Annotated in this window: 212 protein-coding genes, 11 tRNA genes, 1 pseudogene and 2 riboswitches (2 of these 226 cut by a window edge); of the genes and pseudogenes, 141 read left to right on the forward strand and 83 right to left on the reverse strand. The window is 67.6% G+C overall.

Annotation, left to right across the window (positions count from 1 at the left end; translation table 11 throughout):
* The 6 genes from DQ353_RS01340 to msrB form a co-directional block, all read right to left on the reverse strand.
* Positions 1–1,163: the 5' portion of an HRDC domain-containing protein gene (locus DQ353_RS01340; RefSeq protein WP_113760998.1), read on the reverse strand. The gene continues 154 nt to the left of window position 1, outside the view; 1,163 of the gene's 1,317 nt are visible here — the first part of the coding sequence; the start codon lies at positions 1,161–1,163; its stop codon lies off the left edge, out of view.
* Between the two features lie 65 nt (positions 1,164–1,228).
* Positions 1,229–1,846: a DUF3000 domain-containing protein gene (locus tag DQ353_RS01345; protein WP_286166539.1), complete on the reverse strand. Its 618-nt coding sequence runs from the start codon at positions 1,844–1,846 to the stop codon at positions 1,229–1,231.
* 96 nt (positions 1,847–1,942) lie between these two features.
* Positions 1,943–2,998 (reverse strand): threonine aldolase family protein, encoded by a 1,056-nt coding sequence (locus DQ353_RS01350; protein WP_113761000.1) that lies wholly within the window; start codon positions 2,996–2,998, stop codon positions 1,943–1,945.
* A gap of 75 nt (positions 2,999–3,073) precedes the next feature.
* Positions 3,074–3,802, reverse strand: coding sequence for an SDR family NAD(P)-dependent oxidoreductase (locus DQ353_RS01355; RefSeq protein WP_113761001.1), 729 nt, complete (start codon positions 3,800–3,802; stop codon positions 3,074–3,076).
* Between the two features lie 40 nt (positions 3,803–3,842).
* The gene (locus DQ353_RS01360; protein ID WP_113761002.1) at positions 3,843–5,216 is read right to left on the reverse strand and encodes a DUF6421 family protein; all 1,374 of its coding nucleotides are present in this window, start codon (positions 5,214–5,216) and stop codon (positions 3,843–3,845) included.
* Between the two features lie 224 nt (positions 5,217–5,440).
* On the reverse strand, positions 5,441–5,872 hold the full coding sequence (gene msrB, locus DQ353_RS01365) for a peptide-methionine (R)-S-oxide reductase MsrB (protein ID WP_286166559.1): 432 nt from the start codon (positions 5,870–5,872) through the stop codon (positions 5,441–5,443).
* A 132-nt stretch (positions 5,873–6,004) separates the two neighbouring features.
* On the opposite strand from msrB, the gene DQ353_RS01370 reads away from it, so the two are divergent.
* On the forward strand, positions 6,005–7,258 hold the full coding sequence (locus DQ353_RS01370; RefSeq protein WP_286166540.1) for an alpha/beta hydrolase family protein: 1,254 nt from the start codon (positions 6,005–6,007) through the stop codon (positions 7,256–7,258).
* Positions 7,259–7,275: 17 nt separating this feature from the next.
* Here DQ353_RS01370 and ybaK read toward each other — a convergent pair whose 3' ends face one another.
* The 3 genes from ybaK to DQ353_RS01385 all read right to left on the reverse strand — a co-directional run bounded on the left by ybaK (position 7,276) and on the right by DQ353_RS01385 (position 9,226).
* Entirely contained in the window at positions 7,276–7,785 is a 510-nt protein-coding gene (gene ybaK, locus DQ353_RS01375) for a Cys-tRNA(Pro) deacylase (protein ID WP_113761004.1), read from the reverse strand.
* A gap of 78 nt (positions 7,786–7,863) precedes the next feature.
* Positions 7,864–8,304: a SufE family protein gene (locus DQ353_RS01380; RefSeq protein ID WP_113761231.1), complete on the reverse strand. Its 441-nt coding sequence runs from the start codon at positions 8,302–8,304 to the stop codon at positions 7,864–7,866.
* Between the two features lie 13 nt (positions 8,305–8,317).
* Positions 8,318–9,226, reverse strand: coding sequence for a sulfurtransferase (locus DQ353_RS01385; protein WP_113761005.1), 909 nt, complete (start codon positions 9,224–9,226; stop codon positions 8,318–8,320).
* A gap of 256 nt (positions 9,227–9,482) precedes the next feature.
* On the opposite strand from DQ353_RS01385, the gene zapE reads away from it, so the two are divergent.
* Positions 9,483–10,520, forward strand: coding sequence for a cell division protein ZapE (zapE, locus tag DQ353_RS01390; RefSeq protein WP_113761006.1), 1,038 nt, complete (start codon positions 9,483–9,485; stop codon positions 10,518–10,520).
* A 102-nt stretch (positions 10,521–10,622) separates the two neighbouring features.
* On the opposite strand, the gene DQ353_RS01395 is transcribed toward zapE, so the two are convergent.
* The 8 genes from DQ353_RS01395 to DQ353_RS01430 form a co-directional block, all read right to left on the reverse strand.
* On the reverse strand, positions 10,623–11,819 hold the full coding sequence (locus DQ353_RS01395) for a benzoate/H(+) symporter BenE family transporter (protein ID WP_286166541.1): 1,197 nt from the start codon (positions 11,817–11,819) through the stop codon (positions 10,623–10,625).
* Between the two features lie 104 nt (positions 11,820–11,923).
* On the reverse strand, positions 11,924–12,148 hold the full coding sequence (locus tag DQ353_RS01400; protein WP_113761008.1) for an antitoxin: 225 nt from the start codon (positions 12,146–12,148) through the stop codon (positions 11,924–11,926).
* Between the two features lie 373 nt (positions 12,149–12,521).
* Positions 12,522–12,597 (reverse strand) — tRNA-Gly (locus tag DQ353_RS01405).
* 33 nt (positions 12,598–12,630) lie between these two features.
* Positions 12,631–12,702: transfer RNA gene (locus DQ353_RS01410), tRNA-Val, on the reverse strand.
* Positions 12,703–12,861: 159 nt separating this feature from the next.
* Positions 12,862–12,934, reverse strand: a tRNA-Gly gene (locus DQ353_RS01415).
* 34 nt (positions 12,935–12,968) lie between these two features.
* Positions 12,969–13,040 (reverse strand) — tRNA-Val (locus tag DQ353_RS01420).
* A gap of 24 nt (positions 13,041–13,064) precedes the next feature.
* Positions 13,065–13,135, reverse strand: a tRNA-Cys gene (locus DQ353_RS01425).
* A 61-nt stretch (positions 13,136–13,196) separates the two neighbouring features.
* Positions 13,197–13,269, reverse strand: a tRNA-Gly gene (locus tag DQ353_RS01430).
* Between the two features lie 211 nt (positions 13,270–13,480).
* Here DQ353_RS01430 and DQ353_RS01435 point away from each other — a divergent pair.
* Positions 13,481–14,332: a cytochrome gene (locus DQ353_RS01435; protein ID WP_113761009.1), complete on the forward strand. Its 852-nt coding sequence runs from the start codon at positions 13,481–13,483 to the stop codon at positions 14,330–14,332.
* Between the two features lie 134 nt (positions 14,333–14,466).
* Here DQ353_RS01435 and DQ353_RS01440 read toward each other — a convergent pair whose 3' ends face one another.
* Complete coding sequence (locus tag DQ353_RS01440; RefSeq protein WP_113761010.1) at positions 14,467–14,889, reverse strand: hypothetical protein; 423 nt, start codon at positions 14,887–14,889, stop codon at positions 14,467–14,469.
* Between the two features lie 657 nt (positions 14,890–15,546).
* Here DQ353_RS01440 and def point away from each other — a divergent pair.
* The 9 genes from def to ribH all read left to right on the forward strand — a co-directional run bounded on the left by def (position 15,547) and on the right by ribH (position 23,820).
* A complete protein-coding gene (gene def / locus DQ353_RS01450; protein ID WP_113761012.1) occupies positions 15,547–16,122 on the forward strand; it encodes a peptide deformylase in 576 nt (191 codons plus the stop codon).
* Positions 16,119–17,057, forward strand: a complete 939-nt coding sequence (fmt, locus tag DQ353_RS01455) for a methionyl-tRNA formyltransferase (protein ID WP_113761013.1) — start codon at positions 16,119–16,121, stop codon at positions 17,055–17,057. The genes def and fmt overlap by 4 nt, the downstream gene beginning before the upstream one ends.
* A complete protein-coding gene (locus DQ353_RS01460) occupies positions 17,054–18,607 on the forward strand; it encodes an RsmB/NOP family class I SAM-dependent RNA methyltransferase (RefSeq protein ID WP_113761014.1) in 1,554 nt (517 codons plus the stop codon). Before fmt ends, DQ353_RS01460 begins: the two co-directional genes overlap by 4 nt.
* A gap of 63 nt (positions 18,608–18,670) precedes the next feature.
* The gene (gene rpe / locus DQ353_RS01465) at positions 18,671–19,342 is read left to right on the forward strand and encodes a ribulose-phosphate 3-epimerase (protein WP_113761015.1); all 672 of its coding nucleotides are present in this window, start codon (positions 18,671–18,673) and stop codon (positions 19,340–19,342) included.
* Positions 19,343–19,363: 21 nt separating this feature from the next.
* Positions 19,364–19,508, forward strand: a riboswitch (FMN riboswitch).
* A gap of 155 nt (positions 19,509–19,663) precedes the next feature.
* Complete coding sequence (gene pnuC / locus DQ353_RS01470) at positions 19,664–20,365, forward strand: nicotinamide riboside transporter PnuC (protein ID WP_113761016.1); 702 nt, start codon at positions 19,664–19,666, stop codon at positions 20,363–20,365.
* A complete protein-coding gene (gene ribD, locus DQ353_RS01475) occupies positions 20,365–21,417 on the forward strand; it encodes a bifunctional diaminohydroxyphosphoribosylaminopyrimidine deaminase/5-amino-6-(5-phosphoribosylamino)uracil reductase RibD (RefSeq protein ID WP_113761017.1) in 1,053 nt (350 codons plus the stop codon). Before pnuC ends, ribD begins: the two co-directional genes overlap by 1 nt.
* An 11-nt stretch (positions 21,418–21,428) precedes the next feature.
* Positions 21,429–22,061 (forward strand): riboflavin synthase, encoded by a 633-nt coding sequence (locus DQ353_RS01480; protein WP_113761018.1) that lies wholly within the window; start codon positions 21,429–21,431, stop codon positions 22,059–22,061.
* On the forward strand, positions 22,058–23,341 hold the full coding sequence (gene ribB, locus DQ353_RS01485; protein WP_113761019.1) for a 3,4-dihydroxy-2-butanone-4-phosphate synthase: 1,284 nt from the start codon (positions 22,058–22,060) through the stop codon (positions 23,339–23,341). The genes DQ353_RS01480 and ribB overlap by 4 nt, the downstream gene beginning before the upstream one ends.
* Positions 23,338–23,820: a 6,7-dimethyl-8-ribityllumazine synthase gene (gene ribH, locus DQ353_RS01490; protein WP_113761020.1), complete on the forward strand. Its 483-nt coding sequence runs from the start codon at positions 23,338–23,340 to the stop codon at positions 23,818–23,820. Before ribB ends, ribH begins: the two co-directional genes overlap by 4 nt.
* 158 nt (positions 23,821–23,978) lie before the next feature.
* Here ribH and DQ353_RS21935 read toward each other — a convergent pair whose 3' ends face one another.
* The 4 genes from DQ353_RS21935 to DQ353_RS01500 all read right to left on the reverse strand — a co-directional run bounded on the left by DQ353_RS21935 (position 23,979) and on the right by DQ353_RS01500 (position 25,918).
* Positions 23,979–24,149, reverse strand: coding sequence for a hypothetical protein (locus DQ353_RS21935; RefSeq protein ID WP_220093947.1), 171 nt, complete (start codon positions 24,147–24,149; stop codon positions 23,979–23,981).
* Positions 24,150–24,154: 5 nt separating this feature from the next.
* On the reverse strand, positions 24,155–24,517 hold the full coding sequence (locus DQ353_RS21940) for an FAD-dependent oxidoreductase (RefSeq protein ID WP_286166542.1): 363 nt from the start codon (positions 24,515–24,517) through the stop codon (positions 24,155–24,157).
* On the reverse strand, positions 24,418–25,068 hold the full coding sequence (locus DQ353_RS21945) for an FAD-dependent oxidoreductase (protein ID WP_220093949.1): 651 nt from the start codon (positions 25,066–25,068) through the stop codon (positions 24,418–24,420). The genes DQ353_RS21940 and DQ353_RS21945 overlap by 100 nt, the downstream gene beginning before the upstream one ends.
* Before the next feature lie 178 nt (positions 25,069–25,246).
* The gene (locus tag DQ353_RS01500) at positions 25,247–25,918 is read right to left on the reverse strand and encodes a VOC family protein (RefSeq protein ID WP_113761021.1); all 672 of its coding nucleotides are present in this window, start codon (positions 25,916–25,918) and stop codon (positions 25,247–25,249) included.
* 363 nt (positions 25,919–26,281) lie between these two features.
* Between DQ353_RS01500 and soxR (DQ353_RS01505) the strand changes: the two genes are divergently transcribed.
* Together soxR (DQ353_RS01505) and DQ353_RS01510 are read left to right on the forward strand one after the other, a co-directional pair.
* On the forward strand, positions 26,282–26,767 hold the full coding sequence (soxR, locus tag DQ353_RS01505; RefSeq protein ID WP_113761232.1) for a redox-sensitive transcriptional activator SoxR: 486 nt from the start codon (positions 26,282–26,284) through the stop codon (positions 26,765–26,767).
* A 131-nt stretch (positions 26,768–26,898) separates the two neighbouring features.
* Entirely contained in the window at positions 26,899–27,471 is a 573-nt protein-coding gene (locus tag DQ353_RS01510) for an ATP-binding protein (protein ID WP_146755170.1), read from the forward strand.
* A 240-nt stretch (positions 27,472–27,711) separates the two neighbouring features.
* Here DQ353_RS01510 and DQ353_RS01515 read toward each other — a convergent pair whose 3' ends face one another.
* Positions 27,712–28,428, reverse strand: a complete 717-nt coding sequence (locus DQ353_RS01515; RefSeq protein WP_286166543.1) for a TRM11 family SAM-dependent methyltransferase — start codon at positions 28,426–28,428, stop codon at positions 27,712–27,714.
* Positions 28,429–28,520: 92 nt separating this feature from the next.
* Between DQ353_RS01515 and DQ353_RS01520 the strand changes: the two genes are divergently transcribed.
* A complete protein-coding gene (locus DQ353_RS01520) occupies positions 28,521–28,772 on the forward strand; it encodes a hypothetical protein (RefSeq protein WP_113761023.1) in 252 nt (83 codons plus the stop codon).
* A 34-nt stretch (positions 28,773–28,806) separates the two neighbouring features.
* Here the strand turns inward: DQ353_RS01520 and DQ353_RS01525 are convergent, their stop codons facing one another.
* On the reverse strand, positions 28,807–29,226 hold the full coding sequence (locus DQ353_RS01525) for an HIT family protein (RefSeq protein ID WP_181578195.1): 420 nt from the start codon (positions 29,224–29,226) through the stop codon (positions 28,807–28,809).
* Positions 29,227–29,380: 154 nt separating this feature from the next.
* Here DQ353_RS01525 and DQ353_RS01530 point away from each other — a divergent pair, with 154 nt between their 5' ends.
* The 4 genes from DQ353_RS01530 (at position 29,381) to DQ353_RS01545 (ending at position 32,187) form a co-directional block, all read left to right on the forward strand.
* Complete coding sequence (locus DQ353_RS01530; RefSeq protein WP_071213339.1) at positions 29,381–29,644, forward strand: phosphoribosyl-ATP diphosphatase; 264 nt, start codon at positions 29,381–29,383, stop codon at positions 29,642–29,644.
* 109 nt (positions 29,645–29,753) lie between these two features.
* On the forward strand, positions 29,754–30,602 hold the full coding sequence (gene hisG / locus DQ353_RS01535; protein WP_113761025.1) for an ATP phosphoribosyltransferase: 849 nt from the start codon (positions 29,754–29,756) through the stop codon (positions 30,600–30,602).
* Between the two features lie 69 nt (positions 30,603–30,671).
* Positions 30,672–31,442: an imidazole glycerol phosphate synthase subunit HisF gene (gene hisF, locus DQ353_RS01540; RefSeq protein WP_113761026.1), complete on the forward strand. Its 771-nt coding sequence runs from the start codon at positions 30,672–30,674 to the stop codon at positions 31,440–31,442.
* Positions 31,417–32,187 (forward strand): GNAT family N-acetyltransferase, encoded by a 771-nt coding sequence (locus tag DQ353_RS01545; RefSeq protein ID WP_113761027.1) that lies wholly within the window; start codon positions 31,417–31,419, stop codon positions 32,185–32,187. Before hisF ends, DQ353_RS01545 begins: the two co-directional genes overlap by 26 nt.
* 104 nt (positions 32,188–32,291) lie before the next feature.
* Here the strand turns inward: DQ353_RS01545 and DQ353_RS01550 are convergent, their stop codons facing one another.
* On the reverse strand, positions 32,292–32,861 hold the full coding sequence (locus DQ353_RS01550; protein WP_113761234.1) for a TetR/AcrR family transcriptional regulator: 570 nt from the start codon (positions 32,859–32,861) through the stop codon (positions 32,292–32,294).
* 197 nt (positions 32,862–33,058) lie between these two features.
* On the opposite strand from DQ353_RS01550, the gene DQ353_RS01555 reads away from it, so the two are divergent.
* Positions 33,059–35,062 (forward strand): amidase, encoded by a 2,004-nt coding sequence (locus DQ353_RS01555; protein ID WP_113761028.1) that lies wholly within the window; start codon positions 33,059–33,061, stop codon positions 35,060–35,062.
* 23 nt (positions 35,063–35,085) lie between these two features.
* On the opposite strand, the gene DQ353_RS01560 is transcribed toward DQ353_RS01555, so the two are convergent.
* The gene (locus tag DQ353_RS01560; protein ID WP_113761029.1) at positions 35,086–35,718 is read right to left on the reverse strand and encodes a TIGR03085 family metal-binding protein; all 633 of its coding nucleotides are present in this window, start codon (positions 35,716–35,718) and stop codon (positions 35,086–35,088) included.
* Positions 35,719–35,861: 143 nt separating this feature from the next.
* Here DQ353_RS01560 and hisI point away from each other — a divergent pair, with 143 nt between their 5' ends.
* The 11 genes from hisI (at position 35,862) to pyk (ending at position 50,927) form a co-directional block, all read left to right on the forward strand.
* A complete protein-coding gene (gene hisI / locus DQ353_RS01565; protein WP_113761030.1) occupies positions 35,862–36,263 on the forward strand; it encodes a phosphoribosyl-AMP cyclohydrolase in 402 nt (133 codons plus the stop codon).
* Between the two features lie 47 nt (positions 36,264–36,310).
* Positions 36,311–37,870, forward strand: a complete 1,560-nt coding sequence (locus DQ353_RS01570; protein ID WP_113761031.1) for an anthranilate synthase component I — start codon at positions 36,311–36,313, stop codon at positions 37,868–37,870.
* On the forward strand, positions 37,867–38,472 hold the full coding sequence (locus tag DQ353_RS01575; protein WP_113761032.1) for a Trp biosynthesis-associated membrane protein: 606 nt from the start codon (positions 37,867–37,869) through the stop codon (positions 38,470–38,472). Before DQ353_RS01570 ends, DQ353_RS01575 begins: the two co-directional genes overlap by 4 nt.
* Positions 38,473–38,586: 114 nt before the next feature.
* Positions 38,587–38,838, forward strand: coding sequence for an HGxxPAAW family protein (locus tag DQ353_RS01580; RefSeq protein ID WP_113761033.1), 252 nt, complete (start codon positions 38,587–38,589; stop codon positions 38,836–38,838).
* Positions 38,839–38,840: 2 nt separating this feature from the next.
* Positions 38,841–39,671, forward strand: coding sequence for an indole-3-glycerol phosphate synthase TrpC (gene trpC, locus DQ353_RS01585; RefSeq protein WP_113761034.1), 831 nt, complete (start codon positions 38,841–38,843; stop codon positions 39,669–39,671).
* 63 nt (positions 39,672–39,734) lie between these two features.
* On the forward strand, positions 39,735–41,018 hold the full coding sequence (trpB, locus tag DQ353_RS01590; protein WP_286166560.1) for a tryptophan synthase subunit beta: 1,284 nt from the start codon (positions 39,735–39,737) through the stop codon (positions 41,016–41,018).
* Positions 41,015–41,809 carry a tryptophan synthase subunit alpha gene (gene trpA, locus DQ353_RS01595; protein ID WP_502696361.1) on the forward strand — a complete coding sequence of 265 codons (795 nt, stop codon included), beginning with the start codon at positions 41,015–41,017 and terminating at the stop codon, positions 41,807–41,809. Before trpB ends, trpA begins: the two co-directional genes overlap by 4 nt.
* Complete coding sequence (gene lgt, locus DQ353_RS01600) at positions 41,806–42,810, forward strand: prolipoprotein diacylglyceryl transferase (RefSeq protein WP_286166544.1); 1,005 nt, start codon at positions 41,806–41,808, stop codon at positions 42,808–42,810. Before trpA ends, lgt begins: the two co-directional genes overlap by 4 nt.
* 478 nt (positions 42,811–43,288) lie before the next feature.
* Positions 43,289–47,893, forward strand: coding sequence for a glutamate synthase large subunit (gltB, locus tag DQ353_RS01605; RefSeq protein ID WP_113761037.1), 4,605 nt, complete (start codon positions 43,289–43,291; stop codon positions 47,891–47,893).
* On the forward strand, positions 47,886–49,343 hold the full coding sequence (locus tag DQ353_RS01610; RefSeq protein ID WP_113761038.1) for a glutamate synthase subunit beta: 1,458 nt from the start codon (positions 47,886–47,888) through the stop codon (positions 49,341–49,343). The genes gltB and DQ353_RS01610 overlap by 8 nt, the downstream gene beginning before the upstream one ends.
* A 66-nt stretch (positions 49,344–49,409) precedes the next feature.
* Positions 49,410–50,927: a pyruvate kinase gene (pyk, locus tag DQ353_RS01615; protein ID WP_113761039.1), complete on the forward strand. Its 1,518-nt coding sequence runs from the start codon at positions 49,410–49,412 to the stop codon at positions 50,925–50,927.
* Between the two features lie 80 nt (positions 50,928–51,007).
* Here pyk and DQ353_RS01620 read toward each other — a convergent pair.
* Positions 51,008–51,741 (reverse strand): annotated as a pseudogene (locus DQ353_RS01620) (S1C family serine protease).
* Between the two features lie 433 nt (positions 51,742–52,174).
* Positions 52,175–52,255, reverse strand: a tRNA-Leu gene (locus DQ353_RS01625).
* Positions 52,256–52,413: 158 nt separating this feature from the next.
* Between DQ353_RS01625 and DQ353_RS01630 the strand changes: the two genes are divergently transcribed.
* The 3 genes from DQ353_RS01630 (at position 52,414) to DQ353_RS01640 (ending at position 54,622) form a co-directional block, all read left to right on the forward strand.
* Positions 52,414–53,034 (forward strand): ANTAR domain-containing response regulator, encoded by a 621-nt coding sequence (locus DQ353_RS01630; protein ID WP_113761040.1) that lies wholly within the window; start codon positions 52,414–52,416, stop codon positions 53,032–53,034.
* A 177-nt stretch (positions 53,035–53,211) separates the two neighbouring features.
* Positions 53,212–54,144, forward strand: coding sequence for an aldose 1-epimerase family protein (locus tag DQ353_RS01635; protein ID WP_113761041.1), 933 nt, complete (start codon positions 53,212–53,214; stop codon positions 54,142–54,144).
* 49 nt (positions 54,145–54,193) lie between these two features.
* Positions 54,194–54,622, forward strand: a complete 429-nt coding sequence (locus DQ353_RS01640) for a VOC family protein (protein WP_146755172.1) — start codon at positions 54,194–54,196, stop codon at positions 54,620–54,622.
* A gap of 12 nt (positions 54,623–54,634) precedes the next feature.
* Here the strand turns inward: DQ353_RS01640 and DQ353_RS01645 are convergent, their stop codons facing one another.
* Positions 54,635–55,258 carry an L-threonylcarbamoyladenylate synthase gene (locus tag DQ353_RS01645; protein WP_113761043.1) on the reverse strand — a complete coding sequence of 208 codons (624 nt, stop codon included), beginning with the start codon at positions 55,256–55,258 and terminating at the stop codon, positions 54,635–54,637.
* Positions 55,259–55,375: 117 nt separating this feature from the next.
* Here DQ353_RS01645 and DQ353_RS01650 point away from each other — a divergent pair, with 117 nt between their 5' ends.
* The 5 genes from DQ353_RS01650 (at position 55,376) to DQ353_RS01670 (ending at position 60,639) form a co-directional block, all read left to right on the forward strand.
* Positions 55,376–56,743 carry an MFS transporter gene (locus DQ353_RS01650; protein WP_113761044.1) on the forward strand — a complete coding sequence of 456 codons (1,368 nt, stop codon included), beginning with the start codon at positions 55,376–55,378 and terminating at the stop codon, positions 56,741–56,743.
* Positions 56,744–56,758: 15 nt separating this feature from the next.
* Positions 56,759–58,222 (forward strand): pyridoxal phosphate-dependent decarboxylase family protein, encoded by a 1,464-nt coding sequence (locus tag DQ353_RS01655; RefSeq protein WP_113761045.1) that lies wholly within the window; start codon positions 56,759–56,761, stop codon positions 58,220–58,222.
* A 251-nt stretch (positions 58,223–58,473) separates the two neighbouring features.
* Positions 58,474–59,682, forward strand: a complete 1,209-nt coding sequence (locus DQ353_RS01660; RefSeq protein ID WP_113761046.1) for an inorganic phosphate transporter — start codon at positions 58,474–58,476, stop codon at positions 59,680–59,682.
* On the forward strand, positions 59,679–59,918 hold the full coding sequence (locus DQ353_RS01665; protein ID WP_113761047.1) for a hypothetical protein: 240 nt from the start codon (positions 59,679–59,681) through the stop codon (positions 59,916–59,918). The genes DQ353_RS01660 and DQ353_RS01665 overlap by 4 nt, the downstream gene beginning before the upstream one ends.
* A 157-nt stretch (positions 59,919–60,075) precedes the next feature.
* Positions 60,076–60,639 (forward strand): dihydrofolate reductase family protein, encoded by a 564-nt coding sequence (locus DQ353_RS01670; protein WP_113761235.1) that lies wholly within the window; start codon positions 60,076–60,078, stop codon positions 60,637–60,639.
* 30 nt (positions 60,640–60,669) lie between these two features.
* Here the strand turns inward: DQ353_RS01670 and DQ353_RS01675 are convergent, their stop codons facing one another.
* Entirely contained in the window at positions 60,670–61,197 is a 528-nt protein-coding gene (locus DQ353_RS01675; protein WP_286166545.1) for a hotdog fold thioesterase, read from the reverse strand.
* An 85-nt stretch (positions 61,198–61,282) separates the two neighbouring features.
* On the opposite strand from DQ353_RS01675, the gene polA reads away from it, so the two are divergent.
* From polA to DQ353_RS01705, 6 genes are all read left to right on the forward strand, one after another.
* A complete protein-coding gene (polA, locus tag DQ353_RS01680) occupies positions 61,283–63,913 on the forward strand; it encodes a DNA polymerase I (RefSeq protein ID WP_286166561.1) in 2,631 nt (876 codons plus the stop codon).
* Positions 63,913–65,211 (forward strand): GNAT family N-acetyltransferase, encoded by a 1,299-nt coding sequence (locus tag DQ353_RS01685; RefSeq protein ID WP_113761048.1) that lies wholly within the window; start codon positions 63,913–63,915, stop codon positions 65,209–65,211. Before polA ends, DQ353_RS01685 begins: the two co-directional genes overlap by 1 nt.
* A gap of 59 nt (positions 65,212–65,270) precedes the next feature.
* Entirely contained in the window at positions 65,271–66,566 is a 1,296-nt protein-coding gene (locus DQ353_RS01690; protein ID WP_113761049.1) for a GNAT family N-acetyltransferase, read from the forward strand.
* Positions 66,567–66,570: 4 nt separating this feature from the next.
* On the forward strand, positions 66,571–67,515 hold the full coding sequence (locus tag DQ353_RS01695) for a polysaccharide deacetylase family protein (protein ID WP_113761050.1): 945 nt from the start codon (positions 66,571–66,573) through the stop codon (positions 67,513–67,515).
* Positions 67,516–67,677: 162 nt separating this feature from the next.
* A complete protein-coding gene (gene rpsA / locus DQ353_RS01700) occupies positions 67,678–69,144 on the forward strand; it encodes a 30S ribosomal protein S1 (protein WP_113761051.1) in 1,467 nt (488 codons plus the stop codon).
* A gap of 136 nt (positions 69,145–69,280) precedes the next feature.
* Complete coding sequence (locus tag DQ353_RS01705; RefSeq protein ID WP_146755173.1) at positions 69,281–70,621, forward strand: hypothetical protein; 1,341 nt, start codon at positions 69,281–69,283, stop codon at positions 70,619–70,621.
* Here the strand turns inward: DQ353_RS01705 and DQ353_RS01710 are convergent.
* The 7 genes from DQ353_RS01710 to DQ353_RS01735 all read right to left on the reverse strand — a co-directional run bounded on the left by DQ353_RS01710 (position 70,607) and on the right by DQ353_RS01735 (position 77,086).
* A complete protein-coding gene (locus DQ353_RS01710; RefSeq protein WP_113761053.1) occupies positions 70,607–70,873 on the reverse strand; it encodes a hypothetical protein in 267 nt (88 codons plus the stop codon). The two genes, DQ353_RS01705 and DQ353_RS01710, sit on opposite strands and share 15 nt — an antisense overlap.
* On the reverse strand, positions 70,866–72,137 hold the full coding sequence (locus tag DQ353_RS01715; protein ID WP_113761054.1) for a S8 family serine peptidase: 1,272 nt from the start codon (positions 72,135–72,137) through the stop codon (positions 70,866–70,868). Before DQ353_RS01715 ends, DQ353_RS01710 begins: the two co-directional genes overlap by 8 nt.
* Positions 72,138–72,225: 88 nt before the next feature.
* On the reverse strand, positions 72,226–72,510 hold the full coding sequence (locus DQ353_RS22100) for a YbaK/EbsC family protein (protein ID WP_286166546.1): 285 nt from the start codon (positions 72,508–72,510) through the stop codon (positions 72,226–72,228).
* Positions 72,420–72,680 (reverse strand): YbaK/EbsC family protein, encoded by a 261-nt coding sequence (locus DQ353_RS22105; protein WP_286166547.1) that lies wholly within the window; start codon positions 72,678–72,680, stop codon positions 72,420–72,422. The genes DQ353_RS22100 and DQ353_RS22105 overlap by 91 nt, the downstream gene beginning before the upstream one ends.
* Before the next feature lie 93 nt (positions 72,681–72,773).
* Entirely contained in the window at positions 72,774–75,248 is a 2,475-nt protein-coding gene (locus DQ353_RS01725) for a DUF6777 domain-containing protein (RefSeq protein ID WP_146755174.1), read from the reverse strand.
* Positions 75,249–75,469: 221 nt separating this feature from the next.
* Complete coding sequence (locus DQ353_RS01730; protein ID WP_113761056.1) at positions 75,470–76,039, reverse strand: isochorismatase family protein; 570 nt, start codon at positions 76,037–76,039, stop codon at positions 75,470–75,472.
* 81 nt (positions 76,040–76,120) lie between these two features.
* Positions 76,121–77,086: a patatin-like phospholipase family protein gene (locus tag DQ353_RS01735; protein ID WP_113761057.1), complete on the reverse strand. Its 966-nt coding sequence runs from the start codon at positions 77,084–77,086 to the stop codon at positions 76,121–76,123.
* 249 nt (positions 77,087–77,335) lie between these two features.
* On the opposite strand from DQ353_RS01735, the gene DQ353_RS01740 reads away from it, so the two are divergent.
* Positions 77,336–78,127, forward strand: a complete 792-nt coding sequence (locus DQ353_RS01740; protein WP_113761058.1) for a PIG-L deacetylase family protein — start codon at positions 77,336–77,338, stop codon at positions 78,125–78,127.
* Positions 78,128–78,140: 13 nt separating this feature from the next.
* Here DQ353_RS01740 and DQ353_RS01745 read toward each other — a convergent pair whose 3' ends face one another.
* On the reverse strand, positions 78,141–79,280 hold the full coding sequence (locus tag DQ353_RS01745) for a class I SAM-dependent methyltransferase (protein WP_286166548.1): 1,140 nt from the start codon (positions 79,278–79,280) through the stop codon (positions 78,141–78,143).
* Positions 79,277–79,951 carry a YigZ family protein gene (locus DQ353_RS01750; protein ID WP_113761060.1) on the reverse strand — a complete coding sequence of 225 codons (675 nt, stop codon included), beginning with the start codon at positions 79,949–79,951 and terminating at the stop codon, positions 79,277–79,279. Before DQ353_RS01750 ends, DQ353_RS01745 begins: the two co-directional genes overlap by 4 nt.
* Positions 79,952–80,035: 84 nt before the next feature.
* Here DQ353_RS01750 and DQ353_RS01755 point away from each other — a divergent pair, with 84 nt between their 5' ends.
* Both DQ353_RS01755 and DQ353_RS01760 read left to right on the forward strand, forming a co-directional pair.
* Complete coding sequence (locus DQ353_RS01755; RefSeq protein WP_146755175.1) at positions 80,036–83,101, forward strand: ATP-binding protein; 3,066 nt, start codon at positions 80,036–80,038, stop codon at positions 83,099–83,101.
* A gap of 75 nt (positions 83,102–83,176) precedes the next feature.
* Positions 83,177–84,589 carry an FAD-binding oxidoreductase gene (locus DQ353_RS01760; protein WP_113761062.1) on the forward strand — a complete coding sequence of 471 codons (1,413 nt, stop codon included), beginning with the start codon at positions 83,177–83,179 and terminating at the stop codon, positions 84,587–84,589.
* Positions 84,590–85,020: 431 nt separating this feature from the next.
* Here DQ353_RS01760 and DQ353_RS01765 read toward each other — a convergent pair whose 3' ends face one another.
* The gene (locus DQ353_RS01765; RefSeq protein ID WP_286166549.1) at positions 85,021–85,842 is read right to left on the reverse strand and encodes a nuclease-related domain-containing protein; all 822 of its coding nucleotides are present in this window, start codon (positions 85,840–85,842) and stop codon (positions 85,021–85,023) included.
* A 393-nt stretch (positions 85,843–86,235) separates the two neighbouring features.
* Here DQ353_RS01765 and coaE point away from each other — a divergent pair, with 393 nt between their 5' ends.
* From coaE to DQ353_RS01810, 9 genes are all read left to right on the forward strand, one after another.
* Positions 86,236–86,844: a dephospho-CoA kinase gene (coaE, locus tag DQ353_RS01770; protein ID WP_113761064.1), complete on the forward strand. Its 609-nt coding sequence runs from the start codon at positions 86,236–86,238 to the stop codon at positions 86,842–86,844.
* The gene (locus DQ353_RS01775) at positions 86,834–87,160 is read left to right on the forward strand and encodes a hypothetical protein (RefSeq protein WP_113761065.1); all 327 of its coding nucleotides are present in this window, start codon (positions 86,834–86,836) and stop codon (positions 87,158–87,160) included. Before coaE ends, DQ353_RS01775 begins: the two co-directional genes overlap by 11 nt.
* Positions 87,157–87,630, forward strand: a complete 474-nt coding sequence (locus DQ353_RS01780) for a hypothetical protein (RefSeq protein WP_113761066.1) — start codon at positions 87,157–87,159, stop codon at positions 87,628–87,630. Before DQ353_RS01775 ends, DQ353_RS01780 begins: the two co-directional genes overlap by 4 nt.
* Positions 87,631–87,677: 47 nt before the next feature.
* Positions 87,678–89,780, forward strand: a complete 2,103-nt coding sequence (gene uvrB / locus DQ353_RS01785) for an excinuclease ABC subunit UvrB (protein WP_113761067.1) — start codon at positions 87,678–87,680, stop codon at positions 89,778–89,780.
* A gap of 13 nt (positions 89,781–89,793) precedes the next feature.
* Positions 89,794–89,877, forward strand: coding sequence for a helix-turn-helix domain-containing protein (locus DQ353_RS01790; protein ID WP_220093955.1), 84 nt, complete (start codon positions 89,794–89,796; stop codon positions 89,875–89,877).
* Positions 89,878–90,086: 209 nt separating this feature from the next.
* Positions 90,087–91,100, forward strand: a complete 1,014-nt coding sequence (locus DQ353_RS01795) for a TerC family protein (protein WP_353616656.1) — start codon at positions 90,087–90,089, stop codon at positions 91,098–91,100.
* A gap of 103 nt (positions 91,101–91,203) precedes the next feature.
* Positions 91,204–92,508 carry an MFS transporter gene (locus DQ353_RS01800; RefSeq protein ID WP_113761069.1) on the forward strand — a complete coding sequence of 435 codons (1,305 nt, stop codon included), beginning with the start codon at positions 91,204–91,206 and terminating at the stop codon, positions 92,506–92,508.
* A complete protein-coding gene (locus tag DQ353_RS01805; RefSeq protein ID WP_113761070.1) occupies positions 92,505–92,867 on the forward strand; it encodes a DMT family transporter in 363 nt (120 codons plus the stop codon). Before DQ353_RS01800 ends, DQ353_RS01805 begins: the two co-directional genes overlap by 4 nt.
* Positions 92,864–93,184 (forward strand): DMT family transporter, encoded by a 321-nt coding sequence (locus DQ353_RS01810; protein WP_113761071.1) that lies wholly within the window; start codon positions 92,864–92,866, stop codon positions 93,182–93,184. Before DQ353_RS01805 ends, DQ353_RS01810 begins: the two co-directional genes overlap by 4 nt.
* On the opposite strand, the gene DQ353_RS01815 is transcribed toward DQ353_RS01810, so the two are convergent.
* The 4 genes from DQ353_RS01815 to DQ353_RS01830 all read right to left on the reverse strand — a co-directional run bounded on the left by DQ353_RS01815 (position 93,181) and on the right by DQ353_RS01830 (position 97,359).
* Positions 93,181–94,086, reverse strand: coding sequence for an NAD-dependent epimerase/dehydratase family protein (locus tag DQ353_RS01815; RefSeq protein WP_113761072.1), 906 nt, complete (start codon positions 94,084–94,086; stop codon positions 93,181–93,183). The two genes, DQ353_RS01810 and DQ353_RS01815, sit on opposite strands and share 4 nt — an antisense overlap.
* Before the next feature lie 102 nt (positions 94,087–94,188).
* A complete protein-coding gene (locus DQ353_RS01820) occupies positions 94,189–95,418 on the reverse strand; it encodes a cobalamin-independent methionine synthase II family protein (protein WP_113761073.1) in 1,230 nt (409 codons plus the stop codon).
* 14 nt (positions 95,419–95,432) lie between these two features.
* A riboswitch (SAM riboswitch) is annotated at positions 95,433–95,543 on the reverse strand.
* A 62-nt stretch (positions 95,544–95,605) separates the two neighbouring features.
* Complete coding sequence (locus DQ353_RS01825) at positions 95,606–96,883, reverse strand: alpha/beta fold hydrolase (RefSeq protein WP_113761074.1); 1,278 nt, start codon at positions 96,881–96,883, stop codon at positions 95,606–95,608.
* A complete protein-coding gene (locus tag DQ353_RS01830) occupies positions 96,880–97,359 on the reverse strand; it encodes a GNAT family N-acetyltransferase (protein ID WP_181578196.1) in 480 nt (159 codons plus the stop codon). The genes DQ353_RS01825 and DQ353_RS01830 overlap by 4 nt, the downstream gene beginning before the upstream one ends.
* Positions 97,360–97,473: 114 nt before the next feature.
* Between DQ353_RS01830 and DQ353_RS01835 the strand changes: the two genes are divergently transcribed.
* Positions 97,474–98,328 carry a metal-dependent hydrolase gene (locus DQ353_RS01835; RefSeq protein ID WP_113761075.1) on the forward strand — a complete coding sequence of 285 codons (855 nt, stop codon included), beginning with the start codon at positions 97,474–97,476 and terminating at the stop codon, positions 98,326–98,328.
* A gap of 83 nt (positions 98,329–98,411) precedes the next feature.
* On the opposite strand, the gene DQ353_RS01840 is transcribed toward DQ353_RS01835, so the two are convergent.
* On the reverse strand, positions 98,412–100,943 hold the full coding sequence (locus tag DQ353_RS01840) for a DEAD/DEAH box helicase (protein ID WP_113761076.1): 2,532 nt from the start codon (positions 100,941–100,943) through the stop codon (positions 98,412–98,414).
* A 52-nt stretch (positions 100,944–100,995) separates the two neighbouring features.
* Here DQ353_RS01840 and DQ353_RS01845 point away from each other — a divergent pair, with 52 nt between their 5' ends.
* The 3 genes from DQ353_RS01845 to DQ353_RS01855 all read left to right on the forward strand — a co-directional run bounded on the left by DQ353_RS01845 (position 100,996) and on the right by DQ353_RS01855 (position 103,708).
* A complete protein-coding gene (locus tag DQ353_RS01845) occupies positions 100,996–101,784 on the forward strand; it encodes a trans-aconitate 2-methyltransferase (RefSeq protein WP_113761077.1) in 789 nt (262 codons plus the stop codon).
* A 60-nt stretch (positions 101,785–101,844) separates the two neighbouring features.
* Complete coding sequence (locus tag DQ353_RS01850) at positions 101,845–102,153, forward strand: hypothetical protein (RefSeq protein ID WP_113761078.1); 309 nt, start codon at positions 101,845–101,847, stop codon at positions 102,151–102,153.
* Between the two features lie 118 nt (positions 102,154–102,271).
* Positions 102,272–103,708, forward strand: a complete 1,437-nt coding sequence (locus DQ353_RS01855) for an HNH endonuclease (RefSeq protein ID WP_113761079.1) — start codon at positions 102,272–102,274, stop codon at positions 103,706–103,708.
* On the opposite strand, the gene DQ353_RS01860 is transcribed toward DQ353_RS01855, so the two are convergent.
* Positions 103,709–104,371, reverse strand: a complete 663-nt coding sequence (locus tag DQ353_RS01860; RefSeq protein WP_113761080.1) for an MBL fold metallo-hydrolase — start codon at positions 104,369–104,371, stop codon at positions 103,709–103,711. It abuts the gene before it with no gap.
* An 87-nt stretch (positions 104,372–104,458) separates the two neighbouring features.
* Between DQ353_RS01860 and DQ353_RS01865 the strand changes: the two genes are divergently transcribed.
* The 13 genes from DQ353_RS01865 to secG all read left to right on the forward strand — a co-directional run bounded on the left by DQ353_RS01865 (position 104,459) and on the right by secG (position 118,528).
* The gene (locus DQ353_RS01865) at positions 104,459–104,842 is read left to right on the forward strand and encodes a GntR family transcriptional regulator (RefSeq protein ID WP_113761081.1); all 384 of its coding nucleotides are present in this window, start codon (positions 104,459–104,461) and stop codon (positions 104,840–104,842) included.
* A 62-nt stretch (positions 104,843–104,904) separates the two neighbouring features.
* Complete coding sequence (gene uvrA, locus DQ353_RS01870) at positions 104,905–107,787, forward strand: excinuclease ABC subunit UvrA (RefSeq protein WP_113761082.1); 2,883 nt, start codon at positions 104,905–104,907, stop codon at positions 107,785–107,787.
* 80 nt (positions 107,788–107,867) lie between these two features.
* The gene (locus DQ353_RS01875) at positions 107,868–108,587 is read left to right on the forward strand and encodes an HAD hydrolase-like protein (protein ID WP_113761083.1); all 720 of its coding nucleotides are present in this window, start codon (positions 107,868–107,870) and stop codon (positions 108,585–108,587) included.
* Entirely contained in the window at positions 108,588–109,259 is a 672-nt protein-coding gene (locus DQ353_RS01880) for a lysophospholipid acyltransferase family protein (protein ID WP_113761084.1), read from the forward strand.
* A gap of 14 nt (positions 109,260–109,273) precedes the next feature.
* Complete coding sequence (uvrC, locus tag DQ353_RS01885) at positions 109,274–111,235, forward strand: excinuclease ABC subunit UvrC (protein ID WP_113761085.1); 1,962 nt, start codon at positions 109,274–109,276, stop codon at positions 111,233–111,235.
* A gap of 35 nt (positions 111,236–111,270) precedes the next feature.
* Positions 111,271–112,164 carry an RNase adapter RapZ gene (rapZ, locus tag DQ353_RS01890; protein ID WP_113761086.1) on the forward strand — a complete coding sequence of 298 codons (894 nt, stop codon included), beginning with the start codon at positions 111,271–111,273 and terminating at the stop codon, positions 112,162–112,164.
* Between the two features lie 6 nt (positions 112,165–112,170).
* Positions 112,171–113,211, forward strand: a complete 1,041-nt coding sequence (locus tag DQ353_RS01895) for a gluconeogenesis factor YvcK family protein (protein ID WP_113761087.1) — start codon at positions 112,171–112,173, stop codon at positions 113,209–113,211.
* A 10-nt stretch (positions 113,212–113,221) separates the two neighbouring features.
* Positions 113,222–114,202, forward strand: coding sequence for a DNA-binding protein WhiA (gene whiA / locus DQ353_RS01900; protein ID WP_113761088.1), 981 nt, complete (start codon positions 113,222–113,224; stop codon positions 114,200–114,202).
* Positions 114,203–114,294: 92 nt separating this feature from the next.
* On the forward strand, positions 114,295–114,924 hold the full coding sequence (locus tag DQ353_RS01905) for a superoxide dismutase (protein WP_113761089.1): 630 nt from the start codon (positions 114,295–114,297) through the stop codon (positions 114,922–114,924).
* Between the two features lie 238 nt (positions 114,925–115,162).
* Complete coding sequence (gene gap / locus DQ353_RS01910; RefSeq protein WP_113761090.1) at positions 115,163–116,176, forward strand: type I glyceraldehyde-3-phosphate dehydrogenase; 1,014 nt, start codon at positions 115,163–115,165, stop codon at positions 116,174–116,176.
* A 27-nt stretch (positions 116,177–116,203) separates the two neighbouring features.
* On the forward strand, positions 116,204–117,436 hold the full coding sequence (locus DQ353_RS01915) for a phosphoglycerate kinase (protein ID WP_113761091.1): 1,233 nt from the start codon (positions 116,204–116,206) through the stop codon (positions 117,434–117,436).
* Positions 117,433–118,248, forward strand: coding sequence for a triose-phosphate isomerase (gene tpiA, locus DQ353_RS01920; RefSeq protein WP_113761092.1), 816 nt, complete (start codon positions 117,433–117,435; stop codon positions 118,246–118,248). The genes DQ353_RS01915 and tpiA overlap by 4 nt, the downstream gene beginning before the upstream one ends.
* 28 nt (positions 118,249–118,276) lie before the next feature.
* Positions 118,277–118,528 carry a preprotein translocase subunit SecG gene (secG, locus tag DQ353_RS01925; protein ID WP_113761093.1) on the forward strand — a complete coding sequence of 84 codons (252 nt, stop codon included), beginning with the start codon at positions 118,277–118,279 and terminating at the stop codon, positions 118,526–118,528.
* Positions 118,529–118,624: 96 nt separating this feature from the next.
* Here the strand turns inward: secG and pgl are convergent, their stop codons facing one another.
* The 6 genes from pgl to tkt all read right to left on the reverse strand — a co-directional run bounded on the left by pgl (position 118,625) and on the right by tkt (position 126,853).
* On the reverse strand, positions 118,625–119,389 hold the full coding sequence (gene pgl / locus DQ353_RS01930) for a 6-phosphogluconolactonase (protein ID WP_113761094.1): 765 nt from the start codon (positions 119,387–119,389) through the stop codon (positions 118,625–118,627).
* Positions 119,379–120,320 carry a glucose-6-phosphate dehydrogenase assembly protein OpcA gene (locus DQ353_RS01935; RefSeq protein ID WP_113761239.1) on the reverse strand — a complete coding sequence of 314 codons (942 nt, stop codon included), beginning with the start codon at positions 120,318–120,320 and terminating at the stop codon, positions 119,379–119,381. The genes pgl and DQ353_RS01935 overlap by 11 nt, the downstream gene beginning before the upstream one ends.
* Positions 120,317–121,876, reverse strand: coding sequence for a glucose-6-phosphate dehydrogenase (gene zwf, locus DQ353_RS01940; protein WP_113761095.1), 1,560 nt, complete (start codon positions 121,874–121,876; stop codon positions 120,317–120,319). The genes DQ353_RS01935 and zwf overlap by 4 nt, the downstream gene beginning before the upstream one ends.
* 94 nt (positions 121,877–121,970) lie before the next feature.
* Entirely contained in the window at positions 121,971–123,602 is a 1,632-nt protein-coding gene (locus DQ353_RS01945) for a phosphoglucose isomerase-related protein (RefSeq protein ID WP_113761096.1), read from the reverse strand.
* Entirely contained in the window at positions 123,602–124,714 is a 1,113-nt protein-coding gene (gene tal, locus DQ353_RS01950; protein WP_113761097.1) for a transaldolase, read from the reverse strand. Before tal ends, DQ353_RS01945 begins: the two co-directional genes overlap by 1 nt.
* 27 nt (positions 124,715–124,741) lie before the next feature.
* On the reverse strand, positions 124,742–126,853 hold the full coding sequence (tkt, locus tag DQ353_RS01955) for a transketolase (RefSeq protein ID WP_113761098.1): 2,112 nt from the start codon (positions 126,851–126,853) through the stop codon (positions 124,742–124,744).
* A 316-nt stretch (positions 126,854–127,169) separates the two neighbouring features.
* On the opposite strand from tkt, the gene DQ353_RS01960 reads away from it, so the two are divergent.
* Entirely contained in the window at positions 127,170–128,153 is a 984-nt protein-coding gene (locus tag DQ353_RS01960) for a heme o synthase (protein ID WP_113761099.1), read from the forward strand.
* A gap of 102 nt (positions 128,154–128,255) precedes the next feature.
* Here DQ353_RS01960 and DQ353_RS01965 read toward each other — a convergent pair whose 3' ends face one another.
* Positions 128,256–128,666: an N-acetyltransferase gene (locus DQ353_RS01965; RefSeq protein ID WP_113761100.1), complete on the reverse strand. Its 411-nt coding sequence runs from the start codon at positions 128,664–128,666 to the stop codon at positions 128,256–128,258.
* A 53-nt stretch (positions 128,667–128,719) separates the two neighbouring features.
* On the opposite strand from DQ353_RS01965, the gene DQ353_RS21515 reads away from it, so the two are divergent.
* Together DQ353_RS21515 and DQ353_RS21520 are read left to right on the forward strand one after the other, a co-directional pair.
* A complete protein-coding gene (locus DQ353_RS21515; protein ID WP_181578197.1) occupies positions 128,720–128,968 on the forward strand; it encodes a hypothetical protein in 249 nt (82 codons plus the stop codon).
* Positions 128,969–128,998: 30 nt separating this feature from the next.
* Complete coding sequence (locus DQ353_RS21520; RefSeq protein WP_181578198.1) at positions 128,999–129,187, forward strand: hypothetical protein; 189 nt, start codon at positions 128,999–129,001, stop codon at positions 129,185–129,187.
* Between the two features lie 323 nt (positions 129,188–129,510).
* Here the strand turns inward: DQ353_RS21520 and DQ353_RS01975 are convergent, their stop codons facing one another.
* From DQ353_RS01975 to DQ353_RS01985, 3 genes are read right to left on the reverse strand one after another with little or no spacing between them, the layout of a single operon-like run.
* Positions 129,511–130,443, reverse strand: a complete 933-nt coding sequence (locus DQ353_RS01975) for a COX15/CtaA family protein (protein ID WP_113761101.1) — start codon at positions 130,441–130,443, stop codon at positions 129,511–129,513.
* A 19-nt stretch (positions 130,444–130,462) separates the two neighbouring features.
* On the reverse strand, positions 130,463–131,233 hold the full coding sequence (locus tag DQ353_RS01980) for an ABC transporter permease (RefSeq protein ID WP_113761102.1): 771 nt from the start codon (positions 131,231–131,233) through the stop codon (positions 130,463–130,465).
* The gene (locus DQ353_RS01985) at positions 131,223–132,179 is read right to left on the reverse strand and encodes an ABC transporter ATP-binding protein (RefSeq protein WP_286166550.1); all 957 of its coding nucleotides are present in this window, start codon (positions 132,177–132,179) and stop codon (positions 131,223–131,225) included. Before DQ353_RS01985 ends, DQ353_RS01980 begins: the two co-directional genes overlap by 11 nt.
* 153 nt (positions 132,180–132,332) lie before the next feature.
* Here DQ353_RS01985 and DQ353_RS01990 point away from each other — a divergent pair, with 153 nt between their 5' ends.
* The 5 genes from DQ353_RS01990 to DQ353_RS02010 all read left to right on the forward strand — a co-directional run bounded on the left by DQ353_RS01990 (position 132,333) and on the right by DQ353_RS02010 (position 137,041).
* Positions 132,333–133,121 (forward strand): helix-turn-helix transcriptional regulator, encoded by a 789-nt coding sequence (locus DQ353_RS01990; RefSeq protein WP_286166551.1) that lies wholly within the window; start codon positions 132,333–132,335, stop codon positions 133,119–133,121.
* Positions 133,118–134,578 carry a Fe-S cluster assembly protein SufB gene (gene sufB / locus DQ353_RS01995; protein WP_113761104.1) on the forward strand — a complete coding sequence of 487 codons (1,461 nt, stop codon included), beginning with the start codon at positions 133,118–133,120 and terminating at the stop codon, positions 134,576–134,578. The genes DQ353_RS01990 and sufB overlap by 4 nt, the downstream gene beginning before the upstream one ends.
* Positions 134,579–134,580: 2 nt before the next feature.
* Complete coding sequence (gene sufD, locus DQ353_RS02000; protein WP_113761105.1) at positions 134,581–135,858, forward strand: Fe-S cluster assembly protein SufD; 1,278 nt, start codon at positions 134,581–134,583, stop codon at positions 135,856–135,858.
* A 77-nt stretch (positions 135,859–135,935) separates the two neighbouring features.
* Positions 135,936–136,694, forward strand: a complete 759-nt coding sequence (sufC, locus tag DQ353_RS02005; protein ID WP_071216769.1) for a Fe-S cluster assembly ATPase SufC — start codon at positions 135,936–135,938, stop codon at positions 136,692–136,694.
* A 2-nt stretch (positions 136,695–136,696) separates the two neighbouring features.
* Positions 136,697–137,041, forward strand: coding sequence for a metal-sulfur cluster assembly factor (locus tag DQ353_RS02010; protein WP_071216770.1), 345 nt, complete (start codon positions 136,697–136,699; stop codon positions 137,039–137,041).
* An 89-nt stretch (positions 137,042–137,130) separates the two neighbouring features.
* Here DQ353_RS02010 and ypfJ read toward each other — a convergent pair whose 3' ends face one another.
* The 6 genes from ypfJ to DQ353_RS02040 form a co-directional block, all read right to left on the reverse strand.
* Positions 137,131–138,045, reverse strand: coding sequence for a KPN_02809 family neutral zinc metallopeptidase (gene ypfJ / locus DQ353_RS02015; RefSeq protein WP_113761106.1), 915 nt, complete (start codon positions 138,043–138,045; stop codon positions 137,131–137,133).
* A 62-nt stretch (positions 138,046–138,107) separates the two neighbouring features.
* Positions 138,108–138,734, reverse strand: a complete 627-nt coding sequence (locus DQ353_RS02020) for an energy-coupling factor transporter transmembrane component T family protein (protein WP_113761107.1) — start codon at positions 138,732–138,734, stop codon at positions 138,108–138,110.
* Positions 138,731–139,444: an energy-coupling factor ABC transporter ATP-binding protein gene (locus DQ353_RS02025; RefSeq protein ID WP_113761108.1), complete on the reverse strand. Its 714-nt coding sequence runs from the start codon at positions 139,442–139,444 to the stop codon at positions 138,731–138,733. Before DQ353_RS02025 ends, DQ353_RS02020 begins: the two co-directional genes overlap by 4 nt.
* Positions 139,445–139,500: 56 nt before the next feature.
* Positions 139,501–140,115 carry a biotin transporter BioY gene (locus DQ353_RS02030; RefSeq protein ID WP_113761109.1) on the reverse strand — a complete coding sequence of 205 codons (615 nt, stop codon included), beginning with the start codon at positions 140,113–140,115 and terminating at the stop codon, positions 139,501–139,503.
* A gap of 153 nt (positions 140,116–140,268) precedes the next feature.
* Positions 140,269–141,723 carry a cardiolipin synthase gene (gene cls, locus DQ353_RS02035; RefSeq protein ID WP_113761110.1) on the reverse strand — a complete coding sequence of 485 codons (1,455 nt, stop codon included), beginning with the start codon at positions 141,721–141,723 and terminating at the stop codon, positions 140,269–140,271.
* A gap of 19 nt (positions 141,724–141,742) precedes the next feature.
* Positions 141,743–142,777 (reverse strand): AI-2E family transporter, encoded by a 1,035-nt coding sequence (locus tag DQ353_RS02040; RefSeq protein ID WP_113761111.1) that lies wholly within the window; start codon positions 142,775–142,777, stop codon positions 141,743–141,745.
* 96 nt (positions 142,778–142,873) lie between these two features.
* Between DQ353_RS02040 and soxR (DQ353_RS02045) the strand changes: the two genes are divergently transcribed.
* The 3 genes from soxR (DQ353_RS02045) to DQ353_RS02055 all read left to right on the forward strand — a co-directional run bounded on the left by soxR (DQ353_RS02045) (position 142,874) and on the right by DQ353_RS02055 (position 144,635).
* Positions 142,874–143,353 (forward strand): redox-sensitive transcriptional activator SoxR, encoded by a 480-nt coding sequence (soxR, locus tag DQ353_RS02045; protein WP_113761112.1) that lies wholly within the window; start codon positions 142,874–142,876, stop codon positions 143,351–143,353.
* 75 nt (positions 143,354–143,428) lie between these two features.
* A complete protein-coding gene (locus tag DQ353_RS02050) occupies positions 143,429–143,947 on the forward strand; it encodes a flavin reductase family protein (protein WP_113761113.1) in 519 nt (172 codons plus the stop codon).
* Between the two features lie 58 nt (positions 143,948–144,005).
* Positions 144,006–144,635, forward strand: coding sequence for a superoxide dismutase (locus tag DQ353_RS02055; RefSeq protein ID WP_113761089.1), 630 nt, complete (start codon positions 144,006–144,008; stop codon positions 144,633–144,635).
* Positions 144,636–144,749: 114 nt separating this feature from the next.
* Here the strand turns inward: DQ353_RS02055 and DQ353_RS02060 are convergent, their stop codons facing one another.
* Both DQ353_RS02060 and DQ353_RS02065 read right to left on the reverse strand, forming a co-directional pair.
* On the reverse strand, positions 144,750–146,198 hold the full coding sequence (locus DQ353_RS02060) for a DUF5129 domain-containing protein (RefSeq protein ID WP_113761114.1): 1,449 nt from the start codon (positions 146,196–146,198) through the stop codon (positions 144,750–144,752).
* Positions 146,199–146,286: 88 nt separating this feature from the next.
* Complete coding sequence (locus DQ353_RS02065) at positions 146,287–147,063, reverse strand: LysE family translocator (protein WP_113761115.1); 777 nt, start codon at positions 147,061–147,063, stop codon at positions 146,287–146,289.
* A gap of 183 nt (positions 147,064–147,246) precedes the next feature.
* Here DQ353_RS02065 and DQ353_RS02070 point away from each other — a divergent pair, with 183 nt between their 5' ends.
* On the forward strand, positions 147,247–147,693 hold the full coding sequence (locus DQ353_RS02070) for an Lrp/AsnC family transcriptional regulator (RefSeq protein WP_113761116.1): 447 nt from the start codon (positions 147,247–147,249) through the stop codon (positions 147,691–147,693).
* A 57-nt stretch (positions 147,694–147,750) separates the two neighbouring features.
* Positions 147,751–148,596: an aldo/keto reductase gene (locus DQ353_RS02075; RefSeq protein WP_113761117.1), complete on the forward strand. Its 846-nt coding sequence runs from the start codon at positions 147,751–147,753 to the stop codon at positions 148,594–148,596.
* On the opposite strand, the gene DQ353_RS02080 is transcribed toward DQ353_RS02075, so the two are convergent.
* Complete coding sequence (locus DQ353_RS02080; RefSeq protein ID WP_181578199.1) at positions 148,593–149,843, reverse strand: MFS transporter; 1,251 nt, start codon at positions 149,841–149,843, stop codon at positions 148,593–148,595. The two genes, DQ353_RS02075 and DQ353_RS02080, sit on opposite strands and share 4 nt — an antisense overlap.
* 192 nt (positions 149,844–150,035) lie before the next feature.
* Between DQ353_RS02080 and DQ353_RS02085 the strand changes: the two genes are divergently transcribed.
* Positions 150,036–150,108: transfer RNA gene (locus DQ353_RS02085), tRNA-Arg, on the forward strand.
* 256 nt (positions 150,109–150,364) lie between these two features.
* Here DQ353_RS02085 and DQ353_RS02090 read toward each other — a convergent pair.
* Positions 150,365–150,592 (reverse strand): hypothetical protein, encoded by a 228-nt coding sequence (locus DQ353_RS02090; RefSeq protein WP_146755176.1) that lies wholly within the window; start codon positions 150,590–150,592, stop codon positions 150,365–150,367.
* Between the two features lie 306 nt (positions 150,593–150,898).
* Between DQ353_RS02090 and DQ353_RS02095 the strand changes: the two genes are divergently transcribed.
* From DQ353_RS02095 to ettA, 3 genes are all read left to right on the forward strand, one after another.
* Positions 150,899–151,834 (forward strand): CPBP family intramembrane glutamic endopeptidase, encoded by a 936-nt coding sequence (locus DQ353_RS02095; protein ID WP_113761120.1) that lies wholly within the window; start codon positions 150,899–150,901, stop codon positions 151,832–151,834.
* 121 nt (positions 151,835–151,955) lie between these two features.
* Positions 151,956–152,450 carry a single-stranded DNA-binding protein gene (locus DQ353_RS02100; RefSeq protein WP_181578200.1) on the forward strand — a complete coding sequence of 165 codons (495 nt, stop codon included), beginning with the start codon at positions 151,956–151,958 and terminating at the stop codon, positions 152,448–152,450.
* A 150-nt stretch (positions 152,451–152,600) separates the two neighbouring features.
* Complete coding sequence (ettA, locus tag DQ353_RS02105; protein WP_113761122.1) at positions 152,601–154,283, forward strand: energy-dependent translational throttle protein EttA; 1,683 nt, start codon at positions 152,601–152,603, stop codon at positions 154,281–154,283.
* 129 nt (positions 154,284–154,412) lie between these two features.
* Here ettA and DQ353_RS02110 read toward each other — a convergent pair whose 3' ends face one another.
* Positions 154,413–155,300, reverse strand: a complete 888-nt coding sequence (locus tag DQ353_RS02110) for an acyl-CoA thioesterase (RefSeq protein WP_113761123.1) — start codon at positions 155,298–155,300, stop codon at positions 154,413–154,415.
* 167 nt (positions 155,301–155,467) lie between these two features.
* On the opposite strand from DQ353_RS02110, the gene DQ353_RS02115 reads away from it, so the two are divergent.
* Positions 155,468–156,127, forward strand: coding sequence for a DUF8185 domain-containing protein (locus DQ353_RS02115; protein ID WP_113761124.1), 660 nt, complete (start codon positions 155,468–155,470; stop codon positions 156,125–156,127).
* A gap of 36 nt (positions 156,128–156,163) precedes the next feature.
* Here DQ353_RS02115 and DQ353_RS02120 read toward each other — a convergent pair whose 3' ends face one another.
* From DQ353_RS02120 to pepN, 4 genes are all read right to left on the reverse strand, one after another.
* Entirely contained in the window at positions 156,164–156,742 is a 579-nt protein-coding gene (locus tag DQ353_RS02120) for a globin (protein ID WP_502696362.1), read from the reverse strand.
* A gap of 123 nt (positions 156,743–156,865) precedes the next feature.
* The gene (locus tag DQ353_RS02125; RefSeq protein ID WP_286166552.1) at positions 156,866–157,558 is read right to left on the reverse strand and encodes a DNA alkylation repair protein; all 693 of its coding nucleotides are present in this window, start codon (positions 157,556–157,558) and stop codon (positions 156,866–156,868) included.
* A 3-nt stretch (positions 157,559–157,561) separates the two neighbouring features.
* Positions 157,562–158,035 carry an OsmC family protein gene (locus DQ353_RS02130; protein ID WP_113761126.1) on the reverse strand — a complete coding sequence of 158 codons (474 nt, stop codon included), beginning with the start codon at positions 158,033–158,035 and terminating at the stop codon, positions 157,562–157,564.
* Between the two features lie 63 nt (positions 158,036–158,098).
* The gene (pepN, locus tag DQ353_RS02135; protein ID WP_113761127.1) at positions 158,099–160,657 is read right to left on the reverse strand and encodes an aminopeptidase N; all 2,559 of its coding nucleotides are present in this window, start codon (positions 160,655–160,657) and stop codon (positions 158,099–158,101) included.
* A 194-nt stretch (positions 160,658–160,851) separates the two neighbouring features.
* Here pepN and DQ353_RS02140 point away from each other — a divergent pair, with 194 nt between their 5' ends.
* The 4 genes from DQ353_RS02140 (at position 160,852) to DQ353_RS02155 (ending at position 164,353) form a co-directional block, all read left to right on the forward strand.
* Positions 160,852–161,694 (forward strand): aspartate dehydrogenase domain-containing protein, encoded by an 843-nt coding sequence (locus DQ353_RS02140; protein WP_181578201.1) that lies wholly within the window; start codon positions 160,852–160,854, stop codon positions 161,692–161,694.
* A 98-nt stretch (positions 161,695–161,792) separates the two neighbouring features.
* Positions 161,793–162,833 carry a DUF1648 domain-containing protein gene (locus DQ353_RS02145; protein WP_113761129.1) on the forward strand — a complete coding sequence of 347 codons (1,041 nt, stop codon included), beginning with the start codon at positions 161,793–161,795 and terminating at the stop codon, positions 162,831–162,833.
* Between the two features lie 69 nt (positions 162,834–162,902).
* Positions 162,903–163,376, forward strand: a complete 474-nt coding sequence (locus DQ353_RS02150; RefSeq protein WP_113761130.1) for a ribose-5-phosphate isomerase — start codon at positions 162,903–162,905, stop codon at positions 163,374–163,376.
* A gap of 17 nt (positions 163,377–163,393) precedes the next feature.
* A complete protein-coding gene (locus DQ353_RS02155) occupies positions 163,394–164,353 on the forward strand; it encodes an Fpg/Nei family DNA glycosylase (RefSeq protein ID WP_113761131.1) in 960 nt (319 codons plus the stop codon).
* Between the two features lie 7 nt (positions 164,354–164,360).
* Here DQ353_RS02155 and DQ353_RS02160 read toward each other — a convergent pair whose 3' ends face one another.
* Complete coding sequence (locus tag DQ353_RS02160) at positions 164,361–165,911, reverse strand: MFS transporter (protein ID WP_502696363.1); 1,551 nt, start codon at positions 165,909–165,911, stop codon at positions 164,361–164,363.
* Positions 165,912–166,051: 140 nt separating this feature from the next.
* On the opposite strand from DQ353_RS02160, the gene DQ353_RS02165 reads away from it, so the two are divergent.
* From DQ353_RS02165 to DQ353_RS02200, 8 genes are all read left to right on the forward strand, one after another.
* Entirely contained in the window at positions 166,052–166,519 is a 468-nt protein-coding gene (locus DQ353_RS02165; RefSeq protein ID WP_113761133.1) for a MarR family winged helix-turn-helix transcriptional regulator, read from the forward strand.
* A 97-nt stretch (positions 166,520–166,616) separates the two neighbouring features.
* Positions 166,617–166,687, forward strand: a tRNA-Gly gene (locus DQ353_RS02170).
* A 335-nt stretch (positions 166,688–167,022) separates the two neighbouring features.
* A tRNA-Pro gene (locus DQ353_RS02175) sits at positions 167,023–167,097 on the forward strand.
* Positions 167,098–167,180: 83 nt separating this feature from the next.
* On the forward strand, positions 167,181–168,563 hold the full coding sequence (gene tig / locus DQ353_RS02180; protein ID WP_113761134.1) for a trigger factor: 1,383 nt from the start codon (positions 167,181–167,183) through the stop codon (positions 168,561–168,563).
* Between the two features lie 275 nt (positions 168,564–168,838).
* Positions 168,839–169,432: an ATP-dependent Clp protease proteolytic subunit gene (locus DQ353_RS02185; RefSeq protein WP_113761135.1), complete on the forward strand. Its 594-nt coding sequence runs from the start codon at positions 168,839–168,841 to the stop codon at positions 169,430–169,432.
* Positions 169,433–169,476: 44 nt separating this feature from the next.
* Positions 169,477–170,139, forward strand: coding sequence for an ATP-dependent Clp protease proteolytic subunit (locus DQ353_RS02190; RefSeq protein WP_113761136.1), 663 nt, complete (start codon positions 169,477–169,479; stop codon positions 170,137–170,139).
* Between the two features lie 164 nt (positions 170,140–170,303).
* The gene (gene clpX, locus DQ353_RS02195; protein WP_113761137.1) at positions 170,304–171,596 is read left to right on the forward strand and encodes an ATP-dependent Clp protease ATP-binding subunit ClpX; all 1,293 of its coding nucleotides are present in this window, start codon (positions 170,304–170,306) and stop codon (positions 171,594–171,596) included.
* Positions 171,597–171,680: 84 nt separating this feature from the next.
* Complete coding sequence (locus tag DQ353_RS02200; RefSeq protein WP_113761138.1) at positions 171,681–172,328, forward strand: mycothiol-dependent nitroreductase Rv2466c family protein; 648 nt, start codon at positions 171,681–171,683, stop codon at positions 172,326–172,328.
* A 439-nt stretch (positions 172,329–172,767) separates the two neighbouring features.
* Here the strand turns inward: DQ353_RS02200 and valS are convergent, their stop codons facing one another.
* Both valS and DQ353_RS02210 read right to left on the reverse strand, forming a co-directional pair.
* Positions 172,768–175,395 carry a valine--tRNA ligase gene (gene valS / locus DQ353_RS02205; protein WP_113761242.1) on the reverse strand — a complete coding sequence of 876 codons (2,628 nt, stop codon included), beginning with the start codon at positions 175,393–175,395 and terminating at the stop codon, positions 172,768–172,770.
* Between the two features lie 144 nt (positions 175,396–175,539).
* On the reverse strand, positions 175,540–177,252 hold the full coding sequence (locus DQ353_RS02210; RefSeq protein WP_113761139.1) for a glycoside hydrolase family 13 protein: 1,713 nt from the start codon (positions 177,250–177,252) through the stop codon (positions 175,540–175,542).
* A gap of 174 nt (positions 177,253–177,426) precedes the next feature.
* Between DQ353_RS02210 and DQ353_RS02215 the strand changes: the two genes are divergently transcribed.
* From DQ353_RS02215 to DQ353_RS22690, 13 genes are all read left to right on the forward strand, one after another.
* Positions 177,427–177,792, forward strand: coding sequence for a DUF488 domain-containing protein (locus DQ353_RS02215; protein WP_113761140.1), 366 nt, complete (start codon positions 177,427–177,429; stop codon positions 177,790–177,792).
* A 90-nt stretch (positions 177,793–177,882) separates the two neighbouring features.
* Entirely contained in the window at positions 177,883–178,653 is a 771-nt protein-coding gene (locus DQ353_RS02220; protein ID WP_113761141.1) for an SDR family oxidoreductase, read from the forward strand.
* Positions 178,650–179,384, forward strand: coding sequence for a sirohydrochlorin chelatase (locus DQ353_RS02225; protein WP_181578202.1), 735 nt, complete (start codon positions 178,650–178,652; stop codon positions 179,382–179,384). Before DQ353_RS02220 ends, DQ353_RS02225 begins: the two co-directional genes overlap by 4 nt.
* Positions 179,385–179,461: 77 nt before the next feature.
* Entirely contained in the window at positions 179,462–181,186 is a 1,725-nt protein-coding gene (locus DQ353_RS02230; RefSeq protein WP_113761142.1) for a nitrite/sulfite reductase, read from the forward strand.
* Positions 181,187–181,230: 44 nt separating this feature from the next.
* Entirely contained in the window at positions 181,231–181,932 is a 702-nt protein-coding gene (locus tag DQ353_RS02235; protein ID WP_113761244.1) for a phosphoadenylyl-sulfate reductase, read from the forward strand.
* A gap of 61 nt (positions 181,933–181,993) precedes the next feature.
* Positions 181,994–182,953: a sulfate adenylyltransferase subunit CysD gene (gene cysD, locus DQ353_RS02240; RefSeq protein ID WP_113761143.1), complete on the forward strand. Its 960-nt coding sequence runs from the start codon at positions 181,994–181,996 to the stop codon at positions 182,951–182,953.
* Positions 182,953–184,350 (forward strand): sulfate adenylyltransferase subunit 1, encoded by a 1,398-nt coding sequence (locus DQ353_RS02245; RefSeq protein WP_113761144.1) that lies wholly within the window; start codon positions 182,953–182,955, stop codon positions 184,348–184,350. Before cysD ends, DQ353_RS02245 begins: the two co-directional genes overlap by 1 nt.
* Positions 184,351–184,417: 67 nt before the next feature.
* Positions 184,418–185,548 carry an ABC transporter substrate-binding protein gene (locus DQ353_RS02250; protein ID WP_286166554.1) on the forward strand — a complete coding sequence of 377 codons (1,131 nt, stop codon included), beginning with the start codon at positions 184,418–184,420 and terminating at the stop codon, positions 185,546–185,548.
* Positions 185,545–186,267 carry an ABC transporter ATP-binding protein gene (locus DQ353_RS02255; protein WP_113761145.1) on the forward strand — a complete coding sequence of 241 codons (723 nt, stop codon included), beginning with the start codon at positions 185,545–185,547 and terminating at the stop codon, positions 186,265–186,267. The genes DQ353_RS02250 and DQ353_RS02255 overlap by 4 nt, the downstream gene beginning before the upstream one ends.
* Positions 186,257–187,183 carry an ABC transporter permease gene (locus DQ353_RS02260; RefSeq protein ID WP_113761146.1) on the forward strand — a complete coding sequence of 309 codons (927 nt, stop codon included), beginning with the start codon at positions 186,257–186,259 and terminating at the stop codon, positions 187,181–187,183. The genes DQ353_RS02255 and DQ353_RS02260 overlap by 11 nt, the downstream gene beginning before the upstream one ends.
* A 76-nt stretch (positions 187,184–187,259) precedes the next feature.
* Entirely contained in the window at positions 187,260–188,513 is a 1,254-nt protein-coding gene (gene cobA / locus DQ353_RS02265) for a uroporphyrinogen-III C-methyltransferase (RefSeq protein WP_113761147.1), read from the forward strand.
* An 81-nt stretch (positions 188,514–188,594) separates the two neighbouring features.
* Complete coding sequence (locus tag DQ353_RS02270; RefSeq protein ID WP_113761148.1) at positions 188,595–190,106, forward strand: FAD-dependent oxidoreductase; 1,512 nt, start codon at positions 188,595–188,597, stop codon at positions 190,104–190,106.
* A gap of 114 nt (positions 190,107–190,220) precedes the next feature.
* Entirely contained in the window at positions 190,221–191,042 is an 822-nt protein-coding gene (locus DQ353_RS22690) for a DUF898 family protein (RefSeq protein WP_113761149.1), read from the forward strand.
* Between the two features lie 48 nt (positions 191,043–191,090).
* On the opposite strand, the gene DQ353_RS02280 is transcribed toward DQ353_RS22690, so the two are convergent.
* Positions 191,091–191,390, reverse strand: coding sequence for a hypothetical protein (locus DQ353_RS02280; protein WP_113761150.1), 300 nt, complete (start codon positions 191,388–191,390; stop codon positions 191,091–191,093).
* A 58-nt stretch (positions 191,391–191,448) separates the two neighbouring features.
* On the reverse strand, positions 191,449–193,170 hold the full coding sequence (locus DQ353_RS02285; RefSeq protein WP_113761151.1) for an HNH endonuclease signature motif containing protein: 1,722 nt from the start codon (positions 193,168–193,170) through the stop codon (positions 191,449–191,451).
* Between the two features lie 407 nt (positions 193,171–193,577).
* Here DQ353_RS02285 and ileS point away from each other — a divergent pair, with 407 nt between their 5' ends.
* From ileS to DQ353_RS02310, 6 genes are all read left to right on the forward strand, one after another.
* Positions 193,578–196,883, forward strand: coding sequence for an isoleucine--tRNA ligase (gene ileS / locus DQ353_RS02290; RefSeq protein WP_113761152.1), 3,306 nt, complete (start codon positions 193,578–193,580; stop codon positions 196,881–196,883).
* On the forward strand, positions 196,880–198,244 hold the full coding sequence (locus DQ353_RS02295; RefSeq protein ID WP_113761153.1) for a bifunctional folylpolyglutamate synthase/dihydrofolate synthase: 1,365 nt from the start codon (positions 196,880–196,882) through the stop codon (positions 198,242–198,244). The genes ileS and DQ353_RS02295 overlap by 4 nt, the downstream gene beginning before the upstream one ends.
* Positions 198,245–198,249: 5 nt before the next feature.
* Positions 198,250–198,711 carry a DUF4233 domain-containing protein gene (locus DQ353_RS02300; protein WP_113761154.1) on the forward strand — a complete coding sequence of 154 codons (462 nt, stop codon included), beginning with the start codon at positions 198,250–198,252 and terminating at the stop codon, positions 198,709–198,711.
* A 50-nt stretch (positions 198,712–198,761) separates the two neighbouring features.
* Complete coding sequence (gene ndk / locus DQ353_RS02305) at positions 198,762–199,178, forward strand: nucleoside-diphosphate kinase (protein WP_113761155.1); 417 nt, start codon at positions 198,762–198,764, stop codon at positions 199,176–199,178.
* 206 nt (positions 199,179–199,384) lie between these two features.
* Positions 199,385–199,609 (forward strand): hypothetical protein, encoded by a 225-nt coding sequence (locus DQ353_RS21265; RefSeq protein ID WP_146755178.1) that lies wholly within the window; start codon positions 199,385–199,387, stop codon positions 199,607–199,609.
* A gap of 1 nt (position 199,610) precedes the next feature.
* Positions 199,611–199,874, forward strand: coding sequence for a hypothetical protein (locus tag DQ353_RS02310; protein WP_113761156.1), 264 nt, complete (start codon positions 199,611–199,613; stop codon positions 199,872–199,874).
* 10 nt (positions 199,875–199,884) lie between these two features.
* Here DQ353_RS02310 and DQ353_RS02315 read toward each other — a convergent pair whose 3' ends face one another.
* A complete protein-coding gene (locus DQ353_RS02315) occupies positions 199,885–200,328 on the reverse strand; it encodes a ribosomal maturation YjgA family protein (RefSeq protein ID WP_181578203.1) in 444 nt (147 codons plus the stop codon).
* A gap of 4 nt (positions 200,329–200,332) precedes the next feature.
* On the reverse strand, positions 200,333–200,962 hold the full coding sequence (locus DQ353_RS02320) for a vitamin K epoxide reductase family protein (protein ID WP_113761158.1): 630 nt from the start codon (positions 200,960–200,962) through the stop codon (positions 200,333–200,335).
* A gap of 570 nt (positions 200,963–201,532) precedes the next feature.
* Between DQ353_RS02320 and DQ353_RS02325 the strand changes: the two genes are divergently transcribed.
* The 12 genes from DQ353_RS02325 to DQ353_RS02380 all read left to right on the forward strand — a co-directional run bounded on the left by DQ353_RS02325 (position 201,533) and on the right by DQ353_RS02380 (position 214,847).
* A complete protein-coding gene (locus tag DQ353_RS02325) occupies positions 201,533–204,892 on the forward strand; it encodes an Rne/Rng family ribonuclease (RefSeq protein ID WP_113761159.1) in 3,360 nt (1,119 codons plus the stop codon).
* A gap of 194 nt (positions 204,893–205,086) precedes the next feature.
* Positions 205,087–205,395 carry a 50S ribosomal protein L21 gene (gene rplU, locus DQ353_RS02330; protein WP_007272816.1) on the forward strand — a complete coding sequence of 103 codons (309 nt, stop codon included), beginning with the start codon at positions 205,087–205,089 and terminating at the stop codon, positions 205,393–205,395.
* A 48-nt stretch (positions 205,396–205,443) separates the two neighbouring features.
* On the forward strand, positions 205,444–205,698 hold the full coding sequence (gene rpmA, locus DQ353_RS02335; RefSeq protein WP_071216447.1) for a 50S ribosomal protein L27: 255 nt from the start codon (positions 205,444–205,446) through the stop codon (positions 205,696–205,698).
* Between the two features lie 150 nt (positions 205,699–205,848).
* Positions 205,849–207,420, forward strand: a complete 1,572-nt coding sequence (gene obgE, locus DQ353_RS02340; protein ID WP_113761160.1) for a GTPase ObgE — start codon at positions 205,849–205,851, stop codon at positions 207,418–207,420.
* Between the two features lie 10 nt (positions 207,421–207,430).
* Positions 207,431–208,570: a glutamate 5-kinase gene (proB, locus tag DQ353_RS02345; protein WP_113761161.1), complete on the forward strand. Its 1,140-nt coding sequence runs from the start codon at positions 207,431–207,433 to the stop codon at positions 208,568–208,570.
* An 80-nt stretch (positions 208,571–208,650) separates the two neighbouring features.
* Positions 208,651–209,970 carry a glutamate-5-semialdehyde dehydrogenase gene (locus tag DQ353_RS02350; protein ID WP_113761162.1) on the forward strand — a complete coding sequence of 440 codons (1,320 nt, stop codon included), beginning with the start codon at positions 208,651–208,653 and terminating at the stop codon, positions 209,968–209,970.
* A gap of 104 nt (positions 209,971–210,074) precedes the next feature.
* Positions 210,075–210,296, forward strand: a complete 222-nt coding sequence (locus DQ353_RS02355; protein ID WP_113761163.1) for a hypothetical protein — start codon at positions 210,075–210,077, stop codon at positions 210,294–210,296.
* Positions 210,289–210,930 carry a nicotinate-nucleotide adenylyltransferase gene (gene nadD, locus DQ353_RS02360; RefSeq protein ID WP_113761164.1) on the forward strand — a complete coding sequence of 214 codons (642 nt, stop codon included), beginning with the start codon at positions 210,289–210,291 and terminating at the stop codon, positions 210,928–210,930. The genes DQ353_RS02355 and nadD overlap by 8 nt, the downstream gene beginning before the upstream one ends.
* A 21-nt stretch (positions 210,931–210,951) precedes the next feature.
* A complete protein-coding gene (locus tag DQ353_RS02365) occupies positions 210,952–212,538 on the forward strand; it encodes a dihydrolipoyllysine-residue succinyltransferase component of 2-oxoglutarate dehydrogenase complex (protein ID WP_220093950.1) in 1,587 nt (528 codons plus the stop codon).
* A gap of 42 nt (positions 212,539–212,580) precedes the next feature.
* Positions 212,581–212,994: a ribosome silencing factor gene (gene rsfS, locus DQ353_RS02370; RefSeq protein WP_113761166.1), complete on the forward strand. Its 414-nt coding sequence runs from the start codon at positions 212,581–212,583 to the stop codon at positions 212,992–212,994.
* A 73-nt stretch (positions 212,995–213,067) separates the two neighbouring features.
* Positions 213,068–213,143, forward strand: a tRNA-Ala gene (locus tag DQ353_RS02375).
* Between the two features lie 687 nt (positions 213,144–213,830).
* Positions 213,831–214,847: an NADP-dependent oxidoreductase gene (locus DQ353_RS02380; protein WP_113761167.1), complete on the forward strand. Its 1,017-nt coding sequence runs from the start codon at positions 213,831–213,833 to the stop codon at positions 214,845–214,847.
* 32 nt (positions 214,848–214,879) lie between these two features.
* On the opposite strand, the gene DQ353_RS02385 is transcribed toward DQ353_RS02380, so the two are convergent.
* From DQ353_RS02385 to DQ353_RS02395, 3 genes are all read right to left on the reverse strand, one after another.
* Positions 214,880–216,367 carry an amino acid permease gene (locus DQ353_RS02385; RefSeq protein WP_113761168.1) on the reverse strand — a complete coding sequence of 496 codons (1,488 nt, stop codon included), beginning with the start codon at positions 216,365–216,367 and terminating at the stop codon, positions 214,880–214,882.
* A gap of 431 nt (positions 216,368–216,798) precedes the next feature.
* On the reverse strand, positions 216,799–218,169 hold the full coding sequence (locus DQ353_RS02390) for an FAD-binding oxidoreductase (RefSeq protein ID WP_181578204.1): 1,371 nt from the start codon (positions 218,167–218,169) through the stop codon (positions 216,799–216,801).
* Between the two features lie 366 nt (positions 218,170–218,535).
* Positions 218,536–219,303: an alpha/beta fold hydrolase gene (locus tag DQ353_RS02395; RefSeq protein ID WP_113761170.1), complete on the reverse strand. Its 768-nt coding sequence runs from the start codon at positions 219,301–219,303 to the stop codon at positions 218,536–218,538.
* Between the two features lie 201 nt (positions 219,304–219,504).
* Here DQ353_RS02395 and DQ353_RS02400 point away from each other — a divergent pair, with 201 nt between their 5' ends.
* Both DQ353_RS02400 and DQ353_RS02405 read left to right on the forward strand, forming a co-directional pair.
* Positions 219,505–220,110 carry a helix-turn-helix domain-containing protein gene (locus DQ353_RS02400; protein WP_113761171.1) on the forward strand — a complete coding sequence of 202 codons (606 nt, stop codon included), beginning with the start codon at positions 219,505–219,507 and terminating at the stop codon, positions 220,108–220,110.
* The gene (locus tag DQ353_RS02405) at positions 220,107–220,658 is read left to right on the forward strand and encodes a hypothetical protein (protein WP_113761172.1); all 552 of its coding nucleotides are present in this window, start codon (positions 220,107–220,109) and stop codon (positions 220,656–220,658) included. The genes DQ353_RS02400 and DQ353_RS02405 overlap by 4 nt, the downstream gene beginning before the upstream one ends.
* A 39-nt stretch (positions 220,659–220,697) precedes the next feature.
* Here the strand turns inward: DQ353_RS02405 and DQ353_RS02410 are convergent, their stop codons facing one another.
* Positions 220,698–222,674 (reverse strand): ABC1 kinase family protein, encoded by a 1,977-nt coding sequence (locus DQ353_RS02410; RefSeq protein ID WP_113761173.1) that lies wholly within the window; start codon positions 222,672–222,674, stop codon positions 220,698–220,700.
* Positions 222,675–222,917: 243 nt separating this feature from the next.
* Between DQ353_RS02410 and DQ353_RS21270 the strand changes: the two genes are divergently transcribed.
* Both DQ353_RS21270 and DQ353_RS02415 read left to right on the forward strand, forming a co-directional pair.
* The gene (locus tag DQ353_RS21270) at positions 222,918–223,097 is read left to right on the forward strand and encodes a hypothetical protein (protein ID WP_146755179.1); all 180 of its coding nucleotides are present in this window, start codon (positions 222,918–222,920) and stop codon (positions 223,095–223,097) included.
* A gap of 425 nt (positions 223,098–223,522) precedes the next feature.
* Positions 223,523–223,858 carry a zinc ribbon domain-containing protein YjdM gene (locus DQ353_RS02415; RefSeq protein WP_113761174.1) on the forward strand — a complete coding sequence of 112 codons (336 nt, stop codon included), beginning with the start codon at positions 223,523–223,525 and terminating at the stop codon, positions 223,856–223,858.
* A gap of 90 nt (positions 223,859–223,948) precedes the next feature.
* On the opposite strand, the gene DQ353_RS02420 is transcribed toward DQ353_RS02415, so the two are convergent.
* Complete coding sequence (locus DQ353_RS02420) at positions 223,949–224,578, reverse strand: TetR/AcrR family transcriptional regulator (RefSeq protein WP_181578205.1); 630 nt, start codon at positions 224,576–224,578, stop codon at positions 223,949–223,951.
* Positions 224,579–224,659: 81 nt separating this feature from the next.
* On the opposite strand from DQ353_RS02420, the gene DQ353_RS02425 reads away from it, so the two are divergent.
* Positions 224,660–225,784, forward strand: a complete 1,125-nt coding sequence (locus tag DQ353_RS02425; protein WP_113761175.1) for a flavin-containing monooxygenase — start codon at positions 224,660–224,662, stop codon at positions 225,782–225,784.
* Between the two features lie 103 nt (positions 225,785–225,887).
* Positions 225,888–226,558, forward strand: partial view of a YggS family pyridoxal phosphate-dependent enzyme gene (locus DQ353_RS02430; protein WP_113761176.1) — the 5' portion only. Its footprint extends 145 nt past the window's final position; 671 of the gene's 816 nt are visible here — the first part of the coding sequence; its start codon is at positions 225,888–225,890; its stop codon lies beyond the right edge, outside the window.

Raw genomic sequence — 226,558 nt, forward strand, 5'->3', positions numbered from 1 at the left:
AGCGTGTCCGGGGTCAGCAGGTTCTCCGTGGGGATGTTCAGTGACTCGGCCGTGCGCGACACCCATGCGCGGGCGGTCTGCAGCCGGGCGGCGGCCACCGGATCCTTGTCGGCCCAGACCTTTGGCGGCGGCGGGGCGTTGTTGGGGACCTGGTTCGGCGGCAGCTCGGAGGTGGTGGAGGCGTCCTGCAGGGCGCGCAGCCACTTCGGGGCGTCCTTGGCCGCCGAGCGGCCATGGAAGCCGGGGGTCTTCAGCAGTGCGGGGACACTCTTGGGCATGGCTTTGGCCGCGGCGACCAGTGCCGAGTCCGGGATCAGCCGGCCCGGTGCGGTGTCCCTGGTCTGGGCCAGGGACTCGCGGGTCTCCCAGAGGGCGCGGACCGCGGCCAGGGTCCGGCGGTCGCGGATCTGGTGCAGGCCCGAGGTTCGGCGCCACGGGTCAACGCGCGGCGGGGCCGGGGGCGCGGTGCGCACGGCCTCGAACTCCTGTTCCGCGAAATCGAGCTTGCCGTCGGCCTCGAGGATCTTGATCAGTTCGACGCGCAGCTCGTCGAGCACCTCGACGTCCAGCGCGGCGTAGCGCAGCCATGGCTCGGGCAGCGGGCGGGTGGACCAGTCGGCGGCCGAGTGTTCCTTGGCCAGGCGCAGCCCGAGCAGGGCTTCGACGGCGGGGCCCAGGCCCACGCGCGGCAGCCCGGCGATGCGGGCGGCCAGTTCGGTGTCGAAGAGGCGGGCCGGGTCCAGGCCGAGTTCGCGCAGGCACGGCAGGTCCTGGGAGGCGGCATGCAGGATCCAGGTCTCGTTCCCGATGGCCTCCTGGATCGGATTGAGGTTCTCGAAGGGAACCGGGTCGATGAGCCAGCTGCCGGAGCCCTCGCGGCGCAGCTGGACCAGGAAGGCGCGCTGGCCGTAGCGGAAGCCCGAGGCCCGTTCGGCATCCACTGCCACCGGGCCGGTGCCCGCGGCGATGGCGCGCGCTGCGCGCGCCAGTCCCGGTGCGGTGGTGATGACCTCGGGAACCCCGTCGCGCGGCATGTCCAGCACGACCGGTTCCCGGGGCTCGGGCTGCGGTGCTTCTTCGATTCCCTCGGGCTGCGGCGGAGCGGTTGATGCGTCGGCTGCGGCGCCCGGGGCTGGTTTGGTGGCGTGGTGGGTACGGGTCATGATGTAACCGATTCTAGTACCGATTGCCCGGGGGCCGGATTCCGGCCGGCCGGAAGGGCTCGGTTTTAGGAGAGCCGGCGGTGCGGCAGCGCGGTGACCCCGCTGGGCAGCGGCGGCAATCCGGCGAACGTGCAGACCATGTCGGCCCAGGCCTCCAGGTGGGTGGAGATGTCGTGGTCACCGGGGGTCCAGGAGGCGCGCAGCTCGATGTCGATGGTCTCGGGGCGGTCCGCCAGGGTCCCGTAGCTTTCGGAGAGCACGCGGGTGGTGGTGCCCCCGGCCTGGCGGTAGTCGGCGCCGGATTCGTTCAGCGAGTCCAGCAGCCAGGTCCAGGCCACGGAGCCGAGCATGGTGTCGTTGCCCATCTCCGATTCCATGCGGGCCCGGATGTAGGTCACGATGCGGAAGGTGCCGTCCCAGAGGGCGGAGCCCGCCGGGTCGTGCAGCAGCACGAAGCGCCCGGTGGCCAGTTCCTCGGCGTGCACCTGGGCGGCGGTTTCCGCCTTGGAGCGCGCCACCCGTTCGTGGACGTCGGCGGACAGCGCCAGGGCATAGGGCGCCAGGCGGGCCGGTGCCGGGATCTCCTGAAGGCGGATTTCGCGCCGGCAGCTGGCGCGGCGAACGGCAGCCAGGGCTTCGAGGAAGGCCGGCGGCACTGCTTGGACTGGTCCGTTTGATGTCACATGGCGAGTCTAAAGTGTGGCCGTGGCTTGGCTGCTTGCGGCACGCCGGGGAGCGGGTGCGTGTTGCGCACCCGCCCCGCGGGCCGGCGGAGCAACCTACCGGGCGGCAAGTTCCTCGATCAGCGCGGCCACGAAGGAATCCACGTCCGCCTCGGTGGTGTCGAAGGAGCACATCCAGCGCACCTGGCCCGCGGCGCGGTCCCAGTCATAGAAGCGGAAGCGCTCGCGCAGCGCATCGGCCACCGCGTTGGGCAGCGCGGCGAACACGCCGTTGGATTCGGTGGGGTAGACCAATTCCACGCCGTCGGTCGCCTGGACCGCACTCGACAGCCTTGCCGCCATGGCGTTGGCGTGCGCGGCCGAGGTCCGCCACAGATCGGTGCCGTAGAGGGCCAGCAGCTGGGCGGAGATGAAGCGCATCTTGGAGGCCAGCTGCATGTTCATCTTGCGCAGGTACTTCATCGAGTCGGCCGGTCCATCGGTCAGGGTCACGATGCCCTCGCCGAACATGATGCCGTTCTTGGTGCCGCCCAGCGACAGGATGTCGATCCCGGTGCCGGTGGTCATCTCGCCCAGGCCCACACCGAGCGCGGCGGCGGCGTTCGAAAGCCGGGCCCCGTCCATGTGCACGCGCATGCCAAGCGAGTGGGAGTGCTCGGTGATGGCGCGCAGTTCCTCGAGCGTGTACAGGGTGCCGAGCTCGGTGGACTGGGTCAGCGAGACGGCCAGCGGCTGGGCGCGGTGCTCGTCTCCCCAGCCCCAGGCTTCCAGGTCGATCAGCTCGGGGGTGAGCTTGCCGTCGGGGGTCGGCACCGAGAGCAGCTTCATGCCGCCCACGCGTTCCGGGGCGCCGTTCTCGTCCACGTTGATGTGGGCGCTGTTGGCGCAGATGACTGCGCCCCAGCGCGGCAGCAGCGACTGCAGGGCGGTGACGTTGGCGCCGGTGCCGTTGAACACCGGGAAGATCGTGGCGGTGTCGCCGAAGTGCGAGGCGATGACGCGTCCGAGTTCCGCGGTGTACTCATCCTCGCCGTAGGAGACCTGGTGCCCGCCGTTGGCCGCGGCCAGGGCCGCAAGGACCTCGGGGTGGACGCCGGAATAGTTGTCCGAGGCGAAGCCGCGTACCGAGGAATCATGGATCGAGGAAGTCACTGGAGAAAAGTCCTATCGAGGGGGATTGCGGGGGAAAAATGCACCGGGGCGCGGCGGCTGCCGCGCACCCGTTGTTCAGAGGCTTGGCAGGTGGATCCGGGCGCCGTTGATCGCGGAGGCATCCGCAGTGAACAGGTCCACGGCGGCCTGGCCCAGGGCGGTGACGTCGGTGAAGCCGGCGGTGTTGCGCTCGGGGTGGGCCTCGCGGGAGTCTGCGTCGGTGAACGCCTTGATGACCCAGGTGAGGGCCGCGGCGCGTTGCGGGACGGGGTCGGCCTTGCTGCCGGACTGGGCGGTGCGCAGCTCCGCGGCCACCGATCGCATCCAGGCCTCGGCTCCGGCCTTGGCGGTGGTGTAGTTTGCGTTGGAGCCGGTGGGGGAATCCACGGCGGTGGCCGAGACGATGGCGACGCGTCCGCAGCGCGAGGCCACCAGGTCGTCGCGGAACACCCGGGTGGTGTTGCGCAGCGTGGTGACGACCTGGGTGTGCAGGAACTCGGCGTCGTCGTCGGACTGCCCGGCCAGACCCTTGCCTCCGCGCCAGCCGCCGACCAGGTGCAGCAGCCCGTCGATGGGCCCGCGCTCGGTGTCGATCAGCGCGTGCAGCTCGGTCACCGCGGCGTGGTTGGCCAGGTCGACCTCGTAGCGCCCGTGCACGAAGGGCAGCCGCTGTTCCAGCCGCTGTGCATTGGATCCGGCGGCCAGCACCGTGGCGCCGGCCTCGCACAGGGCGTGTGCCGCCGCGACGCCGGAGGCGGAGCTCGCCCCGGCAATCAGTATTGTCAGATCCTTGAGGTCAGCCATGGAAAAGATTCTAGCCTCCGTTGGGTGTGCTGTCGGTGCGTTAGATGTTCGAGGTGCCGGTGATGCCCACGGTCGATTCGATGACCGGGCGCAGTTTCTTGGCCAGGGCCTCGTAGAACATCGACAGCGGGAACTCGTCGTCCATGACCTGGTCGGTCATCTCGCGCAGCGGAGAGGTCAGCGGCAGCGCGTCTGGGCCCTTGGCCCAGACCGAGGCCGGGTGCGGGGTCAGCGTGGCGGAGACCAGCTCGTAGGCCGCAAGCCAGTGGGCGATCTTCGGGCGGTCGATCGAGCGCCAGTACAACTCGTCGATGGCATGTCCCAGGTTCGAGACGACCTCGGGGACCTGGTCCCAGTCGATCGACAGCTTGGTGTCGGTCCAGTGCAGGACGTGGTGCTGGTGCATCCAGGCGAAGAGCAGTTGCCCGCCGACCCCGTCGTAGTTGCGGGTGCGGGTCCCGGTGATGGCGAAGCGGAAGATCCGGTCGAAGATCACCGCGTACTGGACCAGCTTGGCATGGTGGAGGGTGGCCGTATCGGCGGTCGCGTCCTGGGCGATCTTGACGCATTCGCGGAAGGCCGTCAGGTCGCAGCGCAGCTCCTCCAGGGAGTAGAGGAAGAACGGCATGCGCTGCTTGATCATGAACGGGTCGAAGGGCAAATCCCCGCGCATGTGGGTGCGGTCGTGGATCAGGTCCCACATCACGAAGGTTTCCTCGGTCAGGGACTGGTCCCCGAGCATCTCCGCGGCGTCGGCGGGCAGTTCGAGGTTGGTGATCTGCGCGGCGGACTTCAGCACCCGGCGGAAGCGCGCAGCCTCGCGGTCCTGGAAGATCGCACCCCAGGTGAAGGACGGGGTTTCGCGGATGGCCACGGATTCGGGGAAGAGCACCGCTGAGTTGGTGTCGTAGCCCGGGGTGAAGTCCAGGAAGCGCAGCGGGACGAAGAGCTTGTTGGAGTAGTCCCCGGCCTCCAGCGCGGCAATGAACTCGGGCCAGATGACTTCCACCAGCACGGCCTCGAGCAGCCGGTTGGTGGAGCCGTTCTGCGTGTACATCGGGAAGAGCACCAGGTGGCGCAGCCCGTCCTCGCGGGCCAGCTGCGGCTGGAAGGCCAGCAGGGCCTCGAGGAAGTCGGGGATGCCGAACCCGGCCTGTTCCCAGGCGGCCAGGTCGCGGTGCAACGCCTGGAAGTAGTCGGCGTCGTGCGGGAACTGCGGGGCCAGCGCTTCAAGGGATTCGGTGATGGTTCCCAGCAGCGCGGCGGCGCGGGGCTTGTCGGAGTCCTCGGGCACCGAGCCGTCCTGGACCTGGAGGCCCTGGAACTCGGTGGCTGCGGCTTTCAGGGCCAGCCACGATGCGGAGTTGACGAGTTCAGAGTTGGACAGCGGCTTGGGAAGAGTTGCCTGTGACATGGTGGGAGACCCCTTTCGTTACGGCCGGACGCGCCGTGGATGCTGTTGATATTTCCTGGATCCAGCGTATCGAGAGGTCATCATCACTGATTGAAAATTGGCCTGAGCATAAGCAGTGCTGTTGCATGCGACGGCACTGCGGGGACCAAGGCATACGTGCGGGGAATGCTCGGGTTTGGCACGGCCGGAATGCGTCCCGGCGCCGGGAGCAAGGCCCGCTGCGGCTAGGTCGTCTTCAAGCGCAGCGAGACCGAGTTCATGCAGAAGCGCTGGTCGGTGGGGGTGTTGAAGCCCTCGCCCTCGAATACGTGGCCCAGATGCGAATCGCAGGCCGCGCAGCGCACCTCGACGCGAACCATGCCCAGGGTGGAATCGCGGATGTAGCGGACGCGGTCCTCGGCCAGCGGCGCGAAGAACGAGGGCCACCCGCAGCCGGCATCGAACTTGGCGTTGGAGGTAAAGAGTTCCTGGCCGCAGGCCCGGCATTCATAGACACCCTCGGTGGTGGTGTCCCAGTATTCACCGGTGAAGGGGCGTTCGGTGCCGGCCTTGCGCAGGACCTGGAATTCGTCCGGGGTCAATTCGGTGCGCCATTGCTCATCGGTCTTGGCGACGCCGGGCGAGACGGGGGTGTTGGATTCTTTGGGGCTCTGGATATCACTCACATCACGCACAACACCAAAGGCGGCGCGCTCATTCCCGCACCTGTCCGGCGACATGGATCGGCTGCGGAAGTTCATCGGGCCCAAACCACAAGGTGGCAGCCGTAGTTTGCAATGATGGTAGGCATGAAGGAAAATCTTTCCCCCAAGCCCCCTCACGCACCCTCGGCAGGCAAGGGCCTGAGCTGGGCGCTGCTGGGCGTGGGCGTCGGCGCCGCGGCAGGATCGATCTTTGCCGGCAGCGTCTCGGCGCTGGCCGCCTATTTTGCCCGCCGCGTGGTGACCCCCGATGCGGAGCCGGACCAGAGCCTGGAGATCCTCGCACTGGTGCCCACCGCCGAGGGACAGGACGTGATCCTGTCGGCGGACAAGGATTCCACGGCACCGGGCCGCTACTCGCTGTTCTTCTCCGCCGACACAGGCCATGCGCGTCTGGGCGAACCCAAGGGATACCGGTTCGGGGACGGCACAGTGACCCGGTCCGTGGAAAAAATCTACTTCGGGGACCTGTCGGCCGCGGTGCGCGGACGGCTTTCCGGGATCGTCTACGACTCGCCCGCGGACCTCGGGGCCACCTACCAAGACGTCGAGATCCCGATCCTCGGCGGCATGGCCCCGGCCTGGTACGTCCCCGGGGACACCCAGGCGGAGACCTGGGCCATCTGCGTCCATGGCCGCGGGGCCAACCGCAAGGAGGGTTTGCGCGCGCTGCCGGTGTTCGAGCGGCTGGGGATCAGCGCGCTGCTGGTCTCCTACCGCAACGACGGGGTGGCCCCCGCCGCAGTGGACGGACGCTACGGGCTCGGGGCCACGGAATGGCCCGACATCGAGTCGGCCATCGACCACGCCGTGGCCAACGGTGCCCAGGAGGTCCTGCTCTTTGGCTGGTCCATGGGCGGGGCCATCGCCCTGCAGGTGGCCGACAGGTCCCGGCAGGCACGGAAGATCGGCGCCCTGGTGCTCGACGGACCGGTGATCAACTGGATCGATGTGCTCTCGCACCAGGCCAAGCGCAACCGCATCCCCGAGGCCGTGGGCGACTTCGGCCAATGGCTGCTGGGCAACAAGGCCGGACGCTGGATGACCGGGCTGGCGGCCCCGCTGGATTTGAAGATCCTGAACTGGGTCGAACGGCACGACCAGTTGCGGGTCCCCACCCTGATCCTGCACAGCGAGGACGACGACTTCGTGCCGATCGGCCCCTCCGAGCAGCTCGCCGCACTGAACCCGCAGATGGTGGGGCTGCGGCGATTCAGCCGGGCCGGGCACACCCGGGAATGGAACGTGGACCCACAGCGTTGGGAAGCGGAGGTGACCGCCTTCGTCCAGGGCGTGCTGGAGGCCCCGCGCCCCGGGGACACCATTGCGGGCCCGGACTAGGCCCCATGCCGGTGCCCTCAGTGGCCGGCGATGTGCGCGACCTCGGCCTCGGTCAACCGCTGCAGGTCCGCCGGGGCCAGCTCCAGGTCCAATCCGCGGTGTCCTCCGGAGACATAGATGGACTCCAGCGCCATGGCACTGGTATCGATGATCGTGCGCGACTTGTTGCGCTGCCCCAACGGCGAGATCCCGCCGCGCACGTATCCGGTACGCCGCTCGGCCACGGCCGGGTCGGCCATCTCCACCTTCTTCAGCCCCAGGGCCGAAGCCATGGCCTTGAGATCCAGCGAGCGGTTCACCGGAACGATCCCCACCGCCAGCGCCCCGGCCCCCGGTTCACCAGTGGCCACCAACAGCGTCTTGAACACCCGGGCCGGGGGTACCCCGATCGCCTCGGCGGCTTCCATCCCGTAGCTGGCGGAGGAGGGGTCATGGCTGTAGGCGTGCATCGTGTAGGGGACCGCCTCGCGGTCCAGCAGCGTGGTGGCGGGGGTGCCCGTCGAGTGGGCAAACTTTTTCTTGGCCATGGGTCTTTCCGGCATCCTTCTTAAACGTGTTTGGGCGCCGGCATGTGCCGGCGCCCAAACATCGAAATTGCCTGCGGCTTAGGAACCGGCAGCGGCAACCCGCTCGCTGACCTGTCGCTTGATACGGGCAAGCATGGCAGTCATGCCACGCAAACGCAATGGCGTCAGGGCCCTGGTCAAGCCCAGCAGGTTGGGCATGTCGTCGGGGACGGCCAGCACCGCCGCGGCGGGCAACCCGTCAAGTCCCTGGTGCAGCACCGAAGCGAACCCGCGGGTGGTGGGCGCCTGCGGGGGAGCGGAGAAGAACAGCGAGACCTTGTGCTCCCCGGCCGGTTCGACCTCGATGTTCAGGAACAACGGAGTCTGGCACTCCACAACCTGTTCCAGCAGGTCCGGGTGCTCGGACAGGCGCGCCGGAAGCTCGGGCAGTTCCTCGGAAAAGTCCAGGAGCATCTCCAGACGCTCCTGCTCGGTGACCGACTGGAAGTCCTCGACGATCTCGGCCAGGGCCTGGGGCATCTCACCCATGCGGCTAGGCCCCGAATCCTGCGGGAACTGCACCGGGCTCCGAGCCCTTCACGATGGGAACGCGCACGGCGTTGCCCCACTCGGTCCAGGAACCGTCGTAGTTGCGCACGTTCTCGAAGCCGAGCAGGAACTGCAACGCAAACCAGGTGTGGCTCGAGCGCTCGCCGATGCGGCAGTACGTGATGATGTCATCGCCCACGGCCAGCCCGGCCTCGTTCAGGTAGATCGCCTCGAGCTCCGCACGGGACTTGAAGGTCCCGTCCTCGGCCGCGGCACGGCCCCACGGCACCGAAGCCGCCGAGGGGATGTGGCCGCCGCGAAGCGTGCCTTCCTCCGGGTATGCGGGCATGTGGGTGCGCTCGCCGCTGTACTCCTCGGGGGAACGCACATCGATCATCGGCTTGCCGAAGTGGCCCAGTACCTCGGGCATGAAGGCACGGATGACCGAATCGTCGCGTTCGATGACCGGGTAGCTGGTCGTGGCAACAACCGGCTTCTCGCGGGTCAATTCACGGTCTTCGGCGATCCACTTGTCGCGGCCGCCATCGAGCAGGCGGACGTCCTCGTGGCCGAACAGGGTAAAGACCCACAGGGCGTATGAGGCCCACCAGTTGGACTTGTCGCCGTAGATGACCACGGTGGAATCGCGGCTGATGCCCTTGGCTGCCATCAGCTCGGCGAAGCGCTCGCCGTCGACGTAGTCGCGGGTGTCTTCGTCGTTCAGCTCGGTGTGCCAGTCGACCTTGACCGCTCCGGGAATATGGCCCGTGTCGTACAGCAGGATGTCCTCGTTGGACTCGAGGACCACCAGGCCCGCGGTGGACAGGTGGGCCGCCAGCCAATCGGTGGACACCAGCCGTTCCGGGTGGGCATAATCGGCAAATGAAGGATTGGAGTCGATGGGCAGGCTCATTGTTATAGACCTCGCAACAAGAAAAATGGGGGATGGTGCTGCATCCAGCCTAGCCACCGTGCGCGCCCCGGGCAGCGCGAAGGAGTCATCCAACGCCATATTTCGCTTCAAGCGTCCGCAATTGCGCTATAAGCGACCGACGCCACGGATCCCATTTAGGGGATGCCCGAGGTCTGGGCATAAAATGGCTGGGGCGTGTCTCTGCGCCAAAAACGCCCGTCACAGCCTTCCGAAGACTTAAGGACCGTCCAGCCGTATGGCCACGATTACGAATCTTTCCCAACGGACCCCCACGGTCTCCATTGACGATCTTCTCGCCGGCTTCCACCCGTCGTACCGCTTCGGCGAGGTTTCCTTCGAGACCTACCGTCCGGACCCGGCATGGCCCACCCAGGCCGAGGCGGTCACCAAGCTCAGGGGCTTCGCCTCGACCATTGGCAAGTCCCGGGGCGGCTTCCTCTCCAACCTCTTCGGCAAGAAGAAGATCGAGAAATCGGGCATGTACCTGGACGGCGGGTTCGGCGTGGGCAAGACCCACCTGCTGGCCTCGTTGTGGCATCTGGCCCCGGGCCGCAAGGCCTTCGGGACCTTCGTCGAATACACCAACCTCGTCGGCGCGCTCTCCTTCCGCCAGGCGGTTGACGTGCTGAGCACCTACTCGTTGGTGTGCATCGACGAATTCGAACTCGATGACCCGGGGGACACCGTGTTGATGTCCCGCCTGATGCGTGAGCTCTCGGATGCCGGCGTGAAACTGGCCGCGACTTCCAACACCCTCCCCGGTGCGCTGGGCGAGGGACGCTTTGCCGCCGTGGACTTCCAGCGCGAGATCAAGGTGCTCGCCGAACAGTTCGACGTGCACCGCGTGGACGGCGTGGACTTCCGCCACCGCGGCCTGCCAGACGCACCGACGCCGCTGGACGATGGCGCCATCGAGGAGTTCGCCACCCAGCGCTATGGTGACAAGACCTACGCCATCGATGAGTTCTCCGACCTGGTCGCACACATGTCCAAGGTCCACCCCAGCCGCTACCGCGCATTGATCGGCGACACCGACGTGCTGGTGCTGCACAACGTGGAGACCATCACCGAGCAATCGGTCGCCCTGCGCTTTGTGGTGCTGGCCGACCGGCTCTACGACAAGGACGTGCCGATCGTTGCCTCCGGCAAGCCCTTCTCCGAGCTGTTCACCCCCGAAATGATGGCCGGCGGCTACCAGAAGAAGTACTTCCGCGCCGTATCCCGCCTCACCGCACTGGCCCGCGAGGGCCAGACCGGCGACCCGGTGCTGTAACCACTGCGAAAGGCCGTGACCGTCCCGTCCCCGGCAAACCTCTTGGCTTGGCGGGGGAGCGGGAGCAGGTCACGGCCTTTTCCATGCCCGGGCACCGGGAGATCAGCGGCGTTTGCGCTCGATCAGCAGGCGCAAGACCAGCCCGGCAAGCAGTGCCCAGAAGGCTCCGCCGATCCCGGCGAAGCTCAGGCCCGAACCGGCAATCAGGAACGCAACCAGTGAACTCATCCGGCTCGTGGGATCCGACAGCGCCGAGGATGCGGAGGCGCCCAGCGTGCCCAGCAGTGCCAGGCCTGCGGCGGCTTCCAGCAGCCCCTCCGGGCTCGCGGTGGCCAGGGCAGTGATCGCGGCCGAGGCGAGGCCCAGGACGATGTAGAAGCCGCCGGAGGACACCGCGGCAATCCAACGCCTGGAGCGGTCCTCCCCGGCTTCGTCCCCGGCGGCCAGGGCCGCGGAGATCGCGGCGAGGTTGATGGCGTGTCCGCCAAAAAGGGCCGCAGCGGCGCTGCCGAAACCGGTGGAGAGCATCGAGGCCCGCCACGGCGTCTGGTAGTTGAAGCTGGCCAGCACTGCCACGCCTGGGACGTTCTGCGAGGCCATTGTGACCACGAAGAGCGGCAGGGTGATGGCCATGAAGGCCTCGAGGCTGAAGGCCGGTGCGGTGAACTGGAGGGTGGGCAGCAATTCGTCCATGACACCGGGACCACCGGCCTGTCCCATCGAGAACCCGGCAATGCCCAGCGCCGCCGCCATGGCCGCGGGAACTGCCCAGCGGGGGCTCAGCCGCAGGAACACGAGCCAGACCACGATGACCGGGGCGACATAAAGCGGGATGGTGGACAGCGCCACGAAGGGAGCCAAGCAGAGCTTGAGCAGAACACCGGCCAACATGGCCTGGGCCAGCGACACGGGGATCGCTGCCAGCAGCCGGCCCAGCCAGGGGATGGCGCCGGTTGCGGCAATCAGCACACCGGTCATGAGGAAGGCCCCGACGGCTTGGTCCCACCCGAAGTTCACGGTCGCAGCCCCGGCGAGCAAGGCTGCTCCGGGGGTTGACCAGGCGGTGGTGATGGGTCGTTTGGTGAACCAGGCCAACCCCACGGCACATATGGCCAGGGCTATGGTCAGGGCGAAGAGCCCCGACGCCGCCTGGGCATCGGTGGCGCCGACGGCCTTGAGCCCGGTGAGCACCACGGCGAAGGAAGAGGTGTAGCCGACCAAGGCCGTCACCAATCCCGCCATGATCGGTTGCGCGGGTGGGGCCCTTGTCGAAAGGCCGCGTGTTGCTGTGGGTCTCAAATCGTATTTTCCTTGCAAACGACAGGTGCCGGTTCCGCCTCACGGCGGTACCGGCACCCGTTTGTCGTGCCTAGGGCAAATGTCCTAGTGAACCAGGCGTGGGCCTAGACGGTAGGCGTATCGTCTCCGTCGGCCTTGTCGAGGAGGCCCTTTGCGCCGTCATGAACCTTGTCGACGTGCTCGGCGAACTTGCCGCCGGTCTTTTCGTCGATGAAGTTGCCGGCGTTATCGATGGCCTCACCGATCTTGCCCGAGTTTTCTTGAATCAACTCGGCCGCCTTCTCCTTCAGTCCTTCGGCCTTGCCCTTCAGCTCGTCAAAAATAGACAAAAGGCACCTCCTCTCGATAATGGGGACCCGGAAAGCCCCCGTCTGTGAATCATCCTATGCCGAGCCGATGGCGTTTCAAGGGCATTTGCGTGATCTTTTGAAAATATTCGCGCTGACCACGTCCGATTTGGCCATATGTGGCTCGGGAGCGTGGGTGAGCTGGCCGAGCAATTTCGGCGGGTCGGCCGGTGGCGCACCACTTCGCGACGACGACCGGCAGTCGGACTGCCTGTGGTGAGACCGTCCGACAGGCCACCGCCACCCTCGAGTTGCAGAGGCTACGGCCATGAAACAAGACCCGGGACGCCGACCGGCGGGCTCGTCGTTAAACGCGTAGGCCGTCTGGTTCGGGAGAACCAAACGGCCTACATATTGGAGTGGACAACGAGGTTCGAACTCGCGACCTCAACCTTGGCAAGGTTGCGCTCTACCAGCTGAGCTATGTCCACATGAACAATCAATACCAACAGTATAGATCGTCGTGGGCGATACTGGGATCGAACCAGTGACCTCTTCCGTGTCAGGGAAGCGCGCTACCGCTGCGCCAATCGCCCGTAAGGGGTGCTGCACCTGAACTATAGCGTGGATCCGCGTTTTGCAGTACAGCTGCACCATCCACACGTATCTTCATTCGGGTACTGCGGTGTCTTCCTTTCGGAAAACCCAAAGAAATAAGGACCCCTCTTCCATGGAATTGAGGTCCATTTCTTCAGAGTGGACAACGAGGTTCGAACTCGCGACCTCGACCTTGGCAAGGTCGCGCTCTACCAGCTGAGCTATGTCCACGTGAAAAACCAACGCACCTGGTGCGGGTTCTTCGTGGGCGATACTGGGATCGAACCAGTGACCTCTTCCGTGTCAGGGAAGCGCGCTACCGCTGCGCCAATCGCCCATACTGCTGCATCATCTTACTACGAGGTGGGGACGGGATTCGAACCCGCGTAAACGGCTTTGCAGGCCGGTGCCTCGCCTCTCGGCCACCCCACCATAACCAATCGGAATAAACCGCTCGGTTTGATCGGCAAGCCGATCCGGTGAATCAAATGCGAGTGGACAACGAGGTTCGAACTCGCGACCTCGACCTTGGCAAGGTCGCGCTCTACCAGCTGAGCTATGTCCACATGAAAGAAGCGCAATCCGCCTGGAATGTTTCCGTTCCGTTTGGCTGCGTTCCAACGAGTAAAAACTCTATACGACGTTTCCCCAAAGCTCCAAATCGGCGCATTCCAGGCCCGACTTTTAGTGAAGATCCTTGTGATCCCGGGGTTTCGGACTGGCCCGGAAAAGCCGCCAAGGGACAAAACGTCGCCGGAACGTGGAAAAATCTTCCTTATGACTTCTCCAGCGCTGGCCCAGCAAACGGATTTTGGGCGCATGTATGCCAGAAAAATCGGCGAACTTCCGGAGGTTCCCTCCATCACCACCGTCATCGGGCAGGAAAAAATGAGCCTGGATGGTTGGATAGGTCACATGGCCGCCACCGCCGTGGTGCAAGACCCCCGACTGGGGGAAGCCGTCGGGAATCCGGCCAAGCTCAAGGCCCTGGCACGCCAGGCCTCCAATGCCGCCGCCGACTACCGGGACGGTGCCGCGGCCCGCGGCGACCGCGTGCACCAGTACTGCGAACAAATAGCCCTGCGGGCCATGGGCAAGCCGCACCAGGCAGCCCAGGCCCGCGAGGCGCTGGCCGCGAACAACGAGGAGCCCTTCGCCGGCCGCTTCGACGAATGGTGGGACACCTACCAGGTGCAGCCACTGGCCGCGGAAGTCACCGTGTGGAACTCCAATGTCGGGTACGCCGGAACCCTGGACCTGGTCGCCACCATCGGCGGGCGGCTGTGCCTGATCGACTACAAGACGCGGGGCACCGGCCGGGACGGGCGGGTCAAGTCGCTGGATCCGAAGGTCATCATGCAGCTGGCGGCCGGAGCCAAGGCCGAGGAAATGGTCGTTGACCCCGCCGCCGGAACCTGGGAACCGTGGAAATACTCACAAGACCCCATGCTCCTGGGCGTGGCCATCGGCCAGACCGAGGTGCAGACGGTGATGGCCAATCCGGAGGTCCTGCCCGCGTACTGGTCGAAGTTCTGGTCCTTGCGACAGGTCTGGGAAGCCACCCAAAAAGTCAGCAAGGCCGGGATCGCGCTGCACGAGGTGGGCCCGCCCCCGCCGCTTGCGCAGTAGCCCTGTCGGTGAATAGCCCATGCCTGATGGTGTGGGTTTCCGCCCGCGCCTTCGCCGGTGGGATCGACAAGGCGGTGGGCGCCCGATCGGCGGAGACCACGGTGTTGTCTGACGAGGCCAATTCCGTGCCCCGATCACTGCCGTGAAATCGATCTTGCGGTGCAGGCGCTCCTTGAGTTTCCCGACCAGGGCGCGTTGACGGTGATGTGTTTGCCGTTGATCCGGGTGGGCTTGAGGTCCCGCGACTGGGGGATGTCGATGCCCGTTTTCGCATGGCGCTTTTTGAATCTAGGGGCCTGGGCGGGGTGCCCGGAACCCCGGCAGATCTTCCGCGCCTGGAAGTGGTTTTTCCACACCGACTGGGCCGCTTGGGCCGGGAGGTCGGCAAACCAGGTGTACTCCCCGTCCTTGCGGATATTCGTGATTTCCCGGGTGTACCGGTCAAGCCCGAAGCGGAAGCCGTTGGCCTCCCAGGAAGCGTGCACGAGGTTCCACAGGGCGCGGGCGGCATGGCCCTGGCATACCAGCACAGCGTCCTGCCAGGGTGTGGGATACACCCGGAAGCGGTAATTTCTTCTGCCGGATTCCATGCCTCCACGTTCCCCGGGAGGCGGCCGGCCGACACGGACCGTGGAAACCTCCTCACCGGGTACGGAACCGGGACCCGCGGAGCACCCCCGTGTTCCCCGTGACCCGTTCCGGCTGCGTCGCCGGTTCTTCGACCAGGCGATGCCGGGCACAGGCCACCGGGCCACGGAACAGGCCCGTGCGGGCCTCGATGCCAAACAGGTGGGATCCAACGGCCAACACGACCACGTGCACATGCTGGCAAACGTTCCGCCCGCCAGGGAACCGGCCGTCCCTGCCGGTTCCCCAGGGGGCCGGGCAGGAACCTGCGCCGCAACACCACCACGAGTCTCCAGCACTTCCTGCGGGGCAGGCATTTCCGGCCATGCCCCAATCCTTGTGGGGCATTCGGCGGCCCGGCGCAGACCCTGTCGGGCGGCAAATCCAAGGCCAGCAATCCCCGAAGGCGTAACGAGGGATTGGTAGTTGGTTCGCCAATCACCCATACACCTGAAGGGACTAACACCCACCCTTCGGTAGACTGTTCAGCGGGGGACCGCCGCGCACCTTTTGGATTCGGTCGCGCACGCCCCAACCATCCACAGCACATTGCCGGAACCCCGCCGGCCGAAGGGAGATGCGACCGCATGGCCGTCTTAGGCATTCGCATTGTTGGCGACCCGATCCTCAGGACCCGCGCAGACGAGGTCACCGAATTCGGGCCGGAGCTGCGCAAGCTCGTCGCGGACATGGACGAAACCATGGAAAACGTTGAAGGTGCCGGCCTCGCCGCACCCCAGGTCGGCGTCTCGCTGCGGGTATTCACGTACCAGATCGCAGGAGAACGCGGGCACCTGATCAACCCGGTGCTCGAACTCGGCGAGGACTACCAGGACGACGTGACCGAGGGCTGCCTGTCCATCCCGGGCCTGGGCTACCCGGTGCGTCGGCGCCAATGGACCCGGGCCACCGGGGTCGACGTGGACGGAAACCCCGTGGTCGTGGAGGGCGAGGGATTCCTGGCCCGCTGCCTGCAGCACGAGACCGACCACCTGGACGGGATCCTGTACATCGACCGGCTTGAGGGCGAGCTGAAAAAGGACGCCTTCCGCAAGCTTCGCGATTCCAGCTACAACCAGGTCGCGGCAAGCACCGTGACCAAGCGCAGCTCTGCCCTGGGCTCCAGCTTCGGCGCCGGTGCAAGTTTCGGGAACCAATCATGAGGGTCCTGTTCGCCGGCACCCCGCAGGTCGCCGTGGTCTCCCTTGACCAGCTGGTGAACGACGGCTTCGACGTCGTGGCCGTGCTTACCCGCGAGGACGCCCCGGTGGGGCGCAAGCGCGTGATGACCCCGTCCCCGGTCGCGGCCCGCGCCGCGGAGCTGGGCATCGAGATCATCCACGCCAACCGCATTGACGAGACAACCCAGCAGCGCATCGCCGCGCTGGAGACCGACATCGCCGCGATCGTGGCCTACGGCGGGCTGGTTCCCGAAAAGGCACTGGGCATTCCCCGCCTGGGCTGGATCAACCTGCACTTCTCGTTGCTCCCTGCCTGGCGCGGAGCCGCCCCGGTGCAGTACTCGATCATGGCCGGGGACGACATCACCGGCGCTGTGACCTTCCAGCTGGAAAAGGGCCTGGACACCGGCCCGGTCTTCGGCACGTTGACCGAGGCCATCGACCCGGCCGATACCGCCGGCGACCTGCTTGGCAGGCTCGCGGTCTCCGGATCGGTGCTGCTGTCCCAGACGCTCTCGGGCCTGGACACCGGTGCCGTGGTGGGCGTGCCGCAGCAGGGCGAATCCAGCTACGCGCACAAGCTCACCCTGGTTGACGGCAAGATCGACTGGAGCGCCCCGGCGCTGGTGATCCGCCGGCGTATCAACGGCGCCACCCCCGATCCCGGCGCCTGGACCGAGATGGACGGGCAGCGGTTCAAGATCGGCCCGGTCTCCCCGGCCACCGACATTGATTCCCTGTCACCCGGCCAGGTGCAGATCACCGGCGGCAAGCAGCCGCGCGTCGTGGTGGGCACCGGCTCGCACGGAGTGGAACTGGCCCTGGTGCAACCACCGGGCAAGAAAATGATGAATGCAGCAGATTGGGCGCGAGGGATTCTCGCGTCCGGAACCGTGGATGAGGTGAAATTCGCATGAGCGAATTCGGGCAGGGACGTTCCGACCGTCCGCGACGCAACGAAACCAACCGCGGCGGTGGCCAGGAACGCCGCGACGACGCCGGCCGCACCCGCAACCGCGGGGGAACCGGGCCACGCAAGTTCAGCGCCTCCGCGCCCTCGACCCGCAACCGCCGCGCCGACCAGGCCCGGCTGACCGCTTTCGAGGTGCTGCGCGCCGTGGCCGAAAACGACGCCTACGCCAACCTGGTGCTCCCGGCCCGGATCCGCGAGCACCACCTGGACCGCCGCGACGCCGGATTCGCCACCGAACTGACCTACGGCGCGCTGCGCGGACAGGGCCTGTACGACGCGATCCTGGCCCGCTGCGTCGACCGCCCGCTGGATGAGCTGGACCCCGCCGTGCTGGACGCGCTGCGCCTGGGGGCCCACCAGCTGCTGGCCATGCGGGTTCCCAACCACGCGGCCCTGGACGAGACGGTGTCGCTTGCCCGCATGGTCATCGGCGCCGGCGCCTCCGGCCTGATCAACGCGGTGCTGCGCAAGGTTTCGCTCAAGGACCTGGAAACCTGGAGCGAGGAGCTGGTCGCCGGGATCACCGACGAAAACGCCGCCGCCGCACTGGTCCACTCGCACCCCGAATGGATCGTGCGGGCGCTGCGCCAGGCGCTGGTCGCCCACGGGCGCGACGCCGCCGAGATCACCGAGCTGCTTGTCGCCGACAACCTGGCGCCCGTGGTGAACCTGGTGGCCCTGCCCGGCATCGGCTCGCTGGACGAGGCACTGGACGCCGGTGCGGAACCCGGAACCCTGGTGGCCGATTCGGCCTACTACCAGGGCGGGGACATTGCCCGGCTGGGCTCCGTGCGCGAAGGAAGCACCCGCGTGCAGGACGCAGGCTCCCAGTTGGTCGCCCGCGCCCTGGCGCAGGTTCCGCTGCCGGAGGGCGGGGAAGACACCTACTGGTTGGACTTGTGCGCCGGCCCCGGCGGCAAGGCCGCCCTGCTGGCCGCCCTGGCCGCCGGACACGGAGCGAAGCTCACCGCCAACGAACCGGCCCAGCACCGAGCCGAACTGGTCTCCAAGGCCCTGGTGGCCATCGACCCCGACACCTGGATGATCTCGGTCCGTGACGGACGGGAATACGGCGAGGCCGAGTACTCCGGCGGATACGACAGGGTCATGGTCGATGCGCCGTGCTCGGGCCTGGGCGCGCTGCGCCGCCGCCCTGAATCGCGTTGGCGCAAGACCCCGAAGGACGTTGCCGAACTCACCGTCCTGCAGGGCGAGCTGCTCGATGCGGCGCTTTCCGCCGTGCGCGTGGGCGGGGTGGTCGCGTACGTGACCTGTTCGCCGCACCCCGCCGAGACCGTGGCCGTTGTCGATGACCTGCTGTCCCGGAACAAGCACGCGAAGCTGCTGGACACCGGGGCTGCACTCGAATCCGCCGCGTTGCCGGGCTTGGCCTCCGCGGCCCGTCCCGTGGGCGAGGGCAGCACCATCCAGCTGTGGCCGCACATCCACCGCACCGATGCCATGTTCATGGCGTTGTTCACCCGCACCGCCTAGACACCCGGCGCACATCCGTGCGGCGCACATCCGCCGCGCCCCAGACAGGAGCCACAAAAGCACATGCGTACCTGCCAGATCAACCCGTCGATCCTCTCCGCGGACTTCACAAACCTGGAGCGCGAACTCACCCGGATCCACACGGCCGATGCGGTGCACGTCGATGTCATGGACAACCACTTCGTGCCCAACCTGACCATCGGCCTGCCGGTGGTGGCGCGGTTGAACGAGGTCAGCGAGTTGCCGCTGGATGTGCACCTGATGATCAGCGACGTGGACCGGTGGGGACCGGGCTACGCCGAGGCCGGTGCGGCCTCGGTGACCTTCCACGCGGAGGCCTCCGCCGCACCGGTGAAGCTGGCCCGGGACCTGCGGGCCGCCGGTTCGCGCGCCGCCATGGCGCTGCGCCCGGCCACTGCCATCGAGCCGTACCTGGACATGCTCCCGGAGCTGGACATGGTGCTGCTGATGACGGTGGAGCCGGGGTTCGGCGGCCAGGCGTTCCTGGACCTGGTCCTGCCCAAGATCCGTCGGGCGCGCAAGGCCATCGACGGCACCGGGCTGCCGATCGCCCTGCAGGTCGACGGCGGGGTCACCCGCGAAACGATCCTGCGTGCCGCGGAGGCCGGGGCCGATGTCTTCGTGGCCGGCTCCTCGGTGTACGGGACGGCGGATCCCGCCGAGGCAGTGGTCACATTACGAAACCTCGCAGCCGCCACACCGGTTTCCATGTAATACTAAGAGCTACAACTACACAACGTGCTCCGGGGTCGGTGTAAGTCCGAACCGGCGGTTATAGTCCGCGACCCAAGCCACAAGATCCCTGAGGGGATCCCACGGCCTGGTTGAACTGGTGAAATTCCGGTACCGACAGTTAAAGTCTGGATGGGAGAAGCACGTACACGCAAAACCTGCGCCCTCGTTGGTGCGCAAGGGCAGGACCAGGGAAACCCCAAGGTTTCCCGAGGAACCCACAGCCCTTGCCCAACGGCTCGGCCATGAAGGTGGAACCGTCGTATAGAACCCCCGGAGCCATCGCGGCTTGACAGGAGGACGATGGATTTTCTGCGGTGGCTCATTGAAGCTTTCAATTCTTACATCACGGTGGGCAGCAGCGCGCTGCTTGTCCGCGAAGTGGTGGGCAACGTCTTCGGGCTTGCCTCCGCCTTGGGCGGCATCCGCCGCAAGGTCTGGGCCTGGCCGGTGGGCATCATCGGCAACATCCTGCTGCTGACGGTATTCCTTGGCAGCATCTTCGGCCACGACCAGACGGCAAACCTGCTGGGCCAGGCCGGACGCCAAATCATGTTCATCGCCGTGTCCTTCTATGGCTGGCAGCGCTGGAAGTCGAGCCGGGAATCCGGCGGCAGCGCCGTCATCCCGCGCTGGGCCACCGGCACCGAACGCATATCCCTGGCCGTGGTCATGGTCGTCGGCACAGTCGCGCTGACCCCCGTTTTCGGGACCCTGGGATCCTACGAACCGGTGTGGGCGGATGCCTGGACCTTCGTCGGATCGCTCCTGGCCACCTATGGCATGGCCAAGGGACTGGTCGAGTTCTGGCTGATCTGGGTCATCGTCGACGTGGTCGGCGTCCCGCTGCTCTTCAGCGCCGGATACTACGCCAGTGCCTTCATGTACCTGTTCTACGGCTGCTTCACGCTGGTCGGGTTCTTCATCTGGTGGAAGGCCAAGAACGACTCCAAGCCCGGCATCGAGACCGAAATGCCCGATCCCAGGGTGAAGGTGAATCCCTGATGGAAACCCCACGCGCAACCGCAGCCATGCGGCTTTCCCTGGAATTGGCCCGCCGCGGCACCCGAGGCGCAAACCCGCTGGTCGGCGCCGTCATCGTCGATGCCGAAGGCACAATCCTGGCCACCGGCCACCACCGGGGCGCAGGCACCCCGCACGCCGAGGCCGACGCACTGAACCGCCTGGGCCCCATCGAACCGGCCGCGGCACGAGCCGCCACCATGGTCGTGACGCTCGAGCCCTGCAACCACACCGGCCGCACCGGGCCCTGCTCGCGGGCCATCATCGATGCCGGCATTGGCAACGTCATCTTCGCCGTCACCGACGGCGGCACGGACTCCGGCGGGGGAGCGGCGACGCTGCGCGCGGCCGGGGTGGAGGTCAGCCAGGGGCTGCTGGAAGCGGAAGCCACCGAGCTGAACCACCGCTGGTTCGCCGCCCGGGCCGCACAACGACCCTTCACCACCTTGCACCTGGCCCAGACACTGGACGGACGGATCGCCGCGGCGGACGGCACCAGCCAATGGATCACCTCCCCGCGCTCCCTGCTGCACGCCCACGAGGTCCGCGCCCGCGTCGGAGCCATCGTGGTGGGCACCGGAACCGTGTTTGCCGACAACCCACGGCTCAACGCCCGCAACGAACACGGCGAGCCCTTCGAGCACCAGCCCCGGCGCATCGTCATGGGCCTGCGAGACATCCCCGCCGACGCGGCCCTGAAGGCCGACGGGAACTGGGAACAGGTCCGCACCCGCGACCCGCACCAGGTCCTGGCGCTGGTTGCCTCCCGCGGAATCGACCACGTGCTGCTCGAAGGCGGGGCCTCGATCGCCACCGCATTCCTGGCCGCAGACCTGGTCGATGAGATCTTCCTCTACCAGGCACCCATCTTCCTGGGCGCGGGCCGCGGCTCCGTCGGGGAGCTGGGCATTGCGACCCTCTCGGCCGCCCGGGCCTTCCGCCTCGATCCCGTCGACGGCGAGGCCGTGCGCATCCTGGGCCCCGACACCCTCACCCACCTTGAACCCATGCCAACGGGCACCGGCACACTCTAAGGAACCAACACATGTTCACCGGAATCATCAGCGGCATGGGCCGCATCGAGGCCATGGAATCCTCCCCGGAAACCGACTCGGTCATCCTGCGCATCACCGCGCCGAACCACACCGAGAACCTGGAACTGGGCGGGTCCATCGCCGTCAACGGCGTCTGCCTGACCGCCACCTCCATCAGCGGGGACACCCTGTCCCTGGATGTCATGGGCGAGACCCTGCGCCACACCACCATCGGCGCCCTGGCGGCGGGCGAGGGCATCAACCTGGAACGCTGCGTGCAGGCCGGCGGGCGGCTGGACGGCCACGTCGTCCAGGGCCACGTCGACGGCGTCGGGCAGCTGCTCGAGCACGAGTCGCTCGGGGCCTGGGACCGCTTCCGCTTCTCCATCCCCTTCGAATTGGCCCGGTACGTGGCCAAAAAGGGTTCCATCGCGATCGACGGCATCTCGCTGACCGTCACCGAGGTCTCGGCCGCCAGCGAGAAGGAGCAGTGGTTCGAGGTCGGGATCATCCCCACCACCCTGCGCGAAACCACCCTGGGCCAACGCGTGCCCGGTTCCTCGGTCAACCTCGAGGTAGACGTCATGGCCAAGTACGCAGAGCGCTTGGCATCCTTCAACACCCCCGAAAGCAGCGCATCATGAGCATCGATCCCATTCGCCTGGATTCCATCGACGCGGCCATCAGTGCCATGGCCGCCGGCCAGGCCGTCGTGGTGGTCGACGACGCCGACCGCGAGAACGAGGGCGACATCATCTTCGCCGCCGAGTTCGCAACCCCCGAGCTGATGGGCTGGACCATCCGCCACTCCTCGGGCGTGGTGTGCACCCCGATGACCGGTGAACGCGCCGACGCCCTGGGCCTGCCTCCCATGGTGGAAAACAACCAGGACGCCAAGGGCACCGCCTACACCGTCTCCTGCGACGCCGCCCACGGCACCTCCACCGGCATCAGCGCAGCCGACCGGGCATTGACCTCCCGCATCCTGGCCGACCCGGCCTCCGGCCCCGAGCTGATCAACCGCCCCGGCCACATCTTCCCGCTGCGCGCGGTCGACGGCGGGGTGCTGGTGCGCCGCGGCCACACCGAGGCCAGCGTCGACTTGTGCAAGGCAGCCGGCCTGGAGCCGGTCGGGGTCATCGCCGAGCTGGTGCACGACGACGGATCCATGATGCGCCTGCCGGCCCTGCGCGAGTTCGCGGACTTGTGGAACATCCCGCTGGTCAGCATCGAGGACCTGGCCGCCTGGCGCGCCGCCTCCGACGCCGAGCCGGCCGTGGGCACCAGCGCCGCGGCCGTGCAGGGCGGGCCCGAGGTGCGGGTACCGACCCCGCACGGGGAATTCATGGTCCGTGCCTGGCGCGAACGAAGCAGCGGCATCGAGCACCTCTCGCTCAGCGCCACGGGGCCCGACGGAACCATGGCGCGCGAGCCGCTGGTGCGCGTGCACTCCGAATGCCTGACCGGGGACGTCTTCGGCTCCTACCGCTGCGATTGCGGCGAACAGCTCGAAGCGGGCCTGGCGGCCATCAACGAATACGGCGGGGTGCTGGTCTACCTGCGCGGGCACGAGGGCCGCGGCATCGGGCTGGCCAACAAGATCCGCGCCTATGCGCTGCAGGACGGCGGTGCCAACACCGTGGCCGCCAACGAGCAGCTGGGCCTGCCGGTCGACGCCCGGAACTACGACGCCGCCGCGGCGATCCTCCACGCGCTGTCCATCCAACGCATCCGGTTGATCACCAACAACCCGTTGAAGGAAGAATGGCTGGAGCAGGCGGGAATCGCCGTCACCGAGCGCGTCCCCACCCGGGTGGCGGCACGGCCCGAAAACCTTGAGTACCTGCGCACCAAGCAAAATTTGATGAACCATTCATTGCAATTGCCAACCACCGAAAACACCAACCCAGGAGTGAAATCATGAGCGGACACGGAGCACCCCTCGTCGGAGCCGACGAACTGGCGGCAGCGGGGGAGGCCGGCATGCGCGCGGTCATCGTCGCGGCCAGCTGGCACACCCAGATCATGGACGGACTGGTTGACGGGGCGCTGCGCGCCGCCGCCGACGCCGGGATCAAGACCCCCGAGGTCATCCGCGTGCCGGGCACCTTCGAACTCCCGGTGGCCGCTTCGCGCCTGGCCCACTCCTACGACACCGTCATCGCGCTGGGCGTCGTCATCCGTGGCGGCACCCCGCACTTCGACTTCGTCTGCCAGGGTGCCACCATGGGCCTGACCGACGTGTCCGTGCGCACCGGGGTCCCGGTCGGCTTCGGCGTGCTGACCTGCGACACCGAGGAGCAGGCCATCGCCCGTGCGGGCCTGGAGGGCTCCGTGGAGGACAAGGGCTACGAGGCCATGAGCGCCGGCCTGCAGACCGCCTTGGTGTTGACCCGGCGCTAAGGCAGACAGTTTGGCACCGCCGCCCGCTCCACCGGCACCCGCATAGCGGGAACAGCGCCGCCGGGGGCGCGGGCGTCGTCGTGTCCGGGGCACGGGGCATCCCGGAAGGCCCTTTCCCCGCCGAGCCAGCGGCGCAGGGGCGAGGTCCCGTAGTCCGACTACTCGTTCGCGATTTCTTCGCTTGGCGCATCGTGGCTGCCATAGGGCCTGGCTCCGGCGGCAATGGTGATGTTCAGGCGGGCCGCACGATGCGGGCCGAAGGCGACGTAGCACACGCCGTTGCCGTCGTAGCCGGGGAGTACCGGCCGAGCGGTTGATGCGCGCGGCAATCGCGTCAACCACCACGGCACCCTGCCCCTCGGCGAAGATCCCGGCCTTGGGGGGTGCCGACGCTGGTGACATCCCCGATGGCAAAGACCTCCGGGTAGGAGGTTGGGAGGGTCAGCGGATCCACGGGGATCCAGCCCCCGAGGGCCATTCCGGATTCGGCAACCACCTTCGGGACCACGTGCCTGGGCACCCCGGGGAACAGGTCGAAGGGCATGGCGGTGCCGTCGTCCAGCACCAGTTCCCCGCCCGCCGGGTCCAGCCGTTCGATCACCTTCCGGGGATGCCACGCGATGCCGCGCTCGGCAACGGCCTCGAGCAGCGCCTCGGAGGCCGCCGGCACCGGCGGCACGGGAGTGCGCAGCGGCATGACCAGGGCGATTTCGGAGCGTTCCCGCAATCCCCGGGAGACCAGCGGTCATGCACCAGGAATGCCGTTTTGCTGGGTGCCGGCGGGCACTTGAACGGTGTCGAGGTGACAGCGATGACCGCCTGGCCGCCGTCGAAGTCGTTCAGTGCCTCCCGCGCGGCCAGGGCGCCCGCGACACTGTAGTACTCATTGCCGCACTCCAGAAGCCCGGGTGTCGCGGACGGGTCGAGGTCCGCGCCCAGGGCCACCACCAGGTAATCCGCCTCGCAGGTACCTGAATCCGTCTCCACGGACTTGGCCGCCGGGTCGATGGACAGGATGGTGGCGCGCACATGCTTCACCCCGGGCTTGTCGAGCTGGCTGCAGGGATGGCTGGCCTCGGCCAGGGTGGGCCTGCCGAACATGACAGCGAGCTTGGAGAAGCCGAACATGAAGTGCCCGTTGCGGTCGATGAGCATGACCTCGATGCCGGCACCGAAACGTTCCGAGAGCCCCGCCGCCACCTCGAGCCCGCCGAAGCCGGTACCCAGCACCAAGACCTGCGTGGACATGGGACCAACTCCATCTGTCAGGTGACGAGCTATCTTCGACGGTATGGCCGCCCGGTGGCGTGGTCAAGGCACGGGTTTACCGAGTCGAAGGAACTCGCCCGACCCAAGGCATGGATCATTCGCTCAAGTCCATTCGGCTCGGCCTCGCTCCGCGGGACACGCCCCATGGGCGGAAGTGCTATTGGCTGACTACCGAGATTCCCGAGCCGAGCTCGACCCGGGCTTTCCCCGCCGGCGATTCGATCTGGACTCTGAGGGGCCCGCGGGCAGGCAGAGACACCTTGTTCGGAAACCAGAGCCGGTTCCGTTGCACAACGACCAGGAGCCCCTCATGGCTGCCCATGGAGGCGAAGGTGCTGGAGCAATCGTAAAAGATGGGGATGGCCAACCTCTCGGACAGCATGGCCACGGTGTCCAGCACGTCCTCGACGCCGATCCCGACTTCACTGATGGACAACATCTGCGGATTTTCGCCCTTGCCGGTCATCGTGGCGGCATCGGCGTCGCGTGCGATGAACTCCAGGATGATGCCTTCGGGTCCCAGGAAATACAGCGAACGGGAATTCCATCCATCCGAACCGAGGATGACCTCAGAGCCGCCCGCCTGGAGCAGCGGGACGCGACGGGCCAACCATTCGTGGGCCAAGTCAAACTCCGCCGGCAGGATTCCGAAGGCCAGGTGGTGGACACCGTCAAGAATATCCCCGGCACCCAGCATCAGGCGGCTTGGGCCAATGGCAACCTCCGCGCCAGTTGGAGTCGTTTTGACCGGTAACAGCAGGACGTCGCGGTAGAACCGCACCGCTTTGACGAGGTCATGGACGGTGATGGAGACGCTGGGGATTTTCATTCTTTGGATGCCTTCTCTGGGAGGTGGATGCCACGGGACGCATTCGGGTCAGATGATTCTCGAGCCACGGCTTCCGGCCAAGAGCATCCGGGGTGATTCGTGTGGCCGCGGGATGCTCGCGCTTCGCTTTGGGTTTCCTGTCTCGCGGAGCTGTTTCCCCAGGAGCCGCAACCTCCGGCGTTGTTCACGGGCGGAGATTGCCAGCTGCCCCGAATCTTGTTCCGGGTTCCCGGCAGAGGCGGCTTCGCGTGCGTTGTTGATCAATGTGGCCGTCATGGGTTTCCTCGTGTTCGTGGGCGTAGGCACCATGGAACCAGCTAAAGCTAGCTTGAGGTCAAGCCGGTGGTGTGCAAGCATGGGCGCATGACCCCCGCCACGCCCAGGAGCCTATTGCCCATCGGTGAAATTGCGAGCAGGGCGGGTCTGTCGGTACCCGCCGTGAGGTATTACGAGTCCCGAAACCTCGTCACCTCTGAACGAACCGCCGGCAACAAGCGAGTCTTTCGCCGCTACACCCTGCGACGGCTAGCCGTCATTGCCGCCGGGCAGCGAGTGGGCCTCACCCTGGCTGAGATTGCCGAAGCGCTGGCCGAGCTCCCCTCGGACAAGGCCCCGACCCAGGACGATTGGCATCAGCTCAGCACGCATTGGACGCTGCTGGTGGCACAAAGAATCCGCCAACTGGAAAAACTCCAGGGATCACTCGATGACTGCATCGGCTGCGGTTGCCTCTCCCTCAAGAAGTGCCACCTCTTCAATCCCCAAGACGAGGCGGCATCCGAAGGCCCGGGTTCGCGGTGGGTTCGCAGGAGTCTGGAAACCAACGACGCAGAGGAAATCCACGGCTGAACGCCGCCCGCTGCTGGAACGGCCATGACGATTCCAGGTGGATGGCGACTCGAAGGAGATTCGTCGTGCGGCCTGCCCGAACCCAGCCATTTATCGCGGCAGCGAAGCCAACTGTGTGTGAGAATCTTCCCATGTCCAATGAACCAGGAATCTGGCAGAACACCACACATGCCCGGGCAATGGAAGTCGACGTCGGCCGCCTTGGGGGAATCCGGCGCGACCCGACATTCAATTCACGCAACCGGGACTTGCACTTGGTCCCTGAGGTTCTGGCCTATCCGGCCGACGAAGCCACGGATCAAGGTGAGGGCTCCGCACTGATGACGTTGCATCCGGACGGTTCGATTTCCGTGGCTGACAACGGGCGAGGAACCGGCACCCGGAAGGATGCTCATGGCCGCACCGTCAGGAAGCCGGTCATGGCCACGAAGGATCTCAGGTTCTTTGATTCCGCTGACGCGCCGTTACTGCCCGACGGGCAGCCTCGCCGAGGCATGTCCGTGGTTGCAGCCTTGAGCAGATGGCTGGTCCACACCAATCGGCACACGCACGGTTCATGGACCCGGCGCTACGAACGGGGCCTCCCCGTGACGGACTTGATCCCGTTGGCGGACAACGGAACGACCGGAACAACGGTGCACTTCCTATCCGGTCCACCCTGCGCGCCCGCGCCGAGATATTGGTATCCGAGCTCGAAACCTTGAGCGAGGCCCTTGCTCCTGTTCTCTCCGTTGAGGTTCGAGATTGTCGATCTTGAATGCACGACCGTCAACGGCCGACCCGACGACACCGTGCGCCGAGGAGCATTTCTCGGACGGTGGCTCGCTCTCGGCGTCGAGCTGAATAGGTACCAGCCTTTGCCGATCCGCGACGCCGGCGTCCGGCCATGATTGCGTCAGGATTGCACGAGGGCCCGGAGCCGAGCTGGAGAGCGCCTGGTGTGACTACATCTGCCGTGCAACGGCAGGCCGCTGGAAAACCAGCAAGGCGTCGGCGACCAAGTCGTGGGGGTATCGATCCCAGAGAATCTCGGTGGTGCCCACGAGGGCGAGGTGCTGCCCAAGCGCGCGTTTGCAGTCGCGAATCAGGTGGGTGGTGAGGTCCATGTGGTGGATGTCGGCAAGGTTCCACACCACGAAGCCGCCGGGCACAACCAACCGGGCGCATTGGGCTGCAACGAGTCCGAGCTCGGCCAGGTAGCGGTCGTAGTCGCCGTCGTTTTCCACGTACGCGGTCAGCGGGTCGGGCTCGTGGTTTTCCGCCGTCATGTACGGGGGAGACGCGACGATGAGGTTGATGTCTGCGTCGGGCAGGGTCGACTCGGCGCCGCGGACGAGCCGCAGCAGTTCCCTGGCGTCGCCCTCGATGATGTGGGCGTTGGGCAGCCGTTCATGCAGGTAGTCCACGCGCTCGGGCAGCAGTTCGATGCCCAGTGCTTCCCGCCCCAGTGCGATTGCCCGTACGAGGGTGGTGCCAAAGCCTGCGAACGGATCGAAGACCAGATCGCCGGGTTTGCTGCACCGCTCAATGATGTGGTCCACGATTGCGGCGACCATGTGCACATCTTCGTCGGCACCCTGCGGGCGTTCGGCCACGAACGTGTCATGCGTTGCGACAAGTTGCGAATCCAGCGGCGAGGTTCTGGGAATGCTCTCGATCAATTCTTTTCCAAGTCCTTCATCATGCGAAGTGTACCCTTCGGGGAGCATTCATCGACATTGCACGGGGCCCTCGACGGGTTCATGCTGGAGTCATGGGATTCCCCATGGCGTCGCAGAACCTGCCAAAACCATTGGCCTACGCCCTTCTGGGCGCCATCTGGTGTGGTCTGCCGGGCGGAGTGGTCGGCTTGCTCGTCGGACTGAGCGTCTATCCACCCACGGCTTGGTTCGCCGTGCTTGAAATCGGCATCCCTGCGGCGCTGCTGGGCTTTGTCGCAGGAATGCTCGTGGGCGCGGCGATGCTTGTCGTGGACAGGGGACATGGCGCCAAGCCAAGCCACTGAACCGGATCGCCGCCGGAACGTCTCGCCGCGATTCCTACCGGCCGGGGCGCAGCAACCGGGCAGTGGCGGCCAGCTCGTCCGCAGTGGGCCTGGCTGCAGGTGGCTCGGCGAATCCGAACCCATCGTTCTCCACGCGCGGAATGACATGCAGATGCGCGTGAAGCACCGATTGCTCGGCAACTTCACCGTTGGACATCAACAGGTTGATGCCTTCGCATGGCAACGTGGAATCGCGCAGGGAATCGGCAACGCGGCGAGCGAGATCGAACATCGCCGCGGATGTTGCCGCATCCAAGCCGTGGATGTCGCGCACATGCTCCCGGGGAACCACCAGGGTGTGGCCGGCGTTGACGGGTGCCGCGTCAAGGAACGCAACGCAACGCGCATTCGATGCCACCACGTGCCCCTCGGCGTTGCCGGAGGCAATCTCGCAAAAAACACATTCCTCATCCATGAACGTGAGCATAGTCCGTGGTCAAGTACCGGATCGAGGCACCAGCGCGTGTCCCGGGTCGTGGCCGCGTCATGTTGGCCGGAAGCGGGGAGTCCTTCGTCACAATGGGGGCACGGTTGTGAATGCTTCCAACGGGCCAAGATATCCTGACCATGTGAAAACTTTTGACACCCTCTTCGCCGAACTCTCCGAGAAGGCCAAGACCCGCCCTGAAGGTTCGCGTACCATCGCCGAACTGGATTCCGGCGTACATGGCATCGGAAAGAAGGTCGTGGAGGAAGCCGCCGAAGTGTGGATGGCTGCCGAATACGAATCCGACGAGGCCGCCGCCGAAGAAATCTCCCAGCTGCTCTATCACCTGCAGGTGATGATGATCGCCAAGGGCCTGACTCTGCAGGACGTTTACAAGCATCTCTAGCCGCCGCATTCGGGAGACATTCCATTCCCGTGCCGCGGCGGCCAACAAACACCCATTTGTTGTCCTCATGCCGTAACACCTCCCCAGAGCCTGAAACGAGAAACGCACCATGCTGCGAGTAGCACTTCCCAACAAGGGAGCCCTGTCCGAAATCGCCTCGACCATGTTGTTGGAGGCCGGATACGTCCAGCGCCGCGACAACCGCGAACTGGTCATGGTCGACCCCGACAACGACGTGGAGTTCTTCTACCTCCGCCCCCGTGACATCGCCGTGTACGTCGGCGGCGGCATCCTCGATGTCGGAATCACCGGACGTGACCTGTACCTCGACGCCGAGGTCAACGACCACGTCGACGAGGTCCTGCCGCTGGGCATCGGCAACGCCGCCTTCCGCTTCGCCGGCCCCGCCGGTTCCTTCACGCACCAGAACGAGCTCAACGGCAAGCGCATTGCCACCAGCTACGACGCCCTGCTGCGCAGCTACCTTCTCGAGAACAACATCGACGCCTCGGTGGTCCGCCTCGACGGCGCCGTGGAGTCCTCGGTCCGCCTGGGCGTGGCCGACGCCATCGCAGACGTGGTGGAAACCGGAAACACGCTCAAGGCCGCAGGCATGGAGGTCTTCGGGGACCCCATCCTGAAGTCCGAAGCCGTGCTCATCGGCCGCACCGGCCGCACCCCGGCCGGCCTGGACGTGCTCAAGCGCCGGCTCACCGGTGTGCTGGTGGCCCGCCGCTACGTCATGCTCGACTACGACGTGCGCCGGGACCTGGTCGACGAGGCCACCCGGCTGACCCCGGGCCTGGAATCCCCGACGGTTTCCCCGCTGCAGGACTCGGACTGGGTCGCCGTGCGCGCCATGGTCAAGAAGAGCCACACCAACAACATCATGGATGAGCTGTACAACATCGGCGCCCGCGCCATTCTTGTCACCAACATCCACGCCTGCCGCATCTAGCAAGGCACCCAAGCGCAGTACCCCTCGAAGAACACCGCTCTTCACTACTTTTCCAGGAGTTGATCCTTCATGACTGTTGCGATCCGTGTGATCCCATGCCTCGACGTGGACAACGGCCGAGTCGTCAAGGGAGTGAACTTCGAGGGGCTGCGCGATGCCGGCGACCCGGTGGAACTGGCCAAGCGCTACAACGCCGCGGGTGCCGACGAGATCACCTTCCTCGACGTCACAGCCTCCTCGGGCAACCGCGAAACCACCTATGACGTGGTCGCCAAGACCGCCGAGGAAATCTTCATCCCGCTGACCGTCGGCGGCGGCGTGCGCGCCGTCGAGGACGTTGACCGGCTGCTGCGTGCCGGGGCCGACAAGGCCTCGATCAACACCGCGGCCGTCGACCGCCCCGAGGTCATCAACGAAATCACCCAGCGCTTTGGTTCCCAGGTGCTGGTGCTCTCCCTTGATGCCCGCCGCACCGACAACCCGGACGTCGCCTCGGGCTTCGAGGTGACCACCCACGGTGGGCGCACCGGAACCGGTCGTTGCGCCGTGGCCTGGGCCAAGGAAGCCGCGGAGCGCGGTGTGGGAGAAATCCTGCTGAACTCGATCGACGCCGACGGCACCAAGGACGGCTTCGACCTGGAAATGATCCGCGCGGTGCGTGCGGAAGTCACCGTTCCGCTGATCGCCTCCGGCGGTGCCGGCGGACCCGAGCACTTCCCGCCGGCCATTGCCGCTGGCGCGGATGCGGTGCTTGCCGCCTCCATCTTCCACTTCGGGCCTGATGACATGATCAAGCAGGTCAAGGACGCCATCCGTGAAGCCGGTTTCCCGGTTCGCTGACCCGGTGTTCCTGGACGAAACCATCTCCAGGGGCTGGCAGGCACTGACGGAAGAACTCGTTGACGGCTGGAACTGCCGGTTTTCCGGTGGCGTGACCAAGCGCGCCAACTCGGTGCTGCCGCTGGAAGAACCGCGCGACGTTGCCGCGGCGATCTCCGGGGTCGAGGACCGCTATGCCGGCAAGGGCCTGCCCGCGGTTTTCCAGATCAGCCCGGACTCCTTGCCGACGGATCTCGATGCACTGCTGGCCGAACGTGGCTACCTGCTGGATTCGCCCACCCTGGTCCAATACCTGGCACTCGGCGAGGTCGTCGTGGCGGAAGCCGCAGCGCAGGACCCGAGGATCCGGCTGTCGGAGGGGCCAAGCGAGTGGTGGCTTGCGACCTTCTGGAGCGTCGAAGGCTCGCACTCACCGGAGCAGCAAGCCATCAGCCGGCGGATCCTGGCCCGCACGCCATCGGTCTATGCATCCTTGGTCGTTGAAGGACACATCGAAGCCGTTGCCCGGCTTGCGCTGGTCGGGAACCTGGGTGGGATCTACTCGGTGGCCACCCGGGAGGAATCCCGATCCCGCGGGCATGGCCGTGCAGTGGTCAGGGCCCTGCTTGCCGAGGCCGCGCAACGGAACCTCGAGGGGCTGTGGCTGCAGGTCGTCGAATCGAACGAGCTGGCCCGCGGGCTTTATGAATCCATGGGCTTCGAAACCGTCTCCCGCTACCACTACCGCCTGGCGTCCCGGCCCTGACCGGCACACGGTCCTGGCACGGGATGCGGGGTCCTGAATTCAGGATTTCCGCTGATTGGGCCGCGGATTCCTCGCGGGGCCCGGACGAAAGGGCGGTCCCCGGGTCAGCCGTGCGCCGGCAGGATCGCTTCAAACCCGCGCTCGAGCGCGGCACGTGCCGCAACGGTGTCAAGCTGGTTGGACAGCCAACGGCTGGAAAGCCCCTCGACCAATGAGGTCAGCAGCAGTGCGGTGTCTTGGCATTGCCCGGTAGGGCCTCCTGTGTGCCCCTTGACCAGCTCGGCAACGTGGGACTGCCATGCTGCGGTGGAAGCGGCCAGGTGCGTGGCCAATGGTGGCTCGAAAACGGCGATGGCCCTGATCTCGTTCCACACGATTGATTTGGCGCGCACCGACTCGTCATCCTGGATCTCGGCCAGCAGCAACTCGCGCAGCACGGCATGGGAATCGTTCCCGCCGGGCGCCGGTTCCCCACGCATGGCCACCGAATCCGTGTTGACATACTCCAGCGTCGCAGCCAGCAGGCCGTCGCGATCGGTGAAGTGGTAGTACACCAGTCCGGTGGAGATGCCCGCCTGCTTGCAGACGTCCTGCACGCGCATGCCGCGGACTCCGTCACGGGCGATGCAGATGCTGCAGGCCTCGAGGATTCGTTGTTGCGTGTCGTTGGCCATGACCGGTGCCATGCCTTTCGTTTGCCGGAGAACTTGATGATTGCCGGGATTGGCAGCCTTGGGGGGCTTCCCTGTACCGTGGATCACACGCTATCTTTAACTGAACATCCAGTCAATTTTCGAATGCTCCTCCTCGCCGGGCCGCCGGTGCGCCGCCTTCCCGGTGCGGGAGCGCTTCCACTGAGGGGAATCCACCCATGGCCTTGCCGTTCAGCATCCACGAAACCTCGACCGACGACGTGCTGCATGCCCTCGAGACAGGCACCGTGACCGCCGTCGAGCTGGTTGCGGCCCACCTGGCCCGCATCGGGCGCTTCGACAGGTCCACGGTGCGGCTCAACGCCATGGCCGTGCTGAACCCCAACGTCTTTGCGGAGGCCGCCGCATCCGACCGCCGCCGCAAGTCCGGGGAAGCCGGTTCCCTGGAGGGTGTTCCCTTCACCGTCAAGGACAGCTACATGGTTGCCGGGCTCACCGTGGCCTCCGGTTCGCCGGCTTTCAAGGACCTGGTGGCACAGGACGACGCCTTCACCGTGGCTCGCATCCGAGAGGCCGGGGGCGTGCTGCTGGGCAAGACCAACATGCCTCCCATGGCCGACGGCGGCATGCAGCGCGGGCTCTACGGACGTGCCGAAAGCCCCTACAACACCAACTACCTCGCCGCGGCCTATGCATCGGGCTCGTCCAACGGCTCGGCGGTCGCCACCGCTGCCAGCATGGGGGTCTTTGGCATGGGGGAGGAGACGGTGTCCTCGGGCCGCAGCCCCGCCTCCAACAACGGGCTGTGCGCCTACACTCCCTCGCGCGGGGTCATCTCGATCCGCGGCAACTGGCCGCTGTTCCCGACGCGCGACGTCGTGGTCCCGCACACCCGTTCCATGGACGACATGTTCCGCCTGCTCGACGTGATCGTCGCCGACGATCCCAAGACCACGGGTGACTTCTGGCGCGACCAAAAGTCCGTCGAGCTCCCCGCCGCCTCGTCCGTGCGCCCCGAAAGCTACGCAACGCTTGCCGATGCCGAGGCGTTGAGGGGCAAGCGCTTCGGGGTGCCGCGGATGTACCTGGGGCAGGACCCGGAGTTCCCGATCCGCGTGCGCCCCAGCGTGCTGGCGCTCTGGGAGGCCGCCCGCAAGCGGCTCGAGGAGCTCGGGGCCAGGGTCGTCGAGGTCGAATTCCCCGTCATCGAGAAATACGAGGGCGACACCCCGGGCGGAGAACAGCTCGGCGCCCTCGGCGTGCTGCCCGAGGGATGGATGGACATCGAATTCAACGAGATCCTCGCCCACGGCTGGGACACGTTCCTGCGCGAAAACAACGATCCGGCACTGAACCGCCTGGCCGATGTCGACCACGCCAAGATCTTCCCCGCGCCCGCGGGGTCGTTGCCCGACCGCTACGACGAGGTCGAGGACTACGAGAACCGGTATCGCGACGTGGTGGCCATGGCCGCGGACGGGTTGCCCGAACTGGCGGACCTTCCGCGATTCGCGGCCGGGCTCAAGGCACTTGAATCCCTGCGCAAGGAACTCTTCGAGGACTGGCTGACCGAGCACAACCTCGACGGGGTGCTCTTCCCTGCCAACTCCGATGTCGGTGCCGCCACCGCAGACATCGACAAGGAGGCCGCCGACAAGGCTTGGGAAAACGGGATCTTCTTCTCCAACGGCAACTACGCGATGCGCCACTTCGGCATCCCGTCCATCACCGTGGCCATGGGAACGATGGACGACATCGGCATGCCGGTGGGACTGACGTTCGCCGGTCCCGCATATGCGGACAACATGATCCTCGGATGGGGCTGGGCCTTTGAACATGCGGGCACGATGCGCAGGGCGCCGGCGCTTGCCCCCGAACTGCCCGGGGACCGGAACTGGTCGGGTATCCAGGCGGTCGAAGGGAACGAATCGCCGGAAGTATCCATCACGGCACGGCTGGACACCGGAAACTACAACGAGGGTGCCCGACACGTGTTTCTTGAAGGTGGCATCCGGGCCCCGGAGTGCGCCGCGATCCGGCTGACTGTCAATGGCGAACCGGCATCGGTCCTGCGTGAAGGAACAACGTGGAGGGCCGCTGCGATCCTGCCTGCGGCAGTGGAGCCGGCTGCCATCGGGTCGAATCCGGTCGGGCGCATCCTGGCCGCAATCCATGTGGTGGCAGGTGGCGGGCTTGCGGCCGGGGCCTACACGGAGATCTAGGCCCCCGCAGCCCAGGGCCCCTGCTAGAGCGAGACCGACAGCAGGGCGATGGCTTCCCGGGCGCCCTCGAACGTCACCAGGGCCTCTTCGCGGCGTCCGGAGGCATGCAGCAACAGCTCGCCCGCGCGCCCGGTGATGGCCACCGAGGTGCTGGACTTGCGCGCCACGTGGCGCCGGCCATCGGGCAGCACCAGGATGATCCCGACATCTACACCGCGGTAGTAGTGTGCTGCCCGGCGCACCAGGTCGTTCCACAAAAGGTCCTCGTACTTCGCATCGAGCGCACGCGGAACCCAGCGGTCGCCCGCACGGCGGACGTCCTCGGTGTGGATGAAGAACTCGGAGAGGTTCGCGGCATGGTCCATGCGGGGCACTGACAGCGGGGAGATCCTCGGGGCGCCGGCCTTGAATTCGTTGACGATCGAGGCATAGGCGTTGCGGTCCAGGGCGCGGTCGGCGCGTCGGGAAAGTTCGACCTCCATGCGGTGTGCCAGGGGCTTCAGGACCAGGCCCGCGGCCAGCAGCGACTGTTCCCGCAGCACCAGGTGCGCGGCCAGGTGCCGGGTCTCCCATCCTGCGCACAGGGTGGGGGCCGTTGGCCCTGCCGCCAGCAGGACTTCGGCCAATACTTCACGCGAGGCTGGTACGAAATGCATCACTTCGAAACTAACACGTTCGGGGGCACTTGGAGCCCCTGTGTCGCTCCCGGGTCGCGGCTTCTGTGGCCAAATCGTCACCGGGAGTCGCGCCCACGTGGTTTGGCCCATGTTTTGGTGTCCGTGGCACTAGACTGGTGTGGATGTCGCAGAACCCAGCCTTCGCCGCTCCCGCCTCCGTTGACGGGAAATTGTCCGCCCAGATTTCCGCCGCCCTGAAGAAGGACGACGCCGGATTGGTGGCCGCCATCATCCAGCAGCATGGCACCGGGGAGGTGCTGATGCTCGGTTGGATGGACGAGGAGGCACTTCGCCGCACCCTGACCACCGGGCGGGTGACCTTCTGGTCCCGCTCGCGCAAGGAGTACTGGCGCAAGGGCGACACCTCCGGGAACTCCCAGCTGGTCCGCTCCGTGGCCCTTGACTGCGACGGCGACGCACTGCTCGTGGTCGTCGACCAGATCGGCGCCGCCTGCCACACCGGGACGCACACCTGCTTCGACGGGCGCAACCTCCCCGCCGTCGTGGGCCGCCGCGTTTCCTGACCCACCCCCGCTCCATTTTCCGTACACGCAAGGACCATTCTTCGCTCATGCAAGCTCTCGGCGCCCTGACCCCCACCCGCGAGCAATTCCGCGCGCTCGCCGCGGAACGCCGCGTCATCCCCGTAAGCATGAGGGTGCTGGCCGACGCGCTGACACCCATCTCCATCTACCGCCGGCTGGCGGACGGCCGCCCCGGAACCTTCCTGATGGAATCCGCGGCCGCCGGGGGAGTGTGGTCGCGCTACTCCTTCATCGGCGTGAACTCGCCGGCCACCCTGACCACCCTCGAGGGCAAGGCGCACTGGCTGGGCACCCCGCCGGCGGGCATGCCCACCGAGGGGAACCCGGTCGAGGTCCTGCGCGACACCGTCAGGGCACTGCGCACCGAACCGCTGGACGGGCTGCCGCCGCTGACCAGCGGCATGGTCGGCTTCATCGGCTGGGAAGCGGTGCGGCACTGGGAAAAGCTGCCCAACCCGCCGGCCGACGACCTGCACCTGCCGGAGCTGGCCATGAACCTGGTCGGCGACATGGCCGTGCACGACAACACCGACGGCACCCTGACGCTGATTGCCAACGCCATCAACTTCAACGGCACCACCGAGGGCGTCGACGGCGCCTACGACCATGCGGTGGCCCGCCTGAGGGGGATGCTGGACGCGCTGGGCGAGGCCGCCGAGAACCCCGTCTCGGTGCTCTCGGGCACCGACGTCCCGGCCGATGAGTTGATGAATGCCGTCACCCACTCCTGGGACGAGGACTCCTACCGCCGGGCGGTGCTGCGCGGCAAGGAAGCCATCGTGGACGGCGAGGTCTTCCAGGTGGTCGTCTCCCGCCGCTTCGAGCTGGAAACCCACGCGGACCCGCTGGACGTGTACCGGATCCTGCGGGCCACCAACCCCAGCCCGTACATGTACCTCTTCTCGCTGCAGGACGCCCACGGCAAGGGGTACTCGATCGTGGGATCCTCCCCGGAGGCGTTGGTCACCGTCAACGACGACCACGTGGTCACCCACCCGATCGCCGGCTCGCGCCCGCGCGGGGCCAACTACGAGGACGATGCGCTGCATGAGAAGAACCTGCTGGCCGACGAAAAGGAACGCGCCGAGCACCTGATGCTGGTGGACCTCTCGCGCAACGACCTGTCCAAGGTCTGCGTCCCGGGCTCGGTGGAGGTCACCCAGTTCATGGAGGTCGAGCGCTTCAGCCACATCATGCACCTGGTCTCCAATGTGGTCGGCCGGCTCACCCCCGGCACCGACGGCTACGACGTGCTCGCCGCGACCTTCCCCGCCGGCACGCTCTCCGGGGCCCCGAAGCCCCGCGCCCTCTCCCTGCTCGACGAGCTCGAGCCCTACCGCCGCGGCATCTACGGCGGGGTGGTCGGCTACCTGGACTTCACCGGGGACATGGACATGGCCATCGCCATCCGCTCCGCGCTGATCAAGGGCAACCGCGCCTATGTGCAGGCCGGCGGTGGCATCGTCGCGGACTCCGACCTGGACGCCGAGGCACTGGAAACCATCAACAAGTCGGCCGCACCCCTGCGCGCCGTCTGGGCCGCCGGGACCATGGCGCCGGCACAAGTGGACGGCACCAACGCATGAGCACCACAACGAAACCCCGCCGCAGTTCCAAGCGCTCCGTGATGCTGCTGGGGCTGCTCGGCGCGGTGCTGGCGCTGGCCACCAGCACCCGCACCTGGATCAATGTCCAGCCCGAGGTCGGCACCGTGAAGATCCCGCTGATCGAGGTCGCGGGTTCCGATGCCGCCACCGCGGTGGCGGCGCTGGCCGTGGTCGCCCTGGCCGGCTCGCTGGCCGCGATGATCGCCGGGAAGGTCGCCCGCTACATCATCGCCGCGATCCTGCTGCTGGCCGGAGGCGGCATCGCCGGCGCCGGCATCTCGGTGCTCTCCGATCCCGTGTTCGCCGCCGCCACCAAGGTCGGTGAAGCCACCGGGCTGAACACCTCCGGCGGCGACTACGACCTGACCCTCTGGCCCTGGCTCGCGGTGCTGGCCGGTGCCGTCCTCGTGGCCAGCGCGTTGCTGCTGGGCATCACCGGCCGGAACTGGGCCGGGTCGCGCAAGTACGCCCGCGACGCCGCGGCAACCGCGCCCGGGACCACGCCGGCCGGGCAGACGGGGCAGATCGATGAGATCTCCGGCTGGGACTCGCTCTCCCGGGGGGATGATCCCACCGGCTGACGCGCACACGCTGCGCAATATGGCATGCCATCGCCTTAAAGAATGGCAGAATGGAAACAAGAAATTTATCGGGGTCAATCCCGATTGGCACGAGGTGAGAAGGAGTCTCCCACCATGGCTAACGCCAACACCCAGATCGATCCAATGCACGCAGATGAAATCGGCCACGGCAACTCGAAGGCCGCCTGGGCCGCAGTCGGCATCATGATGGTCGGCTTCGTCGCCGGCGGCATCGCCTTCGCAGCGCACAACCATCTCGTGGTGTACATCTGCTCCGGCGTCGTCCTGCTCGGCCTGGTCGTCGGCTGGATCATGAAGAAGGCCGGCTACGGCGTCAACGGTTCCAAATCGGGTGACTCGCACTAGCCGTGAGCGTACTAACTGAAATCATCGCGGGCGTCCGGATCGATCTGGACGCCCGTCGGTCCATCCGGAGCCAGGCGCAAATCGAGACCGACGCCACGTTGGCGGCCCCGGCACTCGACGCCTACGCCGCCCTGGGCGGGAACACCGACCCCGGCGCACGCGACGCCGCGATGCGCGTGATCTCCGAGGTCAAGCGCAAGTCTCCCTCCAAGGGGGAACTGGCCGATATCGGCAGCCCCGCGGACCTGGCCCGGGCCTACGCCGCGGGTGGCGCCTCGGTGATCTCGGTGCTGACCGAGGAACGCCGCTTCGGCGGTTCGCTGGCCGACCTCGACGCGGTGCGCGCCGCGGTGGACATCCCGCTGCTGCGCAAGGACTTCACCGTCGACGCCTACCAGATCCACGAGGCCCGTGCCCACGGTGCGGACCTGGTGCTGCTGATCGTCGCGGCCCTGGACGACGCGCAGTTGCGCGAATTCCTCGACCTGACCCACGCCCTGGGCATGAACGCCCTGGTCGAAACGCACACCGAGGAAGAAATTGCCCGCGCCGTGGAGCTCGGGTCCAAGATCATCGGCGTGAACGTGCGCAACCTCAAGACCCTTGAGGTGGACCGCGGCAACTTCGCCCGCCTGGCCGAAAACATCCCCTCGGATGTCGTCATCGTGGCCGAATCCGGGGTCCGCGACGTCGCCGATGTCGAGCACTACGCAAGCCACGGTGCCGATGCGATCCTCGTGGGCGAGGCACTGGTCAAGGACAACGACCCGCGTGCAGCCATCGAGCGCTTCATCGGTGCCGGAACCGCCGCCAAGCCGGCCCGCGCCCGCTAAGCAACACCCCCAAACCCCCTCGAAGAATTCCTGAGCAAGAAAAGGATGCGCCAGATGAACCCGATGACCGGTGACCCAGACCAGGGTGAAAGCAAGCCCGCCTCCGCGCCTTCCCATTCCCTGCGCCACGCCGCGGGCCCGTACTTCGGCGACTACGGCGGACGCTGGATGCCCGAATCCCTGATTGCCGCCATGGACGAGCTCAACGAGACCTTCGAGGCGGCCAAGGCCGATCCGGAGTTCATCGCCCAGGTCAAGGACCTGAACAAGAACTACTCGGGCCGCCCCTCGCTGCTCACCGAGGCCAAGCGCTTCTCCGAGGCCGCCGGCGGGGTGCGCGTCTTCCTCAAGCGCGAGGACCTGAACCACACCGGCAGCCACAAGATCAACAACGTCCTGGGCCAGGCGCTGCTGGCCAAGCGCATGGGCAAGACCCGCATCATCGCCGAGACCGGTGCGGGCCAGCACGGCGTGGCCTCGGCCACCGCCGCGGCCCTCATGGGCCTGGAATGCGTGGTCTACATGGGCGCGGAGGACACGCGCCGGCAGGCCTTGAACGTCGCGCGCATGCAGTTGCTCGGCGCCACCGTCATCCCGGTGACCGCCGGCTCCCAGACGCTCAAGGACGCCATCAACGAGGCATTGCGCGACTGGGTCGCCAACGTGGGAACCACCCACTACCTGCTGGGCACCGCCGCCGGCGGACACCCGTTCCCGGCCATGGTCCGCTACTTCCACGAGGTCATCGGCGAGGAGGCCCGCGAGCAGATCATCGCCCAGGCCGGCCGGCTGCCCGATGCGGTTGCTGCGTGCATCGGCGGCGGCTCCAACGCCATCGGCATCTTCCACGGTTTCCTGGACGACGCCGAGGTCGAGCTCTACGGCTTCGAGGCCGGGGGAGACGGCATCGACACCCCGCGCCACGCCGCCACCATCACCCTGGGCAAGCCCGGGGTGCTGCACGGGGCCAAGAGCTACCTGATGCAGGACGACGACGGCCAGACCATCGAATCGCACTCGATCTCCGCCGGCCTTGACTACCCGGGTGTCGGCCCGGAGCACGCCTACCTCGCCGACATCGGACGGGTGCACTACGAGCCGATCACCGACACCGAGGCCATGGACGCCTTCTCGCTGCTGTGCCGCACCGAAGGCATCATCCCGGCCATCGAGTCCTCGCACGCGCTGGCCGGCGTGCTGAAGATCGCCGCACGCAAGATCGCCGCCGGCGCGGTGCCGGAAGAGACCATCATCATTGCCAACCTTTCGGGGCGCGGCGACAAGGATGTCGGAACCGCCGCCGAATGGTTCAACCTCATCGACAGCAAAGCGAAGGATGCCAAGTGAGCCCCGTATCAAAGAGCGGCGCAGCCATCGCGGCCGCCCGCGCCGAAGGCCGCCCGGCACTGATCTGCTACCTGCCCGCCGGTTTCCCCGACGTGCAGGGCACCATTGACGCTGCCGTTGCCATGGCCGAGAACGGTGCCGACATCATCGAAGTCGGCATCCCGTACTCGGACCCCGTGATGGACGGCTCGGTCATCCAGGACGCCACGGTCCAATCGCTGGCCCAGGGCTTCAAGGTCGCCCAGGTGTTCGACATCATCAAGGGCATCACCTCCCGCTGCTCGGCAACGGTCATGGTCATGACCTACTGGAACCCGGTGCTGCGCATGGGCGTGGACGAGTTCTCCCGCCGCCTTGCCGAGGCCGGCGGCGCCGGACTGATCACCCCGGACCTGGTCCCCGACGAGGCCGCCGAGTGGATGGAAGCCTCCGACAAGTACGGCCTTGACCGCGTCTTCCTGGTCGCTCCGTCCTCTACCGAGGCCCGCATGAAAGCCACCGTGGCCGCCAGCCGCGGCTTCGTCTACTGCGTCTCGGTCATGGGCGTCACCGGCGCCCGCGCCGAGGTCTCCGACGCCGCAGCCGCCGTGGTCGCCGCGGCCCACGCCGCAGGCGCCGAAAACGCCTGCGTGGGCCTTGGCGTCTCGCAGCGCAAGCACGTGGAAGAAATCGGTGCCTACTCCGACGGCGTCATCGTGGGCACCGCGCTGGTCGCGGCCCTCGGCGACGGGGGAGTGGACGCGGTTGCCAAGCTGACCGCGGAACTCAGCGGGCGGGCAGTGAGCGCATGATGCCGCTGGCCGCGGCCGGAACCAACATCCTGGCCTCGATCCCGAGCCCGCCGTCCGAGTTCTCGAAGTTCTCCATCGGCCCGCTGACCATCCACGCCTACGCGATCTGCATCATGATCGGCATCGTTGCCGCCATGTGGATCGCCTCGCGGCGCTGGCGGGCCAAGGGCGGGCCGGAGGACGTGGTCTGGGACATCTGCATCTGGGCGATCCCCTTCGGCATCGTCGGCGGACGCCTCTACCACGTGCTGGTCACGGACCCGGAGTACTACTTCGGCCTCCAGGGGCAGTCGGCCCACCTTTCGGAGATCCCGCAGATCTGGGCCGGCGGGCTTGGCATCATGGGTGCCATCTCGCTGGGCTCCCTCGGTGCCTGGATCGCCTGCCGCCGTGCCGGGGTGCGCCTCTCGGCGTTCCTGGACGCCGCGGTCCCGGGCGTGCTGCTGGCCCAGGCCTTCGGCCGCTGGGGCAACTGGTTCAACCAGGAACTCTTCGGGAAGCCAACCACGCTGCCGTGGGGCCTGGAAATCGACCCGAACAGCTACAACTTCCCCCCGGGGCTGCCGGCCGGAACCCTGTTCCAGCCGACCTTCCTCTACGAGTCGCTGTGGAACGTGGCCGGGGTCTTCCTGCTGCTCGCACTTGACCGCAAGTTCAAGCTACGCCGCGGGGCCATGTTCTGGGCCTACATCACCTGGTACGGCATTGGCCGGACCATCATGGAAACCATGCGCATCGACGCCGCCGACACCATCACCATCCTGGGCATCGGGTTGCGTGTGCACATGTGGCTGGCCATCGTCATGATCGTCATGGGCATCATCGGGCTGGTCTTCGTGCTCACCCGCCTGCGCCCGCTGCCGGATCCCGGGGTCTACCTCAAGGGCCGGGAACACAAGATCGAAGTCGCCGCCGGGACCCCGGAGGCGGAAGGGCCCACGAAGGAGGGCTCCAAGCCGCAGGACGAGCAGAAACCGCCCGCCGACGGACCTGCCTCCTAGGTTCGATCCCCCGGCCCGCACGGGATTACCGGGAAGGCCCCTTTCATTGACTCCGCACCACGTGGGGAAATATGAAGGGGGCCTTTTCGCGTTACGACGAAACTTTCAGGAAACCCAAAAGTGCCACGTCAGCAACGGGTTCGTAGTGACCGCGAAAACTGTTGGAAACAAAAGCACGTATAAATCCGAAACATGCCGGTGCTACTCTTTTTTCACTGTGGCAGCACGGCCGGGCTCGGAACACCCACCCCCATCCGCACCCGATGCTGCCGGCAACCACAATGACGTGGAAGCGCACGACCCGCGGCCCGCCCACCGGCTGGAACACACGGTTGCCGCGCCCGCATCACCGGTGCCACACCCACACCCCACACCAAGCCCCCAGCGGGGCACCGATTCGCGAACCCAAAAACCCACTCGGCCACCGTTGTCCGAAGAAACCAGACCCGCCGCCCACACACCGAGAAAGGGACAACTCATGAGCATGACCGGAGTCCAACTCAATGCCTCACCGCATCAGGGCGAGGAGATTTCCTCGCCCTACACCAGGTTTGCCGACATCCCGGCAGCACAGGGACTCTACGATCCGGCAAACGAAAAAGACGCGTGCGGCCTGGCGGTCATTGCCACGCTGACAAAAGAGGCCAGCCACCAGATCGTGGAGCAGGCCCTCGAGGCGCTGCGCCGCCTCGAACACCGCGGCGCCGTGGGCGCCGACGCCGGAACCGGCGACGGAGCCGGCATCCTCACCCAGATCCCCGACGCTTTCTTCCGCGCGGTCACCGGCTTCACCCTTCCCGCCCCCGGCCGCTACGCCGCCGGGACCGCCTTCCTCCCGCAGGAGACCGCGCAGCGCAACGCCGCCGTCACAGCCCTGGAGGAACTCGCCGCCGAGGAAGGCCTGACGGTTCTTGGCTGGCGCGACGTGCCGGTGAACACCGAGTCCATCGGCGCCACGGCCCTGGGCAGCATGCCCTACTTCTCCCAGCTCTTCCTGGGTGCCGCCACCGAACACGAAGCAGACCTTGACGCCCGGGTCTTCCGCATCCGCAAGCGCGCCCAAAACAAGTTCGGGGTGTACTTCCCCTCGCTCTCCTCCGCGACCATGGTCTACAAGGGCATGCTCTCCACCGAGCAGCTCACCGGCTTCTACCCGGATCTGTCCGACACCCGCTTCGCCTCGCGCTTCGGCATCGTGCACTCGCGCTTCTCCACCAACACCTTCCCCTCCTGGCCCCTGGCCCAGCCCTTCCGCACCATCGCCCACAACGGCGAGATCAACACAGTCAAGGGCAACCGCAACTGGATGCGCGCCCGCCAGTCCCAGCTTGCCTCAGCGCTGCTGGGCGAGGTCCCCGAGGAACTTTTCCCGATCTGCAGCCCCGGCGCCTCCGATTCCGCATCCTTCGACGAGGTGGCCGAACTGCTGGTGCTCTCCGGCCGCCCCGTGGCCCAGGCCATCATGATGATGATCCCCGAGGCCTGGGAAAACCACGCCACCATGGATGCGGACCGCCGCGCCTTCTACGAATACAACTCCATGCTCATGGAACCGTGGGACGGGCCGGCCGCGGTCTCCTTCACCGACGGCAAGCAGGTCGGCGCGGTGCTTGACCGCAACGGGCTGCGCCCGGCCCGCTACTGGATCACCACCGACGGGCTGGTCGTGCTGGCCTCCGAGGTCGGCGTCATCGACCTGGCCCCCGAGCAGATCTCCGCCAAGGGCCGCGTCGCCCCGGGCAAGATGTTCCTCATCGACACCGAGGCCGGACGCATCATCGACGATGCCGAAATCAAGTCGCAGGTCGCCGCCTCCGCCCCGTGGGCCCAGTGGGTCAGCGAGAACAAGATCAGCCTCGCCGACCTGCCGGACCTCGAGCACGTCAAGCACAACTCCGCCTCCGTGCAGATCCGCCAGCGCACCTTCGGCTACACCACCGAGGAATTGCGCATCCTGCTTGCCCCCATGGCTTCGGCCGGAGCCGAGCCGCTTGGCGCCATGGGCACCGACACCCCCGTCGCGGTGCTCTCGGAGCGCTCCCGCCTGCTCTTCGACTACTTCACCCAGTCCTTCGCCCAGGTCACCAACCCGCCGCTGGATTCCATCCGCGAGGAACTTGTCACCTCCCTGGGCACCAGCATCGGCCCGGACGGGAACCTGCTGGCCACCGGCAAGGTCGACGCCCGGCAGGTGTCCCTGGACTACCCGGTGATCACCAACGACGACCTGGCCAAGATCGCCAACATCCGCGACGAATCCGGCGCCAAGGTCGCCCTGAAGGTCCGCGGGCTCTACCGCCCCGAGGGCGGGGAATCCGAACTGCGCGCCCGCCTGCAGGAGATCTGCGAGAAGGTCTCCGCCGCCATCAACCGCGGCGTGAAGTTCGTTGTGCTCTCGGACCGCGACTCCAACGCCCAGTGGGCGCCGATCCCGTCGCTGCTGCTCACCTCCGCGGTGCACCACCACCTGCTCAAGAGTGCCAACCGCACCAAGACCTCCCTGGTCATCGAGGCCGGGGACGTGCGCGAGGTGCACCACGTGGCAGTGCTCGTGGGCTACGGCGCCTCGGCCATCAACCCCTATCTGGCCCTGGAATCCGTGGAGGAAATGGCCACCCAGGGCGAGCTCGGCGACGTGACCCCGGCCAGGGCACAGACCAACCTGATCAAGGCGCTGGGCAAGGGCCTGCTGAAGATCATGTCCAAGATGGGCATCTCCACCGTGGCCTCCTACTGCGGCGCCCAGACCTTCGAGGCCCTGGGCCTGTCCCAGCGTGTGGTCGACCAGTACTTCACCGGCACCTCCTCGCAACTCGGGGGAGTGGGCCTGGACATCATCGCCACCGAAACCGCGATGCGCCACGCCGCCGCATACCCGGCGGACCTGAACCCCGACGCGCATCGCGTACTGGAGACCGGCGGGGAATACCAGTGGCGCCGCGAGGGCCCGCCGCACCTGTTCAACCCGGAGACCATTTTCCGGCTGCAGCACGCCACCCGCGAACGCCGCTACGACATCTTCAAGAAGTACACCCAGGGCGTCGACGACCAGGCCAAGGGCCTGATGACGCTGCGCGGGCTGCTGGACTTCAAGACCGGCGAACGCACGCCCCTCGACATCGACCAGGTCGAGCCGGTCTCCGAAATTGTCAAGCGCTTCGCGACCGGGGCCATGAGCTACGGCTCGATCTCCGCCGAGGCGCACGAGACCCTGGCCCGCGCCATGAACCGGCTGGGCGGCAAGTCCAACACCGGCGAGGGCGGCGAGGACGTGGACCGGCTGCTGGATCCGGAGCGCCGTTCCGCGGTCAAGCAGATCGCCTCGGGACGCTTCGGGGTCACCAGCATGTACCTCACGCACGCCGATGACCTGCAGATCAAGATGGCCCAGGGCGCCAAGCCCGGGGAGGGCGGCCAGCTGATGGCCAACAAGGTCTACCCATGGGTGGCCCGCACCCGCCACTCCACCCCGGGCGTGGGCCTGATTTCCCCGCCGCCGCACCACGACATCTATTCGATCGAGGACCTGGCCCAGCTGATCCACGACGCCAAGTGCTCCAACCCGAGTGCCCGCGTCCACGTGAAGCTGGTCTCGGAGGTCGGCATCGGCACCGTCGCGGCCGGGGTCACCAAGGCCAAGGCCGACGTGGTGCTGGTATCCGGCCACGACGGCGGCACCGGCGCCTCCCCGCTGAACTCGCTCAAGCATGCGGGCGTGCCCTGGGAGCTCGGCCTGGCCGAGACCCAGCAGACGCTGATGCTCAACGGGTTGCGCGAACGCGTCACCGTGCAGGTCGACGGGCAGCTGAAGACCGGCCGCGACGTGGTGATCGCCGCGCTGCTGGGCGCCGAGGAGTACGGATTTGCCACCGCCCCGCTGGTGGTCGCCGGCTGCATCATGATGCGCGTCTGCCACCTGGACACCTGCCCGGTCGGCGTGGCCACGCAGAACCCCGAGCTGCGCGCGCGCTTCACCGGCCAGGTCGACCACGTGGTGAACTTCTTCGAGTTCCTCGCCCAGGAGGTCCGCGAGATCCTGGCGGAACTCGGCTTCGCGACCCTCGAGGAGGCCATCGGCCAGGCGGAGCTGCTGGACACCCGCGCCGCGGTGGGCCATTGGAAGACCGCCGGGCTGCACCTGGAAAAGATCTTCAACACCGACGGCTCCAAGCCCGGGGCGGCGCGTTCGCGCACCGGGTCCCAGGACCACGGACTGGACAAGCACTTCGACAACCAGCTCGTTGCCGCCGCGGCACCTGCCCTGGAACGCCGCGAAAAGGTCGTCCTTGACCTCGCCATCAAGAACACCGACCGGTCGGTGGGCACCATGCTCGGCCACCACGTCACCCGCACCTTCGGCACGGACGAGCTGGCGGAAGGGACCATCGCTGTCACCCTGCGCGGGCACGCCGGCCAGTCGCTGGGTGCGTTCCTGCCCGCCGGCATTGCGCTGGATCTGGTCGGGGACGCCAACGACTACGTCGGCAAGGGCCTGTCCGGCGGACGGATTTCCGTGCGCGCCGATGCACGCTCCGGCTTCAATCCGGCCGAGCAGGTGATCGCCGGAAACGTCATCGGCTACGGCGCCACCAGCGGCGAACTGTTCATCGCCGGGCTGGTGGGCGAACGCTTCGCCGTGCGCAACTCCGGCGCCACCGCGGTGGTCGAGGGCATCGGCGACCACGGTTGCGAATACATGACCGGGGGAACCGCCCTGGTCCTGGGGCCCACCGGGCGGAATTTCGCCGCCGGCATGTCCGGGGGAACGGCCTACGTGCTGGACCTGGACACGGCGGCGCTGAATCCGCTGGCCGTGGCCAACGAGGACCTGTTGCTCTCCGGACCCGACGAGGCGGACTGCGCACTCATCAGGGAACTGCTCGGCAAGCACGTGGCCCACACCGGCTCCGCACTGGCCTCCAGCCTGCTGGCCGACTGGCCGGTGGCCGCGGCCCGCATCACCAAGGTGCTCCCGCGGGACTACGCCGCGGTGTCCCAGGCACGGAACACTGCCGCCCATGAAGGATTCGACCCCGATTCAGCAACCGTCTGGAACAGGATTTTGGAGGTGACCCGTGGCTAATCCACGTGGATTCCTGGAGGTGCGCGAACGCGTCACCGTGCCCAAGCGCCCCGTCTCGGTGCGCATCATGGACTACCGCGAGGTAACTGCCAGGCAAGACGCCGGCGTGCTGAAAAAGCAGGCCGGACGCTGCATGGACTGCGGGGTTCCCTTCTGCCACAACGGCTGCCCGCTGGGCAACCTCATCCCGGAGTGGAACGCGCTGGTCCACGAGGGCCGGATGGCCGAGGCCGCCGAGCGCCTGCACGCGACCAACAACTTCCCGGAGTTCACCGGGCGGCTGTGCCCGGCCCCCTGCGAGTCCTCCTGCGTGCTGGGCATCAGCCAGCCGGCCGTAACAATCAAGCAGGTCGAGGTCGAAATCGCCGACACCCTGATTGCCTCCGGCGGGCTCGAGCCGGTGCTGGCCGTGCGCCACACCGACAAGCGCATCGCCGTGATCGGCTCGGGCCCCGCGGGCTTGGCCGCGGCCCAGCAGCTGACCCGCGCCGGGCACACCGTGGCGGTGTACGAGCGCGATGAGAAGATCGGCGGACTGCTGCGCTACGGCATCCCGGACTTCAAGATGGGCAGGGACGTCTTGGAGACGCGGCTGGCCCAGATGGAAGCCGAGGGAACCGTGTTCCGCACCGGAGTCTCGGTGGGCACCGATATCGAATTCGACGCCCTGAACAGGCTCTATGACGCGGTGATCGTGGCCACGGGCGCCACCGTGCCGCGCGATTTGCCGGTCCCAGGGCGCGAGCTCGAAGGGGTCCACTTCGCCATGGACTACCTGGTGGATTCGAACCAGGTGGTTGCCGGCGAACGTGAAAACCTGCGGATCGATGCCGCCGGCAAACACGTGGTGATCCTCGGCGGCGGCGACACCGGGGCCGATTGCCTGGGCACCGCAACCCGCCAGGGAGCGGCCTCCGTGACGACCCTGGCCATCGGTTCGCAGCCCCCGGCCGAGCGTCCGGCGCACCAGCCCTGGCCCATGGCCCCGACCATCTTCGAGGTCCAGTCGGCGCACGAGGAAGGCGGCGAGCGGACGTATTTGGCCGCCACGGTCAACTTCACAGGTGAGCACGGGAGCGTGATGGGTGTTACTGTGGCAGAGACCGAATTTATTGACGGTCAGCGCCTTCCGAAGCCGGGCACCGAGCGGGTTATTCCCGCGGATCTGGTCTTCCTGGCCCTGGGGTTCACCGGACCCGAGCAGGCCGGCTTCCTGGAACAGGCCAACACCGAGTTTGATGACCGGGGCAGCGTCGCCCGCGATGGTTACTACATGACCAACACCCCGGGGGTGTTCGCGGCAGGCGATGCCGGACGCGGACAATCCCTGATCGTGTGGGCCATAGCCGAGGGACGATCCTGTGCCGCGGCCGTGGACAAATACCTGATGGGCGAAACCCGCCTTCCGGCCCCCGTCTCTCCGACGGATCGGGCCATCAGCATGTTGTGAAACGGATGCACCTCCTATGCGGTGTTTTCCCGACCTGAGAAATGGAAAGGCAGATAGGCTAACCGTATGAGACGCGCAAAAATCGTGGCCACCTGGGGCCCGGCGATCGGTACCTACGACAAGACTTTGGCAGTGCTCAAGGCGGGTGTCGACGTCGCCCGGCTGAACATGAGCCACGGCGACCACTCGATACACGCCGAGAACCTCGGCAACGTGCGTGCCGCGGCCGAGGAGCTCGGCCGACCGGTGGGCATCTTTGCCGACCTGCAGGGACCGAAGATCCGCCTGGGCCGCTTCGTGGACGACGCCAAGCACATGCTCAAGGTCGGTGACACGTTCACCATCGTGATTGCCGACGTGCTGGGCGATGGCACGTTCTGCTCCACGACGTTCAAGGGCCTGCCCACCGACGTCAACGTGGGCGACATCCTCTTGATCAACGACGGCAAGGTCGCGCTGCGCGCAACGGCCGTGGATGACGAGAAGGTTGTCACCGAGGTCGTCGTGGGCGGGGAGGTGTCCAACAACAAGGGCATCAACCTTCCCGGTGTGGCCGTGAACGTTCCCGCGCTGAGCGAAAAGGACGAGGACGACCTGCGGTGGGCCATTCGGGCCGGCGTCGACATGGTCGCGCTGTCCTTCGTGCGCAACGCCGCCGACATCGGGCGCGTCCACGAGATCATGGACGAGGAAGGCCGTCGCCTTCCGGTCATCGCCAAGATCGAAAAGCCGCAGGCAGTTGACGCGCTGGAAGAAATCATCGACGCCTTCGACGCCATCATGGTGGCCCGTGGCGACCTCGGCGTGGAGCTTCCGCTCGAGGAGGTCCCGCTGGTGCAGAAGCGCGCCATCGAGCTGGCCCGCCGCTGGGCCAAGCCCGTCATCGTGGCGACCCAGGTGCTCGAGTCGATGATCGAGTCCCCGACGCCGACCCGCGCCGAGGCCTCCGACTGCGCCAACGCCGTCCTCGACGGCGCCGACGCGGTCATGCTCTCGGGCGAGACCTCGGTGGGCGAATACCCCATCGAGACCGTCGAGACCATGGCACGGATCATCTCCTCCACGGAAAAGCACGGACTGGACCGCATCCCGCGCCTGGGCTCCAAGCCCAAGACCCGTGGCGGCGCAATCACCCGTGCCGCAGTGGAAATCGCGGACCAGCTGGATGCCAAGTACATCGTGGCCTTCACCCAGTCCGGCGACTCCGCCCGGCGCCTGTCCCGGCTGCGCCCGAAGCGCCCGGTCCTGGCCTTCACCCCGCTGCCACAGACCTACAACATCATGACCCTGATGTGGGGCATCCAGCCGCGCCTGGTCGAATACGCCGACCACACCGACAAGATGACCGCACAGGTCGACCGCGCCCTCCTGCAGGAAGGCCTGGCCGAGATCAACGACATTGTCTGCATCGCAGCCGGGTCACCTCCCGGACAGGCCGGGTCCACCAACTCGCTGCGCATCCACAAGGTCGGCGACCTTGCGGATGCCGGCCAGCTCACCGACGGCAAGCCGATGCCTGCCCGCGAGAAGGTCGGCCCGTGGGACTCGGACAAGGGTGAGGGCGAAAACAGCCACACCATCTAGCAGGTTCCAGGTACGGCAAGGGCCGGAGCCCCACCACGATTCCCTTGGGGGATCACGGTGGGGCTCCGGCCCTTTCGTTTTCAGTCCGTCAGCTCAACCGGCACGGCGATGACATCCACCATCGCCCCGTTTCGGAACACCGTCACGGGCAGCGGCACGCCGATGGCTTCGGTGAACAACGGCCTTTGCACGCTCTCGGCGCCGGAGACCGGGCGCCGCCCGACAGCCAGCACCAGGTCTCCGGGCTTCAACCCGGACTTCCCCGCCGGGGACCCGGCAATGACACCGGCAACGCGCAGTCCCTGCCGCTGGCCCAGGCCCGCGCCCGCCACCGCCGTGTTGATGCCCACGACCCGGCCACGGGCATCGGCCAGCGCCCCGCCCGAATTGCCCGGGTTCAGCGCGGCATCGGTTTGGATGACGTCCTCGATCACCCGCCGGGCCCGGCCAAGTGCGGTGGGGATGGATCGTCCCAGCCCGCTGACCACCCCGGCAATGACCGATCCGGCCAGGCCCAGCGGGTTGCCCACGGCGATCACCAGTTGGCCCACCCGCAGCCGCTCGGCGTCGCCGAGTCGCGCCGGTGCCTGCATGTGGGAACAGCCGCGGACCACGGCCAGGTCGCCCGCCCGGCGCCGGCCCCGGCAACCACGTGGGCATTGGTCAACATGTACCCGTCTTCGGTGATGACCACGGCGGAACCCGCGCCAAGGCGCACCGGTCCACTGCGGCCGGTACGCATCTTCTCAATGGCTGCAACATGCGGCCCAACCTCTTCGGCAACACCGATGACGGTCCGGGAACAGGCGTCCATCACGGCTTCAGGCCCAAGCCCGGATTCGGAAATACCGAAAGGCTTTTTCACCGCACGCCCCCCGGGGTGCTCGCGGTCGGATATCTGCGGCGCTTCCTGCCCACGCAGGGGCCGCGCCACATGCCTATGCGACGAAAGCAGCCCCCACCGTAATCCCGCCACGGATACGCCATGGGAGAACGCAGCTGCGGGAATATCGACGTTTCCACGGATCGCGCGGTGCCGATTCCGCTCGTCGTATCCGGGCACCTGATCCAGGGGTGCTGTCGGAGCATTCAACCAATGCGGCCCGGGAAATCCGGTGGGGCACCCACCGGAAAGAAGAAACACATAAATGGATGTCAAAGTGGTGGTCGGCAGTGACGCCAGGAACGCTTTTCCGGAAATGAAAAAGGCCCCGATCCCTTATGAAATAAGGGATCGGGGCCGGTTGTGCCCGAGGTGGGACTCGAACCCACACACCTTTCGATACTGCATTTTGAGTGCAGCGCGTCTACCATTCCGCCACTCGGGCGGGCACATTTTGAAGCAGCGAGAATAAGCGTAACTGATGATTGCTCTGCGCGGAAATCCTCGCGTCCTTGCGGTTATCCACTGTACATGCAGATAGGCTTAACCGTAAAACCGAGAGTCGATGACAGCCCCGGTCACCCCGGGATTGAAGGAGCACCCATGAACGATCTGCCCGAAGTAACACGAATTGATCCCGAGCCCAACACCGGCGCACCCCGCCGGGTGATTGTTGCCGAGGACGAAACCCTGATCCGCCTCGACATCGTTGAGATCCTGCGCGGAGAGGGCTACGACGTGGTTGGCGAGGCAGACAACGGTGAAAAGGCCATCGAGCTGGCCCGCGAGCACAAGCCCGACCTGGTGCTGATGGACGTCAAGATGCCGGTCATGGACGGGATCACCGCGGCCGAGACCATCGTCAAGGAGCGCATCGCCCCCGTGGTCCTGCTGACCGCCTTCAGCCAGAAGGAGCTGGTGGAACGCGCCCGCGAGGCCGGAGCCATGGCGTACGTCGTCAAGCCGTTCACCCCTGCGGACCTGGTGCCGGCCATCGAGATCGCCATCTCCCGCTACGAGGAAATCCGCGCGCTGGAGAAGGAAGTGGGCGACCTCACCGAGCAGTTTGCCACGCGCAAGCTCGTCGAGCGCGCCAAGAGCCTGCTGACCACCAAGATGGGCCTGACCGAACCCGAGGCGTTCCGCTGGATCCAGAAGACGTCCATGGACCGCCGCTTGTCCATGCGCGAAGTCGCCGAGACCGTCATCGACCAGGTCAAGTAACCAAGCTCGAGGATCGTCCCCGACGGGGTCGTCGAGTCCCGTCCACGGGATTCTCGTTGTCCCGTTTGCCTTTCTCCTGCCGGCATGGGCGCGTTGGCTGGATAGGATTCCAGGGACAGGCAATACAGGGCGGGCAAGCGCGAGGAAAGGTCCACCGTGCCACATGCGGATTCACCGATGGGTGAGCAATTCGAACTCTCCGGCACCATTGGCGGCCGCAGGCAACACGCGGTGGTGACCCAGGTCGGTGCCGCGTTGCGCAGGCTGGTGATCGACGGGATGGAACTTGTCCAGGACTACCCGCAGCATCTCGCCGCCCCCGCGTGTGCCGGTGTCGTCCTGGTGCCGTGGCCAAACCGTGTTGCCGGAGGGACCTGGAGCCATGATGGCGTCGAAGAACACTTGGTGGTCACCGAGCCGGAGCGCAACAACGCCAACCATGGACTGCTGCGGCACAGCAGCTATCGGCTGGCAAGCCGAACTAACAGCAGCGTGACATTGGCGGCGGACATTTCGCCAGCGCCCGGGTATCCCTTCGAGCTGGCCACGTCCGTGCACTATGAACTGGTGGCGGACGGGCTGCAGGTCACCCACAGGCTGGAAAACCTCGGCACGCTCATGGCCCCGGTGGCCGTTGGCGCCCACCCGTACCTGCGAGTCGGGGACACCCCGGTGGGCGAACTGACACTGTTCATCAACGCCGCGCAGCACCTTGAAGTCGACGCGGCAATGATTCCCGTCGGGCGCCCGTTGCCGGTGGACGGCACGGACCTGGACTACCGTCCCGGCAGGAGATTGGGTGACGTCGCCCTCGACAATGCGTGGACAGATCCCACGCGCGGGGGCGACGGGGGTTCACGGCACCACCTGGAGGCGCCGGATGGAAACTGCGTGGAATTGCACATGGACGGGAACTACGGGTTCATCCAGGCCTACACCACGCAAACCTTCCAAGGCCCTGAAGGGCCGGTGCACGCGGTGGCCCTGGAGCCGATGACAGCGGCGGCGAACGCCTTCAACAACGGACTGGGGCTGCGTTGGCTGGCGCCGGGCGAGGCCTGGGAACCATCGTGGGGGATCAGGCACGTGGCCGCGGACGGTTCCCGATGAACAATGGAAGCACTGCAACGTGCAATTCGTGGAAGGAAACAGCATCCCGATGAAAACCCAAGGCGTGGTCCTGAGCCTGGCCGTATCCGATGCCGCGCGCTCCCTGGACTTCTATCGCGACGTGGTGGGCATCGAAAACGCCACGCTTGCCATGGGCATGGTCTGCCTGGAACTGCCGGGAATGACGATCTTCCTGGCCGAGACCGAGGCCTTCACCAGGTATTCGCGCGAGGCCAAGCGCACACCGCTGCTCCCGGTGCCCGCCACCGACGCCTTCCTCAGCTGCGCCATCGCCACCGAGGGCGAGATCGACGAGATACTCGCCGCGGTGGCCGGCTCCGACGGCAAGGGCTTCACCGCCCACCGCATACCGCACGTCAGCGGACGGGTGCAATACGTCGGCACCTTCGCGGACCCGGACGGCCATCTCTGGCAACTGGTCTGCAACCCCACCGACGCAGAAGGCCACACGCCGTAGGCCGAGCCCTCGTTACTCTTCGAAGCGCGAGGGATCGCCCAGCCCCACACGGGCGATCACTGCCTCGCCGCTGGAGTAGTCGATGACGGTGGTCGGCTCGGTCCCGCATTCGCCGGAATCGATGACGCCTTCGATCACGTTGTCCAGCGCCTCCTTGATTTCCCAGCCCTGGGTCATCGGATCCTCTTCGCCCGGAAGCAACAGCGTGCTGGAAAGGATGGGCTCCCCGAGCTCGTCAAGCAGGGCACGGACCACTGCATTGTCGGGGATGCGCACGCCAATGGTCTTCTTCTTGGCCTGCATCAGCCGACGCGGGACTTCCTTGGTCGCCGGGAGGATGAAGGTGTAGCTGCCCGGGGTCACCGCCTTGATGTTGCGGAATACCTTGTTGTTGACCTCCACATACTGGCCCAACTGGGCAAAGTCCTTGCACACCAGTGTGAAGTGGTGCTTGTCGTCGACCTGGCGGATGGACCGGATGCGGTCCAGCGCCTCGCGGTTGCCGATCTGCGCGCCCAGGGCGTAACAGGAGTCGGTGGGGTAGGCGATCAGCCCGCCATTGCGTATCAGCTCCACGGCCTGGGCGATCGCGCGAGGCTGTGGGTTTTCGGGGTGAACATCAAAGAATCTAGCCATTGAACGAGCTTACGGCTCCGCGCCGGTTCGCGCACTCCCTTTCCCCGATTCACACAGGTTCTCCCGGGCCCGGTGTGCTCTGGTCACGGGCAGGTTTCGGTGCGTAGACTCCAGGCCATGGCGACATCGGGGGAAGTCCCGCTTCCACGCAGGGTCATTGGCACCTATGCGCTCGGTTCCATGGGCACCGGCGGGTTTTCCACGCTCCCCGGCCTGGTGCTGATCTACTACATGACCGACACCTTGGGCATCGCGGCGCTGGGCGCGGGCCTGCTGCTGGGCGTGGCCAAGATCTGGGACGTGATCATCGACCCGGTCATCGGGGTCCGCAGCGACCGCGACCTGGCCGCCACCGGTTCGCGGCACCGGTTCATGGTCGCCGGGGGAGCCTTGCTTCCGCTGTTCTTCATCCTCACCTTTGCCGTGCCGGCGGGCCTGGGCCAGCTTGCCGCGGGGCTGTGGGTGTTGGCGGCATTCACCGCCACGGCCACGGCCTTCAGCCTCTTCCAGGTCCCGTACATGGCGCTCCCGGCCGAACTGACCGCCAGCTACGACCAACGCACCCGCCTGCTGTCCCTGCGCGTGCTCGTCCTGTCCCTGGCGATCCTGCTCTTCGGCGCCGGGGGACCGGCGCTGCGCACCCTGGGCGGGGAGAACCAATGGCTCGGCTACTTCCTGATGTCCGTCGTGGCCGGAATCGTCATCGGATCCAGCCTCCTGGCCAGCGCCCGGGTCGCACCCAGGGGCGGAATCCGGACCACGGTGCAACGTACCCCGATCCGCCACGGCTACCTGCGCGGCCTGGCGGTGCTGCGGCGCAGCCAGCCGTTCCGCGCGCTGCTGCTGGCCTTCGCGCTGCAGGGCCTGGCCACCGGAGGAATGCTTGCCGGGGCGCAATACGTCGCCACCTGGGTCCTGCACGACGAGGAGGCGGTGACACTCCTGTTCATCGCCCTGATCGGCCCGGCACTGCTGTTTGCCCCGATCTGGCGGACGGTCGCCCGGCGGATCGGCAAGGAACGCAGCTTCCTGCTCTCCAGCGTCCTGTTCGGCCTTGCCGCCATGGCCCTGGCCGGGATGCTCCTCCGGCCCGGAACCTGGGTGTACCTGCCGGTGGCGCTCGCCGGGGCCGGCTATGCCGGGATGCAGTCGCTGCCCATGTCGATGCTGCCCGATGTCATCACCCACGATGCCCAGGAGCACGGGGAGGGCAATGCCGGGATCTTCGGCGGGGTGTGGACGGCGGGGGAAACCACCGGGATGGCCCTGGGCGCCGTGATCCTCACCGTCGTCCTGGCGGCCAGCGGATACGCCGAGTCCGTCGCTGGCCAAGCCACCACCCAGCAACCCGCGGCCATCATCGGCATCATCCTGGCCTTCAGCGTGCTCCCTGCCCTGGTCATTGCCCTGAGCCTGTGGGCGTTCCGCCGCTACCCGCTGCGCGAATCATACTTCAACCAGCCACACGGCAGCACTGCAGCGTAAAGGGGGAAACCGGAGATGCCGCAAGACGCACAAGCGATCCTGGACCAACTCAAGTCCTGGCGGGCCCATGATGCACCCACCCACGGGGGACACGTCATGTCCTACGTCTATGACTCGGGGCTGGTTGAACTCGACGCGCTCGCCGCACAAGCCATGGCCCTGGTGCAACCGGTCAACGGGCTTGACCCCACCATGTTCACCTCCGTGGCCCACATGGAACGCGACCTCATCACCTTCGCACGCGACCTGCTCGGCGGGGATCGCACCGTGGTGGGGACCGCCACCAGCGGCGGGACCGAAAGCTGCCTGCTGGCCGTGAAGACCGCCCGGGCCAACCACCGCGGCACCGCACAACCCAGGATCCTCGCCCCGGCCAGCGTCCACGCGGCCTTCCACAAGGCCGCCGAGTACCTGGGCCTGTCCCTTGACCTGGTCCCGGTGGGCCAAGACGGCCAGGTCGACCCCGAAGCGGTGATCGCCCGGATGGGCCCCGACACCGCCCTGGTTGTCCTCTCGGCCCCGTCCTATCCGCACGGGGCCCTCGACCCGATCAAACACGTGGCCGCAGCAGCCCTGGCCCGCGGCATCGACTGCCACGTCGACGCCTGCTTCGGTGGGTGGATCCTGCCGTTCTGGGACGGGCTGCCGCCCTGGGACCTGTCGGTTCCCGGGGTCACCAGCCTGGCCGCCGATCTCCACAAATATGGATACGCGCCCAAGGGCATCTCGGTGTTGCTGACCAAGGGTGCCGCGCGCCAGCACGGCCAATATTTCGCCACCGCCGACTGGCCGGGCTATCCGGTGGTGAATCCCACGATGCTGGGCTCGAAGTCCGCCGCACCGCTGGCCGCGGCCTGGGCCATCACCAGGCACCTGGGCGTTGGCGGGTATGCGGCGCTCGCCGAATCCTGCAAGCGCTCCACCGCGGCATTGGCCACCTGCATCAAAAACATCGACGGACTGGAAGTGGTGGGTTCCCCGTCCGGCCCGCTGCTGGCCGTTGCCCGGGACCCGGGTGCGGGCGTTGGTTCGGGCGTCGACCCGCACCTGTGGGCCGACAGGCTGGCCGCCTCCGGCTGGCACCTGCAGTTGCAGCCGGGCTACCGGCAGCCCGACGGCAGCTGGCTGGCTCGCACCACGCACCTGACCATCACCCCGGTCACCGAATCGGCGCTGCCCCCATTGTGTGCGGCACTGGTCAGCTGCGCCGACGAGGTCCGCGGCGTCGCGGGCGTGGACCCGCAACAGGTTCTCGCCGCGTTGGGTCCGGTCGGGGCCGCGGGTGCGGAACCCGACGGGGCCCGGCGCGTGCTCTCCGCCATGGGCATCTCCCCGGGGGAGGGCTCCCTGCCCAAGGACATGGCACCGCTGCTGGCCCTGGTCGAGGCCCTGCCGCGAGAGGCCTCCGGGAAGCTGCTCATCGAGCTACTGGCCGGCCTCGTGGCACCGCTTGACCGGGATCAGGGCCCGAAACCCTGAGCCCGCAGTGACGCCGATTCGAGGCGTGAAGTCGCTCACGTTGGTTCCGCGCCCCGCCCGTGCATGCCTACACACGGGCGGGGTCGGGCGCTTTGGCGGTGAGGCCGGGGAATTGACTAGTTCGGGGCAGGCCATATGATGAATTTGCGACTTAGGTGAACAGATCCCCAACATTGGGCAAACAATGCGGGAAAAACGGAGTCACCCAGCGCGAATCGGCCCTCGCCCGTAATCCCAAGATTGGTTTATACATGGATCTGACGCTCATCGTCGTCCTGGTCATTGCACTTGCCTTGTTCTTTGATTTCACCAATGGCTTCCACGACACCGCCAACGCGATGGCTACGCCCATCGCGACCGGTGCCATCAAGCCGAAGGCCGCAGTCGCGCTAGCCGCGGTTCTCAACCTTGTTGGTGCATTCCTTTCAACTGAAGTCGCCAAGACCATTTCCGGAGGCATCATCAAGGAGGGCGGGCACACCGGCGTGCAAATCATGCCGGCGATGATCTTCGCGGGCCTGATGGGCGCCGTCGTCTGGAACATGCTCACCTGGCTGCTCGGCCTGCCTTCCAGCTCCTCGCATGCCCTCTTCGGCGGACTGATCGGCGCCGCCATCGTGGGCGCCGGGTTCGGCGCCATTGACTACAGCGTGCTGATGTCCAAGGTCCTGCTGCCGGCCCTGGTCGCACCGGTCATTGCGGGTACCTCCGCGTATCTGTGCACCAAGCTGGCCTACTCGGTCACCAAGCGCCAGTCCGGCCTCGCCTCCCCGAAGCGCGGCGGATTCCGCTACGGACAGATCTTCTCCTCCTCGCTCGTGGCGCTGGCCCACGGCACCAACGACGCACAGAAGACCATGGGTGTCATCACGCTGACCCTGGTCGCCTCCGGCTTGCAGGACGCCGGCACCGGCCCGCACTTCTGGGTCATCGCCTCCTGTGCCCTGGCCATCGCGCTGGGCACCTACATGGGCGGCTGGCGCATCATCCGCACCATGGGCTCGGGCCTGACCGACGTCAAGCCCGCCCAGGGCTTCGCCGCCGAAACCTCCACCGCCGCGGCCATCCTGGTCTCCTCGCACCTGGGCTTCGCACTGTCCACCACACAAGTCGCCTCCGGGTCCGTGATCGGTTCCGGGCTGGGCCGCAAGGGCGCAGAAGTCCGCTGGGGAACGGCCGGGCGCATTGCCCTTGGCTGGCTCTTCACGCTCCCGGCCGCCGCGATCATCGGGGCCGCGGCCGCGGCACTCGCCCACCTGGGCAACGGCGGCCTGGTCATCGTCAGCATCCTGGGAATCGGTGCCCTGCTCGTCATCTGGGTCCTGTCCCGCCGCGAAATCGTGGGGCACAACAACGCGATCAGCGATGTTGATGTCTCCGGTGCCGCAGTGAACATCCCCACCAAGAAACAGCGTCGCAAGATGGAGCGCGCCAAGGCCAAGCAGGAGAGCACGAAATGACCATTCAGTGGGATGAATTCCTGATCGTCGCAGTCACCACCTGGGTCTCCGCCCTGTTCATCGTCGGGGCATACTCCTTTGGCGTGCGCATGCTCGCAGTCGGTGAGGATGCCAAGCGTTCCGCCATGCCGGCCAAGCTCGCTGCCTACGGCTGCTTTGCCATGTGCGGCATCGTGGTCCTCTTCGGGATCATCCTGATCGTGCCCTCGCTCAGCGAAAAGATCCTCGGCGCCTAAGCCACCCGCCGGCCGAACCAACGCTGCGCTTTGCCCGCCCGGATCCTTGGATCCGGGCGGGCAAAGCCGTTTAAGACCGGGGCCGCGGCCTTCGGGCCGCGAAACCCCCGTGCCGAATACCGGCGGCGGGGCCGAAGCCATGGATAGGATGGGCTCCATGACGCAATTCAGGTATTTCGTGGCGGCCTCGGCCGACGGCTACATTGCCGATGACAACGATCGACTCGACTGGCTCATGGACTTTGACGGGTTCGAGGGGCAAGCGGAGAGCTACGCGGAATTCATGGGGCAGATCGGGGCCGTCGCCATGGGCGCCGACACCTACTCCTGGCTCCTCAACGAGGCGCTCGAGGAATGGCCCTACGAGGGGTTGCCGGTGTGGATCTTCACGCACCGGGAACTCGCCGCGTTCCCCGGGGCCGATTTGACATTCGTCCGGGGGGACGTGAATGAATGGGCCGGGGACGTGGCGCGCAGCGCCAACGGCAAGGACGTCCGGGTCCTCGGAGGCGGTTCGCTGGCCGGCCAGTTCGTGGACGAGGGGCTGCTCGACGAGCTGCTGCTCTACACCATGCCGGTGCTGCTGGGCGGCGGCCGTCCGCTGTTTGCCATCCGCGGACACACCAAGCTGGCCCCTACCTTCAGCCGTGAATATCCCGGGGGAGTGCGCGAGACCCGGTACGAGGTCATCAAGGCGCCGGGCCAGACCCGCGACTACTGATCGACCCCCGGGCCCGGCCGCGGGCCCGCCTCAGCTTTCGGGGTTGTCCAGCAGCATGTTGGTGATCCGCGAGGTGCACAGGCGCCGGCCTGCCTCGTCGCTGATGACGATCTCGTGGGTGGTGAGGGTCCGGCCCAGGTGGATCGGGGTGCACACCCCGGTGACCAGGCCGGTGACCCCGGCGCGGTGGTGGGTTGCGGAAATGTCCACGCCCACAGGCTTTTTCAGGCCCTTCCCGTGCACCGCCGCGGCAAAGGACCCCAGGGTCTCGGCCAGTGCCACCGACGCCCCTCCATGCAGGATCCCGGCCACCTGCTGGTTGCCCTCCACCGGCATCGTGGCCGCCACGCGGTCGGCCGTGATCTCCGAGAAAACGATGCCCAGCTTCTCCACCAGCGGACCCACCCCGTGGCTGGCCAGCATCGGCCACATGGCCTCGGGGACGCCGTGCGCGGCCAGCTGCCGGGCATGCGGATTGCCCGCCGATGCGCCGTTGGAGGCAAAGGTGCCAGATGTCTCGGCGGCCCGTGCGTTGTCTTCAGTGAAATTATTGCCCATGCCAACTAGGCTGGCACCTGTGAGCGAATCAACCAAACTTGTGGCAACAGATCCCCAGCGCCTGCTCGTCATCGACGGGCACTCCATGGCCTTCCGCGCCTTCTACGCATTGCCGGCGGAAAACTTTGCAACCGACACCGGGCAGCACACGAACGCGGTCCACGGCTTCGTGTCGATGCTGCTGACGATGATCCGGCAGCAGAAGCCCACCCACGTGGCGGTGGCCTTCGACCTGGACACCCCCACGTTCCGCTCACTGGAATACACCGAGTACAAGGCCGGGCGCAACAAGACCCCGGAAGAGTTCCACGGGCAGATCGACCTGATCCAAAAGGTCATGGAAGCCATGAACATCCCCACCATCACCATGGACGGTTTCGAGGCCGACGACATCATCGCCACCCTCGCCGCCAAGGGCGAAGCCGCGGGCCTGGACGTGCTTGTGGTCTCCGGGGACCGCGACGCCTTCCAGCTGATCACCGAGAAGACCCTGGTGCTCTACCCCAAGAAGGGGATCTCCGACATCCCGCCGATGGACGGGGACGCTGTCGAGGCCAAGTACTTCGTGCGCCCCGAGCAGTACTCGGACCTGGCCGCACTGGTCGGCGAGACCGCCGACAACCTCCCGGGCGTGCCCGGGGTGGGACCCAAGACCGCCGCGAAGTGGATCAACCTCTACGGCGGGCTGCCCGGCATCCTGGAGAACATCGATGCCATCAAGGGCAAGGTCGGCGACTCGCTGCGCGAGAACGTGGACAACGTGACCCGCAACCGCCGCCTGAACCACCTGTTGCGCAACCTCGAGCTGCCGGTGGGGATCGAGGCCATGGAACTGGAGCGCCCGAACCGCGAGGCAGTCGAGGAACTCTTCGACGCACTGCAGTTCAACACCCTGCGCAAGCGCCTTTTCGACCTCTTCGGCGACGAGCCGCAGGACGCCGCCGCCGAAGCGGTGATCCCGGTCCACGAGGTGCTCGCCGACGCCGCGGCGCTCCAGGGCTGGTTCGGCGCCCACGGCGCGCAGCTGCTGGGCCTGCATGCCGCCACCGTGCCTGCTTCCGGCGGCACCGACGTGGTTGGCGTGGCCTTCGCCTCCAACGACGCCACCGCCTTCGTCTCGTTGGCGGACATCGACGCGGACACCAAGCAGGCGCTGGCCAAGGTGCTTTCCTCGACGAGCTACGCCAAGGCCGTCCACGACTTCAAGGGCACCTACAAGCTGCTGCTGGAGCACGGGCTGGAGCTGGCCGGGGTCGTCGATGACACCATGATCACCGCGTACCTGATCCAGCCGGATCGCCGCAGCCACGAGTTGCCCGACATCGCGCAGCAGCACCTGCGCATCGGGCTGGAAGAAGCCAAGGCCCCGGCCGACGGTCAGCTGGCCTTCGACCTCGAGGGCCCGGACCACGCCACCCCGGCGGTGCGTGCCGCCCACGTGGTGCGCCAGCTGTCCCAGCACCTGGCCGGGATGCTCGTGGAGCGCGGGGGAGAGACCCTGCTCAAGGAACTGGAAATGCCGCTCTCGCTGGTGCTGGCGCACATGGAGATGGCCGGCATCGCCATCGACACCGCGAAGCTCGACGAGCTCTACGACGGTTTCACCGCCAGCATCAACCAGGCCACCGACCGGGCCTACGAGGCCATCGGCCACGAGGTCAACCTCTCCAGCCCCAAGCAGCTGCAGGTGGTCCTCTTCGAGGAACTCGACCTGCCGCGGACCAAGAAGATCAAGACCGGTTTCACCACCGACGCCGAGTCGCTGCAGGACCTGCTGGAGAACACCGGGCACCCGTTCCTGAAGGCGCTGATGGCGCACCGGGACGCGAACAAGCTGCGCCAGACTGTCGAGGGCCTGCGCAAGGCAGTGGCCCCCGAGGGCCGCATCCACACCACCTACGCGCAGACCGTCGCGGCGACCGGACGGTTGTCCTCGCTGAACCCGAACCTGCAGAACATCCCGGTGCGCTCCGAGGCCGGCCGGCGCATCCGCGAGGTCTTCGTCGTCGGCGAGGGCTACGAGACGCTGCTGACCGCTGACTACTCGCAGATCGAGATGCGCGTCATGGCGCACCTCTCCGAGGACGAGGGCCTGATCCAGGCCTACAAGGACGGCGAGGACCTGCACCGATTTGTCGGCTCGCACGTGTTCAATGTCGAGCCCGAGGACGTCACCAACGAGATGCGCTCCAAGGTCAAGGCCATGAGCTACGGCCTGGCCTACGGGCTGAGCTCCTTCGGGCTGTCCAAGCAGCTGCGGATCTCCGTCGACGAGGCCCGCACGCTGATGAAGGACTACTTCTCCCGCTTCGGCGCGGTCCGCGACTACCTGCGCAAGCTGGTCGACGATGCCCGCCGGGACGGCTACACCGAGACCATCTTCGGCCGCCGCCGCTACCTGCCGGAGCTGGCCAGCGACAACCGCCAGCTGCGCGACATCGCCGAACGTGCCGCGCTGAACGCCCCGATCCAGGGCTCGGCCGCCGACATCATCAAACGCGCGATGCTCGGGGTCGAGGAAGGCCTGGCCACCGCCGGCCTGAAGTCGCGCATGCTGCTGCAGGTCCATGACGAATTGGTCCTCGAGGTCGCCGCGGGCGAACTGGCCGCCGTCGAGGCGCTGGTGCGCGAGAAGATGGGCGCGGCCGCGGACCTGTTGGTACCGCTTGACGTGCATGTGGGCATCGGAGCATCCTGGCAGGACGCCGGACACTGATGTTTGGCGGGCACCTGCGCATCGGAAACGTCGCGGTGGAACGCAGCGCCGACACCGGCACCGCGTCCCCGGGGTATGCCGCCTGGGTGAACGGGGTGTGGGAGGGCTTCTACCACTACAAGCCCGCCACCGCCGAACAGCTCGAACAGATGCTGCAATCCCACCGGGTGGACGAGCGGGTGCTCACCGCGGTCTGGGACGATTCGCGCCCCCGGGACCTGGTGGACCCGCTGGTGCCGGTGGCCACCTATGGTTCGTTCGCCAAGACGTTGAACCTCGGGGCCGCCGTGGTGCCGGCCCACCTGGTCACCGCGGTCACGGTGCGGCCCACGCACCGGCGCCGCGGCATCCTGCGCGAGCTGATGTCCGCGGACCTGTCCCGCGCCAAGGACGCCGGGTACCCGGTGGCCGCGCTGACTGCCTCCGAGGCGACCATCTACGGGCGCTTCGGCTTCGGCCGGGTGACCGAGACCCAGACACTTCACCTGGATGTGCGCGGGGACGTGCGCTTCCACGCCCCGGCGACCGGGTCCATGGTGCAGCTTGCACCGGGAAAGCTGGCACCGATTGCCAATGGGGTCTTCGAGCGTTTCCATGCCACCCGCCGCGGTTCGGTGGGACGGCAGGACGCCTACCTGCGCCACGCCACCGGGGCCTGGGGCGAGGAAGGCCCGGAACCGGAACCCAAGCTTCGCGCCGCGGTGTACCTGGACGGGTCCGGGGACATCCAGGGGTACGTGACCTATGTCTTCGGCGGCTGGGACCCCAAGCCGATCACGCTCAAGGTCCGCGACCTGGTCGCGGCCACCGAGGTGGCCAGGCGGGAGATCTTCCGCTTCCTGGCCAGCTTCGACCTCATCGAGTCGGTTTCCTGCCCCTTTGCCGCGGCAAACGACCCGCTGCCCTGGGCCTTGGAAGACCCGGCCCGCGTGCGTTTCAGCGAGCGCGAGCACGGGCTGTGGGTGCGGGTGCTGGATGTGCCCGCGGCCTTCGAGGCCCGGGAATACCGCGGCACCGGCTCCTTCACGCTTGCGGTCACCGACCCGCTGGGTCTGGCCGACGGGCGCTACGACCTTGAAATCCGGGACGGCCGGGCCATCGTGTCGAGACTTGCCGGGTCCTGCCCGGCGGACGCCACCTGCGACGTCGTTGCCCTGGCCCCGCTGCTGCTTGGCTCCTGCGACACCGCCGGGCTCATCGCCGCCGGACTGCTGGAACCGTCCTCGCACACCAGCGTGGCGGCGCTGGCCGCGCTGCTGGATCTGCCCGGCGTGCCCCATGCCATCAACGGGTTCTAGGCCCCGTTCCGGCACCCCCGCCACCCACCCGACCCCCATTCAGAGAGCACCCCACGACCATGAGTGAAGACACCACGATTCGCATTGAACGGTTTGAACCCGAACTCATCGACGGTGTCCCTTCGGCGGCCACCGTGGAATTCCTCACGTCCATCAGCCGCGGCTTCCACGAGGCCGCGCTGGAGCCCGAGGAGCTCAAGATCCTCGCCGGGCTCGAGCTCAACGACAACACCACCTTCACAGCCGTCTACGACGAGGCCGCGGTGCAGCCCTCGCTGCATGCCGCGGCCCCGGTGGCCACCTACGCCTCGTTCCCCGGGACGCTGAACATCGGGGGAGGGAACCTGATGCCGGTGCACCAGATCACCTCGGTCACCGTCAGCCCCACCCACCGCCGCCGCGGCCTGCTGCGCCGGCTGGTCACCGAGGACCTTGCAGGCGCCCGCGAGGCCGGGACCGTGTTCGCCGCGTTGACCGCCTCGGAGGCGACCATCTACGGGCGCTTCGGGTTCGGCCGGGCCACCCAGCGGGCACGCTTCACGCTCAAGACCCACCGCGGGGCGGAGCTGCGCGTGGAAAACGAGGGCACCGTTGTTGCCATTGCCCCCAAGGAACTGAAGAACTACGCCCCGGGCATCTTTGCCGCCGCCCACGCCCACACGCTCGGCTCGATCAGTGCCACGCAATTCGACGTGGGCCAGGCCGCCGGGCTGTGGGAGGACTACGACTCGCTCAAGCCGGTGAAGAACCTGCGCGCCGCCCTGCACCTGGACGCCCAGGGCAAGCCCGACGGCTTCATGAGCTACATCTTTGCCGGGTGGAAGACCGCCCCGCCCACCATGGAAATCGGCCAGATGTGCACCGCCACCGGCGCCGCCCGCCGCGAACTCATCGCCTACCTCGGCGCCCACGACCTGGTGGAAAAGATCACCGGCCGCGGACCTGTCGACGACGTGGTGCCCACCGCCCTGGAAAACGCGCGCGCCTACAGGGTCGCCTCCATGGGCGACCACCTCTGGCTGCGCATCCTTGATCTGGAGACCGCGCTGTCCGCGCGCACCTACGGGCGCGACGGGCACATCCGGCTGCGCGTGCACGATTCCCTGGGGTTCGCCGACGGAATCTGGGACCTGATGGTCCAGGACTCCGCTGCGGGGGTGCGCCGGGCACCGGAGGGGGCAGTGCCCGAAGCGACCCTGGATGTCCGAGACCTTGCTTCGCTGTACCTGGGCGGGTTCAGCGCCACGCACCTGGCCGCGGCCGGGGTGCTGAAGGTCCACACGCCCGAGGCGCTGGGCACGCTCGACGCCCTCTTCTCCACCGACACCATTCCCTACTGCCAAGCGGATTTCTAGGTCCATGCACACACCGCTTTCCGGCTCCCCGACCGGGCGCCGCACGCTGCTCGCTGCCCTGCTCGGGACCGGCGCCACGTTGCTGGCCTCCTGCGCCGTCGACCCGCTGTCCCCGACGCGTCCCGCACCAACGGCCATTTCGTCGCCGTCCGCCCCGGCACCCGCACCGCCTCCACCGGTCGAGGCAACCGCACCGGCCCGCGCGGTGCCCGGCCGCAGCGCGGTGGTCTCCGCCTATGCGTCGAAGCCCTCCGGCGCGTTCGGGCTCGAGGTCAAGGGCGTCGAGCTCGGCCTGCCGGCCACGGCGCGGGGAGCCGCGCTGACCTTCGACGCCTGCGGGGGACCCAACGGCGAGGGCTACGACTCCGCGCTGATTGCGGCACTGCGCCAACACCGGGCGCCGGCCACGCTGTTCATCAACCAGCGGTGGGCCGGGGCCAACCCGGGGCTGGTCCGTGAACTGGCCGCCGACCCGCTCTTCGAGATCGCCAACCACGGCACCACGCACGCGCCGCTGGCCAGCCGGGGGCAGAGGGCATACGGCATACCGGGCACCGCAAGCATCGGGGCCGCCTACGACGAGATCATGGACAACCAGCGCTACCTGGCCGACACCTTCGGGATCCGCGCGAAGTTCTTCCGCTCCGGGACCGCGCACACGGACGAACTCGGTGCCGCGCTGTGCCGCGAACTGGGTCTGGTCCCGATGAATTTCACCGTCAATCTCGACGCCGGCGCGACGTTCCGAGCCGCAAGCGTCGCGGCGCAAACCAGGCAATTGCGGGCGGGGGATGTGGGGATCGCCCACTTCAACCGCCCGGCCTCGGGAACCGCCCGCGGCGTGGCCGACGCGCTGCCCGGGCTGCTCGAATCCCTCGAGGCCCGGAAGCTGGCCCTGCTCACGCTGTCCGCGGCCTTCGAAGCCCGAACCGGCACCCCGGCGGCTTGACAACCTGCCGGTTTGCCGTTTTGACCCGGCAGGGTGCAGGGGAATAGACTAGGCGAGCGTGTTGCGGCTATTGCCGTGCCCGCACCCAAGCTAAATTCGGAAAATGCCGGGGCTTCCGGCTGCCCGACTCATACAGACTATCCACATCGGAGTCCCTACTACATGACCATCACCTCCAACGAGAAGACCAGTGCCCCGGTCGTTGCAATCAACGACATTGGCTCTGCTGAAGACTTCCTCGCTGCCGTCGACGCCACCATCAAGTACTTCAACGATGGCGACCTCGTCGAAGGCATCGTCGTCAAGGTTGACCGCGACGAAGTTCTGCTCGACATCGGTTACAAGACCGAAGGTGTCATCCCTTCCCGCGAACTTTCCATCAAGCACGATGTTGACCCGGGCGACGTCGTCGCCGTCGGCGACAACGTCGAGGCCCTCGTCCTCACCAAGGAGGACAAGGAAGGTCGTTTGATCCTGTCCAAGAAGCGTGCTCAGTACGAGCGTGCCTGGGGCGACATCGAAAAGATCAAGGAAGAAGACGGCGTCGTTACCGGCACCGTCATCGAGGTGGTCAAGGGCGGCCTTATCCTCGACATCGGCCTGCGCGGCTTCCTGCCGGCATCGCTTGTCGAAATGCGCCGTGTGCGCGATCTGGCTCCGTACATCGGCCAGGAAATCGAAGCCAAGATCATCGAGCTGGACAAGAACCGCAACAACGTTGTGCTGTCCCGCCGTGCATGGCTCGAGCAGACCCAGTCCGAGGTTCGCTCCACGTTCCTCAACAAGCTGGAAAAGGGCCAGGTTCGTCCGGGCGTCGTTTCCTCCATCGTCAACTTCGGTGCATTCGTGGACCTTGGCGGCGTAGACGGCCTCGTCCACGTTTCCGAGCTGTCCTGGAAGCACATCGACCACCCGTCCGAGGTTGTCGAGGTTGGCCAGGAAGTCACCGTCGAGGTTCTCGAAGTGGATCTGGACCGCGAGCGTGTTTCGCTCTCGCTCAAGGCCACCCAGGAAGATCCGTGGCAGACCTTCGCCCGCACCCACGCCCTCGGGCAGGTTGTACCGGGTAAGGTCACCAAGCTTGTTCCGTTCGGTGCATTCGTGCGTGTCGAAGACGGAATCGAAGGCCTCGTGCACATCTCCGAGCTGGCCGTGCGCCACGTGGAGCTGGCAGAGCAGGTTGTCTCCGTTGGAGACGAGCTGTTCGTCAAGGTCATCGACATCGACCTCGAGCGTCGCCGCATCTCGCTGTCCCTCAAGCAGGCCAACGAGGGCGTCGATCCGGAAGGCACCGAATTCGATCCGGCACTCTACGGCATGGCCGCAGAGTACGACGAAGAGGGCAACTACAAGTACCCGGAGGGCTTCGACCCGGAGACCAACGAGTGGCTCGAAGGCTTCGAGACCCAGCGTGCGGCTTGGGAGCAGCAGTACGCTGACGCCCAGACCCGCTGGGAAGCACACAAGAAGCAGGTTGCCCAGCACGTGCTCGACGATGCAGCAGCAGAATCGGCTCCGGCCGAGTCCGCTTCTTCGTCCTACTCCTCGGAAGCCCCGGCTCCCGAGGCAGGCACCCTGGCATCCGACGAGGCCCTCGCAGCACTGCGCGAGAAGCTCACCGGCGCCTAAGCCAACCTGTGCCAACGGATCATTGATCCACGCTAGGTAGCTTGACCGAAGGCCCCTTCCACCATTGGTGGAAGGGGCCTTCGGCGTTCACGGCTAGGGTGGGAATGTCTCTAAACCTCTCTTGACAAGGAATATCTTGGCTTCGTTGCGTCCCGTGCCCGGCCAGCTTCCGCTGGTCGCACTCTCCACCTCCACGGGAGGGACCCTGCCGAGGAGGCCGGGCACCAACCCCGTGTTCTGGGCCGCGTGGCTGGTCCTGGCCGCGTCGTTGCTGTTCCACCTGGCCAGCGGACCGGACGCGAAACCGGCGAGCTTTGCCGAGTACATGCGTGCCGTCGAGTCCCCGGTCCCCGAATGGGTCCACTGGGCACGCGACGGGTTGCTCGCCTGCCTCAAGGTGCTGGTCTTTGCCGGATTCATCCTGGTCCGCAGGCTTCCGGTCATCGGCCTGCTGGTGGTCTCCGGCATCGCGGCGGGCACCCACGCGCTCGGGCAGCCGGCCTGGACCTGGACGGTCGCTGCCGTGCTGCTGCTCGGTATCGCGGGCACCGACGCGTGGGCCCGGGTGCGCCAAGTGCGCTTCCTGGGTCCGCGGGATGCCCCGAAGACCTGGGTGTCACCGGCCGAGCTTCCCGATGGCTGGCCTCGCCTGCGCCCCGGCAAGGGCCGGTTCACGGCCTTGGGGCTCGGGTGCCTTGGCTTCCTGGCCGGGACGCTGCTGCTGGCCGGCCCGCATGCCCGGCTTTTGGAGGCGCCGATCCTCAAGGAGAACGACGACCCGTTGGACAGCTGGCCGCTGGCCCTTGCGGTCCTGGGCGCGGTGGTGGCCCTGCAGGCCCTGCTCGCGTTGCTGGGGCAGTTCCTCGTGACCCCGCGCAACGGCTGGCTCGTCGTCGACGTGGGGGATGCCGACCCGCACGAGGTGTTCGAGGCGGTCGAAACCCAGCTTCCCCCGATGCCGCTGGCCGAAGCCCGGCGCACACGGGGGTGCACTTGTGCCGACGGCCTGGAGCCCGAAGCGGACGCCGAGCCGCGTGCCTTGATCTGGGTCGACGAGGAATGCCCGGCCCACGGCTCCGGGCACCTGAATTCGCTGGCTGCCGGGGACTTCCTGCTGCTGGCGGACAAGCCATGGACCTACGACGAGGAATCGGAGGCGTTGGCTCCCCACGCCGGGCACGGGGCAACAGGCCAGCTGCTGTTCCATGTGGGATCCATGCGGGGTGCATCGCTGAACCAGGACACCAGGGCACGGCATTCGGGATTGCTGGTGGAAGAACGGTTGGGGCGTCGCGCGGGGAAGGACGGCGAACAAGCCGGCCCGAGACTGGCCGATGCCATTGCATGGCTGGACGAGGAAGAACTCATCGACATCATCGACCTGCGCGCCATCGGCCTGTACGGGTGCGTGCTGCGCAGCCGCGGGAACATGCCGGGCTATTTCCCGGAACCTGCCCCGCAGCTACTGAAGCCCTGAGCCCGGGGGATCGATCCCGAAACGGCGTTCTGGCACGACAGACGCCACGCCGCGCACCCCGGCCAGCCGGGCCCGTCCCGAGTCCTCGGCGTGCCCCACGACCTGGCCGAGCGTGCCCAGCACCCGGTCGATGGCCAGGCCGGCTTCCTCCAGGTCATGGGCAACCTCCTGGACCCGCTCCAGGTAGGCATCCTGGACGGTCACGACGAAGGTGGTGCTCCGTGGCAGCGGCGCCTGGCCGGAATCATCCATGGCCGTAGTAGCTTTCCGGCGAGTCGTCCTCCGGTGCAGCTTCCTGCGGTGCCGGGGCCGGCGTTTCGGGCGCGGCCGGGGAAGGGGACTGCACCAGGCCGGCTGCGACATCGACGGAGGGCCGCTCCAGCCGTTGGGCTTCCTGGGCCAGCTCTGCCCACAGCTCGCGGCCCCGGAAACCGGTGGCCTCGGACAGCAGTGCGGCAACGCCCGCGGCATGCGGGGTCGCCATCGAGGTGCCGCTGATGGTGTTGTAGCGCTTGGGCATCGGCCAGGAGGAATAGATGCCCACCCCGGGACCGGCAATGTCGACCTGGCCACCGCGCCCCGGCAGCGTGCGCGCGGAGAAATCGGCGACAGCCAGCTGCGCATCAAGCGCACCGACGGCCATGATGTACGGGCTGTTGGCCGGCGCCCCGACGAAGCCCGGGTCCCCGGCCGAGCGCCGCGCGTTGTTCCCGGCCGCCGCGATGATCAGCGTGCCGCGTTCCAGCGCGCGCCGGCCCGCCGCCACATACGGCGGATGCACCTGCCGCACGTCGGCGCCCAGGGACATGGAGACGATGTGGCAGTCGTGTTGCAGCGCCCAGTCGATCCCGGCCAGGATGCCGGAGTCCGAGCCGGACCCGTCGTTGCCCAGGACCTTGCCCGCGTAGATGGAGGCCCCGGGCGCCACCCCGTAGCCGCGGGCCCCGTCCAGGGTGCGCGGACCGCAGGAGGTGCCGATGCAGTGGGTCCCGTGCCCGTGCCCGTCGTGGGAATCCTCGCCGTCGATGAAGGACTCGGTGGTGACGTCGCGCCCGGCGAAATCCGGGTGCCCTGCATCAAAGCCGGTGTCCAGCACCGCCACCCTGATCCCGTTCCCGGTGTACCCGGACTCGGCGGCGAGCACCGCCGCCAGCCCCCAGGTCAACGTCGGGGTGTCGGCGAAGGCCGGGGCGGCGGAGGCCCCGGGGTCGGTGGCCGTCGGCAGGATCCGGTACCGCATTTCCGGCACGATGTGCATGGGCAGGCCCTGGGCGGTGCAGCGGGCCCGCAATTCGCCCAGCTGCCCGGATTCCGCGTCCACCACCGCCACGCCGAGCCGCGGGAAGTACCCGTCGAGGTCGAAGCCCTGGGCCTCGAGCATGCCGGGCACCTCGTCCTGCAGGGCCCTGGCGCCGAAGCGGGCGGAGGCGGCAGGGCCGGGTTGGTCAAAGACCACCACGAAGCGTCCGGGAACCGGAACGGCGGCGGGTGGGAGCGGCTTTTCTGGGTCGACCATTGGTGGCTCCTTCGTCAGGTGGGTGCACCGCGATCCGGAAGCCGTGGCCCCGGGAGCAGCATCTGCTGGCTGTCGAGTACCGAGAACTCTACCTTCGTCCCGGGGCGCCCGGTAGGGCCGGGGAACGCAGCTCCCGGTAGCTCAACGCCACCAGGGAATCGGCGATGCCCGCGGCCACCCACGGCGGATCGTGCTCACGCAGCGGCACATCGACCAGCGTGCGGATGGGGGCTGGATGCCCGGCCGGTGCCACGCCGCCAATCACCTGCCCGGTCGTCCGCTTCACGAAATCCGGCGAGGCGCGCTTGGGCTTCCATCCGCCAGGTGCCGCACCGACAAGCCTCGTGTCCACGCGGCCGGCGCCGCTGGACATGACAGCAGCGGCTCTCCCTCGCAGTCGAAGACCAGCGAATTGGCGATGGCGGGTTCCTCGCAGCCCAGGTAGTCGGCGGCGGTGTGGGTTCCCTGGTCAAGGACCTTGAGGCCGGCGGTGATCCCCGCGCGGTCGAGGTCGGAGACGACCCTTGCGTGTTTTGCGTTCATGGGTGGCTGGAATCTCCTTCGCTGGCCATCGGTCGGTTCCGGCCACCCTGGCGAATCGGTTTCCGGGCCGCGAACCATGGCGCGGATCGGCGCTCAGTTGCTGTTGCAGGCAAGCTGCCTGATCTCTGGGGGAACCTGGTTTGCCGTACAAGCCCCCTGGCGATCCACCCGCGTCCAGATGCCGTTCACCCGATGGAGCAGAACGGTGTATTGTGCCCTGTTTGCCTGGTCGTTGACGCCGGCGGCGATCCATGACCCGGAACAGCGAATATCCTGGGGGCTCACAGTCAGTGCCTTCGAGGCGGGCTGATGGGCATTGACCACACCAAGCACGGTCCTGGGCGTGCAGGAACCCGCAGGGGACGCGGAAGGAGACGGCGGGGGTGTCGGGGATGCTGTTGGGGAAGGTCCCGCCGGGGGAACCGGCGCTGCGTGTGTCGGTGCCGCGGTGAAGGTGAAATGGCAGTCGGGTTGCGCCTGGCCTGCACCCGGCCCCTGGACCGCGCCTCGTCCCGCGTGGCCTTCGCCGCTGAGGGATCCGTCGGCAACGGTGCTGCCCTCCAGCTTTATCCCCAACACCTTCCCGCTGCTGTCGGCGGTCGTCACCTGCTCGATGGTGAATCCGCTGCTGCCCTGGCGGACCACCTGCCCGGTGAACCGGGTGCCGCTGGTTGTCACGAGGGTGGAGGTATCGGTTCCGACGGTGAGCACCGCCCCGTTCAAGGTGCTGGCATGGCAAGACACCTCAGGTGCCACGGCCATCGAGTAGTTGCCGTTGGCCAGTGCGCTGCCGACCCCCGGTGCGGGGGAAGCCGTTCCGGATGCGGGGGGCGAATCGGTGCCCGAGGGGGAAGGCGCCGGTGTGGTTTGGAGGGCGGCCTGGACCGTACCGAAGGCCAGCGCCTGGACGGAGTGTGGCAAGGTCGCGGCAGCGGACCACTTCTTGGCGTCCGTGCTGGTAAAGAACGTTGCCGAGTCCATGGCGGTGCCGCCGCTGCCCGAGCCCGGGGAAGGGATGGTTGCCGCCATCCAGGTTCCGTTCCCATAGCCGGCCGCAGTGAAGGAGTTGGTCCCGATCCCGGTTGCGGGGTCCACCGCCCAGGTGGTGCCGTCGCGGCTCAAGGCGACGGAGGCCTGGTTGGTGCCGGGGGACCCCGGCACCCACTTGTTCTCGGCGACCAGCCATGTTCCCGCCCCATAGGCAACAGCTGCTCCCGTGGCCTTGCCCGGAAGCGGCACAGGCTTCTTCCAGGTGCGGCCGTCGGTGCTTGTGCTGGTCCAGTCCAGCGGGGCGGGCAGCGCCGCGGCGAAGGTGGCGGCGGGAGGTGCTGGGTCGGCCACGACCCCGAGCCACTGGCCGTTGCCATGGCCCAGGGCCGCAAGGTGTTGCAACCCGGGTCCGCCCTCGCCCAGGGTCGTGGCGGCAACGCCCCAATGCGTGGCGTCGGTGCTTTGCCAGGCCAAGGTTCCGTTTCCCGTCGAGACGCTGTATCCGGTTGCCACCCAGGTCCCCGAGCCGTAGGAGAGTCCCGAGACGTGGTCGGCGAGGGAAGCCACCTGGCTCCACGATCGAAGATCGGTGCTTTCGAACAGCTGGGTGGGCGGGGTGGTCCGGCCCGTTTCCCAAGGCCGGGAGGCAGCCGCCAACCAGATTCCGTTCCCGTATGCCAGCTGATACACCGATTCGCCGTGGATTGCGGAGGCCTTGGTCCAGGCGCGTCCGTCGCTGCTGGTGGTGATCGTGCTCGTCCATGGAGTGGGCTGGGCCGTGTCAACCGACGCAGCGGCCCACAGGACGGTGTCGGAACCGGGCCCCGCCTGATAGGTCGTGCCATTGGCGACATCCACGAGCGTCAGCCGGGCGCTGGCCGTCCCCGGCTTGATGACCGTCACCGCAGCGGGGGAATAGCCCGGCCACGCGGGGCCCGTGGTGGTGGCGGTTCCAAGATCCAGGAGAACCGGGGGCGTCAGCGGGTTGCCGCAATTGCATTGGACCCGCGGCGTTCCCGTCGCATCGACAAGCACCGCGGTTCCTGCCTGCAACACGGTTGGATGCGGGAGCGCCTTGCCATCTTGGTAGCCGTGGTTGCCTACCAGCGTGTCGCTGTTCAGCAGTACCGGGGTGAGCGTGGCAACGAAAGCACCGATGCCGGCGGGTTCGATGCCTTCGACGCCCGCCCACGCCGCCGCCTTGTCCTGGTGTGCCTTGAGGTAGTTGACAAGTTTTGGCGGGTCGCACACGTGGAGTTGGCTGCTGCCGCCGTAGAGCCCGGGGATGGTGCCGGTGGCAACGAGCAGGTGGGTGTCCCTGTCGGTGGGCAGCGTCTTGCGCAGGGCCGCGCTCTTGGCCAGAACGGTTGGTGTCGCCGCGCCCGGGGTGCCGCTTGCCACGGTTTCGGTGAAGGGGTTGGGCCCGGGGGTGGTCGAAGGCACCAAGGTCACCGTTTGCGCGACCGCCGGGGCGTTGCCGGGGTTCCGGGTGGCGATGAAGAAGACGGTTGCCGCCACGAGCGCGCAGGCCACCGCGGATGCCGCAAAGACCAACCAGCCCCGGGGATGCCTACGCACGGAAGCCGGCATGACCGCTCCCGGGCAGTCTCAGATTTTCCGACCTTCTGCCGGCCATGGCTGGCCCCGCTTCCCGGGCAGCCGTTCCCGCGGTCGACAAAACGGCTCGACCGCCTCGTCGGCAACTGCCCATACCCCACGTTTATACTCCCGCCGCGGGTGCGCGGCAATAGGAACCGGGGGAACGCCGGTCCGTGTTTCGACGCTCGGAAAGCAGGGGGTCAGTCGTCCACCTTGACGGGCCGGAAAGCGACCTCGTCGGTGCGCATCAGCGAGAAGTCCTGGTTGGGGTAGTCGAGCGTGGCGAAGTACGCGTTGGTGTGCGCGATGATCTGGTCTCCGGTCAGCGACTGGCCTTCGAAGGTCTCCGCTCCGGTGGTGTGGGCATCGCGCACCACCGTGACGTCGTAGCCCATGGCGGCCGCCCGGCCGGCAGCGGTGCGCAGGCAGTAATCGGACTGGGCGCCGCAGATCACCAGGCGTCCCACGTCCTCGGCGATCAGCGAGGCATGCAGCCCGGTGCCGGTGAATGCGTCCCGGTAGGACTTGAAGATGCGGTGCTCGTCGTCCTGCGGTTCCAGTCCGGCGGCCAGGCGCCACGGGGTTGAATGGCGTTCGAATTCGCGTTCGTCCTGCACCCAGTAGACCGGCGTGCCGGTGTCCCTGGCCCGGGAGACCAAATCCTGGATGCGCGAGACGACCTTCTTGGGATGCACGCAGTAATCCATCACGCCTTGCTGCATGTTGATGATGACAAGTGCCGTTTTTGATCCTTCGCGATGTTCGTCCATGCCAGCAGTATTGCACCGCTTCGGGGCGCGGGCCGGGATATGGCGCGCGGAGCACGGACCGGCGAGCCGCCGGGGCGGGCGTCAGCGCCAGAATTCGGTGAGCTGCCCGGCAAGCGCCCTTCCCTGCTCGTAGCCGGCCCGGGCGGCGGGTGGACGGACCGACAGATCCATCATGTTGTTGCCGAAGGCCTCGAGGGAGTCGTCATCCGGCAGGATGGTTTCGACCCTGCTGCCGCCGGCGCGCAGCTCGTCGACCTGCACGGCCAATTCCATGCCCCATTCCAAGGGGTGCCGGGTCCGCCCGCCCAGCGGGGAGAGCACCAGCACCCGCCCGCAGCCGGCCGCCAGGTCGGCATTCTCGCTGGATCGCCGGTAGCCGCCGTCGATGAACCGGTCCTCGCCGATGCCGTAGGCGGTGGCGGCGGCACAGCTGGCGGCCACGGCGTCCACCAGGTCGACCCCGCTGTGCCTGTCGAACACGACCGGTTCCCCGGTGCGGGCATCGACCGCCGTCATCAGGATCGTTCGCTTTGGCCAGTGCCGGACGGGCAGCCGGGCGGCGACCGTGTCGCGCCAGCGCGCCTGCCCGGAAGCCTCCTCCAGTTCGAGAGCGGCAGCGCCCATCCTGCGGCGCATGTCTGCCGGATCCGCAGCTGCCGCAATGATTCCGCTCGTCCTGCGCAGGTACCCGGAGGAGGACCCCGCGGGGGCGCGTCCGCTGCCGGTTCCACGGGGAGCGGTCCGTTGCGGGCTCGCCGCGGACAGGATGTCGGCCAGCAATTGGGTTGGGCTTGCGCCGGAGACCTGGGCCGCGGCCGTGGCACCGGCCGAGGTGCCGATGAGCACGTCGGCATCGGTCACATCCAGGCCGGCCACGAAGAGGCCGGCAACGACGCCGACCAGCCAGGCATTGCCCGCCGATCCGCCGCCGCCGAGGACCAGCGCCCGCTCGCCGACAGCACCCTTCGGCCGGGTGGCGTCGAGCTGCGGACGGTCGGGGGCCGAGGGCAGGGTGAAGTACGAAGTGGAAAAAAATGTGGTGTCCATGGGAGTCGCCTTTCGCGATGTGCCTGTGGGGCGCTCCCGGTGGCGACTAGTGGGGTCGCGCGATCGTGGACTGCGGGGGAGCACCCGTTGTGGATACTGCGTTCATGGGGGACTCACCTCCTGCCGATGGATCACGATCACCGCAAAAATACCACGCCCAAAAGCCCGTGCACAACGGCCCGAACCCGTCGGTCCCTTTGGCTGCCGCATGCATAGGCAGAAGCCACGGCCGAGACTAAAATGTGCGCCATGAACGAGGCTCATTCCATCGCGGTCATCGTCGCCCACCCGGACGACGACGCCTATGGCTGCGCCGGTTCCATCGCCCTGCATGAGCACGACCCCGGGTTCAGGTTTGTCCTGGTGCTGGCCACGGACGGGGCCGCCGGGCAGATCGCCCGCGGGGTGCCTGCGACCCCCGAGACCCTGGGCGCCTGGCGGAGGGTGGAAAGCGCCAATGCGTGGCGCGCCCACGGCACCGTCCCGGCCCGCCACGAATGGCTGGACTATGCCGACGGGCACGTGGCCGAGGCCGACTTCGAGGAACTGGTGGCCCGGCTGCAGTCAATCCTGGAGGCCGAGCGGCCGCAGGTCGTGGCGACCTTCGGTCCGGACGGGATCACCGGGCACCGCGACCACATCGCCATCGGGCGTGCCGCCGACGAGGCGTTCCACCGGGCCCGGTGCGTGCCGGGACCCGGGTTGCGCCGCCTGGTCCACGGGGCGATCCGCGCCTCGGTCTTCGAGCGCTGGAACACCGTCCGGCGCCGTGCCGGCGCCGAGGAATGGGATCCGGGGCGCGAGTACCACCTGCGCCCGGTCCCGGACGAAGCCATCGACATCGAGGTGGACACCTCCGCGGTGTGCTCGCGGATCGTCGCCGGGCTGCTGGAGCACCGCAGCCAGCGCGAGGTGCTGATCGAACCGGGTGCCAGCGTGCGCCGCTGGGAGCGGATGGTGTCCCGCGAGCCCGCGGTCATGGCGTGGCCGCCGCGTGTCGCCGGCCAACCCCTGCTCGCCGACCTGTTCGAGGGGCTCTGAGGCGAACCGGGGCCTACTCCTTCGTCGACACCGTCACGGTGAACTTCGGGTTCCGCGCGACCTGCCGGGTGGGGCCCACGAGCTTTTCGAGCTGGCTGCGGTAGCCCAGGTGCGAATTCCAGACGCACCACAGTTCCCCGCCCGGTGCCAGCACGCGGCCGGCATCGGCAATCAACTTCAGCGCGATCCCCGCATGCACGGTGTTGCCCATGTGGAAGGGCGGGTTCAGCACCACCAGCTGCTCGGAGGCCGCAGGCAGGGTCCCCAGTGCGTCGTCCTGCACCACGGTGACGCGGTCCCCGACCCCGTTGGCCGCGGCGGTGGCTTCCGTGGAAGCGACGGCGGAGGCCGACTGGTCGCAGGCATGGACCGAAAGCCGCGGGTGCTTCACCGCGAGGTACGTTCCGACGGTGCCGTTGCCGCAGCCCAGGTCCACCGCGCGGTCGGTGGCTGGCGGAATCTCGAGGTGTTCGAGCAGGAAGCGGGTGCCCGGGTCGAGCTTGGCACCGCCGAAGGTCTGCGCGTAGGCGCGCAGTTCAAGCGGTGCGTCCAGTCCCACGGCAATGGACTGGCGCAGCGGGAAACGTGCTTCCGGGCGCTGCCCGGCGGCAAGCAGTCCGGTGGCGGTGAGCACCCGGGACTTCTGCCGTCCCAGGGAGGCGGACACCACAGCGAAATACCTGCCGAGCACCTCGTTCATCGAGCGGTTCATGTGCTTGATGCGCCCGGCAGCCATGACGGTGACATCGGGGCGGGCGTGTTCGGCAAGTGCGGCGAGCATCTCCTCGAGCGCGTCCAGCGACCGCGGCAGCGCGAGAAGCACCAACGACGCGTCCTCCAGCAGCGTCGCCCCCAGGGGCAGCTGCCGGTATTCACCGGAAAGCCCCGGCAGCAGGGCGGCGGCATTCGCATCGATGGCACGGGCCCCGGTGAGTTCGTCCTGGTGGACGCGGATACCTCGCACCCCGGCATCCAGGGCCCCGAGGACCAGCGCGCCGTAGTGGTCCCCCAGGATCACCACCCGGCCGGGCTCCGCGGGCCACCGGGCCTCGGACGCCAGATCCAGCAGCAGCCGGTCCGCGGCATCCACCGCGTGCAGGTTCGCTGCCTCCACGTCGGGGGCGCGGCGCAAAAGTTCAAAATCAAGGCTCAACGGACATCCACCCATTCGGTTCCAAGGTCTTCGGCGCGCGAGGCGCCGGCGGTCAGCGTGGCCAACCGGTCGTCGAACGCGGCCAGCAGGCTCGCTTCGTCGTTCAGCGCGACCCGCAGCGTGGCGGCGCGCGGCCCGTAGTCGGTGCCCAGCACCTGCACCCCGGCGGAGCGCAGGTCGTTTTCCAGCCGTCCGGCGGCGGTATGGTCGGCATCGAGGCCCAGGATCCGCATGCGTTCGCGGCGCAGCAGCGGGGCTGCATCCAGGGCGCTGGACACCGATTCTGAGTAGGCGCGCACCAACCCGCCGGCACCGAGCAGGATGCCGCCGAAGTAGCGGACCACCACCGCGGAAATGTCCGACAGGTCGGTTTTCCCGGCGTCGGTTTCCCGCTTGGCCAGTGCGTCGAGCATCGGGATGCCGGCGGTGCCCGAGGGTTCCCCGTCGTCGTTGCTGCGCATTGCGGTGCGGTCCGGGCCCAGGATGAAGGCGCTGCAGTGGTGCCGGGCATCGAAGTGCTTCTTGCGCAGCTCGGCAACCAGTGCCCGGGCATCGACCTCGGATTCGACCCGGCGCAGGTAGGTGATGAAGCGTGAACGCTTGATCTCCAGCTCGTGGACGAAGTCCCCGTCCACCGTCGTATAGGCCGTCGCCACAGAATCGTTGTCCATTACCGATCCAGTCTAGTGTTTTGCGCCGGTGCATGCCCGCCGGGCATTGTCGGTGCCGGGGCCCGGTGGGAGAATCATGTACGTGTGCCAGTGGCCGAAACGGGGCGCAATGCGGTGCTGCAACTGAACTTGCTTGGGGAACAACGACTGACCCGCCGGGGCACCGACCTGGCGGGCGGAGGGTCGCGCGCCGTTGAGCTGCTGGCCTACCTCGTGGTGCATCCGGGGATCCGGGTGCCGCGCCCGGTGCTGGCCGGGACGTTCTGGCCCGAGACCCCGCAACCACAGGCCATGACCAACCTGCGCCGCGAACTGCACAACCTGCGCCGGCTGCTGGACGGCGTCGATGCGCTGGGGATGTCCGACGGCGCCATCGGCGCGCTGGAATGTACGGGGCTGCGCGTGGACGTGCAGGTCTTCTCCGCCGAACGGGCCGCGGCGCTGCAGGCCGCGGGCCGGGACCCGGCCCGCTTCGTGGCCCACGCCCAGGCGGCGCTGCGGGAGTACCGGGGGGACTTGATGCCGGGGAACTACTCCGACTGGGTGCCCGAGGCGCGGGAGAAGCTCCTGCGCGAATGCACCGCCCTGTGCGACGAAGCAGCAGCGGCCCTCATCGTGCTGGGGAAGGGGCAGCGGGCCCTGGAGGTGGCAGGCCGGCGCGTCACCATCTCACCGCTGGAGGAACTCGGCTACCGGGGCCTGATCCGCGCACACCTGGCCCTCGGGGACCGGCCCGCCGCGCTGCACGCCTACCACCGCTGTGCCGACGTGCTCGAGCGTGAACTCGGCGTGGCACCGGCGGCCGGGACCAGCCAACTCCTGGACCTTCCCGCGCAGCCCTCCGCGGCACCGGGCTCCGCCGCCCGGATCATGGCGCCCGGCAGCCTGACAGTGGGGCGGGAAATGGAGCAGGCGGTGCTGCAAGGCTGCTGGGAGAAGGCCCGGGCCGGACGGCGGGCCCTGCTGGTGCTCTCCGGCCCGCCGGGGGTCGGCAAGACGCACCTGGCCAAGGCGCTGGGCCAGCTGGCGCGCACGGGAGGCGCCGCGGTGGCCTTCGCACGCTGCGTCGATGCCTCCGGGCTCGTGCCGTTGGCCCCGGTCGCCGGATGGCTGCGCAGCCGCGACATCGCCCCGCTGCTTGCCGCGCTTCCGGAATCCATCCGGCACGAGGCGGCCCGGCTGCTGCCCGAGCTGCCCGACCCCACCCCGTCCGCGGGGACCGACACGCAATCGGGCCCGGGCCGGGCCATGGTCGATGCCTGGCAGCGCTACAGGTTCTTCGAATCGCTGGCCGGCGCCGTCGCGGCCCCCGGCCGGCCCACCCTGCTGCTGCTCGATGACCTGCAGTGGTGCGACCCCGACACCGCGGCCTGGATCGCCTTCCTGCTCGATTCCCCCGGGTCCCGGCGGTTGCTGCTGGTGGCCACCCTGCGGGAGGGCGCCGAAACCCAATCACCGGCCATCGCCGCGCTGCTGGAAGGTGCACGCAGCGCGGGACTGCTGCACCGGCTGCGCGTCGCACCCCTGGGCGAGGCGGCGGGCGCCGAGCTGGCGGGCCGGATCCGCGGCCGCCCGCTGGGCACCGACGAGGCCCGGCTGCTGGCCGCCGCCACCTCCGGCTTCCCGCTGTACATCCTCGAGGCGGCGCGTGCGGCGCCGGGTGACGGATTCAGCCCGCTGCTGGGCCGGAGGCTGTCCCGCCTGGGACCGGCGGCCCGGTCGGTGGCCGAGCTTGCCGCGGCCTTCGGGCGGGGCATCAGCCTCGAGCTGCTGGCCGAGGCCGGGGACCTGGACGCCGTCTCGCTGGCCGGTGCCCTGGACGAGCTCTGGCGCGAGGGCATCCTGCTGCCCACCGGTTCCGGCTACGATTTCGGCCACCACCTGCTGCGCAGCGCCGTGCGGGAGAACACCACCCCGGCGGGCCGCTGGCTGCTGCACCGCAGGCTGGCGAAGTCCCTGGAGCTGCTGAACGCGGGAAAGCTCGATGCCGTGGCCGCCACGCTCGCCGAGCACTACGAGCTGGGATCCAACCCGGAACGGGCCCTGCCCTTCCACCTGCGGGCCGGCGCCGACGCCGTGCGGGTGTTCGCGAACTCCGCCGCCCTGAAAAGCTACGACCAGGCGCTGGGGATCATCGGCCGGCTGCCCGCCGGAGCGGAGCGCGACGAGGCCGAGCTGTCGGTGCGCCGGGACATGTCCCCGCCGCAGACCGCGTTGCTGGGCTACTCCTCGGCGGCGTTGCTGGGGAACCTCGAACGCGTCGGGGCGCTGGCCGAACGGTTGGGGCGGCCCGAGGTGCACTCGGCAAGCCTCGTCGGGCTCTTTGCCGGACGCTACGTCCAGGGACGCATCGAGGATTCCTACGCGATCGCCCGCCGGGCCCTGGAGCTGGCCGGGGACGACCCGGCCCTGCTGGGGCAGGCGCACTTCGCCGTGGCCGGCGCGGCACAGGGCTCGGGACGGATCGCCGAGGCCATCGGGCACTTTGCGCTGTGCACCGAAGACTCGCCGCCGGGCTATTCCTACATCCTGGGCACCAGGCTGCACATCCATGCCCGCGCCTGGGCGGCACACGCGCATTGGCTGGCCGGGGACGATGCCGCCGCCGGGCAGCTGTCTGCGCGGGCGCTCGCCGGGGCGCAGGCCGGCGGGCACATCTACACCCGTGCCGTGGCCCTGGCCTACGCGGCGGTGCTCGAGCAATTCCGCGGGGACCGGGCCGCGGTGGCCCAGAGGGTGGCGGAGCTGATCGCCCTGTGCCACCGCTACGACATCGCCTACTACGGGCAGTGGGGCGAAATCCTGGCCGGCTGGCTGGCCGGCGGGGAGCCGGGCGCCGCGAGGATCCGTGCCGGGATCGGGTCGCTGCGCGCCGCCGACGCGCTGGCCCGGATGCCCTACTGGCTGTGGCTGCTGGCCGACACCCTCGCCGCCGACGGGCGGCGGGCCGACGCGTGCGCGGTGCTCGACGCGGCCCGTGCCACCTCGGCCCTGCATCAAGACAGCTGGTGGCTGCCCGAGGTGCTGCGGATGCGTGCGCTGCTGGATGCGGGGGACCGGTCCGCCGCCCTGTTCGGTGAAGCGCGCGCGGTGGCCGGCGCGCAGGGCAGTGCCGCACTGCTGGCACGGCTGGGGCCCGACGGCAGATAAGGCGAACGCCTGGCGAACAGGGCCGGCCCTAGCGTGGTTCGCACCACCAACCCCCTTTACCATCAGGAACGAACCATGGAACCGCAGACCCTTTCCACCGAAGCCGCCGAGGAACTTTTTGCCCCGCTGCGCACCTTGCTGCGCGGAACGCTGACCCTGCCGCAGGACGCCGCCTACGATGCGGCACGCGCCGTCTACAACGGCATGGTCGACCGCCGCCCCGCCGCGATCGCCCGGGTCGCCGACACCGCGGACATCGTCGCGGCCGTGGACTTCGCCCGCGAAAACTCCCTCGGGCTCGCGGTGCGCGGCGGCGGGCACCAGGCCTCCGGGCTGTCGGTGGCCGACGACGCACTGGTCATCGACCTGGGCGCCATGCGCTCCACGACGGTGGACCCGGCGGCACACACCGTGCGGGTCGACGGCGGGGCGCTGTGGGCGGATGTCGACCACGCCACCGTGGCCTTCGGCATGGCCGTCCCCAGCGGCTTCATCGCCTCCACGGGCGTCGGCGGGCTGGCCCTGGGCGGCGGCATCGGCTACCTGACCCGGCGCTTCGGGCTGACCGTGGACAACCTGCTGGCCGCCGACGTGGTGCTGGCCGACGGCACTCTGGTCACGGCCGACGAGCACCGGCACCCGGATTTGTTCTGGGCGCTGCGCGGGGGCGGCGGCAACTTCGGCGTCGTCACCTCCTTCACCTTCCGCATGCACGAGATCGGGGAGCACGGCACCATCATCGGCGGCCCGGTGCTCTACGACCTGGCCGACGCCCCGGCGGTGATGCGCTGGTACCGCGAGCTGCTGCCGGCCCTGCCCGAGGAGCTCTCCGGCTGGATCGGGCTGCTGACCATCCCGCCGGCGCCTCCCTTCCCCGAGGAACTCTGGGGACGGAAGGCCTGCGGCATCATCTGGTGCTACACCGGGGCGCACGAGGCGGCCGAGAAGGTGCTGGCACCGGTGCGCGAGTACGGCAACCCGCTGCTGGTCGGCCTGGCACCCATGCCGTTTTCCGCGCTGCAGTCCGCCTTCGACCCGCTGTTCCCGGCCGGGATGCAGTGGTACTGGCGCGCCGACTTCGTCACCCAGATCTCCGACGCCGCCATTGAGGTCCACGCCAAGTACGGGGCGGCCCTGCCCACCGGGTTCTCCACCATGCACCTGTACCCGATCGACGGGGCCGCGGCGCGCGTGCCGGCCGATGCCACGGCGTTCGCCTACCGCTCCGGCGGCTGGGCCGGGGTCATCGTGGGGGTCGACCCGGACCCGGCCAACGCTGAACTCATCACCGAGTGGACCAAGGCCTACCACGCCGACCTGCACCCCACCACCGCCGGCGGGGCGTACGTGAACTTCATGATGGAGGAGGGAACCGACCGGATCCGCGCCTCCTACCTGGGCAACTACGACCGCTTGGCCCGCATCAAGGCGGCCTGCGACCCGGGCAACCTGTTCCACCACAACCAGAACATCGAGCCCGCCGGCTGAGCGGGCCGGCCCTTGCCCGGTTTCCCGTGGGCCGATGCTGACGCGGAAGGCCGGGAAATCCAACGAGGGACTGCGCTCGCCGCCGGGCGTGAAGGCGCCGACCAGGGAGCAACTGGCCCCGGTCGGCGCCTTCGCATGTCCTGCAGGCTCCGCTCGGCTGCCCGCCGACGCCCACCCGGCGTTGTCGCCCACGCAGGATGCGCTGCAGGGATTCTGTTCGGGGTCCCCGGGCTGTAGCACCGTTCGCGCAGCAGGCGTCCCGGGACGCGCAGTGACGCGGTGAGTTGCCGGGGCCGAATCCCGCACCCGAAGGCCAGGGATTCCGTTGTTCCAGGGGCTTCGCAAGCAAGCCGCGGTAAGCCCAGGACGAAGGTAGTTGGTCACAAGCTCTTAGCCTGCTTTCGACCAGCTTCGAACATCAACACCTGACATCACGCGGACTTGAACCGCGAGGCTATCGCCCCACGCATCCGCGCCACATCGACGTCCCCTGTTGACTGTTCCACAAGCACTCCGGCCAACCGCTTCGGCCAGAGCACGTGAACGCCACGAGTCGAGAACGCGCCGCCAACCAGGGGCCAGTCGGCTTCGACGAAGCACAGTGCCCCCGTGACCGGAACATCCCCGGCGAAGTCGCGCACGACGTCAATCTGCTTGAGCACCCCATCGACCAGTTTCGTGCAATCGCGCCGGGCCACGAAAAGCTTCTCGACGCGTGGGCGAAGGATACCGCCCTCGATCTTCAGCTCAGGCCGTCCCTTGTATCGCTTGGCGTCGATCACCCAGATTCCTGCGCGAGTGATGGCGATGTGGTCGATGTTGGCGTTCGAACCCGGGATGCGCCGGTCGTGGAGGACCGCGAGGCCATCGACGGCCAAGCCATCCAGCCTGGCGCCGAGTCGTTCCTCGCCGATGGCGCCTCGATCCCAAGACTTGGTGTGCTGCCGCTCTTCGGATAGGGCGACGGCGAGGCCGCCGAAGCGCCCCCACTTTTCGCGAAGCCTGTCCTCGTCTTTCGCCTTGCGGCGCTCATATTCACGCCGGGCGGATGACCCGGCCACCCCGGACTCGGTGGATAACGAAGCATCCCGAGGCGGTGCCATGCCTGGGGACATGGTTTCCGTGGCCTTGGCAGCACACTCCACGCAGCGGACGGTCTTTGTCTCGCTCTCATAGATCGCTTCTGTCCCGACCGGAATAGAGGTGCCGCACACACGACACACTCCGGCGTACCGAAGCCTCATCTGCTTCATCGGGATACGCGGCGGAACGCTCGATCAAACCCGGCCTGCTGGTGGGCCATGGCGGTAGGGCCGCCGATGCGCTTTGTCATGGCTCAATCCTCACCCATGACGGGAAGTTTTTCAGGGGTGCCGCGCGTGCGGCTGTCAAAGACCTTGCAACCCTCCCGGCGGAAGGAACCGCCAGCCGAACGTTCCCCCCACGGGCGGTACTGGCACATATGGGACCTTGTGGCCGGGGACCCCGCCTTGCAGCATGTCAAGCCGCCCCGGAAACCCATTCGTGCCCCCGCCATGACACGGATGGTGATGGTTTGCCCCGAACAGCCGCTTTGCATGAGCGTGCGGGGCGGCGGTGCGATGACACGCGTCCCCGGCTTTGGCCCGCACCGGTAGGCTAGGTTCATGCTCAATGTTGGCCTGACAGGCGGAATCGCCGCCGGAAAATCCGCTGTTGCCCGGATCCTGGTTGACCTCGGCGCGGTGCTCATCGACGCCGACGCCATCGCCCGGGCCGTCGTGGCACCCGGAACCCCGGGGCTGGAAGCGGTCGTTGCCGCGTTCGGCCCCGGGATCCTCGGACCCGACGGTTCCCTGGACCGCCCCGCGCTCGGGGCGCTGGTCTTCGCCGACACCGCGGCCCGCGAAAAACTGAACTCCATCGTCCACCCGCTGGTCCGCGCCGAGGCCGCCCGCCTGCGCGATGCCGCACCCGCGGGCGCGGTCATCGTCCAGGACATCCCGCTGCTGGTGGAAACCAACCAGGCCAAGGACTTCGACAAGGTCCTGGTGGTGGCCGCACCGCTGGCCGAACGCCTGCGGCGCATGGTCGAAGACCGGTCGATGGCCGAGGCCGACGCCATGGCGCGGATCGCCGCGCAGGCCACCGACGAACAGCGCGCCGCGGTCGCCGATGCCGTGATCAACAATTCGGGCACGCTCGAGGAGCTGCACCAACGTGTCAACGAGATCTGGGAGGCCCACATTGCCCCATTCACCAGCCATGCCCACTGAGGATGCCGCGGCGAAGCCGGAATTCGCCGCACTTTTGGAGGCCGCGGAGGCCAAGGCCCGCACCGAGATGCGCATCATCCGCATCCTGTGGGTGCTCGCCGCCGCGACCCTGGCCGTGGCCGTGGTGCTCTGGGTCGGGTTCGGCGGACGCGAGCAGTACATCGCCCGTTCCTCCGGCTACGACGCGCAGGTGCTGCTGCCGGCCTGGCTCGCGCTGGCCGGGCTGCTCTCAGCCGCCGCGGCCACGGTGCTGGGCGTGATCCGGCTGATGCGCGGCGCGCTGCGCAACATCCTGCAGAAGCAGGCCCGCAAGTGAACACCTCCCTGGTCGCCGAATCATTTCTCCGGCACGAGCCGGCCGACGGCACCACGGCCCATCTGGTGAGCATCCAGCGCGACCCCGAGCGTGCGGCAGCGGTGGCCGGGACCCGCGGCGCGGTCCAGCTGCGCTACCACTCGCTGCAGCTGGTCCCCGTGGACCTGGTCGACGACCTGCCCGGGATCTGGAATGCGCTGCTGGACGCCGTCGAGGGTTTCCTCGCCGACGGCAAGGCCGAGGTTCCCTACCCGACCCTCGAAGCGCAGATCCGACTGGAGCGCACCGGAAACCTCACCAGGTTCACCGCCGGGAAGGTCCGCCACATCGTGGATGCCGGCGAGCTGGTCGACGGCATCCTGGGCGGGGCCCAGGCGTACTTCGGCTTCGCGCCGGACGCAGGCCAAGCGGCGATCGGGCGCATCGAGGAGCTGCGCACCCGGGCCGCTGAGGCGGGGCTTTGCGCCTAAGGCGAGAGGGCATCCAAAGCATCGGTGCCAGGGCGTAGCCTAGGAACATGAGTCTTGCGCAGCAAATCAACCGCGTCGTTGCCCCCTTCGAGGTCATTAGCGAGTTCACGCCCGCCGGCGACCAGCCCGCGGCCATCAAGGAACTCACCGAGCGGATCAACGCCGGCGAGAAGGACGTGGTGCTGCTCGGCGCCACCGGCACCGGCAAGTCCGCCACCACCGCCTGGCTCATCGAACAGGTCCAGCGCCCCACGCTGGTGATGGTGCAGAACAAGACGCTGGCCGCGCAGCTGGCCAACGAGTTCCGTGAGCTGCTGCCCAACAACGCCGTGGAGTACTTCGTCTCCTACTACGACTACTACCAGCCCGAGGCCTACGTCCCGCAGACCGACACCTTCATCGAGAAGGACTCCTCGATCAACGAGGAGGTCGAGCGGCTGCGCCACTCGGCCACCAACGCACTGTTGACCCGCCGCGACGTCATCGTGGTGGCCACCGTCTCCTGCATCTACGGGCTGGGCACCCCCGAGGAATACGTCGCGGGCATGGTCACCTTGAAAAAGGGCATGGAGCTGAACCGCGATACGCTGCTGCGCAAGTTCGTCTCGATGCAGTACGCCCGCAACGACATGGACTTCCACCGCGGCACCTTCCGCGTGCGCGGCGACACCGTGGAGATCATCCCGATGTACGAGGAACAGGCGCTGCGCATCGAGTTCTTCGGCGACGAGGTCGAATCGATCCACACGCTGCACCCGGTCACCGGCGAGGTGATTCGCGAGGAAAACGAGATGTACGTCTTCCCCGCCAGCCACTACGTGGCGGGCGCCGACCGGATGAGCCGGGCCGTCAAGGACATCGAGGACGAGCTGCAGCAGCGCCTGTCCACCCTGGAGTCCCAGAACAAGTTGGTGGAGGCCCAGCGGCTGCGCATGCGCACCACCTACGACCTGGAAATGATGGAGCAGATGGGGTTCTGCAACGGCATCGAGAACTATTCCCGGCACATCGACGACCGCGCCGCCGGCACCGCCCCGCACTGCCTCATCGACTACTTCCCCGACGACTTCCTGCTGGTCATCGACGAATCCCACGTCACCGTCCCGCAGATCGGTGCCATGTACGAGGGTGACATGTCGCGCAAGCGCACGCTGGTGGAGCACGGCTTCCGCCTGCCCTCCGCGATGGACAACCGCCCGCTGAAGTGGGACGAGTTCCTCGAGCGCATCGGCCAGACCGTGTACCTTTCGGCGACCCCGGGCAAGTACGAGCTGGGCAAGGCCGACGGCGTGGTGCAGCAGATCATCCGCCCCACCGGCCTGATCGACCCGGAGATCATCGTCAAGCCCACCAAGGGGCAGATCGACGACCTGCTCGACGAAATCCGCGCCCGCGTGGAGCGCAACGAGCGCATCCTGGTCACCACGCTGACCAAGCGGATGGCCGAGGACCTCACCGACTACTTCACCGAGCACGGGGTGCGGGTCCAGTACCTGCACTCGGACGTCGACACGCTGCGTCGCGTGGAGCTGCTGCGCGAGTTGCGCATGGGCCTGTTCGACGTGCTGGTGGGCATCAACCTGCTGCGCGAGGGCCTGGACCTGCCCGAGGTCTCGCTGGTGGCGATCCTGGATGCCGACAAGCAGGGTTTCCTGCGCTCGGCGACCTCGCTGATCCAGACCATCGGCCGTGCCGCGCGAAACGTCGACGGCCAGGTCCACATGTATGCGGACAAGATCACCGACGCCATGGCCAAGGCCATCGACGAGACCAACCGCCGCCGCGAGGTGCAGCAGAAGTACAACAAGGACCACGGCGTGGACCCGCAGCCGCTGCGCAAGAAGATCGCCGACATCACCGATTCGCTGGCCCGCGAGGACGCAGACACCCAGGAGCTGCTGAACAACCAGCGCCTGGCCAAGAACGCCAAGCGCTCCGGTGCCGGAACCAAGAAGGCCCACGAGACGGTGCGGGCCGACGGCCTGGCCGCAGCCCCGGCCGAGAACCTGGTGGACATGATCAGCCAGATGACCGAGCAGATGCACGCGGCCGCCGCCGAGCTGCACTTCGAGGTTGCTGCCCGGTTGCGCGACGAGGTATCTGAGCTGAAGAAGGAACTGCGGCAGATGAAGAACGCAGGCCACGCGTAACCGGGCGAGGGCCGTGCGCTTCAGCACGCTTTCGGCGATCTGCCGGGAACGTGGCTGCCAACCGGGGGACCTGCTGGCCTTCGACGGGGACTGGTGAAACCGCAGGTCATTCACGAGCCTGAAACATGGATGCGCTAGACTGTTCCAAGCGTAGGGGAGTATCCCACTTGTGCTGTGGTCGTCAACACGCGAGGCATCGATGCCTCGCCGGGCACAGCGGTCGTCCCGATCTGAGCGGACGGCGGAGAGACTTGCGGTAATTCCACGTACCCCGTTTTGAAAGGCCCCACATTGGGAAACCACGGCTTGTCGCTGCAGTTTGAGATTATCTCGCTCTCGGCATTGTGCATCATTCTTCTTCTTGACCTGCTTTACGTGGTCAAGAAACCACACGAACCCTCGATGAAGGAATCCGGCCTCTGGGTCGGTTTCTACGTCACCCTCGCCCTGATCTTCGGCGGCGTCGTCTGGTGGCAGGCGGGCCCGGACCTCGGCCAGCAATTCATTGCCGGCTGGGTCACCGAATACTCGCTGAGCATCGACAACCTGTTCGTGTTCATCATCATCATGGCCCGCTTCTCGGTGCCGCGGAAATACCAGCAGGAAGTGTTGATGTTCGGCATCATCATTGCGCTGATCCTGCGCGGCATCTTCATCATCCTCGGTGCCGCAGTCATCGAGAACTACTCCTGGGTCTTCTACATCTTCGGCGCCTTCCTGCTGTGGACCGCCTGGAAGCAGGCCACGGACAAGGGCGAGGACGAGTCCGACGGCGCCAACAGCGGCATCGTCTACAAGCTGACCAAGAACCTGCCGATCTCCAAGGAGTTCGACGGCAACAAGTTGCGCACCACCATCGACGGCAAGCGCATGTTCACCCCGATGGTCATGGTCTTCGTGACCATCGGCATGACCGACCTGCTCTTCGCGGTCGACTCGATCCCGGCGATCTTCGGCCTGACGCAGTCCCCGTTCATCGTCTTCACCGCGAACCTGTTCGCGCTGATGGGCCTGCGCCAGCTCTACTTCCTGCTCGGTGGCCTGATGGACCGCCTGGTCTACCTCAAGCACGCGCTGTCGATCATCCTGGCCTTCATCGGGATCAAGCTGGTCTTCCACGCCATGCACGTGAACGAACTGCCGTTCATCAACGGCGGCCAGCCGATCACCTGGGTCCCGGACTTCTCCATCACCGTCTCGCTGGTGGTCATCCTGGGCACGGTCGTCATCGCGACCGTCGCCTCGCTGCTCTCCCCGGCAGGCCGCCGCGCCGCCGCCGAGCACAAGGCCGAACAGGCAGCCAAGAAGGACAGCGAGTAACCCCGCGCCTCCCACGCTGCACCCGCTCGGGGTCGGTCTTCCGTAGTTTCGGAAGACGGGCCCCGGGGCTCGTTAAGGGCCGCGGCGTTGCTAGGCTGGGCGGGTGAACACAACCCCGACCTCCATCCATCCCGCACCCCGCCGGGTGCGCGCCCAACGCCGCACCGTGGCCACGCTCTCGGTGTCCCAGCTGCTGTCCGGTGTGGGCAACGGCGCCGGGCTGGCCATCGGATCGCTCATGGCCGTGGAGCTGACCGGCTCCAACGCCTTCGCCGGGGCGGCAACCACCGCGATCTCCGTGGCCGGCGCACTCAGTGCGCTGCCGTTGGCAGCCCTGGCCGTGAAGCGCGGACGCCGCAGTGCGCTGTCCCTGGGCTACTTCCTGGCCGCGCTGGGTGCCATCGGCATGATGCTGGCACCGGTGGCGAACTCCTTCACGGTGCTGCTTCTCGGGGCCGCGCTGCTGGGCGTGGGCTCGGCAGCGAACCTGCAGGCCCGCTTCGCCGCCACCGACCTGGCCGCCGACGCCACCCGCGGGCGCGACCTGGGACTGGTGGTCTGGGCCATCACCATCGGTGCCGTCGCCGGCCCGAACCTCATCGGACCGGGATCGGCACTGGGCGGGCAATTCGGACTGCCGCCGATGAGCGGGCCGTTCCTCTTCTCCCTGGCCGGCATGCTGCTGGCAATCCTGGTGCTGAACATCGGGCTGCGCCCGGACCCCATCGACCTGGCCCGGGCCTGGGAAAGGGAAGACGGCGTGCCCCCGCACCCCGTCGCGACGGGCAGGCGCCGCGGTTCGCTGGCCACCGGGCTTCTTGCGGTGCGTGCTTCCCCGGGCGCGACCCTGGGCATTGCCACCATTGTGGTCGCCCACCTGGTGATGGTCGGGGTCATGTCGATGACCCCGGTGCACCTCAAGGACCTGGCCGCCATCCCGGGGCACGAAATGCACGGGGGCAGCGCCGACATCCTGATCGTCATCGGCTTCGTCATCTCACTGCATATCGCCGGCATGTACGCGCTCTCCCCGTTCATCGGGGCGTGGGCGGATCGGATCGGCCAGCCGCGGATGATGCTGGCGGGCATGACGGTGCTGGTGGCGGCCGTGCTGGTCGCCGGCATCGGTGCCGAATCCCGCTCCGCGGTCACGGTCGCGCTGGTGCTGCTGGGCCTGGGCTGGTCGATGTCGACGGTCTCCGGCTCCGCGTTCCTGGCCGAGCGGGTGGACCGTCCGCGCCGGGTGCTGGTCCAGGGAGTCTCCGACACCCTCATGGGTGCGGCCGGGGCGCTGGGGGCCGCCGGATCCGGGGTGCTGCTGGCCACGCTGGGGTTCGCCGGCCTCGGCTACCTGTGCCTGGGCTTCATCCTGGTCGTCGCGTTCTTCTGCGTGCGCGAGCTCAAATGAACAAGTGGTTCCTGCTCTCGATGGCCATCGCCACCGAGTTCACCGCGACCCTCGCACTGAAGGCCGCACTGGAGGCGCCTTGGTGGTACGCCGCCGTGGTGCTGGGCTACGCCGGCGCGTTCACCTGCCTGGCGCTGGCCATGCGCGCGGGTCTGGGGCTCGGGGTCGCCTACGGCATCTGGGGCGCCCTCGGCGTGGCACTGACCGCCGTCCTGGCGATGCTGCTTTTTGCCGAAGCGCCCACACCATTGATGGTGCTTGGCCTGGGGATCATCATCGCCGGGGTCGTCCTGGTGGAATTCGGGTCCCAGCACGCCCTGCGCCAGCAAGCCCACGGGAAACCAGAACGCCTCTCATGATGTGGCTTTTCCTTGGAACCGCGATCATCGCCGAGGTCGGCGCGACCATGTCGCTGCGTGCAACGCTCACCGGCTCCCGGGCCTGGTACCTCCCGGTGGTCGCCGGCTACCTGTTGGCCTTCACCATGCTCTCCCTGGCGCTGCGCGCCGGAATGGGCATCGGTGCGGCGTACGGGATCTGGGCGGCCGCGGGGGTGGCGATCACCGCGGTGCTGAGCCGCTGGATCTTCAAGGAACCGTTGACGCTGCTGATGACCGCCGGGATCGTGCTGATCGTCGGCGGGGTGCTGCTGGTGGAGCTCGGTTCCCCGGCCTAGACCAACCCCAACTCCAGCAGGCTGTTGGCGGTGTCCAGCAGCGAGTCGGCCGCCGGCCGCGGCTCCCAGCCCAGGGATGTGGTGCCCTTCTTGTTCGACACCTCCTTCGCCGTGCCGAGCCTGGAGGCGAGTTCGCGCAACGGCACAGCGGGCCCGGCGACGGCCAGGAAGCGTTCCCCAGCGGCCGCCGGGTGCTCCATGGCCGCAAGGTGCAGCGCCGCGACGTCGCGCACGTCGACCAGCGGGATGGGGATCCGCGGCAGGCCCGGCAGGGAAGCGGACAGCACCCGCCGCACCAGCTGGATCGAGGTGGAAAGCCGCGGGCCGGGCACCAGGCCGATGATGCCCGCCGGGTTCACCACCGCAAGCGCGGGTCCGCCCTCGCGCGCCGTGAAGTCCCAGGCCGCCCGCTCGGCCGGGGTCTTCGATTTGGCGTAGGCGCTGATCCCCGCCTCCGGATCGCTCCAGTCCTCCTCGGTGTACTCGCTGCCCCTCGGGGTGTTCCCGTAGCCGACAGCTGCGAAGGAAGAGGTCATCACCACGCGTGCCACCTGTGCGTCGCGTGCTGCCCGCAGGGCACGCAGCGCCCCCTCGCGTGCCGGGTGCACCAGGTCCTCGGCGTTGCGCTGCATGCGTGCGGGAAACGGGGAAGCGGTGTGCAGGATGTAGGTGCACCCGGCTGCGGCCTCGGCCCAACCCGCATCGCCGAGCAAGTCCGCCTGCACCGTGGTCAGGTTGGCAGCGTCGATCCGAGCCCGGGCCAGCGCCGCACGCAGTTCGTTGCCGCGTTCGACGGATCGCACCGTGGCCCGCACCGGGTGTCCGCGCGCCAGCAACGCCATCACGCAATGCGTGCCCAGGAACCCCGATCCTCCGGTGACCAGGACCAGTTCACGTGCCATGGGTGTGCCGCCTTCCTTCCGGATGGGTGCGCCCGCGCCCACCACTTCCCATGATGCACCGGTTGCCGGCCGCGGGAGGCGGCTTGTGTCAATTGGCAGGGGTCAGGCGATGGCCCCTGCGACCTTCCACAGGCGCTTGGTGGCCAGTGCCGCCCCGGCGCCCAGGGCCTCGAGCTTGGCCATGGCGATCTGCGGGTGCACGCGGCCGCCCAGTCCGCAGTCGGTGGACGCGATCACGTTCTCGCGGCCGACGAGGTTGGCGAAGCGCTCGATGCGGTCGGCGACCAGCTCCGGGTGCTCGACCACGTTGGTGGCGTGGGAGACGACGCCGGGGACCAGGATCTTGCCCTCGGGCAGCGCGCGGTCCTCCCAGATGCGCCATTCGTGTTCGTGGCGCACGTTGCCGGCCTCGAAGGAAATCATGTTGGCGTTGATGCGCAGCACCGGGTCCAGGATGTCGGCGAACGGGATGTCGGTGGTGTGCGGGCCGTGCCAGGATCCCCAGCACACGTGCAGCCGGATCCGCTCGGCAGGCAGCCCGCGCAGCGCGTGGTTGGTGGCCTCCACGCGCAGCTCCAGGAACTGCAGGTAGTCTTCCAGGCTCGGCTCCGGGTTGACCTGGTCCCAGGACTCGGCCAGCGACGGGTCGTCGATCTGCAGGATGAGCCCGGCATCGAGGATCGCCCGGTATTCCTCGCGCATGGCATCGGCCGCCGCGAAGAGGTATTCCTCGTCGCTGGTGTAGAAGTCGTTGGCCAGCCGCGCACAGGAAGCGGGGGAAAGCGCGGCGAGGAAGCCTTCCTCGGTGCCGGTGGCGGCCATCGCGGTCTTCAGGTTCCTGATGTCCGATGCGACCAGGTCGTGCCCGGTGTAGGTCAATGGGGCAACGACCTTCGGCTGCGTGGTGGCCTTGCGGTGGGCCAGGATCCCGGAGGTCGGATCCGCGTAGGCCGCGGCGAAGGCCTGGCGGTCGCGGCGGTCCGGGAACGAGGTGAGCACGACGTTGCCGGGGGACGAGCGGTTGACGGTGGTCTCGGCCCAGCGGTCGACGGTGGTGTCTTCCAGCCCGCCCAGGCGGGCGAAGGAGTAGTTCCACCAGGCGCCGAAGTCGACGGCGGAGGACATGGTGTGCCCGAATTCGCCGTCGTTGGGGATGTCGATGCCCAGCTCGCGCTGCCTGGCCACGATGGCCGTGACAGAGGTTTCGAGCAGTTCGAGGAATTCCTCGGTGATCCCGTCGCGCTCCCTGACCTCGTTGGCCGCCAGCAGCGCGTCGGTGCGCGGCAACGAACCGGCGTGGGTGGTGCGGATGTGGCTGGTATTGAAGGACATGGGTGATTGCCTGCTTTCCATCGGTCCTGGCAGTAGCACCGTTGCCGTCTCGACGGGAGTCCCGTCGGCGGGGCGGGTTGCTGCGGCGTCAGCGATCCAGGTCTCTCGGCCGCTCCGGATGGTTACCCTTCAACGCCTATCACGGAAGTGTTTTCCGGGGAGATTGCGAACGGGAGTGTGACGCGGCCTAGTCCTCGGTCATCTCCAGCAGCTTCGCGAAGATCATCGCGCCCTCGTCGCCGATCCCGTCGTGGTGGAACTCATCGGTTTCCCACACCCGCACGTTGCCGACCGCCGCGGCGGTTTGAAGCGACAGGTCCCGATCCACGTACACGTCGTGGACGTACACGGCAGCGGCGACCGGCACGGTGTTGGCGGCCAGCACCGCGGGGTCGTAGAGCGGACCCCAATCCTCGTGCTCGGCCAGGATACGGGCGGTTTCCTCCAGCGGGCGCAGTACCGCATCGTCCTCGAAGTACCAGCGGAACACCATTTCCCCGGTCAGCAGCGGGAGTTCGGCATCGGGGGCGAACGCCGGGAACTCGGCCAGCACGCGCTGCGCGGACCAGTTGGTGGCCGCACCCTGCGCGTAGATCGACTCGTGCAGCAGCGCGTACAGCGGGTTGGTGGTGCGGTCGGCCTGCTCGGCGACCGCGGCCAGGAAGGTGTCCGAGAGCCGCCTGCCGCCCGGGGTGTCGATGAAGGCGGCCTCGAAGACGTGGTGCAGCGAGTGCACCCGGGCGTTGCCGCCCAGGAACTGGCCAAGCATCTGCACCAGCGGCACGGTGAGCGCCCGCCCGCCCGGCAGGTCCTCCTCGGTGTGGGCCAGATGCGCGACGACCTCGCGCAGGACCTTGCGGTCCTGCGGGTACCAATTGAAGTATTCCGCGTTGCGCTCGGCCATGCGCCGGTAGGTGGCCCGGTACACGGTGTCCGCGTCAGCGCTGAGCGAGGCCAGCCCGCCGGTGACGATGCAGCGTTGAAGCGCCGCCGGGGCCAGGGACAGGTAGGTCAGCGTGCAGAAGCCGCCGTAGCTTTGCCCGAAGGTGCTCCACTTCTCGATCCCGAGGTCCCTGCGGATGGCTTCGGCGTCGCGCACGATCGAGTCGGCGCGGAAGTGCGTGAGGTAGGCGGCCTGCGCCGCCGCGTCCCCGCGCAGCGGCAGGGACTGGCGGTTTGCCGGGGTGCTGCCCCCGGTGCCGCGCTGGTCAAGCAGCAGGATGCGGAAGGTCTTGGCCGCCTCCGCCAGCCAGCCGGAAAGCGAGGCCGGGCGCGGGGACTTCCCGCCCGGGCCGCCCTGCAGGAAGAGCAGCCAGGGCAGCGAGGCGGGGTCGTGGTGCGCGGTGGAGGATATCTCGCGGGCGAAGACCGTGATCTTTTCGCCCGCCGGGCGGTCATGGTCCAGCGGAACCTGGAAGTAGTGCTCGGTGGTGTTCATCCCGCGGAAGGAGTGGGTGTTGCTCATGCCCCTGCCCCCAGTTCCGCCAGGGCCGCGCCTTCGAGGCGCCGCACGGTCCAGCCGTCCATGGAACCGGCGCCGAGCGAATCGTAGAAACCGATGGCCGGGGCGTTCCAGTCCAGCACGCTCCATTCCACGCGCCGGTAGCCGCGAGCCACGGCGATGCGTGCCAGTTCCGCCAGCAGCGCCTTGCCGTGCCCGGCGCCGCGAGCCGACTCGCGCACGTAGAGGTCCTCGAGATGTATCCCGTGGGTTCCCTCCCAGGTGGAATACGTCAGGAACCACAGGGCGAAGCCCAGCACTGTGCCGTCTTCCTCCACCACGTGCGCGTACACCTGCGGGTCGGGTCCGAAGAGGTGCGCTGCGAGATCCGATTCGGTGTTTTTCACGGCGTCGGGCTCGCGCTCGAAGAGCGCCAATTCGTGGATGAGTTCAAGGATGGCGGGGGCGTCGGCGGGCGCGGCGGGGCGAATCAAGGGCATGTGACCAAGCCTACCGGCGGGCCATGCGTGCCGTGAATCCAACGCGTGGGTGGCAGCACTTAAGGTTGGGGCGATCGAGAAGCAAGAACCAAAGCAAGGACGGCACCAAGCAAAATGATGGGCGGCCACCACGCGGCCACCGGCGCAGCAGCCTGGATCGCGTTGACCACGAATTTCAAGCTCCCCACGGGGAGCCTCTCCGAGCACCTTACCTGGATGCCCGATGCGATCCCGCTGGGCTTCGGCCTGCTGGAGCAAACCCCGATCGCCGGCGTCGCGGGCGCCATGGTCTGCGCGGGGGCGGCGCTGCTGCCGGATGCAGACCACCGCAGGGCCACCATCGCGCACTCACTGCCGCCGGTGTCCAACGCGATCTGCGCCGGCATCGGCGAGGTCTCGGGCGGACACCGCAACGGCACGCACTCGCTGCTGGGCATCGCGGCGTTCACCGTCCTGGCCTGGGTGCTGGGGCTGTGGACCATGGAGAATTCCCGCTTCGGGATCATCTACCCGGGTGCCGGGCTGCTGGCGGTGCTGCTGGTGTCCTTTGCGCTGAAGGCACTGAAGTTCATTCCCGACACCATGGCGCGCCTGCCGTGGCTGATCTCGGTTCCGGCCGGCATCTTCGTGGCGGTGTTCTCGCCCGACGAGCAGAACTGGTTGGTGCTGGCGGTGGCCGTGGGCTGCGCGGTGCACATTGCCGGGGACCTGCTCACGGTCGGCGGCTGCAACCTGATCTGGCCGATCAAAATCAAGTCCCCGCGCTTCATCCGCCGCGTCCCGCTGCTCAAGGACGTGTGGAAGCCCGGCGGCCGGATCGCCATCCCCGTGCTGGGGCGGGCAGGCTCGGTGCGCGAGTGGCTGCTGTGCATCCCGGTGTCCATCTACGCATTGGCCGGGCTCGTGCTGCCGATCGTGCTGCTGGCCCGCAACCAGGTCCAGCCGCTGACCAAGCTCATGGGGTTCTAGGCAACTCCGGGGTTTCCAGAAAAAACGCAGGCGCCCGCCGGGAAGGAAGTCCTTTCCGGCGGGCGCTTGTCGTTGGTGCCGTGCTAGTCCTTGCGGCCCACGCTGGTCACCGTGATGACCGGGTACCCGGCCTCGTCGGAGTCCGCCAGGTTGACGGTGGCGTCGATGCCCCAGTCGTGGTGGTTGGCCGGGTCGGCGAAGACCTGCCGAACCGTCCAGGTGTCCTTCGAGGTGGTGATCAGCAACAGGTTGGGTCCGCGACCGCCGGGGCCGTCGTCGATGTCCTCGTGCTCCTCGAAGTACGCGTCCATGGCATCGGCCCACGCATCGGTGCCGAAGCCCGAGTGCCCGTCCAGTTCGCCCAGGGCGCCGTCCTGCTCGTCGGCAAAGAGCTTCACGCGGCGGAACATCTCGTTGCGGACCATCACGCGGAAGGCCCGCTCGTTGGAGGTCAGGCGCTCGGGGGCCGGCGGGATGATTTCGGCGTCGGGCTCGTGCAACACCCCGTTGGCCAGCTCCTCCCATTCGTCCAGCAGCGAGGAGTCGATCTGGCGGATCAGTTCCCCGAGCCACTCGATGAGGTCCTCGAGGTCCTCGCGCAGCGCGTCCTGCGGCACGGTCTGGCGCAGCGCCTTGAAGGCGTCGGTGAGGTAGCGCAGCAGCACGCCCTCGGAGCGGGCCAGCGAGTAGAACTGCACATACTCGCTGAAGCTCATGGCGCGTTCGTACATGTCGCGGACCACCGACTTGGGTGCCACTTCGAAGTCGCCGAGCCACGGGGCGCCGGCGCGGTACTGTTCGAAGGCATTGGTCAGGATCTCGGCCAGCGGCTGCGGGTAGGTGACCTCCTCGAGCGCGGCCATGCGGTCGTTGTACTCCATGCCCTCGGCCTTCATCGCGGCAATCGCCTCGCCGCGGGCCTTCTTCTCCTGGGCCGAGAGCACCTGGCGCGGCTTTTCCAGCGTGGCCTCGATGACGGAGACGACATCCAGCGCGTAGTTCGGGGACTCGGCGTCAAAGAGTTCGAGGGCCGCCAGCGCGAAGGGGGACAGCGGCTGGTTCAGCGCGAAGTTCTCCTGCAGGTGCACCGTCAGGGCCAGCATGTTCCCGTGCTTGTCGGGGCGCTCCAGGCGTTCGACGACGCCGGTGGCCAGCAGCTCGCGCAGGATGCCCAGCGCCTTGCGCTGCAGGGCACGCTGGCGCACCGGAGGCTCGTGGTTCTCGGTGAGCAGCCGGCGGGCGGCGGCGAAGGAGTCGCCCTCGCGCGCCAGCAGGTTCAGCAGGATCGAGTGCGTGACGGCGAAGGAGGAGTTCAGCGTCTCGGGGGTGGAATCGATGATCCGCTCGTAGGTCTTTTCTCCCCAGGTCACAAATCCCTGCGGGGGCTTCTTCTTGACGACCTGGCGGATCTTCTTGGAGTCGTCGCCGAACTTCGCGACGGCCTTCTCCATGGCCTTCTTGTTCTCGATGGAGTGCTCGGGCGCTTGGACCACGACGGTCCCGGCGGTGTCGAAGCCTGCGCGGCCCGCGCGTCCGGCGATCTGGTGGAATTCGCGGGAGTTCAGGATGCGGGTGCGCACTCCGTCGTACTTGGACAGCGCGGTGATCAACACCGTGCGGATGGGCACGTTGATGCCCACGCCCAGGGTGTCGGTGCCGCAGATGACCTTGAGCAGGCCGGCCTGGGCCAGCTGCTCCACCAGCCGGCGGTACTTGGGCAGCATGCCGGCGTGGTGCACGCCGATGCCGTGGCGCACCAGCCGGTTCAGCGTCTTGCCGAAGCCGGGGGCGAACCTGAATCCGGCGATCAGCTCGGAGATCCGGTCCTTTTCCTCGCGGGTGCACACGTTGATGCTCATCAGCCCGCTGGCCCGGTCGATGGCTTCGAGCTGGCTGAAGTGCACCACGTAGATCGGCACCTGCTTGGTGGAGAGCAGCTCCTCGATGGCTTCCTGCACCGGATCCTGCGAGTAGTAGTAGTGCAGGGGGATGGGTCGTTCGGCGTGCGCCACGGTGGAGGTGTCGCGTCCGGTGCGCAGCGTGAGCTCGTCCTCGAAGCGGCTGACATCGCCCAGGGTGGCGCTCATGATCAGGAATTGCGCCTGCGGGAGCTCGAGCAGCGGCACCTGCCAGGCCCAACCGCGCTGCGGGTCGGCGTAGAAATGGAACTCGTCCATGACCACCGGCCCCAGATCCGCGTTCTTGCCTTCGCGCAGAGCGATGTTGGCCAGGATCTCCGCGGTGCAGCAGATGATCGGGGCATCCTGGTTCACCGAGGAGTCGCCGGTGACCATGCCGACGTTCTCGGCGCCGAAGATCTTGCACAGGTCAAAGAACTTTTCCGAAACGAGCGCCTTGATGGGCGCGGTGTAGTAGCTGCGTTCCCCGCGGGCGAGCGCATAGAAGTGCGCAGCGACGGCCACCAGCGATTTGCCCGAGCCTGTGGGGGTGGCAAGGATGACGTTGTTGCCGGCCACGAATTCCATGACGGCCTCGTCCTGTGCCGGGTACAGCCCGATGCCGCGGTCCTCCACCCACTTGATGAACGCTTCGTAAACGGATTCGGCGGTGGCCCCACGCGGGGGAGTGTTCGGCAGCAACTCGGTAAGTTTCATGATGTGTCCAAGACTATCGGTTTACGAGGGGCTTTCCGCTTACGCTGTGGTTATGAAATGGGACCCGAACAAGTACGTGCAGTTTGCCGACCATCGCTACCGTCCGTTTTACGATCTGACGGCCCGTATCACCGCCGCGACGCCGCAGCTCGTGGTGGATCTGGGGTGCGGTCCGGGACCCCTGACCCATTCGCTGGCCGAGCGCTGGCCCGACGCCCGGGTGACCGGATTGGACTCCTCGGAAGAAATGATCGAGCAGGCGCGGGCCAAGCAGCATGCGGCCAACCTGTCCTTCGCCGTGGCGGATGCAAGCACCTGGACGCCGGCCCCCGAGACCGACGTGTTGGTCTCCAACGCGATGCTGCAATGGATCCCCGAACACCGGCAGCTCATCGCCCAGTGGCTGGGTGCGTTGGCCCCCGGGGCCTGGTTTGCGGCCCAGGTGCCGGGCAACTTCGGTTCCCCGTCTCACACCCTGATGCGGCAGCTGGCCAATTCGGAGCGCTGGGCCCCGCAGCTGGCCGGGGTCCTGCGGCATGACGACGCGGTGGGGGAACCCTCCGATTACCTGAATATCCTGCTGGAGGCCGGATTCGAATCCGATGTCTGGGAAACCACCTACGGGCAGATCCTCGGCGGGACGGACCCTGTCTTGGAATGGGTGCGCGGGACGGCCCTGCGCCCGGTGCTTGCCAGGCTTTCGAAAAGGGATGCGGCCGAGTTCGAGGCAGAGTATGCCCGTTTGGTTGCCCAGGCGTACCCATCTTTTCGGAACCCCCGTGGGGGATCCTTGACCTTGTTCCCGTTCCGCCGCATCTTCATGGTGGGCCGCAAGCGGTAGCCTTCCCCCAAAGATGAACCAAGTTCGCAGGTGAGACCCCGTTCTCATAGTCTGGGGAACATGAAGAAGATTTTGCCGGTCCTTGCCGCTGCCATCCTGATGCTCGCCGCCTGCTCCGGGCCGTCAGCTGAAGACTTTCGCTTGAACGACCAGCAGGGGAACACCGCCTGCATCCACTTCGGCAGCGGATACACGGACACTGGAAACCTTGGTGCGACCAACATGAAGAAGGCAGCCGAGCACGGCTCCAAGGCTTCCACCGAACAGATCCGTACCGCTGTCGATACCGATGCCACCGGAGCCCCCGCAATCGCGGACAAGGACGCGTTCAAGGAGGCCTGCGAATCCCAGGGCATCAAGTTCCACTAGCCCCGCGAACAAGATGACTCGAAAGTATTTTCTTACCGTACTTTGACTAGTCGGTTTGTGATTTTTTGCGCTCGCCGGAGCCTTCACAAACCAGCGATCCAGGCGTAGAATAGTAAGTATGTTCGAAGATTCCCAGGAATACAATTCGAACCCGAGGTCCCTCACCGTGGAGGAAGCCGGGGAAATCCTCCTTGGCCATCGCCACATCCCCTCGGATCTGCGCAGGCCCCCGAGGCAGCGCTCCGCAGCGGAAGGACCCGGCGACGGCTACGTCGATTTCATTAACGGCATGGCCGAGGCGGTGACCCACCTACCGCAGACCGTGGGGGAGCAAGTGCGAGCCGCCCGGATCTCGGCCATGGAGCGCGCAAAAGCCGCCCTCTGTGCGGCCCAGGCCAAGGAATCCTACGCCCTGGAGCAGGACATCACTGCCAGGCACCGGGAAGAAGGCCTCTACCAACAGAACCCGGCACGTGGCACTGGTGCTGAAGTCGCCCTCGCGCGCAAGGAAGCCCAAAATCTGGGATCTCGCTTCGTGAACTATTCGCGGGCCATGATCGAGCAAATGCCCTACACCTACAACGCGCTGGAGCGCGGTGAGCTCACCGAAGCACGCGCCATGCTCATGGTGAGCAAGACCAAGGACCTGCACATCGACGCTCGCCGGAAAATTGACCGGAACATGGCAGGGGAGCGGGGTGCCCTCGAAGGCGTGGGCACCAAGCAACTGGCCTCACGCATCGACAAGGAGGTCCTGGCCTATGACGGCCGGGTCGAAACGAACAAGCAGGCCGATGCCGTGGTCAAGCGCCGCGTGACACTGACCCCGACACCCGACGGGATGATGCGTCTGAGCGCACTGCTCACCGTGGCGCAGGGCGTTGCGGTGAAGCAGGCGCTGCGGGCCGCGGCTGCCAAGCGCCGTTCCAGCGAGGATCGACGCACCGACGACCAGACCATGGCCGACGCGCTCGTATCGGGAATCACCGGGCACGAGAACGGGCTGCGGCCCTCGCTGCTGGTGCACCTGAACATGACCGATCGCACGCTGCTGGCGGGAGACAGCGAACCTGCGCACCTCTTTGGCTACGGAACCATCTCCGCAGCCCATGCCCGGTGGCTCATTGCCGGTGACCGGACTTCTTCGGAAGAAGAAAGCGGGGTCGATGTATGGATGCGCCGCGTGTATACGGCGCCAACGACAGGTGAACTCTTGGCCATGGACTCCGAAGCCCGCAGCGTGCCGCCCAAACTCAGGGACCTCATCGAGATGCGCGACCAATTCTGCCGGACGCCATATTGTGATGCCCCGATTCGCCACATCGACCACGTCTACCAGGTGCGCAGGGGCGGGAAAACCACCGAGATCAACCTGGATGGACGATGTGTCTGTTGCAACCAGGTAAAAGAGACCGAGGGCTGGGAAGAACACCTCATCCGGGGACAGCGGCATACCATCCTGATCACCACCCCCGGCGGACAGATGTATAGAGCTATGGCGCCGCCCTTGCCGGGGACCCCGGAATCACCGCCGGGGCCGCCGAAGGAACCCTGACTACCAGCCTCTGAGGCGCCACTCGCCCAGGCTTGGCCGCTCCGCACCCAGCGTCGTTGATGCCCCGTGCCCCGTGAGCACCAAGGCATCATCCGGATAGGCTCCAAAGAGCCGCGACTCCACGTCGTCAAGCAACGAGGCGAATCGCTGAGGATCGCTCTCCGTGTTTCCCACTCCACCGGGGAACAAGGAATCCCCGCTGAAGATCACCGTGGTGCCACCGCTGTCCCGCAACACATAGGCAATCGAACCCGGGGTGTGCCCACGCAGGTGCACGCACTCCAGGACCACCTGGCCAACCGATACCGTGTCGCCATGCTTCAGCGGAACATCAATGGCGACGTTGGCGCCGGCTGCAATGCCGTCCACGTCCTCGGCACCCGCATAGGTTTTCACTCCGGTCTTGCCGGCATATTCTGCCAACGCCCGGATGTGGTCCCAGTGCTGGTGGGTTGTGGCAATTCCCGCAAGCTGCGTGGGGACGTCGGCATCCGAATCGGCAGAGGCAACCAATCCCTCGATGGACGCCACATCGTCGGCCGCATCGATCAGCAACTGGGAGCCGTCGCTCTTGGAAGTCACGAGGTAGATGTTGTTGGACATCTCGGAAACGCTCACGGAACGGATGGTCGCATCGGTGAGGTCAAGGAAGGTTTCACTCATTGCAACATCCTATGTGGAACGCCGAATCCGGCGCGATAGGCTGAAACGCAAGCACCGCCCCCCGGGTACCAACAAAGGACGGCACACATGGACAGCAATCCGCTGGCATTCATCGCTCTCGACAGCACCGACAAAACCGCTCCCTACCAGCAAGTCAGGCAGCAGATACTCGCCGCCATCTCCAAGGGACGCCTCAAGGCCGGAACCAAACTGCCCTCGGTCCGTGCGCTCGCCGAACAACTCGGCCTCGCGGTCAACACGGCGGCGAAGGTCTACAAGGAACTGGAAGCCACCGGAGCAGTCGTGACCCGTGGCCGCCACGGCACCATCGTCCAGGCAGCGGAAGACGAAGGTGCGGTCGCCGTTGCAGACGCAGCCTCCGAGCTTGCGGCCGTTGCGACACGCTGGGGGATCTCCGAGAAAGCTGCCGTCGGCTACGTCCGGGCGGCGTTCACTTCGCAAGTTGGATAGACCTGCGTCTTGTTGCTCACAAGTTCGCTCCATTCGAACCAGTTTTCGATTAGCATGATCTGGTGGCTACTTCCCGCTCCTCTGAAACCCTCCGTCCGCACGACCTGACCCGCCTGGTGGTGAAGGGTGCGCGCGAACACAATCTACGCAACGTCGACCTGGATTTGCCCCGTGACGCCATGATCGTGTTCACCGGCCTTTCCGGCTCCGGAAAGTCGTCCCTGGCTTTCGACACCATCTTTGCCGAAGGACAGCGACGCTACGTCGAATCCCTCTCGGCCTATGCCCGCCAGTTCCTGGGGCAGGTCGACAAGCCGGACGTCGACTTCATCGAGGGGCTCTCGCCCGCGGTGTCGATCGACCAGAAGTCGACCTCGAAGAACCCCCGGTCCACCGTGGGAACCATCACGGAGATCTACGACTACATGCGACTGCTCTGGGCACGCGTGGGTCGACCCTACTGCCCGGTCTGCGGCGAGGCTGTCACCAAGCAAACCCCGCAGCAGATCGTGGACCAGCTGCTAGAGCTCGAACCCAAGACCCGCTTCCAGGTCCTTGCACCTGTCGTGCGTGGCCGCAAGGGCGAATTCGTGGACCTCTTCAAGGAGCTCGGCTCCAAGGGCTATTCCCGCGCCCGGGTCGACGGGGAAACGATCCAGCTTTCCGACCCACCCAAGCTCGGCAAACAGTTCAAGCACACCATCGAAGTCGTCGTCGACCGCCTGGCCATCAACGACACCGTGAGCCAGCGGCTGACCGACTCCATCGAAACCGCGCTGAACCTCGCCGAGGGCCGGGTCCTGATCGACTTCGTCGACCTCGACCCGGAAGACGAGGGCCGTGTGCGTGCCTTCTCCGAGAACCTTGCCTGCCCCAACGAGCACCCGCTGGCCATCGATGAAATCGAACCACGGTCGTTCTCCTTCAACAACCCCTTCGGCGCCTGTCCCGCATGCAGCGGTATCGGCACACGCCTGGAGGTCGACGAGGACCTGATCATTCCCGACGTGGAAATGCCCTTGGGCCAAGGTGCCATCGCGCCGTGGTCGCTGGGCACCGCCACCACCGAATACTGGAACCGCCTGCTCGGGGGACTGGGCGCGGAGCTGGACTTCACGCTGGAAACCCCCTGGAACAAGCTGCCCGCCGTCGCCCGCCAGGCCATCCTGCACGGCAAGGACCACAAGGTCGTGGTGCAGTACAAGAACCGCTTCGGCCGGGAACGCAAGTACTCCACCGGCTTCGAGGGCGTGGTCCAGTACATCCACCGCAAGCACCTGGAAACCGAATCGGACAACGCGCGCGTCCGGTATGAGGAGTACATGCGGCAGATCCCGTGCCCGGAATGCAACGGTGCACGCCTGAACTCCGCCTCGCTGTCGGTGCTGATCAACGACAAATCCATTGCCGAGGTCTCGGCCATGCCGATGCGCGAATGCTCCGAGTTCCTCGAAAACCTCGTCCTCACCGGACGCGAGGCCCAGATCGCGAACCAGGTCCTGAAGGAAATCCAGGCCCGCCTGCGGTTCCTGCTGGACGTCGGACTGGAATACCTGAACCTGGAACGAGCCGCCGGCACGCTTTCCGGCGGCGAGGCGCAGCGCATCCGGCTGGCCACGCAGATCGGATCCGGACTGGTCGGTGTGCTGTACGTGCTCGACGAGCCCTCCATCGGGTTGCACCAGCGAGACAACCGCCGGCTCATCGAAACCCTGACCCAGCTGCGGTCCCTGGGCAACACCCTGATCGTGGTGGAACACGACGAGGACACCATCGGCGAGGCCGACTGGATCGTCGACATCGGACCAGGCGCCGGGGAACACGGCGGCGAGGTCGTGCACTCGGGGTCCCTGGAGGACCTGAAGGCCAACACCCGCTCCATCACCGGCGACTACCTCTCCGGGCGCCGGAAGATCGAGGTTCCGGCCAAGCGCCGCAAGATCGACAAAAAGCGCGAGGTCACCGTCGTGGGCGCCCGCGAAAACAACCTCGTGGACGTCACTGCCCGCTTCCCGCTCGGCGTGCTGACGGCCATCACCGGCGTCTCGGGCTCCGGAAAGTCCACGCTGGTCAACGACGTGCTCTACAAGGTGCTCGCCAACCGGCTCAACGGCGCCAAGCAGGTCCCCGGACGACACACCCGCGTCGAGGGCCTCGAGCATCTTGACAAGGTCATCCACGTCGACCAGTCGCCCATCGGCCGCACCCCGCGCTCCAACCCGGCGACCTACACCGGGGTCTTCGACCACATCCGCAAGCTCTTCGCCGAGACCAACGAGGCCAAGGTGCGCGGCTACCTGCCGGGCCGCTTCTCCTTCAACGTCAAGGGCGGACGCTGCGAATCCTGCTCGGGCGACGGCACGCTGAAGATCGAGATGAACTTCCTTCCGGACGTCTATGTCCCGTGTGAGGTTTGCCATGGTGCGCGCTACAACCGCGAGACCCTGGAGGTCCACTACAAGGGCAAATCCATCGCCGACGTGCTGAACATGCCCATCGAAGAGGGCGCGGAATTCTTTGCCGCGTTCACCCCGATCGCCCGCCACCTGCGCACCCTGGTGGAGGTGGGATTGGGCTACGTCCGCCTCGGACAGGCCTCCACCACGCTTTCGGGCGGCGAGGCGCAGCGCGTGAAGCTCGCCGCGGAACTGCAGAAGCGCTCCAACGGCCGCTCCATCTATGTGCTCGACGAGCCCACGACCGGCCTGCACTTCGAGGACATCCGCAAGCTCCTGCTGGTCTTGCAGGGACTGGTGGACAAGGGCAACACGGTGATCACCATCGAGCACAACCTCGACGTGATCAAGTCCGCTGACTGGGTCATCGACCTGGGTCCCGAGGGCGGCTCCGGCGGCGGCGAAATCATCGCCGTCGGCACGCCCGAACAGGTCGCCAAGGTCGAGGCCAGCTATACCGGAAAGTTCCTCGCGCCGCTGCTGGGCTAGGTGCGGACGCCGTGCGTGTATGCCGTTTTGGGCATGCGCGTACGGCACAAGTGCCCAGTTCATGCGAGAATACGACAGTGATGATTGCTCCCTCCGCCGTGCTGCTTGACCTCGATGGAACCCTCGTGGATCCGGCCGGGGCTATCACCTCGGGCATCCGCTTCGCGTTGACGCAAGCGCAGATCCCCGATCCGGGTGAAGAAAAACTCCTGTCCCTCATCGGGCCCCCGCTGACCATCGGGCTGGCCACCATCGACGGGGTCGACCCCTCAAACATCGGTTCGCTGATCTCCACCTACCGTGCGCAATATGCCGAAACCGGCATGGCCGCATCACGTCCGTACCCCGGTGTCCCCGAACTCCTGGCCGAGCTGCGTGCCTCCGGTGCCACGGTGCTGGTCGCCACCGCCAAGCCCACCCACATCGCCCGGGCACTGCTCGGGGTCCAGGGCCTCACGCCCCTGCTCGACGGGATCTTCGGCAACGACGACGAGGGCGACGGCACCTCCTCCTCCAAGACCCACATCCTGGCCGCGGCGATCGCCGCGCACGACCTGGACTCCGCGCGGTGCGTGATGGTGGGGGACCGCCGCTACGACATCGAGGCGGCCCACGAGAACGACATGGCCTCCATCGGCGCCGGCTGGGGCTTCGCCGAGGCCGGCGAACTCGAAGCCGCCGGTGCCGGCGCCCATGCCGCGGACCTGGCCGAGCTTGCCGGGCTGCTGCTGGGCAACGCCGCCGGGGAAACGCTGCGCGAATCCCTGCTGGCCGCCAATCCGACGGGAGCCGGCGCCTAGATGAGCCTGTACACCATGACCCGCTCCTCGATCCGCGGGCTGCTTTCCGGGCTGTGCCGCCCCACCGTCACCGGACTGGAGAACGTGCCCCGCACCGGGCCGGTCATCATCGCCTCCAACCACCTCTCCTTCCTGGACTCGATCATCATCCAGGCGCTGACCCCGCGGGATGTCGCGTTCTTCGCCAAGGCCGAGTACTTCACCACCCCGGGCCTCAGGGGCAAGGCCATGAAGACCTTCTTCGAATCCGTGGGCTCGATCCCGGTCCAGCGCGGGGAACAGGCCGCCTCGGTCGCGGCCCTGGAATCGCTGGTCGACATCCTGGAGACCGGCGGCGGCATCGGCATCTACCCGGAGGGCACGCGCTCCCGCGACGGCAAGCTCTACCGCGGGCGCACCGGTGTGGGTTGGCTCGCGCTGTCCACCGGAGCGCCGGTGGTCCCGGTCGGGCTGATCGGCACCGAGAACCTGCAGCCGGCCGGCAAGAACACCATCAAGCCGCACCACTTCACGCTCGCCTTCGGCAAGCCGCTGCAATTCGAGCACCTGGGCCGCAAGCACCCGCTGCCGCAGCGCCGGGCGGCCACCGATGCGATCGTCGATGCCATCGCGGAGCTGACCGGGCAGGAACGCGTGGACGCCTACAACCAGACCCCCATCAGCGACCAGTAACCGGAGCACCAGAAGTGGCAGACCCCCAGAGCTACCGCCCCGCCACCGGGGACATTCCGACGCGTCCCGGGGTCTACCGCTTCCGCGACGAGGTCGGTCGGGTCATCTACGTCGGCAAGGCCAAGGTGCTGCGCCAACGGCTGAACTCCTACTTCGCCAACCCCGCGGGCCTGACCCCCAAGACGCACGCCATGGTGCACACCGCCGTCTCCGTCGAGTGGACGGTCGTGGGCTCGGAGCTCGAGGCCCTGCAGCTGGAATACACCTGGATCAAGGAGTACAACCCGCGCTTCAACATCGTCTTCCGCGACGACAAGACCTACCCGTACCTGGCGGTGACCATGGGGGAGAAGTACCCGCGCGCGTTGGTGATGCGCGGGGACAAGCGCAAGGACACCAAGTACTTCGGTCCGTTCTACCCGGCCAAGGCCATCCGCGAGACCCTCGACACGCTGCTGCGCGTCTTCCCGGTGCGCAGCTGCTCGGCCGGGGTGTTCAACCGGGCCCAGTCCTCCGGGCGGCCCTGCCTGCTGGGCTACATCGACAAGTGCGCCGCCCCCTGCGTGGGCCGCATCAGCCCCGAGGACCACAAGCAGCTCGCCGCTGACCTGTGCCAGTTCATGGGCGGGGAGGGCACCCGCTTCATCAAGGAACTCGAGGCCAAGATGGCCGACGCCGTCGCCAAGCTCGAATACGAGCAGGCCGCCAGGTACCGCGACGACATCGCCGCACTGCGCCGGGTCTTCGAGCGCAACGCCGTGGTGCTGGCAGAAAACACCGAGGCCGACATCTTCGCGGTGCACGAGGACGAGCTCGAGGCCGCGGTGCAGGTCTTCCACGTGCGCAACGGGCGCATCCGCGGCCAGCGCGGCTGGGTGGTGGAAAAGGTCGAGGATTCCACGCCCGGGCAATTCATCGAGCACATGCTTACCCAGGTCTACGGCGAATCCGCCGGGGACGACAGGATCCCGCGCGAGGTGCTGGTCCCGGTGCTCCCGGAGAACGCCGACGACGTCGCCGCCTGGCTGCACGAGCGCCGCGGCTCGGCCGTCTCGCTGCGCGTGGCCCAGCGCGGGGACAAGGCGACGCTGGCCGAAACCGTGCGGGAGAACGCCGAGCAGTCCCTGCGCCTGCACAAGTCCCGCCGGGCCGGGGACCTGACCACCCGCTCGGCCTCGCTGCAGGAACTCCAGGACGCCCTGGGGCTGCCGGCCCCGCTGCTGCGCATCGAATGCTACGACGCCTCGCACACCCAGGGCACCAACGTGGTCGCCTCGATGGTGGTCTTCGAGGACGGACTGCCCAAGAAGTCCGACTACCGCAAGTTCTCGATCACCGGGGAGGCCGCGCGCGACGACACCGCCTCGATGTACGACGTGATCTCCCGCCGCTTCAAGAACTACCTGGCGGACATGGAAGACACCGTGCCGATGATCAGCGGGGAAATCGACATCGCCGACGCCTCCGAGCGCATGCCCGCCCGCCGCTTCGCCTACCCGCCCTCGCTGGTCATCGTCGACGGCGGGCCCCCGCAGGTCGCCGCCGCCTCCCGGGCCCTGGCCGATTTGGGCATCGACGACGTGTACGTGGTCGGGCTGGCCAAGCGCCTGGAGGAGCTGTGGCTGCCGGACGACCAGTTCCCGGTGATCCTGCCGCGGGCCTCCCACGCCCTGTACCTGGTCCAGCGGGTCCGCGACGAGGCGCACCGCTTCGCCATCACCTTCCACCGCAAGAAGCGCTCGGCCTCGATGACCACCTCGCTGCTGGACACCATCCCCGGACTGGGCCCGGCCAAGCGCGAGGCGCTGCGCAAGCACTTCGGCTCGATGAAGAAGATGCGCGCCGCGACGGTGGAGCAGCTGCTGGAGGTCCCGGGCATCGGGCCGGCGCTGGCCGCCACGGTGTTCGACGCGCTGGCCGCATCCGGCGCGGATGCGCCGGCAGTGAACATGACCACGGGTGAAGTGCTGGACTGACCGATTCGGGACCCGCGGGCGACTAGGCTAGGTACATGACCACCGAGCTTGCCCCAGTGAAACCACCCGAGTCCGAACTTCTAGTGATTACCGGCATGTCGGGCGCCGGGCGCACCACCGCCGCCCACGCGCTGGAGGACCACGGCTGGTACGTGGTGGAGAACCTGCCCCCGACGCTGCTGGGCATGCTCACCGAGATCGTCGCACACGCCGGAGGGTCCATCCCGAAGCTCGCCGTGGTCATGGACGTGCGCTCCAAGTCGCTTTTCCCGCAGCTGCGCGAAAACCTGAACGCGCTGACCAGCGCCGGTATCGCCTACCGCGTGCTCTTCCTGGACGCCGCCGACGACCTGTTGGTCCGCCGCTTCGAGCAGGGACGGCGCCCGCACCCGCTGCAGGAAGACGACCGCATCGTCGACGGCATCAACCGTGAGCGCGAGGTGCTCCGCGAGCTGAAGGAAGCGGCGGAAATCGTCGTGGACACCACCGAGATGTCGGTGCACGACCTGGCCCGCTCGATCACCGAGCTGTTCTCCGAGTCCGGCCCGATCGTGCTGCGGCTGAACGTCATGAGCTTCGGCTTCAAGTACGGGGTCCCCACCGACGCCAACTACGTCGCCGATGTCCGCTTCATCCCCAACCCGCACTGGGTCCCCGAACTGCGCCCGCACACCGGCAAGGACAAGGCCGTCTCCGACTACGTGCTTTCGGCCACGGGCGCCGCGGAATTCATCGAACGCTACATCGGTGCCCTGGAGCCGGTCTTCGAGGGCTACCGCCGCGAAAACAAGCACTACGCCACCCTTGCGGTGGGCTGCACCGGCGGCAAGCACCGCTCGGTGGCCACGGCCGAGGAAATCGGGCGCCGGCTGGCCCAGCTGCCCAATGTGCGCGTCAACGTCACGCACCGGGACCTGGGGCGCGAGTAGCCCGCCATGGCGTTTTTCACCGGCCCGATCCCCATCCAGCCTCCATCCCGCTCCAACGGGGAGAACAAGGTCGTGCGCGTGGTCGCGCTCGGCGGCGGCCACGGCCTGTCGGCCTCGCTGTCCGCGCTGCGCCGGCTAACCACCGACCTGACTGCCATCGTCACGGTGGCCGACGACGGTGGCTCCTCCGGGCGCCTGCGCGAGGAGCTCGACGTGCTGCCCCCCGGCGACCTGCGCATGGCGCTGGCCGCCCTGTGCGACGACACCGACTGGGGGCGGACCTGGCGCGATGTCATGCAGCACCGCTTCACCTCGAAACCCGGATCGAGCGCAGCGCTGGACCAGCACGCCGTGGGCAACCTGTTGATCGTGGCCCTGTGGGAACTGCTCAAGGACCCCGTGGCGGGGCTGCGCTGGGCCGGGGCCCTGCTGGGCGCCCGCGGCCAGGTGCTGCCCATGAGCACCACCCCGCTGACCATCACCGGGGACGTGTTGCAGGAAGGTGCCGGGAGCGGGCTGGTGCAGCGCCGGCTCTCCGGCCAGGCGAAGCTCGCCGAGGCCGGCGAGAGCGCCCTGGTCTCCAACGTACGCCTGGAACCGGCCGACGCCGCGGCCTGCACCGAGGCGCTTGACGCCATCGAGCTGGCAGATTGGGTCGTGCTCGGCCCGGGCTCCTGGTACACCTCGGTGCTGCCGCACCTCCTGCTGCCGGAAATGCGCGAGGGCCTGCAGCAGACCGCGGCGCGCCGGCTGCTGACCATGAACCTTTCCACCGACACCGCCGAGACCGGCGGGATGGACGCGGCAGCGCACCTGGAGGTCATCGCCAAGTACGCCCCGGACCTGCGCCTGGACGCCGTATTGGCCGACCCGACGACGATTTCGGACCACGAGGCGTTCACCCACGCCGCCGCCCGGCTAGGCGCCCGCACCTTTTTCGGTAAAGTAGGGGTTGGTGCCGGACGCGCAGTCCACGACCCCTTGAGACTTGCCGCCGCATACCACGACGTGTTCACCACGTTCAGCACAGACGAGCCCAGCAGTTAGGAAACAATCCATGGCACTGACGGCTTCCGTCAAGGACGAGCTGTCCCGGCTTGAGATTCGGAGATCCTCCGAGCGCAAGGCAGAAGTATCCACCATGCTGCGATTCTGCGGCGGCCTGCACATCATCTCCGGACGCATCGTTATCGAGGCCGAGGTCGACCTCGCCTCCACCGCCCGGCGGCTTCGTGCCGCCATCGCCGAGGTCTACGGCCACGCCTCCGAGATCATCGTGGTTTCCGGGGGAGGGCTGCGCCGCGGCAATCGCTACGTGGTCCGCGTGGTCCGCGACGGCGAGGCCCTGGCCCGCCAGACCGGCCTGCTCGACGGGCGCGGCCGGCCGGTGCGCGGGCTGCCCTCGGTCATCGTCAACGGCTCCACCGCCGATGCCGAGGCCGTGTGGCGCGGTGCCTTCCTCTCCCACGGTTCGCTCACCGAGCCCGGGCGTTCCTCGGCACTGGAAATCACCTGCCCCGGCCCCGAGTCCGCACTGGCACTGGTCGGCGCCGCACGGCGCCTGGGACTGGTCGCCAAGGCCCGCGAGGTCCGCGGTGTTGACCGCGTGGTCATCCGCGACGGCGAGGCCATCGCCCAGCTGCTCACCCGCATGGGTGCCCACGACGCCTTGATGGTCTGGGAAGAGCGCCGCATGCGCAAGGAAGTGCGTGCCACCGCGAACCGGCTGGCCAACTTCGACGACGCGAACCTGCGCCGCTCGGCCCAGGCCGCCGTCGCCGCCGGCGCCAGGGTGGAACGCGCCCTGGAGATCCTGGGCGACGAGGTCCCCGAGCACCTCAAGTACGCCGGCGCGCTGCGCGTGGCGCACAAGCAGGCATCCCTGGACGAGCTCGGACGCATGGCCGAGCCGCCCATGACCAAGGACGCGATCGCCGGGCGGATCCGCCGATTGCTGGCAATGGCCGACAAAAGGGCCTCCGAACTGGGAATACCCGGCACCGAGGCCAGCGTTCCACTGGATATGCTCGAACACTGAGCCCAAGGATTTTCCGCTGTTGCGCGGAGATGCAGTAACGAAGAAGAACGCATCCACTTCTCGATGGGTGCCGATGAGAATGAGGAGTCATTTTGGCTATTTATACCTTGCCCGAGCTGCAGTACGATTACGCGGCCCTGGAGCCGAACATCTCGGCGCGGATCATGGAGCTGCACCACTCCAAGCACCATGCGGCCTATGTGGCCGGGGCGAACACCGCCCTGGAGCAGTTGGCCGAGGCGCGGGCGAAGGGCGAGTTCGGGAACATCCCGAAGCTGTCCAAGGACCTGGCGTTCCACCTGGGCGGGCACACGAACCACTCGATCTTCTGGAACAACCTTTCGCCGGAGGGCGGGGACAAGCCCGAGGGGGAGCTGGCTGCGGCGATCGACGACGCGTTCGGTTCGTTTGACGCGTTCCGTGCGCACTTCACGGCCGCGGCGATGAGCCTGCAGGGTTCGGGTTGGGCGTTGCTGGGCTTTGAGGGCCTGGGTTCGCAGCTGGTCATCGAGCAGCTTTACGACCAGCAGGGCAATGTGCCGGTGGCGACGACCCCGTTGTTGATGTTGGACATGTGGGAGCATGCGTTCTATCTGGATTACGTGAATGTGAAGGCCGACTACGTGAAGGCGTTCTGGAACATCGTGAACTGGGCCGATGTCTCGGCGCGTTTCGAGGCGGCCCGCAAGGGTGCCGCGACGCTGGTCGTCCCGGGCAAGTAACAAAACCCCCTTGGAGGCGTAAGCCTCCTCACATCGAACGCCCAAGTGGCGTACGATGGAAACAACGTGTTTTGCGTGTCTTGCGGCATCAGCCGCAAGACACGCAAAACCCGGTCAGCACCCAGCTGACGACACAACGGAGTGTCCAATTTTTCCAAGCCACTCCGTTCCTGTGTCCCAACCCCGGGGCCCTCTCTTCGCGGCAGTGGCAACACCACTCTGTCAAGGAGAAATACACGTGACTACCCGTGTTGGCATTAACGGTTTCGGACGCATCGGTCGCAACTTCCTGCGAGCCGCCCTGGCGAACCGCGCAGACATCGAAGTTGTTGCAGTAAACGACCTCGGATCCATCAACGACCTGGCCATGCTGGTCAAGTACGACTCGATCATGGGCCGCCTGGAAGAAGACGTGAGCGTCGACGGCGCCTACATCGTCGTCGGAAACAAGCGCATCAAGGTCCTCTCGCAGAAGGATCCCGCCCACCTGGGCTGGGGCGAGCTGGGCGTCGACGTCGTGATCGAGTCCACCGGCCTGTTCACCAAGGCAGCGGACGCCGAGAAGCACCTGCAGGCAGGCGCCAAGAAGGTCATCATTTCCGCCCCCGCTTCCAAGGAAGACATCACCATCGTCATGGGTGTCAACCACGAGAAGTACGAGGCCGACAAGCACCACATCATCTCCAACGCCTCCTGCACCACCAACTGCCTGGGCCCGATCGCCAAGGTGCTCAACGACCAGTTCGGCATCGTCGACGGATTGATGACCACCATCCACGCGTACACCGCGGACCAGCACCTGCAGGATTCCCCGCACAAGAAGGATCCGCGCCGCGCCCGCGCCGCCGCGCTGAACATGATCCCGACCTCCACCGGTGCGGCCAAGGCCATCGGCCTGGTCCTCCCGGAGCTCAAGGGCAAGCTCAACGGCTACGCCATGCGCGTGCCGGTCCCGACCGGGTCGGCCACCGACCTGACGGTGAACCTGGCCCGCGAGGCATCCGTCGAGGAAATCAACGCCGCATTCAAGAAGGCTGCCGAAGAGGGCCCGCTCAAGGGCTTCCTGAAGTACTCCGAGGACCCGCTGGTCTCCACCGACATCGTCCACGATGCGCACTCCGCGGTCTTCGACGCCGGCCTCACCACCGTCATCGGCACCACCGCGAAGGTCGTCGCCTGGTACGACAACGAGTGGGCCTACTCCAGCCGCCTGGTTGACCTGACCGAATACGTCGGCGCCCGGCTCGGTTAGTCCCCGAGACTCGGATAACCTAGTCACATGACTTCCCACACTCTCGACGAACTGATCGCCGATGGTGTCCTTGGGCGGCGCGTTCTGGTCCGCAGCGACCTGAACGTGCCGCTCGATGGCTTCACCGTCACCGACGATGGGCGTGTACGCGCCTCCATTCCCGTGGTGCAGAAGCTGGCCGAGGCCGGCGCCCGCGTCATTGTCATGGCACACCTGGGACGCCCCAAGGGCGAACCCGACCCCACCTATTCCATCGCCCCGGCGTCCACGCGCCTGGCCGAGCTCTCCGGGCTCGACGTGCACACCGCAACCGACGTCACGGGCCCCTCCGCGCGGAAACTTGCCGGCGAACTGGCCGACGGTGCCGTGCTGGTGCTGGAAAACGTGCGCTTCGACGCGCGCGAAACCTCCAAGGACCAGGGCGAACGCGCGAAATTCGCCGCCGAGCTGGCCGCGCTGGCCGGTGAAAACGGCGCCTACGTGAACGACGCCTTCGGTGCGGTGCACCGCAAGCACGCCTCGGTGTACGACATCGCCGCGCTGCTTCCGGCCTACCAGGGCGACCTGGTGGCCACCGAGGTGCGGGTCCTGAAGACCCTGACCGAGGCGCCCAAGCGCCCCTACGTGGTCGTGCTGGGCGGTTCCAAGGTCTCGGACAAGCTTGCGGTCATCGACAACCTGCTGGGCCGCGCCGACCACCTGCTGATCGGCGGCGGCATGGCCTTCACCTTCCTCAAGGCCCTGGGCCACGAGGTCGGCGGCTCGCTGCTCGAGGAAGACCAGCTGGAAACCTGCCGCGGCTACCTCTCGCGCGCCAAGGAGCTGGGCTGCGACATCGTGCTGCCCACCGACGTGGTCGTCGCCTCGAAGTTCGGGGCCGACGCCGAGCACGAGGTGCGCGCCGCAGACGACATCACCGGCGGGCGCTTCGGCGACACCGGCCTGGGCCTGGACATCGGCCCGGTTTCCGGGGAAACCTTCGCCAGCTACATCACCGGCGCCAACACCGTCTTCTGGAACGGGCCCATGGGCGTCTTCGAGATCCCGGCATTCGCCGGCGGCACCCGTGCGGTGGCCGGCGCGCTGGCCGAATCCGAGGCGTTCAGCGTCGTCGGCGGCGGGGATTCCGCTGCCGCGGTGCGCACGCTGGGTTTCCACGACGACGATTTCGGACATATTTCCACCGGCGGCGGTGCCTCCCTCGAGTACCTCGAGGGCAAGGAACTGCCAGGCCTGACTGCCTTGGAGGCGCGTAAGTGACCACATCGACCAATGGTAAATTCGACCGGAAGCCGCTGATTGCCGGCAACTGGAAGATGAACATGGACCACGTCCAGGGCATCACGCTGCTGCAGAAGCTGGCCTGGACTCTGGCCGACGCCGAGCACGACTTCGAACGGGTCGAGGTGGCGGTCTTCCCGCCGTTCACCGACCTGCGCGGCGTGCAGACGCTGACCATGGGCGACAACCTTCCGGTGCGCTACGGCGCCCAGGACCTCTCCGCCCACGACTCCGGGGCCTACACCGGGGAAATCTCCGGACAGTTCCTCTCCCGCCTCGGCTGCGGCTACGTGCTGGTGGGACACAGCGAACGCCGTGCCCTGCACCACGAGTCCAACGAGCTGCTGGCCTCCAAGGTCGCCGCAGCGTACCGCCACTCGGTCACCCCGGTGCTCTGCGTGGGCGAGGGCCTGGAGATCCGCCAGGCCGGAACCCATGTCCAGTACACGCTCGAGCAGTTGCGTGGTTCGCTGGCCGGGGTCACCAAGGAGCAGGCGGCAACCCTCGTGGTTGCCTACGAGCCGGTCTGGGCCATCGGCACCGGCGAGGTCGCGGGACCGGACGACGCACAGGAACTGTGCGCTGCCATCCGCACCGAGCTCGCGGTGCTCTTCGGCGCCGATGTCGCCGCCTCGGTCCGGGTGTTGTACGGCGGCTCGGTCAAGGCGTCGAATGCCGCAGCGATCCTCGCGCAGCGCGACGTCGACGGCGTGTTGGTCGGCGGGGCATCGTTGGACGCCGCGGAATTTGCTAACATTGTTAGGTTCGAGCACCACCTGGTGACCGACTAATCGCCATCGAGCGGATTGAAGGGCAATAGTGGACGTCATCAAGTTGGTATTGCAGATTTTGCTGGGCATCACGAGCCTGCTGCTCACCCTGCTCATCCTGTTGCACAAGGGCCGCGGCGGCGGCATGTCCGACATGTTCGGCGGTGGCATGACCACCTCGCTGGGTTCCTCCGGCGTCGCCGAGCGCAACCTCAACCGCGTGACCATCGTGCTCGGACTCATCTGGGCAACGGTCATCATCGGCCTGGGCCTGGTCATGCGCTTCAGCGTCGAGTCCTAGCCTTCGGCCTCACCGCACCAGGCCGGCAAGAAGCGCGGCCCGCCTCTCCTTCAACGGATGGGGCGGGCCGCGCTCTTGCGTGTGCGGGAAAAACGGTTAGACCAGGGCGGCGGCGGCGGCGTCCATGAGCCACCAGGTGCCCTGCGTGCCGGACACCCCGGAGGCCGGAACGCGTTCGCGCGCCACCGGCTCCTGGCCCAGGGCAACGCCGGCCGCCGGGGCCTTGTCGGCCCCGGCGACCACGAGCCACACCGCGCGGGCGGTGTTGATGGCCTCGAAGGTCAGGGACACGCGCAGCGGCGGCAGCTTGGGCGAATCCCGGACCCCGATGACGTTTGCGCCCGTTGCCGTGGCACCCGCGTGGTCGGGGAAGAGCGAGGCCACATGCGAGTCCGGGCCCATGCCCAGCATCAGCACGTCGAAGACCGGCAGGGAACCTGCGCTGCCCTCGTCGGAGGCCTCCCGCTCCAGCAGGTGCGCGTAGGCCGCAGCGGCCTCCTCGGGGGTCCCGAAGTCGTCGACTGCGCCCATGACGTGCACCCGGCCCCGGTCCAGCCCGTGGGCATCGAGCACGCCCAGCAGCACCTCGGCCTGCACCGCGTTGCGGTCCGGGGAACCGGATTCGACGAAGCGCTCGTCGCCCCAGTAGAAGTTCACCCGCGACCAGTCGACCGAGCCCAAGGCCGGGGAGTCGGCGACGGCCTGCAGCGAGGCGATGCCCAGGGTTCCGCCGGTGAGCACGATGGATGCCTCGCCACGTGCCGCCTGCGCGTCAAGGATCGCGGTGATCAGCCGGGCGGCGACCGCCGCGGCGGTGGCGGGCAGATCGGGGTGGATGACAACGTGTCGCTTAACGCTCACTGGCACGGATGCTCCTCAGGTTGGTGCGTTTCAGGCCCTCGCGCACGACTTCGCCGAAGACCTCGTCCGGGTCCAGCCGGCGCATCTCCTCGGACAGGCAGTCGGACACGGGGCGCTGCGGCAATGAAATCAGCTGGGCCTTCTGGCCCGGCTGGTACAACTCGGCCACGTCCCCGGGGGGACGGGAAAGCTCCACGTCCCCGGCCTCGCGGGCAAAGCGCACCGAGCGCACGCCGGTGCCCTCGGGGGAGGAGGACAGCGTCACCGGGATCTTCAGGCACAGCCGCAGCCAGGCGGCCAGCAGCACGGTGGAGGGGGAATCGACGGCCCCGGTGACTGTCACCGCGGTGATCTCTGCGGGGTCAAGCTGGTCCAGCACCGCGGCCAGCTGGGCGCGCCAGAGCGTCAGCCGGGTCCAGGCCAGGTCGGTGTCCCCTGCCTGGTAGGAATCGGCCAGCGCGAAAAGCGCCTTGCGCGGGTTCGCCTCGGCGCCCGAATCGGTGATGCGGCGGTGCGCGATCTTCCCCAGCGGGGTGTGTGCGGCGTCCTTCGGGACCCCGTGTGGCCACCAGGCCACGATCGGGGCGTCGGGCAGCAGCAGCCCGGAGACCAGGGATTCGTCCACGTGCGCGTCCGGGCCGAAGGTGTGCAGCACGATGACCTCCGCGGCGCCGGCGTCACCGCCCAGGCGGATCTGCGCGTCCAGCCGGGTCGCCCCGGTGGCCGCGCCCTTGACCACCACCACAATGCGGCAGGGGTGTTCGCGGCTGGCCAGGGAGGCGGCGGCGATCGCGTCCTCCTCGTACCCGGCCCGGGTGATCACCATCAGCGTCAGTACGCGGGAGAGCGCGGCGGATCCGCCGGCCCGGCGCATGGTGACCAGTTCCTTGGAGATCTTCGAGGTGGTGGTGTCTTTCAGCTCGGCAATCATGGGCGGCGCCATGTCCTTCCGTCGCGGGCCATCAATTCGTCGGCCGAGGCCGGGCCCCAGGAACCGGGGGCGTAGGGTTCGGGCTGGGCCGGCAGCGAGGCCCAGTGGTGCTCGAACGGGTCGAGGATGCGCCAGGACTGCTCAACCTCCTCGTGGCGGGGGAACAACGGAGGCTCGCCGAGGAGCACGTCGAGGATCAATCGCTCGTAGGCCTCGGGGGAGGACTCGGTGAAGGCGTGCCCGTAGCCGAAGTCCATGGTCACGTCGCGCACCTCCATCTGCGTGCCCGGGACCTTGGAGCCGAAGCGGATGGTCACTCCCTCGTCGGGCTGGACCCGGATGACGATGGCGTTCTGCCCGAACTCGTCGTCCTTGTGGTCGCGGAAGAGCAGGTTGGGCGCGCGCTTGAAGACCACGGCGATCTCGGTGACCCTGCGTCCCAGGCGCTTGCCGGCGCGCAGGTAGAACGGGGCCCCGGCCCAGCGCCGGGTGTTGATCTCCAGCTTGATCGCCGCGTAGGTCTCGGTCTTGGAGGCCGGGTTGAAGCCCTCCTCGTCCAGGAATCCGGTGACCTTCTCCCCGCCCTGCCAGCCGGAGGTGTACTGGCCGCGGGCGCTGGCCGAGTCCAGGTCCTCGGGCAGCCGCACGGCGGTGAGCACCTTTTCCTTCTCGCTGCGCAGGTGGTCCGCGTCGAAGGAGATGGGTTCCTCCATGGCGGTCAGCGCCAGCAGCTGCAGCAGGTGGTTCTGGATGACGTCGCGGGCGGCGCCCACGCCGTCGTAGTAGCCGGCGCGGCCGCCGATGCCGATGTCCTCTGCCATGGTGATCTGCACGTGGTCCACGTACTTGGAGTTCCACAGCGGTTCGAAGAGCTGGTTGGCGAAGCGCAGGGCCAGCAGGTTCTGCACCGTCTCCTTGCCCAGGTAGTGGTCGATGCGGAACACCGCGTCGGGCGGGAAGACCGACTCGACGATCTCGTTCAGCTCGCGGGCCGAAGCCAGGTCGTGGCCGAAGGGCTTTTCGATGACCACGCGCGACCAGCCGGCATCGGGGGAGTCGTCGTTGGCCAGCCCGTGCTTGGAGAGCTGCTGGCAGACGGTCTCGAAGGAGTTCGGCGGGATGGAGAGGTAGAACGCGTGGTTCTTGGAGGTTCCGCGCCGGGCCGCCAAGTCGTCGAGCGTCTCGCGCAGCTTGATGAACGCGGCATCGTCGTCGAACCCGCCGGAAATGAACCGGAAGCCACTGGCCAGCTGCTCCCAGACGGTCTCGTTGAAGGCGGTGCGGGCGTGGTCCTTGACCCAGGCCTTGGCCTCGACGGCGAACGCCTTGGCGCTCCAGTCCCGGCGCCCGAAGCCGACCACGGCGAAGTTCGGCGGCAGCAGGCCGCGGTTGGCCAGGTCGTAGACCGCGGGCATGAGCTTCTTGCGGGCCAGGTCCCCGGTGATGCCGAAGAACACCAGCGCCGAGGGCCCGGCAATCTTCTCCAGGCGCCGGTCCCGGCGGTCACGCAGCGGATTGGGGTGGTTCAGCGCGGGGCGCGGGGTGGAATCGAGCATCAAAGACGGGCCTTCAACTGTTGGTGGGAAACCGATGAAACGGTGCACCGGGCGCGCGTGGCGCCCGGTGCACCGGGGGGATGCGGGTGGTGGATCAGGCTTGGGCCAGATCCCGCACCAGCTTATCCAATTGGGCCAGTCCCGCTTCCTTGTCCCGCAGGTGCAGGCGCAACACCGGGCGTCCCGCATCCGCCAGCACCGCCGCGTCGCCGGAAGCCTGTGCGGCAATCAGCTCCCCGAAGGTGAAGGGGCGTTCGGGGATCGACAGGTCCATCGCGGAGTCCGCGGTGACCTGCAGGTAGGCGCCCACGCGCGGGCCGCCCTTGTGGAACTGCCCGGTGGAGTGCAGGAAGCGCGGGCCCCAGCCGAAGGTCACCGGTCGTCCGGTGGCCGTGGCCAGTGCCGGGCGGATGGCCTCCAGCGCGGTGTCCGCGCGGCGGTCCAGGTAGGCCTGCACCGACAGGTACCCGTTGGCGGGCAGCGCCGCCAGCAGGGCCGCCAATGCGCCGGCGACCGAGTCGACATCGGCGAGCAGCCCGGCGGAGCCGCGGACCTCGATCGCGCCCTCGGTGAGCTGCGCGGGGACCGGGTCCGGGGTGGAATCCAGCAGCGAGCGGGCGGCGACCTTGGCGGCCTCCACGTCGGGCTGGTCGAACGGGTCGATCTCCAGCAGGCGCCCGGCGACCACCGTGGCGTACTCCCAGAGCAGCATCTGCGCGCCCAGGGCACCGGAGACGGCGACCGAGGCCGCGCTGGCATCGATGTCCTCGTCGGTGAGCAGCCCGGTGTCGGCCACCAGGCGGATCTGCAGGAAGTCCGCCGCGTCGGAAGTGGTCTCCGGTGCGCCGTCCTCCACGACCACCGGCAACACGCCGGTCGCCGACTTGCCGGTGGACTCGGCGATGAGCTGCTCGGCCCAGTCGGCGAACCCGACCAGGCCCGAGCCCTCGTCGGCGAAGATCAGCTTGTCGCGCAGCGGCACGGTGCCGGCAAGCGCGGCACCCAGGGCCAGGGCGATGTTGTCCTCGTCGTCCTCGGCCAGGAACTCCGCGGCGTCGGACGCCTCGTCCAGGAACGCCTCGATGTCCACCCCGGCCAGGCCGGAGGGGACCAGCCCGAAGGCGGTCAGGGCCGAGTAGCGCCCGCCCACGGTCGGATCGGCGTTGAACACCGCGCGGTAGCCGGCCTTGCGGCTGGCCGCATCCATCGGGGACCCGGGGTCGGTGACCACGATGATCCGGGCGGCGGCGTCAAGCCCGGCGTCGTTGAACGCCTGTTCGAAGACGCGGCGCTGCGAGTCGGTCTCCACGGTGGAACCGGACTTGGATGACACCACCAGGGCGGTGGTGGCCAGGCGGTCGGTGAGGATGCCGGCAACCATCTCCGGGTCGGTGGAGTCGCACACGACCAGCTCGACGTCGTTGGTCGCGCAAATGACCTCGGGGGCCAGCGAGGATCCGCCCATGCCCGCAAGCACGATGCGGTTCACGCCCTCGGCACGCAGCTCGTCGCGCAGCGCCAGGATGCCGGGCACCAGGGCGCGCGAGTTTTCCGCGGCGTCGACCCAGCCCAGGCGGATCCCCGCCTCGGCGCGGGCCGACTCCACCCACACCGTGGTGTCCTTGGCGGCGATGCGGCTGGCAACCTCGTCGGCCACCAGCGCCGGCACATGCGCCTCGATGGCCGCTTGCGCGGCACCGGTGGCGATGAAACCCAGGGAGCTCATTAGTTCCCTGCCTTCTTCAGCGAGGAGGCCAGGTCGGTGAGCAGCTCGTTCCAGGCGGCCTCGAACTTGTCCAGGCCCTCGACCTCGAGCTTGTCCACGACCTCGTTGTAGCCCACGCCCAGGGCGGCAAGCTCGTCGAGCACGGCGTTTGCCTGCTCGTAGGTCCCGGACACGGCGTCGCCGGTGATTTCGGCGTGGTCAGCGGTGGCTTCCAGGGTCTTTTCCGGCATGGTGTTCACGGTGTTCGGTGCGCACAGCTCGGTGACGTAGAGGGTGTCCGGCAGTGCCGGGTCCTTCACTCCGGTGGAGGCCCACAGCGGGCGCTGGGCGTGGGCGCCGGCGGCGGCCAGCAGGTTCCAGCGCTCGGAGGTGAACGACTCCTCGTAGACCTGGTACGCCAGGCGGGCGTTGGCGACGCCGGCCTTGCCGCGCAGGGCCAGGGCGGCGTCGGTGCCGATGGCGTTCAGCCGCGCATCGACCTCGGTGTCCACGCGGGAGACGAAGAAGGAAGCGACCGAGTGCAGCTTGGAAATGTCGTGCCCGTTGGACTTGGCGGCCTCCAGCCCGGTGAGGAAGGCATTGATGACCGCGCGGTAGCGCTCCAGGGAGAAGATCAGCGTGACGTTCACGGAGATGCCGGCGGCCAGCGTCTGCGCGATGGCCTCCAGGCCTTCGACGGTGGCGGGGATCTTGATCAGTACGTTCTCGCGGTCCACCATCTCGGACAGGACCTTGGCCTCGGCGATGGTCTCTGCGGTCTTGCGGGCCAGGCGCGGGTCGACCTCGATGGAGACGCGGCCGTCGGCGCCGTTGGAGGCGGCGTAGATGGGTGCGAACAGGTCGCAGGCCGCTGCGACGTCGTCGCTGGTGATCTTGAAGACCGCTTCCTCGGCGTCCATGCCTGCAGCTGCCAGCTCCTTGACCTGTGCGGCGTAGGACTCGCCGTCCTGCAGGGCGGCGTGGAAGATCGAGGGGTTGGTGGTGACCCCGACAACGTTCTTTTCCTTGATCAGAGTTTCCAGTGAACCGGAGGTCAGGCGTTCGCGGGAGAGGTCATCGAGCCAGATCGATACGCCGGCGTCGGAGAGTGCCTGGGTGTTTGCGTTGCTCACGATGGGAATCCTTTGGGTGTGGTGGTGTTACTTGGCGGCGGAGATGGAATCGAGCGCGGCGGCGGTGATGGCCTCCGCGGTGATCCCGAACTCCGAGAAGAGTCGCTTGTAGTCGGCCGATGCGCCGTAGTGGTCAAGGGAAATGATGCGTCCGGCATCCCCGACCAATTCGCGCCAGCCCTGGGCCACTCCGGCCTCGACGGAGACTCGGGCCTTCACGGCTGCGGGCAGCACGGATTCGCGGTAGGCGGCATCCTGCTTGTTGAACCATTCCAGGCACGGGATGGAGACCACGCGGGTTCCGATGCCCTGGGCCTGCAGGGCCTCGCGGGCCTCGATGGCCAGCGACACCTCGGAGCCGGTGGCCAGCAGCAGCACCTCGGGTGCGACGACCTCGCCGTTGGCGGTGGCGTCGGCCAGCACGTAGGCGCCCTTTTCGGTGCCGGATGCGGCGCCGAAGCCCAGTGCGCTGCGGTCGTAGACCGGCAGGTTCTGGCGGGAAAGGATGATGCCGGCCGGGTTGGAGCTGGTTTCCAGGATCTTCTTCCAGGCGAAGGAGACCTCGTTGGCGTCCGCCGGGCGGACCACGTCCAGGTTCGGGATGGCGCGCAGCGAAGCGAGCTGCTCGACCGGCTGGTGCGTCGGGCCGTCCTCGCCCAGGCCGATGGAGTCGTGGGTCCAGACGTAGATCGACGGGACGCCCATCAACGCCGAGAGGCGGATGGCCGGGCGCTGGTAGTCGGAGAAGATCAGGAAGGTGCCGGAGTAGGCGCGCGTCGGGGAGGCCAGCGTGATGCCGTTGACGATGGAGGCCGCGGCGTGCTCGCGGATGCCGAAGTGCAGCACCCGTCCGTACGGGTTGCCCTTCCAGGAGTCGGTGGAACGCGATTCCGGGATGAAGGAGGAGGCGCCCTCGATGGTGGTGTTGTTCGAGCCGGCCAGGTCGGCCGAGCCGCCCCAGAGCTCGGGCAGCACGGATGCGACGGCATTGATGACCTTGCCGGAGGCCGAGCGGGTGGCAACGTCCTTGCCGGGCTCGAAGACCGGGAGGTTCTCGTCCCAGCCGGCGGGCAGTTCGCCGGATTCCAGGCGTGCCAGCAGTGCGGCGTTTTCCGGGTTGGCGGCGGACCAGGCGTCGAAGCCTTCCTGCCAGGTGGCGCGGTGGACCGTGCCGCGGGCCTGGACCTCGCGGGCGTGGCCAAGCACGGCTTCGTCGATGGCGAAGGATTCGGCCGGGTCGAAGCCCAGGGCCTTCTTCAGCCCGGCGACCTCTTCGGTGCCAAGCTTGGAGCCGTGGATTCCGCCGGTGTCGGCCTTGGTCGGGGCAGGCCAGCCGATGATGGTGCGCAAGGAAATGATCGACGGGCGGGAGGTCTCGGCCTTGGCGGCGCGCAATGCGGCGTCCAGCTCGGCGAGGTCCTCGACGTAGTTCCCGGTCTTGGTCCAGTCCACACGCTGGGTGTGCCAGCCGTAGGCTTCGTAGCGGCCGAGCACGTTCTCGGTGAACGCGACGTCGGTGTCGTCCTCGATGGAGATGTGGTTCTCGTCGTAGACCACGACGAGGTTGCCCAGTTCCTGGTGGCCGGCCAGCGAAGAGGCCTCGGAGGTGACGCCCTCCTGCAGGTCGCCGTCGGAGGCGATGACCCACACGGTGTGGTCGAACGGCGAGGTGCCGGCGGCGGCGTCGGCGTCAAGCATGCCGCGCATGCGGCGCTGGGCGTAGGCGAAGCCCACGGCCGAGGCCAGGCCCTGGCCCAGTGGACCGGTGGTGATTTCGACGCCGGCGGTGTGGCCGTATTCCGGGTGCCCGGGGGTCTTGGCGCCCCAGGTGCGCAGCGACTCGAGGTCTTCCATTTCCAGGCCGTAGCCGGAGAGGAAGAGCTGGGTGTACAGGGTCAGCGAGGTGTGGCCGGGGGAGAGCACGAAGCGGTCGCGCCCGATCCAGGACGGGTCGGACGGGTCGTGGCGCAGGTGCTGCTGGAAGATCAGGTAGGCGGCCGGGGCCAGCGAGATCGCCGTTCCGGGGTGCCCGTTCCCCACCTTCTCGACCGCGTCCGCGGCCAGCACGCGGGCGGTGTCGACGGCTCGCTGGTCAAGATCGGTCCAAGCGAATTCGCTGTTTTCTGCTAGTGGCGCCACGTTGTGGGTCCTCCCTGTACGGTGTGCATTTCAAAGTCTGTTGGTTGCGCCGGCGTCCTGCCCTCTAAGCACAACGCCGCCGTCCCATCCAATGGTTCACTGGGCGGTTTCGGCGGCGGCGCAACGCTTCCAGCTTAGCGCCATCGGGCCCGAATGTGCTGGTTTGAGACCGCTTGTTGAGGCATGGCGAAAACAATGGGCGGCTCCGGTGTGCCAACGCGGGGCCCGCCCGCATTGCACCCCGACCCATTTCTACGCGTTGTAAAAGGGTATGCTAGATGGTGATTGTCCTTATTACCCCCGTAGAACTGAGTAAATGTCTGTGAAGACCGTGTCCGTTGACTCCGCAACGAGGGCCCGCGCAGCTCGCCAGCCGAACGAATCGGCCGGCGAATTCGTCTCGCGAAAAGCCAAGGCCTATCTGGCCCTGACCAAGCCACGTGTGGTTGAACTCCTGCTCGTGACCACGTTGCCGACCATGATGTTCGCCGAACGCGGTTTCCCCTCGATTTCGCTGGTGCTGGCCACGCTGCTCGGCGGCGCCATGGCGGCCGGCGCGTCCGGCTCCTTCAACTGCTACATCGACCGCGACATGGACAAGATCATGCAGCGCACCAAGGGGCGTCCGCTGGTCACCGGCGAGGTCACCCCGCGCGAGGCCCTGATCTTCTCCTACGTCCTGGCCATCGCCTCGCTGGCGGTGCTCTGGTTCGGCACCAACCCGCTGACCACGGCCCTGGGCCTGGCCGCGATCCTCTTCTACGTGGTGCTCTACACGCTGATCCTCAAGCGCCGCACCGCACAGAACATCGTCTGGGGCGGGATCGCCGGCTGCATGCCGGTGCTCATTGCCTGGGCCGCGGTGACCAACAAGGTCGAATGGCCCGCGATCATCCTGTTCCTGATCATCTTCCTGTGGACCCCGCCGCACTACTGGCCGCTGTCGATGAAGTACGCGGACGACTACAACGCCGCCCACGTGCCGATGCTCGGTGCCATCTCCACGGCCCGCCGCGTCTCGGTGCAGGTTGTGCTCTACGCCTGGGCCACGCTGGCATGCTCGCTGCTGCTGGTCCCGATGGGCTATGCCGGCATCGTCTACACCGTCATTGCCGGTGTCTCGGGCCTGTGGTTCGTCTACGAGTGCCACGTCCTCTACCGCGAGGCGCAGCGCGACCACGAGCCTGCGGACATGAACAAGAAGGCCATGAAGGTCTTCCACATCTCCATCACCTACCTGACGCTGGTGTTCGTGGCGCTGGCCATCGACCCGTTCGTGGGCGGCCCGCTCTTCGGCTGACCCCGCCACGCCATCGTCCCAAGCGGCCCCTCGGATCATCCGGGGGGTCGCTTTGTCGTCGGTGACCGGTCGCCCCCGGGACCGCACGGAGGTTGGCAACCCTCAATGCACCATGCGGATCTCGTCGCCCGCGCCCTCGTACCCGCCGGGTTTCCGGGTCCCGTCGGGAACGAATCCGTTGCTGGCATAGAAGGCCACGGCGCGCGCGTTCGGCTCGAGCACCCACGGGCTTGCCGGGTCCTTCCCGGGGACCGCATCGAGCAACCCCTGGCCCGCTCCGGCTCCGGCCAGGCCGACGAGACTGCCGTCCCGCTCGGCCACCGCAAAGCTGTCACCGGGACGCGGTGCCGTGCAGATCGAACTCCACATCCGGATCCGGCCGGTGTGTGCCTCCTTGCCCCAGGCGGACTCGGGGAACACCCAGGCATAGGTTTCGGCCCAGGTCGCCAGGTGGAGTTCGGCCAGCACTGCGGCGTCCCCGGGGCGCGGGGAGCGGATGCGGATGGGCGTCATCGAAGCAACTTTGCCGGCCCGGGACCGCGGCACCGCCGGTAGCCCCTGGAACCATGCGGACATGGGAAAACGGGCTGCTTTCGGTCCGGGAACCGGGTCTTGTCCGGGCGTGCCTCGGGGCCCCGGTGCTGCTGGCGGATTTGACGCGGGACCAGCTCGACACCAAGGTGCTGCACGTGCGGACAGGAGGCCGCGAGGTCATTGCCAAGGATGCCGGGGGAGCGAACCACCACATCGGGCGCGAGATCACCGCGCACCGTGGACACACGGGCCGCCTGGTCGCCGCAGGGCTGGCCGGGTGATTGCTGCATGGGTGCCGGGAGGCGGGCGTCATGGTCCTGGAATACCAGCCCGGGGCGTTGGTCGAGGGCGCCGCGGGCGAGTGCTCCGCGGACATCCACGGGCAGGCCGGCGCCGGCTTGCCGAGCATGGTGCGCATCCCGTCACGGTGGTGCCCACGCACGGGGACCGGCAGCCGCGGAACCGGCAGCCGCGGAACCGGCAGCCGCGGAACCGGCTGAGCGAGAACGGGACGCTGCCCGTCATCGACTTCGGCCGTTCCGGTTTCCGCCCCGCGGGCACGGACCCGTGCCGGCTGGCCGTGCAGCAGCGGAACACTCGTCCGGAACTGGAGGCCGCGTTCCTGGCAGGCTACGGGGCCGATCCCCGGGGTGCGGGCTGCCGGGCCGGCGAGTTGCTGCGCGAGGCCAGCGGCACCGCGGCGTGGGCGCACGCGGTGGGCGATGCGCCATTCGAGGCCCAGGGCCACCGGATGCTGAAAGAGGCCCTGGCACGCTTCCGGCGCGCCAGGGCCTCTTTCGGGACTGCAGGTGTTCGGGCAGAGTCAGAACGGGAACTTCGCGGTGGTGCGGTCCCAGACGTTGACGGCCGCGGCGGCCAGCAAGGAAGCGCCGAGCATGTGCAGCAGCACCAGGACGATCGGCAGGCCGGTGAAGTGCTGGACGTAGCCGATGACGCCCTGCAGCACCACCACGGCGGCCATCAGCCACAGCGGGGTGCGCAGCTTCGCGTCGGAGCCGTGGCGCAGCGCCAGCACCAGGGCGGCAACGGTGGCGATCACCAGCAGGTAGACCGGGACCACGTGGATGCGGGTGACGATGTACGGGTCGAACATGTGGCGCGGGGCATCCGCGTCCCCGGCGTGCGGGCCGGTGCCGGTGACGATCGTGCCCAGCACCAGGGCCAGGGCCGAGGCGGTGAAGATGGTCCAGCCCAGGAAGCGCTGGGTGGCGCCGGCCGGTTCGCCCAGCGAGGTTTCCCCGCGGCGCAGCGCCCCGGTGCGGTTCACCAGCAGTGCCGCGGCCATGACCAGCGCCGCGGAGACCAGGAAGTGCAGCGAGACGACCCACGGGTTCAACCGGGTCCAGACCGTGATGCCGCCGATGAGCGCCTGGGCGGGAATGACCGCCAGCAGCGCGATGGAGAGGCGGTAGATGGTCTTGTGCTCCGAGCGCATGCGCCAGAGCGACACGATCATCGCCACCGCGATGGCCGCAAGGATGAATGTCAGTGTGCGGTTGCCGAACTCGATCAGCCCGTGGATCCCCTGTTCCGGGACCGGGGTCATGGATCCCGGCACGCAGTTGGGCCATTGCGAGCAGCCCAGCCCCGACTTGGTCAGGCGGACGGCGCCGCCGGTGACGATGATGCCGATCTGGGACGCCAGGGAGGCGATGGCCAGGCGGTGCACGGTGTTGTTCACGGTGGTGGGCAACTTGTCCGTCCAGCTGTTGGCGGCGGGGGAGGTGGTGCTCATGGTGTTGTGCTCCAGGATTCTAGTTCCACTTGAACCAGCGGGTTGCGGCAAAACCGGCAATGATTGTCCATGCCAGCAGGATAAGGATTCCGGAGACCGAGCCGGTTCCGGTGATCAGGGCCGCCCTCAGTGAATCGCCCAGGGCGGCGGAGGGCAGCAGGTCGACGATCGGCTGCAGGTAGGCAGGTGCACGGGTGCTGGGGAACAGGATGCCCCCGACCGCGGCCAGCAGGACCCAGGCCAAGTTGGTGATGGCCAGCGTGGCCTCGGGGCGCACGGTGCCGGCGACCAGCAGGCCGAGGGCCGTGAATGCCGCCGCGCCGAGAACCAGCAATGCAATGGCCCAGCCGATGCCCGCTGGCGCCGGCCGCCACCCCAGCAGCAGGGCGGTGCCGCCGATGACCACGACCTGGAGGAAGAGGACGACCAGCACGGCCATGACCTTGCCATAGATCAATCCGGCGCGGCCCAGCGGGGTGGTCGAGAGGAAGCGCAGCACCCCGTAGCGGCGGTCGAAGCCGGTGGCGATGCCCTGCCCGGTGAACGCGGTGGACACCACGCACAGGGCCAGCACGCCGGGGGCGGCGGCGTCGATGGGGTTCGCGGCGACATCCTTGAGCAGGTCGGTGAAGACCAGACCGAGGAGGGCCATGAGCGGCAGCACCACGGCAACGACGAGCTGTTCGCCGTTGCTGATCATGCCCAGGGTCTCGTAGCGGCCCTGCAGCAGGATGCGACGCAGCGTTCCCTGCGCGTTGGCGGCCGTGGCGGCCTGCGTACTAGTTGGCATTGTTTCCCTTGTCGGCAATTTCCAGGAACACGTCTTCAAGCGTGCGCGGTTGCATGGTCAGCGCGTGGGGCAGGACGCCCTCGCGGGTCCACCACGTGGTCAGTTCGGCCAAGTCCCCGGGGGAGCGTACCCCGTCAAGGCGGTAGTGCCCGGGGGAGGCCTCGGCGAGCGTGAGGTGCTCCGGCAGCGCGGGCAGCATCATGGCCGCCTCGGCGGTGAAGGTCACGGCCTGGGCCGGGGTTTCGTGCGCGGCGTGGGCCGTGAGCTCCGAGACCGTTCCCTGGGCCACGTTGCGCCCCTCGTCGATGATGTAGACGTAGTCGGAAAGCTTCTGCGCGTCCTCCATGAGGTGGGTGGTCAGCACGATGCACATACCGGCCTCGCGCAGCTCGCCGATCAGCTCGAAGACGACCTGGCGCGACTGTGGATCCAGTCCGGCGCTGGGCTCGTCGAGGAAGACCACTTCCGGGTTCCCCGCCAGGGCGGAGGCCAGTGCCACGCGTTGCTTCTGGCCGCCGGAGAGTCGGCGGATGGAGGTCGTGGCGAACTCGTTGATGCCCAGGCGCTCGATGAGGGCATCGAGGTCGGCCGGCCGCCGGTAGAACGAGGCGACGTGGCGCAGCAGCGGGATCGGGCGCAGCGAGGGCGGCAGCCCGCCGTCCTGCAGCATGACCCCCACGCGCGAGCGCAGTGCGGGGCTGGCGCCGTAGGGATCCTCGCCGAGCAGTCGGACGGTGCCGCCGTTGGGGCGCAGCAGGCCCTGGGCGCAGGCCAGGGTCGTTGACTTCCCCGCGCCGTTGGATCCCAGGATGGTTGTCACGCTGCCCGCGTTGGCCTTGAGGCTGATGCCGTGGAGCACCCGCATCATGCGGCCATCCAGGGCGGGGACGGGACCGAAATCTTTGAGCAAGTCCTCGATCACGAGACTTGTAGACACATTGGACACCCGGTTATTCTATGTCAGGTAGAAGACGCTGGGTCCGCGATGTGGCCCCGGTCTCTTCGTTTGCAGTCGGCATTCCGCCGGCAGGGATCCACCTGCGGCGAAGTAAGCAGTGCCTTACTAGACGGACGCACCGGATTAGAGCATGCTTGTGTTGTGTATTCATCGAAAAACGCCGTGCCGGCCGGCGACGCCCCGGCACGTATCGTTCCCGCGACAGGGGAAGCCGAAGAACGCACCCGCGACCGAGTCCTGTATTCCGTATTGGAAGACGGCCCGGTCAGCGCCGCCGAATTGGGCGAGCGCTTGGGCTTTACCCCTGCAGCCGTTCGTCGCCACCTTGATGCGCTCTCCAAGCAAGGGCTCGTCGAGGTCAAGCTCGTGGCCAACCAGCGCACCGGCGCAGGTCGGCCATCCCGCCGCTATGTGCTCTCGCACCGCGGCCAAACCAAAATGGGCAACGACTACCTTGACATCGCCACCGATGCGCTGACCGAACTCGGTCGTGCCGCCGGCCCCGAAGCGGTCAAGGCGTTTGCCGCCCGCCGCTTCGGTGAGATGGAACGGCGTTACCGCCCCGTCATGGCCGGCATCGAAGGACTTGAGGAGCGCGCCGAGGCGTTGAGCGAAGCGCTCAGCGCGGACGGCTTCGTTGCCTCCACCCGCAAGGTCGGCGCAGACTCGCCGACCGCGACCATGCTCAGCGTCCAGCTGTGCCAGGGGCACTGCCCCATCCAAGAATTGGCCAGGGAATTCCCCGTCTTTTGCGAGATGGAAACCCAGACCTTTTCCCGTCTGCTGGGTGTCGATGTGCGAAGGCTCTCGACACTTGCCAGCGGCGGGCATGTGTGTACGACCCACGTCCCCGTGGGTCGGAACCAAACTCCTCAGCGAGCTGAGAAGAGAACTCGAATCAAGATCACGAAGCAGGAGAGGCCGCGATGACGGATCAGATTGCACAGGACTCCACTGACGCCGGAGTGATTACCGAGATCCTGGAGAAGAACCCCGAACTCCAAGGAATCGGTAATTACGAGTACGGCTGGAGCGACAAGAACGATGCCGGTGCCAATGCGCGCCGCGGCATCAACGAAGACGTTGTCCGCAACATCTCGGAGCTCAAGAGCGAGCCCCAGTGGATGCTGGACATGCGCCTGAAGGGCCTGAAGTACTTCGATCGCAAGCCCATGCCTACCTGGGGCGCAGACCTCTCGGGCATCGACTTCGACAACATCAAGTACTTCGTGCGTTCCACCGAGAAGCAGGCCACCAGCTGGGAGGACCTGCCCGACGACATCAAGAACACGTACGACAAGCTCGGCATCCCCGAGGCCGAAAAGCAGCGCCTGGTCTCCGGTGTCGCAGCACAGTACGAGTCCGAGGTCGTCTACCACCAGCTGCGTGAGGACCTTGAGAAGCAGGGTGTCATCTTCCTCGACACGGACACCGCGTTGAGGGAACACGAAGACATCTTCAAGGAGTACTTCGGCACCATCATCCCGGTGGGCGACAACAAGTTCGCCTCGCTGAACACCGCGACCTGGTCCGGCGGTTCCTTCGTCTACGTCCCCAAGGGCGTCCACGTGGACATCCCGCTGCAGGCCTACTTCCGCATCAACACGGAAAACATGGGCCAGTTCGAGCGCACGCTCATCATTGCCGATGAGGATTCCTACGTGCACTACATCGAGGGTTGCACCGCCCCGATCTACACCTCGGATTCGCTGCACTCGGCAGTTGTGGAAATCATCGTGAAGAAGGGCGCCCGCGTCCGTTACACCACGATCCAGAACTGGTCGAACAACGTGTACAACCTGGTGACCAAGCGCGCCGTCTGTGAAGAGGGCGCCACCATGGAGTGGGTCGATGGCAACATCGGTTCCAAGGTCACCATGAAGTACCCGGCCGTCTACCTGGTTGGCGAGCACGCCAAGGGCGAGACCCTGTCGATCGCCTTCGCCGGTGCCGGACAGCACCAGGACACCGGGTCGAAGATGGTCCACATCGCCCCGAACACCTCCTCGAAGATCGTCTCGAAGTCGGTGGCCCGCAACGGCGGCCGCGCTTCGTACCGCGGCCTGGTCCAGGTCCGCGAGGGCGCCAAGGGTGCACGCAACTCGGTCGAGTGCGACGCGCTGCTGGTTGACCAGATCTCGCGATCCGACACGTACCCGTACATCGACGTCCGCGAGGACGACGTGACCATGGGCCACGAAGCAACCGTTTCGCGCGTGTCCGAGGAGCAGCTCTTCTACCTGATGAGCCGCGGCATGACCGAAGAAGAAGCCATGGGCATGATCGTGCGCGGCTTCGTCGAGCCGATCGCCCGCGAGCTTCCGATGGAATACGCCATGGAACTGAACCGCCTCATTGAACTGCAGATGGAAGGATCCGTCGGTTAATCATGACTGATACCGCAACTCACTTAACGGGCGAAAAGGCCCGCATCGGTGCCCCGAGCATCGCCGGGTTCACCGAAGAGGGCGAAAACCTTTCGCCGTTGAACGCAGCAGCATCCCCGATCGGCGGCGACGCCTCCAAGGCGCACAGCCACGGCGGCGGAGCAGGAATCCCGGATTCCTCGCGTGCCGGTCGCAAGACCAGCTACAAGCTCGAGGACTTCCCGGTGCTGACCGGTCGTGAAGAGGACTTCCGCTTCACCCCGCTCAAGCGCATGGGCGGCCTGCACAAGAACGAGCTGACCGGGGTTGCCCCCGCGTTGACCGTCGAAGGCGCCAACGTCTCCACGCTGGAAACCGTTGCCATGACCGACGCACGCGTCGGTTCGGCCGGTGTCCCGGAGGACCGCATCTCGGCCAACGCCTGGAAGCACGCAGCCGAGGCCAAGGTCGTCACGATCCCGGCGAACTCCACCGGCGAACAGGTCACCTTGACCTACACCGGCACCTCGCTCGAGGCCGCGGCCAGCCACATGGTGGTCATCGCCGAAGCCAACTCCGAGTCCGTGGTGGTCATTGACCACGTCGGGTCCGCGGTGCTGGCCCAGAACATCGAATTCGATGTTCGCCAAGGCGCCAAGCTGACCGTGATCTCGCTGCAGGCCTGGGCCGAGGACGCCATCCACGCATCCTCCCACCTGGCCAAGGTCGGCAAGGACGCGCACCTGAAGCACGTCGCAGTCACCTACGGCGGCAACCTGGTGCGCATGACCCCGTCGGCGCACTTTGAGGGCGAAGGCGGAGAGGTGGAGCTCTTCGGACTCTACTTCGCGGATGCCGGACAGCACCTGGAACACCGCCTGTTCGTGGACCACGCGACCGAGAACTGCAAGTCCAACGTGTTGTACAAGGGTGCCCTGCAGGGCAAGGACGCGCACACCGTGTGGGTCGGCGACGTGCTGATCCGCAAGGAAGCCAAGGGGACCAACTCCTACGAGGCAAACCGCAACCTGGTGCTCACCGAAGGCGCACGCGCCGACTCGGTGCCGAACCTGGAAATCGAGACCGGCCTGATTGACGGTGCCGGACACGCCTCGACCACCGGACGCTTCGACGACGAGCACCTCTTCTACCTGATGAGCCGCGGCATCGACGAGAAGACCGCACGCCGCCTGGTGGTGCGTGGCTTCCTGAACGAAATCGTGCAGCAGATCCGGGTTCCCGAGATCGAGGAACGCCTGGCCGAGACGATCGAGCGCGAGCTCGCCGCCACGGACAACTAGTCCAGGCTTTTCCCCCAACAACACCAAAAACTTCGTCGATTCACATCGACTTCACGGAAAGAGAACGGACTCAAGGCATGTCTACTCTGGAAATCAAGGACCTGCACGTCTCCATCGAGACCGAGCAGGGCAACAAGGAAATCCTCAAGGGCGTTTCCCTGGTCATCAAGACCGGCGAAACGCACGCCATCATGGGCCCCAACGGCTCGGGCAAGTCGACGCTGGCCTCGACCATCGCCGGGCACCCGCGCTACACCGTCACCTCCGGCTCGATCACCCTCGATGGTGCCGACGTCCTGGAGATGAGCGTTGACGAGCGTGCACGCGCCGGCATGTTCCTGGCCATGCAGTACCCGGTGGAGGTTCCGGGCGTTTCGATGACCAACTTCCTGCGCACCGCCAAGACCGCCATCGACGGGGTTGCCCCGAAGTTGCGGACCTGGACCAAGGACGTCAAGACGGCCATGGAAGCACTGAAGATCGATGCCGAGTTCGCCTCGCGCAACGTCAACGAGGGCTTCTCGGGCGGCGAGAAGAAGCGCGTGGAGATCCTCCAGCTCGAGCTCTTCAAGCCGAAGTTCGCCATCCTGGACGAAACCGACTCCGGCTTGGACGTCGACGCCCTGAAGGTCGTCTCCGAGGGCGTCAACCGCGCCCAGGAGCAGAACGAGATGGGCACGCTGCTCATCACGCACTACACCCGCATCCTGCGCTACATCAAGCCCGACTTCGTGCACGTCTTCGTTGACGGCAAGATCGCCGAGCAGGGTGGCGCAGAGCTGGCGGACCGCCTCGAGGAAGAGGGCTACGACCGCTTCCTGAACGTTCCGGCCTAGCCATGAGCGTATCCAACGAGACGACCAGCGGGTCCGCCGAGACCGCACTGGAGGACGTCGAAGAGGCGCTCAAGGACGTGATCGACCCCGAGCTCGGTGTCAACATCGTCGATTTGGGCCTGCTCTACGGGCTGAAGTACGCCGATGACGGCGCACTGCTCATCGACATGACCCTGACCACCGCTGCCTGCCCGTTGACCGATGTCATCGAGGAACAGGTCGGACAGGCACTGGAATCGGTCGTTGATTCCTACCGCCTGAACTGGGTCTGGATGCCGCCATGGGGTCCCGAGCGGATCACCGACGACGGACGCGACCAGATGCGGGCCCTGGGCTTCAACATCTAGTCCGCACGGACGAACACCAAGCGAGGTGCGTTTCCCCTTTTTTCGGGAAACGCACCTCGCTTGCTTTTGGGCCCGGCCCCGCGGGGTGCCTACGCGCCGGGCTTGTCCAGGTTGCCCGCCGAAAGGGTGTCGCACCGGTTGATGTCCCCGGTGGCGTAGCCCTGCAGGAACCAGGCCTGGCGCTGGGCCGAGGAACCGTGGGTCCAGACCTGGGGGTTCACGCGCCCGGAGGCGGCTTTCTGGATGCGGTCGTCACCCACCGCCGAGGCGGCCGAGAGTGCGGACTGCAGGTCGGCCTTGCGGATCGGCTGCATGAAGGTGTTGCCCTCGGCGTCCTTCGTGGTGGCAGCGTGTGCCGCCCACATCCCGGCGAAGCAGTCGGCCTGCACCTCCACGCGCACCGATCCGGAGGTGGCCCCGGTGCCGCCCTGCTGGGAGGCGGCCAGGGTGCCGATGGTGTTCTGGATATGGTGCCCGTACTCGTGGGCCACCACGTACTCCTCGGCCAGCGGCCCGCCGTCGGCACCGTAGTTGGTGCTCAGTTCGGCGAAGAACCCGGTGTCGAAGTAGGCGACGCGGTCCCCGGGGCAGTAGAACGGTCCCACGGCGCTGCTTGCCGTGCCGCAGGCTGTTTGCACCTGCCCGTCAAAGAGCTGCACCCCTGGCCGTTCCACCGCCACGTTGTATTGCGGGAGGTAGTCGAGCCAGAAGCTGTCCAGCGACTGGGTGGTGGCCAGGATCCGGCAGTCGGTGCGGGCGTTGGCATCGGCCCCGGTCTTGCAGCCCTCGATGGCCGCGGGACCGTTCTGCGTGGTTCCCTGTTCGGTGTCCGGGCCGGCGCCGATGCCAAGCTGCGCGAGCATGTCCGGGTTGATGCCGAGGATTGCTGCGATCAGCACCACGATGATCCCGCCGCCTCCGGCGGCGATCTTCCCTCCGCGGCCGCGGCCGCGCGAGTCCCTGATGCGTCCGGAGTCAAGTTTCGCGTCGTCGTTGAAGCTCATGGTTCATACAATACGTGCGCCGGCGGTTTTTTGGCGACGTGTCGCACGCCGCCGCGGCCGTGTTAATTGCGCTCCATGATCCCGCGGGCCGCGAGCGCGTCGGCGGTGCGCTGGGCATAGGCCACGGTGTTGATGACCACCGGTGCGGCCAGGGTCGCGGGGTTGCGCCCGATGCCGCGGGCCTTGGCGGCGTCCGAGAGGTCCTGCACCGAGGTGGCGATCGCCGGGATGCTGCGCAGCATCAGGGCCACGGCCAGGGCGATGGTGGCGGGGTTCCCGCCGAGCAGCCGCACCGGGGAGGCCGCGCGCTCCAACCCGTCGAGCAGGGCCGCCTGGGTGGTGGTCAGCAGCACCAGGCGCCCGCACTGGATCACCGCGAGCATGCCGGACACCAGGGTCAGGGCGAAGAGCGGGGAATTGATGATCGACTGGTGGATGCCCAGGATCGCGAAGATCCACCACAATTGACGCAGCGGGGCGGCCCAGGCGCGCAGCACCCGGGGTCCGGCCAGGGCGAAGAGGCCCACGCCCAGCGCCAGGGTGCCCAGGCCCACGGCGGGGATGCGCCAGAGCAGAACCGCGGTCCCCATCGCGAGCACCACCAGGTACTTGGCGGCCAGCGGTGCGCGGTGCACGATGCTGCGTCCGGGCAGGTAGTGGCCCAGCAGCAGCTGGTGCGAGGCGCTCACGAAGCCAGGCTTCCGTGCCGGACCAGCCAGCGGTAGGCGGCCACGGCCTCCTGGGCCGGGCCGTCGAAGGCGATCTTCCCTCCGGCGACCACCAGCGCGCGGTCGGCGGCCGCCGCGAAGTCCAGGTCGTGGGTCGCGTAGATGACCTGCTGGTCCAGGGAGCCCAGCGTCGCCTGGAGCAGTTCGTTGTTGGCCAGATCGAGCAGGGTGGTCGGTTCGTCGGCCACCAGGATGTCCTGTCCGGCGGCCAGCACGCTGCACAGGGCCACCAGTTGCCGCTCGCCCCCGGAGAGGTCGTAGATGCTGCGCTGGGCCAGGTGCTCCAGGCCCAGCGCAGCCAGTGCATGAAGGGCGGCGGCGGCCCTGGCGCTGCGGTCCTTATGGCTGGCCTTGAGCGAAAGCTCGACGTCCTCGGAGACGATGGGCATCACCAGCTGCGAGAGCGGGTCGGTGAACAGGAAGCCCACGCGCTGGCGCACGGACTTGGCCTGGCGCACGGTGTCGAAGCCGTGGACGGCGACGGAACCGGTCGAGGGGGACACCAACCCGTTGAGCATGCGCAGCAGCGTGGATTTTCCCGACCCGTTGGCGCCGATGACGGCGATGCGCCGCTCGGCGAGTTCCAGGGTGCACGGTTCAAGGACGGTGCGCCCCTGTTGTGAGGGGTCGTCGGCGGGCAGGATCAGCCCGGCATTGTTGAATCGGATCACGCTTAACGGTATTCCCTGCTGGCGGTGTGGATCGAATCCGGCTGTGGCCGGTGGAGCTAGGCCTGGAAGCGGCGCCGGGCGAAGCCCGGGAAGGCCTTGAAGACGCTGACGGCGATGGCCGCGGCCAGCAGGTTCTTCACCACGTCCCCCGGCCAGTAGGCCATGTCCAGGATGAAGGCCTGGCCCAGCGGGATCTGTGCGTTCAGGCTCATGCCCAGGATGCCCAGCGGGTGCACGACCAGGATCGATCCGGCCAGCCCGGACAGGAACAGCCAGGCGAAGCGGCGCTTGCGGGCGACCTTGCGCAGCACGAGCGTGGCCAGCGCACCGGTCACCAGGGCAGCGACCGGGAAGGAGAGCAGGTAGCCGGCGCTCGGGGCCGCCAGCGAGCCCAGGCCGCCGGAGAACTTGGCGAAGATCGGCACCCCGGCCAGGCCCACCACCAGATAGAGGCCCACGGCCGATCCGCCGCGCTTCGAACCCAGGATCATGGCGGTGAGCGCCACGCCCATGGTCTGCAGGGTGATCGGGACGCCCAGGGCGCCCACCGGCACGGCCGGAACCAGGGTGAGCACCGCGATGAGCGCGGCGAAGACGGAAACCAGGGCGAGGTCGCGGGCGCCGATCGGGGCGGGGGTCTGCGCCTCGAGGCGCGGGCTGGCGGTGCTCATGTCGGGGGTGTTCCTGTCGGTTCGCGAGGGTGGCGGTGAAGTGGGCTGGTGACGCGGAGGCGCCACTCAAGACAATACTTGAACACCGTTCAAAAGTCTTCTTCGCCGTTCACAACGGACCTGGTCGCCGGCCGAGGGGCCCGTCACAAGAGGTCACTGCAGCATCGAGGTCAGCCGCGCCAGGTTGTCCAGCGCGCGCTCGCGCAACGGCCGGGCAAGCCAGGGCCCGAGCTGAAGTTCCCGCGAGTTTTCGCGGTACCGGTCCTCCACCCGAAGCAGGTCCACCAGCAGCTCGGGGCCGTGCAGCAGCACCGATATCTCCATGTTCAACGAGAACGATCGCATGTCCATGTTCGAGGACCCGATGACAGCGACCTCGTCGTCGATGGAGAAGTGCTTGGCGTGCAGCACCTTGGGTGCGCGGTAGAGGTAGATCCGCACCCCCGCCCGCAGCAGCGCCTCGTAGTAGGAGCGCTGCGCGTGGTAGACCATCGCCTGGTCTCCGACCTCCGAGACGAACAACTCCACCGGAACCCCGCGCGCGGCGGTGGTGAGGATCGCCAGCAGGATCGACTCGTCCGGCACGAAATAGGGGCTGGTGATGGAGACCCGCCTGGTGGCCTGGTGGATCATCATGGTGAAGAGCTTGAGGCTGTTGTCGTTCTCGAAGCTCGGCCCGCTGGGCAGCACCTGCGCGTCGATGAGCTCGGTGGCACCCTCCAACTCGATGGCGGTGGTGTCCAGCTCCAGCAGCTGCCCGGTCTCGGAGTACCAGTCGGTGATGAACACCGCCTCGAGCTCGCGTACCGCCGGGCCCTCGATGCGCATCATCAGCTCGTGCCAGGACAGGCCGCGCCGGATGTTCTTGGCCTTGTGGTAACGCGGCTCGATCAGGTTCATCGAACCGGTGAAGCCAATGGAGGAATCGATGGCCAACAGCTTGCGGTGGTTGCGCAGGTCCGGGCGCTGCCACTGTCCGCGCCAGGGACGCAGCGGCAACATGTGGTGGACCTGTGCGCCGATGGATTCCAGGAACGCGGCTGTTTCCCTCCGCCGCGGGTACATCAGCGAGGCCAAGTGGTCCAGCAGCACCCGGACCTCGACCCCGCGCCCGCGTGCCCGGGCCAGGGCCTCGAAGAAGGGCTCCGTTGCCTCGTCATGCACCCCGATGTAGAACTGCACGTGCACCCGGTGCCGGGCCGCATCGATGGCCAGCGCCATCTGCGCGATCGTTCCGGCATAGTCGTCGTTGAGCGTGATCTCGTTCCCGCCCACCATCGGCAGCGCGCCGAGGGCCTTGTTCAGCTTCGTGGCCGGGGCCAGCCATGCGGGCCAGTCCGGTTCGTGGCTGGTCAGCCAGGGGCCGCGCGTGCGCTCGAGGATCAGCTCGTTGACTTCGCGTTGCTTGGCCCGGCGGTGTGCCGGCAGGCGGCCGAAGCCGATGAGCAGGAATGCGGCAGCACCCACAAAGGGGACGAACACGATCGCCATGACCCAGGCGATGGCCTCGGCGGGCTTGCGGTTGCGCGAGACCAGGATCGTCGCCAACAGGCCCAGCGCAACGTGCCCGGTTCCCAGGGCCAATGCCCAGATGTCAAGCTCGCTCATGCGCGCACTTCCCGGCGGATCATCGTTCGGCCTGGGCCGGGACGACGACCTTCTTGAGGATCAACAGGATCGCGGCGGAGGTCGGGCAGGCGACAAGCGCGCCCAGCAGCCCCGCCAAGGTCCCGCCGGCCATCGCGCCGATCAGCACCATGGAAGCGGGGATGCGGATGGCCTTGCCCACCACGCGCGGGGTCAGCACGTAGGCCTCGACCTGCATGTAGGCGAGCATCACGACCAGCACCACGAGTGCGGTGCCCGGGGAGTGGAAAAGCGTGACCACCGTGACGATCGCGGTGCTGATGACCGAGCCCACCAGCGGGATCATCGTGATCGGCAGGGCCAGCACGCCGAGCACCGCGGCAAAGGGCACCTTCAACACTGTCAGCAGCACGAAGGTGAACGTCGCGTTGATGGCTGCCAGGATCGCCATCCCGCTCAGGTAGCTTCCGACGGACGCCGCAATCTCCTCACCCAGCTCCCGCACCCGTTCGCGCCGGGATGCCGGTACCAGGTCGTAAAGGCCGTTCTTGAGCGCCTCGAGGCCGATGACGAAGTACATCGTCAGCATGGTCACGAAGAGCACCCCGAAGACGCCGTTGGCGACCCCGAAGCCGGCCTTCAGGGCGCCGTTGCCCACCGCAAGCCACACCGCCGGGTCGGCCACGGTGCGCTGCAGCCAGTCGACACCGGGAGCCAGCGCCCCGCCGAGGGTTCCGTTGAGCTCGATGAACCATACCTGGGATTCGACGCCTTCCAGGCTCGAGGGCAACGCGACCAGCAGCTTCCGGCCCTCGGTGACCAACAGGGGGATCACCAGGGCCAGCACCAGGGCGGCAAGGACCAACAAGACGGCGACCACGCACAGCAGCGCCTTGACGCGGCTCAGGCCCATTTTCTCAAGCTTCCTGACCACCGGGTCCAGGCCCAAGGCCACAAACAACGCCACAAAAACCAGCGTCAGGACGTATGTCAGGGAAATCAGTGCAGCACCCACCCCGAGCGCGGCAAGAACTCCCAAGGTTACGACAAACCCCGACCGGAAGGTGGGTTTCATGGAGCACGCGCCCTTTCATTGACTGCCGCCTGTAAATGATCATGCCATCCCGGGCTCCGTGACATGCCAAGGACGCGAAGAAGGCAGAATGGAAACATGGACACGGGTGATAACACGGCGCAGGACCTCAGCGTGGGCCAGGTGGCGGCCCGCTCCGGCGTCGCGGTCTCGGCCCTGCACTACTACGAGCGGGAGGGGCTGATCTCCTCCTGGCGCACCACCGGGAACCAGCGCAGGTTCGACCGCGGCGTGCTGCGGCGCGTGGCCGTGATCCGCGCAGCCCAGCGCGCGGGCATCCCGCTGCGCTCCATCGCCGAACTCTTTGCCGGGCTGCCGGCCGATGCGACCCCGCGCAAGGAGGACTGGCAGGCGGTCTCCGCGGCCTGGCGCGAGGACCTGCAGGAGCGGATCCACCAGCTGCAGTCGTTGCGCGACGGGCTGGGCGGTTGCATCGGCTGCGGCTGCCTGTCGCTGGCGGAATGCGGATTCGTGAACCCGAACGACAAGCTGGCCGACGATCGCGGCGGGGCCCTGTTGTTCCGGGAGGACATGAAATTTGACCTCAACCAAGGTTGAGGTTCTACCGTGGGGAGTAGAGGGCAGCCCGCGGCACCGCCGCGGGGCCCAAGATGAGAGGAACCCCCACCCGCCGTGCAGACCCAATTTCCGGCCGCCACAGTCGCGGAGCAGTTTCGCCTCGCCTTCGGCAACCATCCCGCCGGCGTTGCCGTCGTGACTGCGACCGGATCCCGCGGACCGGTCGGCATCACCGCGTCTTCGCTGATCTCCGTTTCGGCAGATCCCGCCTACCTGGCCTTCAACATCGCCCGCCGCTCCGGTGCCGCCGAGGCCATCCTGGACTCAGGCACCATCGTGGTGCACCTTCTCACCGACCGCAACGCCGATGTCGCTGCCTTGTTCGCCGGGTCCGGGGAGGACCGTTTCGCGAAGTTGGCGGGGTGGGAATACCTTTCCACCGGCGAGCCGCTGATCCACGGCCTCGGTGTGGCCATGCGCTGTGAGATCGAATCGCGGGTTCCCGCCGGCCCCGCAACCGTGGTCGTGGCCTCGGTCCTCGAGGTCATGGGCGGTCACTCCATGGCGACGCCGCTGGTCTACCACCGGCGCGGCTACCACAGCATCGGTGAGCACTCACGCCTCACCGCTTGACCGGCCCCCGGAAAACCGGGCACCGGATCCCCCTGAAACACGAGAATGAGGAGTCATTTTGGCTATTTATACCTTGCCCGAGCTGCAGTACGATTACGCGGCCCTGGAGCCGAACATCTCGGCGCGGATCATGGAGCTGCACCACTCCAAGCACCATGCGGCCTATGTGGCCGGGGCGAACACCGCCCTGGAGCAGTTGGCCGAGGCGCGGGCGAAGGGCGAGTTCGGGAACATCCCGAAGCTGTCCAAGGACCTGGCGTTCCACCTGGGCGGGCACACGAACCACTCGATCTTCTGGAACAACCTTTCGCCGGAGGGCGGGGACAAGCCCGAGGGGGAGCTGGCTGCGGCGATCGACGACGCGTTCGGTTCGTTTGACGCGTTCCGTGCGCACTTCACGGCCGCGGCGATGAGCCTGCAGGGTTCGGGTTGGGCGTTGCTGGGCTTTGAGGGCCTGGGTTCGCAGCTGGTCATCGAGCAGCTTTACGACCAGCAGGGCAATGTGCCGGTGGCGACGACCCCGTTGTTGATGTTGGACATGTGGGAGCATGCGTTCTATCTGGATTACGTGAATGTGAAGGCCGACTACGTGAAGGCGTTCTGGAACATCGTGAACTGGGCCGATGTCTCGGCGCGTTTCGAGGCGGCCCGCAAGGGTGCCGCGACGCTGGTCGTCCCGGGCAAGTAACAAAACCCGAAAAACACGATGGGGCGGGTATCGGATCGGTCATTGAACCGAATCGATACCCGCCCTTTTCCCTTGCCTCAGCCGGACCGCGCGGCGCATCGGAGACGTGGCGGATCAGAAACGCGACGAGGAACCGGAACCGGAGAAACTGCCGCCGCTGGAACCGTATCCGGTGCTGCCGCCCGAGGACGAGCTGGCGCTGCGGCTTTCCTGCACGCGGGAAATCCCGGAGTGGTAGCCGGCGCTGAACCCCACGACCGACCAGAACCTGTTGGCCGGGTACACGGTGCCCAGGATGCTGTGGTTCGAGGAATAGCTGGAGCCGCGGGCCTCGGGGGTGCGCATGGCCGCACGCATCAGCTTCTCTTCTTCCTGGTCCTTCGCAAACTTCGCGATCACCGCCTCGGAGTACTCCTTGAGCATTCCGGTGAGCTGCTCGCGGACTTCGGCGATCTTGTCCAGTGCTTCCTCGGGGCTGATTTGCCTGGATTGCAGGGCGGAACCCCACTTTTCGATTTCGGCGGTCGTCATGGCCTTGAAGCGGCTCAAGCTCGTGGCGGACGGCGCCTCGGGTGCGGCATGCTTGCCGATGACCAGCGAATCGATCTCGGCCAGGTCCTCACGCAACGGGGCGAGCTGGCGTTCCCACGCAGCGGCCCAGCCCGAGCCCATGTTCAAGAGCATGTTCGTATCGGCGATCACGTCGTCCAGGCGATCCAGGTCGGTGGCCTTGGCCGCGTACTTCTCCATGAACAACGCGGTTTCCTTGCGTGTGTGCGACTTCGGGTCCATGTCGTTGGCCTGGTTGCCTTGCGCGGCGAGTTCGTTGTAGGCGACCATGAATCCGCGGTATTTTTCCAGCACCAGGCTGCCGTAGCGCGAGCCGTCGTTGATCGTCTTGGCGTTCAACTCGGTCGCTTCGAGGTCCAAGCTGACGTTCGAGTAGCTGGCGTTGCCGATTTCAAGGGCCTTCAGGGAGCGGTTCCGGTAGGTTCTGCGCACGTACAGGGCACTGCCGACGCTGATGCCGCCGACCGCCAGGATGCCGGCGCTCCAGGCATAGAGCTTGGGGGATTTGTACCAGGGGCGGTTCATCAATTGCGCGGCACGCTCGACGCCGGCGATGGTCCCGTCGGTCCACTGGGCCTCCCGGTAGAGGTCCCTGGTGGCGCTTTGGATGTCATCGCGCTGGACGGGGGAGACCTTCCGGTCTTCACCGAAATACGTGCCCACCTGCCTGCCGGTGGGATCCAGCGCAAAGACGAACAACGAATCTGCCCACTTTTGCCCATCCGCGCTCAACCATTCAGGGTGCTTCTGGCGTGCGAAGCGCAGCACTTCCTCATTGAGGTTGTCGTGGTACTCGCCGTCCCGCGTGTAGATGGCGACCTTGGTCGGCTCATTGAACGAGATCTTCTTGATGGCCGGGACCAGCGTGTTCAGATCCAGTGTTCCGGCGGTGTCTTCGATGACGATATCCGTTGCCTGTGCGGCAAGTGCCGCCGGGGCACCGCCGACCAGCAGCAAGGCACCCAGGGCCAGGATGGACAGTAACTTTCGCATGCGTATTGCCGTTCGTCGGTTGCAGTCTTCCCTTGAACCCTAACCGGGTTTCACCAATCGATCGATCCTGCGTGCGCCGCCGGGTGTGTCAGCTGACGAAGAGGGCCATCAGCATCTGGATGGAAGAGAGCAGCATCGGTGCTTGTTCGGCAACCAGCAGCAGCCCCAGGACGATCATGACCAACCCGCTGAACAGGGTGATGAAGCGGGCAGCGGTCGGACGCTGGCGCAGCAATGCCCGGGCACCCAGGGCCACGCCCGTGTAGACGAAGATCGAGAGCACCATGTGGCTCAGCCCCAGCAAGGCGGTCTGCGCCGGAACCGAGAAGGCGGCCTCCGCATGGATGAACTGGGGGATCAGGGCCAGGTAGAGCAGCAACGCCTTGGGGTTGGATCCGCTGGTTCCCAGGCCGCGGAAGAATGCCGGCCCGAAGAAGCGCTCACGGGCCGACCGGGATGCTGTGGTTTCGACGGCCGTGCGAACCAGGGTGTCCGACCCGCCGTTTGAACCGGCCCGGGCCGATTCGGCCACGGCGGCGCCCTCTGTCTTCCGGGGCATGCCGGCCTCTGCCTTGAATCCGGCCCCGCGCCACGACCTTGCCGTGCTGACGCCTAGCCAGAGCAGGTAGGTGGCACCGGCCAGCGTGATCCAGGACAGCAGTCGCGGATTGCTGGCAACCAGTGCCGCCATCCCGGCGACTATCAAGATGGTGTGGAAGAGGTAACCGCTGCATAGCCCCGCCACGGCAGAAGAGACCTTGTGGCGGCCGAGGCCAGCGGAAATCGCGTAGGCCCAGTCGGCGCCGGGTGTCATGGCCAGGGCAAATGACACTCCGAGGAAGCCAAGAATGGTTTGCATGTCCATGATCGATCTCTTTCCCGCTGTGGATGTACCGGCAAGTTTAGGAAGAAAACGGGGAAATGTGCTTGCGTGTTCTCACGCTTCCTTGCATATTAGGGCGAGAATGTGATTGATATACTTGTTGAAGCGCAAGAATATTGCGTGCCACTTTTGACTTGCCGAAATAACAGGAATGGGGGCTGCCACATGGACGGAATAGACCGAGCGATCCTGCGCCGATTGCAGGATGACGGGCGCATGACCGCCACCGCACTGGCGGAGGATGTCGGACTCACCGTTGCCCCCTGCCACCGGAGGCTGCGCGAACTGGAAAACAGCGGCGTCATTCGTGGCTACCGGGTCGACGTGGACCCGGTGAAGGTCGGCCTCGGATTCGAGGCCCTGGTGTTTGTGACACTCAGGGACCGCTCGACCATGAAGGACTTCGAGCAGGAAGTCGGCAGGATCGGGCAGATCATCGATGCCCAGCGGCTCTTTGGCGAACCGGACTTCTTGCTGCGGGTGATGGCAGCGGACCTTCCCGCCTACCAGCGCTTTTACGACGACGTGCTCGTGGTTCTGCCCGGTGTCGAAAAGCTGACCAGCACCATCGTCATGAAGAACCTCAAGTCCGGCGGCCGGCTGCCGATCTAGGCACCGGCGCCCCGCCGGCCCCTATCGGTAATCCCTCCTGTGCCATAGCATGGCCAAATGTCAGACAACTACGCATCGGTCCCGTTACGTGAACTCAACAATGGCGCCTTCATGCCATCCATTGGCCTTGGAACGTGGCCGCTGGATGACATCCAGGCCGGAGCAGCAGTGGCCCACGCATTGGAGGCCGGATACCGGCTCATCGACACCGCGGAGAACTATGGCAATGAGGAAGGAATCGGGGAAGGCCTCGGCTCGACGTCGGTTCCGCGCGAGGAACTGTTCATCACCTCAAAGTTCAATGTGCAATGGCATTCGGTACAGGGAGTCATGGACGCCTGGGAGAACAGCTGCAAGCGCCTGGGGCTGGAATACCTCGACATGTTCCTGATCCACTGGCCGAACCCGAACGAAGGCAACTACGTGCAGGCCTGGGAGGGCCTGGTGAAACTGCTCAAGCGCGGGCGCGTGCGGGCCATCGGCACCTCGAACTTCACGGTTCCGCAGTTGCAGGAACTGATCGACGCCACCGGCGTGGTCCCGGACGTCAACCAGATCCAGCACTCCCCGTTTTGGCTCGACGACGACCGGCTGGCATTCCATGCCGGGCACGGGATAGTCACCGAAGCATGGGCGCCGCTGGGCCGCGGGGAAAACGACCTGTTGGAAGCCGCGCCGGTGCTGGCCGTTGCCGCTGCCCACAGGGTCACCCCGGCCCAGGCGGTGCTTCGCTGGCAGATCGAACGCGGAGCCGTTCCCATTCCCAAGACGACAAACCCGGACCGGATGGCCGAGAACCTCAACGTCTTTTCGTTCAATCTCTCAGCAGAGGAGGTACTGGCCATCGACGAATTGGACGGCGCGGCGGGAGAACGCTTGGACCCCATGCGCTTCGGACACTAGTCGATCCGTTCCAGGGCCGGATGCGGTCCCGGAACGTTCGTGGCCTTCGGTGTGATCAACAGCGTCAGCAGCAGAACGACGGCGACCAGGATGAACGCCCTGAGCACCCCGAAATGTTCGCCAAGGAACCCCAAGACCGGCGGCCCGATCAGCATCGAGGAATAGCCGAACACGGCCACGATGCCCACACGTCGGGGCCCGTCGGTGGGGTGCGCCGCCGCAACGCTCATTCCCACGGGGAACCCGAGTGATCCGCCCAGGCCCCACAGCAAAGCCCCGGTGAAGACCGCCCAGGGGGCCGGGGCCAGGATGAACAGGACGATGCCGGCCAGGCCAAGGATCCCCATGGACACCAGGACCCGCTTGTGCCCGAGCCGGTCAATGAGCGGGCCGCCGAAAATTCGTCCCGCAGTCATGGCCGCGACGAATGCGCCGAAGACCAGGGCTCCGGTGGCTTCGGTGAATCCGTGGTCGTCCACCGAGGCAATGGTGAGCCAGTCGTTGGCCGTGCCCTCGGCAAAGGCCAACCCGGCGACCATCAGGCCGATCAGCATCAGGTGTCCGTCGCGGAACAGTGCCCTGAGGCGTTGCCACCAGGCGGCGGCGGAAGGACCTGTGGCGGAGCCCTGGTCCGGCGGCGGTTCAATGCCCGAGACATTGCGGACGAAGTAGAGGCCAAGGCCCATGACCAGGACACCGGCGACCGCGAAGTTCCACATCACGTCGATGTCCAGGCGGGAGGCTCCCGCACCCAGGACTGCGCCGATGATGGTCCCGAAACTAAAAAAGGCGTGCATCATCGGCAGGACGGTCTTGCCCAGGGAACGTTCGACCGCGGCGCCGTCGACATTCATCATGACGTCGGTCGCGCTGAAGACAAAACCGTAGAAGACCAGGATCGCCATTGCGCCCACGGTGCTCCCGAGCACCTCGGTCATGCCGCCCAGGATCGCCAGCGAGGCGCCCATGCTGAGCAGGCCGAGCGTGGTTCCGCGACGGACGCCGAGCCTGGCCAGGATGCCGGGGGCGAACGCCAAGCCTCCGATGGAGCCTATGGCCAGGGAGAAAAGCAGGATGCCGACATCGGAGGTGGAAAGCTCGAGCTGCACCCGAACGGCCGGAAGCCGGGCAACCCACGTGGCAAACGCGAAGCCGCACAAGAAGAAGATGCCAAAGATGGAGTTGCGCCACGCCGTGGTCTTCGGCCTTCGCCCCGCTTCGACGGGTGCTTCGGATTTGCTGGGCAACGGCAGCCTTTCGACACTAAAGCGGTGGATCTTGGCGGTGGGTGTCGACCGCTTCAAACATGCGCTGGTTGATACTTTCATCATACGTCCGGAGTAATTGTTTTTCATCGCCCAACGCGCCCCGGTTGCCCGGTATCGCCCCGGGTGAAATGTGAGACCACTACTGGTTTGGGCTATGATTCTTGTGCACTCGCCTCCGTAGCTCAGTGGATAGAGCAACAGCCTTCTAATCTGTCGGTCGCGCGTTCGAATCGCGCCGGGGGCACTCGAAAAAAGCGACACCCACTAGGTTTTTCCTAGCGGATGCCGCTTTTTTCGTGCCTGAAATCCACTGTTTTGGCGGAAAGGGCGGGCAGCGCTCATGCACGACGCCCTTGGACCGGCAGCTTGCGCGGCAGCCAGATCAATGGTCTTTGCCACGGCAGCGGCGCAACGAATCTAACGCCACCACGTTCGATGCCGTTCGGGCGTCGACGCCCATGCGCCATGGCAGCAGTGCCCTGCTCGGGGATGTGGATTTGTCAGGCGTGGTGGATCCCACCGACCCGGTGGGCGCCGTCCCACACCATTTCGCGAGGCCCCTCGGCCACAGCGTCCGTAGCCTTGGCCAGATATCGCGCGCGAACCCTGGCTTCGAGATGCAAGTCCTCCGGCATCGATTCAACCATCAGGTCGTCCGGCCAATCCGAAACCGTCATCTCGCGGCCGTCAAAAGGGCCGCCACGCAGCACAACCCGAACCGAATTCATGATCGCGCTCCCGCGTCCGTTGCCAGTTCTCGGGTTTCCATGGTTCCATCCTTGATCGCCGTTGCCCACTGTCGCAAGCGCTTGCCGTGGTTTCCTCAGCTTCACGCAGCCGGGTCAGTTTCGCAATAGCCTTCAGACCTGACAGGGGTGCGGCCCGAAGCGGGGAGGTCGCTGCCGGGCCACCGGGAAGATCCGCACAAGGAATGACGCCGGGGTCCGGGTTGGCATGGCAGGGTTGAAGGGTGCCCGTACGGGTCATCGGGCCATCGGAGCCCAATCCGCCCACGAAGGAAGGCGTCATCGGACGTGGACCGCAACCTGCGAGCAATCCTGTACTTCACGGCCATCTCCTGCGGGCTGGCGTGGCTGGTGGCATGGCCGCTGTGGCAGGGCGACGGATTGCTCGACACCAGGTTCGGGGTGGTTGCCCTGGCAATGATGTTCACGCCCGCGGTCGCGGCCCTCGCCATGGTCTTCATCGTCGAACGTCCCGCTGCCAAGCTTCGCTCGCTGGGGCTGTGGCCATTGAAACCCGCGGGCCGGCTGCTGAGGTTCTTGGCCTTGGCTTTCATCGTCCCGGTGGCACTGATCCTGGTGGCACTTCCCGTCGGGGATGCGCTGGGGGTCTACCGCGCGGATTTCACCGGTTTCTCCGCCTTCAAGGCGATGCTGGCCACAGCCGGCGAGGGCGAATTGCCCCTGCCTATCGAAACGCTGGTGGCACTGCAGTTCGTCAATGTGCTGATCGGTGCGCTCATCAACCTGCTTCCGGCCCTGGGTGAAGAACTCGGTTGGCGCGGCTGGCTGTTGCCCAAGCTCATGCCCTACGGCCCGGTGAAGGCGATTGTCGTGTCGGGCATCATCTGGGGTGCCTGGCATGCTCCACTGGTCCTGCTGGGCTACAACTACCCCTTGGCACCCGGTTGGCTGGGGATGCTCATGATGATCGGCATGTGCATCCTCGTGGGAGCGGCCTTCGGGTGGCTGCGCCTTCGTTCCGCTTCGGTGTGGCCCGCCGCGCTGGCGCATGGCACATTCAATGCCGCGGCAGGCTTCTCCTTGGTCTTCGCCGCGGCCGGCGCCCCGATCAACACCGTCAACGCGACGATCCTTGGCTGGTCCGGGTGGATCGTCCCGCTGTTGCTGGCCATCGTGCTGCTCGCCACCAAGCAGTTCCACGAGGCGCCCGCAAGCGGGAACCGGGCCGGCCAGTTCCCCACACACCCACCGGCGGCAGGCTAGTTTTCGGCGCCAGGGCTTCTCCACAACCGGGAACCGGGCGGGCATCTCACTTCTCCCGCAGCGCCACACTGGGTGGACGAGGCGGGAAATGCCTGCCGACTTCCGAGCATTGGAGTGCACCATGACGGACCACATTACGTTGCGCGGTGTGGTGGGAACCGAACCCCGCCAGAGCGGTGAAGGCAGCGGCACGCTCATCGCAAAATTCCGCCTGGTCAGCAACGAGCGGCGGCAGGACCCCGATACTGGGCAGTGGGCAGACGTCCACAGCAACTGGTACACCGTCTCCTGCTTCAGGGCCATGGCCACCAACCTGCTGGCCAGCATCCACATGGGCGACCACGTGGTGGTCTACGGCAAGATGCAGGTCCGCGAGTACGACCGGAAGGACGGGGCGCGCGGCTTCAGCGTGGACATCGAGGCCATGGCGCTGGGCCACGACGTCCGTTTCGGGGTCAGCCGCTTCGAACGGGTTCGGGGAGCCGGGGGCGAGGACAATGGGTCGCGGCGCACCCGTGCCGGCGAATCGGTCCACGGGCGCGAGGGGTCCAACGACGGGTTCCCGGTGACCGGCTGGCCGGACGCCGAACCCGAGACCGACACCGAGGCGGCCTGAGGGCCCCGGGCGGCAAACGGGCCGGGAATGTGTGGGCGGCCACGGCATCGGATGCCGTGGCCGCCCAATGTGTGCAGGAACATGCCGGCTGGGGGGAAACCGGCCGCGGAAATTGTGAGGAAGTCAGCCCAAGGCACTAGCCTTGAGGGCATGGCGGAATTCATTTACACGATGACCAAGGCTCGCAAGGCCGTTGGCGACAAAGTCATTCTCGACGATGTCAGCATGTCGTTCTATCCAGGCGCAAAAATTGGCGTGGTTGGACCGAACGGTGCCGGCAAGTCCACGATCCTGAAGATCATGGCGGGGTTGGACATACCCTCCAACGGCGAGGCACGCCTCAGCCCGGGATACAGCGTTGGAATCCTGTTGCAGGAACCGCCGCTGAACGAAGAAAAGACCGTTCTGGGCAACGTCCAGGAAGGCGTCGGGGAAATCTATGAAAAGATCACCCGATTCAACGAGATCTCCGAAGAGATGGCCCAGGACGGCGCGGATTTCGATGTGCTGCTCGAGGAAATGGGACACCTGCAGGAAGCCATCGACACGGCCGACGCGTGGGACATCGACTCCCAGCTCGAACAGGCCATGGATGCACTGCAGTGCCCACCGGGCGACTCCCCGGTTTCACATCTCTCCGGTGGCGAGCGCCGCCGCGTGGCGTTGTGCAAGCTTCTCTTGCAGAAGCCTGACCTGCTGCTCCTTGATGAGCCCACCAACCACTTGGACGCCGAGTCCGTGTCATGGCTCGAACAGCACCTGCAGGCCTACCACGGTGCAGTCCTTGCGGTGACCCACGATAGGTACTTCCTGGACCACGTGGCCCAGTGGATTGCCGAGGTCGACCGCGGGCGCCTGATCCCATACGAGGGAAACTACTCCACGTACCTGGACAAGAAGCGCGAACGCCTCGAAGTCCAGGGCAAGAAGGACCAGAAGCTTGCCAAGCGCCTGACCGAAGAACTCGAATGGGTTCGTTCCAACGCCAAGGGCCGCCAGACCAAGTCCAAGGCCCGTTTGGCACGCTACGAGGAAATGGCGTCCGAAGCGGAGCGCACCCGCAAGCTGGACTTCGAGGAAATCCAGATCCCGGCAGGGCCGCGACTTGGCTCCCTGGTCATCGAGGCCAAGGACCTGAAGAAGGGCTACGGCGATCGGGTGTTGATCGACAACCTGTCCTTCACCCTGCCGCGCAACGGCATCGTCGGCGTCATCGGCCCGAACGGCGTGGGCAAGTCCACCTTGTTCAAGACCATCGTCGGCATGGAGCCGATCGACGGCGGCGAGCTGAAGATCGGCGACTCGGTCAAGATCTCCTACGTCGACCAGAACCGTGGCGGCATCGACCCGGAAAAGTCGCTGTGGGAAGTTGTTTCCGAGGGGAACGACTACATGTACGTCGGCCAGGTCGAGGTTCCCACACGCGCCTATGTTTCGGCATTCGGCTTCAAGGGCCCGGACCAGCAGAAGAAGGCAGGCGTGCTCTCCGGTGGTGAGCGCAACCGCCTGAACCTGGCTCTGACCCTCAAACAGGGCGGCAACCTGCTGCTCCTTGATGAGCCGACCAACGACCTCGACGTCGAAACCCTCTCGTCGCTGGAAAACGCGCTGCTCGAATTCCCGGGTTGCGCCGTGGTGGTATCGCACGACCGTTGGTTCCTCGACCGGGTTGCCACCCACATCCTGGCCTATGAGGGCACCGATGAGGATCCGTCGAACTGGTACTGGTTCGAGGGCAACTTCGATTCCTACGAGGCCAACAAGGTCGAACGCATGGGCCCGGAGGCTGCCAAGCCGCACCGCGTCACCCACCGCCGCCTGACCCGCGACTAGCAGCCGGCGCGCCTTTCGGGCGCCTCGGTTCGGTCCACGACAAAGGCCCGGATTCCGCTGGAAGAAATTCCGACGGGATCCGGGCCTTTGTTGTTCTTGGCCGGCAGTGCGCGGGGCCGCCCCCAGGGACTAGTCTTCGTCCCGGGGCAGGCGGATCATGCCTTCCTGGGCGACGGTGGCCACCAGCTCTCCGGCTCGGTTGAAGATCCGCCCGGTCGCGAGCCCCCGGGCACCGGAAGCGCTGGGGGACTCCTGGACGTAGAGCAGCCACTCATCGACGCGGAACGGACGGTGCCACCACATCGCGTGGTCGAGGCTGGCCACGGACATGCCGGGGGTGATCCAGGTCAGACCGTGGCGGCGCAGCACCGGCTCCAGCAGCGTGTAGTCGCTGGCATACGCCAGCGCGGCACGGTGCATGGCGTCGTCATCGGGCATGGCGGAGTTGGTCTTCATCCACACCGCGTTGGTCGCCGGACGGTCCGCGGGGCCCTTGAGGAAGAGCGGCTCGCTGATGTATCGGATGTCGAAGGGCCTGTCGAAGGCGTATTCCTTGGCCACCGGGTGGTCCAGGTCGCCAATCAGCTCTGCGGTGGTGGGCAGAGACTCGGGATCCGGGACGCCCTCGGGCATGGTGTCCTGGTGGTCGAGGCCCTCGGCGTGTGCCTGGAAGGACGCGATCATCGAGAGGATCGGCACGCCGTTCTGGTAGGCGTGGACCCGCCGGGCGGAAAATGAGCGCCCGTCGCGCAGCCGCTGCACCCCGAAGGTGATCGGCAGGCTCGCGTCCCCGGCGCGCAGGAAGTAGCCGTGCATCGAATGGATCGGCCGCTCCTCCGCGATGGTCTTGGAGGCGGCCATCACCGCCTGGCCGAGCACCTGGCCGCCAAAGACGCGGTTCCGGGCCTGGGGCGGGGTGTGGCCGACGAAGATGTCCTCGTCGGTGCGGGCCTCGGGATCGCCGGAGAGGTCCAGCAGGTCGATCAGCTTCGGGGTCGTGGTGTCTTGGGTACTCACGTGTCTGCTCCTTGGAGGGGAGAAAAATGGATCTGGTAAGACACTATCGCCCCGGTGAGCCGTTCGCCGTATTCGCACCCGACGCCGCCCCGCGCCTCAGTGTCTTGTGTGTCTCCGAAGGACCGCTGCAATGGGCCGGCACGCCCCGGACATGGAAGTATGAAGGCATGGCAAGTGAATTCGTAGTACTCGAGGACCAGGAAACCGTTGCGGACCTGGCCACGTTCCTTTCCCGCGCGCGTTCGATCGAGGACGGTGCGGTGATGATGCAGGCGGCCGGCAATGCCCTGGCCCTGTATGTCCCGGTGCTCTACCCGGAGCTCCTGGGCGATTCGGTTCCCACGGTGCTGGGGATGCGCGCCGTGCGGCTCTCGGTCCCGGCAAAGGCGCAGGGCGTCTATGCGATCTCCGCGCTGACCGAGCGGCTGGCCCGGATGGGGACCACGTCCCTAGAGCTTTCGGTTCCCCCGGCAGAGGTCAACGCGTCGTGGGCGGGCCAGCATGTCCCGCGCGGCGGCTGGGACGCGGTGGCCACCCTGGCCGACGACATGCTGGTCGCCGAGGCGGTGCGCGGCATGGGCGTGGTGGCCCAGGCCCTGCCCGAAAACGCCGGGCGCCCGGTGCTCAAGACCGTGCGTGCCAGGATCTGGTCCTCGCCCGTCGAAGGGGTCGAGGCGGCGATGCCGCTGGCCATGGCCTTCGGTGCCCGGGCGCTGGGGTTCCTGCGCGAGGGGGAGGGTTCCACGCTGTTTTCCTCCGGCGCCTGGCTGCGGTTGGGCAGCACCGGAGGGAACGTGGTGGCACGCCAAGGCGGCATCCTGGGCTAGCGGCCCGGATCCCGCGGGGTTCTTTCCCCGGAGCGGTTACTGGTCGGGCGCGTTCATCAGCGAGTGGGCGGCCCGGTCGAAGTAGTCCCAGAGGGTTGCCTCCTGCAGCGGCGGCAGTTCCAGCGAGTCCACGGCGATGCGCATGTGCTTGAGCCAGGTATCGCGGTTGTGCGAATTGATCGTGTACGGGACGTGGCGCATGCGCAGGCGGGGGTGCCCGCGGCGTTCGGAGTAGGTCTTGGGTCCGCCCCAGTACTGTTCCAGGAACAACTGCAGGCGCATGGTGGCCGGGCGCAGGTCCGTCTCCGGGTACATGGCACGGAATTCCAGGTCCTGCCCGACCGAGTCGTAGAAGGCCTCGGCCAGCTTGGCGAAGGTCTCCCGCCCGCCGACCTGCGCGTAGAACGTGCCCTCGTAGGCGGCCGGGTCGTGGTCGTCGTTGGGGGAGAGCTTGCCCTCGGGCAGGGCGTTGCTCAGCGAGGCACCGACCGGGCGCAATTGGCCCGGTTCCTCCCCGAAGGGGCGCAATTGCCCGATGCCCTCGCCGAAGCGGGTGGGCACCGGCAGCAGTGCCGGCTCGGGGGCGGGATCGGGGGCGGGGCGGTTCTCGTTCACGGTTCGGTGTCCTTTCAGTTCCCGGCTGCGGCCCGGGACCCTTTTTCCCATTATCCCGCGGGCCCCGCGGCGGACGGGCAGCTTTCGCGCAGGGCGTGAGATGACGGCCCCGGGCCCACGGGCCTACACCGCCTGGCCAAGGTGCCTGAGCGCCTCGCGTAACGACAGCGGGCTCATGTGCTCCCGGTGCGCCGCCACCCAGGCACGCACCCACTCGGGATCGGTCTTGGCGTATTGCCGCAGCGCCCAGCCCATGGCCTTGCGGATGAAGAACTCCCCGTCGCCCAGATTGGCGCAGAGCGCCTCCTCGAGCAGCGCGGTGTCGGTGTCCGCACCCAGGTGCAGCTGGCAGATCATCGACTGGCGCCGTTTCCACATGTTCGGATCCGTGCTCCAGCGGCGCATCATTGCAGCGAGGGGTTCCGGGTGGGCGAGCAGCAGCTGCCCAAGGGGCCGGGAGCATCCATCGACGATGTCCCACCAGGCGCCCTCAACGATCATGCGCTCATACAGCGGCAGGAACTCCATGCGGCCGCGGCAGGCGGCCGCCGCGCAGATCTCCTGGGCGGCGTACCAGTGCTCTCGGTGCGTGGCCTGCGACCAGATTCCCGTGGCCAGCTCCAGCCGCTCCGGCACGCCGGTGGCGCCGAGCCTGCGGACCAGCTCGCGGGTGGTGCGCCGGAGCACGGGGACCGGAACGCCCAGGAACGGCTGCGTGGTTTTCATGTAGGCCTGCGCGCTCGCTGCCCGGCCGGCATCGGCCAGCGGCAGCAGCATCGCGGTCAGCAGGTCAACCGCCGGGGTGCCGGTGTCCACGGTTCAGGCGCCCGGGGCCGCCGGGGCGTGGTGCACCGGGAAGTTCACGCTGCGGGCGATGAAGCACACGGCATTGGCCGCCGTGTGCAGGGAATCGGCCAGTGCCCGCTGCGACTCGTCGCGCAATGCCACGCGCGGGGCGAGGTTCGCCTCGAGGAATTCCCCGCTGCCGTCGCGGTTCAGCCGCAGCACCCCGGAGGCGGCATCGGTGTAGCCGGTGACGACCAGGCCGTGCTGGACCGCCACGTGCAGGTAGGAGAGCATGTGGCACTGGGACAGCGCGGCCAGCAGCAGCTGCTCGGGGTTCCAGCGGTCCTTGTCCCCGTGGAACGTCGGGTCGGCGGTGCCGGGAAGATCGGGCAGGCCGGCGGCGCGGATCACGTGGTCGCGTCCGTAGCTGCGGTAGCCGGAGGTTCCTTCGCCGCGGTTGCCGGTCCAGGAGATGTCAACGCGATATTCGTGCAGTGCCAGGTTCATGCTCCCATTCTCGCCCAACCGGTGGTGCCGGCGCACGCCGGCACCACCGGTTGGGCGGGCCGGCTAGGCGCCGGATCCGTGCGCGTCGGCCGACTGCGCGGCAAGGGCGCGGACCACCGACTCGCGGGACTCGATGACCAGCCGGTGCAAGGCCGGGGAATCCTCGCCCAACTCGGCCAGGAACGCATCGGTTGAAGCCAGCGTGGCCTGGCTGGTCTGCGCCGCCGGGTAGAACCCGGTGACGATCTGCTGGGCGATCTCGTAGCTCTTGGACTCCCACACGGCCCGGGCGGTGTCGAAGTACTCGTCCGCGTAGGCGGAAATCAGCGACGCGTCGTGCACGCGGTTGAAGCCCGCGATGGCCGCGCGCTGTTCCAGGTTGGACAGCTTCCCGGCGATGACCGCATCCCAGGCGGCCCGCTTGGCGTCGGGCGTGGGAATCGCGGCCCGCGCGGTCTGGGCGGCCAGCTGCCCGGTGGAGGTGGCGTCACGCGCCAGCTCGGCCTCGATGGCCGGCACGTCGGCGCGGCCCCCGGCGGCCAGCGAGACCACCAGGTCCCAGCGCAGGTCCGCGTCCACCGCCAGCCCCTCGAGCACTCCGTCCCCCGAGAGCAGGGCGGCGACGGCGTCGAGCTGGGACTCGGTGTGCGCCAGGTTGGCGAAGGCGCCGGTGAACTGCAGCTGCGCATCCGATCCGGCACCCGCCTCCCGGGCCAGCTCCCAGAGCTTCTCCGCGGCCGCCAACCGGGCGGCAGGGGCGTGTTCGCGGGCCACGTAGAAGTCCAGGGCCGTGTTCAGCTGGCGCAGCAGCACCATGATCACGGTGGAGTCGGATTCGTGCCCGATGTTCTTGAGCACCAGCTCGATGTAGCTGCGGGCGCCGGTCTCGGCGTCGCGCACCGCATCCCAGGCCGCCGACCAGACCAGGGTGCGCGGCAGCGAGTCGGCGAAGTCCTTCAGGTGCTCGGTCGCGGTGGCCAGCGATACCGGGTCCAGGCGGATCTTCGTGTAGGCCAAGTCGTCGTCGTTGACCAGCACCAGCGCGGGGCGCTTGCGCCCCACCAGCGCCGGCACCGCGGTGCAGGGGCCGGCGACGTCGAGTTCCTCGCGGTGCACGCGCACCAGCGCACCGGATTCGTCCAGGTCGTAGAAGCCCACGGCCAGGCGGTGCGGGCGGAACACCGGGTGCTCATCGACCGCGGTTTGCACGATGTCGAAGGCGGTGATGGTTCCGGCGCCGTCGGTGTCGAGGTGCGCGCGCAGCGTGTTCACCCCGGCGGTTTCCAGCCAGAGCCGGGACCACTGCCCCAGGTCGCGGCCGGAGGCGGCCTCCAGCTCGCGCATCAAGTCCGGCAGCTCGGTGTTTTTCCACGCGTGCTTGGCGAAGTACTCGCGCACCCCGGCCATGAACTGCTCCTGGCCGACCCAGGCGACCAGCTGGCGCAGCACGGAAGCACCCTTGGCGTAGGTGATGCCGTCGAAGTTCACCAGCACGTCCTCGAGGTCGTTGATCTCGGCCTTGATCGGGTGCGTGGAGGGCAGCTGGTCCTGGCGGTAGGCCCAGTTCTTCTCCAGGATGTTGAAGGTGGTCCACGAGGAGGTGAATTCGGTGTTCTGCACTGCGGCGAGCGTGGACATGAACTCGGCGAAGGACTCGTTGAGCCACAAATCGTTCCACCAGCGCATGGTGACCAGGTCCCCGAACCACATGTGGGCAAGCTCGTGCAGGATCGTGATGGCGCGGCGCTCGACCATTGCGTCGGTGGGGCGGGAGCGGAAGACATAGGACTCCAGGAACGTGACGGCCCCGGCATTCTCCATGGCGCCGGCATTGAACTCGGGCACGAAGAGTTGGTCGTACTTCTCAAATGGGTAGGGCGTGCCGAACTGTTCCTCGAAGAACTCGAATCCCTGGCGGGTGAGGGTGAAGATGTTCTCCGCGTCCAGGTGCTCCATGAGCGAGGCGCGGGCGAAGACGCCCAGCGGGATGACCCGTCCGTCGCTGCTTCTCAACTCCGAGCGCACGGACTTGTAGGGACCGGCGACGAGCGCGGTGATGTAGGAGGAGATGCGGGCGGTGGGGGCAAAGGCCCAGGTCTTGGCGCCCTGGTGGGCCGACGCCGGAACCGGGGTGGGGGCGTTGGAGATGACGTCCCAGTGCTCCGGGGCGGTGATCGTGAAGGCGAAGGTCGCCTTCAGGTCCGGCTGCTCGAAGACCGCGAACATGCGGCGGGAATCGGGCACCTCGAACTGCGAGTAGAGGTAGACCTCGTTGTCCACCGGGTCCACGAAGCGGTGCAGTCCCTCGCCGGTGTTCATGTACAGCGCGTCGGCGTCGATGACCAGGGTGTTTTCTTCCGCCAGGTCCTCCAGGGCGATGCGCACGCCGTCGGACACCGCGGCGGGGTCCAGTGCGGTGCCGTTGAGGTTCACCGAACGCACGGCCGAGGTGACAGCGTCGATGAAGGTGGCGGAGCCCGCGGAGGCGGAAAAGCGCACGGTGGTGCGCGAGGAGAAGACGGTGTCGGAGCCGGTGAGGTCCAGCTCGACGTCGTAGGAGTGCACGTGGAGCAGTTCCGCGCGGATGCGGGCTTCTTCGCGGGTGAGGTTCATTCCTGGCATGGTCAGACGTGCCTTTCGATGGTTGCCGAGCTTAAATCTGGGGGCTGCACCTGGCCCGAAACGGCGCCGGGCGATGCGGCACGGCATGCAGCAACACCTTCAGAGTGTGAAACAAGCCTTGAACAGTGTGTCCATTCTCTCACCACCACCCCGGCCTCCCGCAAGTGCACGCGGATACTGGTTGGATGGATGGCATGGGAATTGATGTGGTGCTGCTGGGATACGGCGCGATCGGGCAGGCGGTCCACCGGATGCTTGGAGCACACGACGGCGCGGTGCGGATGCTCGGGGTGCTGGACCGCGCGTCCCTGGCCGGCCCCGATCCGGCGGCACGCTTGTCACGAACCACCGGCCCCGCCGGGCCCATCTCCGGGCCTCCGGTGCCGGTGCTCGACCTGGCCACCGCCATCGACCGGGCCGATCTGGTCATCGAGTGCGCCTCCCCGGCCGCGGTGCGTGCCCACGGGCCGGCGATCACCGGCGTGGGAACCGACCTGCTGGTGGCCTCGCTGGGGGCGTTGGCCGATGGACAGCTGCGCGCCGCGCTGGAGGCCGGCCCCGGACGCTGCCACTACTCCACCGGCGCCATCGGGGGGCTGGACCTCATCCGCGCTTCGGCCGGCACCATCAACGCCATCGAGCTGCACACCCGCAAGCTGCCCGAGGCGCTGCTGCATCCCGGGCTGCCCGGGGCCCTGCGCTCGGCGATCACCAGGGCGGCCGAATCCGGAACCGCGGCGCCGGTCTTCTCCGGATCGGTGGCCGATGCCGTTCGGGACTTCCCTTCCAACATCAACGTGGCCGCCGCCCTGGGCCTGGCCGCCGGGGACCTGGACCTGGTGGCAGTGGACATCACCGCCGACCCGGCCGCCGCCATGACCCGCCACGAGATCACCGTGCGCGGGGACGGCGGGAACTACCGCTTCGGGATCGAGAACTTCCCGGATCCCGCCAACCCGGCCACCAGCGCGCTGACCGCCCGCTCGATGGTCTCGGGCGTGCTGCGCCTGGCCGGGTACGGGCCCCACTTCATCTAGCACGCCCGGTACCGCGCGGCAGGGATGAAACCCGATCGGCGAACTGGATATGCTCGAAAAAGACCCGCATCCGCACCACCGAAGGGGAATCCGAACCCATGATCGCATCACCGAACCCGCCGCCGGCCCCGGCCCGCAGGCCCCGGCTCTGGGTGCTGGCGCTGTCCACCCTGGGCGTCGTGCTGGCGGCCCACCTGGGCAGCTCGCTGCTGTGGCGCGGGCGGCTGCCCGATCCGCTGGCAACCCATTGGGGAGCAACCGGGGTGGCCGACGGGACCGGCAGCCTCGCGACCCACGTGCTGGTTGGAGCCTTCACCCTTGTGCTGCCGGGCATCCTCATGCCGGTCGCGGCAGGCAGCTTCGCGGGGGCCGCGGGCCGCAGCGGCGTCCCGCTGATGGCCGGCCTGGGCAATGGCCTGGTGGTCGGCAGCGGAGGGATGTTCCTCTCCGGTCTGGTCGGCCAGCTGGACAAACCCGCGGCACTGGACGCCCGGATGGACGGCACGGTGCTGGTTGCCGGCATCGTGCTTGGCCTCTTGTGGGGCGTCGGATCCGCGCTGCTGGTCCGTGCTGCCCTGCCGCCCCGGGTCCCTGCGCCGCACCCGGCATCGCCGGCCACGGCCTCGGCCGCACAGGCGTTTGCCCCCGGCACCGTGGTCGCTTCCACGGTGTGCGGCCCGGTCTGGATGCTGGCCCTGATAGCGGTCCTGGCCGTGGCCATGGCCGTATTTGGAATCACCGCCGGTAGGGAGGACCTCGTCGTGTTCTGGGCGATGGTACCCGGCCTGGCCATCGTGCTGGGGGCCGGTGCGACCTGCCTGGCCGGAAAGGTGGTGGCCGACGATGCGGGGATCCGCGTCTACGGCGGCGGGTTCCTCAAACTGCTGCACGTCAGGCCCGCCGACATCGAGCACGCCGAGGCGCGCGAGATCACCCCGGCCGAATTCGGCGGCTGGGGCCTGCGGGTCAGCGGCGCGGGCGTCGCCTTCATCGTGGGGGCCGGCCCGGGCGTGATCGTGCACCGCCCGCGCGGGGGAGCGCGCATCTACTCGGTGACCACCATGGCCGATGCCGAGTCCATGGCCGGACTGCTCGAGTCGCTGGCCGCCAGGCGGCACCAATCCGGGTCATCAACTTAGCCCCCGGCCGGACCCGCCGCTAGGCTGGTTCCTGCATCCCTCCTTCACCACCGCCTAAGGACACATCACATGCGCGTTCACATCGCCACCGACCACGCAGGCCTCGAGCTCAGCGCCCACCTGATCGCCCACCTCACCGCCAAGGGCTACGAGATGGTCGACCACGGGCCCACCGCCTACGACGCCGAGGACGACTACCCCTCGTTCTGCATCAACGCGGCCCTGGCCGTGGTCGCCGACCGCGCCGCCGGGCTGGACTCGCTGGGCATCGTGCTGGGCGGATCGGGCAACGGCGAACAGATCGCCGCCAACAAGGTCGTCGGCATCCGTGCAGCCCTGGCCTGGAACCTGGACACCGCTCGCCTGGCCCGCGAGCACAACGACGCCAACGTCGTTGCCGTGGGTGGCCGCCAGCATTCGCTGGAGGAGGCCACCGGCATCATCGAGGCGTTCCTGGCCGAGCCGTTCTCCAACGTCGAGCGCCACATCCGCCGCATTTCCAAGATCGCCACCTACGAGACCACTGGGGAGGTCGTGGCCTAGCCGGGGTCGCCGGCACCATGCCCGAAGGCCACTCGGTACACCGCCTTGCCCGCCAATTCGACGACGTCTTTGGTGGACAGGTCCTGGCCGTCTCCTCCCCGCAGGGCCGCTTCGCGTCCGCGGCCAAGTTGATCGACGGAGCCAGGCTGGCCACCTCGCACGCCCACGGCAAGCAGCTGTTCCTCGGATTCGAGAACGACCTGGTGCTGCGCGTGCACCTGGGCCTGTACGGGGCCTGGAGTTTCGGGGGAGACGAGCACTTCACCGGGGCCTCCTCCATCGGCGCCCCGCGCAAGGTGGGGGAGACCGAGCAGGGCCCCGACGCGGAAGCCGGCCCCTACCAGGGACCTCCCGAACCCGTCGGCCAGGTCCGTGCCCGGCTGGTCTCCGCCCATGGATGGGCCGACCTGCGCGGGCCCAGCGCCTGCGAGGTGCTCACGCACCGGGAGGCGGGCCTGGTGCGCTCCAAGCTCGGCCCGGACCCGCTGACGGCCGCCGCCGGGGAGTTCGAACTGGCCAAGGGGCGCGGGACCGCCCTCGAGCACCAGCGGGCCGCACGCGCTGCGCGCAAGGAGTTCGTCTCGCGCCTGGCCGGCAAGAAGACACCGGTTGGCACCGCACTGATGGACCAGGCGGTCTTGGCAGGGGTTGGCAACATCTACCGCGCTGAAACCCTCTTTCGCACGCGCATCGACCCGTTCACGCCCAGCTGCGACATCTCTGCGCGCAAGGCCGGATTGCTGTGGGACGACATCGTCTCCATCATGTCCGACGGGGTTCGCGACGGGAAGATCATCACCACGCGCCCCGAGCACCGCGGACCGGGCCCGGTCTGGCCCCAGAACGCCTACTATGCCTACCAGCGCCAGGGCGCCGGATGCCGGTTGTGCTCCCGCAGCATCTCTCTCACCGAGGTCGCCGGGCGCAAGCTCTACTGGTGCCCCGGCTGCCAGCGCACCTCCGGCACACGCGGTTGAGCGCCGGCTACTTTCCGTCGTGTTTGGCTGTCCCTTCCGCGGCATCCATCGCGGCTGTCACGTCCGAAGCCCGCACGGGACGTACGTCCTCGGACTGCACTTGCTGCAGCCGGCCGGTTCGGGGCACACACGCGGCCAGGATGGCGGCCAGTGCCGCGGTTCCGGCCGCGATCGCGAAGGAAACGCGAAACCCTTCAAGCGTCGGCACCGCCGCGGCTCCGGTTCCGGAAGACATCCCCGCGAGCACGACGCCGAGCACCGCAGCCGAGCCCGATGTGCCCACCGAACGCATCAGGGCGTTGAGCCCGTTGGCTGCGGCCGATTCGGTCAGCGGCACCGCACCCATGATCAGTGCCGGCATTGCCGCGTACGCCAACCCGATGCCCGCCCCGATCACCAGCGAGGAGCCCAACACCAGCCACAGCGCGGGCGCGAGCACCAGTAGCGGCAGGTAGCCGGCCCCGATCACGCCCGCCCCCAACAGCAGCGTGGTCCGGGGCCCGCGTGCGGCCGAGAGCCGGGCGGAGACCGGGGAAAGGGCCATCATGACCAGCCCGCCCGGGGTCAGCACCAGCCCGGTGGCGACCATGTCCAAGCCCAGACCGTAGCCGGTGGAGGCCGGGGCCATGAGCAGCTGCGGGAACACCAGGGTCATGGCGTACATCCCGAAGCCAACAGCCACCGAGGCCAAGTTTGTGAAGAGCACGGGCGCGCGCGCGCTGACCCGCAGGTCCACGAGTGGTGCCGCGGTGCGCAGCTGCCACCAGCCCCAGCAAACCAGCACCAGCAGCGAAGCGCCGAGCATGCCCAGCACCAAGGGGCTGTTCCAGCCCCACACCGATCCCTTGGACACCGGCAGCAGCAGCGCCACCAGCCCGGTGCACAACCCCAGCGCACCAAGAGTGTCGAAGCGACCGCCGGGCCGCGAGGCGGAAGCCGGCAGCATTCCAAGCACCAGCAGCAGCGACGCGGTGCCAAGGCCCGCGGCCACCCAGAAGAGCATGTGCCAGTCGGAGTACTGCGCAATCACCGAGGCCAGCGGGAGCCCGATGGCCCCGCCCACGCCCATGGTCGCGCTCATCGTGGCGATCGCTGCACCGACCTTTTCTCGTGGCAGCTCGTCGCGCAGGATGCTGATGCCCAGCGGAATAGCGCCCATGGCCAGACCCTGCAGCGTGCGCCCGATGACCATCGGCCACACCGATGCGGCCAACGCACAGACGATCGAGCCAACCACCAGTACGGCCAGCGAAGCCACCAGCATCGGACGCTTGCCGTACATGTCGCCCAGCCGCCCCGCGATCGGGGTGACCACGGCGCCGGCCAACAACGTCGAGGTGATCACCCAGGAGGTGTCGGATGGGGCCGCGTCCAGCAGCAGCGGCAGCTTGGGGATCAGAGGAACCACGAGGGTCTGCATAAGGGAGACCACGATGCCGACGAAGGCCAGTACCGCGACGACCGCGCCGGGGGAGCGGCGCGTGGATCTGGGTGCGGGGTGCGGGGATGTGGATGGATATGCGATGGGGCAACTCCTGGAAGGGGCGGGATGGAACAATAAGCCTATGCATCATACATAAGATATGTATGATGCATACCGAAGTAGACTTGGCGCTACCCCCGTCTTGCCTGCAGGAATGACCCGGCCCGGTCCAACACCTTGCGCGGTGAGGACCCTCCCTCTCGAAAGGCGTTGCGATGTCACTGCGGAACCTGCAATACGAGCTGATGCTTATTTCGCGCAACTACCTCAAGCCGCACCACGGCGAGGAGGAGGTCCTGGACCGGTCCGCCTATGTGCTGCTCAGCAGGCTGGAGCTTGGGGGCCCGATGTCGCTGAAGGGGCTGGCCGCCGCGCTCGGGCTTGACGGCTCCACCATCCACCGGCAAACCGCCACGTTGCTGCACCGTGGATACCTGCAGCACCTGGCCGGCGCTCCCGGGGAGGTGGCCCGGCGCGTTGGCCCCACGCCCGGGGGGTTGGTGGCCCTAGAAGAGAGCCGAAGGGTGTTCGAACGCGGCCTCCACAGCGTGGTCGGGTCATGGCCCGGAGACAAGGCAGCGCGTTTCGAGGCCCTGCTTCGAGATTTCAATCGGCAGATCGAGGCGTTGGAAGGCACCGAGTGGCCCCGCCCTGACGGTGCTACCGAGTCCGGACTTCCGTGATGACAAGGACAGCGAGGTTCGGTGCGGCCGATTTGCGCGCCTCCGAAAAAGGGTGCTAAGGTTTTATCCGTTGCCACCGACAAGGTGTAGCAAATGCGGGGATGTAGCTTAATGGTAAAGCCTCAGTCTTCCAAACTGATTACGCGGGTTCGATTCCCGTCATCCCCTCCGATTAAGAGTGATTTGATTCCAGCGAATCAAGTCGCTCTTTTCTTTTGCCCAAGCAATTGCATTCCCTGCTTTCCCTGCCACGATCCGCGATGTGACGTGCGTCCCTTTCTTGTTGATTTGCCCCCGTCGGCGGTAAAAAAGTCGGCGCACCGGGCTTCGTGGAAGGGCAAATTCCTTGGAAACGCGCGGCATTCCCCCTGCCGTAAGCGTGAATTTTGTTTTCCCGGGAATGCTTGTATGGTTGATCCGCGCCGTCGACGAAATCCAAACTTCTGGTCGACGGCCGATTAGTGGAAACTTGTTTATTCTGCATAGACTGTTTCTGCACTAATCGGGGTGTAGCTCAGCTTGGCTAGAGCGCGCGCTTTGGGAGCGTGAGGTCGCAGGTTCGAATCCTGTCACCCCGACTCTGTACCTTCAACCCCGCAACGGATACCGTTGCGGGGTTGAAGTCCAGTCAGACCAAACAACACACCAGGAGTACACCGCTGTGAAGAGCGCCGTCGAAACCCTCAACCCCACCCGGGTCAAGCTCACTGTTGAAGTTCCCTACGAGGAACTGAAGCCGCGTATTGCTGAGGCCTACAAGACCATCGCCAAGCAGATCCAGGTTCCCGGCTTCCGTGCCGGAAAGGTCCCGTCCCGCTTGATTGATCAGCGCGTCGGCCGTGGCTACGTCCTGGAGACTGCCATCAACGAAGGCATGAACACCTACTACCAGGCCGCCGTGACCGAGAACGACATCGTTCCGCTCTCGCGCCCCGAGGTGGAAATCACCGAGACCCCGTCGGCCGAGACCGAAGGCGAAGGCCAGCTGGCCTTCCAGGTCGAGATCGACATCCGCCCGAGCATCGAACTGCCGGAGTACAAGGGCCTTGAAGTCACCGTAGATGCCACCGAAGCCGGCGAAGCCGACATCGAGAAGGCCCTGGATGACCTGCGCGGCCGTTTCGGCACGCTCAAGGCCATCGAGCGCCCGGCAGCCGACCAGGACTTCATCACCCTTGACCTGACCGCTTCGGTCGACGGTGAAGAGGTCGACTCGGCCACCGGTCTGTCTTACCAGGTCGGCACCGGCACCATGCTCGAGGGCATGGACGAGGCCGTCACCGGCTTGTCCGCAGGCGAAGACGCCACCTTTGAGACCAAGCTGGCCGGCGGCGAGCACGCAGGTGCCACCGCACAGGTCAAGGTCACCGTCACCGCCGTCAAGGAGCGCGAGCTTCCCGAGGCCAACGACGACTTCGCCCAGCTGGCTTCCGAATTCGACACCATGGATGAGCTGCGCGAATCCCTCGCGAAGGACGCAGCCGAGTCCAAGGTCATGGAGCAGGGCGTAGCCGCCCGCGACCTGGTCCTGGACAAGCTCATGGAGCTCGTCGAGGTTCCGGTTCCGGAATCAGTCATCGCCGAGCAGGTTGAGCAGCACTTCGAGCAGGGCTCGCACACCGAAGGTGAAGAGCACGACACCGAAGAGCACCGCGCAGAGGTCAGCGAGAACACCGCCAAGGCCTTCAAGAACGAGATTGTGCTCGACGCCGTGGCCGAGGCAGAGAAGATTGGCGTTGCCCAGTCCGAACTGATCGACTACATCGTCCAGACCGCCGGCCAGTACGGCATGGACCCGAACCAGTTCGCGCAGATGCTCGACGGTGCCGGCCAGGTCCCGATGCTGGTTGGCGAGGTCCGCCGCCGCAAGGCGCTCGCCAAGGTCCTGGAGCTGGCTGTCGTCACCGACACCAACGGCAACGTCGTTGACCTGTCCTCGTTCGTCAGCGCCGAGGGTGAAGAAGAGGGCGAGTCCGCATCGTCGGCCTCCTCCGCATCGTCCGCTTCCTCGGCTTCGTCGGCTTCGGCAGCATCGGCCAAGTAGTCCGGCGCCGCTTCGTGCGGCATTGACTTCCAAGCGTGGAGCCACCCGTAAAGGGTGGCTCCACGCTTGTTTTAACCCCTCTTTTAAGCCGACGGCGATGCCCGCGTCGGCGACCATGCGCCGACAGCGAACAGTTGCCCCTGCACTGCCAAAGTCGCTGGCCAAGGCAGTAATGTTCAAGGAAGTAAAGAGCCAATGGCCCGACGGACAGAACATCGGGCCACGGCATCACGGAGAGGTATCAGAACATGTCCAGTGACTCCCGCACTCCCGCAATGGCTTCGGTAGATCCGGCCAATCGTGAGGACTACATCTACAACCGGCTCCTCAAGGAGCGCATCATTTGGCTCGGCACCGAGGTGAGCGATGCGAATGCAAACGCCATCTGCTCCCAGCTGCTCCTGCTCTCGGCCGAGGACGCGGACAAGGACATCTGGCTGTACATCAACTCCCCGGGTGGATCGATCACCGCCGGCATGGCCATCTACGACACCATGCAGTACATCCCCAACGATGTCGTCACCGTCGCCACCGGCCTGGCCGCTTCCATGGGCCAGTTCCTGCTGTCCTCCGGCACCCCGGGCAAGCGCTACGCGACCCCGAACGCCCGCATCCTGATGCACCAGCCTTCCGGCGGCATCGGCGGCACTGCCTCGGACATCCGCATCCAGGCCGAACTGATCCTTCACATGAAGAAGGTCATGAGCGAACTGACCGCACAGCAGACCGGCCAGACCGTTGAGACCATCCTCAAGGACAACGAGCGCGACAAGTGGTTCACCGCCACCGAAGGCCTCGAGTACGGTTTCTTTGACCACATCGCCCAGTCCTCCGGAGTAGTCTCCGGTGGCGGCGGGGTCGCAAAGTAACGCGACGGAACCCGGCAGACCTAACTGATTTCCCAGGAGAAACGATGAATTTCACCCCGCATGCCACCTCCGGCGAAATGCCCTCGGCACGCTACATCCTTCCGCAGTTCGAAGAGCGCACCCCGTACGGATTCAAGCGCCAGGACCCGTACGCGAAGCTCTTCGAGGACCGCATCATCTTCCTTGGCACACAGGTTGACGACGCATCGGCCGACGACGTCATGGCCCAGCTGTTGGTCCTCGAGTCGATGGACCCGGAACGCGACATCACCTTGTACATCAACTCGCCAGGTGGATCCTTCACCGCGATGACTGCGATCTACGACACCATGCAGTTCATTCGCCCCGAGGTCCAGACGGTGTGCCTGGGCCAGGCAGCCAGCGCCGCCGCGGTGCTGTTGGCCGGAGGCACCCCGGGCAAGCGCCTCGCGCTTCCCAACGCCCGCGTGCTGATCCACCAGCCCTCCATGGGCGGCGGCGAACGAGGCACCGCCTCGGACCTGCAGATCCAGGCCGAAGAGGTCATGCGCATGCGCTCCTGGCTGGAAAACACCCTGGCAGGGCACAGCAACAAGACCCCCGAAGAGGTCGGCAACGACATCGAGCGCGACCTGTACATGACCGCGGCCGAGGCGAAGGAATACGGCCTGATCGACGAGGTCCTTTCCCCGCGCAAGATCAAGCCCCAGGGCACCATCACCCGCTAAAAGCGGGACATGACGAACGGGCGGCCCGCCTCGTGGCGCGAAATATGCGCACCACGGGCCGCCCGTTTGCCCATTCTGACGGCGCTCTGTCATAGAGTTAAGACAGTTAAGCACTTCCGGTCTCTCGGGCCGGTCTTACCGGTACCAGATAGGGGACCAACACGATGGCACGCATGGGTGAAGGGTCTGATCTGCTCAAGTGTTCCTTCTGCGGCAAGAGCCAGAAGCAGGTTCGCAAACTGATTGCCGGCCACGGCGTCTACATCTGCACCGAATGCATCGAGCTCTGCAACGAGATCATCGAGGAAGAACTCGCCGAGGTCGAAGAGGGCGTTGCCTTCGAACTGCCCAAGCCGAAGGAAATCTTCGACTCGCTGCAGGAATACGTCATCGGTCAGGAGGGCGCCAAGCGCTCGCTCGCGGTGGCGGTGTACAACCACTACAAGCGCATCCAGGGGGGCGCCGCGGCAAAGTCCGTATCGACGCTTTCCGACGCAAACTCCCTCGACGAGGTCGAGGTGGCCAAGTCCAATATCCTGCTGATCGGCCCCACCGGCTGCGGCAAGACCTACCTGGCCCAAACGCTGGCCCGCCGCCTGAACGTCCCCTTCGCCGTCGCAGATGCCACCGCGCTCACCGAGGCCGGCTACGTGGGCGAAGACGTCGAGAACATCCTGCTAAAGCTCATCCAGGCCGCCGACTACGACGTCAAGAAGGCCGAGCAGGGCATCATCTACATCGACGAGATCGACAAGATCTCCCGCAAGAGCGAAAATCCCTCGATCACCCGGGATGTATCGGGCGAGGGAGTGCAGCAGGCCCTGCTGAAGATTCTCGAGGGCACGGTCGCCGCGGTGCCGCCGCAGGGCGGACGCAAGCACCCGCACCAGGAATTCATTCAGCTGGACACCACCAATGTGCTGTTCATCGTCGCCGGCGCCTTCGCCGGGCTCGAGGAGATCATTTCCTCCCGCGCCGGACGAAAGGGCATCGGATTCGGGGCCCCGCTCTCTGCACTGAAGTCCGAAGAGGCTTCCTACTCGGACGTGCGTCCCGAGGACCTGCTGAAGTTCGGGTTGATCCCCGAGTTCATTGGCCGCCTTCCGGTGATCAGCACCGTGGAAAAGCTCGACCGCGAGGCGCTGATCAAGATCCTGTCCGAGCCGAAGAACGCGCTGATCAAGCAGTACCAGAAGATGTTCCGCATGGACGGAGTGGAATTGTCCTTCGAGCAAGGTGCGCTGGAGGCAATCGCCGACAAGGCGCTGGCCCGGGGCACCGGTGCCCGCGGGCTGCGCGCCATCCTGGAAGAGACCCTGAGCTCCACCATGTTCGAGATGCCGAGCCGCGACGATGTCGCCGAGGTCGTCATCACCGCCGACGTGGTGCTTGATGGGGCCGAGCCGACCTTGATCTCCGCGCAGGTCGCCGACAAGCGCGGCAAGAAGTCCGCCTAGCAACTTGGTTGTACGCCCCGGGCCCGCACCACCGCGATGCCCGGGGCCCCGATCGCCCTGCCATCCAACTGAAGGAGAAGTACGTTGTCCGAGAAGACGCACGTTGATTTTTGGTTCGATCCGGCCTGCCCCTTTGCCTGGGCGACTTCCCGCTGGGTACTCGAGGTCGAGAAGGTGCGGGACATCGAGGTGGCGTGGCATGTCATGTCGCTTTCGGTGCTCAACGACGGCCGTGAGGACCTGAGCGACCAGTACCGGGAATTCGTGGCCAAGGGCTGGGGACCGGTACGCGTGCTGATCGCCGCCGCGCAGAAGCACGGCGACGCGGTGCTGGGCGAGCTCTACACCGCCATGGGCGAACTGCTGCACTACGAAAAGGTCGAAGACTACAGCGAGGTCATTTCCCGCGCGCTGGCCAAGGCCGGCCTCGAGCCGGAACTGGCAGACGCGGCCGCCGGCACCGAGTACGACCAGGCGCTGAAGGCCAGCCACAACGACGGGATTTCCCGCGTGGGCCAGGACGTCGGCACTCCCGTCATCGCGCTGAACGGCACCGCATTCTTCGGTCCGGTCATCACCCGGATCCCCGTGGGCGAGGAGGCCGGCAAGCTTTTTGACGCCGCGGTCACCCTGGCCTCGTTCCCGTACTTCTTCGAGCTCAAGCGGTCCCGGACCGAAAGCCCGCAATTTGATCTCGAAGCGGCCGACGGCAAAAACGTGTCAATGGCCTAAAACGCCAACATTCTACGCAAGGGGTCCGGGAAAACCACAGAGTTTTCCCGGACCCCTTGCCCGTTTGCGGGCCGACGCGTATAAAAGAGATACGCATCACTACCGGAATGATGCCGAACAAAAACCGAATTCGTGGTGACGGACTATTGGAATCTCTTCTAGCCCGGCTGCAGCAGCGATGCAGCAAGACCCGCGCAACGAGGATTTTGTCCGGTTCTCAAAGTCAACGCTGTACGAGAACCAACACCGAGTCGAAGCCCCTCCGACAGTAGTTTTGTCAGCCGAAGGGGCTTCCCCTCTGTCCGCCACCAGGTGGCGTGACCGAACGCAGGGGAAGGATTGCTTCGACGGATGATACGACGAGGGCGCTGTTCGATTCCCCGCGGGGAGTCGAACAGCGCCCTCGTTGGGTGTTGCCTGTTGCGGCAACGCGCGGCTGCTAGGCCTGGACGGTGTCCTCGGCCGGGGCAAGCACCACGTCGCTGACGACCAGGTCGCCTTCGGTGGCCACCAGCGTCACGTCGTGCGCGTTGCCGGCGGCCAGCAGGTCGCCCAGTCCGGCCCGCAGCAGCTCCAAGGTGGCCTCCGGTGCGGAGACCACCCCGGAGAGCACCTCGGTGCGCTGCTTGACCTTCGCCTCGGACTTGGCCTTGCGGATGCCCGACAGTGCCTCGCCGACAACCGGGAGCACCGCGGTGTTGGCGCCCTCGATGGCACCGGCCAGGTGGGAGGACCCGGGCCACTGCGCGGTGTGCACCGAACCGGCACGCCACCAGCCCCAGACCTCTTCGGTGGCGAACGGCAGGAACGGGGCAAAGAGTCGCAGCACCGCATCCAGCGTGGTGGCCAGGGTGGTCAGCACCGAGGCCTGCTCGGCCTCGCCGCGGGCACCGTAGGCGCGGTCCTTGATCAGCTCGACGTAGTCGTCGGTGAACGACCAGAAGAACGATTCGGTGATGTCCAGCGCACGGGCGTAGTCGTAGGCATCGAAGGCGCGGGTGGCGTCGTCGATGACCTGGGACAGTCGGGCAAGCACCGACTTGTCCAGGCCGTTGGTGACCACCGAGGCGTCTCCGGAGAGGACGTTGGCTTCGGTGGCCCCGAGGTTCAGCACGAACTTCGAGGCGTTGAGGATCTTGATCGCCAGGCGGCGGCCGATCTTCATCTGGTTGATCTCGTACGCGGTATCGGCACCCAGCTTGGCGCTGGCGGCCCAGTAGCGCACCGCATCCGAGCCGTAGTCGTTGAGCACGTCGGTGGGAACCACCACGTTGCCCTTGGACTTGGACATCTTCTTGCGGTCCGGGTCAAGGATCCAGCCGGAGATCGCCGCGTGCTTCCACGGGGCGACGTCGTGCAGCGCATCGGCACGCACGGCGGAGGAGAAGAGCCAGGTGCGGATGATGTCGTGGCCCTGCGGGCGCAGGTCGAACGGGAAGACCTTCGCGAAGAAGTCCTCGTCGCGGCTCCAGCGGCCCACGATCTGCGGGGTCATCGAGCTGGTGGCCCAGGTGTCGAGCACATCGGCATCCCCGATGAAGCCGCCGGGGGTGTTGCGCGCCGACTCCTCGTAGCCCGGGGCGGTGTCCGCGGCCGGATCGACCGGCAGCATCGCATCGGAGGGCAGGATCGGGTGCTCGTAGTCGGGCTCGCCGGAGGCATCCAGCGGGTACCAGACGGGAACCGGGACGCCGAAGAAGCGCTGGCGGGAAACCAGCCAGTCGCCGTTCAGCCCCGAGATCCAGTTCTCATAGCGTGAGCGCATGAACGCGGGGTGGAACTCGATCTGCTTGCCGCGCTCGATCAGGCGAGTCCGGCGTGCCTCGTCGCGCCCGCCGTTGCGGATGTACCACTGGCGGGAGGAGATGATCTCCAGGGGCTTGTCGCCCTTTTCGAAGAAGTTCACCGGGTGGGAGATCTTCTTCGGCTCCCCGTCGAGCAGGTTGGCGGCCGCCAGCAGCTCAACGACGCCCTCCTTGGCGGAGAACACCGTCTTGCCCGCGATCGCGGCGTAGGCCTCGGCCCCGGCCGCGGTGGTGATCCACTCCGGGGTCTCGGCGATGACGCGGCCGTCGCGGCCGATGATGGTGCGGGTCGGCAGCTGCAGTTCGCGCCACCAGGTCACGTCGTTCAAATCGCCGAAGGTGCACACCATCGCGATGCCCGAGCCCTTGTCGATCTTGGCCAGCGCGTGCGGGTAGACAGTGACCGGGACGTCGAACAGCGGGGAGGTGACGGTCTTGCCGAAGAGCGGCTTGTAGCGCTCGTCCTCGGGGTTCGCGACCAATCCGGCACAGGCGGCCAGCAACTCGGGACGGGTGGTCTCGATGAAGACCTGGGTGCCGTCCTCTGCGGTGAACGGGTAGCGGTAGTAGGCGCCGGGCATTTCCCGGTCCTCGAGTTCGGCCTGGGCCACCGCGGTGCGGAAGGTCACGTCCCACAGCGTGGGTGCCTCGGCCAGGTAGGCGTCGCCGGCGTTCAGGTTGGCCAGGAAACCGCGCTGCGAGACGGCACGGGACACGTCGTCGATGGTGCGGTAGGTCAGGTCCCAGTCGACGGACAGGCCCAGGGTGCTGAAGAGGTGCTCGAAGACCTTTTCGTCCTCGACCGCGAGTTCCTCGCAGAGCTCGATGAAGTTCTTGCGGCTCACGACGTCCCAGTCGCGCTGGTTCTTCGCCGGGGTCGCCGGGGGACGGTAGCCCTCGATGTAGGAGTGGGTCGGGTCGCAGCGCACTCCGTAGTAGTTCTGCACGCGGCGCTCGGTGGGCAGGCCGTTGTCGTCCCAACCCATCGGGTAGAACACGTTCTTGCCGCGCATCCGCTGGTAGCGGGCCAGCACGTCGGTCTGCGTGTAGGAGAACATGTGTCCCACGTGCAGCGAGCCCGAGGCCGTCGGCGGGGGAGTGTCGATCGAGTAGACCTGCTCGCGCGTGGTCTCTGCGTTGAATTTGTAGGTGCCTTGTTCGCGCCAGCGGGCGCCGAGACGCTCCTCCAGGCCCTCAAGAACGGGCTTGTCCGGAACGGAAACGATGACGGGCGTGTCTGTGCCCAAGGTGTCTTCTGCCATGGTCTCCATTCTTCCATGCCGGCGGCATTACCCCCAGTCGTGCCGTCTTGATGCCCGCCACAGGCGGCGCGGGGGCGCCCACGGTGGATGACGTGCGCGCCCCCTTCGGCGGTTCGGGAGCGACCGGGAGCCTGCAGCTTTGCGTTACGGGGCGATCCAGAGGGTGGTTTCCCCCGGGATGGGCGCCGGGTCCTGCGTGGTCGCGCCGCTTGCAACGACGATCCGGGCCGCATCGAGACCGGCGGGCAGGTCCACCGGCGTGGTGCCGAAGTTGGTCAGCACCTCCCAGCCGTTGGGGCGACGGTAGTGCGCCAGCGTGGCATCCGGCGCCGAAACCCACTGCAGGGCCTCTGTGGTTTGCAGCTTGCGCCGCCAGGCCAGGGCGCTGCGGTAGAACTCCAGGGTGGAACCCGCCACGCCGTCCTGGGTGTCAACGGCGTGGGCGGCAAACCACCTAGGCTGCGGCAGCCACGGCGAGCCGCCGAACCCCAGGTGCTCTTCGGCGGAGTTCCACGGCAGCGGCACGCGGCAGCCGTCGCGGCCCTTGGTCCGCTTTCCGGTGCGGAACCATGTGGGATCCTGCAGCGAGTCCAGGGGCAGGTCCGCGGCCTCGAACAGGCCAAGTTCCTCGCCCTGGTAAAGGTAGGCTGAGCCGGGCAACCCCAGCATGAACAGCGTTGCCGCCCGGGCCCGGCGCAGCCCGCGTTCCGGATCGCCGGCAGGTTCCCGTCCGCCGGAGAGCAGCCACGCGTCCTGGGCCGCGGCGTCGGTGCCGTCGGGCAGGGAATAGCGCGAGGTATGGCGCACCACGTCGTGGTTGGAGAACACCCAGGTGGACGATGCCCCCGAGGTTTGTGCCTCGGTAAGGCACCGGGCCACGATGTCGCGGAACTCCCTGGCCGCGAAGGGCGCCTGCAAGAGGTCGAAGTTGAAGGCCTGCCCGAGCCCGGTGGGACGGGCGTACAACAGGCGCCGGTGGGTGAACGGCACCCAGGCCTCGGCCACGGCGATGCGCGGCGGGTTGTATTCGTTGAGCACCTCGCGCCAGCCGGCGAAGATTTCGTGGACCTCGTCGCGGTCAAAGAGCGCGTCGGTGCCGTCGTCGACCGTGATCTCCAGCGAGGGCTTGGAACGCAGCGGCAGGGACATGTCCTTGACCAGGGCGTGGGCCACGTCGACGCGGAAACCATCCACGCCGCGGTCGGCCCAGAAGCGCAACGTGGTGTGGAAGTCTTCGCGCACCTCGGGGTTGTCCCAGTTCAAATCGGGCTGTTCGGAGGCGAAAAGGTGCAGGTACCACTGGCCCGGCGCCCCGGCGTTTCTGCCGGTGGTTTCGGTGATGCGGGTCCAGGCCGGCCCGCCAAAGTGCGATGGCCAGTCCGAGGGCGGAAGTTCGCCGTTCTCGCCCAATCCGTCGAGGAAATGGTAGCGGGCCCGTTCGGGGGAGCCGGGGGCCGCGGCAAGGGCGGCGGTGAACCATTCGTGGCGGTTGGAGGAGTGGTTGGGCACCACGTCGGCGATGACCTTGATATCCGCCGCATGGGCAGCCGCAACCATGGCATCGAAGTCCTCCAGGGTTCCCAGGCGTGGATCCACGTTCCGGTAGTCGTCCACGTCATACCCGCCGTCGGCCAGGGCCGAGGGGTAGAACGGGGAGAGCCAGATGGCGTCGATGCACAGCTCCTTGAGGTAGCCCATGCGCGATGTCACTCCGGGCAAATCGCCCAGGCCGTCGCCGGTGGCATCGGCGAAACTGCGCGGGTAGATCTGGTAGACGGCCGCCTGGCGCCACCAATCGGCCCACGGCCGGGCCTCGGGGGCGTCGACAGGACGGGGCGGGCTGAACGGGCTGTTCATGGGCGGGGATTCCTCTCGGGCATCGAGTGCTGCGGTGCTTCAAGTATGCCGTGGCGTGGCGTGGATCACCCGCATTTCACCCCGGTCCCAGCGGGGCGGCTCCCGGGGTGCAGGGGACACCGCCGCTGCTCCGTGCCTCTGGAAGAAGTGCCTAAACAGGCCTAAAATTGAGGTATGGGAAGTTTTCGATTATTGCGTGCGTACGAACCTGCCGACGGTGGCTACCGGATCCTGGTGGACCGGCTCTGGCCGCGGGGACTGAGCAAGGAACGTGCCGCGATCGACGACTGGGCCAAGGACGTGGCCCCCTCGCCTCAGTTGCGTGTGGCCTTCAGCCACAAAGCCGAGCGGTTCACCGAGTTCAGCGACCACTACCGCCAGGAGCTGGAGGTGGGTTCCGCCGCGGACGGTGCCGAGCGGCTGTTGGAGATCGCCCGCACGAAAGACGACGTCGTGCTGGTCTACGGCGCCCGCGATACCGTGCACAACCACGCGGTGGTGCTCATCGATTTCCTGGCCGGGGCGCAGCAGGAATCATGAGGCTGCGGTCCGGAGCGCTGCGGGAGACCCCGGAGCCATGAAACGACATCGCGGTTGGGGGCCGGTGCCCCCGCTGGATAGGATTTATCCATGTCGCCAACGAATTCACACCCCCAGCATGCAGCAGTCGTCACCGGAGCCTCCAGCGGAATAGGGGAGGCCACCGCGCGCACCCTGGCCGCGGCGGGATGGAAGGTCTTCGCCGTGGCCCGGCGCGCCGATCGGCTGGCGAAGCTGGCCGAGGAAACCGGCGCGATCCCCGTCGCCGCCGACGTGACCGACGATGCCCAGGTCGCGGCGCTGCTGTCCGCCGTTGAGGACGCCGGCGGCATCGACACCCTGATCAACATCGCCGGCGGTGCCCGCGGCGCCGATTACCTGGCCGAGGCCAAGAACGAGGACTGGGAGTTCATGCTCCAGGCCAACGTCATGGGCACCATGAAGATCACCCGGGCCTTCCTGCCGATGCTCCGCGCCCACGGCGAAGGCACGGTGCTGAACCTGACCTCGACCGCCGGGCTGGTCAGCTACGAGGGAGGGTCCGGCTACAACGCCGCGAAGGCCGCCCAACGCGCGCTCACCCAGGCCCTGCGCCTGGAGGAAGTCGAGCACAACATCAGGGTCATCGAGGTGTTGCCCGGCCTGGTGCACACCGAGGAATTCGCCCTGCGCCGGATGGGCGGGGACCGTGACTTGGCCCAAAAGGCCTACGCCGGGGTGGCCAAGCCGCTGACCGCCGGGGATGTTGCAGATATCATTTCCTACGCCGTCAACGCCCCGCACCACGTGAACCTCGACGAGATCGTCGTCCGCCCCGTCGCGCAGGCCGCTGCCCACAAGCTGATCCGCGGCCAGGCGTGAGCCCGGCCGCCGGCGGGACACGGCCGCTGCACGTGGTGGCCTGCGCCCACGGCACCGACAACCCCGAAGGTCGCCTGCTCGTGAACGGGTTGCGCGAGGACCTTGCCGCCCGGCTCGCGGCCGAGGGTATCGACGCGGTGGTCCACGAGGCCTACGTCGATGTGCAGGAACCACAGCTGGGGTCGGTGCTCGCCGCACTGCCGCCCGGCGAGGATGCCATCGTGGCACCCCTGCTGCTCTCCGAGGGCTACCACACCGCGGTGGACATCGCCGATGCGGCGGCACTCCGGCCGAACACCGGAGTGTGCGCCCCCATCGGTCCCGACCCGCGCCTGGCCGCGGTGCTGGCCGTGCGGCTGGCCGAGGCCGGACACCGGCCCGGGGACGCGGTGGTGCTGGCCGCCGCCGGAACCCGCATCGAGGCCGGGCAACGGCAGGCGGCCCGGATGGCCGCGGCCCTTGCCGAGGAGCTGGGCCAGGATGTGACGGTCGCCTATTGCTCCGCCGCAGCTCCGTCGGTGCCCGACGCAGTGGCTGCGGCACGCGCCGCCGGCGCCAGGCGAGTGGGCATTGCCGCCTTCCTGCTGGCCCCCGGATTCTTCCACGACAGGCTGGCCGGAGCCGGCGCCGACCATGTGACGGCGGCGCTGCTTCCGGGTGTCACAATTGCGAAATGTGTCGCCGGAAGACTCGCCGAGGCCCTTGCGGAGGGGCCCTCCGACACCGAATAGGTCGTCGCGTTACGGCATGACGTTTCGGGTCGACGGCGGCTGGCGGGCCGCCTCCGACCGGCCCTAATGTCGTAGCCATGACACAGGCAACCGACACCCCGGCAAGCACCGGCACCACCCGGCCAGCCCGCCCGGCGGCCAAGCCGCACGGACAGTGGAAGATCGACGGGCCCGCCCCGCTGAACGCCAACGAGGCGGTCAAGGCGGACGACAACGGGCTGAACGTGCGCGAACGCATCGAAACCATCTACGCCCAGGGCGGCTTCGACTCCATCGACCCCACCGACCTTCACGGACGCTTCCGCTGGTGGGGCCTCTACACCCAGCGCAAGCCCGGCATCGACGGAGGGCGCACCGCCACCCTGGAGCCGCACGAGCTCGAGGACCGCTACTTCATGATGCGCGTGCGCATCGACGGCGGCACCCTTTCCACCGACCAGCTGCGCACCATCGGGGAGATTTCCCGCGACTTCGCCCGCGACAGCGCGGACGTGACAGACCGGCAGAACATCCAGCTGCACTGGGTCGACATCGTGGACGTGCCGGAGATCTGGCGCCGGCTCGAGGCCGTGGGCCTGGACACCACCGAGGCCTGCGGGGACGTGCCGCGCGTCATCCTCGGCTCCCCGGTCGCTGGGATCGCCAAGGACGAGATCCTGGACCCGACGCCCGCCATCCAGGAGATCCGCGAGCGCTTCATCGGGGACCCGGAGCTGGCGAACCTGCCGCGCAAGTTCAAGACCGCGATCACCGGGCACCCCTCCCAGGACGTGGTGCACGAGATCAACGACATTTCCCTCGTCGGGGTCATCCACCCCGAGCACGGGCCCGGCTACGACCTGTGGGTCGGCGGCGGCCTGTCCACCAGCGCGCGGCTGGCCGAGCGCCTGGGCGCGTTCGTGTCCGAGGAGCGCACCGCCGAGGTGTGGCTGGGCGTGGTCTCGATCTTCCGCGACTACGGCTACCGCCGGCTGCGCAACAAGGCACGGCTGAAGTACCTGATGAACGACTGGGGCCCGGCGCGCTTCCGCGAGGTGCTGGAAACCGAGTACCTGGGCTACGCGCTGCCCGACGGGCCCGCCCCCGAAAAGCCCACCAGCCCGGGGGACCACGTGGGGATCCACGAGCAGAAGGACGGACGCTACTACATCGGCGCGTCCCCCAATGCCGGGAGGCTCTCCGGCACGTTGCTGCTTGAACTGGCCGACCTGCTCGAGCGCCACGGCTCCAAGCGCTTGCGTACCACCCCGCACCAGAAGCTGCTGGCCCTGGACATCCCTGCCGAAGCGGTGGCCGCCGCCGCCGCCGAGCTCGACGCGCTGGGCCTGGCCACCGCCCCGAGCATCTTCCGCCGCTCCGCGATCGCCTGCACCGGCATCGAATTCTGCAAGCTGGCGATCGTGGACACCAAGGACACGACCATCGCCGCGGTCGCCGAGCTCGAGACCCGCTTCGCGCAGAAGTCGGCGGTGCGGCTGCCGCCCTCGCTGAGCCTGCACGTCAACGGCTGCCCGAACTCCTGCGCCCGCGTGCAGACCGCGGACATCGGCCTCAAGGGCCAGCTGCTGCCCGACGGGCACGGCGGGCAGACCCCCGGTTTCCAGGTCCACCTGGGCGGTGGACTTGCCTCCACCGAACGCGGGGAGGCCGGGCTGGGCCGCACCGTCCGCGGCCTGAAGGTCACCGCGCAGGACCTGCCCGACTACATCGAACGGGTGCTGGAAAGCTACTCGGCCGGTTCGACGAACGGCGAGTCCTTCGCCGCGTGGTCGCACCGCGCCGCGGACGAGGACGTGTTGTGAGCACCGCCGATGCGAGCACCGCCGACGCGAACGTCTCGGCGAACCTGACCGACCGGACTGCCGCCGACCGGGCGCTGGCCGAGGCGGGCGCCGCCGAGCTGGGCTTCGACGCGACCGCCGCCGACGTCGTCGCCTGGGTGGCCCGCAACTTCTTGGTCGCCGAGGTCGCCGTCGCCTGCTCGATGGCCGACGCCGTGCTTCCCGCGGTGGTTGCGGAACAGCTGCCCGGGGTCGACGTGCTCTTCCTGGAGACCGGCTACCACTTCGGCGAGACCCGTGCGACGCGCAACGAGGTCGCTTCCTCCCTGGATGTGCGGATCGTCGACGTGCTCCCGGAGCGCACCGTTGCCCAGCAGGACGCCGAGCTCGGGCCAAGGCTGCACGAGCGCGACCCGGGTACCTGCTGCCGGCTGCGCAAGATGGAGCCGCTGGCCAAGGCGCTGTCCGGCTACCGGCTCTGGTTCACCGGGGTCCGCCGCGAGGAGGCCCCCACCCGCACCAACACCCCGCTGGTCACCTGGGACGCGGCACACGGGTTGGTCAAGGTCAACCCGCTGGCCGGCTGGAGCTTCGACGAGCTGATTTCCCACGCCACCACGCACAGCGTCCCGGTGAACCTGCTGCTGTCCAACGGCTACCCGTCGATCGGCTGCGCCCCGTGCACTTCTCCGGTGGCCGAGGGGCAAGACCCGCGCGCCGGCCGCTGGGCCGGTGTCGCCAAGACCGAATGCGGCATCCACCGATGAGCCCCGGCCCGGCGGCACCGAGCCGCATTCCCGCCACAACACACCCACGAAGGAGCCAGAGATGAGCACCACCGCACCCGCCCCCGCGCGGCCGGTCCCCGCCGCACCCGGCGCACCCGGCAGCGCGCACCAGATCGACGTGCTCGATGCGCTGGAGGCCGAATCCATCCATATCCTGCGCGAGGTCGTCGCCGAGTTCGAGCGCCCCGCCATGTTGTTTTCCGGCGGCAAGGACTCGGTGGTGATGCTGCACCTGGCCACGAAGGCCTTCTGGCCCGGCACCGTACCCTTCCCGCTGCTGCACGTTGACACCGGGCACAACTTCGAAGAGGTCATCGCCTTCCGCGACCGGACGGTGGCGAGGCTGGGCCTGCGCCTGGTGGTCGCCAGCGTGCAGGACTACATCGACGACGGACGGCTCGCCGAGCGCGCCGACGGCACCCGCAACCCGCTGCAGACCACCCCGCTGCTGGACGCCATCGGGGCCAACCGCTTCGACGTGCTCTTCGGCGGCGGGCGCCGCGACGAGGACAAGGCCCGGGCCAAGGAACGCATCCTGTCGCTGCGCGACGAGTTCGGCCAGTGGGACCCGCGCAACCAGCGCCCCGAGCTGTGGAACCTGTACAACGGGCGCCACACCCCGGGCCAGCATGTGCGCGCCTTCCCGATCAGCAACTGGACCGAGCTGGACATCTGGCGCTACATCGAACGCGAGAACATCGCGCTGCCCCCGCTCTACTACGCCCACCGGCGCGAGGTCTTCGAGCACTCCGGCATGTGGCGGGCCGTCGGCGAATCCAGCGTCCCCGACGCGGGCACGGAAGTCGCCACGCGCACCGTGCGCTACCGCACCGTGGGGGACATGTCCTGCACCGGGGCGGTGCTCTCCGAGGCCGACACGACCGCGAAGGTCATCGCCGAGGTCGCCACCACCACCATCACAGAGCGCGGAGCCACCCGCGCGGATGACCGCATCTCCGAGGCGGCCATGGAAGACCGCAAGAAGGACGGGTATTTCTAATGAGCACCACGAACCTGGACACCGCCGCAACGGACACCACGGCATGTGACGAGGCCGCGCTGGAGACCGCCGCACGGGCGCTGGGAACGCGCGGGCTCTTCCGCTTCGCCACCGCCGGTTCCGTCGACGACGGCAAGTCCACGCTTGTCGGCCGGCTGCTGCACGACGCGAAGGTCGTGCTCGCCGACACCCTCGAGTCGCTGGCCCGCACCTCCGCCGAGACCGGATTCGGCGGAGGGGACGGCACCCTGGATCTGGCGCTGCTCACCGACGGGTTGCGCGCCGAGCGCGAGCAGGGCATCACCATCGACGTGGCCTACCGCTACTTCTCCACCGGGGAGCGTTCATTCGTGCTGGCCGACTGCCCCGGGCACGTGCAGTACACCCGCAACACCGTCACCGGGGCCTCCACCGCGGATGCGGCCATCGTGCTCATCGATGCCCGCAAGGGGGTGCTCGAGCAGACCCGCCGGCACCTGGGCGTCATCGGCCTGCTGCGCGTGCCAAACGTGATCGTCGCGGTGAACAAGATCGATTTGATCGACTACGACGCCGAGCGCTTCGCGGACATCGCCGCCGACGTGGCCCGCGTGGCCGCAGGGCTGGGCCTGCCGGTGCCGCACGTCCTGCCGGTCTCCGCGTTGGTGGGGGACAACGTGGTGGAACGCTCCGCACACACCCCCTGGTACGGCGGGAGCACGCTGCTGGGGCTGCTCGAATCCCTGCCGACCCGCGACGAGATCGACACCGCGGCGGAAGACTTCCGCTTCCCGGTCCAGCTGGTGCTGCGCCCCCAGGGCGCGTTGGCGCCGGGCCTGGATCCGGAGGAATTCCGCGACTACCGCGCCTACGCCGGGTCCATCGCCGCCGGCTCCATCGCCGTGGGGGATCCGGTCACCGTAGCATCCCCCGGCGCCCCGCGCCGGGAAACCACCGTCATCGGGATCGACGCCGCCGGGGACCAGCTCGAAACCGCCACGGCGCCCGCCTCGGTGGCGCTGCGGCTTGCCGACGAGCTGGACATCGCCCGCGGAGACACCATCGCCGCCGCCGGCACGCTGCCCCCGTCCTCGGCTGACCTGTTGGCCCAGCTGTGCTGGCTCTCGCCGGCCCCGCTGCTCCCCGGGGCCACGGTGCTGATCAAGCACGGCACCGCCACCGTGCGGGCGAAGATCGGCTCCATCGTCGGGGCACTGGACCTGGAGGACTTCGGGCTGCTGCCCGCGGCCAGCCTGGAACTGAACGACATCGGCACCGTGGTGCTGCGCCTGGCCGGCGAACTTCCCACCGAGCCGTACGCGCGCCACCACCGCACCGGCGCGTTCCTGGTCGTCGACCGGCAATCGGGCAACACGCTTGCCGCCGGGCTGGTCGGCGAGCGGCCGGCCGCCGCCTAGCCGCGCACCCCGGGACCTCGCCAACCACGCCACCCCGGCCCACACCACAGACAAGGACACCTGCTTCATGGACACCATCCGGTACACCGCCGACGGGCCACACCGCGGCCCCGGGAGGCGGGCGCTGCTCGCCGGCGGCACCGGGCTGCTGGGCCTGCTGATGCTCGGCGCCGCCACCACCGCCACGGTGCCGCGCCCCGGGACGGCGGGCACCTCGGCCATCGGACCCGCGGACACCCTGCGGCTGGGCTTCTTCGCCAACCTCACACACGCACCGGCGCTGGTCGGCACCGCCAACGGGCTGTTCGCCCGCGAGCTTGCCGCTTCCGGCACGGCGCTGGAAACCAGCATCTTCGGGGCCGGACCGGCCGCCGTCGAGGCGCTGAACGCCGGGGCCATCGACGCCGCCTACCTGGGGCCGAACCCGGCGATCGCCGCCTTCACCTCCAGCGGCGGGCGCGGCCTGCGCGTGGTGGCGGGGGCCGCCGCGGGCGGCGCCCAGCTGGTGGTCCGTGCCGGGATCGCCGACGCCGCCGGATTGCGCGGCACGACGCTGGCGACCCCGCAGCTCGGCGGCACCCAGGACGTCGCCCTGCGCACCTGGCTGGCCTCCCGGGGGATGGAAACCGACCTGCGCGGCGGGGCGGTTTCCATCACCCCGACGGCCAACGCGCAGACCCTGGAGCTCTTCCGTTCCGGGACCATCGACGGGGCCTGGCTGCCCGAACCGTGGGCCTCCCGGCTCGTGCTGGAGGCCGGTGCGCGCGTGCTGGTGGACGAGGCGGACCTCTGGGAGGGCACCGGCACCGGTGCGCCGGGCAAGTTCCCCACCACGGTGCTGGCGGTGTCCCCGGACTTCGCCGCACGCCACCGCCAAACCATCGACGACCTGCTGCGCGGGCACCTGGCCGCACTCGACTGGATCAACACCGCCAAGCGGGCGTCGGTGCTGGACACCCTGAACGCCCAGCTGGAACAGCTCGCCGGGGCTGCGCTTTCCCCGGCCGTGCTCGAGCGCGCACTGGGCAAACTTTCCTTCACGCCGGACCCGCTGGCCGGCGCCTACCCGCGGCTGCTGGCCAACGCCGCCGCCGCGTCCCTGGCCGAACCGGCGGGCCTCGACGGGCTGGTGGACACCTCGTTCCTGGAAAAGGCCCGGGCCGCACGCACCGCTTCCGGAACGGGGGCCGGGGCATGAGCATCGTCATCGAGAACCTCTCCAAGGACTACGGCGCGGCCCCGGTGCTCTCCGGCATCAGCACCGTGATCGCGACGGGCGAGTTCGTGGCGGTGCTCGGGGCCTCGGGCTGTGGCAAGTCCACGCTGCTGAACGTCATCGCCGGGCTCGAGCCGCCCACGGTCGGCTCCGTGGCCGTCCCGGCGGGAGGTGCCGCCTTCATGTTCCAGGACGCGGCGTTGCTGCCCTGGCTCACCGCGCGCGCCAACATCGAACTGGCCCTGGAAATGCGCGGGATCCCGCGCGCCGAACGCCGCCACCGGGCCGACGGGCTGCTGGAACTGGTCCACCTTTCCGACGCCGGGACCAAGCGCCCGCACGAGCTTTCCGGCGGCATGCGCCAGCGCGCCTCGCTGGCCCGCGCACTGGGGCAGGACAAGGAAGTGCTGCTGATGGACGAGCCGTTCGCCGCGCTGGACGCGATCACCCGCGACCTTTTGCACGACGAACTCGAACGGCTCTGGCGCGCCCACCGGCGCACCGTGGTGTTCGTGACCCACAACGTCCGCGAGGCCGTGCGCCTGGGACAGCGCATACTGCTGCTTTCCTCCCGCCCCGGCCGCATCGCCGCCCAATGGAAGATCGATCCGTCGGTGCGCAGCGATCCGGCCGCGGCCGCGAAGCTCACCCAAGACATCACCGCCCGGCTACGCGAGGAGATCCGCCACCATGCCCACTAGCCAGAGCGCCACCGCCACTGCCGCCGTCGACACCCCGACCGACACCCCTATCGACAATCGGCTCGAGAACCTCAAGGAACTCGAGGCCGGACTGGACCACCTGCAGGAGGACACCGCCCCCGTGCGGCGTCCCGTCGCCACACGGCTGCTGCTGCCATTGGGCACGCTCGCGGCACTGGTGAGCCTGTGGCAGCTTCTCGCCTGGTTCGCCTCCCCGCGCGTGGACCTGGTCCCGGGCCCGATCGAGGTGCTGGGCACCGCCGCCGGACTGCTCGTCGACGGCCGGCTGGCCGAGGCGGTAGCGACCTCGCTGCAGCGCGGCGTGCTCGGCTTCCTGCTGGCCCTGGGCATCGGCACCCCGCTGGGACTGCTGCTTGCGGCTTCACCGCTGCTGCGCCGCGGCGTGGGCCCGCTGGTCTCCGGCCTGCAGGTGCTGCCCAGTGTCGCCTGGGTGCCGGCGGCCATCATCTGGTTCGGCCTGACCGACGCGACCGTCTACTTCGTGGTGGTCATGGGTGCCACCCCCTCGATCATCAACGGGCTGCTCTCCGGCGTCGACACCGTCCCGCCGCAGTACCGGCGGCTGGGCACGGTGCTCGGGGCGTCCCGCATCCAGGGCCTGCTGCGCATCGTGCTGCCGGCCGCACTGCCCGGCTACCTTGCAGGGCTCAAGCAGGGCTGGGCGTTCTCCTGGCGCTCGCTGATGGCCGCGGAGATCATCGCGGTCGGCGGGTCCATCGGCTTCGGCCTGGGTTCGCTGCTCCAGCAGGGCCGGGACCTGTCCTCGATGGCGGTGGTCTCCTGTGCGATCCTGGCCATCCTGGTGGTCGGCATCGTGATCGAGCTGCTGGTCTTCGCCCCGGCCGAACGCCGACTGCTGCGCCGTCGCGGCCTGGCCCCGGGGGCCGGGCGATGAACCACCCGAAATCCACCGCCCGCACCACCACCCGCACCATCGGTTCCACCACCACATCCACCCAAAGGAGCAGGCCATGACAACATCCCACGAGGCACCCATCCACCCGCTGGCCCTGCGCCTGGACGGCAAGGACGTGCTCTGCGTCGGTGCCGGCAAGGTGGCAGCACGCCGTGTCAACCAGCTGCTCGAGGCCGGCGCGAAGATCACAGTCATCGCCCCGGAAGCTGTCGAGCCGATCGCCGAGGCATCGGCCGCCGGCAGGCTGACCTGGCTCAAGCGCGGCTACCGGGACGGGGACCTGGACGGCATGTGGCTGGCCCACACCGCCACCGGCAACAAGGAGATCGACGCGCGGGTTTCGGCCGATGCCGACGCGCGGCAGACCTGGTGCGTCAACGCCTCGGACCAAACGGCTTCCAGCGCCTGGACCCCCGCCGTCGCGCGGACCGGGGAAGGGACCACCGTGGCGGTCACCGCCGGCGGTGACCCGCGCCGCGCCGCCGGGCTGCGCAACGCCATCGCCTTGGCCGCAGACACCGGGCTGCTGCCGCTGCGCCGGCGCCGCTCGGGCGCCGGATCCGTCGCCCTGGTCGGCGGAGGCCCGGGCGATCCCGGGCTGATCACCGTTGCCGGGCGCCGGCTGCTGGCCGCCGCCGACGTGGTGGTGGCCGACCGGCTCGGCCCGCGCGGGTTGCTGGGCGAGCTCGACCCATCCGTGCGCGTCATCGAGGTCGGCAAGGCCCCCGGCGACCACCTGGCCACCCAGGACCAGATCAACGCGGTGCTCGTCGCCGAGGCACAGGCGGGCAACCGCGTGGTCCGGCTCAAGGGCGGGGACCCGTTCGTGCTGGGCCGCGGCGGCGAGGAAGCGGCATACTGCCGCGAGCACGGCGTCGAGGTTTCCGTCGTCCCGGGGGTCACCAGCGCCATCTCCGTCCCGGCCGCCGCCGGCATCCCGGTCACCCACCGCGGGGTGGCCACCGGCTTCTCGATGGCCACCGGCCACGAGGAACTTTCCGAACTGCCGGCACGCCCCGACCACACCCTGGTCCTGCTGATGGGCGTGGCCCGGCTGGCACGCAACACCGCCACGCTGCTGGGCCGCGGGCTGCCCGCCCACACCCCGGTCGCGATCATCGAGCGCGGCTGGTGCCCCGACCAGCGCATCACCATTGACCGGCTCGATGCCATCGCCGCCACCGCGGCGCGGATCGGCGTGGAGAACCCGGCGGTGATCGTCATCGGAGACGTGGTGCGCATCAGCCCGCATGCCGCAGCGGCCCTGGCTCCGGGCACCCGCACCCGGCAGCTGCTGCCCGTCGGCTGATTCGCCGGCCGAGAACACCCCCCGAACACCTTTCATCCAGCTACACCCCGACCGCCCAGATACACGCCCAGGAGGACCCCCATGACCGAAAAAAACACGCCGGCCCCCGTCGCGACGCCCGTCCCGACCCCCGCCGTCTTCACTTCTCGCCCGCTGCGCGTTGCCATCATCGGTGCCGGCCCCGCGGGCGTCTACGCCGCGGACATCCTCACCAAGGCCGAGCGCGACTTCGAGCTCTCGATCGACCTCTTCGACCGCTACCCGGCACCGTACGGGCTGATCCGCTACGGCGTGGCGCCGGACCACCCGCGCATCAAGGGCATCGTCAAGGCGCTGCACAAGGTGCTGGACCGCGGGGACATCCGCTTCTTCGGAAACGTCGACTACGGCACCGACCTGACGATCTCGGAGCTGCGCGAGCACTACGACGCGGCCATCTTCGCCACCGGCGCCATCAACGATGCCGACCTGAACATCCCGGGCATCGAGCTGGACGGCTCATACGGCGGCGCGGACTTCGTCTCCTGGTACGACGGCCACCCGGACGTGCCGCGCAGCTGGCCGCTTCAGGCCACGGAAATCGCGGTGCTGGGCAACGGCAACGTCGCCCTGGACGTGGCCCGCGTGCTCTCCAAGCACCCCGAGGACCTCTTGGTCACCGAGATCCCCGAGAACGTGTATGCGGGCCTGGCCGCATCCCCGGTCACCGACGTGCACGTCTTCGGCCGCCGCGGCCCGGCCCAGGTGAAGTTCACCCCGCTGGAGCTGCGCGAGCTGAGCCACAGCCAGGACGTGGACATCGTGCTCTACCCGGAGGACTTCGAGTTCGACGCGGCCTCCGATACGGCGATCAAGACCAACAACCAGGTCAAGACGATGGTCGGCACGCTGACCAACTGGCTCATCGAGCAGGAGGAGCGCGAGGAGCGCGGGGAGGCCGCGGCCACCACCGGGTCCGGACGCCCGCGCCGCCGCCTGCACCTGCACTTCCTGCATTCCCCGGTGGAGATCACCGGGATCGACGGCAAGGTCTCCGGGATCAGGTTCGAGCGCCAGGAGCTCGACGGCACCGGCAACGTCCGCGGAACCGGCGAACTCGTCGACCACCCGGTCCAGGCCGTGTACCGCGCCATCGGCTACTTCGGCTCGGCCTTGCCGGAGATCGAGTACGACGGGCGCACCGGCACCGTGCCCAACCTCGAGGGCAAGGTGCTGGACGCCGCCGGCACGCAGGTGCCCGGGCTCTACGCGACCGGCTGGATCAAGCGCGGCCCGGTCGGGCTGATCGGACACACCAAGTCCGACGCCGCCGAAACCATCGCCCACCTGCTCGCGGACCTGAACCAGCTGCCGGTGGCCGCGAATCCGGCGCCCGAGGCCGTGCCGGCACTGCTGGCAGCCAAGGACGTCGCCTACACCAGCTGGGACGGGTGGCTCGCGCTGGATGCCCATGAGCAGGGCCTCGGTGCGGCCGCCGCCCCGGCACCCACCCCGGCAGGTCCCGTGGTGCGCGAGCGCATCAAGGTCGTGGACCGCGAGGAGATGGTCGCCGTCTCGCGCACGGTGGACCAGACCGCCGGCGCCCGCGCCTGAGGCAGTGCTCTTTCCAGCCCGGCCCGGTCTCGTTCCTCTTCGAACAGTCGCTGTCCACCGGCGCCGGCGCGGCGCCCTCCGATCCGGCGGCCGTCCCACCATGGCGGGATCGCGGTGCGCCGGCAATCCAGGCCTGGGGACTTCGCGGCACTGGGCTGGACCTGGGAGAAGTCTCGCATCGGCCACTTGCGGCATGCCACCGACCCGATCCCCTGGCTGGACCCGTCGGCGATCCTCCAGCGGCCCGATTCGCTGGCCGGTCCGGCCGACGCGGGAGGGCGGGGAAGCGAAGTGGGCGATGCGCTGCGCCGGATCCCCTGGCGTCTCGTTCCTGCCCGGCCGCGAACGCAGCGCCGCCCGGCTGGCCTCGATCCAGGTGGTCATCGAATCGATCCACACCCAACCACGACGGGGAGTAGCCGTCCCGCCGCGTCCCGCCACGGCCCCGGCCCCGGACGGCCGGGCCGCAACACGTGGGCGTGCCCGGATAGGCTCCAAGGACCGCCACGGCACTTCCGGCATCCGGCCGGCAGCCGTGCACCATCCAGGGGGAGACTCATCATGAGCATGTACGTCAGTGGAAACAACCAACCAGGGCCGGATCCCGCGGCATGGGGGAACATCCCGCCGGGCGCCCCGATCTTCGTCTTTCGCGGCGGAGCTGCGACCTGGTTCGGCACCCAGCTGCTCGGGGTGCTTATCACGGTACTGACGTTGGGGATCTGCTACCCGTTCGCCGTGGTGCTGGTGGAACGCTGGCGCGCCAGCAACACGTTCCTGCTCGGGCAGCCGCTGCAATTCACCGGAACCGGGTGGGGGATCTTCGGGTTGTGGATCAAGTGGTTCCTGCTGTGCATCATCACCTTGGGCATCTACAGCTTCTGGGTGTACCCGCGGCTGACGGCCTGGAAGGTCGAACACACGGTGCTCGCCTAGCCGCAGGCCGGGTCCGACGGCCGCATCGAGACGCCGGTGCCCCGGGAATCAGCTCCCGGTGTCCGGCTCTGGCTCCTGGTCCGCGGGCTGCCCGGGGCCGCCCCGGGGCGGGGCGCCGCCCTCGGCATCGAGGTCGAGGGTGATCGGCACATCCGCCACGCGGCTCGCGTGCTGCTGCCAGGCGATTGACGCCGCCACGGCGTTGGGCTGGTACATCCCTCCGTCGAGCCCCGCGGCGTTCATCGAGGGGTTCTTCCTGCGCTGCCGGAAGCGGACCACCGCCCAAAAGAGCAGCAACAGCGGGAACGCCGCGCTGGGCACCAACCCGATCCACCGGGAAATCTCCATGTCACGAGCATAGGCCAGGGCGCGCCCGGCAAACGCCGGTTCCCGATGCGTGGAAGGTTCAGGCGGCCTCGGCCGGTGCGGCCGCGGGATGGAAGATCCAGTTCCGCCGGGGTGTCTGCAGCGGGTCCCGGGACCGGGGCAGGATCACGTGCGGGTGCCCGCCGATCATCTCGATCCTGAACCTGCCCGCGTGGTACGCCTGGTGGCATGACGGACACAAGAGGCACCCGCGCGACAAGTCGGTGCGGCCTCCGCAATTCCATGGATCCAGATGGTGCGCCTCGCACCTGCCGATGGACATGGTGCAACCAGGATTGATGCAGCCCTTGTCGCGGACCGCGATCGCGCGCCGCTGGGCCCGGTTGAAGTATCTTCGGCTGCGGCCAAGTTCCAGCGGCACCCTCGCACCGTTCAGCACGATCGGGATGATCCCGGCGTTGCAGGCGATGCGCCGGCAGCCGGCCGCGGAGATGTCTTCGCCGCGGTCGGTGACCCCGGCCGCCTCGAGCTGCCCCAGGAAGGTCTGCAGGTCGATGGTGACATTCAGGGTCACGTTCGGTGCCAGCGGCATCTGCCCGTCCCCGACGCTGTCGTCGCCGGAACCGGATTCCGCCGGGCTGGTGGTGATGCGCACCGAATCGATGATGAGCTGGTGCAGGCGGCGTGCCCGCTGCCGCGTCAGTGCATGTTCGATGGTTTCCCCCGGGTGCATTTCCATCATGGGGTCCAGCTCCGGGGCAACGCCGAGGTCGGTGAATCCGGCCGCGGGGCGTGCTTCCGGGGCAGTGCCGGGATCCACGGCCCAGTCGGGGATCGGCGGGCCGGCTTGGGACGTGGGTTCGGCCGGTGTGCCCGCCTTGGTCCTGGGGCTGTTGAGGATGTCCGCGGCGGTGGCCAGCAGTTCGTGGCCCTCGGCCGTGGTGATGACCTTGTACTCGTAGCCCTTGCGCGTGTGGCCCAGGTAGTAGGCGCCGACAAAGAGATCTTCCATGGCCTCGCGCGCCGTTGCTGCGGCCGAGTCGTCGAGCCGCTTGGCCTGGTCCTTGAGCAGTTTCCCGGTGCCCTGCGCGTTGCGGGTGCGTGCGGCTTCGGCCAGCTCCGCCTCCAGCGCCCGTGCCGCGGCTTCGTCGCCGGTACCGCCGCGGGCAGGGGCCAGGGTCTGGAACTTCGTGGCCAGCGTGGCCAGGGATTTGGGGTCCGCAGCGCCGTCGCTCAGCACCTGGCCCAGCAGCGGGAACTTCGGTGGGACCACCTGGCCGTTGTACCCGGTGTGAGGCAGCAGGTTTTCGGCGCTTTGGACCCGGTGCTGCGCCTGGAAGTGCGTGAGGTTCAGGGCCGCGGCCAGGAAGTCCGCGTCGTCGCGGTACAGCGGCTTGCGGCCCGACGGCGTCGGCTTGTCGGCCGGCAGCCCGGACTTGGCGGCGAAGCCCGCAGGTTCGCGCAGGATCTGGTTGAGGGCGGCGAGCGGTTCCTCGGTGATGGTGTGCACCTGCGCGTCGATGGCGCGGGAGGCCGCCAGCAGCTGGCCGTAGCCGGCCTGTCGGTAGAGGGCTTCGGCGAGTGCCACGAAGGCCGCGGCCCGCACCGGGGATGTCCCGATATCGGCCGCTGCCTCGTCAATCGCCAGTCTGAGCACGGGGATGAGAAGCGCCAGCGTGCGCAGCGAGCCGCCCCGGGACCCGGTCGAGGCGACCGGGACTTCCGGGGTTCCCGAGGTGTGCTTCACGAGCCCGGTGAGGATCGTGAGCGCCTCGGTGGCGAGGGCTGGGGTGCTGGGCATGGTTCAAGCATGCCCCGCACTGCCCGGCCGTGGGGGCATCGTCGGAGATCTGTGGATAAGTATCTTGGCCGGTGCCGAATTCGCGCCCGGACCAACGCCCCGGCGGATTCCCCAATGCGGGAGCAGGGGCGCTAGACTGGGAGGCATCACGACGTCGACCCGGCAATCACCGGCGAGTCCTTGGAAGAACGGCAGCTTCGCCCTCGCGCGCGCAGCCAAGTAGAACCAAGCGGGTAAGCCCGTCACAGCAGTCAACGAGCGGCCCGATCCGGCCCCGGGGCATCCCGGGTGGAGAAGGCAAGCGGGGTGGTACCGCGAGGTGGAGTATCCGCATACTTGACCATCGTCCCTGTGTTGGAGAACGCCTAAGCGCGAACACGCGCCTTCGATCACCAGGACTGCCGCAGATGACCAGCTACCCCAAGGCCTCGACCGACCCCCATGGCACGACGCCATCCTCTCCCCGTTTCCCGGAGATCGAGGAGCGGGTCCTTTCCTACTGGAAAAACGACGAAACCTTCCAGGCCTCCATCGATGCCCGCGATGCCGGTGTCGACGGCGCCAACGAGTTCGTCTTCTATGACGGCCCTCCCTTCGCCAACGGCCTGCCGCACTACGGCCACCTGCTCACCGGCTACGTCAAGGACCTGGTGGCCCGCTATCGGACCCAGCGCGGATCGCGGGTGGAGCGCCGCTTCGGCTGGGACACCCACGGACTGCCGGCAGAGCTCGAGGCCATGAAGCAGCTGGGCATGAGCGACAAGGCGCAGATCGAGGCCATGGGCATCGACAAGTTCAACGACGCCTGCCGCACCTCGGTGATGAAGTACGCCGACGAGTGGCAGGACTACGTCACCCGCCAGGCACGCTGGGTCGACTTCGAGAACGACTACAAGACGTTGAACGTCGAGTACATGGAATCGGTCATCTGGGCCTTCAAGCAGCTGCACGACAAGGGCCTGACCTACAAGGGCTTCCGCGTGCTGCCGTACTGCTGGAAGGACGAGACCCCGCTGTCCAACCACGAGCTGCGCATGGACGACGACGTCTACAAGGACCGCCAGGACCAGACCGTCACCGTCTCCTTCCCGCTGCTGGCCGGCGAGTCCGAGATCTCCCGGGAGCTCGCGGGCGTGCAGGCGCTGGCCTGGACCACCACCCCGTGGACGCTGCCGACCAACCTGGCCCTGGCCGTGGGCCCGGACGTCGTCTACGCGGTGCTGCCCGCCGGTGAAAACGGCGTGAAGGCCTCCAATGCCACCGGCGACTTCATGCTCGCCGAGGACCTGCTCGGCGCCTACGCCAAGGACCTGGGCTACGCCGATGCCGCCGCCGCCAAGGAAGCGGTCACCGGCCGCTACACCGGCAAGGACCTGGCGGGCATCAGGTACACCCCGCTGTGGGACACCTTCACCGACACCGAGACCTGGAACACCGCGCAAGCCTGGCAGCTGCTGGTCGCCGACTACGTCACCACCACCGACGGCACCGGCATCGTCCACCAGGCCCCGGCCTACGGCGAGGAGGACCAGAAGATCTGCGAGGCCGCCGGCATCCCGGTGATCCTCTCGATCGACGAGGGCGCGAAGTTCCTGCCGGTGTTCAAGGGCGGGGAGCTGGCCGAGATCGTCGGCGTGCAGGTGTTCGAGGCCAACAAGGCCATCACCAACATCCTGAAGGACGACGCGCGGCTCATCAAGCAGGCCTCCTTCGAACACTCCTACCCGCACTGCTGGCGCTGCCGCACCCCGCTGATCTACCGCGCGATCTCCTCCTGGTACGTCGAGGTCACCAAGGTCAAGGACCGCATGCTTGAGCTGAACCAGCAGATCAACTGGATCCCGGAGAACGTCAAGGACGGCCAGTTCGGCAAGTGGCTGGCCAACGCCCGGGACTGGTCGATTTCCCGCAACCGCTACTGGGGTTCCCCGATCCCGGTGTGGGAATGCGACGGCGCCGAATGCACCCACCGCGAGGTCTACGGTTCGCTGGCCGAAATCAAGGAAAGCTTCGGCCGGCTGCCGCTGAACCACCAGGGCGCCCCGGACCTGCACCGCCCGTTCATCGACGACCTGGTCAAGGCGCACGAGGGTTGCGCCGATGCCGGCACGCTGCGCCGCGTCGAGGACGTGCTGGATGTCTGGTTCGACTCCGGGTCGATGCCCTACGCCCAGGCGCACTACCCGTTCGAGAACAAGGAGTGGTTCGACACCCACCACCCGGCGGACTTCATTGTCGAATACATCGGGCAGACCCGCGGCTGGTTCTACACCATGCACGTGCTCTCCACCGCGCTCTTTGACCGCCCCGCGTACAAGAACGTGATCAGCCACGGCATCGTGCTGGGCTCCGACGGGGCGAAGATGTCCAAGTCGCTGAAGAACTACCCGGACGTCAACGAGGTCCTTGACCGCGACGGATCCGATGCGATGCGCTGGTTCCTGATGGCCTCCCCGATCCTGCGCGGCGGCAACCTGGTCGTCACCGAGCAGGGCATCCGCGAGGGCGTGCGCCAGGTGCTGCTGCCCATGTGGAACGTCTGGCACTTCTTCTGCCTGTACACCAACGCCGCGAACCACGGCGCCGGATACCAGGCGAAGCCGACCTATTCCGCCGCGGATCCGCTGGATGCCTACATGCTCGCGGCCACCGGGGACCTGGTCCGCGAGGTGACGGCGAAGCTCGATGCCTACGACATCTCCGACGCCGCCGAAACCATCCGCCAATACATGGACACGCTGACCAACTGGTACGTGCGCCGCAGCCGCCAGCGCTTCTTCGACGAGGACACCAGCGCGTTCGACACCCTGTACACCGCCCTGGAGACCCTGACCCGCGTGAGCGCCCCGCTGCTGCCGCTGGCATCCGAGGAAATCTGGCGCGGGCTCACCGGCGGACGCTCGGTGCACCTGGTGCAATGGCCGGACGCCAACCTCTTCGGCCGCAACGACGAGCTGATCGCCGCGATGGAAACCACCCGCAAGATCGCCTCGGTCGGTTCCTCGCTGCGCAAGGGCGCGAACCTGCGCGTGCGCCTGCCGCTGGCCGGGATGACCGTCGCGGTGCCGGGTGCCGCGGCGCTGGAGGGGACCTTCGCGAGCATCATCGCCGACGAGTTGAACCTGCGCTCGCTCACGCTCATCGACGCGGCCGATGCCGACGCCTCCGAGTACGGCATCAGCCAGCGCCTGGTCGTCAACGCCCGGGCCGCCGGTCCGCGCCTGGGCAAGAACGTGCAGGTGGCGATCAAGGGCGCCAAGTCCGGGGACTGGTCGGTGGACGATGCGGGAACCGTCACCGCCGGCGGCCTGGCCCTGGAGGAACACGAATACACGCTCGAAACCGTCGTTCAAGCCACCGGGGACGAGGAGAAAATCGCCGCGGCGGTGCTGCCCGGCGGCGGCTTCCTGGTGCTTGACACGCTTGTCACGCCGGAACTTGCCGCCGAGGGCACGGCCCGGGACATGATCCGCGCCATCCAGTCCGCCCGCAAGGACGCGGACCTGCAGGTCAGCGACCGCATCCGCACCGAAATCACCGCCGACGCCGCAACCGTCGCCGCGCTGCACGCCAACGCCGAACTGATCAAGGGCGAAACGCTCAGCACCGGGCTGGTCCTGGTGACCGGCGACGACGGGATGGCGCCCGCCGTCAGCGTCGAGACCGTGGCCGAGGCCGAAGCCGCCGACAAGGAAATGGGACCCACCACATGAGCAACACCTTTGACAGGTTCTCGGTCCAGAGCGTGTACGCCGAGCTGTTGGCGCGCGCACCGGAGAACAAGATCGAACCGCGCATGGAACCGATGCGCCGGGCCATGGAGATCCTGGGGGAGCCGAACAAGGCCTTCCCGATCATCCACGTCACCGGCACCAACGGGAAGACCAGCACCGCACGGATGATCGAGTCCCTGCTGCGCGCCCACGACCTGCGCACCGGACGCTACTCCTCACCGCACCTGGTCTCGGTCACCGAACGCATCGCGATCGACGGCGAGTCGGTGGACGATGAGACGTTCGTGCGGATCTGGGACGAGATCCGCCCCTACCTGCAGATCGTCGACGACGAGCTCACCGCCAACGGCGAGAACCGGCTGACCTACTTCGAGGCCGTGACCATCCTGGGGTTCGCGATCTTCGCCGACACCCCGGTGGACGTGGCGATCGTCGAGGTCGGGCTGGGCGGGATCACCGACGCCACCAACGTGGGCGACGGGCAGGTCTCGGTGTTCACCCCGATCTCCCTGGACCACACCGACCTGTTGGGCGACACCACCGAGCTGATCGCACAGGAGAAGGCGGGGATCCTCAAGCCCGGCGGGTTCCTGGTCTCCTCCGCGCAGCCGGCCGATGCCGCGCAGGTGCTGCTGGAAAGGGCCCTCGAACTCGAGGTGCCCTACCGTTTCGAGGGCGTCGAGTTCGGCGTCGAGAACCGCACGGTCGCCGTCGGCGGCCAGCAGCTGGACATCCAGGGCCTGGCCGGGCGCTACCCGGGCATCCTGCTGCCGCTGCACGGCGAGCACCAGGCGCAGAACGCCGCCGTCGCCCTGGCCGCGGTGGAGGCTTTCATCGGCGGCGGGGAAACCGCACTGAACCACGATTTGGTGATGGAGGGCTTCGGCGCCGCCACCAGCCCCGGCCGTCTCGAGGTCATCCGCAAGGCCCCGACGGTGCTGCTCGATGCCGGGCACAACCCCGACGGCATCCGCGCCTCCGCGAAGGCGGTGAAGGAGTCCTTCGGGTTCTCCACGCTGGTGCTGGTCATCGGGATCCTGGCCGAAAAGGACGCCCCGGCGATGCTGGCGCAGCTGCGCGAGGACTACCTGGACCTCACCGAGGACATCTGCATCACCCAGTCCAATTCCCCGCGCGCCATCCCGGCCGGCGAACTGGCCGCCATGGCGCTGGAGGCCGGGTTCAACGAGGAGGACATCTTCGTGACCGAACGCCTTGACGACGCCCTGGAATGGGCCGTCGGGCGCGCCGAGGCCTCCGAGGACTTCGGCGGCGGGGTGCTGGTCACCGGGTCCATCACGCTGGTCGGCGAGGCCCGCATGCTGCTGGGAGGAAAGTAGGAACCATGGCGAAAATGACCAAGGCGCAACGCGAATGGCGCCCCGGAATGCCCAAGAAGCCGCGCTCGACGCGTGTGATGTTCGCCTCCACGGTGCTCACGCTCGAGGCCTTCCTGGTGCTCTTCGTGGCGCTGGCCTTCTACGGGCTGAACCGCGACACGCTCTCCCCGGTGCTGGTCCTGGGCCTCGGCGCGGTGGTCGCGCTGGTGTGCATCCTCACCTGCGCGCTGCTGAAAAAACCGCTGGGATACGCGATCGGATGGGGCCTGCAGCTGCTGTTGATCCTCTCCGGGTTCCTGTTGACCTCGATGTTCTTCATCGGCGCGGCCTTCGCCGCGACCTGGTGGTACGCGGTCACCAAGGGCCGGGCCCTGGACCTGGAAACGGCACGCCGGGCGCGCGAGCAGGAAGCCTGGGACGAGGCTCACCCGCAGGAACATCCCGGCGCACCGAGTGCCCAACCGTAGAATCAAGACCAACGACAATTTGCAGCACACAGAACGAAGGAGCCGCCTCCATGGCCATTGAACGCACCCTGATCCTGATCAAGCCCGACGGCGTCAAGCGCCAGCTGACCGGGCAGATCCTGTCCCGCATCGAAGCCAAGGGCTACGTGATCTCCGAACTCAAGCAGGTCTTGGCGACCCGCGAACTGCTCGAGGCACACTACGAGGAGCACGTGGGCAAGCCGTTCTACGAGCCGCTGGTCGAATTCATGGCCTCGGGCCCGCTCGTGGCGATCATCGCCGAGGGCCATAACGTGATCCCCGGCTTCCGCTCGCTGGCCGGCACCACCGACCCGACCACCGCGGCACCGGGCACCATCCGCGGGGACCTGGGCCGCGACTGGGGCCTGAAGGTCCAGCAGAACCTGGTCCACGGCTCGGACTCGGTCGAGTCCGCGGCACGCGAAATCGGCATCTGGTTCGCCTAGATCCGCGGCGCCGACCCGGCGCCGACACGGGGTCCGGCCCGCAGCCTTCCGCCCACGGAAGGCTGCGGGCCGGACCCTTTTGCGTGGGCGGGAACGGTTCCCTGCCCGCACTCGTACATATGAGCAGATGAGCCCGGGATTCCGGGACGGAGATGAGCGGGCGGGCGTGGCGTGGAAACGTCGAAAAAGAACGAAGCGGCCAGCCAATGGCCCCATTTTGCGCCCCCGCGGATCGCGGCTGCGCGCCGCCTTGGGGGGCCGGCGCGTTGCCGCTGGCCGGGTGTGCCCAGGGAACGCCGGCCCAAACCCCGCAGGCGGACCTGCAGCCGCTGCTCGAGGCCATCGAGGCCTCCGCAACCCGCAGCGTTTCCCTCGGGGAGGTCTATGGCCAGGAGCGGGACTTCGACCGGGCCGTGGCCATCTGTCCCTAACATGGCACCGGACGACGTCGAACTGGCGCTGGGGTTCGAGTGGGACGGGACGGCAGCCCTGCCGCTGCAGGGCGAAGGACATGGCGGCCTGCTGCTGGCCCGGGACTCGGGCGTCGTTGCGACCCTGCTGGCAGACAGGACGGAACCGGATTTCTGTGCCGCGCCGGATGCCGCGGGAGCCCGGATCTCGCCCGGGCAGGTCCTGGGGTTCACGCCCGGGCCCGGCTCCACCTGGGATGCCGGTGGGAAAGGCACGCTTCGCTAGGTGCGCCCGCTCAGGGCCGGGCGCCGCGGGCGCGGAGCAGGTGTCGGAGAACCAAGTCCACGCCAAGGGCCAGCACGGTCCCGAGTCCGTAGGCGAGCAGGTCCAGCGGAACGAAGGTGGTGCCCAGCACCAGCCGCACCGGCGGGAAGGATGCGGCGAGGTTCGTCGGGATGTCGGTGAGCTGCAAGAGCTCGATGAACACGCAGAACACCAGGGCAGCCAGCGCGTTGGCCACGTGCCCGGCGCGCGGGCGCAGGAAGGTCGCCAGCACATAGATCAGCACCGCGTAAATGACCCCGCCGGCCACATCCGCCGCCAGCCCCGAACCGAGGAACCTGGCACCCAGGCCCAGGGCAATGACCGGCAGCACGCAGGCGGCCGCGCCCACGCGGCGGGAGAATGCAGCTGCCGCGGGGGAGCGAGGGATCTTCGCGGTGGCCGCGGAAGCCGGCACGGGCTCAGGCGCCAAAGAAGGCGCCGGGGAATCGCAGCACGATGCTGGCCGCGGTGAGCACCAAAAGCACGATGACCGCGACCCAGGTCCACTCGGCGACGGCCTTGCGCACCGGAACCGACGCCGGGATCACCCCGTGGGCGATGTTGCGTGCGGTGGTGTAGAGGAACATCGGGATCATCATCGCCCACACCACCATGCAGTACAGGCACAGCGCGTTGATCTCATACAGCGCCTGGGACCAGAGCCAGATAATGAACACCATCGCGAGGGACACCCCGATCTGGACGCCGATCCAGTACCAGTGGGCAAAGCGCGCCCCGGCCAGCAGCGCCATGCCGATGGTGATCACGACGCCGAAGCCGACGATGCCCAAGAACGGGTTGGGGAAGCCCAGCAGCGCGGCCTGGGAGGATTTCATGACGGTGCCGCAGGAGACCCAGGGGTTGAAGTCGCAGGAGGTGACGTAGTCCGGGTTCCTGTACAGCGCGATGCGCTCGAGCACCAGGATTCCCGAGGCGATCCAGGCCACCGCGCCGGTGAGCACCAGGAACAGGCCGAAGCCCCGTGCCTGGGCCAGGCGGGGCAGCTGTTGCCCGTTGCTTGGCGGCGCTGCGGTGTCGGATTTGCTCATCGTGTGCTCCCTCGTGGCTGGTGGTTCTTCCCCCGGCGCGGCCACCGGCATCCGGCACACGTGCCACGCCGGGCCGGGATTTGTTGCTGGCCCCGGTTGAAGTCTAGTGGCCGCCGCCGCCCGCGCCCGTGCCCCGCGCCGCGCGTGCGACAACCGGCGGGGCAATGCCGCCGGGCGCCGCGTGTCGCCGATGTTCGGGTCGGCGGCATCCTTCGGCGTGTCGGTATGAGACAATTGCAGTGGTTGTTCGTGGATCCACAGTCTGCTTTCAACCCAACGACAGGCTTTCAAGCCCGATTGCGATGCATCTGCTGCCAAGAGACCGCCTATACGAAGGTCTTCAGCGAATACCGCAATATGGTCGCCGCAACGTAAAGCGGCTTGCTTGGAAAAGCGCCGTTGGTCTTGCACGGATGCCGCGCCCCCCATAGTTGGGTAGGCGCACCCGGGCCGGGCATATCAAAGGACTTCCGCTGGGACACGCGGCCACAAGGCCCGGTCCAGCGAACCAACCAGGGGCGAACAGCTATCTGTGGGAGCGTTCGACCCGCCGAGGAGCACTCTTTTAACATGGCACTGAATCGCGACGAATCAAAGGCAGCGATGGGCCAGGGCCCCAAGGGCCGCACCCGCACCACCCGCCCACCGCGCGGCAACTTCAACGAACCCTCACCGCCGCCACCGCGCCGGGCCATGACCCTGGCAGAGCTCAACGACGCGGCAGCCGCACCCACCAGGAAGGTGCGCGCCAACGTTTCCCCGCGCGCCGCCACCGCCCGCCGCGGTTCGGCCCCCCGCAACGCCCCGGCCCGCCAGGGCAGCGACGCGACAGTTGAATCGGTCGTCGCTGCAGCCACCGGCCAGGCGCCGGCCAAGGCATCGGCCCAGGCACCCGCCGCCGAAGCCGTGAAGGCACCGGCCCGCCGCGGCCCGCGCCGAGCCACCTCCGGGGTCACCTCCCCGGGCGCCACGGCCCTCGAGCAGGACGCCGTCATCGAGGCCCCCGCAGCGCATGCCGCCGCCGAGGCCAAGACCGAACCCGTGGCCGAAAAGGCCGAGGCCCCCGCCGAGGAAGCCGAACCGGCCAAGACCGCCGCCAAGCGCCCGGTCCGCGGCCGCAGCCGCAAGGCCACCTCCCCTGCCACCAACCCGGAAGAAGCGGCTCCCGCCGAGTCCGTCGAGGCACCTGCCTCCGTCGAGCCCGCAGCCGAAGCCGCCGAGGAACCGGCGCAGGATGCCGAACCGGCCAAGACCGCACGCCGCCGTCCGACCCGCGGCGGACGCGGCACCCAGGACACCGAAGCCCAGGATGCCCCGGCCCGGCCCGCAGCCGAAGCCACGGACAGCGAAGCCGACGTGGCCCAGGAAGCAGCCGCCGAACTCGAGCCGGTTGCCATCACCGACCCGTTCGCCATCCCCGAATCCGCACTCTCGCTGATCTTCCAGGCTCCGACCCTCCCGGTCGCCGCCGAGGATGCCGGCGACGAGGAAGACGACGAGGGCCATGCCGGCAACGGCCGCCACTCCCGCGACGATTCCGACGACGAGCACGGGGACGACTCGGGCGTCGTCTCCCGCCGCCGCCGCCGTCGCCGCCGCGGCGAGGCCGACCTCGAGCTGACCGGCGGCTCGGAGACCGATCCGCCGAACACCATCACCCGGGTCCGTGCTCCGCGCGCCACCCTGGAACCTGTCGTTTCCAACAAGGTCACCGCCGTGCGCGGTTCCACCCGCCTGGAAGCCAAGCGCCAGCGCCGCCGCGATTCGCGCGAGTCCGGCCGCCGCCGCCAGGTCATCACCGAGGCCGAGTTCCTGGCCCGCCGCGAATCCGTCGACCGCCAGATGATCGTGCGCCAGCGCGAGGACCGCATCCAGATCGGCGTCCTGGAGGACGGCATCCTGGCCGAGCACTTCGTGTCCAAGACCCAGCAGGATTCGCTGATCGGCAACGTCTACGTCGGCAAGGTGCAGAACGTGCTCCCGTCGATGGAGGCAGCCTTCGTCGACATCGGACGCGGACGCAACGCCGTGCTCTACGCCGGCGAGGTCAACTGGGACGTCGCAGGCCTGGACGGCCAGCCGCGCCGCATCGAGCACGCCCTGAAGTCCGGGGACACAGTGCTGGTGCAGGTCACCAAGGACCCCATCGGACACAAGGGCGCCCGCCTGACGTCCCAGATCTCCCTGCCGGGCCGCTACCTGGTCTACGTGCCGGGTGGCTCGATGACCGGCATCTCGCGCAAGCTCCCGGACGTGGAACGCAACCGCCTGAAGAAGATCCTCAAGGACCACCTGCCGGAGAACGCCGGCGTCATCGTGCGCACCGCCGCCGAGGGCGCCTCCGAGGAAGAGTTGATGAACGACATCAACCGCCTGCGTGCCCAGTGGGAAGGCATCGAGGCCGCCTCGACGTCCACCAAGACGCTGGCCCCGGAGCTGCTCTACGGCGAACCGGATTTGACCATCAAGGTAGTGCGCGACGTCTTCAACGAGGACTTCACCAAGCTGATCGTCTCCGGCGACGAAGCCTGGGACACCATCGAGGCCTACGTGACCTATGTGGCACCGGATTTGGTCTCGCGCCTGGAAAAGTGGGAGTCCGACGAGGACATCTTCGGGCACTTCCGCATGGACGAGCAGATCCACAAGGCCCTGGACCGCAAGGTCTTCCTGCCTTCGGGCGGCTCGCTGGTCATCGACCGCACCGAGGCCATGACCGTGGTCGACGTGAACACCGGCAAGTACACCGGTTCGGGCGGCAACCTCGAGGAAACCGTCACCAAGAACAACCTGGAGGCGGCCGAAGAGGTCGTGCGCCAGCTGCGCCTGCGTGACATCGGCGGCATCATCGTCATCGACTTCATCGACATGGTCCTCGAGTCCAACCGCGACCTGGTGCTCCGCCGCCTGGTCGAGTGCCTGGGCCGGGACCGGACCAAGCACCAGGTCGCCGAGGTCACCAGCCTCGGACTGGTGCAGATGACGCGCAAGCGCATGGGCACCGGTTTGCTGGAAGTCTTCGGCGAGAACTGCGAGGCCTGCAACGGCCGCGGCGTGATCACCCACGACGAGCCGGTTGAACACCGCCGTTCCTTCAACTCGGCCGGCGAGCCGCACGGCTCGGGCAACCGCGCCGCCGAGAAGCCTTCGCGTGCCGAGCGCCGACGCCGCAACCGCGGTTCGGACTCCGAGCCCCACACCGAGCAGGCACCCGCTTCGACCCCGGTCGAGGACAAGGAGCCGGAGGACGCCGCCAAGGCCGACGCCGCACGCACTGCCTTTGCCAACATCGCCGCCGCGGCACACGCAGCGCACGAGCACGAGGACGCCGAGTCCTCGGACGAGGGCGCCACGCTGACCGTGGCGGGGGAGTCAGTGTCGGTTCCCGCCGCACGACGCAACCGCCGTGCCGGTTCTGCCGCCGCCCCTTCGTTGACCCTGGAGAACCTGGAAGCCGCGCTTCCGGACCACTCCCCGGTCGCCGATCCGGCCGAGGCCGTTGCTGCAGGGGACGAGGACGAGTCGGGCAATGCACGTCCGGCCCGCACCCGGACCCGCCGCAAGGCCCGCGCCAAGGCAACCGAGCCGGCAACCGCCGAGCCGGCCGCCGAGGCAGCTGCCGCACCGGTCATCTCCGGTGTTGCCGGCCAGGCCTCGGACGACGCCCCCGTGGCGGAGCCTGCGGCCACGGCAACCAAAAAGACTTCGGGCCTCGAGCCGGTGGCGCGCGTCAAGCGCAGCCGCCGTGCCACGAGCCCGCAGGGTGGATCCGACGCCGCAGTTTCTGTGGCATCGGACACGCTTGCGGCATCGGGTACATCCCATGTTGCTTCGCTCGCTGACCAAACCACGGCCGAAAAGCCGCTAAACGCCGCGAATGCGCCGATTATGCTGGGTGTCGGGGTACCGGTCAACGAGTTGAAAGAGTAGGGGTCTTGACGACTCGCGGGGTCAGGTTGTATTTGCCCCCGCAGCGCTTTTTAGCGTAGTCTAGATCCTCGGTGCGAACGCCAGCTATCGGATTCTTCCGCTCGGCGTGCCAGCACAGCGCAATCCCCGGGCTCGTTTTGGGGTAGTGATGCGCAGCAAGACATATTGAACGTCGAGTAGAAGTGAGTACCCACGTGGTGTACGCAATTGTCCGCGCTGGCGGCCGCCAGGAAAAGGTTTCTGTTGGAGACCTCGTTACCCTTGACCGTCTGAAGGCTGCCCCAGGCGCCTCCATTGAACTGCCGGCCCTGTTGCTGGTTGACGGCGAGAAGGTAACTTCGGCTGCCGACGAGCTGGCCAAGGTTACGGTGACCGCTGAGGTCGTTGAGAACCTTCGCGGCCAGAAGATTGTCATTCAGAAGTACAAGAACAAGACCGGTTACAAGAAGCGCCAGGGTTTCCGCGCTTCGTTGACCAAGGTCAAGGTCACCTCGATCGCTTAATTGCGGTTGTTTCCAAGAATTCTCATTACCTGAAGGTAGGCACATTCAATGGCAAGTAAGAAGGGCGCGAGTTCCACTCGCAACGGTCGCGACTCCAACCCCCAGTACCTGGGCGTCAAGCGCTTCGGTGGTCAGGTTGTTTCCGCCGGTGAAATCATCGTTCGCCAGCGCGGCACCCGCTTCCACCCGGGCGCCGGCGTGGGAATCGGCAAGGACGACACCCTGTTCGCACTGGAAGCCGGAGCTGTCGAATTCGGCACTCGCCGCGGCCGTAAAGTCGTGAACATCGTTACCGCTGGCTAACTAAGCGCGTAACCGCATTCATTACACTGTAGAGGGTGGGCCGCACGGCTCACCCTCTATGTGTTTTTCCAAAAACCCCTGTGTTTTGCCGCCTCCCGCCCCGGGAACAGCGCGCGGAACGCCACCCTTTTTTGCTAGGAGCTTTCAACCGTGGCAGCCTTCATCGACCGAGTGGTCCTCCATGTCTCCGGTGGTACCGGTGGGCACGGCTGTGTCTCCATCAAACGCGAAAAGTTCAAGCCCCTGGGCGGGCCGGACGGCGGAAGCGGCGGCAACGGCGGAGATGTGATCCTGCGCGTCGACGCCCAGACGACCACGCTGCTGTCCTACCACCACTCGCCGCACCGCCACGCCGGCAACGGAGAAGGCGGCAAGGGAGACCTGCGCCCGGGCAAGAACGGCGAGACCCTCGTCCTTCCGGTGCCCGAGGGCACCGTGGTCAAGACCCGTGACGGCGAGATCCTTGCCGACCTGATCGGTGACGGAACCGAATACATCATTGCCGCCGGCGGCCTGGGCGGCCTGGGCAACGCAGGCCTGTCCAGCCAGCGCCGCAAGGCCCCCGGATTCGCGCTGCTGGGCACCCCCGGCGCGTCCGCCGAGGTCATCCTCGAACTCAAGTCCGTCGCCGACGTCGCCCTGGTGGGATACCCCTCGGCCGGCAAGTCCTCGCTGATCGCCGCGCTGTCCGCCGCGCGCCCCAAGATCGCCGACTACCCCTTCACCACGCTGGTCCCGAACCTCGGCGTCGTGCAGGCCGGAGAGGTCCGCTACACCGTGGCCGACGTCCCGGGCCTGATCCCCGGGGCCTCCGAGGGCCGCGGCCTGGGCCTGGAGTTCCTGCGCCACGTCGAGCGCTGCGCCGCGCTGGTGCACGTGCTTGACTGCGGCGCCCTGGAAGCGGACCGCGACCCGATCTCCGACCTGGACATCATCCAGGCCGAACTCGACGCCTACGAGGTCGACTCCTCGTTCGCCGGCGCCGACGGCCAGATCATCCCGCTGAACGAACGTCCGCGCCTGATCGCCCTGAACAAGGTCGACATGCCCGACGGACGCGACATGGCCGGCTTCGTGCGCCCGGAACTGGAGAAGCGCGGCTACCGCGTCTTCGAGGTCTCCGCAATGACCCGGGAGGGATTGCGCGAGCTGTCCTTCGCCATGGCCGAACTGGTCACCGAGGCACGCGCCAAGATCGAGGCCGCCCCGCTGCCGGTTCCCGTCGAGGTGTTGCGTCCGCGCGGCACCAAGGCCAGCCGGGCAGGGTTCATCATCCGCAAGGAGGAGCGCAACCTCGAGCCGCTCTACCGCGTCATCGGCGAAAAGCCCGAACGCTGGATCATGCAGACCGACTTCCGCAACGACGAGGCCGTGGGCTACCTCGCCGACCGCCTGGCCAAGCTGGGCGTCGAAAACCAGCTGTACAAGCTCGGTGCCAAACCCGGGGACGCGGTGGTCATCGGCTCCGAGGTCGACGCCGTGGTCTTCGACTGGGAGCCGACCATGGCCGCAGGCGCCGAGCTTCTGGGCTCGCGCCGCGGACAGGACGAGCGCCTGGCCGAATACGGTGCACGCCCCTCGCGCGACGAGAAGAAGGCGGTGCACGAGGCGCGCAAGGGCGCCAAGGCCGCTGCCCGCGAAGACCTGGAAGCCGAGCGCAAGGCCGGAATCTGGACGGAGTCGGTCAACTACAAGCACCAGCTACCCAAGTCCGGGGAGTAACCGAGGAACCGTGCGCGCCACACACCAGCCCTCGGGCATCACCCAACGGACGGACCTGCCCCGCGCCTCCCGCATCGTGGTCAAGGTCGGTTCCTCGTCCCTGACCACGCTGGCCGGGGGCATCTCCGAGGAATCCCTCAGCTCCCTGGTGGACCGCCTCGCGGCGGTCAACACCGCCGGGACCGAGCTGATCCTGGTCTCCTCCGGTGCCATCGCCGCCGGCCTGGCGCCCCTTGACCTGGGGCGCCGGCCGCGCGATTTGGCCACCCAGCAGGCTGCGGCCTCGGTGGGCCAGGGCCTGCTGATGGCCAAGTACACCCAGGCGTTCTCCGCCCACGGGATCACCGTCGGGCAGGTCCTGCTGACCGCCGACGACCTGATCCGCCGCCAGCAATACGCCAACGCGTTCCGCGCGCTGAACCGATTGCTGGCCCTGGGCGTGGTGCCGATCGTCAACGAAAACGACACCGTGGCCACCCACGAGATCCGCTTCGGGGACAACGACCGGCTCGCGGCCCTGGTGGCGCACCTGGTCAAGGCCGATGCGCTGCTGCTGCTCTCGGACATCGACGCGGTCTACGACGCGCCGCCGAACGCCGGGGGAGTGCGCGTGCCGTCGATCGAGCGCGCGGAGGACCTCGAGGCGTTGCGCATCGGGTCCACCGGATCCGCAGGCCTGGGCACCGGGGGCATGGCCACCAAGGTCGAGGCCGCCACCATGAGCGCCGAATCGGGCATCCCCACCCTGGTCACCTCCACCGCCAACGCCGCTGCGGCGCTGGCCGGCCAAGACGTGGGAACGTGGTTCTCCGCCCGCGGCGGGCGGCGGTCCACGCGGATGCTCTGGCTGGCGCACCTGGCCACCACCCAGGGGCGGTTGCTGCTGGACCCCGGCGCCGTGCGCGCCGTGGCCTCCGGGGTTGCCTCGCTGCTGCCGGCCGGGATCACCGGGATCAACGGATCCTTCGAGGCCGGGGACGCGGTGGAGATCACCGACGGCTCGGGGCTGGTCATTGCCCGCGGCCTGGTCAACTTCTCCTCGGCGGAACTGCCGCAGATGCTCGGGCGTTCCACGCACGAGCTCGGCGAAGACCTGGGCAGCTCCTACGAACGTGCCGTGGTGCACGTAGACGACCTGGTCGTGGTCTAGCAGCGCCGCCGCGGCCGAAGCCCGCCCCCGTGCTTAACATGGGGGCGGGCTTCGGCGCATCCACCGTAGAATAAGGGATTATGAGCCAGAACATTGATGCAGCCCTGACCTTGACCGATGCCGTCCAGGATGCCGGCGGACCCGAGGCCGCAGCTCGTGCCGTGGCCAGGCTGGCCGACCGCGCCCGCGCCGCCTCGCGCGTGCTGGCCCGGGCGGACCGCAATTGGAAGGACCGGGCGCTGCTGGCCATCGCCGCCTCGCTGGACGCCAACCGCAAGGCAGTGATCACGGCCAACGCCAAGGACATCGAGGCCGGGCGTGCCAACGGCACCACCGAGGCGCTGCTTGACCGGCTGCGCCTGAACGACGCACGCGTCGACGCGCTGATCGCGGCACTGGAGGAACTGGCCGGGCTGCCGGACCCCGTGGGCACCGTGCTGCGCGGCCAGACCCTGCCCAACGGCCTGCGGCTGCGCCAGGTGCACGTGCCCATGGGCGTCATTGGTGCCATCTACGAGGCCCGCCCCAACGTCACCGTCGACATCGCCGGGCTGGCCCTGAAGAGCGGCAACGCCGTGCTGCTGCGCGGGGGACGCGCCGCGGCGCACTCCAACGAGGCGCTGCTGGCGCTGATCCGCGACGCCCTGGAATCCGTGGGGCTGCCCGCCGACGCCGTGGCCTCGGTCGATTCGTGGGGACGCGACGGTGCCGACGCGATGATGGGGGCACGCGGCAAGATCGACGTGCTGATCCCGCGTGGCGGGCGCGAGCTGATCCAGCGCGTGGTCACCACCGCCAGCGTCCCGGTGATCGAGACCGGCGAGGGCAACGTGCACATCTACCTCGACGAGTCCGCCGACGCCGCCATGGCCGCCCCGATCCTGCTCAACGCCAAGACCCAGCGCCCCTCGGTGTGCAACACCGTCGAGACCCTGCTGGTCAATGCGAAGGCCGCCGCGGCCCCCGAGGTGCTCGCCGCCCTGGCCAAAGCCGGGGTGCGCCTGCACGTCGATGCCCGCGCCAAGGCGCTGGCCGGAGGCATCCCGACCATCGACGCCGTCGAAGCGGACTGGGACACCGAATACATGGACCTGGATCTGGCCGTGGCCGTTGTCGATGACCTGGATGGTGCGATCAAGCACATCCGTGCGCACAGCACCGGGCACACCGAGGCGATCCTGACCAACAACCTTGCCCATGCCGAACGCTTCATCGCCGAGGTCGACTCGGCCGCGGTGATCGTCAACGCCTCCACCCGCTTCACCGACGGCGGACAGCTGGGCCTGGGCGCCGAGGTCGGTATTTCGACGCAGAAGATGCACGCCCGCGGTCCCATGGGCCTGCGCGAGCTGACCACGACCAAGTGGATTGTGCAAGGCGATGGGCATGTTCGTTCGTAGCCGCGTGCCAAGGTGGGTACGATAGAGGCTAACGAGAAAAATAGTTACAACTTCGTGCCGGGCACGCCTGCGCGGGCCCGGCACACATAACAACCTGGAGAAACATGTTTACCCAGTCCCTGAACGCGGCTATCCTGGCTTCCGAGTCCACCGGCGGAATGTCCACCGGCACGCAGGCGCTGCTCGTCGGCGGCGGAATCTTCCTGCTGTTCATGCTGATGCTGCTGATCACCATGTCCTACTCCAACGTGGGAAACCGCCACCAGGTCAAGCCGGAACCCGAGGACACCCACCGTACGCACACCAACAAGCACGGCCATCACTAGTCGTCTCGAGGCCGAACGTACGGACCGCCCATTTCGCCTAGGCGTCATGGGCGGCACCTTCGATCCGATCCACCACGGGCACCTCGTGGCAGCCAGCGAAGTCGCCTCGGTCTTCGACCTTGACGAAGTCGTGTTCGTGCCCACCGGGGAGCCGTGGCAGAAGTCGGACCGCGACGTGGCCCCGGCCGAACACCGTTACCTGATGACGGTGATCGCCACGGCGGCCAACCCGCGCTTCACGGTGAGCCGGGTGGACATCGACCGCCCCGGCCCCACGTACACCATCGACACGCTGCGGGACCTGCGCACACAGCGTCCGGAGGCGGAGCTGTTCTTCATCACCGGTGCGGACGCCATGGCGCAGATCATGGGGTGGAAAAACGCCGAGGAGCTGTGGCAGCTGGCGCATTTCGTGGGGGTCACCAGGCCCGGCCACGAGTTGCCGGTGCTGGACCGCAACGACGTGTCGTTGATGGAGGTCCCGGCGATGGCGATTTCCTCCACGGATTGCCGCGAACGCGTGCGGACCGCACATCCGGTCTGGTACCTGGTGCCCGACGGCGTGGTGCAGTACATCGCCAAGTACAAGCTGTACAACGACAAGAACAACGCAGTAAGCAACGGCCAGGAATAGAGACGGCCGGGAATGGACAAGATGAGCGACGAGACCGGGCCCGCGCTCAGCAGGCGAGCCCTGCGGGAGGCGCGACGTGCCGAGACCGAAGCCCAGCTTGCCCAAGAGGCGGCGGGCCAAAAGGCCGTGTCCCCCGTGGCGAAGCCCGAAGTGGTCAAGCCCGCCGCAGCCAAGCCCGCGACAGCGAAGCCGGCGGCAGCCAAGCCCGCAGCCGTTAAGCCAGCGGCCGTGGTTGCTGCGCCCAAGGCCGCCGCGCCGACGGCACCACCCGCTTCCAAGCCTGTCGAGAAGCCCGCTGTCCTGCCGGTGGAAAAGCCGGCTGTTGCCAAGCCGGTCGAGAAGCCGGCTGCGGCAAAGCCTGCCGCCGTACCCGTCCAAAATCCCGTGGCCGCCAAGCCGGCGGCCAAGCCCGTGCCTGAGCCGGCGGAACCAGCGCGCAGCCGTCGCGCCGCCACCGGTGAGGTTGATGCGGTGCCGGAGCGCACCGAGCGCACCTCCCTGCAGCGTGCCCGCGACCGCGAGGCACTGCGCACCCGCCGCCGCCTGGAACAGGAAGTTTCCGAACTTTCACCCAAGGACCCGGCCCCCGCCGAGGACCCGGCACCGCTGACGCGCAAGCAGATGCGCCTGCAGGCCCTGGGTGCCGCGAAGGACGCAGGAGCCGCCCCGGCCCCCGCTGCCGCGCAGTCCACGCCCGCCACCAAGGACAAGCCGGCACCGGCCAAGCCCGCACCAGGCAAGCCGACACCGGCCAAGCCGGCCGGGGCCCAGCCGGAATCCGAACCGGAATCCCCCTCGCCGCAGATGAGCGTCGAGGAAGCCCTGGCGTTGCGCCGGCGCTCCGGCGGCGCCGCCCCGAGCGAACCGCTGCTCATCGCGCCCGAGGAAGACCTGGCCGACGTGGACCTGGAGGTCCTGGCCCAGCAGCGCGAGCTTGCCGCGCGTGCGGCGATCATTTCCCGCCGTGCCGCCGAACGCCTGCGCATGCAGGAGGAAAACACCCAGCGTGCCGGCGCCCGCCGCTCGGACCCCTTCACCGGGGCCATGAACCACCTGGTCGCAGAGGATGTCGAGAAGAAGCTGGTCAACACCGGCATCTCCGGTCCGCTGACACGTGGCTACAACATCGCCATGACCGACCAGGGCACCATCGTCGAGGAACCGCAAACCGATGCGGCCCCGGCCACCAAGACTCCGGCTTCGGCGCCCCCGGCGCCCCAGCCGACGACCCCGGCAGCGAAAGCCCCGGCGGTCACACCTGCGCACAAGCCAAAGGCTGCTACTCCGGCCCAGGCATCGGCTGGTGGCTCCACGCCTCCGGCCGCGAAACAAGCTGCCGCAGCAGCACCGGCCAAGGCCCCCGTGGCCCCGGCCGCCGGCAAGGCGGTGGTGGCACCCGAATCCAGGGATGCCCACGCCGAAGATGTTGGGCCCTCGACGGCTCGTCCTCCCGTGCGTGCCGTGCGCGCCCAGGGACTCGAGCCGTTGGACGTGCAGACCGCCGGAATGCGCCGTGCCAACAACATGTACTTGATGGTCATCGCGGCCTTGTCCGTTGGAGGCGCGGCCCTGGTGGCCGGCCTCATCATGTTCCTGAACTCCAACTAGCGCGCTTTTGCGACGCCACAATTCCCTCAAGGAGAACCCCCTATGAGCGCCCACGAACATTCCCTCAACCTCGTCAAGGCAGCAGCCCTGGCCGCCGCCGAGAAGCAGGCGGAGAACCTGATCGCACTGGACGTTTCCGAACGCCTCGGTGTCACCGATGCCTTCCTGATCGCCTCGGCAGCTTCCGAACGCCAGGTCAACTCGATCGTCGACGAGATCGAAGACAAGCTCGACGAGCTCTTCGAGATCCGCCCGGTACGCCGTGAAGGCCGCGGCGCCGGCCGCTGGGTGCTGCTCGACTACGCGGATGTGGTCATCCACGTCCAGCACAACGAAGACCGCGTCTTCTACGCCCTGGAGCGCCTGTGGGGCGACTGCCCGCTCATTGAGCTGCCGACCACCGGGGAGCCCGCCACCGACATGTCGCACATCGAGACGCTCCCAGATTCGCTCTAGGGCCTCTCGATTTGCGCCACGCGTTTTGTGTGGCCTATGATGGTTGAGTTGCCCGCAAGGGCGGCTCTCATCTGGGGGTATGGCGCAGTTGGTAGCGCGTCTGCATGGCATGCAGAAGGTCAGGGGTTCGAATCCCCTTACCTCCACCAGATAACGAAAGCCGGGACACGGATCCACGAACAAGTGGAACCGTGTCCCGGCTTTTTTGCGCCCGGATTCCCTCGTTGGAGGCGGGCTTCCAGCGCCGCCCAGGCGGTCCGCCACCCCGCGGACGGTCCCTTGTGCCGCTTGGCGGTGGGGTGGCCGACACACCGGCCGAATCGCGTCTCGTCGCTGCCGTCGATCAAGCCGGCCGATGGAGCGGGCGTGCCGGCATTCAGTCGTGCCGGATGCCGCTGGTGTTGCGTTCGAGGGAAAGCGGTTCGGCAGGCTCCAGCACCCGAGGCCCGGTTGACGGCTGGACGGCTGGACGGCTCACGGCGAACGGAACCGCAAGCTCGTTCACCGTCTCCTCCCCGTGGCAGGGGAATGCGAGGATCGAAGACCGGGTGGGGTCCGCGGGTTCCGGGGGGTCTTGCCGGGTTCGACGGGTGCCATGAAGGGGCTATTGGCCTTGCGGCCAAGCGACTGCCCGGAAGAGCGGACTCCGGAATCGGAACGTGGTGGTTTCCCGTATCGGTTCCCGGGCGGACGAGGGGCCGCCGGACACTGAGAGTGGGCTCACGGTGGCTTGGCCGTTGTGGGCATGTAGATTCTAGATGCACCTATCCCGCCGGATGATCGCTGGACGTGTTCACCGTGAAGCGCAGTGATCCTTGGTGCAACGGAGGAATAACATGAAAGCCATTGCCTACACCGGGTATGGCGGCCCGGACGTCATGACGGTCCTGGAGTTGCCCGAACAACGACCCGCGGAGAACCAGGTTCTCATCAAGGTCGCCGCAGTGGGCCTGAACCCCGTGGACGCGATGCAGCGGGCCGGAACCATGAAGATGCTGCACCCCTACAAGTTCCCGAAAATCGCCGGAAACGAACTCAGCGGGGTCATCACCGCGCTGGGTCCCGGGGCCTCCCGCTTTGCGGTGGGGGACCGGGTGGTCTCACGCGTGGGCAAGACGGCACTGGGCGCCCTGGCCCAATACCTGGCCATCGACGAATTCCTGGTGGCTCCCGCGCCGAAGTCCGTTGCCCTGGTCAATGCCGCGGCGCTGCCCCTGGCGGGCCTTACCGCGCAGCAGGCGCTGGGCCCCAACCACCTGGACCTGCAGTCCGGGGAACGGTTGCTGGTGACTGGAGGAGCCGGAGGCGTGGGCCTGCTGGCAATCCAGCTGGCGAAGCTGGCCGGTGCACACGTGAGCACAACCGCATCCCCGGAGGGACGCCAGGTCGTCGAGCAGGCCGGTGCGGATCTCGTGATCAACTACCGCGAGTCCAGGGTTTCCGATTACACGGAGCAATTCGACAAGGTGTTGGACCTGATTGGCCTTGAAACCGACCACGACGTGTTCACCCGCGTGCGCGCCGGCGGCAACGTCGTGTCCATCACCGGACCGCTGACACCCGAGGGGATCCCGGCGGAGGTCTCGGGCCTGCGCCGGGCGCTGGTGCGCCCGGTCGCCGCAGCCATGAGCCGCAAGGCCAGGAAGGCTGCCGCCGCGGCCGGTGCCACGTACGATTTCTTCTTCATGGAGCCAGATGCCGGCGGACTGGCGCTGCTGGGCGGGTTGGCCGACGCGGGGAAGCTGAAGCTCGGCATCGACAGCACCTACCCCTTGGATGATTTCGCCAGCGCCTTCGAGCGCCTTGAATCCCGGCGCGCGAAGGGCAAGGTCATCATCGTGATGCCTTCCTGACCCCGGGGGGCCCGGCGCGCCGGTGGAGAGGCTCAGGTGACGGAATCTGGTTGGTTTAGCCGGCTGTGCTTCCGCGAGTAGGCGAAGTAGACGACGAAGCCGATGGCCAGCCAGATCACGAAGCGGATCCAGGTCTCCAGGGCCAGGTTCAGCATCAGGTAGAAGCAGACGACGACCGAGGCGATCGGGAGCACCGGGACCCACGGCACCTTGAATGCACGCGGCAGGTCAGGGCGGGTGCGGCGCAGCACCATGACCCCGATCGACACCAGCACGAACGCGGCCAGGGTGCCGATGTTGACCAGTTCCGCGAGCGTGGACAGCGGAACGAAGGTGGCCAGGACGGCGATCGGGATGGCGGCAAGGATCGTGAACCGGTAGGGGGTGCCGAAACGCGGGTGGGTCTTGGCCAGCGCGGCCGGGAACAGGCCGTCGCGGGCCATGGCGAAGCCCACGCGGGTCTGGCCCAGGAACAGGATCATGCACACCACCACCAGCCCGATGCAGGCGCCGATCGCGATCAGGTCGCCCATCACCGGCAGCCCGGCGTTCACGAACGCGGTGGCCAGCGGTGCCCCGTCGTCGGGATCGATGTCCTTGTAGCTTTGCATGCCGGTGATCACCAGGGACACCGCCATGTAGAGCACCGTGACGATGGCCAGGGAACCGAAGATGCCGATGGGCATGTTGCGTTGCGGGTTGCGGGTCTCCTCGGCGGTGGTTGCCACGACGTCGAAGCCGATGAAGGCGAAGAACACCATGGCGGCGGCGGCGAAGACCCCGCCGATGCCAAAGACGCTGGGATCGAGCCCGAAGATCGTTTGCACCAGCGGCAGGTGCAGCGCCCCGCCGCTGGAGGCCGCAGGGGTCGAGGCCGGAGGAATGAACGGGGACCAGTTGGCGAGGTTGATGAAGAACGCCCCGACGATGATCACCGCGAGCACGACAAGGATCTTGATGGCCGTGACGACCTGATTGATGCGGCTGGAAAGCTTCACCCCGGAAATCAGCACGATGTCCAGGCCCACGACCAGCAATCCCGCGGGCAGGTTCAGCACGCCGTTTTCCGCGGTGGCGATCGCCGCGGGGATGGCGAAGGGGGTGCCGTCCAGGACCACGCCCAGGTACTGGCTGAAGGAGGTGGCCAGGGCGGCGGAACCGACGGTGAATTCCAGGATCAGGTCCCAGCCGATGATCCAGGCGAGCAGTTCGCCCATGGTCGCGTAGGTGTAGGTGTAGGCGCTGCCGGCGGCCGGGACGCTGGAGGCCAGTTCCGCATAGCACAGTGCCGCCAGCCCGCAGCCGAGCCCGGCGATCAGGAAGGAGATCGAGATGGCCGGCCCGGCATTGGAGGCCGCGGCCTGACCGGTGAGCACGAAGATGCCGGCGCCGATGCTCACCCCGACGCCGAAGACGATCAAGTCCAGAGCGCCCAGGTTCTTCTTGAGCTTGTGTTCGGGCTCTTCGGTTTCGGCCATCGTCTGCTCAATGGTTTTCGTGCGGAAAATTCCCAATGACATGATGTGCCTCCTCGGTGGGAACGCGGGCCGCCGTGCTGGGCACCAACGTACGCCCCGGAACCGGTGGCCGATAGGGCAAATAGTCCCCCGTGGACGCGGAGAGCGGGAAGGTTGGGAGTGCCGGTGCCGAAATTTCCCATTCGCAATGCCATGGGCACCGAACCCCTGGAGGTCCGCGGCATCGGCCCCGCAGCCCACCGGTCCATGTGCGCCAGGAAGCGGTACATCCTTGCGGGCACCGCGGGGGAGAGGGGCTGCCGGAGCTGCTGAAGATCGGGACGCCGCAAACCAGGGGCTGCGTCCATTGCCCGGGTAGGCACGTCACGGGGCCTGGGGTCGGGGTCGGCCAGCGGGCGGTCGTGGTGCTGCAGCTGGCGGTCTCCGCGATCACTGCGTGGAACCGGCTGGCCATCGCGGCCGGGGTCCGGTGCTCAGTCCAACAGGTAGCCGAAGCGGAATCGCGATTCCGGGTCCCAGTCGGCCTTGATCCGGCGCAGGCGCTCGACGTGCCCGGGCTCCCAGGCCTTGCGCACATCCTGAGGGGCCCAGGAGAAGCCGCGGAAATTGATCGAGGGCCCTCCGTGGGACCACGGTTCCATGGCGTCCAGCACCGATTGGCCACTGGCCGCCACCGCTTCTTGCAGCGGCGGGGAGTAGGGGCCGACCAAGTTCACCGCGAAGGCGGCATCCCGCCTGCCCACGGCGTTGGGGTGCTCGGGCTGGCGGGCAAAGGCGCCGCCCAGGTGGCGCAGCTCGGCCAGGATGAGCGGGACCTGCAGCCGGGGCCCGGCCGTTTCCAGCAGGGCATCGATCGTGTCGGCGTCCAGGGAGCCGAGCAGCAGCGAGGCGTCCCAGGCGGGCATCGGGTCGGTGGGGTCCTGGTGGACGGACCCGATCAGGGAGTACGGCATCATCGCCACCATGTCGATCAGCGCAACGGCGGTGTCGCGCATGGGGGCGAGCAACGCGGCGCCCTGCAGGTCGTCGCCCACGTGGACATAGCGCAGGTGCACCGTGGTCTTGCCGCGCAGCGGTTCGGGGAACTCCGGGGCGTCGGGCAGCCGCAGCATGGCGATGGAGGCGGTGGTGGACTCGGGCAGGGAGCGCGCCCACGGGCCGAAGGCGTGAAACAGCTCCGGTGCGTGGTCCCCGGCAAAGAAGATGCCGCCCCCGTAGACCTCGGCGACGGGCTGCAGGCCGAACCGCAGCTGCGTGACGATGCCGATGGAGCACTTGCCGCCGCGCAGCGCCCAGAAGAGTTCCGGTTCCCGCACGGCGTCGACCTCGAGCGTGTCGCCGGAGGCGGTGACCATCCGCAGCGAGGTGACATGGTCGGCGGCAAACCCGAAGGTGCGGCCCATCGGCCCCATGCCTCCGCCCATGGTGTAGCCGACGACCCCGACCTCCGGGGAAGAACCGTTCAGCGGGGCCAGCCCGTGCGGTGCGGCGGCGGCAATGACCCTGCTCCAGCGCACACCGGCCCCGACGCGCACGCTGCGGGCATCCGGATCGAGGTCCAGTTCCTGGAGCCCCGAGGTGTTGATGAGCATCCCGCCGTGGGCCTGGGCACCGAGCCCGTGACCCGTGGCCTGCACGTGGACCGCCAGCCCGTGTTCGGCGGCATGCCGCACCGCGGCGGCGACGTCCCGGCTCGAGCGCGGCAGCACCGCGATGTCCGGCCGGAACTCGTGGGCCAGGTTGAATCCGAGGCAGGCGGCTTCGAACCCGGGGTCGGTGGAACCGAATACCGTCCCGTCGATCGCGGAACGCAGTGCGGAGGCGGCGGTGCCGTTGGCGGCCATGGGTGGGTTCTCCTTGGTGAGCGGGTGTGCGGGTTGCGGCCCCGTGCGTGGGGGCGATGCCGGCATCCGGGAGGACGGCGTCGGATCGGGAGGTGCCGCGGCTTCGCGGCACCGCTTCGCCATCCCGGCGGGTGCCCCCAACGGCACCATCGGGTCGATGGCGTGAGCCCCAAGGCACCCCTGGGGTGCATGTCAGGCGAGTGTTTCCCGGAATCCGGTGGTGTGCCCGGTGTTGCCGGTCCCCATTCCATGCCGGGCGGTGGGTCCGGGGTGCTCCTGACTAAAGTGTCGCCGCAAATCCCGGCAAGTCAAGGGGGCGGCCGGTGCGCCACCGGCCCACGCGGTCCGCCGGCCAGGGCGCGGTGGCTAGGTGCGGGGCGCCAGGGCGTGGATGGCGGAGATGATGACGGTGGCGTGCCTGGACAGGATCCGCAGGTGGTTGGCCTGAACCGTGGAGAACAGCCGCACCCGCGCGTTGGCCTCGCAGGCCAGTGCCGCAGCGGCGCGCATCGTTTGCATCTCCGCCGCGGGGGAGCCCGGGTGCGGCCCCGAGCCGGCAATGATCAACGCCGGGCAGTCCAGGGAGCGGTAGTCGGGCAGCAGCCCCGCGTCGATCTCATCGAGCTCCACCACCAGGTCGGCGGCCCGGTGGTGCGCCAGTCGGGACATGATCCCCAGGGAGCCCAGCACGGCCATCGGCGCCTTGAGCAGCCGGTACTGCCTGCGGATGCGTCTTTGTGCCTTTTCGTGGAAGACCCGCACGGGGAAGGCGCCGTCAATGAGTACGATCCCGGCAACCTCGCCGGGATGCGTGGCGGCGTAGCGCAGGGCCAGGGTGGCCCCGTGCGACCAGCCGACCAGGATGGGGTGTTGCAGCTTCGTGGCGGTGAGCACGCTTGCCACGTCGTCCAGCGCCCCGGAAAACGAATAGTCCGCGTGGCGTGGTGAGCGGCCCCGGCCGCGGGCTTCAAAGGTCACGGTGTGGTAGTCGGGGGAAAGGTCGCCCAGAACCTGCTTCCAATCGTGCCCGGTGGAAAACGCGCCGTTGAGGAAGAGCACCTCGGGGCCGGTGCCGGGTGAGACGGTGCAGGACAGGCGGGAGCCGGCACCGTGGACGATCAGGTGGCCGGACATGGATGTTCCATGCTGCCGGTGGGGAACCCGGTGCAACGCCCGCGGTCCATCGCAACTATCCTCACCCCTTGGATGCTATGCCCCCGCGGCGGGACGGGGCAACGGTGATGTCGCCCGGGGTCGTGCCGACCCATCCCCTTGTTGGCTGAACTACAAACCTTAGGGCTTGTGAAGATCGGTACAAGTCTGTAAGTTTGTGGGATGATCGTCATCACCATAGACCAGCGCCGCTCCCGGTCGGGGCCGGACAAGGTCGATTCCCTGCTGCATCGGCTGGCCAGCGGGTACGAAACCGTGCGCGGATTCGAGCGAACCGCCGGCGACGAAATCCAGGGCGTACTCCGGGACGGGGCCGCCGCGGTTGCCCTCGCCCTCGAGGTGGCACTCACGGGGGAGTGGAGCGTGGGAATCGGGGTCGGGGCCGTGGAGACCCCGATGCCCGAGCAGACGCGCGCCGGCCGCGGACCCGCCTTCGAACACGCCCGCGACGCCGTGGAACGGGCCAAGGGTTCCAGCGGGTCCCTGGCACTGTCCGGGCCCGGGGACGGGGCAGAACGCCTGGAGGCCGAACTGCAACTGGTCGCGATGGTCAACGCGCGCCGCACCGAATCGTCGGCCGAGGCTGGCATATTGGTCTCCCGGGGCCTGACCCAACAGCAGGTCGCAGCCAAGCTGGGCATCTCGCAGCAGGCGGTCTCGGCCCGGCTGGCCTCCGGGCTTTGGTACGAAGCCACCCGGCTGGCCGCCGCGGCGGGTTTGGCCCTTCATGAATATGCCCTGATCGCGGAAGGAAGCCGACGCACATGAATTGGATTGCCTGGGTACTGCTCCTGGCGGTACTTGCCCTTGGCGCCCCGCGGTATTTCGCCGCCTCGGGCTTCCGCTGGCCGCTGAAGCAGTCGTTGACCAGCACCCTGCTCGTGGCGGCGCTGGCGCTCGCCGGAATCCTCGCCGCATTCGGCAACCACGCCCCCGGTGCCTGGCAGGTTCCCGCCGAGCTGGTCATCGTTGCCAGCGTGGCCGCGGCAACACTCGGCGGCGGGCCCGTCACCGAGACCGTCTTCCGGCTCGCGGCGTTCAAGCGGGCGCGGGGCCACTCCGGCGAGGGCCGCGACCCGGATGCCAGCCCGCTGCGCGGGGGCATGTGGATCGGCCTGCTGGAACGTGCGGCGATTGCCGCGACGCTCTGGGCCTCGTGGCCCGAGGGGCTGGCCGTGGTCCTGGCGGTGAAGGGTCTTGGCAGGTTCTCCGAACTCAAGCAGCACGCCGCCGCCGAGCAATTCATCCTGGGGACCTTCGTCAGTGTCCTGTGGGCCTGTGCCGCGGTTGGCGTTGGCCGGCTTATCGGGCCCTAGCGGCGGACCCGGGCCGGTTTCCGGGGCCCGCGATGCGGGTTAGTCGTTCTTTCGCCGCCGGAAGAGGTCAAAGACCACGCGCAGGATGAAGACCGTGGCCACGACGACCAGCGTGTACCCGAAGAGCTGGTAGAGGCTCATCGTGGAGGTGACCATGGGGCCGCCGCCGCTGACCAGCAGGATGGTGGCCATGATCCCGGTGACGCCGGCCAGGAACGTGAGGATGGCCTCGTGGACCAGGGACAGGAGCATCTTCCTGTCCTGCGGGTGGGCCAGCAGCCGCATGTTGATGCCCAGGCGTCCGGCTTCCAGGTCCCCGGTGATCGCATCGAGCCGTCGCGGCAGGCGCCTGAGCATCGGCAGCAGCGAGAGCACCTCGTTGTTGAGGGCCTCGGCGACCGAGGAGGGGCGCAGGCCCGAGCGCATCCGCGCCTGGCCGTAGTCCTTGGCAGCGGCGAGCAGGTCGAAACCGGGATCGAGCCGGCGCAGCGTGCCCTCCAGGACGGCAACCGCACGGAAGGCCAGGGTGAGCTCGCCGGGGATCGAGAGCCGGTGCCTGGCCAGCAGCGCCACCATCATCGTGAAGACCTCCGCCTTCAGTTCCGCGCCGGGACCCATGTGCCGGGACATGAAGTGGCTGAGCTCGCGGCGCAGCGCCGTCTCGTCGAACGGTTCCGGGACCGGGACCATGCCCAGCAGCGCGTCGGCGATGGCACGCGAATCGCCGCGGTAGAAGGCCAGCAGCACCTCGGAGACCAGCTCGCGCAATTCGGCATCGAGCCGCCCGACCGAACCGAAATCCAGCAGCGTGGCCGCCCCGTCGGGAGCCAGCACGATGTTTCCCGGATGCAGGTCGGCGTGGAAGACGCCGTCGTCCATGATCTGGTGCATCAGCGACCTGAACAGCGCAACGGCCTGGGCCGCCCGGACCTCGGGCGGGTGGGCATCGATGCTGCCCGCGGAACCGAGTGTGCTGCCGGCAACCAGGTCCATGACCAGCACCCGCCGGGTACTCAAATGCGGGTAGTGCTCGGGGATCCCGACGCGTTCGGAGGCCGGGTGCTTGAGCTGCGTGGTGCGCAGCGCCTGGATGTTCATGGCCTCCAGCTCGTAGTCGAGCTCGTCGCGCAGGGACTCGGCAAAACCGTCGGCGACCTTGGCGATCCCCAGGGACCTGCCCCAGTCGGTGGATCGTTCCAGGGTCCGGGCCATGCGCAGGGCGATGTCCAGGTCGCGTTCGACCAGCGGAACGACACCCGGGCGCTGGACCTTGACCGCAACCACCTTCCCGCTGTGCAGCCGTGCCCGGTGCACCTGCCCGATGGAGGCCGCGGCCAGCGGCACCGGGTCGAACTCGGCGAAGGCTTCTTCGACTACCCGCCCGAGTTCGCCGGCGATCAGCATGCGGATGTTCTCCCAGGGTTCGGGGGCGACCTCTTGCTGCAGCTTGGCCAGCTCGTCGATGTATTCGGCCGGAAGCAGCTCCGCGCGGGTGGAGAGCACCTGGCCGAACTTCACGAAGGTCACCCCGGATTCCTGGAGCGCCAGGCGCAGGGAGCGGCCCGCCGCGGTTCGGTCGGCCGCGGCCTGGGGCGTGTGGCCGTCGGCGGGGCGCTTGGCCGGCAGGATCCCGTGCGACAGCGCTATGCGGGTGACCTGGGTATAGCGCCTCGTCCGGGCAAACCGGGCCCTGGCAGCGGCCACCCACTTGTCGGGCCGAAGGATCGTCCCGGTGGGAACCACGAGCTCGGCAAGCATCAGGAAGAGCGAGGCAATGATCAGCACGATGCCGATCTGCACGGGCACCAACGCCAGACTGGCGTTGGGGTCGGGCCACACGAAGCGTGACTCGAAGGCCACTTCCGCGCCCAACCCGAGCACGCCGGCCACGATGATCCGGCCCAGGCCCACGGCCACGCCAAGCAGCCGGCGCACGAACATGGCCAGCACCACGATGAATGCCACGGCGATGACGGCACTGATCAAGATGCGGCCCACGATATCGGCGAATTCCATGGTGGTTTGCTCCCTGGCTCTGCCGGTGACCTGTCCTTGCGTCTCAAACTCTAGTTGACGCGACCGGCCCGCCGGGTGTCCCCGTGCCGCAACGTCCTGCGGGGACCGGCGGGGAGGTCACCGCCCAGGCACAGGCTCCGCCCTGGCCATCGACATCGAGGAAGCCCACCTTCAAGGTAGGGCGGCACGCCGCTGTGCAGGACGGATCCACGGATCGTGGGAGATGTGGTTTGAATGGGCGATATGGGCCAGGAACCGCCGCCGATGCTTGCCGTCGCGGACTTGAGGGTCGCCTATGGTTCGCGCGTGGCGGTGGACGGGATCGGATCCAGCGTCGAACGCGGCGTGGTCTTCGGCCGGCTCGGGCCCGGGACGCGGGTGTCTTGCAGTGACCACGGGGGACCCCGGCACCGGCCCGGATGATCGGGGGAAGCCGGAACCCGGTGCAGGTCGTTGCAAACCTCGAGGTGTCGGTCATCGTGGTCGTTGTCGGTTCGTTCCTGCACGGGCTGGCTCCCGATGCGCACCTTGCCTGCGTTGGCTACACCATCGTGTTTGCGTTCATCGGCATCCGGTCATTTCCGCCGGAACGGCAGGCAGGCCTTCTCCGGCGAGCGGCATGGACCGTGGCCTGCGACCGTATGCCTCGTCCTTGGACCACTCGAGGTCCGTTGGTGAAGACACGGGGCCTTCCTTGGGGGAGCGGCCAGGGCCCGGAGCGGCGCGCCGAGCCTCGGTCGGCCCGGGCGGCAACGGTCTTGCGTTCCATGGGGTATCGCGATCCGGGCTCGAAGGTGGTTCCGGCTAGCGGCACCACTGATTTGTGCCCGCCGTCTAGAATGGGTGCCATGAGTGACGTTTTGCCATCGTGCCCACAGTGTTCAAGCCCCTACACCTACGAAATGGGCGCCCTGCTGGTGTGCCCCGAGTGTGCCCATGAGTGGACCGCCGAGGAGCCGCAGGAAACGGTCATCAAGGATTCGGTCGGCAACGTGCTGGCGGACGGCGACACCGTCTCGGTGGTCAAGGACCTGAAGGTCAAGGGCCAGGCCCAGTCCATCAAGGTCGGCACCAAGGTGCGCAACATTCGCCTGGTCGACCCCATCGACGGCCACGACATCTCGTGCAAGGTCGACGGCTTCGGGCCGATGCACCTGAAATCCTCCGTCGTCAAGAAGGTCTAGCAGCACCCGAATGGGAATTCCTGGCGCCGTCCTTCCCCCTGGGGAGGGCGGCGCCTGGTTGTGCCCGGGGTCGGGGCGTTTGCGGGTACCTCAGGAAAATGCGCCAGCCAGCGTCGCATGGCACCAGCGTTCGTAGCGCTCCGGTGACCATCCTCGCCCGGCGACCAGGAAATGGTAGGTCTGGGGGTGCCCGGTGTTCCAGATGAGTGCCGCGATATCCTCGTCGTGCTGTCCGCGTTGCAGTCCTCCTCGATCCCGCAGCAGGCGCGGCACCGCCAGGTAGCGCTCAAAGCGCTGGGCATCGCGGGCCCGCTGCAAGGTGGCCGCCGCTGGATCCACCACCGCGGCTTCACCCAGGACCTTGTGGATGGGGGCCATGCGCCCGTTGACTTCGGCAAACCACGCCGACAAGACCGTGGCAACGTCGCCGGGCGCGGTGGCGCGCTCCAGTTCGACGGCGAGGAACTCAGGCGGGGACGCCGGCGCACGCTCACCCGAGGCGGCCTGGTCGATGATCCGTGACAGGATCTGCGTCTTGTTGCCCACCGAGTTGTAGATGGTCTGGACCGCAACCCCGCATTCGCGTGCCAGCTTCTCGACGGTGGTGGGGACGAAGCCCTGCTCCATGAAGAGGCGACGTGCCGTCGAAATGATCAACGAACTTGTCTCGGCGCTTTGCTGCGCCCGGCGGTTGGGCTTGGGCCGCGCGGTGGATTCCATGACAAAAGAATAGCGCTCCACTGACTGGATGCGTACTCTAATGAACAGGGGGTCGCTACGCGCGGAACTGAGGAGTCCACCATGCAAAGCCAATCCAACAACCACCGCACGATCATCGTGGGAGCCGGCCACTGCGGGTTGTCCATGGCCCACGAACTGGGGAAGTCCGGCGAGGACCATATCGTGCTGGATTCCGGGCCGGCACCGGGCAGCAGTTGGCGATCGCGCTGGGATTCCCTGCAACTCTTCACGCCCGCCGCACACGACGGGCTGCCCGGACGCCGGTTCCCGGCAAGGGGCTCGGTTCTTCCGGCCGCGGGTGCCGTCGCCGACTACCTGGAGTCCTACGCCGAGGCCTTTGGCCTGCCGATCCATTCCTCGACCACAGTCACGGGCATGGACATTGGAGCCGCCGGGGGATTCACGGTGCACACCACCGACGGGACCTTCACCGCGGACCGCGTGGTCGTGGCCACTGGCGTCCACCAGGCGCCGAAGATCCCGGCATTTGCCGCCCGGATTTCCGCCGCCACGACCCAGCTGCATTCGAGCGAGTACCGAAACCCGCAGATGCTTCCCGAAGGCCCGGTTGCCGTGGTGGGATTCGGCACCTCGGGGGCCCAGATCGCCTGCGAGCTGGCCGCCGGCCGGCAGGTCACGCTGTGCGGGAAGCCCACCGCCCACGTGCCCGGCGCGCTCATCCATTTCGCGCCGGCGCTGTACTGGCTGCTGGTCCACCGCATCCTGACGCGTTCAACGCCGGCCGGACGCAAGGTCGCCAAGGGATTCCTCGCCCACGGTGCACCACTGATCGGGCTGACGGCGGACGATGTCGACTCCGCCGGTGTCATCCGTGCCGGAAAGATCGCCGAAGTGCGCGACGGTGTGATGGTGGCGCAAGACGGGAAGGTGGTCGAGGCCTCCACGATCATCTGGGCGACGGGGTACCGGCCCGATTTCTCCTGGATCAACGGCCTGGAAGTGGACGGGTCGGGCTATCCCTTCCACCAACGGGGGATCAGCACCCGGGTCCCCGGGCTCGGGTTCCTGGGCCTCCCGTTCCAGTACGGGCTGACCTCCGGGATCATCGGTGGCGCGGGACGCGATGCCCGCTACCTGGCGCGCCGGTTGCCGCACCGCGCGGCAACCTCCTCGCCGCATGCTTCCGAGCAGGCCGCCAATGAACTTGCACCCGATCGTGACTAGGGGCTCAGTATCGTCGTGCTATGTTGGCGGTGGCGCATCGACCCGCTTGGGCCCTGCGTTGAAGCATCCGAAGCTCCTCATCGTGAAAGACTCTGCCCCCGCCATGACATTGCCCGTGAACACCCCCGAACCTGCCGCAGCCCACGCCAGCTCCATCGAGGATTTCAAGCACAACCTTGCCTCCATCAAGGCCCGCATCGACGCCGCAGCGCGCAAGGCGGGGCGTGATCCGGCCTCGATCCGACTGCTGCCGGTCAGCAAGACCGTGCCCGAGGACCTTTTGCGCCTGGCCGTGGCGGCGGGAATGGATTTCCTGGGGGAGAACAAGGTCCAGGAGGCCGCGCGCAAGGCCGAGAACCTTGCCGACATCCCGGGTTTGAAGTTCTCGGTCATTGGCAACCTGCAGACCAACAAGGCGAAGTTCGTGGCGAAATTCGCCGACGAGTTCCAGGCGCTGGACAACATCCGCCAGGCCGCGGCCCTGCAGCGCCGGCTCGAGGCCGAGGACCGACAGCTCGATGTCTTCGTCCAGGTCAATACCTCAAACGAGGAAAGCAAGTTCGGGCTCCCGCCGGCCGAGGTGCAGGAATTCGTCGACCAGCTTCCGCAATTTGACCGGCTCCACGTCAAGGGACTGATGACCCTGGCCCTGTTCAGCGACGACAAGGAAGCAGTGCGGGCATGCTTCGTGCGCCTGCGGGAGCTGCGCGACATGCTGCGCGAGAGCGCACCGGAAGGCATGGAAATCGAAGAGCTGTCCATGGGCATGAGCGG

The sequence above is a fragment of the Arthrobacter sp. AQ5-05 genome (genome assembly GCF_003287975.1).
Classification (GTDB): domain Bacteria; phylum Actinomycetota; class Actinomycetes; order Actinomycetales; family Micrococcaceae; genus Paeniglutamicibacter.

Coding starts and splice junctions, on each gene's coding strand:
- DQ353_RS01355 (WP_113761001.1), bottom strand. CDS start 3,802: ATGGCTGACCTCAAGGATCTGACAATACTGATTGCCGGGGCGAGCTCC.
- DQ353_RS01360 (WP_113761002.1), bottom strand. CDS start 5,216: ATGTCACAGGCAACTCTTCCCAAGCCGCTGTCCAACTCTGAACTCGTC.
- DQ353_RS01370 (WP_286166540.1), top strand. CDS start 6,005: ATGAAGGAAAATCTTTCCCCCAAGCCCCCTCACGCACCCTCGGCAGGC.
- ybaK (WP_113761004.1), bottom strand. CDS start 7,785: ATGGCCAAGAAAAAGTTTGCCCACTCGACGGGCACCCCCGCCACCACG.
- DQ353_RS01380 (WP_113761231.1), bottom strand. CDS start 8,304: ATGCCCCAGGCCCTGGCCGAGATCGTCGAGGACTTCCAGTCGGTCACC.
- DQ353_RS01385 (WP_113761005.1), bottom strand. CDS start 9,226: ATGAGCCTGCCCATCGACTCCAATCCTTCATTTGCCGATTATGCCCAC.
- zapE (WP_113761006.1), top strand. CDS start 9,483: ATGGCCACGATTACGAATCTTTCCCAACGGACCCCCACGGTCTCCATT.
- DQ353_RS01435 (WP_113761009.1), top strand. CDS start 13,481: ATGACTTCTCCAGCGCTGGCCCAGCAAACGGATTTTGGGCGCATGTAT.
- def (WP_113761012.1), top strand. CDS start 15,547: ATGGCCGTCTTAGGCATTCGCATTGTTGGCGACCCGATCCTCAGGACC.
- fmt (WP_113761013.1), top strand. CDS start 16,119: ATGAGGGTCCTGTTCGCCGGCACCCCGCAGGTCGCCGTGGTCTCCCTT.
- DQ353_RS01460 (WP_113761014.1), top strand. CDS start 17,054: ATGAGCGAATTCGGGCAGGGACGTTCCGACCGTCCGCGACGCAACGAA.
- rpe (WP_113761015.1), top strand. CDS start 18,671: ATGCGTACCTGCCAGATCAACCCGTCGATCCTCTCCGCGGACTTCACA.
- pnuC (WP_113761016.1), top strand. CDS start 19,664: ATGGATTTTCTGCGGTGGCTCATTGAAGCTTTCAATTCTTACATCACG.
- ribD (WP_113761017.1), top strand. CDS start 20,365: ATGGAAACCCCACGCGCAACCGCAGCCATGCGGCTTTCCCTGGAATTG.
- DQ353_RS01480 (WP_113761018.1), top strand. CDS start 21,429: ATGTTCACCGGAATCATCAGCGGCATGGGCCGCATCGAGGCCATGGAA.
- ribB (WP_113761019.1), top strand. CDS start 22,058: ATGAGCATCGATCCCATTCGCCTGGATTCCATCGACGCGGCCATCAGT.
- ribH (WP_113761020.1), top strand. CDS start 23,338: ATGAGCGGACACGGAGCACCCCTCGTCGGAGCCGACGAACTGGCGGCA.
- DQ353_RS21940 (WP_286166542.1), bottom strand. CDS start 24,517: ATGCCGCTGCGCACTCCCGTGCCGCCGGTGCCGGCGGCCTCCGAGGCG.
- DQ353_RS21945 (WP_220093949.1), bottom strand. CDS start 25,068: ATGTCCACGCAGGTCTTGGTGCTGGGTACCGGCTTCGGCGGGCTCGAG.
- DQ353_RS01500 (WP_113761021.1), bottom strand. CDS start 25,918: ATGAAAATCCCCAGCGTCTCCATCACCGTCCATGACCTCGTCAAAGCG.
- soxR (WP_113761232.1), top strand. CDS start 26,282: ATGACCCCCGCCACGCCCAGGAGCCTATTGCCCATCGGTGAAATTGCG.
- DQ353_RS01510 (WP_146755170.1), top strand. CDS start 26,899: ATGTCCAATGAACCAGGAATCTGGCAGAACACCACACATGCCCGGGCA.
- DQ353_RS01520 (WP_113761023.1), top strand. CDS start 28,521: ATGGGATTCCCCATGGCGTCGCAGAACCTGCCAAAACCATTGGCCTAC.
- DQ353_RS01525 (WP_181578195.1), bottom strand. CDS start 29,226: ATGGATGAGGAATGTGTTTTTTGCGAGATTGCCTCCGGCAACGCCGAG.
- hisG (WP_113761025.1), top strand. CDS start 29,754: ATGCTGCGAGTAGCACTTCCCAACAAGGGAGCCCTGTCCGAAATCGCC.
- hisF (WP_113761026.1), top strand. CDS start 30,672: ATGACTGTTGCGATCCGTGTGATCCCATGCCTCGACGTGGACAACGGC.
- DQ353_RS01550 (WP_113761234.1), bottom strand. CDS start 32,861: ATGGCCAACGACACGCAACAACGAATCCTCGAGGCCTGCAGCATCTGC.
- DQ353_RS01555 (WP_113761028.1), top strand. CDS start 33,059: ATGGCCTTGCCGTTCAGCATCCACGAAACCTCGACCGACGACGTGCTG.
- DQ353_RS01560 (WP_113761029.1), bottom strand. CDS start 35,718: ATGCATTTCGTACCAGCCTCGCGTGAAGTATTGGCCGAAGTCCTGCTG.
- hisI (WP_113761030.1), top strand. CDS start 35,862: ATGTCGCAGAACCCAGCCTTCGCCGCTCCCGCCTCCGTTGACGGGAAA.
- DQ353_RS01570 (WP_113761031.1), top strand. CDS start 36,311: ATGCAAGCTCTCGGCGCCCTGACCCCCACCCGCGAGCAATTCCGCGCG.
- DQ353_RS01575 (WP_113761032.1), top strand. CDS start 37,867: ATGAGCACCACAACGAAACCCCGCCGCAGTTCCAAGCGCTCCGTGATG.
- DQ353_RS01580 (WP_113761033.1), top strand. CDS start 38,587: ATGGCTAACGCCAACACCCAGATCGATCCAATGCACGCAGATGAAATC.
- trpB (WP_286166560.1), top strand. CDS start 39,735: ATGACCGGTGACCCAGACCAGGGTGAAAGCAAGCCCGCCTCCGCGCCT.
- lgt (WP_286166544.1), top strand. CDS start 41,806: ATGATGCCGCTGGCCGCGGCCGGAACCAACATCCTGGCCTCGATCCCG.
- gltB (WP_113761037.1), top strand. CDS start 43,289: ATGAGCATGACCGGAGTCCAACTCAATGCCTCACCGCATCAGGGCGAG.
- pyk (WP_113761039.1), top strand. CDS start 49,410: ATGAGACGCGCAAAAATCGTGGCCACCTGGGGCCCGGCGATCGGTACC.
- DQ353_RS01630 (WP_113761040.1), top strand. CDS start 52,414: ATGAACGATCTGCCCGAAGTAACACGAATTGATCCCGAGCCCAACACC.
- DQ353_RS01635 (WP_113761041.1), top strand. CDS start 53,212: ATGGGTGAGCAATTCGAACTCTCCGGCACCATTGGCGGCCGCAGGCAA.
- DQ353_RS01640 (WP_146755172.1), top strand. CDS start 54,194: ATGAAAACCCAAGGCGTGGTCCTGAGCCTGGCCGTATCCGATGCCGCG.
- DQ353_RS01645 (WP_113761043.1), bottom strand. CDS start 55,258: ATGGCTAGATTCTTTGATGTTCACCCCGAAAACCCACAGCCTCGCGCG.
- DQ353_RS01650 (WP_113761044.1), top strand. CDS start 55,376: ATGGCGACATCGGGGGAAGTCCCGCTTCCACGCAGGGTCATTGGCACC.
- DQ353_RS01655 (WP_113761045.1), top strand. CDS start 56,759: ATGCCGCAAGACGCACAAGCGATCCTGGACCAACTCAAGTCCTGGCGG.
- DQ353_RS01660 (WP_113761046.1), top strand. CDS start 58,474: ATGGATCTGACGCTCATCGTCGTCCTGGTCATTGCACTTGCCTTGTTC.
- DQ353_RS01665 (WP_113761047.1), top strand. CDS start 59,679: ATGACCATTCAGTGGGATGAATTCCTGATCGTCGCAGTCACCACCTGG.
- DQ353_RS01670 (WP_113761235.1), top strand. CDS start 60,076: ATGACGCAATTCAGGTATTTCGTGGCGGCCTCGGCCGACGGCTACATT.
- DQ353_RS01675 (WP_286166545.1), bottom strand. CDS start 61,197: ATGGGCAATAATTTCACTGAAGACAACGCACGGGCCGCCGAGACATCT.
- polA (WP_286166561.1), top strand. CDS start 61,283: ATGGCCTTCCGCGCCTTCTACGCATTGCCGGCGGAAAACTTTGCAACC.
- DQ353_RS01685 (WP_113761048.1), top strand. CDS start 63,913: ATGTTTGGCGGGCACCTGCGCATCGGAAACGTCGCGGTGGAACGCAGC.
- DQ353_RS01690 (WP_113761049.1), top strand. CDS start 65,271: ATGAGTGAAGACACCACGATTCGCATTGAACGGTTTGAACCCGAACTC.
- DQ353_RS01695 (WP_113761050.1), top strand. CDS start 66,571: ATGCACACACCGCTTTCCGGCTCCCCGACCGGGCGCCGCACGCTGCTC.
- rpsA (WP_113761051.1), top strand. CDS start 67,678: ATGACCATCACCTCCAACGAGAAGACCAGTGCCCCGGTCGTTGCAATC.
- DQ353_RS01710 (WP_113761053.1), bottom strand. CDS start 70,873: ATGGATGATTCCGGCCAGGCGCCGCTGCCACGGAGCACCACCTTCGTC.
- DQ353_RS01715 (WP_113761054.1), bottom strand. CDS start 72,137: ATGGTCGACCCAGAAAAGCCGCTCCCACCCGCCGCCGTTCCGGTTCCC.
- DQ353_RS22100 (WP_286166546.1), bottom strand. CDS start 72,510: ATGTCCAGCGGCGCCGGCCGCGTGGACACGAGGCTTGTCGGTGCGGCA.
- DQ353_RS22105 (WP_286166547.1), bottom strand. CDS start 72,680: ATGAACGCAAAACACGCAAGGGTCGTCTCCGACCTCGACCGCGCGGGG.
- DQ353_RS01730 (WP_113761056.1), bottom strand. CDS start 76,039: ATGGACGAACATCGCGAAGGATCAAAAACGGCACTTGTCATCATCAAC.
- DQ353_RS01735 (WP_113761057.1), bottom strand. CDS start 77,086: ATGGACACCACATTTTTTTCCACTTCGTACTTCACCCTGCCCTCGGCC.
- DQ353_RS01740 (WP_113761058.1), top strand. CDS start 77,336: ATGAACGAGGCTCATTCCATCGCGGTCATCGTCGCCCACCCGGACGAC.
- DQ353_RS01750 (WP_113761060.1), bottom strand. CDS start 79,951: ATGGACAACGATTCTGTGGCGACGGCCTATACGACGGTGGACGGGGAC.
- DQ353_RS01760 (WP_113761062.1), top strand. CDS start 83,177: ATGGAACCGCAGACCCTTTCCACCGAAGCCGCCGAGGAACTTTTTGCC.
- DQ353_RS01765 (WP_286166549.1), bottom strand. CDS start 85,842: ATGAAGCAGATGAGGCTTCGGTACGCCGGAGTGTGTCGTGTGTGCGGC.
- coaE (WP_113761064.1), top strand. CDS start 86,236: ATGCTCAATGTTGGCCTGACAGGCGGAATCGCCGCCGGAAAATCCGCT.
- DQ353_RS01775 (WP_113761065.1), top strand. CDS start 86,834: ATGCCCACTGAGGATGCCGCGGCGAAGCCGGAATTCGCCGCACTTTTG.
- uvrB (WP_113761067.1), top strand. CDS start 87,678: ATGAGTCTTGCGCAGCAAATCAACCGCGTCGTTGCCCCCTTCGAGGTC.
- DQ353_RS01805 (WP_113761070.1), top strand. CDS start 92,505: ATGAACAAGTGGTTCCTGCTCTCGATGGCCATCGCCACCGAGTTCACC.
- DQ353_RS01810 (WP_113761071.1), top strand. CDS start 92,864: ATGATGTGGCTTTTCCTTGGAACCGCGATCATCGCCGAGGTCGGCGCG.
- DQ353_RS01815 (WP_113761072.1), bottom strand. CDS start 94,086: ATGGCACGTGAACTGGTCCTGGTCACCGGAGGATCGGGGTTCCTGGGC.
- DQ353_RS01820 (WP_113761073.1), bottom strand. CDS start 95,418: ATGTCCTTCAATACCAGCCACATCCGCACCACCCACGCCGGTTCGTTG.
- DQ353_RS01825 (WP_113761074.1), bottom strand. CDS start 96,883: ATGAGCAACACCCACTCCTTCCGCGGGATGAACACCACCGAGCACTAC.
- DQ353_RS01830 (WP_181578196.1), bottom strand. CDS start 97,359: ATGCCCTTGATTCGCCCCGCCGCGCCCGCCGACGCCCCCGCCATCCTT.
- DQ353_RS01835 (WP_113761075.1), top strand. CDS start 97,474: ATGATGGGCGGCCACCACGCGGCCACCGGCGCAGCAGCCTGGATCGCG.
- DQ353_RS01840 (WP_113761076.1), bottom strand. CDS start 100,943: ATGAAACTTACCGAGTTGCTGCCGAACACTCCCCCGCGTGGGGCCACC.
- DQ353_RS01845 (WP_113761077.1), top strand. CDS start 100,996: ATGAAATGGGACCCGAACAAGTACGTGCAGTTTGCCGACCATCGCTAC.
- DQ353_RS01850 (WP_113761078.1), top strand. CDS start 101,845: ATGAAGAAGATTTTGCCGGTCCTTGCCGCTGCCATCCTGATGCTCGCC.
- DQ353_RS01855 (WP_113761079.1), top strand. CDS start 102,272: ATGTTCGAAGATTCCCAGGAATACAATTCGAACCCGAGGTCCCTCACC.
- DQ353_RS01860 (WP_113761080.1), bottom strand. CDS start 104,371: ATGAGTGAAACCTTCCTTGACCTCACCGATGCGACCATCCGTTCCGTG.
- DQ353_RS01865 (WP_113761081.1), top strand. CDS start 104,459: ATGGACAGCAATCCGCTGGCATTCATCGCTCTCGACAGCACCGACAAA.
- DQ353_RS01875 (WP_113761083.1), top strand. CDS start 107,868: ATGATTGCTCCCTCCGCCGTGCTGCTTGACCTCGATGGAACCCTCGTG.
- DQ353_RS01880 (WP_113761084.1), top strand. CDS start 108,588: ATGAGCCTGTACACCATGACCCGCTCCTCGATCCGCGGGCTGCTTTCC.
- rapZ (WP_113761086.1), top strand. CDS start 111,271: ATGACCACCGAGCTTGCCCCAGTGAAACCACCCGAGTCCGAACTTCTA.
- DQ353_RS01895 (WP_113761087.1), top strand. CDS start 112,171: ATGGCGTTTTTCACCGGCCCGATCCCCATCCAGCCTCCATCCCGCTCC.
- whiA (WP_113761088.1), top strand. CDS start 113,222: ATGGCACTGACGGCTTCCGTCAAGGACGAGCTGTCCCGGCTTGAGATT.
- DQ353_RS01915 (WP_113761091.1), top strand. CDS start 116,204: ATGACTTCCCACACTCTCGACGAACTGATCGCCGATGGTGTCCTTGGG.
- DQ353_RS01935 (WP_113761239.1), bottom strand. CDS start 120,320: ATGATTGCCGAGCTGAAAGACACCACCACCTCGAAGATCTCCAAGGAA.
- zwf (WP_113761095.1), bottom strand. CDS start 121,876: ATGCTCGATTCCACCCCGCGCCCCGCGCTGAACCACCCCAATCCGCTG.
- DQ353_RS01945 (WP_113761096.1), bottom strand. CDS start 123,602: ATGAGCTCCCTGGGTTTCATCGCCACCGGTGCCGCGCAAGCGGCCATC.
- DQ353_RS01960 (WP_113761099.1), top strand. CDS start 127,170: ATGTCTGTGAAGACCGTGTCCGTTGACTCCGCAACGAGGGCCCGCGCA.
- DQ353_RS01965 (WP_113761100.1), bottom strand. CDS start 128,666: ATGACGCCCATCCGCATCCGCTCCCCGCGCCCCGGGGACGCCGCAGTG.
- DQ353_RS21515 (WP_181578197.1), top strand. CDS start 128,720: ATGCGGACATGGGAAAACGGGCTGCTTTCGGTCCGGGAACCGGGTCTT.
- DQ353_RS21520 (WP_181578198.1), top strand. CDS start 128,999: ATGGTCCTGGAATACCAGCCCGGGGCGTTGGTCGAGGGCGCCGCGGGC.
- DQ353_RS01975 (WP_113761101.1), bottom strand. CDS start 130,443: ATGAGCACCACCTCCCCCGCCGCCAACAGCTGGACGGACAAGTTGCCC.
- DQ353_RS01980 (WP_113761102.1), bottom strand. CDS start 131,233: ATGCCAACTAGTACGCAGGCCGCCACGGCCGCCAACGCGCAGGGAACG.
- sufB (WP_113761104.1), top strand. CDS start 133,118: ATGACGGATCAGATTGCACAGGACTCCACTGACGCCGGAGTGATTACC.
- sufD (WP_113761105.1), top strand. CDS start 134,581: ATGACTGATACCGCAACTCACTTAACGGGCGAAAAGGCCCGCATCGGT.
- sufC (WP_071216769.1), top strand. CDS start 135,936: ATGTCTACTCTGGAAATCAAGGACCTGCACGTCTCCATCGAGACCGAG.
- DQ353_RS02010 (WP_071216770.1), top strand. CDS start 136,697: ATGAGCGTATCCAACGAGACGACCAGCGGGTCCGCCGAGACCGCACTG.
- ypfJ (WP_113761106.1), bottom strand. CDS start 138,045: ATGAGCTTCAACGACGACGCGAAACTTGACTCCGGACGCATCAGGGAC.
- DQ353_RS02030 (WP_113761109.1), bottom strand. CDS start 140,115: ATGAGCACCGCCAGCCCGCGCCTCGAGGCGCAGACCCCCGCCCCGATC.
- cls (WP_113761110.1), bottom strand. CDS start 141,723: ATGAGCGAGCTTGACATCTGGGCATTGGCCCTGGGAACCGGGCACGTT.
- DQ353_RS02040 (WP_113761111.1), bottom strand. CDS start 142,777: ATGAAACCCACCTTCCGGTCGGGGTTTGTCGTAACCTTGGGAGTTCTT.
- soxR (WP_113761112.1), top strand. CDS start 142,874: ATGGACACGGGTGATAACACGGCGCAGGACCTCAGCGTGGGCCAGGTG.
- DQ353_RS02060 (WP_113761114.1), bottom strand. CDS start 146,198: ATGCGAAAGTTACTGTCCATCCTGGCCCTGGGTGCCTTGCTGCTGGTC.
- DQ353_RS02065 (WP_113761115.1), bottom strand. CDS start 147,063: ATGGACATGCAAACCATTCTTGGCTTCCTCGGAGTGTCATTTGCCCTG.
- DQ353_RS02070 (WP_113761116.1), top strand. CDS start 147,247: ATGGACGGAATAGACCGAGCGATCCTGCGCCGATTGCAGGATGACGGG.
- DQ353_RS02075 (WP_113761117.1), top strand. CDS start 147,751: ATGTCAGACAACTACGCATCGGTCCCGTTACGTGAACTCAACAATGGC.
- DQ353_RS02090 (WP_146755176.1), bottom strand. CDS start 150,592: ATGAATTCGGTTCGGGTTGTGCTGCGTGGCGGCCCTTTTGACGGCCGC.
- DQ353_RS02100 (WP_181578200.1), top strand. CDS start 151,956: ATGACGGACCACATTACGTTGCGCGGTGTGGTGGGAACCGAACCCCGC.
- ettA (WP_113761122.1), top strand. CDS start 152,601: ATGGCGGAATTCATTTACACGATGACCAAGGCTCGCAAGGCCGTTGGC.
- DQ353_RS02115 (WP_113761124.1), top strand. CDS start 155,468: ATGGCAAGTGAATTCGTAGTACTCGAGGACCAGGAAACCGTTGCGGAC.
- DQ353_RS02130 (WP_113761126.1), bottom strand. CDS start 158,035: ATGAACCTGGCACTGCACGAATATCGCGTTGACATCTCCTGGACCGGC.
- pepN (WP_113761127.1), bottom strand. CDS start 160,657: ATGCCAGGAATGAACCTCACCCGCGAAGAAGCCCGCATCCGCGCGGAA.
- DQ353_RS02140 (WP_181578201.1), top strand. CDS start 160,852: ATGGGAATTGATGTGGTGCTGCTGGGATACGGCGCGATCGGGCAGGCG.
- DQ353_RS02145 (WP_113761129.1), top strand. CDS start 161,793: ATGATCGCATCACCGAACCCGCCGCCGGCCCCGGCCCGCAGGCCCCGG.
- DQ353_RS02150 (WP_113761130.1), top strand. CDS start 162,903: ATGCGCGTTCACATCGCCACCGACCACGCAGGCCTCGAGCTCAGCGCC.
- DQ353_RS02155 (WP_113761131.1), top strand. CDS start 163,394: ATGCCCGAAGGCCACTCGGTACACCGCCTTGCCCGCCAATTCGACGAC.
- DQ353_RS02165 (WP_113761133.1), top strand. CDS start 166,052: ATGTCACTGCGGAACCTGCAATACGAGCTGATGCTTATTTCGCGCAAC.
- DQ353_RS02185 (WP_113761135.1), top strand. CDS start 168,839: ATGGCTTCGGTAGATCCGGCCAATCGTGAGGACTACATCTACAACCGG.
- DQ353_RS02190 (WP_113761136.1), top strand. CDS start 169,477: ATGAATTTCACCCCGCATGCCACCTCCGGCGAAATGCCCTCGGCACGC.
- clpX (WP_113761137.1), top strand. CDS start 170,304: ATGGCACGCATGGGTGAAGGGTCTGATCTGCTCAAGTGTTCCTTCTGC.
- valS (WP_113761242.1), bottom strand. CDS start 175,395: ATGGCAGAAGACACCTTGGGCACAGACACGCCCGTCATCGTTTCCGTT.
- DQ353_RS02210 (WP_113761139.1), bottom strand. CDS start 177,252: ATGAACAGCCCGTTCAGCCCGCCCCGTCCTGTCGACGCCCCCGAGGCC.
- DQ353_RS02215 (WP_113761140.1), top strand. CDS start 177,427: ATGGGAAGTTTTCGATTATTGCGTGCGTACGAACCTGCCGACGGTGGC.
- DQ353_RS02220 (WP_113761141.1), top strand. CDS start 177,883: ATGTCGCCAACGAATTCACACCCCCAGCATGCAGCAGTCGTCACCGGA.
- DQ353_RS02230 (WP_113761142.1), top strand. CDS start 179,462: ATGACACAGGCAACCGACACCCCGGCAAGCACCGGCACCACCCGGCCA.
- cysD (WP_113761143.1), top strand. CDS start 181,994: ATGAGCACCACCGCACCCGCCCCCGCGCGGCCGGTCCCCGCCGCACCC.
- DQ353_RS02245 (WP_113761144.1), top strand. CDS start 182,953: ATGAGCACCACGAACCTGGACACCGCCGCAACGGACACCACGGCATGT.
- DQ353_RS02250 (WP_286166554.1), top strand. CDS start 184,418: ATGGACACCATCCGGTACACCGCCGACGGGCCACACCGCGGCCCCGGG.
- DQ353_RS02255 (WP_113761145.1), top strand. CDS start 185,545: ATGAGCATCGTCATCGAGAACCTCTCCAAGGACTACGGCGCGGCCCCG.
- DQ353_RS02260 (WP_113761146.1), top strand. CDS start 186,257: ATGCCCACTAGCCAGAGCGCCACCGCCACTGCCGCCGTCGACACCCCG.
- cobA (WP_113761147.1), top strand. CDS start 187,260: ATGACAACATCCCACGAGGCACCCATCCACCCGCTGGCCCTGCGCCTG.
- DQ353_RS02270 (WP_113761148.1), top strand. CDS start 188,595: ATGACCGAAAAAAACACGCCGGCCCCCGTCGCGACGCCCGTCCCGACC.
- DQ353_RS02280 (WP_113761150.1), bottom strand. CDS start 191,390: ATGGAGATTTCCCGGTGGATCGGGTTGGTGCCCAGCGCGGCGTTCCCG.
- DQ353_RS02285 (WP_113761151.1), bottom strand. CDS start 193,170: ATGCCCAGCACCCCAGCCCTCGCCACCGAGGCGCTCACGATCCTCACC.
- ileS (WP_113761152.1), top strand. CDS start 193,578: ATGACCAGCTACCCCAAGGCCTCGACCGACCCCCATGGCACGACGCCA.
- DQ353_RS02295 (WP_113761153.1), top strand. CDS start 196,880: ATGAGCAACACCTTTGACAGGTTCTCGGTCCAGAGCGTGTACGCCGAG.
- DQ353_RS02300 (WP_113761154.1), top strand. CDS start 198,250: ATGGCGAAAATGACCAAGGCGCAACGCGAATGGCGCCCCGGAATGCCC.
- ndk (WP_113761155.1), top strand. CDS start 198,762: ATGGCCATTGAACGCACCCTGATCCTGATCAAGCCCGACGGCGTCAAG.
- DQ353_RS21265 (WP_146755178.1), top strand. CDS start 199,385: ATGGCCCCATTTTGCGCCCCCGCGGATCGCGGCTGCGCGCCGCCTTGG.
- DQ353_RS02310 (WP_113761156.1), top strand. CDS start 199,611: ATGGCACCGGACGACGTCGAACTGGCGCTGGGGTTCGAGTGGGACGGG.
- DQ353_RS02320 (WP_113761158.1), bottom strand. CDS start 200,962: ATGAGCAAATCCGACACCGCAGCGCCGCCAAGCAACGGGCAACAGCTG.
- DQ353_RS02325 (WP_113761159.1), top strand. CDS start 201,533: ATGGCACTGAATCGCGACGAATCAAAGGCAGCGATGGGCCAGGGCCCC.
- rpmA (WP_071216447.1), top strand. CDS start 205,444: ATGGCAAGTAAGAAGGGCGCGAGTTCCACTCGCAACGGTCGCGACTCC.
- DQ353_RS02350 (WP_113761162.1), top strand. CDS start 208,651: ATGAGCCAGAACATTGATGCAGCCCTGACCTTGACCGATGCCGTCCAG.
- DQ353_RS02355 (WP_113761163.1), top strand. CDS start 210,075: ATGTTTACCCAGTCCCTGAACGCGGCTATCCTGGCTTCCGAGTCCACC.
- DQ353_RS02365 (WP_220093950.1), top strand. CDS start 210,952: ATGAGCGACGAGACCGGGCCCGCGCTCAGCAGGCGAGCCCTGCGGGAG.
- rsfS (WP_113761166.1), top strand. CDS start 212,581: ATGAGCGCCCACGAACATTCCCTCAACCTCGTCAAGGCAGCAGCCCTG.
- DQ353_RS02380 (WP_113761167.1), top strand. CDS start 213,831: ATGAAAGCCATTGCCTACACCGGGTATGGCGGCCCGGACGTCATGACG.
- DQ353_RS02385 (WP_113761168.1), bottom strand. CDS start 216,367: ATGTCATTGGGAATTTTCCGCACGAAAACCATTGAGCAGACGATGGCC.
- DQ353_RS02390 (WP_181578204.1), bottom strand. CDS start 218,169: ATGGCCGCCAACGGCACCGCCGCCTCCGCACTGCGTTCCGCGATCGAC.
- DQ353_RS02395 (WP_113761170.1), bottom strand. CDS start 219,303: ATGTCCGGCCACCTGATCGTCCACGGTGCCGGCTCCCGCCTGTCCTGC.
- DQ353_RS02400 (WP_113761171.1), top strand. CDS start 219,505: ATGATCGTCATCACCATAGACCAGCGCCGCTCCCGGTCGGGGCCGGAC.
- DQ353_RS02405 (WP_113761172.1), top strand. CDS start 220,107: ATGAATTGGATTGCCTGGGTACTGCTCCTGGCGGTACTTGCCCTTGGC.
- DQ353_RS02410 (WP_113761173.1), bottom strand. CDS start 222,674: ATGGAATTCGCCGATATCGTGGGCCGCATCTTGATCAGTGCCGTCATC.
- DQ353_RS21270 (WP_146755179.1), top strand. CDS start 222,918: ATGGGCCAGGAACCGCCGCCGATGCTTGCCGTCGCGGACTTGAGGGTC.
- DQ353_RS02415 (WP_113761174.1), top strand. CDS start 223,523: ATGAGTGACGTTTTGCCATCGTGCCCACAGTGTTCAAGCCCCTACACC.
- DQ353_RS02420 (WP_181578205.1), bottom strand. CDS start 224,578: ATGGAATCCACCGCGCGGCCCAAGCCCAACCGCCGGGCGCAGCAAAGC.
- DQ353_RS02425 (WP_113761175.1), top strand. CDS start 224,660: ATGCAAAGCCAATCCAACAACCACCGCACGATCATCGTGGGAGCCGGC.